Origin of the sequence: Salibacterium aidingense DSM 18341 (assembly GCF_000429685.1) — a bacterium.
GTDB lineage: Bacteria > Bacillota > Bacilli > Bacillales > Marinococcaceae > Salibacterium > Salibacterium aidingense.
In genome coordinates this window covers 1-162232 of sequence record NZ_AUCI01000010.1, presented here as the reverse complement: position 1 = coordinate 162232, position 162232 = coordinate 1, and the positions used below count along the sequence as shown (strand labels likewise).

159 protein-coding genes, 1 tRNA gene, 1 pseudogene and 3 other annotated features are annotated in these 162232 nt (G+C 45.3%); of the genes and pseudogenes, 29 read left to right on the top strand and 132 right to left on the bottom strand.

Annotation, left to right across the window (positions count from 1 at the left end):
- From G475_RS0111815 to G475_RS26810, 3 genes are all read left to right on the top strand, one after another.
- On the top strand, positions 1-286 hold a 286-nt coding region (locus tag G475_RS0111815), incomplete at its 5' end, for a spore coat protein (protein ID WP_026701486.1).
- A 92-nt stretch (positions 287-378) separates the two neighbouring features.
- Positions 379-735 (top strand): DUF2512 family protein, encoded by a 357-nt coding sequence (locus G475_RS0111810; RefSeq protein ID WP_026701485.1) that lies wholly within the window; start codon positions 379-381, stop codon positions 733-735.
- Between the two features lie 125 nt (positions 736-860).
- On the top strand, positions 861-980 hold the full coding sequence (locus tag G475_RS26810) for a YjcZ family sporulation protein (protein ID WP_084414097.1): 120 nt from the start codon (positions 861-863) through the stop codon (positions 978-980).
- Between the two features lie 103 nt (positions 981-1083).
- Here G475_RS26810 and G475_RS24855 read toward each other — a convergent pair whose 3' ends face one another.
- The 16 genes from G475_RS24855 to G475_RS0111715 all read right to left on the bottom strand — a co-directional run bounded on the left by G475_RS24855 (position 1084) and on the right by G475_RS0111715 (position 10346).
- Positions 1084-1767, bottom strand: a complete 684-nt coding sequence (locus G475_RS24855; protein ID WP_051302438.1) for a DNA adenine methylase — start codon at positions 1765-1767, stop codon at positions 1084-1086.
- A 91-nt stretch (positions 1768-1858) separates the two neighbouring features.
- The gene (locus G475_RS0111795; protein ID WP_084414095.1) at positions 1859-2659 is read right to left on the bottom strand and encodes an ATP-binding protein; all 801 of its coding nucleotides are present in this window, start codon (positions 2657-2659) and stop codon (positions 1859-1861) included.
- Positions 2562-3578: a hypothetical protein gene (locus tag G475_RS26335; protein WP_051302434.1), complete on the bottom strand. Its 1017-nt coding sequence runs from the start codon at positions 3576-3578 to the stop codon at positions 2562-2564. Before G475_RS26335 ends, G475_RS0111795 begins: the two co-directional genes overlap by 98 nt.
- 18 nt (positions 3579-3596) lie before the next feature.
- The gene (locus G475_RS27195; RefSeq protein ID WP_169728522.1) at positions 3597-3746 is read right to left on the bottom strand and encodes a DUF6906 family protein; all 150 of its coding nucleotides are present in this window, start codon (positions 3744-3746) and stop codon (positions 3597-3599) included.
- Between the two features lie 168 nt (positions 3747-3914).
- Entirely contained in the window at positions 3915-4616 is a 702-nt protein-coding gene (locus tag G475_RS0111770) for an MBL fold metallo-hydrolase (RefSeq protein ID WP_026701482.1), read from the bottom strand.
- Positions 4616-5605, bottom strand: coding sequence for a recombinase RecT (locus tag G475_RS0111765; RefSeq protein WP_026701481.1), 990 nt, complete (start codon positions 5603-5605; stop codon positions 4616-4618). Before G475_RS0111765 ends, G475_RS0111770 begins: the two co-directional genes overlap by 1 nt.
- Entirely contained in the window at positions 5602-5817 is a 216-nt protein-coding gene (locus G475_RS0111760; RefSeq protein WP_026701480.1) for a hypothetical protein, read from the bottom strand. Before G475_RS0111760 ends, G475_RS0111765 begins: the two co-directional genes overlap by 4 nt.
- The gene (locus tag G475_RS27755; RefSeq protein WP_051302431.1) at positions 5818-6243 is read right to left on the bottom strand and encodes a hypothetical protein; all 426 of its coding nucleotides are present in this window, start codon (positions 6241-6243) and stop codon (positions 5818-5820) included.
- 30 nt (positions 6244-6273) lie between these two features.
- Entirely contained in the window at positions 6274-7830 is a 1557-nt protein-coding gene (locus tag G475_RS24840) for an AAA family ATPase (RefSeq protein ID WP_233275769.1), read from the bottom strand.
- Between the two features lie 89 nt (positions 7831-7919).
- Positions 7920-8084 (bottom strand): hypothetical protein, encoded by a 165-nt coding sequence (locus tag G475_RS27190; RefSeq protein WP_156911677.1) that lies wholly within the window; start codon positions 8082-8084, stop codon positions 7920-7922.
- A gap of 165 nt (positions 8085-8249) precedes the next feature.
- Positions 8250-8600 carry a hypothetical protein gene (locus tag G475_RS0111745; protein ID WP_026701479.1) on the bottom strand — a complete coding sequence of 117 codons (351 nt, stop codon included), beginning with the start codon at positions 8598-8600 and terminating at the stop codon, positions 8250-8252.
- Positions 8566-8889, bottom strand: a complete 324-nt coding sequence (locus tag G475_RS0111740; RefSeq protein ID WP_156911676.1) for a hypothetical protein — start codon at positions 8887-8889, stop codon at positions 8566-8568. Before G475_RS0111740 ends, G475_RS0111745 begins: the two co-directional genes overlap by 35 nt.
- Positions 8886-9530 (bottom strand): hypothetical protein, encoded by a 645-nt coding sequence (locus tag G475_RS0111735; RefSeq protein WP_026701477.1) that lies wholly within the window; start codon positions 9528-9530, stop codon positions 8886-8888. The genes G475_RS0111740 and G475_RS0111735 overlap by 4 nt, the downstream gene beginning before the upstream one ends.
- A gap of 44 nt (positions 9531-9574) precedes the next feature.
- A complete protein-coding gene (locus G475_RS0111730) occupies positions 9575-9760 on the bottom strand; it encodes a helix-turn-helix domain-containing protein (RefSeq protein ID WP_035711020.1) in 186 nt (61 codons plus the stop codon).
- 95 nt (positions 9761-9855) lie between these two features.
- Positions 9856-10089: a DUF7667 family protein gene (locus G475_RS24835; RefSeq protein ID WP_035711005.1), complete on the bottom strand. Its 234-nt coding sequence runs from the start codon at positions 10087-10089 to the stop codon at positions 9856-9858.
- A 14-nt stretch (positions 10090-10103) separates the two neighbouring features.
- Positions 10104-10346: a helix-turn-helix domain-containing protein gene (locus G475_RS0111715; RefSeq protein ID WP_026701475.1), complete on the bottom strand. Its 243-nt coding sequence runs from the start codon at positions 10344-10346 to the stop codon at positions 10104-10106.
- A gap of 142 nt (positions 10347-10488) precedes the next feature.
- Between G475_RS0111715 and G475_RS0111710 the strand changes: the two genes are divergently transcribed.
- From G475_RS0111710 to G475_RS27745, 5 genes are all read left to right on the top strand, one after another.
- Positions 10489-10857, top strand: coding sequence for a helix-turn-helix domain-containing protein (locus tag G475_RS0111710; RefSeq protein ID WP_035711003.1), 369 nt, complete (start codon positions 10489-10491; stop codon positions 10855-10857).
- A 114-nt stretch (positions 10858-10971) separates the two neighbouring features.
- Entirely contained in the window at positions 10972-11577 is a 606-nt protein-coding gene (locus G475_RS0111705; RefSeq protein ID WP_026701473.1) for an ImmA/IrrE family metallo-endopeptidase, read from the top strand.
- Positions 11561-11908: a hypothetical protein gene (locus tag G475_RS0111700; protein WP_026701472.1), complete on the top strand. Its 348-nt coding sequence runs from the start codon at positions 11561-11563 to the stop codon at positions 11906-11908. Before G475_RS0111705 ends, G475_RS0111700 begins: the two co-directional genes overlap by 17 nt.
- Before the next feature lie 114 nt (positions 11909-12022).
- On the top strand, positions 12023-12475 hold the full coding sequence (locus tag G475_RS27750) for an N-terminal phage integrase SAM-like domain-containing protein (RefSeq protein ID WP_026701471.1): 453 nt from the start codon (positions 12023-12025) through the stop codon (positions 12473-12475).
- Positions 12476-12694: 219 nt separating this feature from the next.
- The gene (locus G475_RS27745; RefSeq protein WP_026701470.1) at positions 12695-13198 is read left to right on the top strand and encodes a tyrosine-type recombinase/integrase; all 504 of its coding nucleotides are present in this window, start codon (positions 12695-12697) and stop codon (positions 13196-13198) included.
- 116 nt (positions 13199-13314) lie between these two features.
- Here the strand turns inward: G475_RS27745 and G475_RS0111685 are convergent.
- The 14 genes from G475_RS0111685 to G475_RS0111605 form a co-directional block, all read right to left on the bottom strand.
- Positions 13315-13391, bottom strand: a tRNA-Arg gene (locus G475_RS0111685).
- A gap of 170 nt (positions 13392-13561) precedes the next feature.
- Positions 13562-14083, bottom strand: coding sequence for a metallophosphoesterase family protein (locus G475_RS0111680; RefSeq protein WP_026701469.1), 522 nt, complete (start codon positions 14081-14083; stop codon positions 13562-13564).
- Positions 14084-14101: 18 nt separating this feature from the next.
- Positions 14102-14692 (bottom strand): XTP/dITP diphosphatase, encoded by a 591-nt coding sequence (locus G475_RS0111675; protein ID WP_026701468.1) that lies wholly within the window; start codon positions 14690-14692, stop codon positions 14102-14104.
- A complete protein-coding gene (gene rph / locus G475_RS0111670; protein WP_026701467.1) occupies positions 14689-15453 on the bottom strand; it encodes a ribonuclease PH in 765 nt (254 codons plus the stop codon). Before rph ends, G475_RS0111675 begins: the two co-directional genes overlap by 4 nt.
- A 212-nt stretch (positions 15454-15665) precedes the next feature.
- Complete coding sequence (locus G475_RS0111665) at positions 15666-16763, bottom strand: GerMN domain-containing protein (RefSeq protein WP_026701466.1); 1098 nt, start codon at positions 16761-16763, stop codon at positions 15666-15668.
- Between the two features lie 150 nt (positions 16764-16913).
- Positions 16914-17720, bottom strand: coding sequence for a glutamate racemase (racE, locus tag G475_RS0111660; protein WP_026701465.1), 807 nt, complete (start codon positions 17718-17720; stop codon positions 16914-16916).
- A gap of 18 nt (positions 17721-17738) precedes the next feature.
- The gene (locus G475_RS0111655) at positions 17739-18203 is read right to left on the bottom strand and encodes a MarR family winged helix-turn-helix transcriptional regulator (RefSeq protein ID WP_026701464.1); all 465 of its coding nucleotides are present in this window, start codon (positions 18201-18203) and stop codon (positions 17739-17741) included.
- Between the two features lie 231 nt (positions 18204-18434).
- Complete coding sequence (gene ptsP / locus G475_RS0111650; RefSeq protein WP_026701463.1) at positions 18435-20159, bottom strand: phosphoenolpyruvate--protein phosphotransferase; 1725 nt, start codon at positions 20157-20159, stop codon at positions 18435-18437.
- A complete protein-coding gene (locus G475_RS0111645) occupies positions 20159-20422 on the bottom strand; it encodes a phosphocarrier protein HPr (RefSeq protein ID WP_026701462.1) in 264 nt (87 codons plus the stop codon). The genes ptsP and G475_RS0111645 overlap by 1 nt, the downstream gene beginning before the upstream one ends.
- Positions 20423-21031: 609 nt before the next feature.
- Positions 21032-21247 carry a helix-turn-helix domain-containing protein gene (locus G475_RS0111635; protein ID WP_407636203.1) on the bottom strand — a complete coding sequence of 72 codons (216 nt, stop codon included), beginning with the start codon at positions 21245-21247 and terminating at the stop codon, positions 21032-21034.
- A 465-nt stretch (positions 21248-21712) separates the two neighbouring features.
- Positions 21713-22474, bottom strand: coding sequence for a succinate dehydrogenase iron-sulfur subunit (gene sdhB / locus G475_RS0111620; RefSeq protein ID WP_026701460.1), 762 nt, complete (start codon positions 22472-22474; stop codon positions 21713-21715).
- A complete protein-coding gene (sdhA, locus tag G475_RS0111615) occupies positions 22471-24252 on the bottom strand; it encodes a succinate dehydrogenase flavoprotein subunit (protein ID WP_026701459.1) in 1782 nt (593 codons plus the stop codon). Before sdhA ends, sdhB begins: the two co-directional genes overlap by 4 nt.
- Positions 24253-24267: 15 nt before the next feature.
- Positions 24268-24897, bottom strand: a complete 630-nt coding sequence (locus G475_RS0111610; protein ID WP_026701458.1) for a succinate dehydrogenase cytochrome b558 subunit — start codon at positions 24895-24897, stop codon at positions 24268-24270.
- A gap of 378 nt (positions 24898-25275) precedes the next feature.
- Positions 25276-26628 carry a TrkH family potassium uptake protein gene (locus G475_RS0111605; RefSeq protein WP_026701457.1) on the bottom strand — a complete coding sequence of 451 codons (1353 nt, stop codon included), beginning with the start codon at positions 26626-26628 and terminating at the stop codon, positions 25276-25278.
- A gap of 116 nt (positions 26629-26744) precedes the next feature.
- Between G475_RS0111605 and G475_RS0111600 the strand changes: the two genes are divergently transcribed.
- Complete coding sequence (locus G475_RS0111600; protein ID WP_035710999.1) at positions 26745-27104, top strand: DUF2507 domain-containing protein; 360 nt, start codon at positions 26745-26747, stop codon at positions 27102-27104.
- 89 nt (positions 27105-27193) lie between these two features.
- Here the strand turns inward: G475_RS0111600 and G475_RS0111595 are convergent, their stop codons facing one another.
- The 19 genes from G475_RS0111595 to G475_RS0111485 all read right to left on the bottom strand — a co-directional run bounded on the left by G475_RS0111595 (position 27194) and on the right by G475_RS0111485 (position 51234).
- Positions 27194-29698 (bottom strand): DUF2339 domain-containing protein, encoded by a 2505-nt coding sequence (locus tag G475_RS0111595; RefSeq protein ID WP_026701455.1) that lies wholly within the window; start codon positions 29696-29698, stop codon positions 27194-27196.
- Between the two features lie 148 nt (positions 29699-29846).
- The gene (locus G475_RS0111590) at positions 29847-30152 is read right to left on the bottom strand and encodes a hypothetical protein (protein ID WP_026701454.1); all 306 of its coding nucleotides are present in this window, start codon (positions 30150-30152) and stop codon (positions 29847-29849) included.
- A gap of 179 nt (positions 30153-30331) precedes the next feature.
- Positions 30332-31003, bottom strand: coding sequence for a protein kinase family protein (locus G475_RS0111580; RefSeq protein WP_026701453.1), 672 nt, complete (start codon positions 31001-31003; stop codon positions 30332-30334).
- Positions 31004-31523: 520 nt separating this feature from the next.
- Positions 31524-33299 (bottom strand): excinuclease ABC subunit UvrC, encoded by a 1776-nt coding sequence (gene uvrC, locus G475_RS0111575; protein WP_026701452.1) that lies wholly within the window; start codon positions 33297-33299, stop codon positions 31524-31526.
- 5 nt (positions 33300-33304) lie between these two features.
- A complete protein-coding gene (locus G475_RS0111570; RefSeq protein ID WP_026701451.1) occupies positions 33305-33664 on the bottom strand; it encodes a DUF488 domain-containing protein in 360 nt (119 codons plus the stop codon).
- Between the two features lie 121 nt (positions 33665-33785).
- Complete coding sequence (trxA, locus tag G475_RS0111565) at positions 33786-34103, bottom strand: thioredoxin (RefSeq protein WP_026701450.1); 318 nt, start codon at positions 34101-34103, stop codon at positions 33786-33788.
- Between the two features lie 158 nt (positions 34104-34261).
- Positions 34262-35233 carry an electron transfer flavoprotein subunit alpha/FixB family protein gene (locus tag G475_RS0111560; protein ID WP_026701449.1) on the bottom strand — a complete coding sequence of 324 codons (972 nt, stop codon included), beginning with the start codon at positions 35231-35233 and terminating at the stop codon, positions 34262-34264.
- Between the two features lie 14 nt (positions 35234-35247).
- The gene (locus tag G475_RS0111555) at positions 35248-36021 is read right to left on the bottom strand and encodes an electron transfer flavoprotein subunit beta/FixA family protein (RefSeq protein ID WP_026701448.1); all 774 of its coding nucleotides are present in this window, start codon (positions 36019-36021) and stop codon (positions 35248-35250) included.
- 60 nt (positions 36022-36081) lie between these two features.
- Complete coding sequence (locus tag G475_RS0111550; RefSeq protein WP_026701447.1) at positions 36082-36678, bottom strand: TetR/AcrR family transcriptional regulator; 597 nt, start codon at positions 36676-36678, stop codon at positions 36082-36084.
- A gap of 121 nt (positions 36679-36799) precedes the next feature.
- A complete protein-coding gene (locus G475_RS0111545) occupies positions 36800-38485 on the bottom strand; it encodes an AMP-binding protein (RefSeq protein ID WP_026701446.1) in 1686 nt (561 codons plus the stop codon).
- Positions 38486-38625: 140 nt separating this feature from the next.
- A complete protein-coding gene (locus G475_RS0111540; RefSeq protein ID WP_156911675.1) occupies positions 38626-40341 on the bottom strand; it encodes an AMP-binding protein in 1716 nt (571 codons plus the stop codon).
- 465 nt (positions 40342-40806) lie between these two features.
- Positions 40807-41217, bottom strand: coding sequence for a DUF350 domain-containing protein (locus G475_RS0111530; RefSeq protein ID WP_026701443.1), 411 nt, complete (start codon positions 41215-41217; stop codon positions 40807-40809).
- Positions 41218-41247: 30 nt separating this feature from the next.
- Positions 41248-43605 (bottom strand): endonuclease MutS2, encoded by a 2358-nt coding sequence (locus G475_RS0111525; protein ID WP_026701442.1) that lies wholly within the window; start codon positions 43603-43605, stop codon positions 41248-41250.
- A gap of 33 nt (positions 43606-43638) precedes the next feature.
- Positions 43639-45372: a DNA polymerase/3'-5' exonuclease PolX gene (polX, locus tag G475_RS0111520; RefSeq protein WP_026701441.1), complete on the bottom strand. Its 1734-nt coding sequence runs from the start codon at positions 45370-45372 to the stop codon at positions 43639-43641.
- Between the two features lie 90 nt (positions 45373-45462).
- The gene (locus tag G475_RS0111515; RefSeq protein ID WP_026701440.1) at positions 45463-46005 is read right to left on the bottom strand and encodes a CvpA family protein; all 543 of its coding nucleotides are present in this window, start codon (positions 46003-46005) and stop codon (positions 45463-45465) included.
- Positions 46006-46008: 3 nt separating this feature from the next.
- The gene (gene zapA, locus G475_RS0111510; protein WP_026701439.1) at positions 46009-46272 is read right to left on the bottom strand and encodes a cell division protein ZapA; all 264 of its coding nucleotides are present in this window, start codon (positions 46270-46272) and stop codon (positions 46009-46011) included.
- 256 nt (positions 46273-46528) lie between these two features.
- Positions 46529-48952: a phenylalanine--tRNA ligase subunit beta gene (gene pheT, locus G475_RS0111505; RefSeq protein ID WP_026701438.1), complete on the bottom strand. Its 2424-nt coding sequence runs from the start codon at positions 48950-48952 to the stop codon at positions 46529-46531.
- A gap of 12 nt (positions 48953-48964) precedes the next feature.
- Positions 48965-49999 (bottom strand): phenylalanine--tRNA ligase subunit alpha, encoded by a 1035-nt coding sequence (pheS, locus tag G475_RS0111500; RefSeq protein WP_026701437.1) that lies wholly within the window; start codon positions 49997-49999, stop codon positions 48965-48967.
- Positions 50000-50174: 175 nt separating this feature from the next.
- Positions 50175-50401: a binding site (T-box leader), on the bottom strand.
- Positions 50402-50463: 62 nt separating this feature from the next.
- Positions 50464-51234: a TrmH family RNA methyltransferase gene (locus tag G475_RS0111485; RefSeq protein ID WP_407636201.1), complete on the bottom strand. Its 771-nt coding sequence runs from the start codon at positions 51232-51234 to the stop codon at positions 50464-50466.
- A gap of 111 nt (positions 51235-51345) precedes the next feature.
- Between G475_RS0111485 and sspI the strand changes: the two genes are divergently transcribed.
- A complete protein-coding gene (gene sspI, locus G475_RS0111480; RefSeq protein ID WP_026701434.1) occupies positions 51346-51555 on the top strand; it encodes a small acid-soluble spore protein SspI in 210 nt (69 codons plus the stop codon).
- Between the two features lie 65 nt (positions 51556-51620).
- Here the strand turns inward: sspI and G475_RS0111475 are convergent, their stop codons facing one another.
- Entirely contained in the window at positions 51621-52682 is a 1062-nt protein-coding gene (locus G475_RS0111475; protein WP_035711018.1) for a M42 family metallopeptidase, read from the bottom strand.
- Between the two features lie 93 nt (positions 52683-52775).
- Positions 52776-53255, bottom strand: coding sequence for a dUTP diphosphatase (locus G475_RS0111470; protein WP_026701432.1), 480 nt, complete (start codon positions 53253-53255; stop codon positions 52776-52778).
- Between the two features lie 119 nt (positions 53256-53374).
- On the opposite strand from G475_RS0111470, the gene G475_RS0111465 reads away from it, so the two are divergent.
- Positions 53375-53770, top strand: coding sequence for a hypothetical protein (locus G475_RS0111465; RefSeq protein WP_026701431.1), 396 nt, complete (start codon positions 53375-53377; stop codon positions 53768-53770).
- Here the strand turns inward: G475_RS0111465 and G475_RS0111460 are convergent.
- From G475_RS0111460 to dnaE, 29 genes are all read right to left on the bottom strand, one after another.
- Positions 53742-54011, bottom strand: coding sequence for a DUF1294 domain-containing protein (locus G475_RS0111460; protein ID WP_026701430.1), 270 nt, complete (start codon positions 54009-54011; stop codon positions 53742-53744). The two genes, G475_RS0111465 and G475_RS0111460, sit on opposite strands and share 29 nt — an antisense overlap.
- A gap of 122 nt (positions 54012-54133) precedes the next feature.
- Positions 54134-54490 carry a 50S ribosomal protein L20 gene (rplT, locus tag G475_RS0111455; protein WP_026701429.1) on the bottom strand — a complete coding sequence of 119 codons (357 nt, stop codon included), beginning with the start codon at positions 54488-54490 and terminating at the stop codon, positions 54134-54136.
- A 45-nt stretch (positions 54491-54535) separates the two neighbouring features.
- Complete coding sequence (gene rpmI / locus G475_RS0111450) at positions 54536-54742, bottom strand: 50S ribosomal protein L35 (protein ID WP_026701428.1); 207 nt, start codon at positions 54740-54742, stop codon at positions 54536-54538.
- 43 nt (positions 54743-54785) lie between these two features.
- Complete coding sequence (gene infC / locus G475_RS0111445; protein WP_026701427.1) at positions 54786-55298, bottom strand: translation initiation factor IF-3; 513 nt, start codon at positions 55296-55298, stop codon at positions 54786-54788.
- A gap of 73 nt (positions 55299-55371) precedes the next feature.
- Positions 55372-55496, bottom strand: a sequence feature (ribosomal protein L20 leader region).
- Between the two features lie 72 nt (positions 55497-55568).
- A complete protein-coding gene (gene thrS / locus G475_RS0111440; protein WP_026701426.1) occupies positions 55569-57512 on the bottom strand; it encodes a threonine--tRNA ligase in 1944 nt (647 codons plus the stop codon).
- 336 nt (positions 57513-57848) lie between these two features.
- On the bottom strand, positions 57849-58706 hold the full coding sequence (gene ytxC / locus G475_RS0111430; RefSeq protein WP_026701425.1) for a sporulation protein YtxC: 858 nt from the start codon (positions 58704-58706) through the stop codon (positions 57849-57851).
- A 292-nt stretch (positions 58707-58998) separates the two neighbouring features.
- Positions 58999-60108 (bottom strand): cyclic dehypoxanthinyl futalosine synthase, encoded by a 1110-nt coding sequence (gene mqnC / locus G475_RS0111425; protein WP_026701424.1) that lies wholly within the window; start codon positions 60106-60108, stop codon positions 58999-59001.
- 110 nt (positions 60109-60218) lie between these two features.
- A complete protein-coding gene (gene dnaI / locus G475_RS0111420; RefSeq protein WP_026701423.1) occupies positions 60219-61151 on the bottom strand; it encodes a primosomal protein DnaI in 933 nt (310 codons plus the stop codon).
- Positions 61152-61162: 11 nt separating this feature from the next.
- Positions 61163-62563 (bottom strand): replication initiation and membrane attachment family protein, encoded by a 1401-nt coding sequence (locus tag G475_RS0111415; protein ID WP_026701422.1) that lies wholly within the window; start codon positions 62561-62563, stop codon positions 61163-61165.
- 48 nt (positions 62564-62611) lie between these two features.
- A complete protein-coding gene (gene nrdR, locus G475_RS0111410; protein WP_026701421.1) occupies positions 62612-63073 on the bottom strand; it encodes a transcriptional regulator NrdR in 462 nt (153 codons plus the stop codon).
- A gap of 599 nt (positions 63074-63672) precedes the next feature.
- Positions 63673-64701: a glyceraldehyde-3-phosphate dehydrogenase gene (locus tag G475_RS0111400; RefSeq protein WP_026701419.1), complete on the bottom strand. Its 1029-nt coding sequence runs from the start codon at positions 64699-64701 to the stop codon at positions 63673-63675.
- Between the two features lie 123 nt (positions 64702-64824).
- The gene (coaE, locus tag G475_RS0111395) at positions 64825-65427 is read right to left on the bottom strand and encodes a dephospho-CoA kinase (protein ID WP_026701418.1); all 603 of its coding nucleotides are present in this window, start codon (positions 65425-65427) and stop codon (positions 64825-64827) included.
- Positions 65428-65457: 30 nt separating this feature from the next.
- Positions 65458-66105, bottom strand: a complete 648-nt coding sequence (ytaF, locus tag G475_RS0111390; RefSeq protein ID WP_026701417.1) for a sporulation membrane protein YtaF — start codon at positions 66103-66105, stop codon at positions 65458-65460.
- Positions 66106-66174: 69 nt separating this feature from the next.
- On the bottom strand, positions 66175-67002 hold the full coding sequence (gene mutM / locus G475_RS0111385) for a DNA-formamidopyrimidine glycosylase (protein WP_026701416.1): 828 nt from the start codon (positions 67000-67002) through the stop codon (positions 66175-66177).
- Positions 67003-67019: 17 nt separating this feature from the next.
- Positions 67020-69641 carry a DNA polymerase I gene (gene polA, locus G475_RS0111380; protein WP_026701415.1) on the bottom strand — a complete coding sequence of 874 codons (2622 nt, stop codon included), beginning with the start codon at positions 69639-69641 and terminating at the stop codon, positions 67020-67022.
- A gap of 111 nt (positions 69642-69752) precedes the next feature.
- Entirely contained in the window at positions 69753-70694 is a 942-nt protein-coding gene (gene hflC, locus G475_RS0111375; protein WP_026701414.1) for a protease modulator HflC, read from the bottom strand.
- Complete coding sequence (gene hflK / locus G475_RS24825) at positions 70687-71691, bottom strand: FtsH protease activity modulator HflK (protein WP_051302428.1); 1005 nt, start codon at positions 71689-71691, stop codon at positions 70687-70689. The genes hflC and hflK overlap by 8 nt, the downstream gene beginning before the upstream one ends.
- Before the next feature lie 493 nt (positions 71692-72184).
- The gene (pnpS, locus tag G475_RS0111365) at positions 72185-73936 is read right to left on the bottom strand and encodes a two-component system histidine kinase PnpS (protein ID WP_026701413.1); all 1752 of its coding nucleotides are present in this window, start codon (positions 73934-73936) and stop codon (positions 72185-72187) included.
- Positions 73933-74646 carry a response regulator transcription factor gene (locus G475_RS0111360; protein WP_026701412.1) on the bottom strand — a complete coding sequence of 238 codons (714 nt, stop codon included), beginning with the start codon at positions 74644-74646 and terminating at the stop codon, positions 73933-73935. Before G475_RS0111360 ends, pnpS begins: the two co-directional genes overlap by 4 nt.
- A 123-nt stretch (positions 74647-74769) precedes the next feature.
- Complete coding sequence (mdh, locus tag G475_RS0111355) at positions 74770-75714, bottom strand: malate dehydrogenase (protein WP_026701411.1); 945 nt, start codon at positions 75712-75714, stop codon at positions 74770-74772.
- A gap of 22 nt (positions 75715-75736) precedes the next feature.
- Positions 75737-77005 (bottom strand): NADP-dependent isocitrate dehydrogenase, encoded by a 1269-nt coding sequence (gene icd / locus G475_RS0111350; protein ID WP_026701410.1) that lies wholly within the window; start codon positions 77003-77005, stop codon positions 75737-75739.
- A gap of 43 nt (positions 77006-77048) precedes the next feature.
- A complete protein-coding gene (gene citZ, locus G475_RS0111345; protein WP_026701409.1) occupies positions 77049-78164 on the bottom strand; it encodes a citrate synthase in 1116 nt (371 codons plus the stop codon).
- Between the two features lie 866 nt (positions 78165-79030).
- Entirely contained in the window at positions 79031-79426 is a 396-nt protein-coding gene (locus G475_RS0111330; protein ID WP_026701407.1) for an FxsA family protein, read from the bottom strand.
- A gap of 39 nt (positions 79427-79465) precedes the next feature.
- A complete protein-coding gene (gene pyk, locus G475_RS0111325) occupies positions 79466-81220 on the bottom strand; it encodes a pyruvate kinase (protein ID WP_026701406.1) in 1755 nt (584 codons plus the stop codon).
- A gap of 60 nt (positions 81221-81280) precedes the next feature.
- Positions 81281-82240 carry a 6-phosphofructokinase gene (gene pfkA, locus G475_RS0111320; protein WP_026701405.1) on the bottom strand — a complete coding sequence of 320 codons (960 nt, stop codon included), beginning with the start codon at positions 82238-82240 and terminating at the stop codon, positions 81281-81283.
- A 124-nt stretch (positions 82241-82364) separates the two neighbouring features.
- The gene (gene accA, locus G475_RS0111315) at positions 82365-83342 is read right to left on the bottom strand and encodes an acetyl-CoA carboxylase carboxyl transferase subunit alpha (RefSeq protein ID WP_026701404.1); all 978 of its coding nucleotides are present in this window, start codon (positions 83340-83342) and stop codon (positions 82365-82367) included.
- A gap of 14 nt (positions 83343-83356) precedes the next feature.
- Complete coding sequence (accD, locus tag G475_RS0111310; protein ID WP_233275768.1) at positions 83357-84343, bottom strand: acetyl-CoA carboxylase, carboxyltransferase subunit beta; 987 nt, start codon at positions 84341-84343, stop codon at positions 83357-83359.
- Positions 84344-84501: 158 nt separating this feature from the next.
- On the bottom strand, positions 84502-85740 hold the full coding sequence (locus G475_RS0111305; RefSeq protein ID WP_026701402.1) for an NAD(P)-dependent malic enzyme: 1239 nt from the start codon (positions 85738-85740) through the stop codon (positions 84502-84504).
- Positions 85741-85831: 91 nt separating this feature from the next.
- Positions 85832-89164 carry a DNA polymerase III subunit alpha gene (dnaE, locus tag G475_RS0111300; protein ID WP_026701401.1) on the bottom strand — a complete coding sequence of 1111 codons (3333 nt, stop codon included), beginning with the start codon at positions 89162-89164 and terminating at the stop codon, positions 85832-85834.
- 144 nt (positions 89165-89308) lie between these two features.
- On the opposite strand from dnaE, the gene G475_RS0111295 reads away from it, so the two are divergent.
- Positions 89309-89647 (top strand): YtrH family sporulation protein, encoded by a 339-nt coding sequence (locus G475_RS0111295; RefSeq protein ID WP_026701400.1) that lies wholly within the window; start codon positions 89309-89311, stop codon positions 89645-89647.
- The gene (gene ytrI, locus G475_RS0111290) at positions 89644-90159 is read left to right on the top strand and encodes a sporulation membrane protein YtrI (RefSeq protein WP_026701399.1); all 516 of its coding nucleotides are present in this window, start codon (positions 89644-89646) and stop codon (positions 90157-90159) included. Before G475_RS0111295 ends, ytrI begins: the two co-directional genes overlap by 4 nt.
- Before the next feature lie 17 nt (positions 90160-90176).
- On the opposite strand, the gene G475_RS0111285 is transcribed toward ytrI, so the two are convergent.
- Entirely contained in the window at positions 90177-91130 is a 954-nt protein-coding gene (locus tag G475_RS0111285; protein WP_026701398.1) for a DHH family phosphoesterase, read from the bottom strand.
- A gap of 94 nt (positions 91131-91224) precedes the next feature.
- Between G475_RS0111285 and G475_RS0111280 the strand changes: the two genes are divergently transcribed.
- Positions 91225-91536: a YtpI family protein gene (locus G475_RS0111280; RefSeq protein ID WP_233275767.1), complete on the top strand. Its 312-nt coding sequence runs from the start codon at positions 91225-91227 to the stop codon at positions 91534-91536.
- Positions 91537-91598: 62 nt separating this feature from the next.
- Here the strand turns inward: G475_RS0111280 and G475_RS0111275 are convergent, their stop codons facing one another.
- From G475_RS0111275 to G475_RS0111260, 4 genes are all read right to left on the bottom strand, one after another.
- Positions 91599-92909 (bottom strand): CBS domain-containing protein, encoded by a 1311-nt coding sequence (locus tag G475_RS0111275; protein WP_026701396.1) that lies wholly within the window; start codon positions 92907-92909, stop codon positions 91599-91601.
- 225 nt (positions 92910-93134) lie between these two features.
- Positions 93135-93818, bottom strand: a complete 684-nt coding sequence (locus G475_RS0111270; RefSeq protein ID WP_026701395.1) for a metal-dependent hydrolase — start codon at positions 93816-93818, stop codon at positions 93135-93137.
- A gap of 101 nt (positions 93819-93919) precedes the next feature.
- The gene (locus G475_RS0111265) at positions 93920-94297 is read right to left on the bottom strand and encodes a hypothetical protein (RefSeq protein ID WP_026701394.1); all 378 of its coding nucleotides are present in this window, start codon (positions 94295-94297) and stop codon (positions 93920-93922) included.
- 66 nt (positions 94298-94363) lie between these two features.
- Positions 94364-95122 carry an SDR family oxidoreductase gene (locus G475_RS0111260; RefSeq protein WP_026701393.1) on the bottom strand — a complete coding sequence of 253 codons (759 nt, stop codon included), beginning with the start codon at positions 95120-95122 and terminating at the stop codon, positions 94364-94366.
- A 166-nt stretch (positions 95123-95288) separates the two neighbouring features.
- Between G475_RS0111260 and G475_RS0111255 the strand changes: the two genes are divergently transcribed.
- Entirely contained in the window at positions 95289-95723 is a 435-nt protein-coding gene (locus tag G475_RS0111255) for a universal stress protein (RefSeq protein WP_026701392.1), read from the top strand.
- A 60-nt stretch (positions 95724-95783) separates the two neighbouring features.
- Here G475_RS0111255 and G475_RS0111250 read toward each other — a convergent pair whose 3' ends face one another.
- From G475_RS0111250 to G475_RS0111175, 15 genes are all read right to left on the bottom strand, one after another.
- Positions 95784-96920 carry a zinc-dependent alcohol dehydrogenase gene (locus G475_RS0111250; RefSeq protein WP_026701391.1) on the bottom strand — a complete coding sequence of 379 codons (1137 nt, stop codon included), beginning with the start codon at positions 96918-96920 and terminating at the stop codon, positions 95784-95786.
- Positions 96921-97211: 291 nt separating this feature from the next.
- Positions 97212-98588 carry an argininosuccinate lyase gene (argH, locus tag G475_RS0111245; protein WP_026701390.1) on the bottom strand — a complete coding sequence of 459 codons (1377 nt, stop codon included), beginning with the start codon at positions 98586-98588 and terminating at the stop codon, positions 97212-97214.
- Positions 98588-99793: an argininosuccinate synthase gene (locus tag G475_RS0111240; RefSeq protein WP_026701389.1), complete on the bottom strand. Its 1206-nt coding sequence runs from the start codon at positions 99791-99793 to the stop codon at positions 98588-98590. Before G475_RS0111240 ends, argH begins: the two co-directional genes overlap by 1 nt.
- A gap of 490 nt (positions 99794-100283) precedes the next feature.
- Positions 100284-101471, bottom strand: a complete 1188-nt coding sequence (locus tag G475_RS0111235) for an acetate kinase (protein WP_026701388.1) — start codon at positions 101469-101471, stop codon at positions 100284-100286.
- 276 nt (positions 101472-101747) lie between these two features.
- Positions 101748-102740, bottom strand: coding sequence for a class I SAM-dependent methyltransferase (locus tag G475_RS0111230; RefSeq protein WP_026701387.1), 993 nt, complete (start codon positions 102738-102740; stop codon positions 101748-101750).
- 415 nt (positions 102741-103155) lie between these two features.
- A complete protein-coding gene (gene tpx / locus G475_RS0111220) occupies positions 103156-103656 on the bottom strand; it encodes a thiol peroxidase (RefSeq protein WP_026701386.1) in 501 nt (166 codons plus the stop codon).
- Positions 103657-103787: 131 nt separating this feature from the next.
- The gene (gene ytfJ, locus G475_RS0111215) at positions 103788-104207 is read right to left on the bottom strand and encodes a GerW family sporulation protein (RefSeq protein WP_026701385.1); all 420 of its coding nucleotides are present in this window, start codon (positions 104205-104207) and stop codon (positions 103788-103790) included.
- Positions 104207-104887, bottom strand: coding sequence for a DUF2953 domain-containing protein (locus tag G475_RS0111210; protein ID WP_026701384.1), 681 nt, complete (start codon positions 104885-104887; stop codon positions 104207-104209). The genes ytfJ and G475_RS0111210 overlap by 1 nt, the downstream gene beginning before the upstream one ends.
- 204 nt (positions 104888-105091) lie before the next feature.
- Positions 105092-105619, bottom strand: a complete 528-nt coding sequence (locus tag G475_RS0111205) for an RDD family protein (RefSeq protein WP_233275766.1) — start codon at positions 105617-105619, stop codon at positions 105092-105094.
- Between the two features lie 12 nt (positions 105620-105631).
- Complete coding sequence (gene sppA, locus G475_RS0111200; RefSeq protein ID WP_026701382.1) at positions 105632-106633, bottom strand: signal peptide peptidase SppA; 1002 nt, start codon at positions 106631-106633, stop codon at positions 105632-105634.
- 14 nt (positions 106634-106647) lie between these two features.
- Entirely contained in the window at positions 106648-108243 is a 1596-nt protein-coding gene (locus G475_RS0111195) for an amidohydrolase (protein ID WP_026701381.1), read from the bottom strand.
- Between the two features lie 107 nt (positions 108244-108350).
- Positions 108351-109562, bottom strand: coding sequence for a tRNA uracil 4-sulfurtransferase ThiI (thiI, locus tag G475_RS0111190; RefSeq protein WP_026701380.1), 1212 nt, complete (start codon positions 109560-109562; stop codon positions 108351-108353).
- Positions 109559-110704 carry a cysteine desulfurase family protein gene (locus G475_RS0111185; RefSeq protein WP_026701379.1) on the bottom strand — a complete coding sequence of 382 codons (1146 nt, stop codon included), beginning with the start codon at positions 110702-110704 and terminating at the stop codon, positions 109559-109561. Before G475_RS0111185 ends, thiI begins: the two co-directional genes overlap by 4 nt.
- A 150-nt stretch (positions 110705-110854) precedes the next feature.
- Positions 110855-111298 (bottom strand): hypothetical protein, encoded by a 444-nt coding sequence (locus G475_RS0111180; RefSeq protein ID WP_026701378.1) that lies wholly within the window; start codon positions 111296-111298, stop codon positions 110855-110857.
- Positions 111299-111416: 118 nt separating this feature from the next.
- Entirely contained in the window at positions 111417-113096 is a 1680-nt protein-coding gene (locus tag G475_RS0111175; protein WP_026701377.1) for a septation ring formation regulator EzrA, read from the bottom strand.
- A 209-nt stretch (positions 113097-113305) separates the two neighbouring features.
- Here G475_RS0111175 and hisJ point away from each other — a divergent pair, with 209 nt between their 5' ends.
- Positions 113306-114103 (top strand): histidinol-phosphatase HisJ, encoded by a 798-nt coding sequence (gene hisJ, locus G475_RS0111170; RefSeq protein ID WP_035710978.1) that lies wholly within the window; start codon positions 113306-113308, stop codon positions 114101-114103.
- Here the strand turns inward: hisJ and refZ are convergent.
- Positions 114100-114753 carry a forespore capture DNA-binding protein RefZ gene (refZ, locus tag G475_RS24820; protein WP_051302426.1) on the bottom strand — a complete coding sequence of 218 codons (654 nt, stop codon included), beginning with the start codon at positions 114751-114753 and terminating at the stop codon, positions 114100-114102. The two genes, hisJ and refZ, sit on opposite strands and share 4 nt — an antisense overlap.
- Before the next feature lie 197 nt (positions 114754-114950).
- On the opposite strand from refZ, the gene G475_RS0111160 reads away from it, so the two are divergent.
- On the top strand, positions 114951-115436 hold the full coding sequence (locus G475_RS0111160) for a GAF domain-containing protein (RefSeq protein ID WP_026701375.1): 486 nt from the start codon (positions 114951-114953) through the stop codon (positions 115434-115436).
- A 44-nt stretch (positions 115437-115480) separates the two neighbouring features.
- Here G475_RS0111160 and G475_RS24815 read toward each other — a convergent pair whose 3' ends face one another.
- The gene (locus G475_RS24815) at positions 115481-117232 is read right to left on the bottom strand and encodes a sensor domain-containing diguanylate cyclase (protein WP_051302424.1); all 1752 of its coding nucleotides are present in this window, start codon (positions 117230-117232) and stop codon (positions 115481-115483) included.
- 437 nt (positions 117233-117669) lie between these two features.
- Here G475_RS24815 and rpsD point away from each other — a divergent pair, with 437 nt between their 5' ends.
- Both rpsD and G475_RS27540 read left to right on the top strand, forming a co-directional pair.
- Positions 117670-118272 carry a 30S ribosomal protein S4 gene (gene rpsD / locus G475_RS0111150; protein ID WP_026701374.1) on the top strand — a complete coding sequence of 201 codons (603 nt, stop codon included), beginning with the start codon at positions 117670-117672 and terminating at the stop codon, positions 118270-118272.
- A 147-nt stretch (positions 118273-118419) separates the two neighbouring features.
- Positions 118420-118572, top strand: a complete 153-nt coding sequence (locus G475_RS27540; RefSeq protein WP_035710975.1) for a hypothetical protein — start codon at positions 118420-118422, stop codon at positions 118570-118572.
- 169 nt (positions 118573-118741) lie between these two features.
- On the opposite strand, the gene G475_RS0111140 is transcribed toward G475_RS27540, so the two are convergent.
- A complete protein-coding gene (locus G475_RS0111140; protein ID WP_407636202.1) occupies positions 118742-119116 on the bottom strand; it encodes a potassium transporter TrkG in 375 nt (124 codons plus the stop codon).
- Between the two features lie 118 nt (positions 119117-119234).
- Positions 119235-120512 carry a tyrosine--tRNA ligase gene (gene tyrS, locus G475_RS0111135; RefSeq protein WP_026701372.1) on the bottom strand — a complete coding sequence of 426 codons (1278 nt, stop codon included), beginning with the start codon at positions 120510-120512 and terminating at the stop codon, positions 119235-119237.
- Positions 120513-120560: 48 nt separating this feature from the next.
- Positions 120561-120769 (bottom strand) — a binding site (T-box leader).
- Between the two features lie 136 nt (positions 120770-120905).
- Between tyrS and G475_RS0111130 the strand changes: the two genes are divergently transcribed.
- Positions 120906-123902, top strand: a complete 2997-nt coding sequence (locus tag G475_RS0111130) for a transglycosylase domain-containing protein (RefSeq protein ID WP_026701371.1) — start codon at positions 120906-120908, stop codon at positions 123900-123902.
- 27 nt (positions 123903-123929) lie between these two features.
- On the opposite strand, the gene acsA is transcribed toward G475_RS0111130, so the two are convergent.
- Positions 123930-125648 carry an acetate--CoA ligase gene (gene acsA, locus G475_RS0111125; protein WP_026701370.1) on the bottom strand — a complete coding sequence of 573 codons (1719 nt, stop codon included), beginning with the start codon at positions 125646-125648 and terminating at the stop codon, positions 123930-123932.
- 262 nt (positions 125649-125910) lie between these two features.
- Here acsA and G475_RS0111120 point away from each other — a divergent pair, with 262 nt between their 5' ends.
- Genes G475_RS0111120 through G475_RS0111110 form a run of 3 tightly spaced genes read left to right on the top strand, consistent with a single transcriptional unit; the run spans position 125911 to position 128371 of the window.
- The gene (locus G475_RS0111120) at positions 125911-126543 is read left to right on the top strand and encodes a GNAT family N-acetyltransferase (protein ID WP_026701369.1); all 633 of its coding nucleotides are present in this window, start codon (positions 125911-125913) and stop codon (positions 126541-126543) included.
- A gap of 20 nt (positions 126544-126563) precedes the next feature.
- On the top strand, positions 126564-127211 hold the full coding sequence (locus G475_RS0111115; RefSeq protein ID WP_026701368.1) for an acetoin utilization AcuB family protein: 648 nt from the start codon (positions 126564-126566) through the stop codon (positions 127209-127211).
- Positions 127208-128371, top strand: a complete 1164-nt coding sequence (locus G475_RS0111110; RefSeq protein WP_026701367.1) for an acetoin utilization protein AcuC — start codon at positions 127208-127210, stop codon at positions 128369-128371. Before G475_RS0111115 ends, G475_RS0111110 begins: the two co-directional genes overlap by 4 nt.
- Positions 128372-128636: 265 nt before the next feature.
- On the opposite strand, the gene motS is transcribed toward G475_RS0111110, so the two are convergent.
- From motS to G475_RS0111090, 4 genes are all read right to left on the bottom strand, one after another.
- On the bottom strand, positions 128637-129413 hold the full coding sequence (gene motS / locus G475_RS0111105; protein WP_026701366.1) for a flagellar motor protein MotS: 777 nt from the start codon (positions 129411-129413) through the stop codon (positions 128637-128639).
- Positions 129403-130212: a flagellar motor protein MotP gene (motP, locus tag G475_RS0111100; RefSeq protein WP_026701365.1), complete on the bottom strand. Its 810-nt coding sequence runs from the start codon at positions 130210-130212 to the stop codon at positions 129403-129405. The genes motS and motP overlap by 11 nt, the downstream gene beginning before the upstream one ends.
- A gap of 72 nt (positions 130213-130284) precedes the next feature.
- Positions 130285-131286: a catabolite control protein A gene (ccpA, locus tag G475_RS0111095; protein WP_026701364.1), complete on the bottom strand. Its 1002-nt coding sequence runs from the start codon at positions 131284-131286 to the stop codon at positions 130285-130287.
- 430 nt (positions 131287-131716) lie between these two features.
- The gene (locus G475_RS0111090; RefSeq protein ID WP_026701363.1) at positions 131717-132793 is read right to left on the bottom strand and encodes a bifunctional 3-deoxy-7-phosphoheptulonate synthase/chorismate mutase; all 1077 of its coding nucleotides are present in this window, start codon (positions 132791-132793) and stop codon (positions 131717-131719) included.
- Between the two features lie 213 nt (positions 132794-133006).
- On the opposite strand from G475_RS0111090, the gene G475_RS0111085 reads away from it, so the two are divergent.
- Positions 133007-135187, top strand: coding sequence for a cell division protein FtsA (locus G475_RS0111085; protein WP_026701362.1), 2181 nt, complete (start codon positions 133007-133009; stop codon positions 135185-135187).
- Positions 135188-135432: 245 nt separating this feature from the next.
- Here the strand turns inward: G475_RS0111085 and G475_RS0111080 are convergent, their stop codons facing one another.
- The 9 genes from G475_RS0111080 to G475_RS0111040 all read right to left on the bottom strand — a co-directional run bounded on the left by G475_RS0111080 (position 135433) and on the right by G475_RS0111040 (position 144283).
- Positions 135433-135867 carry a YtxH domain-containing protein gene (locus G475_RS0111080; protein WP_026701361.1) on the bottom strand — a complete coding sequence of 145 codons (435 nt, stop codon included), beginning with the start codon at positions 135865-135867 and terminating at the stop codon, positions 135433-135435.
- 6 nt (positions 135868-135873) lie between these two features.
- The gene (locus tag G475_RS0111075) at positions 135874-136329 is read right to left on the bottom strand and encodes a DUF948 domain-containing protein (protein WP_026701360.1); all 456 of its coding nucleotides are present in this window, start codon (positions 136327-136329) and stop codon (positions 135874-135876) included.
- 219 nt (positions 136330-136548) lie between these two features.
- Positions 136549-137847, bottom strand: a complete 1299-nt coding sequence (gene murC / locus G475_RS0111070; protein WP_026701359.1) for a UDP-N-acetylmuramate--L-alanine ligase — start codon at positions 137845-137847, stop codon at positions 136549-136551.
- Positions 137848-138012: 165 nt separating this feature from the next.
- Positions 138013-138678, bottom strand: a complete 666-nt coding sequence (locus G475_RS0111065; RefSeq protein WP_026701358.1) for a hypothetical protein — start codon at positions 138676-138678, stop codon at positions 138013-138015.
- Between the two features lie 26 nt (positions 138679-138704).
- Positions 138705-139799: a nicotinate phosphoribosyltransferase gene (locus tag G475_RS0111060; RefSeq protein ID WP_026701357.1), complete on the bottom strand. Its 1095-nt coding sequence runs from the start codon at positions 139797-139799 to the stop codon at positions 138705-138707.
- A 253-nt stretch (positions 139800-140052) separates the two neighbouring features.
- Positions 140053-140241 (bottom strand): hypothetical protein, encoded by a 189-nt coding sequence (locus G475_RS0111055; protein WP_026701356.1) that lies wholly within the window; start codon positions 140239-140241, stop codon positions 140053-140055.
- Between the two features lie 184 nt (positions 140242-140425).
- Entirely contained in the window at positions 140426-142684 is a 2259-nt protein-coding gene (locus G475_RS0111050) for a DNA translocase FtsK (RefSeq protein ID WP_026701355.1), read from the bottom strand.
- A gap of 120 nt (positions 142685-142804) precedes the next feature.
- Positions 142805-143422, bottom strand: a complete 618-nt coding sequence (gene ytpR / locus G475_RS0111045) for a YtpR family tRNA-binding protein (protein WP_026701354.1) — start codon at positions 143420-143422, stop codon at positions 142805-142807.
- Between the two features lie 63 nt (positions 143423-143485).
- Positions 143486-144283 carry a DUF1444 family protein gene (locus tag G475_RS0111040; protein WP_026701353.1) on the bottom strand — a complete coding sequence of 266 codons (798 nt, stop codon included), beginning with the start codon at positions 144281-144283 and terminating at the stop codon, positions 143486-143488.
- Positions 144284-144506: 223 nt separating this feature from the next.
- Here G475_RS0111040 and G475_RS0111035 point away from each other — a divergent pair, with 223 nt between their 5' ends.
- Positions 144507-145835 (top strand): methyl-accepting chemotaxis protein, encoded by a 1329-nt coding sequence (locus G475_RS0111035; protein WP_026701352.1) that lies wholly within the window; start codon positions 144507-144509, stop codon positions 145833-145835.
- A 365-nt stretch (positions 145836-146200) separates the two neighbouring features.
- Here G475_RS0111035 and G475_RS0111030 read toward each other — a convergent pair whose 3' ends face one another.
- Positions 146201-147211 (bottom strand): PTS transporter subunit IIC, encoded by a 1011-nt coding sequence (locus tag G475_RS0111030; RefSeq protein ID WP_026701351.1) that lies wholly within the window; start codon positions 147209-147211, stop codon positions 146201-146203.
- A gap of 161 nt (positions 147212-147372) precedes the next feature.
- Here G475_RS0111030 and G475_RS24800 point away from each other — a divergent pair.
- Positions 147373-147818 (top strand): annotated as a pseudogene (locus G475_RS24800) (YtoQ family protein).
- Positions 147819-147957: 139 nt separating this feature from the next.
- Here G475_RS24800 and G475_RS0111015 read toward each other — a convergent pair.
- Both G475_RS0111015 and G475_RS0111010 read right to left on the bottom strand, forming a co-directional pair.
- Complete coding sequence (locus tag G475_RS0111015) at positions 147958-148470, bottom strand: DUF84 family protein (protein ID WP_026701350.1); 513 nt, start codon at positions 148468-148470, stop codon at positions 147958-147960.
- A gap of 4 nt (positions 148471-148474) precedes the next feature.
- Positions 148475-149548 (bottom strand): M42 family metallopeptidase, encoded by a 1074-nt coding sequence (locus G475_RS0111010; protein WP_026701349.1) that lies wholly within the window; start codon positions 149546-149548, stop codon positions 148475-148477.
- Positions 149549-149691: 143 nt separating this feature from the next.
- Between G475_RS0111010 and G475_RS0111005 the strand changes: the two genes are divergently transcribed.
- A complete protein-coding gene (locus tag G475_RS0111005; protein WP_026701348.1) occupies positions 149692-149997 on the top strand; it encodes a PepSY domain-containing protein in 306 nt (101 codons plus the stop codon).
- A gap of 146 nt (positions 149998-150143) precedes the next feature.
- On the opposite strand, the gene G475_RS0111000 is transcribed toward G475_RS0111005, so the two are convergent.
- The 6 genes from G475_RS0111000 to G475_RS0110975 all read right to left on the bottom strand — a co-directional run bounded on the left by G475_RS0111000 (position 150144) and on the right by G475_RS0110975 (position 156618).
- Entirely contained in the window at positions 150144-152042 is a 1899-nt protein-coding gene (locus G475_RS0111000; protein ID WP_026701347.1) for a PTS fructose transporter subunit IIABC, read from the bottom strand.
- 17 nt (positions 152043-152059) lie between these two features.
- A complete protein-coding gene (gene pfkB / locus G475_RS0110995; protein WP_026701346.1) occupies positions 152060-152998 on the bottom strand; it encodes a 1-phosphofructokinase in 939 nt (312 codons plus the stop codon).
- Positions 152995-153750 carry a DeoR/GlpR family DNA-binding transcription regulator gene (locus tag G475_RS0110990; RefSeq protein WP_026701345.1) on the bottom strand — a complete coding sequence of 252 codons (756 nt, stop codon included), beginning with the start codon at positions 153748-153750 and terminating at the stop codon, positions 152995-152997. Before G475_RS0110990 ends, pfkB begins: the two co-directional genes overlap by 4 nt.
- Before the next feature lie 189 nt (positions 153751-153939).
- Positions 153940-154782 carry a YtnP family quorum-quenching lactonase gene (locus G475_RS0110985; protein ID WP_026701344.1) on the bottom strand — a complete coding sequence of 281 codons (843 nt, stop codon included), beginning with the start codon at positions 154780-154782 and terminating at the stop codon, positions 153940-153942.
- A 24-nt stretch (positions 154783-154806) separates the two neighbouring features.
- Entirely contained in the window at positions 154807-155472 is a 666-nt protein-coding gene (gene trmB, locus G475_RS0110980; protein WP_026701343.1) for a tRNA (guanosine(46)-N7)-methyltransferase TrmB, read from the bottom strand.
- Positions 155473-155835: 363 nt separating this feature from the next.
- Positions 155836-156618, bottom strand: coding sequence for a phosphotransferase family protein (locus G475_RS0110975; RefSeq protein ID WP_026701342.1), 783 nt, complete (start codon positions 156616-156618; stop codon positions 155836-155838).
- 337 nt (positions 156619-156955) lie between these two features.
- Between G475_RS0110975 and purU the strand changes: the two genes are divergently transcribed.
- Complete coding sequence (gene purU / locus G475_RS0110970; protein WP_026701341.1) at positions 156956-157828, top strand: formyltetrahydrofolate deformylase; 873 nt, start codon at positions 156956-156958, stop codon at positions 157826-157828.
- Positions 157829-158003: 175 nt separating this feature from the next.
- On the opposite strand, the gene G475_RS0110965 is transcribed toward purU, so the two are convergent.
- The 4 genes from G475_RS0110965 to thpR are packed head-to-tail and all read right to left on the bottom strand — an operon-like array spanning position 158004 to position 160617.
- Positions 158004-158942, bottom strand: coding sequence for a nuclease-related domain-containing protein (locus tag G475_RS0110965; RefSeq protein ID WP_026701340.1), 939 nt, complete (start codon positions 158940-158942; stop codon positions 158004-158006).
- An 18-nt stretch (positions 158943-158960) separates the two neighbouring features.
- Entirely contained in the window at positions 158961-159650 is a 690-nt protein-coding gene (locus G475_RS0110960; RefSeq protein WP_026701339.1) for an LrgB family protein, read from the bottom strand.
- Positions 159643-160008, bottom strand: a complete 366-nt coding sequence (locus G475_RS0110955; protein ID WP_026701338.1) for a CidA/LrgA family protein — start codon at positions 160006-160008, stop codon at positions 159643-159645. Before G475_RS0110955 ends, G475_RS0110960 begins: the two co-directional genes overlap by 8 nt.
- Positions 160009-160050: 42 nt before the next feature.
- Positions 160051-160617: an RNA 2',3'-cyclic phosphodiesterase gene (gene thpR / locus G475_RS0110950; RefSeq protein WP_026701337.1), complete on the bottom strand. Its 567-nt coding sequence runs from the start codon at positions 160615-160617 to the stop codon at positions 160051-160053.
- 175 nt (positions 160618-160792) lie between these two features.
- On the opposite strand from thpR, the gene cysK reads away from it, so the two are divergent.
- Positions 160793-161734: a cysteine synthase A gene (gene cysK / locus G475_RS0110945; protein ID WP_026701336.1), complete on the top strand. Its 942-nt coding sequence runs from the start codon at positions 160793-160795 to the stop codon at positions 161732-161734.
- 358 nt (positions 161735-162092) lie between these two features.
- On the opposite strand, the gene G475_RS28020 is transcribed toward cysK, so the two are convergent.
- Positions 162093-162218 (bottom strand): IS3 family transposase, encoded by a 126-nt coding sequence (locus tag G475_RS28020; protein WP_407636188.1) that lies wholly within the window; start codon positions 162216-162218, stop codon positions 162093-162095.
- Between the last annotated feature and the right edge of the window lie 14 nt (positions 162219-162232).

The window sequence follows — 162232 nt, the reverse complement described above, 5'->3', positions numbered from 1 at the left end:
TCCTTCAGAAAATATGGCCTATCGAAACGATGATACGCCGTTTTTTGCCGGAGACTTATTAGCGCTTTTAAAAACCGGCGTAAGAAATTATGCAATTGCCATCACAGAAACAGCCACTCCAGCCGTTCGTGATGTTTTGAAACGCCAATTAATGAACACTATTGATTCTCACGCATCCGTATTTAACTACATGTATAAACGAGGATATTACCCTTCCTATGACTTACATGAATTATTAAAAAATGATGTTTCTCTTGCCAATCAAGCCCTTTCTAAACCTTTCTAAACTAGGATTTCCTAGTTTCTTTTTTTCTTAAGATAAACTGTCATAAATTAAATAATTTGGGACAACTTAAATATCAAAAGGAGGTACATATTATGATTGGATTAATCATCAAAATCTTTATTTGCCCCATCACAGTGTTGATTTCGTCTTTCATTTTTCCAAATGTGAACTTTGAAAATTTATGGCAGCCTATTATTGTAGGGCTAATTCTCGCTGTATGTGCCCACGTCCTGGAGATTTTCATCCTAAAAGAAGGTACATTTTGGTTTAGTAGCATTGTTGATTTTATTGCTGCATCTATTATCGTGTACGTCGTTTCTTTGTTTTTTACAACAGCTACCGTCACCATTTTCGGAGCATTCCTCACTGGTTTACTCCTTTCAATCACAGAACTCGCTCAACACAATTGGCTTATTAAGAGCGGAAAAACAGAGAAGTCCCCTACTTAGCACCACCTCAAAGGTGGTTTTTTAATGCTTCTTTGCAAATATCCAACCATACCTAGGCAATCGCTCACACAAAACAGGACTGCTTAGTCATAAATTGTGACTAGCGACAATAAGGAGGTGAAGATATGAGTGCAGGTTATGGATATGGGTCTGGATTTGCATTGATCGTTGTCCTGTTTATCCTATTAATCATTGTTGGTTCATCTGGTTTCTTCGGTGGATACGGTGGTGGTTACGGATATTAGGAGCATATCCCTATTCTCCTTTTCTAAAGGGCGGACCTAATGTCCGTCCTTTTTGAACATATGAACATAGGTCTTCTTTTTCACATAATCCGTCGTATGATCTTTAACAAAGTCTCAACCCGTATATCTGATCCGCAGCAATGGGGTTGATCCAGAGAGTTTCCGTTCTCGTTGCTCCAGCCTCTGCAGCCGTGATCATCGTTTCTTTTTTCCAGTCACCCAATATATCTTGATAAAGATCGTGTTCGTACCCTGACAGCAGCACCGGCCCTGGATGATCTTTCAAACAGTGCAACATCGACTCATGGTCTTGCTCTGTCATTTCGTGCTTATAATGACGCTTGGAACGAGTGCTGAGAACATAAGGTGGATCAGCATAAATCAGAACCTCTGGTCTTTGGTACCGTTCCAGTATTTGTTCCGCTGGTTGGCACTCAATTTGTACTCGTCTTAATCGCTCTGCTACGTTATGGATCCGGATAGGCAGCTTTCTAAAATCAGCAGTCGGCTTCGGTCCGTTCGAGCTGATCAAGCTGCGCCACCCAGTTCTGTCACTTGTTTTTGCACCTATTGCCTGCCAACAGCGCGTAAGAAAGCGCCTTGCCCGTTCTAGGTCTGAACCCTGAGAGTAATAGGTTTCGTAATACTCGTCCCTTGCGTATGGTGTATATTCAATCTGGAAAGCCAGTTCCTCCGGTTGCTCCCTTATCACCCGGAATAGATTAATGACTTCACCGTCGATGTCGTTGATCGTTTCAACCCTGGTTTTCGGTTTATTAAAAAACACCGCACCTAAATCTCCATCAGCTTCGCCTTCCGTTTCTCCCACAGTACTTCCGGCATTTTCTTACCGCGGAAGTAGATTGCCGATTCTACTGTCATGTCATGTCCTCCAGTCTGTGATTAAGCTGAAACTTGTCGCCTTGGATCAGCACCAAGTATTGCTTGCACATTTCGTATATTCGGGTTGCCAGCGCCTCATCTATCTCAACCATCTGGTCGATTGGCAGCTCCGATGAGATCATGATTGGCTTGTAATTCAAGTACCGGTGATTGATGACAGCGTATGTTTGCTCCACCTGCCAGTCCGTAGCCCGAGGAACGCCTTTTGCAGGTTTAAACAGATCATCAATAAACAGCACATCTGCTTCTTTCATCCGTGCCAGCTTTTCTTCTAGCTTGTCAAAGTCGTCTTTAAGATCGTTGAAGCCTTCGACGTAAGGGAAATACTGCACGCCAACATGTTTCTTAAACATGAGGTTGTTCGCTATGGCCGTGAGCAGGTGCGTTTTACCTGTGCCTGGTTGGCCTAGCAGAGTGATGCTGTTCTGCCGCTGCTCCCGGATCTCTTCAAAACTCTGAAAATAGTTATAGGCGCAGTCATATGCTCCCTGAATGACTTCCGGTTTCCCCTCGGTTCTGAAGTTTTTAAAGCCTAATTTCCTAAACTCCTCTGTAATTTCACTAAATTTCATAAGCTTTTGTGCCCTCCAATCGATGCAGCTGCAGCGCAGCCAAACTTCATATCCCTCCCGGACTTCAAGATATCCGGTCTGGTCCTTGCATTTTGGGCAGTCATACTTAGGCTCGTTTTCCGGGCTTAATCCATCCGACTTGTCCGCCCGTGATGGATTGGCTTGCTCCGCCCGTTCCCTGAGCTTGTCCATAACCTCCTGCATGCTGGTTTGTGCTTGATCCACGTGCCGCAGCCTCCCTTCTCGCTTTTTCTTTTGCTAAATCCGCCTCAAAATGACTCTGTATATATTTCTCGCAATATTTAAAAGCCTTTATAGAGTTGTTGGAGCCCTTATAACACCTTTCAAAATCAGCAAAGCACTCTTCAAGCAATTTGATAGTTCGAGAGGTCGGCACTCCCTGGGCGACTATCCGGGCGATTGCTTCGTAATCTTCAGTGCTTGGGTAAACAGGTCTGGCTTCCTGAGCGGATTTTAAATCCATGTAGCGTTCAGCTATAACATCAACAGGATCTTTTTGATTTGGATCAATTGGCTTATTTGTTTCGCGCGCATCATCAACAACAATTACTTCTTCCTCATTCTTCTCATTCTTGTTTGTCTCCAGCGACTGTTTATCAGGTGTGTAGTGACTGTTACTCGTAACACCATTTTCTTCTGTTGTTCTTTGTTGTACCGGCGTTCCTTCCGTTTCCGAGGTGTTACCATTAACACCACTTTCGGGGTTTTGGTGTAAATTCGTGGTGTTACCTTCATCCTCTTTTGATTGGTACACTTCCCAATTTAGAAGGGTTATGAGTGTGTATTGTCTGTTACCTGCTCCAAGGTCCTGTTTGATCATGTTTTGTTTCTCTAACCACTTCAGAATATCGCTGATGGTTTTCGGATTAGGTTCTTTCCAAGCCATTCGTTCATACCAACCAATCGACTGAGCCAGTTTCCGTTTTGATGTAAGATGTTGGCCGGGCTGAATGGTCAAAAAGCTACCGTCTTTCATCGGAATTCGTTCTGTTTTGTGATTCACTTTATATTTGAGATACTGCCACACCCTGTGGTAAAGGGGCGGCATCATCCAAATGTCACTATCCAGCTCTTTTCGGTAATCCTTGATGTATCCTTGCAATAGCCGCCCCCTCCCTTTTTAACTCGGAATCTCTTTTCGCTGATCCGTATATCTGTGTTTCAGGAGCAGCATGCCCTCATGATTCTTTTCAACAAGCCAGTTTTGATGGTTCAGATTGTACTTCTGTATTGCCATTTTCTGCGCCCGCGTTGGCTTTTTACCTTGCATCAGGAGCCCTCCTTTCACAAATCGCTGTCATACCTTCTATTTTTACTAGCGTCATTTCCGGGTAACTCTTCTTTAAATAGCCCTGCACATAACGTTTGAACATCGTTTTCCTGTTGTCGTAAGGCTTGACCATCCATACATAGCAGTAAGGTATGGGAATGTAGTGCTTCATGGTATATACACCGGGCTGCCGGTCAGCTCCATGATCTCCCGTTTAAACCTCTCTTCGTCTGAATTGCTGTCGCTAAGGTGCAGCATCCAGATCTCTTCAAGCTTGCTAAGATCATTAGCTCGGAGAAACTCTTTGAAATTTTCCAAGCTCATGTGAGAGCGCATAAGTCGTTTTCGCATGACCTGGGGAACATAACCATTAAGTATGTTTTCATCTAAGATGTCGAGGCTGTAGTTACATTCCAGAAGCAAATGTGTAAGCCCGTTGAATCGGTATTTAATATAGAACGTGTCTGTGGCAAACAGGAGCTTGTCTCCGCTTTGATTAGCAAGCAGGAACCCATATGGCTCTGATACGTCGTGCTGTACATCAAAGGGTAAAATGGTCCATGTACCGAGGTTGAATGCCTTCTTTGCCTGCACCGTTTTGATGCGGTGATTGCTGTGTCCTATGGCTTCTGCGGTGCCGACGCTCATATAACAATCAATGCCGGCCCTGGTGACGTCCTTTATAGCTTTGCAATGATCCTGATGTTCGTGTGTAATGAGACAGCCTTCGTTCTCTGACACCTGAAAGTCCAGCCCGAGTTGTATCTCTTTGTATGAGATTCCGCACTCCAGCAGGATGGGGGTGCGACCGTCTGTGACACGGTAGCAGTTCCCCCTACTGGATGAGGCAAGCGCTGTAATCTGGATCATTAGAACGGTACCTCGTCTCCGACTGCTGCTTGATCAGCCTGATCAAAAGAGTCCGTAAGGTCTAGTTGTTCCTCTTCCTGCTTAGGCTGTGGCTTTTCTTGCTTTGGTTGCTCTTCCTTGGAATCTGTCTCTAGTTCCGATGGATCTTCAACTGGAGTAACTTCAACATCAAGGTACTGCGTATTTTCATTTTCATTTACTTCCCGGCGCATCGCTTCTTCCTCATCTTTGTTCTCCATGTAAAGGTAGGATGCGTTGACCTTCTTGGGGTCGATTTTTAGTTTTTCTGTAGTCCGGTGAACCAAGGTTTTATATCTCATTTCGATTGGGTGATTATCCCAAAACGTTTTTCCAGCAGCTGCTTTCCTTGATTTTTGAAAATCTTCTTCTGTCACAAGAATAATTTTATTTTTAGTGGGATCTTCATAAGAAAGATAACCGAACCCACCAATAACGTTTCCCCTATCAAAAGGGTTCTGGATTTCAAACTCATAGTTTTCTATTTCATTTCCTGCTGATTTCTTAATGGGCTTAAAGTGATCGTTACTATAAACGAGTTCAGTAATGATATCCTTTGGCTTTTCGACAGCAGCTTCCATTCGGTAGTACGCCTTTCCAACATATCCAACCCGCAAATCCAGATCATACTTCTTCTCTTTGCTATTGAAATATGGGACAGGGTGAACGTGATTAGCGATCAAAGCGTCTAAGCCAAGTTGAACGGTGTGTACAGCATCCAAAGAGAGTTTACGCATGTTCAAATTGTGCCAAGTATATGGAGTCTGATTTGTCTTTCCATCCTTTACACGCTTAGCTTCAAATTCTTGAAGCACGGAATCTAGCTTTAAAAATAGATGTTGAGCTAGCTGTTTTTCGTACTCGGAAAAAGCTACTGGGCTACCTGCTTCCGCTGCAAACTGTGCTTGAATATTATTCATAAACCTCTCTGAATTGGTCCGTACTGCCATTTCGTTCTTTTGTTGGCTCATAGGATAGCCCCTCCACTATTTATCCAGATATTTTCGGATTCTCTGATCTTTGTTTGCTTGTCTTCGTTGATAACTTCCGTTTTGTGGCTTTTCTTTGTCATGCCTTTCCTGCTTTTTTCCAGTTCTCTCATGGCTTCACTTGCATCTTCGGCATAAATCGTAGTAGACGTTGTCTGCAAGATATCTTCAGTTATTACGTACTCCCGTTTCATTTAGACGGCCTCCTTTGCTGTGGTGCTCTCAATGCGAAGTTGCTTGTCCGACTCTGATACAACCAGGCTGATAACCTGGGCCTTAGTATCAATTAACCGTGTTACTGCTTCTGAATTATCTACAAAGATAGGTGCTGAGAAGCCATAGTACTCGCTGAGAGTATTGATAATATCTAGGCCGACATTGATACGGGCAGCGTTATTTAAGCCCCCAGAGTAAGGCACACCTTCGTACAGAGCCTCACATGTTTCTTTTAACCCTTCATTAATTTGGGTATCAAAAAGTTTAAAGCGTGCGTGTTTAAATTTGCTGTTGATCTTCTCTTCTAAGAGATCCACTTTGGCGCGGATAAACTCTTCTGTGAGGTACAGCTCGTGCTCCAGCTTTTCGTACTGTGCGGAGAGCTGCTTCTGCTCTTCCTCCAACTCCTTGATCCGCCCGTCAGCCTTCCGGATCTACTCGAACTTCGCTTGGTTCTGTTCGTATCCGGCTTTTTTGGACTTGAGCTCATCCATTTCCGTGCGGACCTTCTGCATGGATTCCTGTACGGAATCCTTGAGTTGCTTGATATCCTGCTCGATCTGCTTTGCTTCTTTCTGCTTAGCCTGATACTGAGCGTTTTCCGAAATATCGCTGACATTTGCATGCAGGTTTTCAATATCGGTATTGAGTTCTGTAATTTCGGATTGTTTGGATTCAAGCTGGCTGTGTGTTTGCTCTAACTCTTGTAAGGCTGATGTTCTATCCTGCTGTAGTTCATTAATCTTCTCTGTTTTCTGGGTACCGGATGCCTTAATGTCTTCGAGCTGTTGAGCTTTGCGGCGGTTAAATTCAGCAAGGTTTGCTTCATAAGACTGCATTGCTTTTTCATGAGCGGCTTCCACTTGGTCCGCAGGGAGTTCTTGCCCGCATGCGGAGCAGGCGCAATCCTGGTCGTCTTTGGTGGGCTTGATACCGTCATACTCCTTGGCGTTGACTTCCTGCCACTGCTGCCGGAGATCCGCGGCTTCTTTGTTCAACCGCTGTATACTCTCATCATCCGTAAATATGCGGTTGTTCAATTGATTAATAGATTGTTCCAGCTGATTCTTTTCTTTTTCCAAACCGTTCAGTACAGATTGCTTCTCATTAATCTTGGCGTACTGATCGGCCTGATGACTGTTCTTGATTTCCTGTAGTTCGCCCTGCACTTCAGCAAGCTGCTTCTGCTTTTCAGTGACTTCGCCGCCGGACTGGATACGGTTCAGTTCTTCCTGCTTGGCATCGAGTTCTCGAGACAACTGTTCAATGTTGCTTTTTATCTGATCTTCGTTCAATTCCGAAATATCGGGCTTCCCTCGGTCTACTTCATCAATACGGAGTGGAACTTCATCGATCTTCTTATTGATGTCTTTTTTCTTATTGGCAATCATTTTCTGATGGGCTTCAATGCCACGGCCGTCCAGTACATCACGCAGTTTGTCCAATCCCTTTTTGCTATTAATGACCTCTTCATCCGCCACGTCCCCCGCAATCTCCAGCAAAATGTCACGGCGTTCATTTTTACCTAAATGTTCGTTAAAATAGGCCGGAGACGTTAGAACTTTGAACGTATTTTCATCGATAATGGACTTTATAAACTCGTCATACTCCTTTTTCTTTGCAGGAACGGCATCGATATAATGATCTGTTGTGTGGCCTGTAAGTTCCTTTGTTGGTCCGCTATTCCGCCTCTTTGTGTACTTCTCGTAATACACCTTCCGGAGCGTTGTTTCTTTGCCATCAATGGAGAATACACCTTCTACTTCATGATCTATCCCGTTAATTTCGTTGTTATCCTTATCCAGCGTCTTGATGGCAAAGTCTTTCTTGTTGTTGCTATCCTTATCGAATAGCAGCCAGATGAAAGCATCAAAGAGGGTGGTCTTTCCAGTCGCATTATCTCCGAAAACCTGAATATGCTCCCCGTCCGTCTCCAATGTGAAGTCCTTGATCCCCTTAAAATTGCGGAGAGTTAAGCTTTTCAATAGCATCTTTTTCACGTTGATTCCTCCCTATTTGAGTTTTGAGGGTGAATCGCATATAATCGGAGTACAAGATGTTTTGCGATTCACTGCGACGATCAGCCCGCCAGCTGGTCGTTTTTCCTTTTTTGGTCCCGGTAGATGCTCTTTACAATTTCTGTGCTGAGTGCCAACCTGTGAGCTACCTGCTTGCTTCCGGCTTCCATACCTAACACGTCGATGTGATTGACAACATAAAAATTCAAATCGTGTGCAGATGCCATGTCTTTCACCTTCCTTTCTGGCGCGGCCGCACCGTCAGACTCATGACTGCCTCGGGCAGAGGGGGAGGGCTTACGTCATAAGTCTGACGGCAAAACCAGGCCGCAATCCTGGCTTGCCACTTATCAACCTAAGTGCTAAAATTAAATCAGTAGAAGAACCCTATCTTAAGCGTGTGCTGTGTCCGCAGCCGCGCTTTTTCTTTGTATCCAGAAGGCTTGCTGAAACTTTGATTTCTTTGCTTCCATCGAATGTGCCAGTTTGTAAAGTTCCAGACCTCGATGTGCGCTTTTCATTGCCATGTGCATTTTCCCGCGTCTTTTCAATGCCCGGATAACAATCTCCATTTCAAAGCCATCCATTTCAGCGTGAATCCCATTTTCCAAAATGTTATCCAAGGCTATATTCACTTGCTCTTGATCGGCTCCCTGCAGCTTATCAGCGTGGACCCTGACAGCTAATCCAGTCTCACTCATTTCCTTCTCACTTGCGCTCTTTAGTGGCTGTGTTTTGTTCATGTTTCTTCTCCTCCAATCGCTTTTCGATAGTGTTTAACACTTGAATCTCGGGTCTGCAAAACTCCTTCACTTTCACTTCAGCTTTCGGAATTTGTTTCAGTAAAGAAAAAGAGTATATCCAATCATCGTTTACAAAGATATAAATTCTTGTCGATATCTCCGAGTTGTGAAAGTCGGCTGCTTCAAACCCAGAAATGGTTTGAATATCGTTCTGCACCCTCTTTTGCAAGGCCACTGGCAGGAGTTCCAACTTGTCCATAAATTCTCCAAAATCCGTAATAAGCATCACTTCAATCCTCCTAACTGTGCCATCCTTTCCTGGTCTGTCCGCTCTCTCCTAAGCTCTTCATAAACACCAACTGAGTGCATCAGGATGTTGTTTGCAATACCTCCGTTGATCCAAGTTGCTTCAACGTATTTCCTATTCAGCCCCCACTCATTATCCATGGCTGTGAGTAAGCAATCTGCCGCATGCCTAACATCGCGGATCTGTTTGGCCGCAGCCTGCATCTGCTGACGATCTCTATCCTCAAAACCTTTCCATGGCCGCCAGTGTTGAGAGAGCTTCTCGATATCTTTGGCTGCAGTGAACCCTTCTTCCACTTCCGTTTTGAAATTGTCGAGCTGCATCGATACGCTATCCAAAAGCCGTGGATCTGTCGGCGGTTCACTAATGCCGTAAATGTGCAGGATATGTTTCAGAGCTAAGAAATCCTCCACGGCTTCGCACCACTCGATACACTCTTCCAAATGGATTTGAGAAGTACCATCTTCAATGCCTGTCAATCTCCGCTCGGTCATTCCCAATTGTTCAGCGAGCCACCGTTTGGTGCGGCGTTCGGGTTTTAATGCTCGTTCCCTGGCTGTCTTTAAGACAGTAGGTATCGATGACGGACTATATAGCTTTGATTTTGTTGACGTGTTCTGCATTCTGTTTGCCTCCTATATGTTGATTTATCAAGATATGATGATAGTTACATAGCATTCGATTCTGTATTGACATCCATCGTCGATTGGTTCCGGATCCAGTCATCGATAGCGTCTTTAGAAAAAAAGATCCGTTTCCTAACCCTGAAATGCGGTATTTCTTTTGCTTGGACCATGTTATAAATGGTGTCGTGATGAACGCTTAAATACTCTGCTGCTTCTTTGACATCCATAGTTTGCTGCACTTAAATCACCTCCAGTTCTTCATTTTCGATAATTTGCACGGTCAGTTGACCCAGTGTTTCATGCTCAAAAACCTTCGTTTCGTTCATATACTGTCACCACCTTGTAATTGATCAAGTTCGCGGCAGATATCGTGTAGCCAACCATAGTCTTTTGAGATGTATGCCATATAGGACAAGTTCTTGAGTTTAGCAAACTCCCAGAGATAGTTTTCTACATATTGTTTGCTCTCGATCAGCTCCTTTCTTTCCATTGCTGTAAGTGGGCGTTTGGTCTGGATAGACAACAGTTCCATATATCGGGCATGGACTGTATTCATGGTGTTAGCCTCCTTTAAGCTGATGTAGATTTTGTTCTCGTTTCGCGAACTTTGTTATCAAAAAAAAGATCATCAACTTCTACTCCCAAAGCTTTAGCCAATATTGGGATTTTGTCTGCTTTTAAATGCCTCCTTCCTTTCTCAATATCGTTAAGGCTGGATGGAGACCTGTACCCTAATTTATTAGCAACATAAGACTGTTTGATTCCTTTGTTGATTCGAATCTGTCTTGCGCGTTGCCCGACTTTATTAAGCAAATCCTCACCTCCAATATCGCGTAATGCGAACTGTTTAATTACATAATAAATACTCTATTCGCGAATTTAAATAATAAAATGCTCTTTTCGAGAAAAATGTTTTTCTTTTCGCGAATTTACGATACTATAAGGGGGAAGAAAAATGTTCGGAGTGGTGGTTGTGGAACCAATTTTGGCAAAAAGGATTAAATACTTAAGGGAACATAACGGATTAGCTCAAAAACACGTTGCTGAAAAATTGGGCATCAAAAATAATACGTTGTCAGGATATGAAGCTGGACGAAGGGAACCAGATGCCTCTACATTAAATAAAATAGCTGAGTTTTATGGTGTATCCGTAGACTATCTCCTCGGGCGCACCGATGATCCAACGCCGGAACAGCCCAGTATATTTTTCTACGGCGGGGAACTTTCTGAAGACGAGCAAGAACATCTTGAAGAAGAACTGAAGATATATCGGAAAAGAAAACAGCAGTGGTTGGAGCAGCAGGAAAAGAATAATAAAGAGTAAGCCGTATATCTTAGGTTAATTTTCCCATTATGCCTTTACGGGCATTTCTTTTTACTATAAAATCGAACATATATTCGGAACAATTGTTCTTTTAGTCCTACAAGGGGTGATTCTATGATTCAAACAGAATTGGAGCAGTGGATTCAGAAAGAATATGAAGAGCGAGGGATTACCTCCCTGGATGATCTAACTATCGAAAATCTTTGCTCACAATTCAATGTTGATTTAGTGTCCGGCAGTCGAGGTTCCAAAAGCTTTGCTTCCAACGATAGCAGGTATTACTTAATTTTCCTGAATAGAGATCAGCCTATACAGAAGCAACGCCTAGACTTCTTCCATGAACTGGGCCATGTACTTAAGCACGTTGGTGATCAGCGTATTATGCCGATCATGTTCCGAGAATACCTTGAAAATAAAGCTTATCAATTCACTTTGTACGCTTCGATGCCAAAATACATCATAGAACCCCACCTCAGTAAAGAAGTACGTGTCATCGCTGAACTGTTCAAAATGCCTCTCCATATCGTGGAAAGCCGAGTGGAGCAGTTGAGCCGGAATCTTCATTCTACCCGTACACATATCAGACCGCAGGAAAGCAAGAGGTTATTGAAATCCCGGTCTTATAACCCTGACAAGTGGACAAGCGAAACGTGGCGTGTCATAAAGCAGCTGCGAGAGCAAACCGGGCAGGAGGTAATCGATTATGAAAGTATATTATGAAGAAATCGACGGAGAACTGCAGGCGAAGTGGGTGCTAGTTAAAACAGATGGAGAACAACGAGGAGCACTCCGCTTTTATAATGTATCCCAACCCATTGAGCGATTTTATGAAGAAGATTTCGCAGACCTTGCTATATTGTCTGTCGATATTGGAGAACTGGTGAGGGATCCATTTGACGACTATGTTTTTGCAATTAATACAAATATGGTTCAATCCCGGTTGGAAAGCAGTGGACATGATCCTGCCATGCTAGAAGAAGCCGAGTACTTTATCATGCTTGTGGAAGATTTAGAAGAAGTGATGTCAGTGGGTAGTTCTTTTTTTGAATAAAAAGCGAACATAAGTTCTTTTATCGTGTTCGTGGTCTTGTTCCTCTCCCCCGTCTTAAAAGTTACATGAGAAAATACGTCATTCCCCAGTCTCCCAGAAAGGAGTGAAATAGCTTTGGCAAACATCGAAAAGCGCGGGAAAAACAAGTACCGCCTATCCGTTATCATCGGTTACACGGAAACCGGTAAAGTCATTAGGGAACGAAAAACGATACAGGCAAAAAACCAAACAGAAGCCAAAAAGGAGCTTTCCAAATTTGAAGCTGAAATATTATCCGGTCACTATATCAAACCAGATCAAACTAAACTACGTGACTTTTATCATGATTGGCTCGAGAAGTACGCTAGAACCTCATATAAGCCAGATACGATCCGCGACTATACAGGAGTCCTAAACACTAGAGTTTTGCCTGCATACGGAAATCTGAAGCTCTCAGAGATCAAACCCATACACATTGTAAATTTTATGGATAATATCCAAAAAATGGCATACGGTTGGATGGAAAAGACGGCCCTCTATCCAACTCAGCAATCCGCAATGCGTTTAAAGCTTTCAACAGCATCTTAGCCTGCGCTGAACAATGGAAGCTTATCAAAGAGAATCCTGCTGCTTCTGTGAAGCCACCAAAATTAAAAAGTGTTAGATCAAAATTAAAATACTCCACGGAAAAAGTATGGGAGCTGATTGAATGTATTGAAAAAGAATCGTATGAAAAACAAATTATGTTTTGGATTGCTTTCGTGACCTCGGCTAGAGAAGGTGAAATTGCCGCTCTGGAGGACAAACATGTCTCCGCCGATGAAGAACCTCATATACTTCGAACAATCGCTCACAGAAGTTAAGGGAGAAGGGCTGCAGGTCAAATCCATCAAAAATGAGCTAGAAGGTGCTGCAGCTATTCCTCCTGAACTTACATTAATGATCCAAGACCTGATATACGAAAAGTATAGAGTAAAAGAAGACATGAAGGATAAATATGACTATCCCTATAACGTATTTTTGTTTTCTAATGAATACGGCAAACCCATCCGGCCGGATAGTATAAGCCAATGGTGGTCACGTTTTATTAAGAAAAATCAGTTAGAAAAAATCCGGTTCCATGATTTGAGGCATATGTCCATTACATTTTTAATCGGAAAGAATGTAGCTATGAAGTCCATTAGTGAACGAGCAAGGCATTCTAAAATCGGAACGACCATGGATATATACGGTCATGGAATTGAAGAAGTGGATCGGGTAGCCGCTAATCATTTCAAGGAATTTTTCACAAAAAAACCGGGGCAGAAATAAATTCTGCCCCAATCCTGCCCCAAAGAACTGCAATTAGAGCGATTCACAAAAATTAAATGAACTGCGAAAAAATTAAAAACCCCTTGTCTCCCAAGGGGTTGATTGCTTTAAGTAGTTGGCGTCCCAGGCAGGATTCGAACCTGCGACCTACGGCTTAGAAGGCCGTTGCTCTATCCAGCTGAGCTACTGGGACCAGTGGGTTCCGTTTTTCAGCGACATATATAATATTATTATATACACGAAGGGAAGTCAACCGATTTTTTGGGATGGCTCATGCCTTTTTGGCACAGAAACGAGGGGAGGGGGGCATAGATCTCTATCTCCCCTTCCTATTCTGCCTCTTTTCTACAGAAAGGTTACCCTTCAGCTTTTCTCTGCAATGGACGCCCGGAGATCCTCTACTTCTTCCCCGGTTGTGCGTTCGTAAAAACGGACTTCCACAGCCCCGTCTTTGGTGAACTCCGTAATAGCGTATGTCGGTTCCGGGCGGGTTCGCGGCTGCATGAGACTCCCTGGATTCACAAAAATAATGCCGTGGTCCTCAAATGCCGTGGGATGATGACTATGGCCGAAGCAGGCCATCCGGGCCGCCTTTTCTTCCGCCCGGTAGGATAGGGGGATATGAGTCATTTTTATATTGTACAAATGACCGTGGGTTACCAAAATCCGTATCCCTTTTATATCCACAGCTGTATCCTCCGGGAATTCCCCGGGCTTGTCCACATTGCCCTGCACGGTATGTACACCTTGGAGAATCGGGGAGGACTGTGATAATTCAGAATCACCACAGTGAAAAACTGCATCGACTTCCCCGCGGCAGCGGTCGATTACCTCTTTAAGTTCAACTTCACTGCCATGACTGTCACTGATCAATAAAGCTTTCATTCCAGGTCACTCTCCTGTTCAGAAAAATACAATCCTGCTTTGCGTTTTTAATTTCTCAAGGGCATGGTAGCGGTGGCTGATGGCATTTTTTTCTTCCGGCGGAAGCTCTGCCATTGTCGCACTTTGTTCCGGCACATAAAAAACGGGATCATAACCGAAACCTCCTTTGCCGGCTTTTGCCAAAGCAATCTGCCCTTCACAAGTCCCGCGGAACGTTTCCGTTGATGTGTCTGGTGCTGCAGCAGCGATGACACAGACAAACCTGGCGCTGCGCTCCTCTTTTGGCACACCATCAAGTTCGGCCAGTAGTTTGGCCGTATTAGCGTCATCATTTTTATCCTCGCCAGCGTACCGTGCGGAATAAACACCAGGGCGGCCGTTGAGCGCATCCACTTCCAGTCCGGAGTCATCAGCGATCGCTGGTACCTGCAAAGCATCCGTAATCGCTTCCGCCTTCAATACCGCATTTTCTTCAAAAGTATCGCCGGTTTCGGGAATATCTTCCATGTTAATATCAAGAAGGGACTTCACTTCCACTTCTGTTCCGAACAAGTTCTTGAATTCTTTTACTTTCCCCTGATTTTTCGTAGCGATAATGATCGTTTTCATGCATCATTTTCCTTTATCAACATAATGTCGTCATCAATCGTACCAAGCAGTTCTTTCTGAATCAAAAACAGCTCGTTCATCCCTTTTTCGCCAAGGTCCAGCAGGCTGTTCAACTGTGTTCTTGAGTAAGAAGCTTCTTCTCCGGTACCCTGTAGTTCTACAAATTCGCCTTTACCGGTCATCACAATGTTCATATCCACTTTGGCTTCACTGTCTTCTTTATAGCATAAGTCTAGCAATTCCGTCTCTTCCGGGTCAACTCCGACAGAAACGGCGGCAAGATAGTCCAGAATCGGCCATGATTTTATTTTTCCAGCTTCCGTATAGGATTTTACTGCCATGGCCATGGCCACAAATGCACCGGTAATAGAAGCAGTACGAGTCCCACCGTCTGCCTGGATAACATCACAATCAATCCAGATGGTACGCTCCCCAATTTTTGATAAATCCACAACGGAACGAAGGGAACGTCCGATCAAACGTTGAATCTCCATCGTCCGGCCGCTTAATTTTCCTTTTGCCGCTTCGCGGATGTTACGCTGTTCCGTAGCCCTTGGCAGCATCGAATATTCCGCTGCAATCCAGCCTTTCCCAGTATTTCTCATAAACGGAGGAACGCGGTCTTCGATGCTCGCTGTGCAGATTACTTTTGTTTCTCCAACCGTGATAAGTACAGATCCTTCAGGATGTTTTAAAAAATCGTTATCTATAATAACTGGACGCATTTCATTTATTTCTCTTCCGTCAAAGCGTGTCGTCATGCCTATATCCTCCTATCATTTATGAAAAACGCAGGCGTTCCATTCAGGGCTTCTTGTTTGAGCCTGCCGGAACGCCGTACGCCCATGCTTCATTTAAGAAAAGCGCAAGCGCCCTGAATAAAGGAAGTTCGGCTAAGAGCCACGTTCTGTGGCTGCGCCGAACTGACCTGCCCCCTGCAGGTCCGCGGCCGCCTTAAAATAATACTCCCCCGTTAGGAGACATCATCATTAACCAAAGCCGGTCTAGCCAGTGGTTCTTCCAGAGATTCCCCGTTCACACGAACTACTTCTTCTGCGCCTTCCACGTTCAGTTCTACGTTTTCCACCCCTTCTATTTCTGTTGCCGACAGGGTAATAGCTTGCAGGGCTTCTTCAGATATGGCTGTACCTTCCTCTTCTGTCAACAGACCTTCATTAAAAAAGAGGGAAGCCGTTTCTTCCTGCATTTGTGCGTTCTCCGTTAAGGATGTTCCTTCCCGCAAAACATCGAATAGCGGGCTTTCCGGAGCAGGCCCCCGGACCAGTTCCTGCATCGCTGCTTCAAGCATATTTCCATCTTCCTGAGCGGCCACTCTTCGGGTCACTGGGACGTAATATGAGTTTTCCCCATTCTGGGATAAAAAATAAACGGTAACGCTATCACTGTTGGTCATATCACTAACCTGTCCGTTTTCAAGGTTGATCCCGTCGGCGCGGCTGTAAGATTCCCCAATCGGGGTATCATTCACGGGCATCGTTTCCTGTTCATAACCGTTAATCTGGAACGAAACTTCTTTTACATTATCAAACTGTGTTAAGGTCCAGGTCACCGCCTGAAGAACCGCCTGTTCATGTTCAGGATTATAATCCCGGAATTCCGATGAAAAATCTGTAACCGCCGTACCATCTTCTGTTAAACGCACATCAACTTCTGTTCCCGGCGGAAGCACCGCCTGAAACCCATTAGACAGCATGGATGTCACCGGTCCTTCTGCTACAAGATGTTCCAGAGATTGTTTTAACACGCCATCTGTTTTAGGGAGTGTGAACGTTTGGGGGACGACCATGCCATCTTCATCGAGCAGATAAAGCTCCCGTTCCACCGTTTCTCCCTCTTTTTCATCCTCTGAAGTCTGTTCTTCTTCTGCGGCTGATTCTTCTGCTTTATTCTCTTCATTCTCTCCGGACTCCAGATCTTCCCATTCAATTTCCTCCGTCACTTCTTCCGGGGGTTCATCCATATTCTCTGAAGCCCCATTGTTGCCAAATCCACAACCTTGTAAAACAAAAGGCACCATTAAAAGGACTGCTGCCCTCCATCGCATTTTCATTATTTCTTCCCTCCCAGACCAGTTTGTACTATTTATACGAGCCTGGGATAGAATTAGACCACTTGAATCATACTTTCAGTGATTTTCAGGGTAGAAAGGCAAGGATGGAAACGTTTCGACGAATTTTATCTCCTTCCAGGAGAACCGATGTTACACGACTTCCCCCAGATGAATCGATTGCACGTCAGCTGCTCTTCCGTCAAGCCAGCGATTGGCAATGATCCGAAAACGTTCCGCCTGCCCCGTAGTATAAAATGTGTGATCCGGGAATTCATTTTCGGTATTTAGTATTTCATTGTAGTGAAGAATCGTGCTGACTTCTCTTGCTGTTTCATCTCCCGAAGAAATCAGATGAATCTCCCCGCCGACTACTTCCTGAATCACGTCAAAAAGAAGGGGGTAATGAGTACACCCCAGAATCAGCGTGTCATACGACGTGGAAGCAAGCGGGCGAAGGGTCTGACGTACGATCGACTCCGCTTCGTCCCCTTCACAAAGACCCTGTTCTACCAGCGGAACAAAAGGCGGGCAGGCCAGCGTCTCTACTTTCACATTTTCGTTTATTGTATGAAGGGCTCTTAAATAGGCTCCACTCGCGATGGTTCCTTCTGTCCCAATGACTGCGACATGGTCGGTCTTTGTCATTTTTAACGCGGTTATCGCTCCAGGCTGCACAACTCCCACCACTGGAATCTGCAGTTCTTCTTTCACCTCGTCCAATACTACAGCAGCGGCTGTATTACACGCAATGACGAGCATCTTTATGTTTTCCTGCTGAAGACGGTTGATCATTTCCCACGTATACTGCCTCACTTCTTCCACGGGACGGGGGCCGTACGGGCACCGTGCCGTATCTCCAATATAGATCATTTTTTCTTTTGGGAGCTGTCTTGCTATTTCTCTTGCAACGGTCAGCCCTCCTACCCCGGAGTCAATAATTCCAATTGGTCGGTTCACGTTGTGTCCCTCAATTTCTTATTTAATTTGTTCTTGATGTTTGCCGGCACCGGCGGAGACCATCCGATCATACAGCATGGTCATACTTTCTTCCACCTGTTTTACTTCTTCTTCGGAAACGGTGCTGAGGATATGACGCAGGTAATTCTGCCGTTCCTGAATCACTTCAGCAATAATGTTTTCTCCTTTTTCAAGAAGATGAATATATACGACCCTGCGGTCTTTTTGGTCTTTTATGCGTTGAACCAGATTATTTTTTTCCATACGATCTACTAAATCGGTTGTTGTGCTGCAGGCTAAGAATATCTTTTGCGACAAATCCCCAATCGTCATATCTCCTTCTTCCTGCAGCCACTGCAAAGCCACAAACTGGGGAGGTGTGATCGGGAACTGATGTAAAATTTCTCGGCCCTGTTGTTTTATAAGATAGGAAACATGCCGCAGCGTTTTTTCGATATCCGTCACCCGGGCTTGATCCGTCATGATTTTCCTCCCTGCTTAACAATCCTCTGTATATTCTCTCTTTTTTTTTACGTTATTGCAAGAAACGTCCTGCTATCTTTACATAGCTTTTATATTCAGCTTATGGGCAGGTTCGCTGTTTGTGAAAACCAGCGGGCGGATGTAGAAATGTTTCATTCAGTTATGTACTTTTGTTTTATACTTTCATAGAAAAGGCTGCCCCGTGAACACGGAACAGCCCGGTTTATCTGATCAGGACGTAACAAAACCTCTCTCATGAACCAATGCCTCCACTTCCTTTGCGGTAGGTAGCTGTACAGCTTCTTCAGCGAGAGCGGCTGCTTCTTTTCCGGACAGGCTTCTAACCTGACTTCTTGCCGGAAGGACAGAAGTGGCGCTCATACTGAATTCATCAAGCCCCAGACCCAGCAGCAGAGGCACGGCTGTTTCTTCTCCGGCCATCTCTCCGCACATACCGGCCCATTTTCCTTCGTTGTGGGCAGCACTGATCACCTGTTTTACAAGGCGCAGAATGGCGGGGTGATAGGGTTGATACAAATGCGCGACTTTTTCACTCATACGGTCGGCTGCCATAGTATACTGAATGAGATCATTGGTGCCGATGCTGAAAAAGTCAACCTCCCTGGCGAAAAGGTCAGCAGCTGCAGCTGTGGATGGGATCTCCACCATAATGCCGGTCTCTATCTTTTCCGCTACTGCTTGTCCTTCCTGAATCAATTCAGCTTTTACATTCTCCAGTAGATTCTTCGCTTCACGGAATTCTTCCAGGGTCGCTACCATTGGAAACATCACTTTCAAATTACCATACGCACTCGCACGCAGGAGGGCGCGGAGCTGCGTGCGGAACATTTCTGTTTCCTCCAGGCAAAGCCGGATGGCTCGAAAGCCGAGAAACGGATTAAGTTCTGGGGGAAGATTTAAATACGGAAGCTCCTTGTCTCCGCCGACGTCAAGGGTCCGGATCACCACCGGCTTGTCCCCCATTTTCTCGAGCACTGTTTTATATGCTTCAAACTGTTCCTCTTCCCCGGGCAGTTCGTCACGGCCCATGTATAAAAATTCCGTGCGGTACAGGCCGATTCCTTCCGCACCATTGGATAGAACCCCTTCTATGTCATTAGGCGTACCGATATTGGCAGCAAGTTCCACCCGTCGACCGTCTTTTGTGACAGACGATTCGTTGACGAGTTTCGCCCATTCTTCTTTCTGACGAAGGTATTCCTGCTGTTTCCCCTTATATTCTTCCACCGTTTTCTCATCCGGAGCAATGAGCACCCGGCCTTCCATGCCGTCTATAATAATCTGATCCCCGCTGCCAACTGCGGAGGTTGCTTCTTTTGTTCCAACCACTGCAGGGATTTCCATCGAACGCGCCATAATAGCAGAATGGGAGGTCCGTCCTCCAATATCCGTTGCGAATCCGAGTACGTAAGATAGATCGAGCTGGGCTGTATCCGAAGGCGTCAAATCCTCCGCAATCACGATCGTTTCCTCCTGAATAGCTGCAAGACTGGTGTTTTCCACCCCTAAAAGATGCAGAAGAATACGCTGGCTGACATCCCGGATGTCCGAAGCACGTTCCTTCATGTATTCATTATCCATTCCCTCAAACATCGTTACATACATATCGGATAAATCTTTTAATGCAAACTCCGCGTTTACGCCTTCATCTTTTATTTTAGCCGTTACACCATCGATGATTTCCGGATCTTCCAATACAAGCAGATGGGCGGAAAAAATTTCCTCCTTATCTTCTCCCATATCATTTAACGTTTTTTCTTTAATAATCTGCAGTTCTTGTTTCGCATGATCAACTGCTTTCTGAAATCGATCTATTTCAGCGTCCGTCTCTTCTATTTCCTTTTTTTCAATGTTCATTTCTGGTTGTTCAAGGACAAATGCTTTAGCAAACGCAATACCTTTCGAAGCAGCAATGCCCTCCAGGGTAGTAGTCATTACTTTCCAAGCCCTTCTTTCACTACTTCATCTATGGCCTGCGCTGCTTCTTCCTCATCTGCTCCTTCAATCCGAATGGTTACTTCTGAGTCTTTGCCTACACCAAGAGACATAACACCCATAATGGACTTCAGGTTTACAGATTTCCCGTTATATTCAAGTGTAATTTCAGACGAAAACTGTCCGGCTTTATTCACAAGCTGTGTTGCCGGGCGGGCATGAATCCCCGTATCATTTGTAATAGTGTACGTTTGTTCTTTCATGGCAGAAACCCCTTTTCAATAAAATTTATATCGCTTACATAAAGATACTAAGGAATGCAGCACCAGGTCAAGCGGTGAATCATATTAATCCTTTGAAAGTAAAAAAGCATGAGCAAACGCAAAAAGGGAGTATTGAAATAAGCCTGTAATGGTACTCATTTCCTCCTGATGCATTTACTCATGCCTGATCGTATCAGTAACACGTAAATTTTACGTATGTTTGACAATAAACCCCGCTGCAAACTTGTAATTATTATAGCATTCTCTTTCAGATACAGCAAGTATGCCAATAGAAATTTAAAAAAGAAAGGACAGACGGTCCCCTATCTATTTTCTATCCTGTTCATACAAAAAAAAGCCGGCTTTTCCAGCTAAAAGAAAAGGAGAGGCTCCTGATTCTACAGGCCGGAATGGGAGGCAGTTCCTCCGGGATGATCATTCTTTTCCAATGTTAGAACTGCTATAATAAACTGTTCTAACCATGGAGGACAAAAGGGGTTTATACAGCTTCCCCCATTGCATTTTTCTGCTTCCCGTCCTCCCGGCTCCTTACCCCGGGCTGAAGAAACATACCCGGTTTTCCCTTTCTGCAGAAAAGCCGGCGGTCTATCAAATCGTAAGTTCTCCAAGCCGTATTAACTCAATGACGGCCTGAGAACGCCCCTTTACTCCCAGTTTCTGCATCGTATTGGATATATGGTTGCGGACTGTTTTTTCGCTGATAAACAACTGGGATGCTATTTCTTTCGTCGTCTTATCCTGGACGAGTAATTCAAAGACCTCCCGTTCCCTCTTTGTAAGCAGGGTCCGATAGCCTCTGTCCATCTCCCTCAATGGCTTCACCCTTTCTTGACAAGGCTGTCCCCGTCCTCTGCCTGAAGGCGAAAGGGTCGGAGTATGGAAAGAATATAGTCAGCATATTTTATGCGCCGCAAAGAAAGACTGTTACGGACAAATGCCTTTCTTTCCATAACCGATATTTCCACTAAAAAGGACGCCAGCGCCCCGGGCAGCTGTGACAGGTTCTGCGACGCACGGGAGGTGATAGCGCCGCCGTTCCCAGGACGTGGGGCTTATAGGTGGCGATTCTTCTACTGGGGACCCGGCAGCCTGCTGCCGGAAGTCGCACGGGAAGAAACCCCGGGCGGACGGGTGCTGAAAGCTGGATCTTCAATATGCCCAAAATTTATACCTTTCTGCCCCCTAAAATGGATCCCCTCCTTTTTGTTCCGCAGGGGGCCGGAGCATAAAAAAACTGCTCCGCTTCGTTAAGCAGAGCAGTCGGGTTCATTATGCTTTGTCACTTCCAAAGAAATTCTTAAACGCCTGCAGGGAGGTGTCGCGGTTTAGAGCGGCAATGGAAGTAGTAAGCGGAATACCCTTTGGACAGGATTCTACGCAGTTTTGTGAGTTCCCGCAGCTTTCAATTCCGCCCTCTCCCATTAGGGCTTCAAGACGCTCCGATTTATTCATTTCCCCGGTAGGATGTGCATTGTACAGGCGCACAATCGATACAGGAGCAGGACCTATAAACTCGGAGTTGTCATTTACATTCGGGCAGGCTTCCAGACAGACCCCGCAAGTCATACATTTGGATAATTCATAAGCCCACTGTCTTTTGTTTTCTGCCATACGCGGTCCCGGGCCAAGATCATACGTTCCATCGATCGGGATCCACGCTTTTACTTTTTTCAGGGAATCAAACATCCGGCTCCGGTCCACGATTAAGTCACGAACCACGGGGAATGTCCGCATCGGCTCGAGCCGGATCGGCTGTTCAAACTGATCAACCAGTGCTGTACAAGACTGCTGCGGCTTTCCGTTTATTATCATGGAACAGGCGCCGCACACTTCTTCCAGACAATTCATGTCCCAGACAACAGGGGATGTTTCCCGGCCGTCGGCATCCACCGGATTGCGGCGGATTTCCATCAGGGCCGAAATGACATTCATGTTCGGGCGGTGCGGGAGTTCAAACTCCTGTGTATAAGGTTCGCTTTCCGGACCATCCTGCCGGGTAATAATAAGACGGATCATTTTTTCTTCGCTCATTGTTTACCAGCTCCTTGCTGCGAAGATTCCTTCCCTTTCGAATAATCCCGTTTCCGCGGTTTAATAAGGGAAACATCCACATCTTCATATTCAAAATCCGGTGCGTTTTTCTCCGGATTATATTTTGCCTTTGTCGTTTTTAGGTATTCCTCATCATTCCGTTCCGGAAATTCCGGCTTATAATGGGCACCGCGGCTTTCATTCCGGTGATAAGCGCCCAGTGTCATAACACGGGCCAGGTTCAGCATCCCTTTCAACTGGCGTGTAAACGAAGCTGCCTGATTGCTCCAACGTGCGGTATCCGACATATTGATATTTTCATAACGTTCCATCAGTTCCTGAATTTCCTCGTCCGTTTGCAGAAGTTTGTCATTTTCGCGGACAACAGTCATGTTGTTTGTCATCCACTCCCCAAGCTCTCTATGGAGGGCATAGGCATTCTCATCCCCGCGCATATTCAGGATTTCCTCAAACTCTTCTTCTTTTTCTTTCTTGTAGTTGTCATATACCGAAGAGGGAAGATCTTCAGCAAGCTTGTCAAGGCCATTTACATATTCAACAGCACTCGGTCCGGCGACCATGCCGCCATAAATGGCGGATAAAAGACCATTGGCGCCTAAGCGGTTTGCACCGTGCTGCGTGTAATCACATTCACCCGCTGCAAAAAGGCCCGGAATATTGGTCATCTGGTCATAATTCACCCACATGCCGCCCATTGAATAATGAACAGCCGGGAAGATCTTCATTGGAACTTTTCGCGGGTCATCGCCCATAAATTTCTCGTAAATTTCCATAATGCCGCCAAGTTTAACGTCAAGTTCTTTTGGATCTTTATGAGAAAGGTCGAGATAAACCATGTTTTCTCCGTTGATTCCTAGTTTCTGGTTGACACAGACATCAAAAATTTCACGTGTCGCAATGTCGCGCGGAACGAGGTTCCCGTAAGCAGGATATTTTTCCTCAAGAAAATACCACGGTTTGCCATCTTTATACGTCCACACTCGCCCGCCTTCTCCGCGTGCCGATTCACTCATCAGACGAAGTTTATCATCACCGGGAATAGCCGTCGGATGGATCTGAATAAATTCTCCATTGGCATAATACACACCCTGTTCATAAAGAGTTGCCGCCGCAAAGCCGGTGTTAATCATCGAGTTTGTCGATTTACCGAATATAATACCAGGTCCTCCGGTTGCCGTAATCACCGCATCAGAACGGAATGACTCAATCTCCATGGTAGTCAGATTCTGGGCCGTAATGCCGCGGCAGCGTCCTTCCTCATCCAGTACCGCACCAAGAAATTCCCAGCCTTCGTATTTGTTCACCAGGCCTTCCACTTCATAACGGCGGACCTGTTCATCAAGCGCATACAGCAGCTGCTGTCCGCTTGTTGCTCCGGCAAATGCCGTACGATGATGCTGCGTACCGCCAAATCGACGAAAATCCAATAGTCCTTCCGATGTGCGGTTAAACATAACTCCCATCCGGTCCATCAGGTGAATGATTCCGGGAGCAGCTTCTGTCATCGCTTTTACCGGCGGTTGATTCGCTAAAAAGTCTCCGCCGTACACCGTGTCGTCAAAATGTTCCCACGGGGAATCTCCTTCCCCTTTTGTATTTACCGCACCGTTAATACCGCCCTGGGCACAGACAGAGTGGGATCTTTTCACTGGAACAACAGAAAACAGGTCTACACGTTTGCCGGCTTCTGCTGCTTTAATAGTCGCCATCAGGCCGCCAAGGCCGCCGCCGACTACAATAATATTACCATCACTCATGTGTGATACACTCCCTTACATATTGGCTAAATCAGGATTAATAAACGCTAGCAGGGCACTCATTCCAACAACCGACAGCGCTACGAAAATAACCGCTGTGGCATAGGTTGCAATCCGCTGCGAACGTGGATTGACAGTAATTCCCCATGAAACAAGAAACGACCATAAACCGTTGGAAAAATGAAATGTCGCCGATAAAACACCAATAATATAAAACACAAGCATAAATGGACTGCTGAGTATATCCGCCATCATATCATAATTCACTTCTGCTCCAAAAGAAGCCTGCACGCGTGTCTGCCAGACATGCCAGGCAATGAAAACAAGTAAGTAGACACCGGTAATACGCTGAAGTAAAAACATCCAGTTTCTAAAAAAACCAAATCGTCTCGTATTGCTCTTTCCCTGAAAAACAATAAAAAGACCATAAATGGCATGAAAAAGAATAGGAAGATAGATAACAAAGATTTCTAAGAAAAGGCGGAACGGTAAATTTTCCATAAAATGAGCAGCACCATTAAACGCTTCAGCGCCGCGTGTCGCAAAAAAGTTTACCGTCAAGTGCTGGACGAGATATACCCCGATGGGAATCACGCCAAGCAGTGAATGAAGTCTGCGGTTCATAAAATCACGGTTTTCAGCCATGCCAATGTTCCCCCTAAAAAATTTTTAAGTCCTGGTTTGTCGTAAGCTTATTCCTTTTCTCCTTCGATTGAACGACCTCCTGTTTCTTTTCCAGAGAGCAGGTGTTGGTTTCCTATAAAAAACACAACGGCATAAGAAATGCCTAAACTTTTGTTATCCTATGTATACAGGAAAACCGCCATATCCTCTGGTCGTACTCGCTGAGATGGATAGACTAATTAGTCTGACAACTCAACAAATTTAGCCTTTGCTTTCACCTTTCCGACAAATTTATTGTACTCCCCCTATCACGGCTAGTCAAGAAACCGGATACACCTTCATAAAGGTGATATTACGGAAAAATGCCCGGATTTGCCGGGCATTTTTTATTCTTTCTCATTATCCAATAATCATGCGTTCCGTTGGATATTTGTAATGGGATTTTATTTCTTTTCGTTTTACAGAGAAAAGTAATACCAATATACCGACACGTCCAATGAACATAAGCACCATCAAGAGGAACAGACTCGGTTTTGACAAATCAGGGGTAATGCCCGTCGTAAGCCCGCACGTTCCAAAAGCAGAGCTTGTTTCAAAAATAATATCAATCAGTTCTACTTTGGAATTTCCCTGTTCGAATGCAGTGATAAGGGTCACTGCAGCAAATAAACCAAACAAGAAAAAAGAGAGCACCATAAAAGCTTTCTGCTTATCTTCAGGATGGATTTCGCGTCCAAACACTTTCACATCACTTTTCCCCAGCGCAAAACTGCGGATCGACAGAAACATAACAGCCAGGGTTGTTGTCCGTATTCCCCCGCCCACACTGGATGGGCTTGCCCCAATAATCATCAGAGAAGAAATAAAAAGCAGGGTCGGCAGGGTAAACGAAGACGTCTCCATGGTGGTCAGACCTGCACTTCGTGCTGTCGCTGAGTTAAAAATAGAATAGAAAAACTGCTGGTGCCAGGCCATTCCCTCGTAAAACATGTCTTTTTCCAACACCCAGATTCCTGCCGCCCCCAGTACAAAAATAAGAAAATACGTCGTTACTGTCACTTTCGTGAACAAACTGAACTTGAAATAGCTGCTTGTCGTGACGAAATACTCCCTTACTTCCATTAAGACTGGAAAACCAATCGCCCCTGCGAAAATTAAGAGAAGGACGATAAACTGTACATAATAGTCATTGGCAAACGGAATCAACGACTGCCCAGTCACATCAAATCCGGCGTTGGTGAATGCACTGAGTGCTGCAAAGGATCCTTGATAATAGGCTTCCCCCACACTGTTGAAATGCTGCAGATAATACGTTCCGAGTACGAGAGCTCCAACCAGTTCAATCGCGAGAGCCAAAAGTAGAATCCCCCGCATCAGTTTAACCATCCCGGAAAACTGATACTGGTTCTGGTCCACCATGATCAACAGGCGCTGCGACAGATTAATCTTCCGTCCAAACAGCATCCACACAAATGTACCGAGCGACATGATGCCGATGCCCCCCACCTGCATGGCAAGAGCAAGAAAAAACACCCCGGTGTAGCTTAATGATTCTGACACATCAATGACACTCAACCCTGTTACACTTACAGCAGAAACAGAGGTGAACAAAGCTTCCATGTAGGTCAGATCTGTTCCAGCTTCCTGAGAAAAGGGCAGCCACAACAGAAAGCTGAACAAAAACATAGACAGTATGTAAACGAATATAATAATCCGAAACGGCGTCATAAATTGTTCTAATCCTTTTTTCATAGCTGTACCCTCCGTCGAGAACTCGGGCTACAGTATATCATGTCTACCCTGCGTTATCTATAGCGATCTCCAGATTTTAACGGTATAATTACGATAGGCGGAAAGGACGGATAAAGATGAACGATTTTAACTACATACTATTACGGGAAACATTGCTTCCTGCCCTGCTCGGGACAGAAGAGGCTGATATTCTTTACTGGGGCGGAAAACGGATTGCCCGCACCTACCCGGCGGAAACCCTGGAGGACATTTCTTCTTTTTTTGAGAAAGCCGGATGGGGGAATTTGGCCCTGAACAGTGAAAAGAGGAAAGAAATGCAGTTTGAGATGGACGTGGCCCGTGAAGAGAAGCCGCTTGACCGCCATCTTGAAGCTGGATTTCTCGCCGAGCAGATCGAACGGCTGAAAGGAAAGACAGCCGAAACCTACATTACAGAAAAGCGAAAACGGGTTGTCTTTCAGGTGCAGTGGGATTAAAGGAAAACGGCTGCCTGTTCCGGTGAAATGAATGCCCCCCCGTCATTCTTCCTCCCAGCAGGCAGATGGGTGAGGACAGACTACCTTTTTTATTCGTTCCGCCTGCTCGACACTTTTTGATATAGATAAGAAATGCCAAGCAAAATAAGACCAAAGCAGAAATAGGCCGCGATTTCGCTCGTCTCGCCCAAAAAGGCAAGATCCGCAAAAAACAGCTTTCCAGTCGCAAACAGCGATAGACCGAGACCGATCCGGCGGACATAAACGTAGTTTCTTTTAAACCCGTACAGGATATAGCCCACCGCGGTGAATAGATAAATCATACTAATAACAAAACCGGCACCGTCGAGCTGCAGCTGCACATGGAGAAAAGCCGCCTGAATCACGATAAAGTAAGCAGCTAATACGGCCGGGTACCACTCGGGATTTTTATACCGCCCACGGATAAAGGCGAGAAGCAGGTCACGCCCTGTCGCAAAAATCATGACCTGGCAGGCTATCAGTACCGCAAGCGCCGTGTAATCAACAGCCGTATCCGAATCTCCGCCAAGCGCAGGGATCGCTGCCAACACAACAAAGGCGGCCAAGCCTCCCGCTGCGTATAAAAACAAACTTATGCAGCCGGTGATCTTGTCGTACAGGAGGGGCGTTTTTTTCAGGCTGTATCCAATGCCGACAGAAAGGAACGCCGCCACAAGCCATTGGTAAAACCAATAATGTTCAAATGACGCGGGTACCAGCTGACTAAACCAGTACAGGCTTTCATAAACAGCATATATCCAGACGTGAACAAGGGTGACATACTTCACACCAGCGATAAAATCAGTGAAACCGGGAAACAGAATCGTCCGATTCATTTTTGTTTGATCATAAATATAGTAGAACATTACAATCAGCAGGCCGGCGGTTACCGCAGTATACTTGATGTGAAAGAACGGCTGACTCCCTCCGCTCGCGTACCGGGCCGCTTCCAGTAAAAATGCCGCAAGTGTCAATCCGAAGATCACCCAGCCGGCCTTTTCAAGCAGTGCCAGTCGATATCGACTGGCATAAAGCATCATGACGACACTTTCCACTAACCAGCCGAGTATGCCCCATTCCACGCCGAACTGAAACGGCACCATCAGTATGGCAAACGTAATCGAGGTGCCATAAAACAGCACCATCGTCTGCTTCTCCTCGTTCATCCTATTCTCGACAAATCGTCCAAGACCGAAATACACGGCGCCGAATGCTGCAGCCAGCAGCCCCGTATAATTCTCCCAGCCCAAGACGTAAAACAGATAATAAATCACGGTGCAGCTGACGACGGTGTTGAAGGCAAGCAGTGTCACATCCGCCCACTTCACCGCCGTTTTATACGTCAACGGATAGCCGATGGTAAGTCCAAGATAAAGTAGAAATGTGAGTCCTGTATAACCCAGGCTCATTCCGCTTCCCGGCGACAAAAGTATCAGGATGAAAAACGATGGGATGTTAAGCCAAAAGCTGATATGATGAACGACACTCCACTGCTTCTGAAATGAAATCCACAGCACTGAGCCGTTCAGTATGAGAAAGTACGCCATCGCAGCGTAAACCGCAGTTTCATCAAGTCCAAACGAAAATAAGTACAAGTAAAACGGAATATAGCCGCCTGCCAGCCCAAATGTACAAACCGTTCTGGACTCATAATAGAGGGCCAGTACCACGGTTCCTGCGGTGACAGCCAATGATAGAAGCAGCGCCGGGCTTAGTCCGATAATTTCCAGTAAAAAATAACTGAAAAAAATCGAACCATATAAGACAGCAGTTCCACCTCCGAGCAGACCAAGCGCAAACGTCTGCTTCCCTTTCCTGTGGAACCACCCTCCTCCTGCCAGCATAAGAAGACCGATCACGGAAAACATAGCGCCTTTCAGCTCGTCATTGAACCATGTCGTGTAGGAGTACCGGAATGCCGCAGCTACTCCCAGCAGAATCAAAAGAATCCCAAGCTTATTGATCCAGCTGAGGCCGATCTTCATTTCCACCTGGTTCTGTTTCATTCGTTTTTGCATAACGCCTTCACTTACGTCTTCCTCCGCAAGTTGATTGTACTGCTCTGAGAATACATGCAGCGCATTCTGTTCTTCTTCAGCCTGACGTCTGCGTTTTTTCTGGACCGCTTCCTCTACTTCCATAGAAAGCTCATGTAATTTGGCATCAATCGCCTGTTTATCCTTTTGCAAAGCATGAATGGAGCGGTCCTTCAGCTTTGTTATTTCCGATTTAGCATTTTCCTCCATACTGGTCAGTTGATCACGTTCTTCTTTCTCCGCGTTACCAAAGTAGGTATGTATCTTTTTCTTTGAAACTTTCAACAAATTCATTTTTTCATCGAAAATCTGTTCCTGGAGCGCATGTCGAAGACGTTGGTTTTCCTGCTCGAGATGATGGTAGTTTTCCCTTAAAACCTGCAGCTTTTCACGGTATGTTTCGTTATCCCGTCGGAGTGATTTAATTTCCTGATAAACATCAGCCGCCTCATATGTCTTTACTACGTCTTCCAATTCCTCCGTCAGTCTTTCCTGTTCCGTGTAAATATGATCCAACCGCTGCTTGAGATTTTCCAATTTTCCCCCTCCTGCTCCAGTGATCCAATATCTGCCATTATACTAAAGGATAAGGAGACAGGTGAGCACTTTTTACTATTTCACACTAAATTTTACATTCAAGCCTATCTTTTCAACTAACCAAGGGCTGAGAACAGTCGCATTTTCTTTACATGGAGGTTACAAACTGACCTGCGATGAACAAAAACAAGATACTCAAACTAATGATAAGCATCAACTCCAGGAAGAATAAGAACAATTTTTTACCACCTGGCTGATAAATCATAGTAAGAAGGTAAATGATTATGCCGTAAACGGAAACAGAATGGATTACTATTGGAAGATATTTATCTGCTATCCCGTGTGATTGATCAAAAACAAACAAAGCCCCAAGAAAAAGTTGTGCCGCAAAAGCCAGACCTATTAAAATCGTCCATAGTTTGAGTCCGTTTGTTCTTTTACTATCGTTATACATGTCCTCCCCTCCCATCGTCAGATATGCCGGCCTCCGTCCCCGTTTCCTGCATGGTCTCGTAATAAAAGGAGGACCTCCCGCCTAATTTCCTATGTATAAAGATAATAAGAAAACAGCCCGAAAAAATGGCGGGCTGCTTCCGTCCAGTATTCCATTCTTTTATGATTTTCCAGGCCACTTTATCTTCTAAACGTTATATACTTCAATACCATTCTCATAAATTCATCATATGAGGAAAACTGACTGTGATTGTACCATTTCCGGACTGTTTCTACTAACCAAAACGGTACTGCCCGGCCGTCAAGAAGAGAATAATGGGTTTCATATGCCTTTTTTAAATGCTCCCATCGTACGTCAACATACGGAATCCCATATTCTGAAACGTCCAGAATTTTCGCCCGGCCGTGCTGCAGCAAAATATTCTTAAGATGGAGATCGCGGGGATTCAGCCCTTTTTCATAGACAAACTGTCGGGCTTCCTCCACATCCGCTATGACTTGTTCTGGAATATGAATGCCCTGGAGCAGACAATCAAACAACGTCGTCCCTTCCTCATAAGAGAGAACAAGGTAGTCCCTCCCGGACGCAAAACAGGTAGAAAAGAAAGGAAAGTCTCCTAACATACCATAGATTTTTTCTTCTTCTTGAACCTTGAAAACTTTGTCCCTAGCATAGAGCTTAAATGCATATGCCGGTGCACTGCAATGCTGAAACACGGCAGCATCGGTTCCCACTCCTATACACCTCAAACCCTCCGATTCACCATATATGGTTACCGGCTCATTGTTTGGATTAGAATAAATAGTGATGCGGGACAGGGAAGATGCCGCTTTTTTCCATAGAGGTTCCAATTGTTTCTCCTTCCCTATCTCTATCCCCTTCTCCTTTAATTTATAGGAACACCCTGAAAAACACAATCAATTCCTTTTAGGGAAGATTCAACTGTTTCCAAATTTCTGGAATAACAACAATAACCTTATCTTCCATTTCCCTGTTACGCCTCTTAGCCATCTTTATCCTATTATGTATGTAGGTGATTATTTTTCTAATCCAGCCTGCAAAAAAGCACTTTGGTTTTGAAACTTCTGTGGGGAGACGCCGACGGATTGTTTAAACAGGCGGCTGAAAAAAGTGCGTTACATGTTGAGGCATTCGCTGCAGGCGGCGCCGCCTGCAGCGAATGCCTCGGTTACATTTTCTTTATCACAGGAAAGGCTGGGACAAAATCATATAGGTCAGATAAAAATCCGAACGATTATCTTACATTTTCCATTAGAATTTGGCATCGTTCGGATTTTTCATGCGGCATCTGCCCTCTTAAAACGAAGTATACCGCTGTACGATCGCTTCCAGTTTTGTCCCAGACTCCTTTCATTCGGTTTCCTGCAGGCGTTTCATCAGTTTCCGCGAAACGTTATCGGGGATGGAAATGCCTCGGAAATCCTCCAGTGAGGCTTCTCTCATTTTTTTGACGGAGCCGAAGTGGCGCAGCAGCTGGCGCTTCCGTTTTTCGCCGACCCCGGGGACGTCGTCTAACACAGAGGTGAACATGTTCTTTTTCCGGGTCTGGCGGTGAAAGGAAATCGCAAACCGATGCACTTCGTCCTGGATGCGCTGCAGCAGATAAAATGCATGGCTGTTACGCTGGAGCGAAATCACTTCCGCTGGTTCGCCCATGATAAGTTCGGATGTTTTATGCTTATCATCTTTTGCCATCCCTGCCACGGGAACGAGAAGTCCCAATTCATCTTCAAGTACACTTTTCGCCGCACTGAGCTGCCCCTTGCCGCCGTCGATCAAGATCAAATCCGGGAGTTCTGCTTCTTCTTTCAGCAGACGTACGTAGCGGCGGCGGATCACTTCTTTCATTGAGGCATAATCGTCCGGTCCTTCGACGTCTTTCACCTTATATTTTCGATAATCCTTTTTATGCGGTTTTCCATCAAGAAAAGTGACCATTGCTGAAACTGGATCGGCTCCCTGAATATTGGAGTTATCAAAAGCTTCAATGCGGTACGGAGTGTCAATGTTCATTTTTTCACCAAGATCCTCTATTGCACGGATGGTACGTTCCTCATCACGCTCGATCAGCTGAAACCGTTCTGATAGAGCCTGTTCCGCATTTTGTGCGGCGAGCCGGACAAGTTCGCGTTTCTGGCCGCGTTTTGGCTGCTGAACGTGTACCTCTACAAGATGTTCTGCCATCTCCTGATCGACTTCCTGCGGCAGCAGAATTTCTCGTGGTTTCATGTGCTCTTCTTTCAAGTAAAACTGTCCAAGAAATGTTAGAAAATCCTCCTCCGGGCCCTGGTAAAATGGAAAAATAGAGACATCACGCTCGATTAGTTTTCCCTGACGGACAAAAAAGACCTGGACGCACATCCAGCCTTTATCGTAGGCATACGCAAATACGTCGCGGTTCTGCTGATCCTTGATCGTCATTTTCTGCTTTTCCATGACCGCATCGATATGCTGTATTTGATCACGCAGTTCTTTTGCCCGTTCAAAATTCAGTTCTTCAGAGGCCGCTTCCATTTTCTCCTGCAGCTCTTTTTTCACCTGCTGGTGACCGTTGTTCAGAAAACGCGCCATATCTTGAACGAGCTGTTTGTTTTTCTCTTGTGACACCGGGAATTCGCAAGGAGCCAAACATTGGCCGATGTGATAATACAGGCAGACACGGTCAGGCAGTGTCCGGCACTTGCGGAGCGGATAAAGACGGTCCAGCAGCTTTTTTGTTTCATTCGCGGCGCCGGCATTGGGATACGGTCCGAAATAACGTCCGCCGTCTTTTTTTACCTTCCGGGTTGTGATCAGCCGGGGATGTTCTTCATTTGTAATTTTCAGGTAAGGATAGGACTTATCATCCTTTAAAATGACATTATATTTTGGTTCGTGTTTTTTAATTAAATTCATTTCCAGAATAAGTGCTTCCATATTGGAGGAGGTAATAATATATTCAAAATTTTCGATTTCGGATACGAGCTGCTGGGTTTTGCCGTCGTGCGAGCCAGTAAAGTACGAACGCACCCGGTTTTTAAGCACCTTTGCCTTGCCGACATAAATAATGGTGCCGTGCTTGTTTTTCATTAAATAGCAGCCTGGCTGTGCGGGCAGCACGGCCAATTTTTCTTTCAGATTGGTCAATGGCTTCACCTCTTTTCCTCCACCCACTGCTTCAGAAGGACAGCATGATTGTACGTTTCGTCCTTGGCGGCAAAGAGGAGGGTCACTGTCTCAGAAACAGCCATTTCAGCAAGCTCCTCCAGCTTTTTTTGCGCCTCTTCGTCTGATTGTAATTCTTTTTTATAGTATTCGGCAAACGTATCAAACTTTTCTTTTTCATGATTAAACCATTTCCGGAGGCCGGGGCTTGGGGTGACTTCTTTCGCCCAGTCGTCCAGGGCTGCTTTCGTTTTCGATATTCCGCGTGGCCAGACCTTATCTACGAGGACCCGGCGGCCGTCTTCCGTTTCCGCATCTTCATAAATTCGTTTCACTTGTACAGGCAAAACGAGGTTTCCTCCTTTTTCAGCCATGCAGGCTGATCAGTTCATGGGCTCTCTTCCCAAGGAAAAAACTGCTGACGCGGGATCAGCAGTTTTTTCTTCTCCATATAACGCCTTGCTTTTTTTAAGCTAAATGTTTATTCAGCAGTTCTTCCAGCTGTTCTTTTGGCTGGAATCCTACAACTTGTTCCACGACTTCCCCGTCTTTGAAAATCAGCAGGGTCGGGATACTCATGACACCGTACTTACCGGCGGTTTCCTGATTTTCATCGACGTCGAGCTTCGCGATCTTGATTTGATCTCCCATCTCTGAATCGATTTCTTCCAGGACTGGGGCGATCATTTTGCAGGGACCGCACCAGGTCGCCCAAAAATCGGCCAGTACGACACCTTCTGAGGTTTCTTCTGCAAAGCTTTGATCTGATACATTTACTATTGCCATTGTAATTGTCCTCCTTTAATGCTAACAATCTGAATCTATTTGTCATTATAGCATTCGGATTTATTCGTTGCGAATAAACTGCTTCAATTAATTTACCCAACTCCACGTTTTTAAAAACATGAAAAATGGACTTCTGTCAAAGCCCATTTTTTCAACAATCAGGTGGTCACTTTTTTACACTCTTCTGTTAATAGAGGAATAACCTCAAATAAATCGCCGACAATCCCGTAATCAGCTGTATCAAAAATCGGTGCCTCCGGATCTTTATTTATGGCAACAATGACTTTGGCATTCGACATCCCGGCGAGATGCTGAATCGCCCCGGAAATGCCGGCAGCGATGTACAAATCAGGGGTTACGACTTTTCCCGTCTGGCCGATCTGCAGGGAATAATCACAGTATTCCGCGTCGCAGGCCCCACGGGAGGCACCGACGGCTCCGCCCAGCACCTCCGCTAATTCTTCCAGGGGTTGAAACCCTTCGGCACTTTTGACACCGCGGCCTCCGGCCACAATAATATCAGCTTCAGCTAAGTCTACGCCTCCGCTCGTTTTTTTAACCACTTCGGAAATAATAGTCCGCAGCTCCTTTATTTCCAAATCCACCGGCTCTATCCTCCCGGTCCGGGAAATGTCCTTTTCCAGTGTCTCCAGATTGTTCGGACGAACCGTCGCAAATAGCAGCTCTTCATTGATGGAGACTTTTTCAAATGCTTTTCCGGAATAAATAGGACGCGTAAACACGGCGGTCCCATTATTTATTTCAATGTTCACCACATCGGAGACAAGTCCTGTCTGGAGTTTGGCAGCCAGGCGTGGTGCGAGATCCTTCCCGGAAGAAGTGTGCGGCAGGATCATAGCTTCCGGCTGTTCCTGTTCATACAGCTGGAGCATTGCCTGCCTGCAGGCGTCCGTCGTATAAACCGAAAGCTCCTCCCGGTCACTGGTAAGCACACGATCTGCCCCGAACTGAATCATGGTTTCAGCACAACCCTGGACCTGCTTTCCAAACAACACCCCGACAATTTCCCCGCCATCCGCAATCTGGCTGGCAGCAGCTACCGCTTCCAAAGAGACATGCCGGAGTTCCCCATCTTTAATTTCTCCCAGTACAAGCACCTTGTTTGCCATTTTTCTCCCCTCCGTTATAAAACCTTTGCCTCGTTTCTCAGTAAATGAACAAGCTCCTGTACTTGTTCATAAAGCTCCCCCTCCAGTATTTTTCCAGCCTCTTTTTCAGGCGGAACAAAGCGGGACACAGAATTTGTCTTAGCTTTCACTTCTTCTTCCTCCAGGTTCAGATCAGCCAGCTCCACCCTGTCGAGCGGCTTTTTCTTTGCTTTCATGATTCCCGGCAGAGAGGGGTAACGCGGTTCATTCAATCCCTGCTGGCAGGTCACAAGAAGCGGCAGAGAGGTTTCTGCATGTTCTATGTCCCCTTCCACATCCCTCTCTACTTTCACGTGGTTTTCTTGTATTGCTATTTTGGTGATAGTCGTCAGCTGGTTGATTCCGAGCTCCTCCGCTACTCTCGGAGCTGTCTGGCCCGCCCCGTCATCTACAGCGACATTACCGGCTAGAATCAGATCCGGCTGTTTATCCTCCAGATAGGCTGACAGCACCCGGCTGAGGGTATAATGATCCACTTCTTCAGTGACCTCTTCCATACCAATGAGCACCGCTTTATCCGCCCCCATCGCAAGCGCTGTCCGCAGCTGCTGTCCGGCTTCTTCCCCTCCGGCTGTTACGATGGTCACTTCCCCGCCATGGAGATCCCGGAGGTTGATAGCTTCCTCTACAGCATATTCATCATAGGGATTAATAATAAATTCCACATCGTCTTCCACAATACAACCGTTTTCAATGACAATCTTTTCTTCCGTATCAAATGTTCTTTTCAACAGAACATATATATTCACCTGCAGTCCCTCCTGTCATGTAAAAGTTTTCAAAAAAAGAAAGGAGGAGCGCCTCGGACTCTAGGCGTTCACTCTGGCTCCAAAGCCGTCAAGGAGCATGTCATAAACCGGTCCGGCCAAGGCTTCGAGATCATATTTGCAATCTTTCATTACCCAGTTCGTCGCCACTTCATCAAGTGTTCCGAAAATCATCTGACGGGCAAGTTTTTCATTTAGTTCCGGGGAAAACACGTGCTGTTCTTTGCCCCTCGTCAACAAATTCTCCATTACGCTTAAATAATCCCTGAGTACTTCATTGATTTTCTGACGCAGTTCATAATTCGACTGCCGGAGCTCAAGCTGGGTAACCACGGCCAGTTCTTTATTAGCTGCCAATTGTTTCAAATGCATTTTCACTAATAATTTCAGCTGTTCTTCTATAGTAGAAGCTTCGGTTAACCGGGCACGGATCTGCTCAATGAAATCCCCCATTTTCACTTCAAACAGCGAAATCAAAATGTCTTCTTTATTTTTGAAGTATAAATAGATCGTTCCGTCTGCGACACCTGCTTCTTTTGCGATTTTTGACACCTGCGCCTGATGGTAGCCGTTATGGGCAATTACACGGACGGCAGCATCAATAATCTGGTTGTACTTTGGTCCTTTTTTCGTACTCATCCATGTACTTCCTTCCTGAAATGTGTATCGTGATTTTATTTTCGATCCAATATATGAATGATTATTCATTCATATATTATAAATATTTTTATTAATCCTGTCAAGACGGTTCCCAGGCATTTTAGACCCGTGGTTCCGTTTCTCCGGTCTTCAATTTCCGCCTTAGTACTTTACCTACACTGGTTTTCGGCAGTTCTTCCCGGAACTCATAGGCACGCGGCACTTTAAAAGCCGCAAGTCTTTCCCGGCAGAAGTGGCTCAGTGCTTCCTCATCAATAGCAGCGCCTTGTTTTTTTACTATAAAGGCCTTTACTGTTTCTCCTCGGTACGTATCCGGAACCCCCACCACAACTGCTTCCTGCACCGCCTCGTGCTCATATAAAATTTCTTCAATTTCCCGTGGGTAAATATTAAAGCCCCCGGCGATTATCATATCTTTTTTTCTATCCACAATGAAAAACGAGCCTTTTTCATCCATATATCCCATATCCCCGGTTAACAGCCATTCATTTATAAACGCACGTCCTGTCTCTTCAGGAGATCGCCAGTATCCTTTCATCACCTGCGGGCCGCGGACGACGATCTCACCAATTTCTCCCGGTTCCGCAAACTCCCCGGTTCTCTGAGAAAGTACTGCAGCTTCCGTGTCCGGCCACGGCAGTCCGATACTTCCTTCCTGCCGGGGGCCCCAGAGCAGATTGCAATGCGTCACCGGCGAAGCTTCCGTTAAACCATATCCCTCTACCAGCCTGCCGCCGCTTAACCGTTCAAACTGTTGTTGGACGTCAGCGGGAAGCGAAGCCGATCCACTGATACAGGCACGGATACTGGATAAATCATAAGCCTCTGTTTTTTTCTCCTGAAGTAAACTGATATACATCGTTGGTGCCCCGGGAAACAACGTGATTTTCTCTTTTTCTATTATTTTTAACACTTGTTTGGGATGGAATTTCGGTAAAATGACTAATTCTGCGGCGTTCATGATCGACAGGTTCATGGAGACCGTCATTCCATAGACGTGAAAAAAAGGGAGCACAGCGAGGTTTTTCTCCTGCCCTTTTTTCATTTTATACATCCATGAAAGACACTGCGTCGTATTGGAAACGAGATTGAAATGGGTGAGCATTACGCCCTTTGCTGCGCCAGTGGTTCCGCCTGTATACTGGAGCAGCGCCAAATCTTCCTTGGGATCAAGATTTACCTCCGGAAGCTGGCAGCTGCCCCGCCGAATAATACGTTCAAAAGAATGAATGGTATTTCCGTATTGAATATCAACGATAGTTCCGCCTGGTTTATGCCGGAACCAAGAGTAGAACTTATTTTTAGGAAAGGGAAGCCCATCCTGAATGCTTGTTACGATAATGTGTTCCAGCCTGGTTTCTTCGAGAACTGCCATCACTCTTGGGAATATGTCATCGAGACACACCATTATTTTTGCTTCGGAATCCTTCAGCTGATGGAGAAGCTCCCGCTCCATATACAATGGATTGGTTTGCACTACCACCGCTCCTGTCATAAGCGCCCCATAATAACTAATAACAGACTGGGGGGTATTCGGCAGCATGACTGCCACCCGGTCCCCTTTTTTGACCCCAAAGGAAACTATTTCGTTGGCAAAAGCAGCAGCATCCTTTAGTAGCTCTTCATACGTCCATTTTCTTCCATAAAAACTAATTGCTTTATTCTCAGGAAATTCTTCGGCAGCTTCCTCCAAAAAAGCAGGCAAAGGTTTATTTTCATAAGAAATAGTGCGAGGGATCTCATCAGGATACTGTTGAAACCATACGTTTTCTTCAATCGTCCGCAACCGGTTTCTCCTCCTCGTCTCCCTATTCCACTGGCAGATGATTCTTCTCTCGCTCCTATTATAATGAATAACCATTCATTTTTAAAGCGTTTTCATTAAGATGATATAACTTTTTTGAGCGAGGTCTATCTTTAGTTTTATCAACGAGCCGTCTCCTCGTCCTCTGCTTTTCGCATCTCTTCTTCTGCCAGAACCCGGCGCAGTACTTTTCCTACCATTGTTTTCGGAAGTTCTTGTTTAAATTCATAATGTGTTGGTACTTTATAAGCGGCCAGATGTTTGCGGCAGAACATTTCTACTTCTTCTGCGCTCAAACGCTGATTTTCTTTTAACACGATGAAAGCTTTCACTGTTTCCCCCCGGTAGTGATCAGGTATGCCGATTACCGCTGCCTCCTGAATAGCGGCGTGCTCATACAATACTTCCTCTATTTCACGCGGGTAGATATTAAAGCCTCCGGCTATTATCATATCTTTCTTGCGGTCGACAATGTAAAAATAACCATCCTCATCCTGATACCCCATATCGCCGGTTAGCAGCCATCCGTCCTGAAAAACAGAAGCCGTTTCTTCCGGCTGGTTCCAGTACCCCTTCATTACCTGAGGGCCTTTGACCATGATTTCTCCGATCTCCCCGGATGCCGCTGGTTCACCTGTTTTGGGCGATAATACGGAAACTTCTGTATCCGGCCAGGGAAGGCCGATACTTCCCTGTTTTCGTTTTCCCCAGATTGGGGAGGAAATGACTACCGGAGATGTTTCCGTGAGCCCGTAGCCTTCCACCAGCCTCCCGCCGGAAAGTGCTTCAAATCGTTCCTGGACCTCCAGCGGAAGCGGTGCGGATCCGCTTAAACATGCTTTAATAGAGGAGACCTTGTAATTTCTCAAGGAAGGTTCATGGATCAGCCCTATATACATTGTAGGTGTGCCAGGAAAAAGAGTGACGCGGTGTTTATGAATGGCCTTCAGGGCTGGGATAGGGGAAAATTTGGGGAGAATAATCATTTTCGCCTGATACATGATCGAAAAATTCATGACTACTGTCATTCCATAGACGTGGAAAAAAGGTAAAGCGGCGAGCGTTGTTTCTTCCCCTTCCCGCATGCGGTACATCCATGCTCCAGCCTGAATTGTGTTCGCGACAAGATTATAATGCGTCAGCATGACTCCTTTAGCCGGGCCGGTTGTTCCTCCAGTGTACTGCAGGAGAGCGAGGTCTTTCTCCGGGTCAACAGAAACATCAGGAAGTCTCAAATCAGCATTTTCAAGAAGATTGGTGAAACGGTGGGTATAGTCTGTATAGGGAATAGAGGCTTTCCCGGCACCCTTCTTTTTCTGAACAAGCGGATAAAGGATCCTTTTTGGAAAGGGGAGGTAGTCTTTTATACTTGTGACAATCACCTGTTCGAGCGGACTCTGCTTCCATATCCTTTCGACTCTCGGAAATAGAATATCAAGACAAATCATCACTTTAGCACCGGAATCGTGCAGCTGATGTTCTATTTCCTTTTCCACATAAAGAGGATTCGTCTGTACCACCACTGCTCCTGCCAATAGAGACCCATAATAACAGATAACAGCCTGTGGAGTGTTAGGCAGCATGATTGCCACCCGGTCTCCTTGCTGCACCCCGAGAGCTTCGAGTTGGTTTGCCAGCCGAACCGCTTCATTGTACAATTCTTTATACGTCATCGTTTTCCCCATAAAATAAAGAGCTGGCTTTGCAGGACACGTGCGTGACGCCTCGGCCAAATACGATGGCAGCGTCCTTTTTTCATACGGCAAAGAAGCAGGGATCTGGTCTGGATAGTGGGAAAGCCACTTTTTTTCTGACACCCGTACCAACCTCCTTTTCATCCTACTACCATTTTAATGCCACCGCTTGCATAATAGAACATGGAGAAACATATGAAGAAATGCGCAAGGCGCCCGCTTCAATAAAGGTTCTTCTATTGGAGAAATAAAAGATTCCGAACGATTATTCCATAAATCGTTCGGAATTTTTTGTGCAACCCATCCTACGCTACGTCAAAATACTGCGCTTATTCGTTGCTTATTTTATACATACTGCGGAATGTTCGGGTTTTTATTTATACTTTTTTGTCCCACACCGCTGGAATGGCCTGGTTTTACAATACATCCGCTCCAGGCGGATGCTTTCCCCTCCCGTTGAAATGCCGGCAGTACGGGGATTTTTGGAAGAATCCCTGATTTTCAAGAAAAAAACAATAAATACACAGCTCCAGATAATATAAAAATGATGCAGCATAAGATTAAAATTTTGGCTAATCGTTCCACCGTGTTTCTCTCCCATCTTTCAGGCTATGCTAAAATCCCGGCCCCTATAACAAAGGACATCCCTGTAGAAATAATAAAGGAAATCAGGCCGACCGCACGATTATCCGCTGCTATTTCATCATCCACTTTAAACATTGGCGTCAAAAACTCAAACATGACATAACTGAAAACAAGCAGAACAAATCCGTAGGCCCCCCAAAGGACCATCGTTAAAATAGCGTCATTGTGCTCAATCGAAAAATGAAAAATGTTGGCGACTCCAAATAGTTTTCCTCCGGTAGCCAGCGCCACAGCAATATTTCCTTTTTTAATTTCTTCCCAGTTTTTATAGGACGTAATGGTTTCAAACACGGCCAAAAATACAATCAATGAGAGAACTGCCACACTGAAATTGGCAGCAGTCTCTACAAATGGATTCTGCATCAGAGTTTCCATTTCTGCGCCTCCCTCTTCCTACATCCCTGCTCATTTCAGACGGGCTACAGTATTGCCGATCCCGCCTTCATTCATACCGCCATCCCGAGTCTCAGCCACACTCGGATGCTTTTTCAGGAGTTCTTTCACTCCTTTTCTCAGTGCTCCGGTTCCTTTCCCATGAATGATATGAACCTGAGGGTATCCGGCCAGCACGGCATCGTCAAGATACTTTTCTACTTCTCTCATCGCATCTTCATAACGCACCCCGCGCAAATCCAGTTCGGGCTTCACGGATGAATTCGCAGAGACCTTCGCCATCGGCCGTATCGGTTGTTTCACAGGTTCTGTTTTCATTTTTTCCATGTCGTCTGCTTTAACATTTACTTTCATAATACCCAGCTGGACCCGGTATTCCTTGCTCCCTGTTTTTTCGAGCACCTGCCCCTGCTGGCCGAAGCTGAGGACCTTTACCTCATCTCCCGGTTCAAACGTTTTCTCTTTCTCTGCCTGTTTCTTCAGTTTCTCTTGGCGTTTTTTTAAATCGGGCTCCGCTTGGTCCATTCGTTTTTTTGCATCAATCAGTTCATGTTCTTTTACGTGATGCCCCTGCTTTTGCAGTTCCCGTAGATCTTGAATCACAGCGTCTGCTTCTGAGCGCGCTTTTTCCAGTTCTTTCTGCGCTTTATCTTCGGCTGAAGCCAGTACATCCTGTTTTTTCTGATCCAGTTCCTTCAAGTTTTGTTCCAGTTCACGATGCAGTTGATCTGCTTCCTCCCGTGTTTTTCGTGCTTCTTCCCATTCCGTTTCAGCCTCCCGCTGTCTTTCTTCCAGGGAGGTGATCATATTTTCGACTTGGCGGGCATCGGCATTCACTTCCGATTCAGCAGCTTCTATAATGGATTCATCCAGGCCGAGTCTTCGTGATATGGCAAACGCATTACTCCGGCCGGGAATGCCGGTCAACAGACGGTATGTCGGCCGAAGCGTCTCCACATCGAACTCGACACTGGCGTTCATCACTCCTTCTCGATTATAGGCATAGCCTTTCAGTTCGCTGAAGTGAGTCGTGGCGACCAGTTTTGCCCCTCTGTCATACACGTAATCCAGTATAGATACCGCGAGTGCAGCCCCTTCGGTCGGATCTGTACCGGCTCCGATTTCATCAAATAAAACAAGACTTTCGTCGTCGACTTTTTCTAAAATGTCCACGATATTTGTCATGTGCGAGGAAAAGGTACTTAAACTTTGCTCAATCGACTGTTCGTCGCCTATATCGGCAAATACGGCTGCAAATACGGCTGCCTCGGAGTCCTCTTCCACCGGCAGAAACAATCCGGACTGAGCCATTAACGTCAGAAGTCCTGCCGTTTTTAGTGTGACCGTTTTGCCGCCTGTATTCGGGCCGGTAATAACAAGGGAAGAGAAGGTGTTTCCCAGCTCTACATCTATTGGAACTACTTCTTTTTCAGGCAGAAGTGGATGCTTGGCCTGTTTAAAATGAAGACGTCCTTCTCCATTCAAGCGGGGTTGAGTTGCTTTTAACGCTTTGGCATAATAAGATTTCGTAAAAAGAAAATCCAGTTCCGCCAGGTAATGTACATTCTCCAGCAGTTCTTCCACGGCGTCCTGTACCTTTCCGGAAAGTTCTTTTAAAATACGTTCTATTTCCTGTCTTTCCTGTCCACGTACTTCATTTAATTGATTATTCATCGTCACAACAGACTGAGGTTCAATGAACAGCGTAGCACCGGAAGCCGACTGATCATGCACAATTCCACCAAAGGAAGAACGGTATTCCTGTTTTACCGGTACGACATAACGATCATTCCGGATGGTAACAATAGCATCGGATAACTTCTTCTGCTGCCCGGACGATCTGGTCAGTTGTTCCAGCTTGGAGCGGATCTCCGCTTCTGTGCCGCGGATTTTTTGGCGGATGCTGCGCAGAGCAGGGGTGGCGGAGTCAAGAACTCCCCCATGCTCATCAATGGATTGTTTAATCTCTCGTTCCAAATCGGTTAATGGCGTGATCGGGGCTGTCAGCTCTGCAAGCTGCGGCAGGTCTACCTCTTCTTCCACCATCGTTTCAATAAATGTCTTGATCCGGCGGCCGCCATAAATGGTATCTGCTATTTCCAGGAGTTCCCCGGCATGTAAGGTTCCACCGATCTGGGCCCGTTTCAGATGAGCGTTAATATCAGTAATGCCGCCTAGTGGAGCCTGTCCTTTCAGGCGGAGGACTTTTGCACCTTCCTCCGTTCTTTTCTGCTCCCGTCTGGCCGTTCCCAGATCCGTATACGGCTCAAGCGCCTCTGTCTTTCTACGCCCGAGAGACGACGCGACATGTTCCTTCAGCTGTTCTTTCATTTTGTCATATTCCAGCACACGGAGTACTCGTGCATTCATGCCTGTCATCCTTTCAAAAAACTTGCTGTCCAATCATCCTTGCCGGTCTTCTGTCTTCCGTTTTTCCTGTAAAAACGGAAGGAGTCCGTCTACATTCCGTGTGTTCAAAATCTGTTCTTTCTGCAGCAGTGCTTTTCTCGCAATACCTGTGCCGATTTCCATATGGCCCAGCATTTTCGGGCTGTGTGCATCTGTATTAATAGCAATAGTTGTTCCTGCCTCTCTTGCTTTTCGGAGCCATTCCGCGGATAAATCAAGCCGGTTTGGGTTGGCGTTCAACTCCAGGGCCGTGCCGTTTGCCGCAGCTTTCTCGATTAATGTATCCACATCCGCATCATAACCGCTTCTCCTTCCGATCAAACGGCCGGTCGGATGGGCTATGACGTTTACATACGGACTTTCCACAGCTGCTTCCAGGCGTTTCATGATTTCTTCTCTCTTTTGGGAGAAAGAGGAATGGATCGATGCTATTACTACATCAAGCCGGCGAAGGACATCTTCTTCAATATCCAGCGTACCATCAGGACGGATATCCATTTCAATCCCGGCCAGCACGGTGAAATCGTCATATTTTTCATTCACGCGTCGTACTTCTTCTATCTGCCGGAGTAATCTTTCTTCATTTAAGCCATGGGCCACCTGCAGGAATTTTGAATGATCCGTAATGGCTATCCATTCATGCCCGTGGCTGCGTGCTTCTTCCGCCATCTCTTCAATAGATAGAGCGCCGTCACTCCAGGTTGTATGCATATGAAGATCCCCGCGGATATCTGTACGTTTTACCGTTTCATACGGTTCACGGAACCATTCGGTTTCATCACGGCCCAGTCTTGCTTCCGGCGGGATGTAATGCAGATCGAAATGGCTGAAAAAATCTTTCTCAGAAGAAAAGGTAGAAATTTCTCCGGTTTCAAGATTTTCAATTCCATATTCACTCATTCTTTCTCCCTGAGCTTTGGCTATTTGGCGTAAATGGACATTATGCTCCTTCGAACCGGTGAAATGATGCAGTGCCGTGGCAAAAGCCTCTTCCTCTACTAAACGGATATCCACCTGGACAGGATAGGAAAAGGCCAGTTCCAGTGACACCTTTGACGGTCCGTCAGCAATGATATCCGAGACATAAGAAATCTGTTTTAACTGCGCGCGGATAGGATCTGGGTCTTGCACCGCCATAACATAATCCAGATCCTTCACTGTTTCTTCCATACGGCGCAGGCTGCCGGCTCTTGCCCAATGCTCTACATCTACCTGGTTTTCTATTTCCCTTTCAAACATATCGGCTGCTTCCAGCATAAATGATATAGGCAGACGTTCCGGCCGATTCCCCATATCTTTTAAAGCCTCAAGTATATTCTCTTCCGTTTTCGTTCCAAATCCTGATAGTTGTTGAACCTGTCCAGCTTCACATGCTTTCTTCAGCGAGGCTGCATCCGTGACACCAAGCTCCTGGTACAGCTTGGCAATTTTTTTTCCGCCAAGGCCTGGTAAATCCAGAAGAGGCACCAAACCAGAAGGCACTTCTTCCTTTAAAGACTCCAGCAGTTCCGACTGATTCGTGTCCCGCAGTTCTTCGATTACAGCTGCTGTGCCTTTTCCTATTCCATTTAAAGAGGCCGGATCTTCTATTTCAGAAAGAGAACGTTCGTCCTGTTCCAATGCCTGCGCTGCTTTTCTATACGCTGATACTTTAAACGTATTTTCCCCTCTTATTTCCATATATACCGCAATGGATTCCAGCGCGTTGATTAAAGCTTTTTTATTCATGTCCCGTTCCTCCTATAAGAAAAGCGCAAAGCGCCAACTCTTTGGTATAACTCGTACGAAAAAACTTCTCAACGGAAGAGAAGTTTTTCTTTACATATCTTCCAGCCATAGGTCTTTTAACCAGCTGGAAAGAAAGGGTGTGTCATTAATTATCATTTTCGCAGCCATCGACTGATCAATAGCCTGCTGCAAGGCTTCAATCGGCATAAGCGCTGCTGTAATAAGCAAGACAAATAAAATCAAATATGTCTCCACAAGTCCGAGCACTCCACCGAGCCAGCGGTTCACCATCCGCAGAACTGGCAGCCTTGACACAAAATCGAGCATAGACCCTACAATCTGCAGCAAAATCTTTGCCGCAAAAAACAATAGAAAAAAAGAAATACCGTTATAATAGACCGCTTCTAAATCAAAAGAAGCCACCATCATTTCCACGACGTTATCTCCATCATTGGAGATCTCAGGGTATGGAAGCCATAGTCGTAAATATTGGGCCAGTTCCTGATAAAAGGTAAAAGCAATATACAGCGCAATGAAAAAACTTACTAAGTGAATTAATTGCAAAATGAAACCTCTTCGCAGCCCAATAAAAAAACTAATAATTAATATCAGGACAATCAAAAGACTTAACATGGGTTACCGTTCCTCTTCTCTCTCATTTCGCTCACGATTCTCTAATGACTGTTTTAATTTCATATAATCATCGGTTATGTTCAGCGCTGTTAATACAGCGAGTTTGGTCGTATCCAGATAAGGGTTGTGTTCCTTAAATTCCCGCATTTTCTGATCCAGGTGTTCCGCCACATGCATGACATGCTCGGGAGGTTCGTCCCCGACAATCGTATAAGGCCGTCCAAAAATGGTGACCGTCGTGCGCTGCTTTTCCTTCCCGTCATCCAACGGAAAAACCTCCTGTCGTCTGCAAAATACCTATCCATAATAATAACAGAATCATAATCGATTGGAAATGTTTTTAATGCGGAAACAAGCGCCATCTGCTTTTTATCACACTGCTCTTCTTTTGCATTTTTCAAACTCTGCTTTAGATAGCTTCTTGTTAAAAATCATGAAAATAATGATCAAACTTTATTGACTCCCTTTTCCTAAGAAAAGAACCGGCTGCGCATGGCAGCCGGCCCCGGTAATGGGTCCTTCTTTATTTTCTCAGGGATGCCTTTACTTTTTCCTGAAGCTCGGAAAGTACGTGATTATGAGTTTCTGCTACTTCTTCATCCGTTAATGTGCGTTCCGGGTCAAGATAAACGAGAGAAAATGCCAGAGATTTTTGGCCTGGCTCAAGCTTTTCCCCTTGATAAACATCAAACAAGGTTACCTGATGCAGCAGACTGCCGCCGGCTTCAGCAATCACGCGGCGGACTTCGCCGGCTGTCACCTGCTCCTCTACTACCAGAGCGATATCTCTTGTTACTGCAGGGTAGCGGGGCACTGTTTCATAAAAGAGGGGATCCGCTTCAAATGTAAGCAGAAGATCGACGTCAAGCTGAAACACATATGTTTCCTTAATCTCCCACTCTTTTTCCACACTTGGATGCATTTGCCCAAGAAATCCTGCATACTTACCGTCCAGATAAATATCCGCGCTTCGGCCGGGATGGAGCTCATTATGGTCGGAACGAATAAACTCAATATGATCGAAAATACCGATTTCCTCAAATAATCCTTCCAGTACACCCTTGACTACAAAGAAATCCGTTTTCTTTTTTTCTCCCTGCCAAAGGTGGGCATCCCACCATCCGGTTACTGCAGCGGCCAGGACATTTTTTTCCTGAGGCTGCGTTGTGAGAGTATTTCCTTCTTCTCCTATAAAAATGGAACCCATTTCAAATACAGCAGCATCTGTGATTTGACGGTTACGATTGTATTGAACCGTATCAAGAAGCTGGGGAAGCAGGCTTGTACGCATCGTACTCCGCTCTTCACTCATTGGCATGGTGACTTCCACTTTACCCGGTAATTCCTGCAGCTGCAGACGGCCGCTGTGGGAAGGTGATGTCAACGTGTAGGTGAGTGCTTCATGCAGGCCGGCCCTTTCCAAATAGCGGCGCATCCTCCGGCGTTTACGCTGATCGGCAGTTAAAAAGCCGGGGGTCGTCACACCCTTTGGAAGTGTCGTTGGAATGTATTCGTATCCATAGAGGCGTGCTGCCTCCTCGGCAAGATCTACTTCAATGTCAAGATCAGGCCGCCTTGTTGGTACTTCTACCATGATTCCACTATTATTTTCAACGGCAGGGAGTCGAAGACGGCGGAAAATAGATAAGACTTCCTCCGCAGACATTTCCATACCGAGTAGTCTATTTAATTGAGCCGTGCTGGTTTGAATCTTTTTGTTTTCAGCCGGGCGGTTATCCACTTCGACCGTTCCCTGCAGCACTTCTCCCCCTGCATACTTCTCCAGCAGGGCAGCAGCTCGCTCTGCTGCTTCTTCCACACGGCCGGAATCGATTCCTTTTTCAAAGCGTATGCTTGATTCACTCCGAATGCCGGTTTCTCTTGAAGTTTTTCGAACACGGGCCGGCTTGAAATAGGCTGCCTCCAGAAGCACCGTTGTCGTATCCTCCTGTACTTCCGAAAAAGCACCGCCCATAACACCGGCCAAAGCCGCCGGCTCTTTTCCATTTGTAATAACCATATGCTCAGACGATAGCGTCCGCTCCTCTTCATCCAGCGTTGTCATGGACTCACCGTCTTGTGCGCGGCGGACGACAATTTCAGAAGATCCGAGTTTATCAAGGTCAAACGCATGCAGCGGCTGTCCGTACTCCATTAAAACATAGTTGGTAATATCGACGACGTTATTAATGGGACGAATGCCGGCCGCCGTTAAGCGGTTCTGTATCCATTGCGGGGAGGCGGAGATCACGATATTTTTCACAACTTTGGCACCGTAATACGGATTATCCTCCGGCACATCAACCTGCACCGAAATATAGTCCGATGCTGATTCGCTGTTTTCTTGATGACCCGTTTCCGGGTGAATAACGTCCCGATCCAGAAGGGCTGCCATTTCATAGGCCACCCCGAGCATGCTGAGGCAGTCCGGACGGTTCGGTGTCAAGTCCAGCTCAAGCACCGTATCGCGCAAAGCCAGCTCTTCTATGGCATCTCCCCCCGTTTCGGCATTTTCCGGGAATACATAAATGCCATCCATAAATTGTTTCATAACCAGCTTCTGTTCGATGCCAATTTCCTGCAGAGAACAGATCATCCCTTCCGATTCTTGCCCCCGCAGGGTAGTTTTTTCGATTTTCATGCCGCCTGGGAGTACGGCACCGGGTTTTGCTGTAATTACTTTCTGACCGGCTTTTATATTCGGCGCTCCACAGACAATCGACGCGGTCTCCCCGCCGGTGTTGACCCGGCAGACCCTTAACTTGTCTGCTTCCGGGTGAGGATCACACGCTTCTACATAGCCGACCACCACATTCTGAATACCTTCACTGCGGGGATGCAGCATATCCACCTCAACGCCGCCGCGGGTCAGCCGTTCTGCTGTTTCTTCGACTCCAATATCATCTATATCCACATAATCCTTCAACCATTGATAGGATACTAACATATTCCTGCCTCCTTACACCCGTTTAAATTGATTTAGAAACCGGATATCGTTTGTATAAAAGTGACGAATGTCATCGATGCCGTATTTCAACATCGCAAAACGTTCCACACCCATTCCAAATGCAAAGCCGCTGTATGTGTCCGGATCAAAACCGCTCATTTCCAAAACCCGCGGGTGGACCATTCCAGAGCCAAGTACTTCAATCCAGCCAGTATGTTTGCAGAGTCGGCAGCCGTGTCCTCCACAGATACCGCAGGAAACATCGACTTCCACCGAAGGCTCCGTGAAAGGGAAAAAACTTGGCCGCAAACGGATACTGCGGTCGGCTCCAAAATATTTCTGAACAAACGCTTCGAGTACCCCTTTCAAATCACTCATCCGCACATTGTGATCCACATAAAGCCCTTCAATCTGCATAAACTGATGAGAATGGGTCGCATCATCGTCATCACGCCGGTACACTTTCCCCGGACAGACAATTTTTACAGGCCCCTGTCCTTCGTATTTTTCCATTGTGCGTGCCTGCACCGGAGAGGTCTGGGTGCGGAGCAGCATGTCTGTGGTAACATAAAACGAATCCTGCATATCCCGGGCCGGATGTTCCGGCGGAAGATTCAGTTTCTCGAAATTATAAAGATCCGTTTCCACTTCAGGACCCTCTGTTACCTGAAAACCAAGGCCGACAAATATGTCTTCAATTTCCTCTACGACCGCTGTCAGCGGATGCCTTGCTCCGCGCTTTACTTCTTTGCCTGGAAGTGTCACATCCACACTTTCAGCTTTTAATTTTTCTTCAAGTGCTTTTTCCTCCAATTCAGCGGTCTTTTCTTCCAGTTTGCTTTGAATCTCTTCCCGGACTTCATTTGCTTTCTGTCCGACTTTCGGGCGTTCTTCCTCGGAAAGCTGCCCCATTCCGCGGAGAACCTCCGTAATCGGGCCTTTTTTTCCTAAATATTTCACACGGACGCTCTCGAGAGCTTTCACCGAGTCCGCGTCCCTGATTTCTTGTATTGCCTCTTTACCAAGTTCCTGAAGCCGATCAATCATGACCATTCCTCCTTCACTATTTAAAAAACCGCAAACATTTTTTCTTTTCCGTGTATGGGCTGCAGGCAGACCCTCTTCAACATGCTGTAGCGGGGAGTGATGAAGCCGGGGTCACACTCGCATGCCTTCTTCCCCCCGCGTTTTTTCTCATAAAAAAACCTTCGTTCCCTCTGCAAAAAGGGACGAAGGTCCGCGGTACCACCCTTGTTAACCGCATACGACAGCGGTTCACTCATTTTTGGGTAACGGTTCTCCCGGAACACCTTAACGAAAAATGTCTCCGTTTTCCGGCGCCGGCTCCAGAGCGAATTCAACAAGCCTATCACGGGAATGCTTCCAGTCGATGACACTCCCTCCCTGTGTGACGGTTTCTTGTTTACTGCTCTCCTTCACAGCCTTTTTCCTATTTCGTTCGAATATAGTATGGACTAAGTATAAAAAAATATAAAAATGAATGCAAGGACTTAAACGGACTGTTTTAAATGGTACAGCAAAATGCCTGTGGCCACGGAAACATTAAGGGACTCCGCATTTCCATAAATAGGAACATAAATATTCTGATCTGTCTTTCCAAGCAGAGCTTCCTGTACTCCGGCTCCTTCATTGCCGACAAGCAGGGCGAAACCATTCTGCGCGGCAATGGCAGAATGGGTGGTCCCCACTCCCGCAGAAGTGCCGAATACCGGGATTTTATGCGTGCTGCAGATCTCCATCCAGTCTTCCAGCTTTCCCTTGATGACGGGGAGGTGAAACAAAGAACCTTGTGTAGCACGTATCACTTTATCATTATATGGATCCACGGTGCCTTCTCCCAGTATAACAGCCGTAACACCAGCAGCATCAGCAGTTCGGATCATGGTCCCCAGGTTTCCGGGATCCTGCACCCGATCCACCAGCAGAAAGTGGTCTTTCGGCTGAACGTTCTGTTCTTCGTTTTCCGGGAGCCGGCATATAGCCACAATCCCCTGTGGTGTCTCCATCTGGCTCATTTCTTTCATCACCTGTTCGGTTACCATCGACACAGGAAGGCCGGACACCTCCATATCCCGGGGAACGTCCCTGTTCTCTTCAATAAATACATCCTGGATTTCTACATCATGGCTGGCCGCTTCTTTCAAAAGATGCCAGCCTTCAATGACAAACTGTCGTTCTCGTTCCCTGAATTTGCGCTTTGCGAGTCGTTTTACATTTTTCACTTTCGGATTCTTTACAGAGTCAATTCGATTCAATGGCATTCCCTTCCCTTGTTCGCCGAGTACATATATTTTATGCTCTTTGACATACTAAACCTATCGACACCAGTTAGTTAATCCTTATTTTATCACAAAAAAAGGGAGGGAATGAGGATGTCTTTTAATCTCCGCTCTGCTGTGCTCCAAAATGTTTCCGGGCACAGCGAACAGGAAGTGGAAGCTACGATTACGGATGCTGTCCAAAGCGGTGAAGAAAAAATGCTGCCCGGGCTTGGCGTTCTATTTGAAGTGTTTTGGAAACAAGCTTCCAACGAAGAGAAGGAACAGGTTATCAGTGAAATCTCGAATGGACTACAGCAATGACACCAGTACAAATCAAATCAAGCTCCCGGCCGGAGAATAGCCGGGAGCCTGATTCGTTTTCGAGCTTACGAATCATAGGTGATTTCTTTTACCTTTTCCGCATCCAGTCCCTTAATTATTTCCACAAACAACTGCACCGTATGTTCAAAGTCGTCCCAGTGGAGAATCGCCGCATGAGTGTGAATATACCGGGTTGGTACGGTAATAGCTAAGCTGGGGACTCCCTCACCGGACAAATGAATCGATCCGGCATCCGTGGCCCCGCCGCTCATGGCGTCAAATTGAAAAGGAATCTCATGCTTTTCCGCAGTCTCGGTAACAAAGTCCCGCAGGCCTTTATGAGATACCATAGATCGGTCAAACACAAGAACCTGAGGACCTTTGCCAATTTCAGCCTTCGCATCGTTTTCGGTGATTCCCGGAGTATCCCCGGCAATTCCGACATCTACCGCAAAACCGATATCAGGTTCAATTTTGGCTGCGGAAGTTTTTGCGCCGCGTAAACCGACTTCCTCCTGAACCGCGCCGACTCCGTACACTTCATTGGCATGTTCCTCATTCTGCAGTCGTTTCATCGCTTCAATCGCAATGGCACAGCCGATTCGGTTATCCCAGGCTTTCGCCATCATCAATTTTTCATTATTCATGATGGTAAAATCACAAACCGGGACCACAGAGTCTCCAGGACGGACACCGAAACTTTCCGCCTCCTCTCTGCTGGACGCACCGATATCAATAAACATATCCTTTATCTCCACCGCTTTTTTACGCTGTTCCGCTGTTAAAATGTGAGGTGGTTTCGAACCGATCACGCCGGTAATATTTCCTTTTGAAGTCATAATATTCACCCGTTGGGCGAGCATCACCTGGCTCCACCAGCCGCCGACCGTCTGAAACTTCAAAAATCCTTTGTCATCGATCTGGGTAATCATAAAACCAATTTCGTCGAGATGCCCGGTCATCATAATTTTCGGACCGCCGGCTTTCCCTGTTTTCTTCGCGATCAGACTGCCGAGATGGTCCGTGGTCACTTCATCTGCATAAGGCGAAATATGCTTTTTCATGACCTCCCGGGCTTCTTTTTCATTCCCCGGGATACCATTAGCATCCGTCAGTTCTTTTAACATCTGCGTTATTTGATCCAATATACGTTCCTCCTTTAACTATGTAATGCATCCTCATTTTACTATATTGCCCAATATTTCGATACACAAACGAAGCTAATATCCCTCTTCCTGTCTCTGATGATTCGCGCTGTTTTTACGGAGATAGGAGGCTTCGATTTCTTTTTCTGTAAAGCCGAGAAGACGGCCTAGTTCCAGATACTCCTGAAATAGAATGAAAAAGTGTTCTTCCGTAAATTCGTTATGGAGGACCGCTGCCGCATTATATATATAATGAAACTGATCCGTTAGTGTCGGAACCGCTTTCGTTTTACGCTCCGGGACGTCTTCCCAGCCTCCGTCAATACCAAGCGACAATATAAAATGCAGGCCATCCACGTACTCTTCCAAAATGACTTCGGGATCGGAGGCTGGTTTTTTACTCCAATATTTAAAACAACGGGTCTCATTAGCTAATTCTCCGATTTCCACCTGAAGAGCCAGCATTTTATCGGCATAAATCGCGTCCCGGTTCAGGCTGTGCTGGCGGAGTATTCGGTCATCCAGCTGACGCTGAATGGAAAATAATTGCTTCATTTTATCTTTTCCCTTCTCATTCATTTTCCATTACAATGAAACTAACAACATGTTTGTCCCGTATAGTATAATTCAAGAAAGGTCTTTGTCGAATACACTCCACAGGGGAGGAATGAATGATGGCGCTGCTGCTTCGTGCGCTCATAGTCATTGCTTTGATAATTCTAATATACGCGATTATAAAATACATCCTAAATCCCAAAAGGAAGCTTGAACTTGCTCATGAGAAGAAAAATTTTTACTTTCTGGACGAACCGAAAAATGTTCGGAAGAATTTCCTCATTACTTACAAAGGGGTAATGTTCGAAGGAGAAAAATACCTTGGTACAACAGAAAAGGCGTTCGATATTATTTCGGTTGCCATCTGGGTTAAAAATAAAGACCGCCTGCAGGGATTACAGCTCAGAGATTTCACTTTTCTCGAACAGGAAATCCGTCATACGTATCCCCATGCTGAAATAGAGTGGAAAAGTCCCATCAAGGAGTTTATACTTCAAACTGAAAAAGAAGAATAAGGATAACCCCCTGGACCGCCAAAAGAAACGGCACACCCAGCTTAAAGGTAATATGACGGGTTTTGTGATGAAACGACATCATGGCAAGCTGTATTCCGATGCTTCCACCAAGGAGGGCAAGTATCCATAACGTTCTTTCACGAAAACGCCGTTTCCGCTGCCGTGCCTTTCTTTTATCCCACCCCATTACAGCCCAGGCCACAGCATTAATACCCAGCAAATACAGAATAAATAAAGGCATTTCCCTCGTCTCCTGCCTTTAGAAACACTTCAACTCTTGCAGAGTGATCCGTGAATCCAATGAATTTCTTTATTATCATCCATGCAAAATAAGCCCGGGAGAGCCCGGGCTTATTCCTTTTATTATTTTAAATTAGCTTTTGCTTTTTCAGCAAGCTCTGCAAATCCTTTTTCATCATTCACGGCCAAATCCGCCAGCATTTTCCGGTTCATGTTAATGTCCGCCTGCTTCAGACCGTGCATCAAACGGCTGTAAGAAAGACCATTCAGACGGGCAGCCGCATTAATGCGGGTAATCCAGAGTCTGCGGAAATCGCGTTTACGCTGACGGCGGTCCCGATACGCATATTGCAGCGACTTCATCACTTGTTCCTGCGCGTTTTTAAACAAACGATGACGGGACCCCTGGTATCCTTTTGCTAAATTTAAAACTTTATTTCGACGACGACGAGCCACATAACCGCCTTTTACTCTTGGCATCGTCTATCCCTCCTTCATTTTCATTTCTTCCTGTTCCCTGCTCGATTACTTTCTTCTCTTATATGGAAGAAGTGTGTCAATACGTTTATGGTCGGTTTTATCAACCAGCGCGGACTTCGCCAAACGTCTCTTCTGATCTTTTGTCTTGTTGCGGAACAAGTGGCTGGTAAAAGCATGGCTGCGCTTTAATTTGCCGGTTCCTGTCTTTTTGAAGCGTTTTGCTGCCCCGCTGTGGTTTTTCATTTTAGGCATAAGTCGTTCCTCCTTCAAAGACTAACATTCGTGTTTAAACAAATTACTTGTTTTCTTTTTCCGCTTTAGGAGCAAGCATCAGAAACATGCTCCGCCCTTCCATCTTCGGCTTCGTTTCCACTGTGGCGACATCTTCGCATTCTTTTGCCATCCGTTCGAGCACTTCTTTACCAATATCCGAATGGGTAATCATGCGCCCGCGGAAACGAATCGCTGCTTTTACCTTATCGCCTTTTGATAAAAACTTACGGGCATTCCGCAATTTTGTATTAAAGTCATGTTCTTCAATATTCGGGCTTAAGCGTACTTCTTTCACATTTATGACCTTTTGTTTCTTGCGGGCCTCTTTTTCTTTCTTCTGCTGTTCGAAACGGTACTTTCCGTAGTCCATAATACGGCAAACCGGAGGCTTCGCGTTCGGAGCTACCAGTACAAGATCAAGTTCCGCCTTTTCGGCAAGATCCAACGCTTCGTTTTTCGATTTGACCCCGAGTTGTTCGCCATTGGAATCAATGAGGCGTACCTCACGTGCACGGATTCCATCATTCACTTTCATATCGTTACGAATAATGTGCCACCTCCAAAAAAATTACGAATCAAAGCAGCCAGTTGCGTATCACTTCTGATACAGCAGATAAAAAAAGCAGGCGCAATTTACACACTGCGCCCACTGTTTGTTCTCTGGAAATTACCATAACCTGCCAACAGCTTCATGCGTCAGTCAGGTGAGAAGCGGGCGCTTCTGCTTGCTTTGGTTTCGGTTGTTCAAACACTTATTCACGATACCATACGGAAAAGATACTGTCAACAACGTTTTTTACAGCCCCTAATCAAGCCGGCGGTTGTCGATTTCCTCTTTGATCCGCTGTACAAACTCTTCCAGCTGGATCGATTCAGAATCCTGCTGGCCGTAGCGGCGGACGTTCACCGCTCCTGCTTCGATTTCACGGTCGCCGAGGACGAGCATATAAGGAATCTTTTTTGTCTGGGCTTCGCGGATTTTGTAACCGATTTTCTCATCACGGGTATCTACTTCCACACGCACACCTGCTCTACGAAGCTCATCTTCAACTTTTTTGGCATAATCGAGATGAACTTCAGCAGAAACAGGGATTACTTTTGCCTGGACAGGTGCGAGCCAAGTCGGCAGAGCCCCTTTATATTCTTCCAGCAAAAAGGCGATAAAACGTTCCATGGTCGAGACAATACCGCGATGGATAACGACCGGCCGATGTTCCTGCCCGTCCTGGCCGATATACGTTAAATCAAACCGATCGGGCATATGGAAATCAAGCTGCACCGTGGACAATGTTTCGTCTTTGCCAAGTGCTGTTTTTACCTGGACATCCAATTTTGGGCCGTAAAATGCTGCTTCCCCTTCTGCTTCTACGTAATCAACGCCCATGCCGTCCATGGCTTCTTTCAGCATCGCCTGAGCTTTCTCCCACATTTCATCATTGTCTACATATTTTTCTTTATCCTCTGGATCACGGTAGGAAAGCCGGAAATAATAATCATTCAGGCCGAAATCTTTATACACATGCTGCACAAGTTCAACAACACGGATAAATTCTTCTTTCAATTGATCCGGCCGAGCAAAAATATGGGCGTCATTCAGTGTCATGGCACGCACCCGCTGCAGTCCGGCAAGGGCTCCGGATTTCTCATAACGGTGCATCATACCGAGTTCTGCGATACGGACCGGCAGATCACGGTAACTGTGCAGTTCGTTTTTAAATACCATCATATGATGAGGACAGTTCATTGGACGGATAACAAGGGTTTCATTGTCCATTTCCATCGGCGGGAACATGTCATCCTGATAATGGCCCCAGTGCCCCGACGTTTTATAAAGTTCAGAGCTTCCAAGCACTGGAGTATAGACATGCTCATACCCGAGCCGTTCTTCCATATCAACAATGTAGCGCTCAATCGTCCGTCGGATCGTTGCCCCTTTTGGCAGCCAGAGCGGAAGGCCTTGTCCAACTTTTTGATTAACGGTGAAAATATCAAGTTCTTTCCCCAGCTTTCGGTGATCACGTTCTTTCGCTTCCTCCAGCCGCTTTAGATAGTCTTCCAGTTCAGATTGTTTTTCAAAAGCGGTGCCATAAATCCGCTGGAGCATTTTATTATTGCTGTCTCCGCGCCAGTAGGCCCCTGAAATACTCATCAGCTTAAATGTTTTTAATTTTGCTGTATTCGGAACATGAACGCCGCGGCAGAGGTCGAAAAATTCGCCCTGCTCGTAAATAGAAACCGGCTCTCCTTCTGGGATGTCATCAATCAATTCCAGTTTTAAATAATCGCCGATCTCACGGTACATCCGTTTTGCTTCTTCCCGGCTCACTTCTTTCCGGACCACTTCAAGATTTTCATCGATAATTTTTTTCATTTCTTTTTCGATCACCGGCAGATCCTCTGGTGTCAGCTGATGCGGCATATCGATGTCATAGTAAAACCCGTTTTCAATGACCGGGCCAACCCCGAGTTTCACATCACTGAACAGCCGCTTTACCGCCTGAGCCATCAAATGAGCGGTACTGTGCCGGAGAATCTCGAGGCCTTCTTCCTGTTTCACTGTAATAATTTCAATAGAACCATCTGCATAAATAGGAGTACGAAGATCGATCTGTTCTCCATTCCATTTGCCTGCAAGTGCTTGTTTTTTCAGCCCCGGGCTGATAGAGGCTGCAATGTCTTCGGTGGTGATACCTTCCTCAAAAGCTTTGACATTACCATCGGGAAATGTAATATTCACTTCATTTGCCACGAGCCATTCCTCCTGAAATAATCTTATGTACCATAAAAAACGCCCCTTCCTCAAAGAAAGGGGCGCAGTACTTACGCGGTTCCACCCTTGGTTTCAAACTGTACAGCCAGCTTGATCTCAAGTCCGGAGTAACATTCCGGTTATCGTCAGCGGTTACTTGGGAGCAATCCGTTCCCCGCTGCTGCTCGAAGGTGGTAAGAAATCAAATCTTAACTAGAAGCTTCCAGCCATGGCTTCTCTCTCTGTTGGAAAGACAGGATTTCCCATATCCTTCTTCATCGCTTTCATCGTAATGGTTTTTCATGTATGTCATTATAGAGATTCCTTTTAAAAAAATCAACCCTTCTTTTTCCGGCGCGGCCATTCCGATTTTGGGAGCAGTGTCATATGTTCCTGAAAGATCATTTCAAGGGTCTGGACCGTGCCATCCTCTTCATCCGCATATAAAAAAAGTTTCTCCGGAGACAGACTGACAGCCGGACTGATAACCATATATTCAAAGGGAAGCTGATCTTCAAAAACAAGTTCCGGCTCTAAATAATGCAGGCGGGTCCATTCGTCGATCACCTGTTTTTCTTCATTGATGAAAACCGGCTCCTCTTCAAGCAGAATATGGACTTCCGAGTGAAGCGGCCGCGTATGTTTCCGGTAATGCCGGCACCCTTCCACGATAGTCTGATATTCCTGCTCCCATTTATATTCATCAATGGCAGCAGAAGCTGCTTTTACCAGGAGTTGATAATAAGTCCCAAACCGAAACGTAAGCATCGGGTGCCATTGAATTTTCTTATGGTGTTTAATTTCTTCAGCCATTTCCCGGTAAATAAAATGTTTACGTTTCTGGAGAAGCGTTGTTTCCGGAACTTCGTTACGTTCGCCATTAAGCAGAGAATGGGCAATATCTGTAATGGCAGGAGCCTCGTCCTTATAATAAAACGTATGTTCAATGTAATCTTTCACCCATTTCAGTTCTTTTTCGTTCACCAAATAATCACTCAAACTGGCAGCCAGATAAGGCACCAGACTTTCCTGCCACTGCGTTTCACTGCCTTGAAAATCCCAGTGAACATTAGCTTTATGTTTGTAGACCTCTCCAGCAGGAATTCCTTTCCGCTCCCATTCCTGCTGATCTTGAGTAAACATGTGATATACGACGGCACTATCCGATTCATAGTCAAAATCAATGGAAAACAATCTTCCATTCCCCCTTGCTTCCAGCATCGTTGAAATCTTTTCGAATCATCCATTCTGTACTATACGTATGGACAAAAAAGATAAAACATGCCTAAAAACAAAAGAGAGAGTCTTATGTTCTTTGTTAAGGCAATTTTCAATAAGTATCCCGCGCTGACGCCGGGTCCCCGAGGTACATCGGTCTTTTGTTTAACTCCCTGCAAATAAGAAAGGGGGGTGGGACCATCCCATTTGTAAGATAAAAAATTTCCGAACGATTTCTAGAAATCGTTCGGAATTCACTCTCTCCTATTTAATTCTGCATAACGAAATCTTTTTCTGCGGTTGCTTCTCCGTCGAAACGACGGAGGATATTGTATTTTGTATCACGCTGTACTGGGGTGCGGCCCGTCTCACGGATCAACCGCAGAATTTCATTGGTGTTCACTTTATGCGTGGTCCCTGCAGCCGATACTACATTTTCTTCCATCATGGTGCTGCCAAAATCATTGCAGCCAAAGTCAAGCGATTTCTTTCCGGTCACCGGTCCCATTGTGACCCAGGAGGACTGGAAGTTTGGAATATTGTCCAGGAACAGCCGTGAAATCGCAACATTTTTCAAATAGCCTTCTGAGGAGATAATCTCCCCTTTCATTCCGTTATTCCCCGGCTGGAAGGTCCAGGAAATAAACGCCAGAAAGCAGTTTGTCTCGTCCTGAGCATCACGGATACGCTGCAGATGGAGAGCCCGTTCTTCATAGGTTTCCGTGAGTCCGATTACCATAGTAGCTGTCCCATGCATTCCAACTTTCTTCACTGTTTTCATGCACTCGATCCATTCTTCCCAGGACGATTTAAGACGGCTTACTTTCTGACGGGTTTTTTCTGTTAAAATTTCTGCACCGCCGCCCGGCACCGAATCAAGTCCTGCTTCCCGCAGTTCTTTTAATACTTCTTCTATGGAGAGACCGGATACCTCAGACATTTTAAATATTTCTGAAGGAGAGAAGGAGTGCATGGTAATATTCGGGAACCGTTCCTTAATCTTCTTCAACAGATTTGTATAATAGCTGAAGGGTAGATCCGGGTTGGTCCCTCCCTGCATAAGGATTTCCGTACCATCAACATCCTGGGTTTCCTGAATTTTTTCCATTATCTGTTCATCATCCAGTACATATCCTTCCGAAGAACCGGGCTTGCGGTAAAACGCACAAAATCGGCAGTATGTATCGCAAAGGTTGGTATAGTTCACGTTCCTGCCGATCACAAATGTCGTTTCCGGTTCCGGATGCCATTTCTTCGTTATCTCATTCGCTGCTGCACCGATTTTTTCCACTTCATCACTTTCATACAGCTTCACGGCGTCCTCTGTTGTTAAGCGTTCGCCGTTTAACGCTTTGTTTAAAATCGGATCGATGCTCATTATAAAAACCTCCAGCCTTTGAAAATAAATGCATGGTTTTCACGATTTACTAGCCTTTTTGTCCAGTTTACCATATTTATCAAACCATGAGGGATATCTTTCGCAAATCTTTACATTTCACGCCGGTTTTTTCCATCCACAAAAATTTCCTTTGTCATGTGCCGGATCCGCTCCATAATCCTTTTTGCTTTCAACTCTTCAATTCCGCCTTTCTGGGAATACGAAAGATGGTTTTCCAGATCGTCGTAGTCATAATTAGAGGTATAAACCGTGGGAAGCTTCTCCATCAGCCGGTAATGCAGAATCACTCCGAGTACGTCGTCCCGTATCCACGCGGAGGTCGTTTCCGCTCCAATGTCATCCAGCATAAGTACTTCTGCGTTCTTGACTTCGTCCATTTTTTCCTGCACAGTTCCATCCGACAGCGCCTGTTTCATTTCCCGGAAAAAGTCGGGCACATAGACGATCATTGATGATATATCACGGGCCACTAATTCATTGGCAATCGCTCCAATCATAAATGTCTTGCCGACGCCAAATTTGCCATGAATATATAACCCGGTTGCATCTTCTCCCGGTTCCGCTTCAAAGGCAAACTTCAAACAGGCATTACTGGCGGAAAGCCGGCTCGCATGATCCTGATCTATGTCGTCAAAGGAAGCTTCTAATATTTCTTTTGGAATATACATACTTCTGATCAGGGACTGCTGCCGTCTCTTTTCGTCTTCCTGCTGTTTCAGCCGGCACGGATGATATCGTACAGTCATCTGTCCTGTTTCTGAATAAAGTTCCGGCTGAAACCCCTGCATCATATTCGGACAATTCTCCAGTCCGGGACAGGCATCACAGTTTTCACGTTCCCGTTTATATTCAAATAATTTCATCATGTTGTTCTCAACCTGGGTGTCCTCGATCTCCTCATGATGCTGTAGAAACGACTGGATTTTAGGATAAGCCAGTACTTCATCTTTCAGCTCTTCATAACGGCGGCGCCAGTTTTGATTTTTCATATACTGGTCTAAAGACGACCGGATGGAATCCATAGTAGGTCACCTCAATTTTGCCGACTGCTTCTCCGCAGCCTAAGCATTTCCTCAAACTGTTGTTTTTCCTGATTAAGCTTTTCGTCTTCTTTTGGTCCCGGGTCCTCGTTTTTCTGTTTTTTGTCCTGTTCGAGCCATTTCGGAAGCTTGTCCTTTCTGACATACGGCCGGGAAGGATTTCCAGAACTTTGAGGTGAGGAAGCCGTTTCCCGATTTTTCCGCTGCTGGTACTCCCATTTGGCCAGCTGCATGGCATCCTTCACCGTCGAGATTTGTTTGCGTGCCCATTGTCCGGCAATTTTCTGGACAAAATTTTGATTTAGTTTCATATTATTCATTCTCATGACATAGTCAATCAACACATTGACCACACCGGGTTGAAGCTGATAATCAAACATGAGTGATTCGACCAGCTTTACATCTGCTTCAGGAACTTTTGCCCCGTCTGCAATTGTTTCTAGAAAGGTCAACGGTGATGTTTGTTCACAAAAAGCAATCATTTGTTCGTTATCCGTAGACGGCTCCTTATTTTTCATAGTACGGTGTTTATCAGGCTGAGTCCGTTTTCCAAGAGCCGGCGGTGTATTGCCATATTCGTTCCGGTACCACTCCTGCACCTGCCGGCGGAGCTCCTGTTCATCAAGCCTCTCTTCATCATCGAGGGAACGCTGCACCATCCGGCTGATTTGCAGCGGTTCAAGACGATACACAAAAGCCATCCGCTGAATCACTGCTTTTGCCGTTTCATCCAACAGTTTATCCCCATCAATAAATACTGGAAGATCAGCTTTCAGCAGTTCAAAATCAAACTCTTCTTCTTGGAATGGAAGTTCCCCCTGATGCACTTGACCTTGATAGCTTTTTTCTTCCTCCACTACAGGAACAGCAGAGACCATCTCCGAATGGTGCAGGGAAGCGTAGACTTCATTAAAAGCGGCGGTCACTTCCGTATAGGCTCTTTGATCCACCGCTTCCATCATAAATCGACGGCGGAGTTCAATATACCGGTTTTTCCCCAATTTATTAAACAAAAAAACACTGAGGACGTCATTTTGAAAAAACTGGGCCGGAGTCATCGGCGGCTGCAATTCATATACAAACAAGGCAGATGAATCTTCTTTCCGTTGGAATGTCCGCAGAAGCCCAATCCCTTCCAAACTCCGTCTCGCTTCAAAAATTTCATCCAGCGGCATATTCAACATAGCCATCAACTCATGATGAACGGACTCCCCACTAGTAAAACAATCCTGTTCTAACTTGCTCCATAGCATGGTGAAAAGAGAAACAGCAATGGTGCCTATCAGCGGCTGGTATAAGAGCTGCAGGGTCTTATGCTCTCGTTCTCCTATATGATCAGCTGTCCGCACTATAAATCGATCTATCGGCAGAAGTTCAGTCCAGTGCATAATCATAGCTGCCTCCCTTCTTTGATCGTTTAGGAGCTCGTACACCTTTTATTATTATTCCTCGTCTTTACTGATAAGGTCTTTTAATTCATTAATGAATACATTAATATCTTTAAACTGACGGTATACCGAAGCAAAACGCACATAAGCAACATCGTCTACTTTAGCCAGCCGCTCCATTACAAGTTCTCCAACTTCTTCACTTTTTATTTCCGACTTTCCTTCACTGCGCAGCTGCTGCTCCACATCGTTTACAATATCTTCTAACGTTTCCAGGGCCACCGGCCTTTTCTCACATGCCCGAATTAAACCACGTAGTATTTTTTCCCGGCTGAATTCTTCTCTTGTCCCTTCTTTCTTAACGACAATAAGGGGGAGTTCTTCCACAATTTCAAAGGTGGTAAACCGATAATGACAAGCGTCACATTCCCTGCGGCGGCGGATCGACTTACCCTCATTGCTTGGCCTGGAATCCAGAACCCTTGTGCCGTTGGAATGGCAGGCGGGACATTGCATATCTATCATCTCCACTATACGAACACTCAACAGTGTCCGGCTTCGTTCATTCATATGTTCTATCATACCATTAAAAAAAGCACATTGGAAAGATGAAGCAGAGGTGCTCCCAGCAATAAGAAAAACGGATCTTGGAAAAGCACCCAAGATCCGCCCTTTTTTTATTACTTTTACAGCGCATTCACTGCGACAGAAGTTTTCTGTTTATTCTTTCCAAATCCGCCAGAACAATAGGCCGTTCTGGCGGAAGACATGCTGGGAAATTGGAGGACAGCTACGTGGAATTATTTTGTTCCAGTGGTCTCCACTTGGGATGGAGGAGACTGCGCTTTCCTTTTTTGCTTTTCGCTACCGCCAAAAGCGTTTGGAGGCTGGTTCTTCTTTTTCTCCCTTTGCTATTGGGGTCAAAAGCTAAGTTGGAAGACCCTAAGAGCTTCACTCCGCTGGTTCGTATCCTCCACAACTGCTGCTTGATCTCACAAACTCCCGGAGGCTGCAGGCGGAGGATTTCCGCTCCGGCCTATCATATGAAGCATACCTGCTTCATATTCCAATAACCATTGCACGGAACAGAAGTCAGGAGAAATTCTTTTCTTTTGTCAGGCACTGACCATAGATGTTTTTTTAAGGAAACTGCCGACATAATGAACAAGGTCAACGACCCGGCAGGAATACGCCCATTCATTATCATACCAGGCGATAACCTTCACTTGTCTTTCATTTACTACCATCGTCGATAGACCGTCAATAATGGAAGAGTGTGAATTTCCATTGTAATCCACCGATACGAGCGGATCACGGCTGTAGGACAAAATGCCATTCATATCTGCCCGTGCCGCTTCTTCAAAGCTGTGGTTGACTTCTTCTTCTGTGATGTCCTTCTCCACCTCAACCACAAGATCTACAAGGGACACATTTGGCGTGGGAACCCGAAGGGCCATGCCGTTCATTTTTCCCTCCAGACGGGGCAGCAGTTTTGCAATGGACTTGGCCGCTCCAGTAGATGTCGGAATAATCGACTGACCGCATGATCTTGCCCGTCTTAAATCTTTGTGGGGGTTATCAATATTCATCTGATCATTCGTATAAGAATGAACGGTTGTCATTAAGCCGCTTTGAATCCCAAATGAACGGTCCAGCACTTTTACTACGGGAGCCAGACAATTGGTCGTACAGGAAGAATTAGAAATCACGTGGTGATGCTCCGGAACATAATCAGATTCATTTACTCCCATTACAATCGTGACATCTTCTTCTTTACCAGGCGCTGTAATAACCACCTTTTCCGCCCCTGCTGTTATATGACGGCCGGCTTCTTTTTTCGATTTAAATTTCCCCGTAGCTTCCACAACAATATCTATGTCAAGGTCTCCCCACGGAAGTTTTTCCGGACGCCGGTCATTCACAATCAATATCCGCTTTCCATTCACCCACAGCGCCTTTTCTTCGGTTTCTATATCTGCATCAAACACACCGTGTGTCGAATCAAATTTTAGTAAATGAGCCAGGGTTTCCGGCGGATAGCTGGCGTTGACTGCTGCTACATCCAGGGACTCATCCATAACTGCTTTCCGGAAAACCATCCGTCCAATGCGGCCAAATCCGTTAACTGCTACTCTAGGTTTCATACAGCACATCCTTCCTCGCTTAATGTGTCATACTAATTAACAACTATATTTAAAATTAGTATATCACATTAATGTGAAATCGTACTATATCTTTTGGAAAATAAATAAAAAAAGGCCCTTCGATTAGGAAGGGCTCTGGATATTCCAGCGTTTTAAAATTTCCTCTAACTGCTGCAGGGACTGCGGCCGGGTCCCGTTATTATCGATAACAGCATCCGCATAGGCTTGTTTTTCCGACATCGGAAGCTGCGAAGCCAGACGCTGCTCCGCATCCTCTTCCCCAGCCTGATCCCGTTTTATCAATCGCTTTTTTTGTTCCGTTTCTTCTACATAGACGAGCAATACTTTATCTACCATAAATTGAAGATTATTTTCTATCAATAGGGGAAGATCGAATACGATGACCTTCTCCCCCTCATCTTCCAAAGTGGTTTTCTTCTGCAGCATCCGCTGACGGATGGCCGGATGCATGATTTGATTTAATATCTGCCGCTTTGAATCATCGGCAAAGATCACCTTTCCCAGTTTTTTTCTGGCCAACGTTCCGTCTACTTCCAGAACGTCCGTTCCAAATTGTTCGACGACTTGTTCATAAGCCTGTTCTCCCGGTTCTACCACTTCCCTGGCTGCTTCATCCGCTTCAATCACGGGAAAGCCCCGTTTCTTTAATTCTTCGGAAATAAAACTTTTTCCACTCGCGATGCCTCCCGTCAGCCCGATAATCATCGTTTTCCTCCTTTTATTGCACTGCTTTCGTTACTGCAGATTCCAGATTCCCAATCCAATAAGTAAAAGTCCTGGTAAAAAGGAACACTTTTGCATAAACTTTGTGCCGGCCAGCTTTCGTCCACCTTTCATTCCACCCGAGAGGAACAATGCACACATCAATCCGACAGCCGCCGCCAAACTGAACGAGGAAAATCCAAGCAATGCCGATCCCATTCCGGCTCCAAAAGCATCGAGAGAGAGGGCGGCGCCAAGAAACACCGCTTCTTTTGCGCTTATCGTTCCAGACCGGTCCCAATCTGCTTCATCCGGCTCTTTCAAAATGGATAGAAACTGCTTCCAGATTCCTTGTTTCTTTCCGCTGCTATCGGTTTTTTTTCTCTCCCCGTCTGTATGTTCCCTGGAAGGAGAATCTTTCAACACTTGTATAATGGCCCACAGGCCGATTAAAATTAAGATAAAGCCACCTACGGCTTCCGTAACGGCCGTTGGAATATACTGTTTTAACAGTTCTGCTGCTACTCCCCCAGCCAGTACGGAAACAGAAGAACAAAGACTGATGCATATCAGAGAATAAAACGGAAGGCGCAGCCTTCTCAACCCATAGGATAAGCCTGCTCCAAAACTGTCCACACTTACTGCAAAAGCCAATACACATAATGAAAAAAATGCCGTCATAGGAGAGCTCCTCCCTGCAATTTTCTACGTTACTATATGGCAGGAGCTCTCTCTTTGTTCATTATTATGTTACCTGCGCTGGCATTGGGGACAGTAGTGCGTCCCTCGTCCGGCTGTGATGCATTTCTCTATCGGGGTTCCACAGATATGGCATGCTTCTTTGTTTCTTCCATAAACATATAGTTCAAGCTGAAAGTATCCCATGTCTCCATTTCCATTCACGTAAGACCTGACGGAACTGCCGCCTCTGGCCACTGCGCGTTCTATCGTATCAGTAACACAGGTTCGCAGTCGATAAATCCTATTTTTGGATAAGGAAGCCGCCTTAGCATCCGGTCTAATTCCGGCATGAAATAATGCCTCATCTACGTAAATGTTTCCCAGCCCGGCCACAGCCCGTTGATCCAGCAACACTGTTTTAATGTCCCGGCTCGTTTTTTTACATATACGCTGTAAATACGTGCCTGTAAAGGCCGGATCCTCGTAAGGTTCCGGGCCTAACTGTACAAGCGGGAGTTCCCTCTCTTCCTCTCCCTTATTAAACAAATGCATAGTGCCGAACTTACGCACATCTTTGTAACGGAGTTCTGTTCCATCTGCAAAATAAAATCGTACATGGGTATGCTTATCCGGCGGATCTTCCTCTGCCATCTGATATTTCCCTTCCATACGCAAATGGGAAACCAGAACATAATCATCCAGTTGAAAGGTTAAGAATTTCCCGCGGCGTCCGATTCCATGAATAGTCTGACCGCCCAGCTGCACTCGGAAAGCACTGCTGTCATCTGGTTTCTTTATCATTTTCGGCCAGCTTACTTCAACTTCCCGGATGGTTTTTTCTGACACCAGGTTCTCCAGCGTTCGTCTGACCGTTTCTACTTCCGGCAGCTCCGGCATGTCTTTTCCTCTCCTTATTACTTTGCATCATACCATGTTTCTCCATAAGAAACGTCGGCTTTAATTGGGGCGTCGAGTTTCATTGTCTGCTCCATGATATCCGGTACAAGTTCCTTCATCGTATCCATCTCTTCCGGCGGCACTTCAAAAATTAATTCATCGTGCACCTGAAGCAGCAGACGGCTCTTCAGGCGGCGGCTGTCCAAAGCTTCACTCACCTCTACCATTGCTTTTTTAATAATATCTGCCGCCGTGCCCTGAATCGGCGTATTCATGGCTGTTCTCTCGGCAAATGAGCGGGTATTGAAATTACGGCTCGTGATTTCAGGCAGGTAGCGGCGTCGGTGTAAAAGAGTGGTTACATATCCATTTTCTCTTGCTTCCTTTTTAATATGATCCATATAATCTTTTACATTGGGATAGCTCGCCAGATAGCTGTCTATAAATTCCTGAGCCTCTTTTCGTGTAATTCCCAGGCTCTGGGACAACCCGTAGTCTGAAATACCATAGACAATCCCGAAGTTAACCGCTTTGGCACTTCTTCTCATATTGGAGGTTATTTCGTTTTCTGCTGCTCCAAACACATCCATTGCGGTCTTCGTATGGATATCCATATCATTTTGGAATGCTTGCAGTAGACCTTGATCCCCGGCAATATGAGCCAGAACCCGAAGTTCGATCTGGGAATAATCCGCTGCCAGAATACTCCACCCTTGTTCGGAAGGGACAAATGCCTTACGGATTTTTCTTCCTTCCTCCAAACGTATCGGGATATTCTGCAGGTTTGGTTCGGTTGAGCTAAGCCGCCCGGTTTGGGTGATCGCTTGATTGAATATGGTGTGAATCTTGTTTGTTTCTGAATGGATCACTTTCAGGAGCCCCTCAATGTAGGTTGATTTCAGTTTGGAGACCTGTCTGTAATGGAGGAGTTTTGGAATTATTTCATGCTGGTCTCCCAATTTCTCAAGAACATCAGCAGAAGTGGAATAGCCGGTTTTTGTTTTTTTAATCACTGGCAGCTGCAGCTTTTCAAAAAGGATCGGGCCCAGCTGCTTCGGGGAATTAATATTAAATTCGGTCCCTGCCAAAGCATGAATGTCTTTTTCAAGGCCGGCCAGCTTAGTGTCCAGTTCTTCTCCCATATTTTCAAGCTGTTTTTTATCGACCTGAACCCCATTGGTCTCCATATTCCCCAATACAAGAGAAAGCGGCATTTCCAGGTTGGCAAACAGCTCATACTGTTCGTTGGCTTTCAGTTCTTCCTCCAGCGTTTCTTTTAACGAAAAAATCGCTTCCGCTTTGCGGACTAGATGCTGAGCCAAAGCGCCTTCTTCCGGCTTGCTTCGTTTTGCCCCTTTCCCATAAACCGCATCATCACTGTTCACAATATTTTTATGCTTTCTGGCTGCAATATCCGCCACGTTGTGCGACGATACAGACGGATCAATTAAATAGGAAGCAATCAGCATATCATGGGTGACTCCGGTCAGATCAATTCCTTTCCAGCCAAGGGCGACGACCCCGCGCTTTGTATCTACCATATACTTCTCTTCAGCTGGATTTCCTGCCCAGTTTTTGAAAACCCTTGATTCCAGGGCTGTTTCTATGGGAATAAAATATCTGCCCGTGCTGTTGACTACAGCGATTCCCCATATTTCTGCATTGTGATAATTCTCAGCCGGCACTTCCACCACAAGGGCGGACGGCGATACGAGCATCTCTTCCTTGACTTCTTCTACCTTTTCAAAAACGAGGTCTTCCAGGTCCTGCTCTTCTTCTTCATAATCAAATTTAGCAAGCAGGGTTTGAAATTCGAGTTCCTTAAACAGATCGATCACTTTCTTGGTATCGTACTCCCCGCGCTGCAGCTCTGTAAGCTTTACCTCTAGCGGTGTTTCCCGAAAAATAATGGCAAGGTCTTTACTCATGAGCGCCTGCTCTTTATTGTCCTGCAGTCTTTCTTTCATTTTCTTTCCAGTAATATGTTCAATCGATTCCAACACCTGCTCGATGCTTCCATATTCTCTAAGCAGCTTTAACGCTGTTTTCTCCCCAATTCCGGGAACACCAGGGATATTATCCGAGCTGTCCCCCATCAGCCCTTTCATATCTACAATCCGCTGCGGCTCAAACCCATACCTTTCTGCAATGGCTTGTTTGTCATAGGTCTCGACATTGGTAATTCCTTTCTTCGTTAAAGCCACCGTTGTTTTATCGGATACAAGCTGCAGCAGGTCTTTATCCCCGCTGAATATTTTTACATCCCAGCCTTTCTCTTCTGCCTGTCTGGAAAGGGTTCCGATAATATCATCAGCTTCGTAGTTCGTAAGTTCTGTATAGGAAATCTCAAAAGCATCCAGCATTTCCCGGATAACCGGCAGCTGCTCCGATAGTTCTGACGGCGTTTTCTGGCGCCCGGACTTATATTCTCCGTACGTATTATGCCGGAATGTCGTTTTCCCCGCATCAAAAGCCACCAGCATATGGCTTGGTTCTTCTTCCTCCAGTATTTTTAAAAGCATCGTCGTAAATCCATACACCGCATTGGTATATACACCTTTATCGTTGTTTAACAGCGGCAGCGCAAAAAAAGCGCGGTAAGCGATACTGTTTCCATCAATTAATACTAACTTGTCCACAGAGAAAACACCTCTTTTATTATTTCTTCCGCTCTGTCATCCATTCCTATTTTACCACAGCTTCTTCAGGAATAGAAAAAGCAGCCATCGGAAAGGCTGCTTTCTCTCTCGTTAATCTACATATCCCATTAAAATACGGGCATAGGGGGAATCGGACGGCAGTACGATCACTGTTTCCTCATCCACCGTTGTTTCATAGGTCTGCAGGGTCTTGTACAATTCATAAAATTCCGGGTCCCGGCTGAAAGCGTCGTTATAGATTTCTGCTGCTTCTGCTTCCCCTTCGCCAATAATCTCTTCGGCATCGGCCTCTGCACTCGAAATCAGCTCCTGAACTTCACGGTCGGTATTGGCCCGGATCCGGTTTGCTTCGGCATCCCCCTCCGACAAATATTCCTGGGCGGTGGATTCCCGTTCCGAAATCATCCGTTGATAGACCGCTTCTTCGTTATCTTCGGGCAGATCCGTGCGCTTCATCCGGACATCGGTAACTGAAATACCGTAATTATCCGCTGCCAGTAGTTCATTCACACGTTCCCCCACCATCTCATTTACATCCCCGCGGGCGGAATCATCTTCTTCGTTGATGATCTGTTCAAAGTTCATCTGCCCAAGCTGGGAACGAATGACCGAATTAATAAAATTGGCCATGATCGATTCTGCATTCTCCACGGTGCGGGCGTTGGCAATCATTGCCTGTGGGTCATCAATACTCCAGACGACATAATTATCAACAAGCACCCGCTTTTTATCAAGCGTGTTGATCTCAGCGGATGTGATATCATAATTCATTTGATACTTTGGTATCGATGATACCTGCTGAATAAAAGGGACCTTTGCATTCAACCCTGGGTCTTCGGCAATGCGTACCACTTCACCGAATTGGGTAATTACCTTATATTCATCCTGTTTCACGATAAATATGTTCATGATGCCGATGATCAGGAGAAACAGCAAAAGAACAATAATAATGCCAGTTCGAATCCATTTTGACCAGGATTCCGGAGAGCGTCTATTTTCCTTCATATTAAACACATTATTATCATCAGCCATTCGAATCCCCTCCTTGTGCGGCACCATCATCCGGCTCAATGTCTTCCGGCTGTACTGCCGGCTCCCCGCTTTCTTTGTTTAACGGACGTATGGGAAGATAATTGACCGTTTCCTGCTGACTGTCGATAATATACAATTCCGAATTTGGAAGCACATCTTCAAGCGTTTCAAGAACAAGACGCTGTCTTGTCACTTCCGGATCATTTATGTATTCTTCATACAATGCGTTGAACCGGGACGTTTCCCCTCGGGCATCTTCTATCCGTTCGGCCCGCTCCCCTTCTGCTCTGGAAACTATGGCATCTTCTTCCCCTTCTGCTTCATTCATTTCCTGGTTCCGGTACTTGTTCGCCTGATTTATCTTCGTAAGACGTTCTTCCCGCGCATCCGTGACAGCAGTAAAAGCCTGTCTGACTTCTTCGGTTGGCAGTTCAACGTCCTGAAGCTTTACGTCCAGTACGGTAATCCCAATTTCATACCGTTCTACCAGCTCTGTCAACGATTCCAGTACCGTTCCTTCAATTTCCGCACGCTGATCCGTCAGTACATCATCCACTTCTGAATTACCGATAACTCCGCGCAGGGAAGCTGATGAAGCCTGATACAAAATATCATCCGGCTGGTGGGCATTATATAAGTATTCTTCTGGATTCGTTATACGCCACTGCACTACCAGGTCTACAAATAATATGTTTTCATCTCCGGTGATCATCTTAGCTTCGTCTTCGTATTCTGTCACTTCCCCATCGTCTGCTGTATCATATCCCACACTCGTTGTGTTGGTGGAGACAGGCAAAATTTCTGCTTTCTGAACCGGCCAGGGCAGTTTAAACTTTAAGCCTGGATCCGTAATAGTCTCATCTACTTCTCCAAACGTTACCAAGGCTGCCTGTTCTGATTCATCTACGGTGTACCAGCCTGTGACTAAAAACAATACGAGAATAATAAGCCCGAGCAATGAAAAAAAGCCTAAAATAATTTGTTTGATACTAAACACAGCTTGTCCCCCTCTTTCTACGTTTATCTACGGGCAAACAGTCTGAAATGTTTCACCTCCAGACTCATTTTTACAACAAACGTACAATTTACAAACACGGACCTGTTTCATTATATTACAAAAAGTAATACTTTCCACCCCATTTTTACATATTTATTACGAAAAAACCGGCTTTCAGCCGGACTGCTTCCTCAGCATTATGTTCACATCTTTTCTTCCTATTAAAAAAGCTGTATTGTTCGTCAAGCTTACATTTACGATATATCTTCTTAACTGCCTGGCTGCAGTTAGATTCTCTCTTTACGAGCAAAAAGAACGAAAGCCAAGGGGAGGCTTTCGTTCTTCAAAAGGGGATGTAGTTTCGACTATCCAATTAATGTTGAAGGGATGTTTAAACATTAATTGTTATTGATAGAAGAAACCGTTCATTTGTAAGGGTAGTAGACGGACGTAAACCCATCATTTAGCCTATATTAATTTTTTGTAAAGGATGTTATTCTCCCTGTCTTTCCAGTGGAAAATAAACGGTGAATGTGGTCCCTGCATTCTTTTCACTTTCCACATCAATACTGCCTTGGTGGGCTTCTACTAAATGTTTCACGATGGCAAGACCCAGTCCCGTACCGCCGGAATTTCTGCTCCGATCTTTATCCACCCGGTAAAAGCGCTCAAATATTCTTGGCCATTCCTCTTTGCTGATTCCGATTCCAGAATCTGCAACAATCAATACGACATAATGCCCTTGTTTTTTAACTTCGGCATGGATGGACCCGTTTTCCGGAGTATAGGCAATAGCATTATTCATCAAGTTGATCATAATCTGTTTTACCCTTGCTGTGTCTCCATCCATATAAATATTCTCTTCTTGTCGAGAGGTAAGAGTCAGCTCTTTCTCCTCCATACTGGGAGTCAACAGTTCCAACACCTCATGAAAAGCCCGCGTTACATCGACAGTCTGCCAATTTAGCTGAAAAAATTCCTGCTCAATCCGGGAGAGTTCCAATAAATCACTGATTAAATCCTGAAGGCGGTCGCCCTCTTTCCATATGATATCGAGAAACTGCTTTCTTGCTTTTTCATCTTCCATCGCTCCATCCAGGAGAGTTTCAGTAAAACCTTTTAACGATGTAACTGGTGTTTTTAATTCATGGGAAACATTGGCAACAAAATCTTTGCGTACCTGTTCGAGTTTCTTCAATTCTGTAATATCGTGTAAAACGAGGACAATCCCCCGCAGCCGTTCTTTTTCTCCAACGATAGGGGCCCCGTATACGTCATAATGATGAACCTCCAGCCGGGAGTTTAACTGGACCTGTTTCCTTATTTTAGACTCTGTAAGAAAAATCTGCTGAATCAGCTTAATAAGATCGGAATCCTGTATCACTTCATGATAAATTAAATGAAGCCATTGATCCGTATCCGTATCAAAAATATCCTTGCAGTATTGGTTAATTAATGTAATGTCACCACGATCATTAATAAAAATCAGGCCGCTTCCCATGTTGTCGATTAAAGCTTCCAATCTTTCCTGCTGGGTTTGATAGCGGCTGGTTATTTGATCAAGGTTGTAAGCCAGGATATTAATAGAACGGGTCAATTGCCCGACTTCGTCTCTGCTTTCCACATAGGTTCTCGCTTTAAAATTCCCTTTGGCCAGTTCATTCGCAACATTAGTCACTTGCCCGATTGGTCTTGTCAGCTGATTTGCAATGCGGTAGCTCAGCGTCATAATAATAATAAATGCTAAAGTAAAACTGATAGCGATAAATACCCAGATCTGCTGATTGACAGCCCCCATACGTTCCACAGGCATAGCCAGGCGCAGATAACCTTCTTCGCCTGCCTGTTCAAAGGGATAGGCATAAAATAATAATTCATCTTCTGTGACAGAACTGTATCGTATGTTAGTGCCTCCCGTTTCATCTGCTTCCTGAATTTCTGGAATATTATCCGGCATTTCCTCTGCATCCTCTGCAGTCTCCGCCCGTACTTCACCATCACTGTTCATGATGGTAACCCGGACATCAAGCCGCTCCTCTATACTCTCGGCGAACTCCTGCCATTGACCTTCCTCGACATCTTCAATAGCAAGGGCGGCTAAAGATGCTTCTTTTCCAAGTCTTTCTTCCAGCTGGTCGACATAAAATCCCTTTAACAACTGACCTACAAGCACTCCCAGGGCAGCCAGGACAAATAATATAACCACCAGCAGACCAAACATCAACCGAGTGCGGAATTTCATCATGAATGAGCAGGCTCCTCGAATTTGTAACCCAGCCCCCGCACCGTTTTAATGTAAACCGGTTTTTTGGTATTTGGCTCGATTTTTTCCCTCAAATGGCTGATATGCACATCCACAATCCTGGTATCTCCTACAAACTCATAGTTCCAGACAGCATTCAGCAGCTGATCTCTTGTCATAACCCGGCCCTTATTGTTCGATAAGTACAGCAGCAATTCAAACTCTTTTGGTGTCAGCTCCAGCTGCTCATCGTTCACGTACACTTCATAATTATCCGGAAAGATGGTTAAATGACCGATAATCATCTTTACATGATCCGTTTCATCCTGAGATGATTCCGGGGAATACTCCAGCCGTCGGAGAATGGCCCGAACCCTCGCCACCAACTCTCTTGGGCTGAAGGGTTTTGTCATATAGTCATCGGCGCCTAATTCCAGGCCCAGTACCTTATCAAACTCTTCATCTTTGGCTGTCAACATTAAGATTGGTACTTTTATTTTTTCCTGACGGATCTGCCGGCAGACTTCCAGGCCATCTGTTTCAGGAAGCATCAAATCAAGAATAATTAAATCGTAGGAGGTGCCTTTCACTTTTTCTATGGCAGTCCTGCCATCCATCGCGGTATCCACCTCATACCCGGATTGCCCTAAATTATAGGAAATAAGCGTGACAATGGATTCTTCATCATCAACAACAAGCAACTTTTGAGACATAATTTCCTCCATCTGACCAGGCTCCCCTTCTGCCTGTCCTTTGAAATTACGGTTTCTTCCAATCCCCATTATTATTTGTTTAAAAAAGCCAGCTGTTTACAATAACAGCTGACTCTATTCCAATTAGTCCTTTGGAAGAGCTTCCATGACACTGCGGACGGATTCCACAGATTTGGCAAGGGACCCTTTTTCTTCCTCTGTCAAATCCAATTCGATTATCTTTTCTAAACCGTCCCCGCCAAGAATTGTCGGCACCCCTAAATACAGGTCATTTTCTCCATACTCTCCTTCAAGGTAGGCAATGGCCGGAAGAACCCGCTTTTTATCTTTGATGATCGCTTCAACCATTTTCGTCAGCGATGCAGCAGGGGCATAATAGGCACTTCCATTCCCAAGAAGCCCAACAATTTCCCCGCCGCCTTTTCTTGTGCGCTCCACAATAGCATCAATCCGTTCCTGGGGAAGCAGCTTGGTTAACGGAACACCTCCGGCATTGGAATAACGGATGAGTGGTACCATATCGTCTCCGTGCCCGCCGAGAACAAAGCCTTGAATATCTTCCACGGAAATACCCAGTTCTTGAGCTACAAATGTTTGAAAGCGGGCCGTATCCAGGACACCGGATTGTCCGATAACCCGGTTTTTCGGGAAGCCGGATTCTTTAAAGACCGTATACGTCATCGCATCTGCCGGATTGGTTAATACAATGATACAGCAGTTTGGTGAATGCTTGACGACCTGCTGGGTCACCGTTTTCATGATTTTCGCATTGGTGTTCACGAGATCGTCCCGGCTCATCCCGGGTTTCCGTGCAATTCCCGCGGTGATAACCACTACATCCGAACCGGCAGTATCTTCGTAATTAGACGTTCCTGTCACATTCACATCGGAGCCTTCAACCGGTGTAGCTTCCAGCATATCCAAAGCTTTCCCCTTTGTCGGATCTTCCATATCCGGAACATCAACAAGAACCACATCTCCGAGTTCTTTTTGAGCCGTCATCAAAGCTGTGGTGGCGCCGGTGAATCCGGCGCCGATAACAGATATTTTTCTGCGCTCAATAGCCATTGCTTGCTCCTCCTTGCACTAATTACATATTTTTAATAAGTTCATCGCCAAACTCAGAACATTTCACTTCTCTGGCCCCATCCATTAACCGTGCAAAATCATAAGTAACCACTTTATTGCCAATTGTTTTGTCCATCGAAGTCAGTACAAGATCTGCTGCTTCATGCCATCCAAGGTGACGGAGCAATAGCTCTCCAGAAAGAATGAGAGACGACGGATTCACTTTATCCATGCCTGCATACTTTGGCGCTGTACCGTGCGTTGCTTCAAAAATGGCATGTCCGGATTCATAGTTGATGTTTGCGCCTGGTGCGATACCGATTCCGCCAACCTGTGCAGCGAGAGCATCAGAGACATAGTCCCCGTTCAAATTCATGGTTGCTACCACGTCGAATTCTTTCGGACGAGTCAGGATCTGCTGCAGGAAGATATCCGCAATCGCATCTTTAATGATAATCTTGCCGTCAGCTTCAGCCTTATCCTGCGCGGCATTGGCGGCATCTTTTCCTTCTTTTTCAACAATTTCATCATATTCCTGCCACGTAAATACTTTATCACCGTATTCACGTTCTGCCAGTTCATAGCCCCAGGCTTTAAACGCACCTTCTGTAAACTTCATGATATTACCCTTGTGCACCAGGGTAACACTTTTGCGTCCTTCTTCGAGAGCATAATCAATCGCAGCCCGGATGAGACGTTCACTGCCTTCCTTGGAAACTGGCTTCACACCAATTCCGGAAGTTTCAGGAAAGCGGATATTTTCCGCCCCCATTTCATTCTGCAGAAAGTCAATGACTTTTTTCGCTTCCGGCGTGCCTTCCTTATATTCAATACCAGCATAGATATCTTCTGTGTTTTCACGGAAAATAGCCATATTGACGTCCTCAGGCTGTTTTACCGGAGAAGGAACACCGGTGAAATGACGGACCGGGCGCAGGCAGGTAAATAGATCAAGCTTCTGGCGAAGAGCCACATTAAGAGAACGAATGCCGCCGCCGATCGGCGTTGTAAGCGGTCCTTTAATTGCAATTAAGTATTCGCGGATCGTTTCCAGAGATTCTTCAGGAAGCCACTCTCCCGTATTATTATACGCTTTTTCCCCTACAAGAATCTCTTTCCAGTGGATTTTCTTTTTGCCGTTGTAAGCCTTGTCTACCGCCGCATCAAGAACACGGCTCGCAGATGCCCAGATGTCAGGACCTGTCCCATCCCCTTCTATATAAGGAATAACCGGTTCATCCGGGACATTCAGTGCTCCATTGTTTGTTGTGATTTTTTCTCCATTCGCCATTACAAAAACCTCCTGTTATTAGTTATAATTTCCATTCATAGAGTTAACGCTTTTCCAAAGGAATGTATTCCTGCTTATCCGGGCCTACATATTCTGCACGCGGACGAATCAGGCGGTTATCTTCATACTGCTCGAGAATGTGGGCCAGCCAGCCTGAAACCCTGCTGGTAGCAAAGATAGGGGTGAATAAATCATGGTCAATGCCTAAACTGTGATAAACCGATGCTGAATAAAAATCAACATTCGGCAGAAGTCCTTTTTCATTGGTCACAATGTCTTCAATTTTCATAGACATATCATACCATTTGGATTCCCCGGTTATATTTGTCAACCGGCGGGACATATCCCGCAGGTGTTTTGCTCTCGGGTCCCCATTTTTATATACACGATGGCCGAAGCCCATAATTTTCTCTTTATTGTCGAAAACCTTTTGAATATAGGAGTCCACATTATCGACGGAGCCGATATCGGAAAGCATAGCCATTACTCTCTCATTGGCGCCGCCGTGCAGCGGACCCTTTAAAGCGCCAATCGCAGCAGTAATGCCGGAATAAATATCAGATAATGTAGCCACACAAACACGAGCGGTAAACGTAGAAGCATTCAACTCGTGGTCCGCGTGCAGCACCAGTGCTTTATTAAAGGCTGTTTCTGAAGTTTCGTCCGGCTCCTCCCCGTTCAGCATGTATAAAAAGTTTGCTGCAAAGCTGAGAGATTCTTTAGGTGCTATTGGAGTCTTTCCTTCCCGGATACGGCTGAATCCGGTAACAACAGCAGGGATTTTTGCCTGAAGGCGGACTGCTTTTCGTTTATTTGCTTCTTCATTCATTTCATCCGCTTCTTCATCATACAGCGCAAGCTGGGAGACGGCCGTCCGTAAAGCCGCCATAGGATGGACTTTTTCAATCGGATAAGCTTTCATATACTCAAAAATTTCATTTGGAACCTGCATATTTACGGCTAAATCTTTTGTCAGCTGATCGAGTTCGCTCTTTTTAGGGAGACGGCCATTCCATAATAAAAATATAACTTCTTCGAACGAAGCATTTTCCGCCAAGTCATCGATGTTAAATCCTTGATACGTCAAAACGTCATCAATGATTGAACTGACACTCGACGATGTTGCAACTACACCTTCAAGACCACGAGTTGTGCTCATACCAACCTCTCCTTTACCTAAAATAAGAATGCCAAATAATCATGAACAAAGCGCAGGGCACGGAACTGCCTCTGGCAGAAGCAATGCGGCAGTAAGACCTGCAGGCAGGCATCTGTATGCCCAAACCGCTGTCTTTCCTGAACTGACAGCGAAAATGCTTACATTTCACATTACATCGTTTCTGGATCCGTGTATGTACTAGAATGAGCAGTCTGTTTTTCTTATACTTTTACTAAGGTTATTCACAACATACACTGTTTTTTAAACCTTTCCGATCAATGGAGCTATGTAAGAAGGAAGGCCCATTTTATTATAACCACTTTTTACGAATTTGTGAATGTAAACATACATGCGCAGAAACTTGTATGCGCACCGGTAGAACAAAAAACTCTACCCTTTACATGACCGCGTAAGCAATGCCCGGACAATACGCAGGCCGGCCCGTTAAATAACGCCTGATGCTGGAATCGTTCCACTCACAGAGGCTGCATTAATAGGCAGGCCATGCTGGAAAGGATGACTTCTCCTCCAGCGCTCAAAACCCATAATAGGCGTTCCAGAATTAAAATCCTTTTCCAAAGTGTTCAAACCCAATACCGCCTGTTACTACTGGCAGGAAAACGTGAATATGGTAACAACAATAGGGTTGCTTTTGCCTGCAAAAAGGGAAGGAAAGCCAAAGCTCCAAACCTGTCCATTTTATCAAACGGCAGTATGACCCTGCTGTTACAATCCCCCGCAAGCAGTATCAGTATAGCCATAGCTGCCTGCGATGTATCAACAGTCCGTACATCCTTCCACATAGACTTCGTAATTATCCTATCACATTTATACGCTATCTGTCATGTTACAACAGACTATGCAGTTTATCTTCTCTGGATAAATATAAGGTTGCCGTTTTGGATCAGGTTTTTAAATAATTTCTGCAGCATGGCTTTCACTATTCCTCTTGTATAGGGGATCAATAAAAAGAAACCAATCAAGTCTGTGATAAAACCGGGGGTTAAAAGAACGGCTCCTCCTACCAGAATGCAGAGACCGTCTAGTACAAGCGAACCTGGAACCTCCCCGTTCTGCATCTGAAGCTGGGCCGTCCGAATTGTTTCGAGCCCCTCTTTTCTTGCCAGCCATGCTCCAAGGAGGCCTGTCAGAATGATGAGCAAAATGGTAGGCCACACCCCTATTATGTTTCCCGATAGAATTAAAACACCTATTTCCAAAGCTGGGACAACAATTAATAATAGCACAAACCATCTTCCCATTTTTCACAAACCCCCTTTACCGGATTTCATACAAAACATTTATAGGACGCTGGCGTGACCGCGGTATAAATCTCCACGTGCACTATCTACGGTAATTTCTTCTCCGTCTTTAAATAAGTCCATGGCTGCCTTCACTCCTACAATCACAGGAGTTCCAAGATTCAGTCCAACTACAGCGGCATGAGAAGTAAGACCTCCTTCTTCGGTTACTACAGCAGCTGCTTTTTCAAAGGCTGGGACCATGTCTTTGTCCGTACTGTAAGTTACAAGGATATTCCCCGGCTGCATTTTCTCGTCTGCTTCCTGGGCATTACGAGCAAGAACGACACGACCGGAAGCTGTTTTTCGTCCAATACCCTGGCCTTTTCCGATAACTTCTCCAATAACATGCACTTTCATAATATTCGTAGTTCCGGTTTCCCCAACCGGGACACCAGCTGTTATCACCACAAGATCGCCATGACGGACAAGATCGGCTTTCAACGATTCATACACCGTGCTGTCAAGCATTTCATCGGTAGTCTGTGCTTTTCTCCCCAGAAGAGGGGTGACTCCCCATACAAGCGATAGTCTGCGGAACACTTTTTCGTTGCTCGTCACTGCAATAATTGGAGATTCGGGACGGTATTTTGAGACAATTTTTGCGGTATATCCGCTCTCTGTTGCTGTTAAAATGGCTGCTGCATTTAAGTTATAAGCCGTATGCGAGACGGACTGACTGATGGAGTTTGTAATTGAGCGGTGGCTCTCCTTTGTACGCTGGCTCAAAATTGTTTCGTATTTCAGCGCCGATTCGGCCTTTATTGCTATATTCCGCATAGTCTGTACCGTCTCTACGGGATAATCCCCGGCTGCTGTTTCGCCGGACAGCATAATGGCGTCGGTCCCATCAAAAATGGCATTGGCTACATCACTTGCTTCCGCACGCGTCGGCCTTGGATTCCGCTGCATCGAATCAAGCATCTGTGTAGCTGTAATGACGGGTTTTGCCGCCGTGTTGCACTGCTTAATTAATTCTTTCTGCGCCAGCGGGACATCTTCCGGCGGGATTTCCACTCCAAGGTCTCCGCGCGCTACCATCAGTCCGTCCGAGACTTCCAAAATGTCATCAATATTTTCGATTCCTTCCTGATTTTCAATCTTCGGGATAATCTGGATATCTTCCGCGCCTCTTTCTTCGAGGATTTCCCGGATATCAAGGACGTCGGATGGCCGTCTGACAAAGGAAGCCGCAATAAAATCAACCTCCTGTTCGATGCCGAATTTTATATCTTCCGCATCCTTATCTGTTATACCAGGCAGATTAACCTTTACATTCGGGAGGTTGACCCCTTTTTTATTTTTTAATTCGCCATTATTTAATACTTTTGTTTTTACATCCTTACCAATAATTTCAATAACTTCCAGCTCAATCAATCCATCATCCAGCAGAATTTTTTTCCCGGGCTCCAGATCCTCCGCAATACCGGGATATGTAACGGATATTTTTTTTTCTGTACCTTCTGTTTCCTCTGGAGAGACAATGAGCTCCTGATCCTGCTGCAGCTGGACAGCGCCGTTTTTCATGGTATGTGTCCGTACTTCGGGCCCCTTTGTATCAAGCAGAATACCTACATTTTTTCCTGTTTCGGAAGCTATATCCCGAATGGTATCAATCCGCGCTTTATGTTCTTCAAAATCTCCGTGGGAAAAATTTAACCTGGCTACGTTCATTCCCGCTTCTATCAGTTTTCTGAGCATCTCCGGGGATTCACTTGCAGGGCCGATTGTGCACACAATTTTTGTTTTTCTCATTATAGTCCTCCTCTTCTCTCCAACCCATGCCATTATAACACAGGCAGCATCATTCATTTTTTAGATGGACAGTTCTTGTGATAAACGGTACATATCTCTGTCAATTACATGCTTTTCTGCAAGCACCTCTGAAATGTTCCTATTCACTACTTTGTTATTCACTATGCCTACCATGGTTCCCTTTTCTCCGTTTAGTAGAAGCTCCACCGCGTTTGCTGCCAGACGGCTGGCCAGAACCCTGTCGTAGCCCGTTGGAGATCCGCCGCGCTGAATATGGCCGAGAACGGTTACTCTTGTTTCTAGCTCTGTCGCTTCTTTAATTTTCTGGCCGAATTCCGGGCCGCTTCCTACTCCCTCCGCTACGATAATAATACTGTGCTTCTTGCCCCGCTCGTGTCCTCGTTTCAGACGTCCGATAATATCTTCCATATTGTAGTCTTCTTCTGGAATCAGGATAGTTTCTGCTCCGTCTGCCAGTCCCGACCATAACGCGAGATCTCCCGCATCACGCCCCATAACTTCAATAACATATGTTCTTTCATGAGAAGTTGCGGTATCACGGATTTTATCAATAGCATTAATAACCGTATTAAGAGCTGTATCGAATCCAATCGTATAATCCGTACCCGGGATATCATTATCAATCGTTCCCGGTACTCCGATGGTAGGAAACCCGATTTCTGTTAATTTTTCAGCTCCGCGGAAGGAACCATCCCCACCAATTACGATTAACCCCTCAATGCCGAGTGCGTTCAGGTTATCGACGGCTACCTGCCTTCCCTCCGGAGTTTTAAACTCTTCACAACGTGCAGTATAAAGCTTCGTCCCGCCACGGTGGATAATGTCCCCAACATCTCCAATTTCCAGTTGCTCTATATCATTGCTGATCAAACCGGCAAATCCGTATTTCACCCCGTATACTTCGACACCATGATAAATCGCTTTTCGGACAACCGCCCGAATTGCAGCATTCATGCCGGGCGAATCTCCGCCGCTCGTCAACAATCCAATTTTCTTCATCTTACTCACACCTTTTTATAAAATAAAATGATTGCACCACTACGATTTGACTATGACGTTAGTATAACATGAGTAGAACACATCAAGAAAAAATGCTTCCCGGCGTGTTCAGAAAGCATTCAGATTAGTCGGTAAAAGAGGCAGCGCTTTCACTGTCCACTTGACCAATGTTTTTATATTTTTCGTAACGCTGGCGGACAAGTTCTGATACGGATTGATGCTGTAATGTATGTAAGGAGCGCTCGATTACTTGGTCAATATAGACAGCCTGCTGTTTTAAATCTTTATGGGCTCCGCCTTTCAGCTCTGGAATGACTTCATCTATAATTTCTAATTGTTTAAGATCCGGCGCTGTAATGCGCATGGTTTCAGAAGCTTGCTTGGCAAAAGACGAGTCTTTCCACAAAATGGAAGAAGCGCCCTCAGGAGAAATTACAGAATACGTAGAGTTTTCCAGCATATGAATGTAGTTCCCTACACCAAGCGCAAGAGCGCCGCCGCTGCCTCCTTCTCCAATCACAATACTGATTACCGGTACTTTTAAACCGGCCATTTCCATCAAATTACGGGCAATGGCTTCGCTTTGTCCCCGTTCTTCCGCTGCTTTGCCGGGAAACGCCCCTTTCGTATCGATGAAACAGAGCACCGGGCGGGAAAATTTTTCCGCTTGTTTCATCAGCCGGAGAGCTTTACGGTAGCCTTCCGGATGCGGCATCCCAAAATTCCGCCTGAGATTTTCTTTTGTATCTTTGCCGCGCTGATGCCCTATTACGGTAACAGGGATTCCTTTATACTTTGCAATCCCGCCTACAATGGCTTCATCGTCCCCGTAATGCCGATCCCCATGCATTTCAAGAAAGTCTGTAAACAGCTCGTCAATATAATCAAGGGTAGTCGGACGCTCTCCGTGTCTTGCAATCTGGACCCTTTGCCAGGGTTGAAGGTTTCCATATATATCTTCTTCCAGCTGCTGGAGCCGTTCTTCTAATTTATAAATTTCTCCTGATAAATCTATGTCTTTTTCTTCCGTAAAAGATTTCAGTTCGGCAATTTTTTCCCTAAGCTCTATCACCGGCTTTTCAAACGGCAGATAACTGTGCATCCCGTCTCACCTCCTTACTCCTGCTTGTAACCATGGATATCAAGGATGGTTACAAGTGTTTTTTTCATTTCATCTCGTGAAATCACACGGTCCAAATGTCCATGTTTTAATAAAAATTCTGCGGTTTGAAAGTCTTCCGGAAGGTCTTCCCGGATCGTTTCTTCAATCACCCGCCGGCCGGCAAATCCTATTAACGCTTTCGGTTCTGCAAAATTATAGTCCCCCAGCGAGGCAAAACTTGCAGATACACCACCGGTCGTTGGATCCGTCATCACGGAGATATATAACAAGCCGGCTTCATCCAATTGTTTTAAAGCAGCACTGGTTTTGGCCATCTGCATTAAACTCAGGACGCCTTCCTGCATTCTGGCCCCGCCGGACGCTGAAAACATAATAAAAGGACGGCCGGCTTCCAGTGCTTGTTCAATGGCGCGGGTAATTTTTTCCCCGGCAGCGGAGCCCATGCTCCCCATTCTAAACCTCGAATCCATCACACCAAGTACCACAGGACATCCTTCCATATATCCTTCACCAGTTACAACCGCTTCATTCAAACCGGTTTTATTGCGGTCCTTTTCCAGTTTATCTTGATATTCCGGGAAATCTAGAGGATCTCCGGAAGTCATTTCAGCATCGTATTCTTTAAATGAATTCTCATCCAATAAAAAATGAATCCGTTCATGAGCAGTCATGGAAAGATGGTGGCCGCAGCTGATACAAACCATATCATGCTTTTTCAATTCCTTTGTGTAAATGATAGACCTGCACTGCGGGCATTTTGTCATGACCCCATTATTCATTTGCGCCGGCTGCTGGCGTTCGGATGGAATCGTCGCGTATTTTCGTTTTTTATTAAAAAAGTCTTTTAATGACACGAGGACACCTTCTTTATCGTCTATATAAGGAGAGGGCAGCACCCATAAAGCATAATAAGTCCGCAGCATCTGCTGCATGTGCCCTGCATCATGCAGCTCCGAATCGCTCGCGGGGTCAGCCTCCATTAACACCGGCTTCTAGGCAGGCGGACTTAACGCCGGATAAAGGCAGAACGAATTCAGCATTATCACGGACAGGTTGTTTCCCTGTCCGTGATTATACCATTCCGCCCCGCCTTTTTGTACTTTTCCCTGTGCCTCTTCTCTATCCGGCGGAACGGCGCTTATTCTTTATCAATGATAGAAAGCCGAGCTGTTTTTTCTGCCACCTCTTCAGGGTTAACTTCCTTTCTTGCCACCCCTGTTTCCATCGCTGTTTTAGCCACAGCAGACGCCACTGCCGGAGCAACACGCGGATCAAATGGCGCAGGAATAACATAGTCTGCATGAAGATCAGTTTCATCAATAAGATCCGCAATCGCATAAACAGCTGCTTTTTTCATTTCCTCATTGATATGGGTGGCGTTCACATCCAAAGCTCCACGGAATATACCCGGGAAAGCAAGAACATTGTTTACCTGGTTTGGAAAATCGGAACGTCCAGTCCCAATCACCCTGGCACCTGCTTCTTTTGCATCTTCAGGCATAACCTCGGGATCCGGATTGGCCATGGCAAAAATAATCGGATTATCATTCATGGATTGAATCATTTCTTTTGTCAGCGCTCCCGCAACAGAAACACCGATGAATACATCCGTGCCGGCAATCACATCCGACAATTTCCCTTCCACTTTATCCTTATTGGTCACTTTTGCTATTTCCATTTTCTGCTCGTTCATACCAGCGGCTCTACCTTCGTAAATAGCCCCTTTGGAGTCACACAAAATAACATCACGGACACCCATTCTCAGAAGAAGTTTAATAATGGCAATGCCGGCAGAACCTGCTCCATTTACAATTATTTTAAGTTCTGACAACGATTTTCCGCTTAGTTTTAACGCATTGATCAAACCAGCAGCCGTTACAATGGCCGTCCCGTGCTGGTCATCGTGAAATACTGGTATGTTTACCTCTTTTTTTAATCGTTCTTCAATAATAAAACAATTCGGCGCCGCAATGTCTTCCAGATTCACCCCGCCAAACGCAGGCTGCAATAATTTTACTGTCTCCACAATACGGTCTACCTCTGAGGTATCAAGGCAGATTGGAAAAGCGTCCACGCCGGCAAAGGACTTGAACAGAACCGCTTTTCCTTCCATGACAGGCAGAGCAGCTTCCGGTCCGATGTTGCCCAGCCCCAGCACTGCTGTTCCGTCCGAAACCACGGCCACCATATTGCCTTTCATCGTATAGTCGAAAACCTTTTGTTTGTCATCAAAAATAGCCTTACAAGGTTCAGCTACTCCCGGGGAATAAGCCAGACTTAAGTCTCTCGTATTTCGGACCGGTACTTTTGATTTAGATTCCAGCTTCCCCTGATTTTCCCGATGAATATGCAATGCTTCTTCTCTCGTCGTTGGCAAATTCTCCACTCTCCTTCTTCCTTATCCATGCGTTCTTATCATTCGAACCAATGCAAAACTTATCTTATTATAACAGATGAAAAAAACTTGTTCACCCTCTGTGCTTCCTTAATACAACAAATTCTTCAGGCAGCACCTGCTTTAACTCCTGTAATAAGGCGTCATTTTCTGATACACGGAACGTATCAGAAAGCTGTACTACACTGCCTTCTTTTTCATAATACAAACAAACCGCCGCGCCGCCTGGATATTTTTTTACGATATCCTTTATTTTTTGAGCCTTGCTTATATCAGCATGACGACTTTCTAATTTTAAATACAAAATATCTTCTGATGTACTCCATAATTCTTCCAGATCTATCACTTCATCTACAAGCAGTTTGTTTTCTTCGCTTTTTCTATCCGGACGTCCACCTACTAAAATCGGTTTCTGTTCCATAAGCAGAGAGTGACAATACCTGTAGACGCTTGGAAAAAAAACTGCTTCGAGATTTGCCGTCCCATCCGTAAGTTTACCGAAAGCCATGGACTGACCCTGCCGCGTTCGAACGTTCCGTATTTCTTCCAGGATTCCTGCAGCCCATATTTTTTTTCGTCCGGCATCCAGGTTCTCATGCAGGGACACCACTTCAAATGGAGCCAGTACTTGTTCGTAACGGCGCAGGGGATGCCCGGTTAAATAAAAGCCTGTAACTTCTTTTTCTGCTTCAAGCTTTTCCATAGAGGAAAACGACTCCATGTCTACATAGCGGAAATCAATTTCTCCTTCAAAAATCAATCCGCCCAGCTCCTTCTGAAATTCCGCATACTCCATGGCCCGATCGAGGGATGCAAGCAGCACCGCCCTGTCTTTTCCAAATTCATCGAATGCTCCTGCTTTAATGAGGGCTTCTATACCCTGGCGGCTGATCGTGCCTTTATCGAGTCTCATTAAAAAGTCAATAAAACTTTGATACCGTCCTTTTCTTCTCTCTTCTATCAAAGCCCGGGCCCCGTTTCTGTTCACGTTTTTCACCGCCAGCAGCCCAAATTGAATCGTTCCATGTTCCGCTTGAAAACCTATCGAACTTGAATTTATGGAAGGAGGAATGATTTCTATTCCTTTCTGCCGGACTTCGCGGAGAAAACTTCCCATTTTCTCCGTATTACCATGATGCATCGATAAAAGGGATGCATAAAAATGTTCCGGGTAATGCGCTTTTAAATAGGCCAGCTGATAAGCGATAAAACTATAAGCCACAGCATGAGAACGATTAAAGCCGTAATCTGCAAAACGGACAATCAAATCATATACGCTGGAGGCTGCCCCAGGATCGCGCCCTAATTGTTGAGCCCTTTTTAAAAACCTTGTTCTTTCCTCTTCAAGTACGTTCCTGTTCTTTTTACTAACGGCACGCCTTAATAGGTCGGCTTCTCCGAATGAATACCCCGCCATGACCGCCGCTATCTGCATGATCTGCTCCTGATAGACGATCACTCCATAGGTCGGGGCCAATAAACCTTTCAATGCTTCATGAGGATAGGCAGGCTCAGCACTGCCATGTTTACGCTCCGCATACACCGGGATATTTTCCATCGGTCCTGGTCTGTATAAGGCATTTACTGCAGCAATATCTTCAAATGCCGTAGGTTTAATCTGCCGAAGGGCATTCCGCATGCCGGCAGATTCCAGCTGAAAAATCCCTGTCGTATCCCCTTCAGCCAGCATTTTATAAGTAGCTTGATTATCAAGAGGGAGAGTGCGCAACTCAATATTTTCTTTTTCTTTGCAGCGGATGGAAGCCGTTATTCTTTCTAACAGACTCAGGTTCTTTAAGCCTAGAAAGTCCATTTTCAACAGGCCCACAGCTTCAAGTTCATCCATTGCAAACTGCGTCAGCAGCACTTCTCCATCTTTTTTCATCAAGGGCGTATGTTCATATAAAGGTTTATCACTGATTACAACGCCGGCTGCGTGAATGGACGTATGCCGCGGAAGCCCTTCTACCTGACAGGCGAGCTTAAAAATGGAGGCAGCCAATTCCTCTTTTTCAATAAGACTGCGCATCGTGCCGTTTTCCTCATAAGTCCTTCTCAACCCAGCGCCCGGCCCGTGAGGAATAAAGGAGGCTATTCTCTCAATAAGCGCCTGGGGCGCTTCAAGAATACGGCCCATATCCCGGACTGCTGCCCGGGCTCCAAAAGTTCCAAAGGTTACAATCTGAGCGACATGGTATCTGCCGTATTGCTTGGCAACATAGTCAATCACTTCATCCCGGCGGTAGTCTGGAAAATCAATATCTATATCAGGCATGTTAATGCGTTCCGGGTTCAAGAACCGTTCAAACAAAAGATCATGCTTCAAAGGATCCACATCTGTGATTTCCAAAACAAAAGAGACCAGACTGCCGGCGGCCGAGCCCCGCCCAGGTCCCACCAGCATACCCTGCTGCCGTGCATAATGAACAAAGTCAGCAACGATGAGAAAATAGTCGTCAAAGCCCATCTCATGTATGATGTGAAGCTCCCGGTCCAGCCGGTCTTTTATCATTTTCGATACTTGATCATACCGGTGCCGGACTCCTTCTTCACAGCGTTCTCTTAATAATTGTTCCGGCGTTATATCAGGCGGATGAGGAAAAGTAGGAAGAAGCGTTTTATTAAAATCAATGGCCACGTTACATCTGTCTGCAATCGCGGAAGTCTGTGCGACTGCCTCTGAATCTTTCGGGAGCAGGGAGACGGTGTCCTCTTTGCTCAGCAGCCAGCCTGTCCTTTCTTGGTTCTGTTCTCTTATATTTTTCAGGGAGTCCCCGGCCTCTACTGCCTTTAATGCCAATCTTGTTTCCATTTCTTCTTTATATACTGCATGAACGTTCAAACCGGCAGCTAGCGGTACAGAAAGATGTCCAGCTATTTTTTTCCATTCATCCATGATATTTTCCTGTTTTGGGGCCGGCTGTCTTTCCATATAAACGGCAGATACCGATACTTTTTCTATCCATGCGCGTAAAACAGCCTCCGCTTTATCGGCTTCCCCGGCGCGAAGAAGTTCTGCTGCTTCCCCGTCTGCAAACGGGAACAGGAGAACGGCGTTGTTCAAAATTTCCGCCGTTGTTTCCATCGTTATCGCCTGTTCCGTCTGTTTTATGGTAGACAGCTGCATTAATTCTTCGTAACCTTTGTTATTTTCAGCCAGAAGAAGCACTGGATACTCCTCCTTATATTCGATTCCCTTCACCCAGAGTTCCAGGCCGATAATTGGTTTTATGCCGGCCTGGACACATCTTTTATAAAAGGGGATCACTCCGTGCATCACATCTTTATCAGTGACAGCCAGCGCCTTCATTCCAAAGGCGGAAGCCTGATTAACCAAGGTCTCGATCCGGGCCGTACTATCCAGCAGACTGTATTCGGTGTGAATATGTAAATGGACAAATTCCATAAACGCATGCTCCTTTGCCTTTATCCCTTCCTGTTATTCAGTATGAACAGCTTTTCCAATGAAAACAAGCATATCCTATCTTCTCTTTTCTTATATTTATAGTATAGAGAAAACTGCTCGTGTCAATAGAAGGAGGAGTAATAGATGATCAGCAGGGACTTTGCAGGCACGCTTGTCATGGATTTTTTTGTAGCCTTCGGGGTCATTATCGGCGGCTCTATCATAGGGGGAATGGGAGCTCTTTTGATTGGAAAACCTCCCCTTTCCACCATTCATGATCTCGCTGCCAGCCTTAAAATCTGGGCGCTTGTTGCGGCTATAGGCGGAACGTTTGATGCCATCACTTCTTTAGAACGGGGATTGTTTGCCGGCACCCACGCCGAAGTGTATAAAACGATCGCAATGATATGCGCCGCTTTAGGAGGAGCAAACGCGGGGACGTTAATTATCCAGTGGATCACCCAGGAGCAGATTACCCCGTGAGAATTCCTCCTTATTACAGACGGCCGGGCTGGCAGCGTTTTTTTGCTGGTGTAGTCATTGGAGGGCTTGTCGGATGGGCATTTTTTCTTTTTCAATTTGGGGATGTTCATGAAGAACTGGTTATTGAAATAAACAAACAACGGCTGCAGATTGAAGAGCAGGAAGAACAGATTGAGGTTCTTCGGAGCGAAGAACGAAAGCGGAATGAAGAAAATGAACAAAAGCTGACGATACAAGAAATAGATCTCCAGTTCACAAATGAAGAAAAAGCAAAACTGAACGAATTGGCATTATATGAATTAAAACAGCAGGCAGAAGGAGAAGTGAAATTTTTAAACGGGAAAAATATCGAAAGTGTCGTCGAAGGAAAGGATTTGATCAAAAAAGCAGTGGAAAACAAAGTCTATGATGTCGGAGATAAGGAGTACCGGCTTGATATTGTAGAAATGCACATTTATTCGACGCTTGAACTGCACATGAAAATTGTCCAGCCGGAAGTACCGGAAAGCTGAACAAAACGTATGCGGGATTATTCCTGATATTCCCGGCATACGTTTTTTAACTCTTTTATGATTTCGTTTATTTCATTCTGGTCATACGCTTTCGCTCCCGATGCCATGGGATGGCCTCCTCCCCGATGAGCAGCTGCGATTTCATTGATGACTGGTCCTTTGGAGCGCAGCCTGACCCGATAATTCTCTTCTTCTTCCACAAAAAACACCCAGGCTTTCAGCCCTTTCGTTTCAGAAAAAGCATTTACCAGTGCAGAAGATTCATTGATCGAAATATTATATCGTTCGAGCATTGTTTTTGTTAGGCGGGCAATGCCAAGCCCCTCTTCGGTTAACTCAAAATGCTGAAGGACCTCCCCTTTCAGCCGGACTATTTTTTCGTCACTTTCATAGAATCGGGTAAAAAGCTCTGTGGTGTCAAACGGATACCTAAGCACTTCTGCCGCAAGTCGCAAGGTGTCCGGGGTCGTATTAGAAAATTGAAAGCGCCCGGTATCTCCTATTATACCCGCATATAAAAGCCTTGCCGCTTCGGTTGTCATCTCCCACCCCCGGCTTTCTTTCGCGGTGAGAAACAGATCAATAATCATTTCTGAGGTGGAACTCGCCTCCGTGTTCACCCATATATCATGGCCATAAGCTTCCACATTCGGGTGGTGATCGATCTTCACAAGACGGCTTCCTTCCTGCCAACGGCTGCCGTCAATCCGCTCTGTATTTCCTGTATCACAAATCACCGTCAAAAATGCCTGCTCGTTCAGAACAGAGGATTCCCCTTCATCCATATTCGTTAAAAAAGAAAGAGAAGGTTCTTCTTCCCCAAACATGTAAATAGTTTTTTCCGGATAATTATGCTTTAAAAGAGCGGCAAGACCTGCCTGGGAACCAAAAGCATCCGGATCCGGTTTTTCATGGCGGTAAATGGCAATCGCTGCGTAAGACTCGATGGTTTGCAGAATCTTTTGTTTCATGCTATCTTCCTTTCTGGCAGTTGCTATTTCGGAAGGACTGCGCGTACAATGAAATAGGCATTTTTTTATGATTACGAATCTGGGAGGGAAAAAAGTGACTCCGTTTTTTATTATTATTCTAGTGGTGGCGCTTGCCATGTATATTTTTTACAAAGTCAAGGCTGTCCGTGCCGGGGCTCCCGCTTTTCGAAAGTGGGTGCAGGCGAAAGCAAACATCAGCCTGGGTCTTTTCATGGCTGCATTTGGAGGAAATTTATTGGTCTCCGTCCGGGATACAATAGATATTATTGTCGGTGCTGTCTTTCTTGCCGTTGGGGCTGTAAATGTCATCTTTGGGTACCGGGCGTATCGTATGTATACCCCGTATGCCGCTGAGGAAGCGGAAAAGGAGCGTCTGGATACGTAAATACGGGCATGAACGTAAGCCTCATCTTCCTCCTTTGCGGATGGATTTGAGGCTTCCCAATATCAGCGGTCCAACAGCTGAGCCATAAGCAGTGCTTTTCCCACGATCTCTCCTTCGTGATATAGCTCTACATCCACTTTTCCATGTTTTCTTCCCACTTCAAGTAATTTGCCTTTCATATCTACTGTACTTTCAATCTGTACCGGTTTTATAAAATAAAGCGTTATATTTTCCACCACTATATCGCCCCGTTTATACTGGCGGAGAAGGCGGCTCCCTGTTTCCGTCACCAGTGTGGAAAGAACACCGTAGGAAATCATGCCAAGATGATTAGTCATTTGAGGCGTGACATCACACTGATAATGATAGTCAGACTCTGCTCCCGTTTCATGAAAGCGGCCCGTTACTAAATCATCAATCGTTTCCCCTACATGAGGCTGGCGCTGTGTCATCTGGAGAGCTTTTAACACATCCTGGCGGCTGATTACTCCAAGTAAATGACTGTTTTCATCAATAACAGGGAGCAATTCTATTCCTTCCCAAACCATCACATGGGCGACCGAGGCTACCGAGGTTCTTTCTTTTACAGTGATCGGATTTTTCGTCATAATCGTTTCAATGGGCGTGGCCATCTCGGCCCCAAGGACATCCTTGGCAGCAACCATCCCCTGCACCTTCATTTCATCATCAATGACAGGATAACGGCTGTGGCTCGTATTTTTGTTTATTTCATGCCACTTGCCTACGGTACTGTTAACGGAGAGATGAAACGTGTCCTGCAGCGGGATCAAGATATCATCGACAAGGACAATTTCTTTTTTAATAAGCTGATCGTATATCGCCCGGTTGATCATGGTTGCTACCGTAAACGTATCATAGCTTGTAGATATAACCGGCAGTTCCAGCTCATCCGCCAGAGCAATAACATTTTCATTTGTATCGAATCCACCTGTTATTAAAACAGCTGCCCCTGCTTCCAGTGCTAATTTATGAACCTGATAACGGTTCCCGACAATCAGGAGGTTTCCAGGTTCCACATACCTCATCATTGCTTCCAGTTTCATCGCTCCGATGACAAACCGATTCAACGTTTTATGAAGGCCGTTCCTGCCGCCCAGCACCTGCCCGTCTACGATGTTAACAACTTCCGCATAGGTTAGTTTTTCTATATTATCTTTTTGCTTTTTCTCAATCCGGATAGTGCCCACCCGTTCAATGGTGCTGACAAGCCCCTGGTTTTCTGCTTCTTTAATAGCACGGTACGCTGTGCCTTCACTGACATTTAAACTCTTGGCCACCTGCCGGACGGAAATTTTTTCTCCAACTCCAAGTTCTGTAATATGCTGCAATATTTGTTCATGTTTTGTTGGCATCTTTATCCCACCCCGCTTTCCATCACAACTGTATCATTTAATTTCTCATTCTGTATTATCTTTCATTATACGTATACGAATGTTGGAAAGCAAGAAGCTTAACAGGAAAAATGATGAACAGCAACAGTGTAAGCGTTATCCATAAGCCGTCATATCTTTAAAAAATTAAAAAAGCTGTTTCAAAAGTAGCCTCTATACTTTGAAACAGCTTTCTTAATTCCCTATTTACAGATCCACGGATTCGCCCGCGTTCAAGGCCTTCCCGTTAACCGGCGAAATGGAGTCCACAAAGGCATCTCCATCCTGCTCGATAGCAGGAAACGTATTGTAATGAACAGGAACGACATAATCGGGATTAATCCACTGAACAGCCTGTCCTGCATCTTCCGGCCCCATCGTAAAGTTATCGCCGATCGGAACAAAAAGCAGGTCTACTTGGTGCCGCTCTCCGATCAACTTCATATCCGAGAACAAGCCGGTGTCTCCCATGTGGTATACGGTTTTTCCTTCCGCTTCAAAAAGTATGCCTGCCGGCATTCCCGTATACACAATTTTTTGATTTTCTTCTTCTGTATAGGACGAACCATGGAACGCCTGGGTTAATTTAACACGGCCGAAATCAAAGGTATAGCTCCCCCCGATATGCATAGGGTGGGTATCGAGACCCTGCCAGCCAAGATAAGTAGCCAATTCAAATGGAGCTACCACAAAGGACCGGTTTCTTTTGGCAATATCCACCGTATCCCCAACGTGATCATTATGTCCATGAGTAAGCAGAATAATGTCCGGTTTTACTTTATCCGCTTCTAAATCACATTTGTCATTTCCGGTAATAAACGGATCAATTAAAATACTTTTTCCGTTTGCTTCAATATGAACCACAGAATGGCCGTGATATGTTACTTTCATATAGACGATGCCCTCCTTTTCTTTTTTACCATCTCCCTTTTTCCCTCTTGAAAGCACTTCTTAAACGTCTTTCTTGAAAAGAAATCCGGAGGGGGGCTCATCTAATCCGTGTTTTTCCACAGCCACGTATACAATTCTCCCTCGGGGCCCTGCCATCTTATGTCCAGCCGGTTTATTGACGGCACTCCTGTTTTTTGAAACGCCTGTGCCAGCTCCTCCTTTGTGGAGTCTGGTGTAATCGCCGCCTGCTGGTATACTTTTTCTACCTGTCTTCTTGCTTCTTCCCCATGCAGGGCTTTTCCTTTCGCATGATACTCGTAGTTGCCCGGACTGTTGTACTCCCAATGATAGGTCCCTTTTTCCGTTTCTGCTGTGGCTTTAAAAAGAAATATTTCCTGCAGAGAAGCAGCTTCTCCTTGAACCGGACTGAATAAAGCCGTTATCAACGCCGCGAATATGATAAGCATACACTTTTTCATCTCTATCACCTCTATCTTATAAGATGACAGATTCTACGGCACATTATACATTATGTAGGTAATTAATCAGCGCCGTTTATGCAAAACGTCCACACCGCCTGTAATTTCGAGTACGGATCCCGTTATCATATCTGACTGTTCTTCACATAAAAAGGCGATAGACCGGGCTATATCGTCTCCTGTGGCAGGGCGTCCCACCGGCGTATCAGGATCCAGTACCTGCTTAGCTTCCGAAATGGAGGCTTCTTTATAGTCGGAAGTAACCACTCCGGGACATACCATGTTAACGGTTATCCCATACTCTGCTTCTTCGATAGACACGGTTTTCGTCAGAGAAACCAGGCCGGATTTCGCAGCAGCATAAGCCGAACGGTAAATCCAGGCCGGAGCGTCTCCTGCTCCCTGAAAGCCATACGTCACAATACGGCCGTACTGTTGTTTCCGCATCACCGGAATCACTTCCTGAAACAAATAAAACACGGAGGATAAGTTTCCTTCGATCATCTGCTGCCATTCTTCCTCAGTGTAGTCCATCAATTTCTTTCGTTCGAATACATAAGGGCCGGCATTATTCACCAGCACATCAAGCCTTCCAAATTTATGAACGGCGGAGGCAGCCAGATGTTTTATATCCCCTCGTTTCGTTACATCAGCCTGAACAACCTGAAGCCGATCCGTGTAAGCCCCCCATTTCTGCTTTAAAGTTTCTGCCGCTTTTTCATCCTTAAAGTAACTGACTGTTACAGAATATCCTCTTTGCAGAAACTGTTCTGCTGCTTTTTTTCCAAGACCTTTCGTTCCAGCTGTAATTAAAGCATGCCGCATACAAACTCCTCCTTCACTCCAAACAGGACGATATCTATGGCTTCATTATACAGACTAAAAAATAGGATGAAAAAACTTTTAAGGTTTGTCCGAAAGAAATTCAGGGAATAGTATAGGCAGAAAGCATGATACATCTATTATATATTATTTTGCGGGGGGTATAAAAATGGCAGATTATAATAATGTGCTCGTTGCCGTTGATGGTTCTGATGAATCAAAAATAGCTTTAAATAAAGCGCTTCACCTGGCAAAGGAAAATAATGCCGCCCTCATTATCGTTCACATCATAGATACCCGTACTTTTGCCACGATAGAACAGTATGACCGTACCATTGTATCCCGGGCTGAAAATTACGGTCAGGAATTATTGGAACAGTACAAAGAAGAAGCCAAACAGGCGGGCATTAACAATGTAACAACTGTCATCGATTTTGGTTCCCCTAAAGTGAAAATTCCTAAAGATATCGCTAAGCGGTATCATGCTGATTTGATTATTACCGGGGCGACCGGGTTAAACGCGGTAGAGCGGATGCTTATAGGAAGTGTATCAGAAGCTATTGCCAGACAGGCAAAATGCGACGTTCTTATTGTCCGGAGCTGACATGGATATAATAAAACAGGGCTGTTCTCTTGTTGGAGTCAGCCCTTTTCCTTTGACGGCTTAAGGTTTTAATACCACTTTAATACAGTCATCATGCTTTTCATCAAAAATATCATACCCGTGTTCTGCCTGCTCCATCGGGAGACGATGGGAAATAATGTCCGCCGGGTTAAATTCTTCTTTCATTATCTTTTTATATAACTCTGGAATGTAATGGATGATTGGAGCCTGCCCCATTTTTAAGGTGATATTTCGGGCAAACAAATCCCCTAATGGAAAAGCATTATATCTCGTACCATACACGCCTACAATACTGATCATACCGCCTTTTCGTACACATCGGCTTGCCAGGACAATCGGCCCCATGGTACCTCCCTGCAGTTTTAATGCAGTCTCTACCATTTCCACTGGATTCTTTTTGCCGTCCATTCCTACACAATCAATGACAGCATCCGCCCCGCCTTTTGTAATTTCTTTTAAATGGCTGCCTAAATCATCGTATTGGGAAAAATCAAAGGTTTCTACCTGATTTGATTGACTGGCATGGGCAAGACGGTATTGGACGTAATCAACCGCAATGACACGTTCAGCCCCTTTCATCCATGCAAATTTCTGGGCAAGCAGTCCTACCGGCCCGCACCCTAACACAATGACGGTCTCCCCTTTTTTTACTTCGGCTTGTTCAACACCCCAATAAGCTGTGGGAATGATATCTGATAAGAAGAGCAGCTTTTCATCTTCCAATTCACAGTTTTCTGGTACAACAAAAGGCGTGAAATTACCATACGGTACTCGCAGCAGTTCGGCCTGGCCGCCGGGATAGCCGCCAAACGTGCCGGAGTATCCAAAGTAAGCTCCTGCTTCTCCGTTGGGGTTAGAGTTGTCACATTGGCTTTCTAATTCATGCCGGCAGTAATAGCATTCACCGCAGGCAATATTAAAAGGCACTATAACCCGGTCCCCCTTTTTCACCTTTGTTACCTCCGGCCCGGTTTCTTCAACTATGCCCATTGGCTCGTGCCCAATAATATATCCTTCCGGAAAATGCGGAATCATGCCGTGAACCAAATGCAGATCCGAGCCGCATATGGCTGTACTGGTGATACGGACGAGAATATCATCTTTTTTTTCAAGGGCCGCATTTGGAACTTCCTTTACTTTTACATCCTTGATTCCCTGATAGGTTACAGCTTTCATCGATCGATCCCCTCATTTTTTAAGAAAGTCACGACTAGTCTGTCCTGATCAGAATTTTTTTATGTCTTTGCTAGGATTTTCCGCTTTTGGGCTATCCCTCTTATTGTGCCTATATTAACGAATTTACTACTTCAAGATTAAATTTTACCATCCCCCCAAATCTGCATGTTCCATTATACATCCTGTCAGCCTAAATCCGGCTGCTTTTCCGCCCCTCATGAGTAAATAATTATTAAATAACGACCCCCACCCGTACTAAAAAAAGGACTGCCCGTTTCAGCAGTCCTTCTATTACTTTTGACCTATCCTATTTTTAGCAGAATCCATTGCCTTCCGCACCTGTTCAAATCCTGTTCCTCCGGCGCTGTTTCGACGCGCTACAACCGTGGCTGGTTTGAGTACTTCATAAATATCTTCTTCAAATAGAGAACTGGCCTGTTTATAATCTTTCAAGGAGAGATCCAGCAGGTATATGTCTTTTTCTATACATTGAAGGACCAGTTTGCCGACGACCTCATGCGCCTCCCGAAAAGGAAGGCCTTTCGAAGCGAGATAATCAGCCAATTCTGTTGCATTGGAAAAATCAGAATGTGTTTCTTTTGCCATCACGTCCGTGTTGACTCTCATCGTTTCCACCATGCCGGTGAATATCTTCAGCGAGCCTTGAAGGGTAGCGACGGTATCGAACATTCCTTCTTTATCTTCCTGCATATCTTTATTATAGGCAAGCGGCAGCCCTTTCAGCAGTGTAAGCAGCGAAACAAAATTACCATAGACGCGGCCGGATTTTCCACGAACCAACTCTGCCATATCTGGATTTTTCTTCTGCGGCATAATGCTGCTTCCTGTAGCAAACGTGTCATCCAGCTCAATAAAATTGAATTCCTGGCTCGACCAAAGAATCATTTCCTCTGACAAACGAGACAAATGCATCATAATCATGGAAGCGGCACTCATGAACTCGAGAATGAAATCCCGGTCACTTACAGCATCCAAGCTGTTTTCGTAAATCGAATCAAATCCCAGCAGTTCGGCAGAGTACTCACGGTCAATTGGAAATGTTGTACCGGCAAGAGCGCCGGCTCCCAGCGGCGAAATATTTAAACGTTTCATACTGTCTTTCAGTCTTCCATAATCCCGCTCCAGCATCCAAAAATAAGCCATGAGATGGTGGGCAAACGATATCGGCTGCGCTCTCTGCAGGTGTGTATACCCAGGGATGATGGTCTCCACATGTTCTTCTGCCTGACTAAGAAGGGCCTGCTGCAGCTGCTTGACCGCTTCCATGGTCTCTTCCGTATGTTTGCGCAAATACAAATGCATATCCGTAGCAATTTGATCGTTCCGGCTCCGTCCGGTGTGCAGCTTTCCGCCGGCCGGGCCGATTTCGTCCGTTAACAATTTCTCCAGGTTTAAATGAATGTCTTCATTTTGGACGGAATATTCCAGTTCATTATTCTTTGCTTTTTCAAGCAGTATGTCCAGTCCATTTTTTATCGTTGATGCCTCTTCTTCTGTCAGGATCCCGCAGGCGGCCAGCATTTTAACATGCGCCAGACTGCCTTCAATATCTTCTTCCACAAGTTCTTTATCAAAAGGAATGGATGCCCCAAAGGCATCCACCCAATCTTCTGCACTTTTTGTGAATCTTCCGCCCCACAGTTTCATTAGACGTTAACACCTTTCTTGTTGACCATGCTGTGTACTTTGGTAGGAAGTCCCCACAGATTGATAAAGCCAACTGCAGACTGGTGATCGAATTCGTCGTCCGGTGTATAGGTGGCAAGCTTCTCATTATAGAGAGAAAGATCAGATTTTCTGCCTTCTACAATAGCGTGGCCTTTAAACAACTTCACTCTCACCAGGCCGGTCACATTCTGCTGTGTTTCTTTCAAGAAAGCTTCCAGACCGTTTCTAATCTGGGAAAACCACAGACCGTCATAAATAACCTCGGAAAGTTTTTTCTCAATCGTTGGTTTGAAATGAGCTACTTCTTTCGGGAGGGTAAGGTCTTCCAACTCCTTATGGGCTTTGATCAGTGTCATAGCCCCCGGGCATTCATAAACTTCTCTTGATTTAATACCAACCATTCTGTTTTCGACATGATCGATTCTGCCGACACCGTGCTTTCCTGCGATGCTGTTCAACTTCAGAATTAAATCATCCAGCTGATAGGCCTTCCCGTTCAGTGCTGTCGGTTTCCCCTGCAGAAATTCAATTTCCACCATATCCGGCTCATCCGGTGTTTTCTCAAGCGGTGCAGTCAATTCATAAGCACCTTCCGGCGGAGTTGCCCATGGATCTTCCAGGACACCACACTCATTACTTCTTCCCCATAAGTTCTGATCAACCGAGTATGGATTATCGAGATCAATTGGGATCGGGATCTCGTGACTTTTTGCATATTCAATTTCTTCATCTCTCGACCAGCCCCACTCTCTGACCGGAGCCATCACTTCAAGCTCGGGATTCAGAGCCTGGATCGATACTTCAAATCTCACCTGATCGTTGCCTTTGCCGGTGCAACCGTGTGCCACAGCATCTGCATTTGTCTGCTCGGCAATTTCCACAAGTTTTTTAGAAATCAGCGGTCTCGATAAAGCCGAAACCAGCGGGTATTTTTGTTCATACAATGTATGGGCCTGCATCGCCGGCAGTACAAATTCCTCCGCAAATTCTTTCTTGGCATCAACCGTATAAGATTGCACCGCTCCTACCTGCAACGCTTTTTCTTTCACAAATTCCAGATCCTTGCCTTCCCCAACGTCAAGTCCTACCGCTACGACATCATATCCCTGGTCTGACAGCCACTGAATGGCAACAGATGTATCTAATCCCCCGGAGTACGCCAATACTACTTTCTTGTTTGCCATCTTTCTATACCCTCCATCTTCAGGTGAATATTAATACTGAAGTTATTATTTTTATACATTTTCGTGCAAAAATAGGAGAGGCTTCCTGCCTCACTTCTATAACGCCTGCATTCATTGTCTGCTGTTAATAATACTTTAACAAGAGAATGATGGTTTTGCAATACTTATTCATAAAAAAGCATAAAAATTTATTTCTTTCTTTTTCCATCCAATCCTTCTTCAGCCGGAATAAACATTCTTTATCCCTTTTGTTCTCACGTTTTAAACTGGTTCTATAAAATGGAGAATGGTTTAAAAAAGAAATGGAGGGATCATGAAATATACATTTATATTCAATAATGGCCTAAAGTGTTACCGTTATTCCGGAGGTGTTTGATTTTCCGCGGTTGTCCGGAGTATCGAAGATAATGTTGAAGCGAGCTAACTGAAAGCACACCAGCGCCCGCTTCCATCTTGTATAAAGGCTGGCCGGACGCCTTTTTAAGAAGTATTATTTCCCGAGGCGCATCGTGTCACGGGCTATCATGACTTCCTCATTCGTCGGGATGATAAGAATTTTTACCGGGGCACCGTCCTTATTAATAAATGCTTCCCGGCCTCTGGTGTTATTTCTCCCGGGATCCAGGTGAAGGCCCATAAATTCCAGCCCCCTGCACACCTTTTCTCTTACCATCTGACTGTTTTCACCGACACCCGCTGTAAATATCACACCATCCAACCCGTTCATACTTGCAGCATAAGTCCCAATATATTTGTGAATACGCACCGTATAAATGTCTAACGCTGTCTGGGCCTTGTCACTTCCGGCTTCCGCTTTTTCTTCGACATCGCGGAGGTCACTGGAGTGCTCACTTAATCCGAGAATACCGCTTTTTTTGTTTAACATCGAAATGACGTCTTCCGCAGTCTGTCCTGTTTTTTCCATGATATAGGGAATCAGCGCCGGATCAATATTCCCGGAACGCGTTCCCATCGTCACTCCGGCAAGTGGCGTAAAGCCCATCGATGTATCTACCGATCGTCCCCCGTCTATGGCCGTTACACTTACTCCGTTACCGATATGGCAGGATACCAGCTTCAGTTCTTCCTGCGGCTTCTCCATCAGCTGCGCTGCCCGTTCTCCGACATATTTATGAGAGGTGCCGTGGAACCCGTATTTCCGTATCCCAAACTGTGTGTAATAATCATAAGGTATACTATATAAATATTTTTCTGCTGGCATCGTTTGATGGAATGCTGTATCAAACACTGCCACAGCCGGCACATCCGGAAGAAGTTCCCGAAATGCACGGATGCCCGTTAAATTCGCCGGGTTATGAAGGGGAGCAAGTTCACTGACATCTTCAACAGCCTGAATGACTTCGTCTGTAATCAGGACGGAATCTGCAAATTTTTCTCCTCCATGAACGACGCGGTGGCCGATCCCATCTATTTCATGAAGGGAAGCAATAATATTATAATAGGTGAGACAATCGAGCAGTTTTTTTACAGCCTGCTCATGATCAGGAATAGACAGCTGTTCTTCCCGCTTTTCCTCCCCCGACTCTATCGTAATTTCCGGACGGTCCAGTCCGATTCGTTCCACCTGTCCCTTTGCTATCAGTTTTTCTTCGGGCATTTGCAGCAGCTGGAATTTCAAAGAAGAACTTCCCGCATTCACTGCCATGATCTTTGCCATGATAACGCTCCTTTATCGTACATTTTCGCCTGGGCGAATCCATCTTCTCCTTTTCACCTTATCTATTTAAACACCAGCTTTTCCGAAATGCAAGAAACCCCTGCGGGATCAACGATATTCAATACATTCAAGAAATTCAGACTTGTATGCGCTATAAAAAAAGAAGTACCGATGAGGCGGATTATTTAATAAACAGCTGCCTTGTTTTTCTTTACACCAAAAAAGAGGACCTCCATTTTAGGTCCCCTTCCCTAAAGAAGAAAAATTCGAGCTGCTTCAGCTGCTGAATCCTTCTTCTTTAAACCATTTATCCATTTGTTTCATCATATCAAGCAGGGCTTCCTGATTGTTAAACGATGGAAGTTCGGCAAGGAGAGCCTGGCCGGGCTGGACCACTTCCGGTCCTTTCTTCTGAAGGAGCCAGATGCTCTTGCCTGCCTGTTCTGTTTTAAACATGGAGGACGGCAGCTGAAGCAATCCGAGAATGACCGCTTCCTCTTTAATATAGGTGTGAAGGGCCGGTGCTTCTTCGCTTTCAAACATAAAGTTAGGAATAAGCAGGATGAAAAAGCCGCCTGGTTTTACGTTTGCCATGCATTTTTCTATCAAAAGGTGGTGGACATAGGAACGGCCTTCTTTGGACTTCAGGTGAAACCCCTCTGCCACCTCTTCTTTTGGATAATACCCCACAGGAAGATCAGAAACAATGACATCCACTTCCGGGGAAGCAAGCTGTTCTATGCTGTCCTGATGAAACAGCTCTACATCGTGCTCCTGCAGGTTAGACAATACATAGGCGATTTTAAGAAGGGTTTCATCCACTTCCGCCCCGTACGCTGCTGTTTCTTTTGACATCTGGTTTAACACAGCACTTAATAAGTTAGCTGTTCCTGCAGCTGGATCGAGCAGCGCAAGCGATTCTCTTTTTGATGTTAGTTTCTCCACAAGATATCCCATAAACATAGCTACAGCATCCGGCGTCATGGCATGATGCGGCTGGACCGCTTCTTTCATCCCTTTAATAACAGCAAGCTGAAAGGCCTTGCGGATCTCTTCTTTTTTCATTTCCTCCGGAAGTTCTTCATCCAGCTTCTTTGCCAGTCGTTTGTTCTCTTCGTCGGGAAGTGTTTGAACAATTCGATGCTGAAACACATTTTCTCCCGCTTCTGCCAACGCTTCGAGATAGGTTACATCCGTATGCTGCTGAATAGAAGATGCCATATCATCGATTAACGTGTGCAGTTTTTCCACTTCTGTAACTGGTTCCACGACACATCGCCCTTTCTCGTTCTGTTCTTTCGAAAGTATAGCAGAAATTCTCAAACGGAAAAAACATTCCGTCAATGGAAAGAAGCTGAACCAAATGTGCGTTACATGCTGAGGCCTCCGCTGCAGGCGGACGCTTGCCGCGGGCAGCGCCTCAGCTACATCAATGGAGGAAGATCAGCTAAGTTCGGCACGTCCTGTGCCAACGCCGATCTGACCCGCTTCCTGCGGGCCCAAACACCGTTTGATGGGATCTTCGGCTGCTGCTTGAAAAGGAAACAGGCTAAAACCGCCACATCATGTGGCAACGCCTGCATGACCAACATCCTGTTGGCCCGGAGCCGCCGCCTTCCACTTCTGCCTCGGTTATCACAGGAAAGGGGGCTGTACCTTTTGATACAGCCCCCTCCTGTACTTTTTATTCCGCAGCTTTTGCCGCTTCAATAGCTGCATCGTAATCAGGATGATTGGTTGCTTCGGGAACATATTCCGTGTAAGTGACCTCTCCATCACTGTTGATCACAAAAATGGAACGTGCGAGCAATCGCAGCTCCTCTATCGCTACTCCGTAATTCTCTCCGAAAGAAAGGTCACGGTGGTCCGAGAGCATCTGGAGGTTGTCGACCCCGGCAGCGGCACACCATCTTTTCTGTGCAAACGGGAGATCACAGCTGATCGTCAGGACTTCCACGCCATCCAGTACGGCTGCTTCTTCGTTAAAACGCCGGGTCTGCTGATCACACACCCCGGTATCAACAGAGGGAACGACACTGATTAAACGAACCTTTCCTTTCGTATCTTCCAGCGTTACTTCCGATAAATCGTTAGCAAGCACCGTAAAGTCCGGCGCTTTTTCTCCCAGTTTTACTTCACTGCCTCTCAAGGTCATGGGAGTTCCTTTAAACGTTACTTCCGCCATAATAGCTTCTCCTCCTTTAAACGTTATGTACAACTCTATCGTACGCCTTTTGAGAAAATTTATCAATTATGGCGGAAGCTTCCCCTTCCATATAAAAACCCGGGAGAAGAATGTTTTCCCCGGGCCATAAATTAAAACGGAGGATCTTCCGTTTGATTGTTTTGATCTGTCTGGGTTCCCTTCAACATATCTTGTATTTTTTCCACAACCTGGGGGGTGAACTCCAGGAGTTTCTCATACAAGTGTGTATTTTCGTCCAGGTGTACCATTTTGATCCCTTTTGTCCCTACTACAAGAAAGGCGATCGGTGTAATGGAAACTCCACCACCGCTGCCTCCGCCAAAAGGGTGCTCCAAAGCAGTTTCCGAACGTTCTTTTCCAAAGAATTCACTGCCGCCTGCAGCAAATCCAAACCCAACTTTCGTAACTGGTATAATAACACTGCCATCCGGAGTTTCTACAGGATCTCCGACAATGGTGTTCACATCCACCATTTCCTTTAAATTTTCCATTGCCGTCCGCATCAAGCCCTGGATTGGATGATCTGTCATCAGGATGCTTCCTCCCTTCTCGTTTCCGCTTTTGCTTTCTGCCACAGCGCAAATACGTTTCCTTTTAAATGTTTGAGGACACGAATGCCGGTAATGATAGCATGCCCGAGACGTACGGTCACCATACATAAAAACTCTGCTTCAAAGCGCTGATTCTGAAAATCCGGAGAAATTTCGACTTCCGGGGTACATTTCAGTCTGCATACGGCAGATAATAGACCAACGGCCATATGTTTGACGGTCCAGCAGGAACCAGAAAGAAAACCGGTCCATGCTGCATCTCCCGTGCCAAACCTGCTTCTCCAGCATAGTTTTTTTATTTTCCATTTATTTAAAAAAGAAAAAAGAAGCGGGCGTAATTCATTAACATGACTCAGCCATAAACGAAACGATTCCATCTGGCTTTTCATTTCTTCCGGGGTTTCTTTAATATCTTTTTCTTCTGATTTTCCAGGTGTTGATTTGGTTTCTTCTTTCATTACGATAGAACCGGTTTCTTCTTCCAAAGCAATCATAGGCAGGTGGATGGTTTTGTAAAAAACATGCCACATGGTAATCTTTACCCTGATATCCTGCTGCTTTTTTTGATACAGTACATGCAGGGTCACACTCACGGGAGTTATACCTGCTAGTATCAATAATAATACGAATACAGCTGCTGCTCCTGCCATCCATTCCATATACCCAATGCCGCCTTTATTTAGGTTCCTCTCCAGTATAACCAAAACTTTCCTTTTTTAATCAAAAAAAGCGCCGGTTCATAGACCAGACGCTTTTTGATACTCGCTTCCTTTTGAGGTACCTTTTTCCATCAACGATTTATATGAATCGTTCGTGATTTGTTATTCGTCAGGCTGCCGCTTGCATTAATCCAGATTCTTTCATCATTTTTCCCCATGAATAACACGGGTGTCTGCAATAGCATCATGGATTCCCTGCTTTTGGTCGGTAAAGCCAACAACAATATACATGATATTGGTGAGGACAAGACTGCGGTACATAAAGCGTCCGACGACCTCTCTGAATACAAGATCCGACCAGCGCAGCGGAAGGGTATCTTTACGGATTACCTTCAACCCGAACACCATCTTTCCAAGGGTCTGGCCCCGCCATTTTGTCATAAATAAAAAATACAAATAGGCGGTCACAGCACTTAGTATTCCCTGCATAGTGAAAAAGCTTAATATCGTCACAGTCCCGCTTCCGGAGAACAATAACGGGCTTAATACAACACCGTTCAAACTAAATACCACCACAAGATCTAACAGATAGGCCCAGAACCTTAACCAAAACCCTGCATAATGAAAGACAGGCGAATCCTTCTGTTCCGTCTCCTTCCCCATCGTCTCTTCGTCGTTTCGATCCTCCAGCTCGTTCCTCTCGTTCTTCTCATTATTTGAATCCATATCCATCCAGCGCACCCCCTACTCTGTGTATAAGTACATGGCCCGCGGTGTATTGGAGTCCATCAGAATATCCTTGATGCCAAGAAGATCAGCATCATCGACAAGGAGACTCCGCGCAGAAGTACCCAAAAATTGATTGAAATTAAAGGCATCAGACTGATAACGAACCACAGCAGGATTGTTCATCCCTTCGTCTTCTGCCATGGAAGCAATAGTATCATCCAATGTCCCCAGTTCATCCACCAGACCAAGTTCCTGTGCCTGTTCTCCGGAATAAACACGGCCGTCTCCGATGTCCCGTACTTCTTCTTCAGACATATCCCTGCCATTTGCAATCACGGAAACAAAGTCCTGATAGAAATCATCCACGAGTGTCTGTAATATTTCTTGTTCGTTTTCCGTCATGTCACGGTTTCCAGACATAATATCCTTGAATTCTCCACTTTTGATGGTCTGAAACTCCACCCCGATGTCTTCCGCCAAATCGGAATAATTGATGCTTTGCATGATAACACCGATGGAACCAGTAACAGTGGCCGGATGTGCGACTATTTTGTCAGCCGGAGCAGAGATGTAGTATCCACCGGAAGCGGCAGTATTACCCATTGAAATATAAACCGGTTTGTTGCTTTGTTCCTGAACATCTACAATTCTGTCATGAATCTCTGCGCTTTCCACGACACCCCCTCCAGGTGTGTTCACCTGCAGGATAATGCCATCCACCGATGGGTTCTCCCCTGCGCTTTTTAACGTGCGAAGGAACTGCCGGTGATTATAAGTACCACTGTTCATAATGCCCGGGGTTTCTCCTGTGTCCTGAATAGTCCCCTGGAGCTCAATGACCGCAATTTTTCCATCTCCTCCCCCGTCTTCGATAACCCGTTCCTGGATGCCGTTTTCACTGCCGGCAAACATGTTCTCCATATTTGCCGTAGCCAGCGATCCGGCAAATTGGAAACCGATCGAAACGACAAATAATAGTGCTGCCACTCCTAGTGCAATCCATCTTTTTGCATTCAAAATAATGCCCTCCTCTATGTTTTAATCGAGCTGTACTGAAAAGTTTCATTAATCACAGTACCTTTTACTGTCGCGTTTACTATATCGTCCACGGGGATGTGGAAAATATCTTCTTCCAGTATGGTAAAATCCGCCCGAAACCCCGGCGCTATTTTTCCTAATTCGTTTTCCTGCCCGGTCGCTGCCGCGCTTCCCGTCGTATAGAGGGAAACTGCCTCAAAACGTGTTAATTTTTGTTCAGGAAGAAATCCTTGGTGGTCCTCATTAGGTTTCCGGCGGGCAATCGCAGCATGGATGCCCTGCAGCGGATCCACCGGCTCAATCGGGGCGTCAGAGCTTCCAGCACAGTTTAATCCAGCGTCCAAAAGAGTTTTCCAGGCAAAGGAGCTGGTAAGGCGTTTTTGTCCCAGCCTTTCTTCCACCCAGGGAAAATCCGAGAGAACAAAACGCGGCTGAAGATCAAACACGGCCTCCATCTGCTGCAATCGTTCAATTAAGTCCGGAGGCGTCACTTGAGCATGGATCAATCTGTCCCGTTTTCCTTCCGGCGGAGGATGCTCCTCGAGCACATCCACTGTATACTCCAACGCCCGGTCTCCAATTACATGGACCGCTACCGGCATTTGCTCTTTCCGGGCAGATATTACTATTTTTTCCATCCCTTTTTTGGAATGAATCGCCACCCCGGACGTCTCCGGAGCGTCATTATAAGGATCGCGCAGTAAGGCAGTTCTCCCGCCAAGAGCGCCATCGGCAAATATCTTCACAGCACCGAAGGAAAGGGAGTCATCGACCGGGCCGTATTCATAACCTTCTTCCCGCATATTTTCCAGCACTTCATGGTGCACAAGCAGATTGGTCCGGAATGTCCGCCCTTGTTTTGTTATGGTATCCTCAAATACACGAAACGTTCGGAGGAACCCACCATAATAATTCAAATCTTCCGTATGACCGCCCGTTAATCCGAGCTGAATCATAGATTGCACAGCAGTTTCAAGAGCTTTCCGCAAGTCTTCATCACGGACTGGCGGCATTACATGTTTCACTAAATCCGCTGCCTGGTCAAGAAGATATCCTGTAGGTTCTCCTTCATTATCTCGAACAATAATACCGCCTTCCGGATCAGGAGTGTCTTTTGTAATACCGGCGTACTGCAGGGCCAAAGAATTGGCTAATGCAGCATGCCGGCAGATTCTGGTTAGCAGAACAGGCTGCTCCGGAGCAATCTCATCAAGTTCCAGACGGTGAAATATTTTTCGGTCGGAAAAATTATTCTCATTCCATCCTTCTCCTGTCAGCCATTTCCCTTTTTCAAGAAAATGTGATTTTTCCTGAAGACTTTCCTTCATTTCTTCCGCTGAGGTACAGGCTGAAAGATCGAGACTGGTCAGCGTCTCCCCGAGTCCAATCATATGCAGATGACTGTCTGTAAATCCCGGATACATCGAAGCTCCCTGTAAATCAATTTTTTCCTCAGGGTTAAATCTGTGCTGGATTTCTATACGGTTCCCAACTGCTTTGATCCATCCATCTTCCGTATACACCGCATCTGTTTTGGCGTCTTCTTTTTCCATGGTGTAAATATTGCCGTTAAACCATAGTTTTCCCATGGCTTTCCCTCCGCTTTTCTTTCTAGTTACGATAAAAATCAGAAATCGTTTCAAATTCAGCTTAAGAAAAACTGCCCCTCTCTTCATACAGAAGAGGGGCAGCGGTGTTACAGCAAATCGTCCATGTGCTGTTCCGATTGCTTTGTCTCTCTGCCAAATGTCATCATCTCTGTATTTTCAACAGCCTCCTCCATATATGGTTCAAAATCAAAGGCCTGTTCAAACCGGGCTGCTTTATCCCGGCGTGGCTTCGTTACGGAATCTGAAGGAAGAAATATCGTACAGCAGTCTTCATAAGGAAGAATCGAAATCGGATATGTTCCGATTTTATCGGAAATATCAATAACTTCCTGCTTATCCATCGTAACGAGCGGTCTCAAAATCGGCATGTTGGTTACCTCATTGATGGTGTGCATGCTCTCCAGGGTCTGAGATGCTACCTGTCCCAAACTTTCCCCGTTTGCTAATGCTTTAATCCCTCTTTTTTCGGCAATTCTTTCGGTAATCCGCAGCATCATCCGCCGCATGATGGTCATGGCATAATTGGAAGGGATATTAGCATGAATTGCTTTCTGAAGCTCAGTAAAAGGAACCACATGCAGCGTCACGGGACCGCCGAATGCCGTTAGTACACTGGTTAAATCCTCCACTTTTTTTCTGGCCCTCTCATTCGTATAAGGAGGGCTGTGAAAGTGAACGGCCTCCAGTTCCGCTCCTCTTTTCAGAGCCAGATAGCCAGCCACCGGGCTGTCAATTCCACCAGACAGCATCAGCATAACCTTCCCTGCGGTTCCCACGGGAAGTCCGCCGGCGCCTTCGATCCGGCCGCATGTAATAAAGGTTCCCTGCTCCCGTATTTCCACATTAATTTCAATATCTGGATGGTGGACATCCACCGTGACATTGTCTGTATTTTTGAGCACGTATCCCCCGATCCGCTGATTCATTTCCTGGGAAGAAATAGGAAAGGGTTTATAGGATCTGCGGGCATTGACTTTAAAGGTCTTTTTCGCTCCACTCTGCTGCAAGAAAGCCTGAAGAGCTGTTTCCTTTATTTCTTCTTCTTTGTTGGCTGCTTTCATTGCTAAACTGAAAGAGGAAATACCAAATACATGCCGCAAGGGCTCCATGACAGTGGTCGGAGGTTCCCCGTGCAATTCAATCATAATTCGCCCAAATGTTCGTTTTACCTTACAGTTAGGGGCTCCACTTACAGCGAACCTTATATTCTGTTCCAGTTTTTTTTCAAATTGGGCTCTGTTTTTTCCTTTTAAAGCAAGTTCACCATACCGAACTAAAATATGATCATATCGCATTATTTTTTCTCTCCCATTACCTTCTTCATTTCCGGAACGATACGCTGCAAAGCAGTGACCGCCGCTTCAATCTCCGCCTCGGCCGTTTCATAAGAAAAACTAATCCGCAGCGCACTCCAAGCCCGTTCTTCTCCCAATCCAGCAGCTTTAATCACGGCGCTTGGTTCCTCCAGTTTGGAGGAACAGGCCGATTTGGTGGATACATGAATGTCCTGTCTTGTCAATTCCTGCACAAGAACCTCGGGCTTCACGCCAGGGAAGGACACATTCACAATATGGGGGGCAGAACCCGTTATCGGGGTGTTTACCTCAGCTTCTTCCATTGTTTGTAATTCTCTGATTAGATGTATTTTCAGCGACTGCAGGCGGTCATTTTCATCCTGCCGTTTTTCTTCAGAAAGGCGGAAGGCTTTTGCCATAGCGGTAATGCCCGGCACATTTTCCGTGCCGGCACGAAAAGCATTCTCCTGCTCTCCCCCGTGAAAAAGAGATGATAAAAAAACACCATTTTTTTTGAACAAGGCCCCGGTGCCTTTTAAGCCGTGAAACTTGTGAGCAGAAATCGAACATAAATCTACGTCGGACAGATCAAGAGGAACGTGAGCGGCTCCCTGAACGTGGTCCGTATGAAAAAAAAGCTTAGGGAATTGTTTGAGCTGCCGAGCCGTTTCTTCTATGGGGTTAATCGTTCCCAGTTCGTTATTCACATGGATGAGAGACACAAGAATGGTGTCTTCCCGGACCGCTTTGACTACGTTTTCCGGAGAAATACGCCCTTCTCGGTCTGCCTCCAGATAAGTGACCTCGAATCCAAACTCTTCCAGGTCCATGAATGCTTCCTTGACGGAGGGGTGCTCTACAGCAGACGTAATTAAATGTTTTCCTCTCTCCTGGTGCTTGAAAGCAATCCCTTTTATGGCAAGATTATTACTTTCCGTTCCTCCGGATGTAAAAACTATTTCCTCCGGCCGAACGCGAAGCAGCCCGGCCACTGCGGATCTGCCCTTATTCAATAATGTTTCTGCTTCCACCCCTGGATGGTGAAGAGAGGAAGGGTTGCCAAAATAATCGGAGGCTGCCTTATAATAAGCATCCAGTACTTCCGGCCACGGTTTAGTAGTCGCACTGTTGTCTAAATAAACCATTGGTGCCGCCCCTTTACTGTTTTTTATTTTAACGCTACTGGATTTTTATTTCACACGAATGCAACTTCTTATATTAACACATTTCATTATCTGAAGAAAATTCCTATTAGAAAAGACTGCCCTTTTTGGACAGCCTTTTTTTAAATACCGCTATTCATTAATAAGTTCCAGTAATTCATCGACAGGAACACTTTCCTCCGCCGGTCCCAGTGAGATTGCATTTGATTCTTCTGCATTCCTCGCAGCATTCTCTGCCTCATTCTCCTGCAGCGAAGACATCTCCGGCAGGGAAGCCTGCTCAGCCGGATGCTCCTGTGATCCGTCTTCTTCGACATTCTGTTCTGCCTCTAAGGACTTTTCCTCCGCAGGTTCCTCCGTTTTAGCAGCAAGCTTCTGTTCCGCTGTATTATCCTCATTTTCGCCGGGCGGAGTAACACCGAGAGCCTCATCAAGGTCGGCAGCCAGTTCTTCGGTTGTTTTCTCTTCCTTATTGTCAGCTTCTTCGGAATCATTATAAAGAAGCACCGTGGCCGCTGCTCCTAAAATAGTAAAGCAGATGAGAACCACCATTCCTGTCATATAGATCGGCTTCATATTCCGCCCTCCTTTCGCGCACGACTATTATATCATTGCAGCAAAAACGAAAAAAGGACTTTGGTAGGTCATCGACATAATTAGACAATAAAGAACTAGAACTTTAGTCCTTTATTGTCTAGATTTCCAGCTTTTTCAAAGCATTTGGTTCTTTTTGTTCCAGGGTCTGAACCGCAGTATTCACTGCCTCATCATAGTAGCCTTTTCGAAAATATCCTTCTGCTTCCTTCAACGAATCATCTATGGAACTGGATTGGCTCCTATATTTATTACCGTATTGAATAGCCCGTTCAGCCAGTTTGGCTTGTTCCACCGTTGCATTCAACTGTTGATGCACCCGATTGACATAATGTTCAGCGTCTTCCACGGAGGCATTTACCCTGCCGAGTTCAACCGGTACTTCTCCCAATATAGAAGACGCAGCTTCCAGGCGTTCTTCCGCTGCATCAATTTCATTTAACAGAGAAGATGGCACTTTTGGAAGAAAAGAGCGTTCCAGTGTCATGCGGTCCTGCAATAATTGCCGCCGCAGGGATCGTAATGTGTCCAGAGCTTTTAATTCATCCTTGCGGAGGGTATAAAGTTTCTCTTTTGAACGGCGGATATTCTGCTCCAAACTGCCCATTTCTTTTTTTATATGGTCCAGTGACTTTTTCAAACCTGTAAAAGATTGTTTCTTATTTTCCTGCACGTCCTGAAAAACCCGCCATTCCTGAAGAGCTGTCTGCATATTTTTTTCCACCTCGGCCTGCCGCTGCTGTTCTTCTCCCGGGATACGGTAGCTCACTTCCACCTTTTCCCGTTCCCGGGCAAGGGAATTTACCTGTTCTTCAAGACGGCTCAGTTCCTGTCTTGTTTCGTGCACGTTCTCTTCCACAAAACGGCGGGCCTCCACTTCTTTCTCCAGCGTTTTATAGGTATCTTCCAAAAACGAACGGATTTGTTGAAGGCGTTCCTGTGCCCATTCCACCTCAAGATTAACTGCCGCTTTTTGCAAATCCGGGAATTCCTCTCTTACCTGTTGGATTTGCGTAAGAAAATCATAATGGGCGAGAACATACCCCGCCTCCTCCATTTCCTCTATCCCCTTTTCCAGTTCAGCACATTCAGCAGGCAGATCTGATTGAATATCGACAAGGACAGCAGGGATGGTACGCATGAATTCTTCTTCCCGGCTCATGCCCGTATTCAGTTCATTCAGTATCTGATTAGCCCGGCTGTAATTTCCGGCTTCCCGTTCCTCATGAAAACTGGAAAATAAAGTTTCACATTCTTTCAGGCGGCGCTCCAGAACAGGTGCCGTGTCCCCCAGCGACAGCCAATTTTGCGATAAATAACGGCGCAGATTTTCAAACCTTTCCTGTGTTTCGGAAATTCCTGAGCGGTTTTCTTCTTCACTATGTATAAGCTGTTCAACTTCTTTGAAAATGGTTTGAATATGACTTTCCATTTCCCCGAGCTGATTGTCTACTCCTTCAATATGCGTTTTCGCTTTTTTAAATCTGTATTTGTTTGCCCACTCTTCTATATCAAACAGCGCTTCTTCTATATCAGGAAGATGGACACCGAGAATTTCATCCCATTCTCTGCGCCATTCTTCAAACTTCTCTTCTGTTTCTCCCGACATCGTCAACCCTTTGACCTTTGCAATCTCATCGGCCACCGGCTGATTTGCGATTTCTGTTTTCCATTGCTCCAGCCGGTCCACGTTTTTATATATATGCCGGCGGGAAACAGCTCCATAAATAATAAAAATGGCAATAAGAAATGCTAACGTTATAATCACATAGTATACCATGAGTCTTCACTCCAGTTTTCTTCCGCACTATATTATCCTATTTCGGCAATTTTCGATATTTTCCTTCTATATTTGCTTATTTTTTCTTTTATTCATTGGTATGTTATATAAAAAGATACCTTTATGATAACATGGAAATACTTCTCATGTGGAAGAAGTATAAATAAAATTACAAAATTTTATAATGATATGCTGATGGAGGAGATATTATGTCAATAAAAAGAGACGGTCACATTCATACTCCTTTCTGCCCTCACGGTTCCTCCGACTCTTTTCACTCTTATATCGAACGTGCTGTTTCCGAAGGCCTGCATTCCATTACTTTCACGGAGCACGCTCCCCTTCCCGGAAATTTTGAAGATCCTGTCCCCGGCAGGGATAGTGCCATGTCTCAGGAGTTACTGGACCGTTACTTTTATACAATTGAAGATTTAAAAAAAGAGTATAAAAAAGATATTACTATTTTAGCAGGGTTGGAAATTGATTTTATCGAGGGGTTTGAAAGGGAGACAAAGAAGCTTCTGGACGAGACAGGGCCCCGCCTCGACGACAGTATTCTATCTGTCCATTTTCTTCGCACTGATACGACATATACATGCCTGGATTACAGTCTGGATAGTTTCGCCTCTCTTATTGAGAAAACAGGCTCTGCTGAAAAAACAGCGCAGTTGTATTATCACACCCTCCTGCTTTCCATACGGAGCGATCTCGGTGATTTTAAGCCCCGCCGCCTGGGACACATCACCTTGATAAAAAAATTTCAGCAGCGTTTTCCAGAGATGGAGATCCAAAAACATATCGGCCCCTTGCTGGAAGCAGTGCATGAAGAAGAAATGACGCTTGATTACAATGGCGCCGGAACAGCTAAGCCTATGTGCAGGGAACCATACCCGGACAACTCCATTGCATGGGAAGCAAAAAAAAGAGGCATCCCCCTCATATATGGTTCGGATGCACATCAAGCCAAAGATATGATGCAGGGGCTTGAGGAAATGATTTCTTTCTAAAGACTTTGGGAAAAAAACCGATGGGGTTTTTCCCGTTCCAAATAATCACGGTTAACGACTGCTTTTAACACCCAGCTTCGTATTTCTTTAAGATAAAGAGTGACAAACGGAGCCTGCTGCGGCTGCATGTGAAAGACTTCCCGCACATATTGGTGATGTAAAAAAGGCATTTGTACCATGGCCCGAAAATGCATAATGGTCCAATGAATTGTTACAGGTATAAAAACCCCCTCCTGCATTCCTTTTTTTAACACCATAGCATACAGATGTTTTTCCTTCATGAGATAAGTAGTGGTAATTTCACGCACAAACGTAGAATCCAGGGTCATTTCACGAAGGACAAAACGTGCTCTCAAATGATATTTCTGCATATAAAACAGGCTTTTCTCCGCCATTTCCATTAATACTTCAAACGAATTATGGCGCGGATTTTTCACTGCTTCTTCCAGGTTTTTTATATAACCTTCCAGAAAGTTTACCATTAGGGCTTCAAGCAGCCCCTGTTTGCCGCCAAAATAGTAGGATATAAGCGATAGGTTCACGCCTGTTTTCTTAGCAATTTCACGCACGGAGGTCCCGTGAAACCCTTTGTTGGTAAACAAGACAGCCGCTGCTTCCAATATTCTGCCTCTGGTGTTTTCCGGATCCATCGCAATCCCCCTCCTTTTTTAGTGCAATACTGCTGTATGGTATACTTCCTTCTGTCCCGCCTGTTTTCCTTTAAAAAGTTCTCGACATTTTCAACCGTTCTTCGCCAAGCCTTTCTTTACTTCTCTATGAAAGACGGTGGTTCTTCTGCTGTGCTATACTTTTTACAGATAAGATACTGCAAGGAAGGAGAATTCTCATGTTTGAACCGGTCTCCTATAATGGGACATGGAACGAAGCATACGAGACGTTGAATAAACAACTGATTTCCCTTTTGGAGGGAGAAACAGATCAAACAGCCAATCTTGCCAACGCCTCCGCTCTCTTATTTCAGTTTTTGGAAAATGTGAACTGGGTGGGTTTTTATTTATATCAGCCGCAGGAAAACGAGCTTGTGCTCGCTCCTTTTCAGGGTTTGCCGGCTTGTATCCGGATTCCGTTGGGAAAAGGAGTGTGTGGTACAAGTGCCAGAGAGAAAAAAACGGTAAGAGTAGAAGATGTGACCCAATTTCCGGGACACATTGCCTGTGACGCCGCTTCCCGTTCTGAAATCGTAGTACCGCTTTTGAAAGAAAATAAACTGATAGGAGTGCTGGATATTGACAGTCCTGTCACAGAACGGTTTACTGCCGGAGAACAGGAACATTTAGAAAAGTTCACACGTATCTTAGTGGAATATATCTAAAACAGCCCGCCGCCTCCTTCTGTAATAAATCGAGGCGGTGGTTTTTATATCTCATATACAACCTGGTTTTTTCCGCTTCGTTTTGCCCGGTACAGGGCCTGATCCGCCCTTAAAAACAATTCATCCAGCGTCATTTCCTCCTCACGTGTCCATGTTGCTGCGCCACAGGAGATGGTCACGGCGGGGTTGGAAGCTTTTTCAACGTGCCTTACAATCCGGTCTGCCACCTTTCTCCCGGCAGGGGCCGAAGCACAGGGCAGGTAAACAGCAAGCTCTTCTCCTCCCCATCTTGCCGCCACATCTCCAGTACGAATATTTTCTTCAATAATCCGCCCAACCTGAACGATAATGCTGTCTCCGGTCTGATGCCCATAACTGTCGTTTATTTCTTTGAAATTATCAATGTCAAACAGCAGAAAGGTCCCCTGTATGTCGGTTCGGATCGATTCTCCAACTCTTTGGTCCAGGAAATGCCTCGAATGAAGTTTTGTTAAATGATCCGTGATGACAAGGTTTTCAAGCTTTTCATGAAGGGTGGCATTAATAAATGCCAGCGTGGAATGATGCACCAGCGACTGAAGAATTTTAAATTGGTGAAACGTAAACGCATTGTCTATCTCTCCTAACACGAGGACGGCCCCTTTTAGTTCATTGCTTTGTATCATCGGAACTGCCATCATAGACCGGTACCCTTCCACATCATACATGGATTCCCTCTCCAGATCTCCAATGAACACCGCTTCCTGGTTGTGTTCGAAACGGTCCATCACGTGAAATATCATTTCCAGCCGCTCCGGTTCCTTAAAATAGTCATCCTTTAAAACACGAAGATTGCGGATTTCATCGGTAAGAATATAACCCTGGCGGCTTTCTGGTATGAATTTCTCAATCTGTGTTTCCATACTCTCCACCGTTTCTTCAATTTTCAGTCTGGAATTCAAAATATGAGACGTCTCATTAATAAGCTGTAAATCTTTTATCAAGGTTCTGGATTGTTGGTACAGCTCTGCATTCTCAAGTGCATTTCCCCCTGTATCAGCCAGCATCTTCATGTAATCTCTCTCTTTTTCATTATTTACGAGCGTCTTCGGTGCTTCCATGCTTAATACCCCGTAGACCCCTTGTTTTCCGAGAAGCGGAATATAAAGGACAGAAACATTGAAATTTTCCGTATCTTCCATTTGGATCTGGCCCAGTAAATAAGTTTGTTTCATTTTTTCATTCATCCCCTGAAAACCAAAAGAACAATCAATATGAGCCAGATCTGTATGCACTTTCCAATCTTGAGCAAGATGAAGGGCAATACGGCTGGAAGGGTATATAAATTCAAGGGATTTTACGATCTCCTTTAATACAGCATCAGCTTTCATAGACGAGTGAAATTTTTTTGTTACTTGAATCATTAACTCATAACGTTTATCTTCACTGGATTCTTCTTTATGTTCTATTTTCATCATCCATTTTTTCAAAGATGGCACAAGTGCTGTTAAAAACCCTTGAAAGACGGAACCCGCGCTTGTCTCTGTCTGAAAAACAGCTCCTGCTTTCCACAATCTGTCTTTCACTGTGAATCCCTTCTCTTCTTCAGCAAACAGCGATTCCTCTTTATACCTTTCAAGGTCACGAAGGGAAGGCATTGTTCCTTCTGTATAGGTAGAAATGACTTCTCCGTTATCTCTTTTCAGGAAAAAAGTGCAGGGAGCAAGTAATTCCTGCACATCTTCCCTGCACAGAACATCCTTCCACATCTTTCGGTATTGGGCTGATTCTTCTGATGATAAGTTATTGTTTTCCATACCTCACACCACCGATACACGTTTTATGCGATTATTCGTCCCAATTCCTGACTCACTTATTTTCCAAAAACGTGATTCTTTCTACCTGTGACCATTTTCTATATAGAGATTATAACTTATTTTGAAAAACATTTCCTGTATTTTTTTGAAATGAATGAAATAATCTTAATAAGTTTAATATTCATTTCAGTATGTTGACTTTACAAAAAGAAAAATAGTATAATGGCTTTTGTGTTAAAAGACAGCCCGGGCAAACTTGGTATGTGCACCCTTGTCATTTTGTTCCTTGCATTCGCGGCTGACAGATTAATGCAAGGTGTATTGTGTACCCCCTAGCTGTCGGGGCGAAGATACATGAAAACAAAATGAGCATGTCAAGAGATTGTCGATGGTTCTCTTTTTCCAATACTTTTATAAATAAAAGGAGGCGTTCTTGTATGGCACGTTATACAGGACCTACTTGGAAAAAATCCCGCCGCTTTGGTGTTTCCCTCAGCGGAACAGGTAAAGAATTAGAAAAGCGCCCGTATCCTCCGGGTGAACATGGCCCGACCCAGCGCAGAAAGCTGTCGGAATACGGGGAACAGCTTCAGGAAAAGCAAAAGCTCCGTTACATGTACGGACTGAATGAAAAGCAGTTCCTCCGCACGTTTAAACAGGCTGGAAACCTTCCAGGGGTTCACGGGGAAAACTTCTTGATCCTGCTGGAATCCCGCCTTGATAACATTGTCTATCGTCTCGGTCTCGCCCGTACGCGTAAAGCTGCACGCCAGCTTGTTACCCACGGTCATGTCACAGTAGACGGCGGCCGTGTCGACGTCCCTTCGTACCGTCTGAAGCCCGGACAGACTATTGGGCTGCGCGAAAAATCCCAAAATTTATCTTTGGTAAACGACGCGCTGGAAGCCAATAGTTTTGTGCCGGAATATCTGACATTTGATGAAGATAAAAAAGAAGGCGTGTACAGCCGCTATCCGGAACGTTCCGAGCTTCCTTCTGAAATCACAGAAGCGCTCATCGTTGAGTTCTATTCCAGATAACGACACCGGATAATAAACGATAGTAGACTTAACCCTAGAAAGCCTTTTTATCAAGGTTTCTAGGGTTTTTTATGTTTAAGGGAAAATTTTTAATACTATATTTTGTGTAGGCAGGCTGTTATCATTTAATAATGAGGAGAGGGTTGTATGAACATTAGTAAAATAAGAAGTGCTCTGTATAAAATCAGCCGGATCCTGGGAGATATCAACGCTGCCAAAAAAGGTACGGCGGGTAAACGAATTGGAAGACGCGCAGCCGGTAAAATCACTGGTAAAGGATTAAAGAAATTGTTTAAATAAGCAGGGGCTGTCAGATGACCCCTGCTTTTCTTATTCTATATCAATACTCCATCTGTGTTTTCATTCAACCATTATTGCAAAGTCGAAGAGAGCAGACACCAGCATTCACCCCCCGCTCTGCCTCTCTCATTTTATAACAAGATTATATCCATTGTACTAGCGTCCACAGTTAACCAATGATAACCCGCTCTTTAGGATAATGGTAAGTATCCCCTTTAACTTTCCCTCGCATAATAAATAAAAAGGAAAAAATCCCAATCCGGCCGATGAACATCAACATCATTATTACGACCTTTCCAAGAGTGCTCAGATCTGCCGTTATTCCCATCGATAAGCCCGTTGTACTAAATGCTGAAGAAACTTCAAAAATAATAGAAGTTAAAGGGAATGGTTCTGTAGCTGTTAAAATAATCACCGCACTACCAGTGAGAACCACGGAGACATCCGATACGATATAAGAACGAAGAATACCTTGGGACATCTGTTCCGTTAAATGGCAGAATGAGGGGCCTGGAGCAGCTTTTTCGGACATATATTCCGCTATTTGGATCCTGGACGGCCTTTTTTACGCTGAAAAAGGGAGATAACGGAATATATGTCCGATCCTCCCCTCCAAATGCGAAAAATGGAAGAAGTAGCGGAATAAATGTCCTCCTGCTGAGTTAAGCATATTGAATGAGGAAATATTTTTTCTTGCCGCGTCGGAGGACGGTAAAGGCATTGTCAATTTTATCTGGGTCTCCGATCACTTTATCTAACTCCTGACAGCGGTCGCCGTTGATGTAGACCGCTCCGTTGGAAATATCCTCCCGGGCCTGTCTTTTGGATGACGCAATGCCGGACTGCACCAACAAGTCAATAAGTCCGATCTCTTTTTCTTCCACGACATGGGTCGGGACATCCTTGAAGCCCTGCTGGACTTCTTCTGCTGTCAGTTGTTTTATATCTCCTCCGCTGCCAAACAAGGCCTCTGTTATATTCCGGGCCTGTTTTAACGCTTCTTCTCCGTGGACAAACGCCGTCACCTCTTCCGCAAGCCGGCGCTGCGCCTTGCGTTCTTCCGGGCGCTTTTCCACTTCTTCTTTCAAAGATATAATTTCCTCTTCTGTAAGAAACGTGAAAAACTTAATGAATTTGATAACATCCCGGTCATCTGTATTAATAAGAAACTGATAAAATTCGTATGGGGAAGTTTTTTCTGGATCAAGCCAAATCGCTCCCCCTTCTGATTTACCAAATTTCTCCCCGTCTGCCTTCGTTACGAGAGGAATCGTGAAACCGTACGCTTGGGGCTGCTCTCCTTCTTCCCCTCCTTTCATCCGGCGGATGAGTTCAAGACCGGCCGTGATATTGCCCCACTGGTCACTTCCCCCGATCTGAAGCTGACAATTTTTTTCTTCGTAGAGATGGCGAAAGTCAAAAGACTGCAAAATCTGGTAGCTGAATTCGGTGAAAGATATTCCGGATTGAATACGGGAATCCACCGATTCTTTGGACAACATGTAATTTAAACTAAAATGTTTTCCGACATCTCTTAAAAAGGACGTGACCGACATATTCCCGAGCCAGTCATAATTATTGACCACCTCTGCTTTTTTACCGCCTTCAAAATCAAGGTATTTCTGAAGCTGGGCTTTGATCCGGTTTGTGTACATCTTCACCACGTCTTCTTCATTTAACGTGCGTTCTGCTTTTTTTCCGCTTGGATCTCCAATCAGCCCTGTGGCCCCGCCAACAAGGGCAAGGGGTTTATGACCGGCAAGCTGAAAACGGCGTAAAGTGATAATCGTTAATAAATGTCCGACATGCAGACTATCTCCGGTAGGATCAAACCCGCAGTAAAGAGTGACCTGTTTATTCTGGAGCAGATGCTGCAGCCCCTTCTCATCGGTAACCTGATTGACCAGCTCTCTGTTCTTTAAGTCCTGTAAAATATCCATTTGTGCTTACTCCTTTTTTATAGAATTAAAAAATCCCTTCCATTTACTGGAAGGGACGATGATTCATCGCGGTACCACCCTTGTTGAAAGTACACACTTTCCACTCGGTTTCTATAACGGGAATTCCGTTTCCGCTGTTTAATGCAGAAAAAGCTCCAGCACGTAGTTCGCTTCATTCTTTGTACCGGTTTCCAGCAGCCACCGGTTCTCTGAAGACAGGGAGAATGCAAGTTACTTCAAGCTTTCGATGCTTCCTTATAATATTAGAGACTATATATCTTTTACCATACCTGTTTTCACTCTGTCAACGAGGCTTGATAAAAATCTGCAAAATCCATAGGAAGCGCTGGCAGGTTATGCTATAATGTCGTTGATGTTTAGGAGGAATTATCCATGAAAAACTTTTTTGAAAAACTAAATCAAGCTTTTGATTCTTTCAAAAATAAACCGGTCATCAAGGGGTTAAATATTACATCGCACGTGTTTTGGAACTTATTGCTTATCTCTTTTGTTTTGTTTATCTCCCTTGGCCTTTTTGCAGGTGCTGCCGGGGCCGGATATTTCCTGTCTCTTGTAGAAGACCAGGAAGCTTACAGCCAGGAAGAATTCGAAGACCAGATTTACAATTATGAAGAAATCAGCGGTATTTATTTTAGCGACGGTGAATTTTTAGGAGAGATCCCAGCCCGTCTCGAGCGCAAAGAACGTTCTCTCGATGACATGTCCGAGCATTTGATAAATGCAGTCATTTCCACTGAAGACGAGTACTTTTTTGAACATGAAGGAATTGTTCCTAAAGCTTTGTTCCGCGCCACCTATCAGGAACTTTCCAACGCAAGCACCCAGACAGGCGGCAGCACCTTGACCCAGCAGATTGTGAAAAACCAGATTTTAACCAATGAAGTTTCCTTTGAAAGAAAAGCAAAAGAAATTGCACTGGCTATGCGAATGGAAAATTACTTTGATAAAGAATCTATTTTGGAAGCGTACTTAAACATTGTACCATTCGGACGGAATGCGGACGGACGAAATATTGCCGGAGCGCAGTCCGCGGCGGAAGGAATTTTCGGCGTAGACGTTTCCGAATTAAACCCGGCCCAGGCTGCTTTTATTGCAGGGCTTCCCAAAAACCCTTATGCCTATACTCCTTTTGCCCAGGGCGGGGACGTGAAGGAAGATTTTGAAGCCGGTTTAAACCGGATGGAACTTGTCCTACAAAATATGAAAGAAAATAATTTTATCACCGAAGAAGAATACCAGACAGCACTTGATTATGATGTGGAAGCGAATCTTGCTGAACCGCAGGGAAGTGTGGTGGAAGATTATCCCTACCTAACCTATGAAGTACAGCGGCGGGCTGAGAGAATTATCCGGGAGGATCTCATGGAGAAAGCCGGAGTCAACCTGGAAGATATGGAAGAGGGGGAACGCCAGGAAACGCTTGATCAATACAAAACGCAGGCAGATAATGAGCTCGCTCTCGGGGGATATAATGTTCATATCACAATAAAAAAGAACATATATGACGCCATGCAGAACGCAGCCGCCAATTCTGAATGGTACGGTCCGGACAGAGAAGGAGAAGAAGGGGTGGAACAGGAACAGGTTGGTGCGATGATGATCGATAATCAGAACGGGGCCATTTTAAGCTTTGTCGGCGGCCGGGACTTCGAACAGGAAAACTTAAACCATGCTACCCAGGCTTACCGGCAGAACGGATCTACCATGAAGCCGCTGCTCGCTTACGGTCCGGCAATGGAACAGGGAGTTGTACAGCCAGGAACGGTACTTCCCGACGTGCCGGGAGAATATAAAAACAGTGATGGCACAGAATACACCAACTATGGAAACAGCTATAAGGGATTCGTCAGTGTACGGGATGGATTAAAGGAATCCAGAAACTCTCCCGCCGTACGGACATTTGAAAAAATAGACCGGGATGTGTCGAGACAGGCCCTTCTGGATATGGGATTCACCAATCTTGGTCCCAATGAACCTTTTCCTTCCGCAGCTATTGGAGGATTGACCTATGGCACCACTGTAGAACAGAATACGAATGCTTTTTCCACGTTCGGGAACAACGGGGAGTATCATGATTCATATATGGTGGAGCGAATTGAAACGAAAGACGGGGAAACTGTTTATGAACATGAATCTGAAAGCAATGAAGTCTTTTCCCCGCAGACGACATTTCTTACTGTGGATATCCTGCGTGACGTCCTCGGAGCAGGGGGCACCGCAAGCGCCCTTCCAGGAATGATGAATTTCGGCGGGGATTGGGCAGGTAAAACGGGGACAACCAACGACACGTATGATTCCTGGTTTGTCGGTTTCAACCCCAATGTAACCTTTGGCACCTGGATTGGCTACGATACGCCGCAGGAAATCACAAACTACTATAAAGGTTTGAGTTACGGAGCAAGAACCCAGCAAATATGGGCGGACATGATGAACGCAGCTTATGAAGCAGATGCAGAAGAAGACTCCGATGATTCAGTATTTGGGCTTGAAGATAGGTTTCAACAGCCGAATGGAATCGTGCGGCAGACAATCTGCGGCATTTCAGGAAAGCTTCCAAGTTCGCAATGCCGGGATGCCGGTTTTACCACAACAGATTACTTTAATGAAAAGTACGTTCCTACCGAAACAGACAATAGTTTAAACGCAGAACCGTATGTGACCATCAGCGGTACTCGTTATCAGGCATACAGTTCCACGCCTTCTGAATTTACGGAAAATGGAATATCTATTAATGAAGAGTATTTCGATGTGGAGGAAGTCGGAGAATATCTCCCGGATGAATGGAAAGATGTCGTCCCTGAACGGGAAGCACCTAATAATGGACGCGCCCCTTCCCCTGTTTCGGATGTTTCGTACAGCGGCGGGTCTGTGACATGGTCGCAGCACCGGGACAATGACATTGTGGGATACCGCATTTACCGCAGTGACGGCACACTGATGGGAAGTGTGCGGGAAAACACTTCCACCTCTTTTTCTGTTGGAGCAGGTTCGTATTTTGTGACAGCAGTAGATTCTGTAGGAAGGGAATCCAGTCAGTCTGCCTCCACAGACAGAGATTCCTCTGATTTAGAAGACAATGAAGAGACAAACGACTCCTCGGGAAGTGACGATGAGAGTGGGAATGATAATTCCGGAAGCTCCGGCTCTTCAGATGCTGACGATAATAATTCGGAAAATGAGGGAACAGATCCTTCCGGAGACAGTTCAAACGAGTATGATTCTTCCGGTGATAATGAGAACGGCAGCGACAATGGTGGAAACGATTCTTCCGGGAGCGGGGGAGACAATAACGATACGGAAGAAGACACAGATGACAGCAATGAGGAGAACAACGGGGATAACGAAAACAACGAAAACGCCGCTGATTAATCAGCGGCGTTTTTTATTCCGTCTATTTTAGTCATCCATGGTGGAAAGATCCCCAGTCGGCAAGTCAAGCTCCCATGCTTTCAGCACTCGGCGCATAATCTTACCGCTTCGTGTTTTCGGCAGTTTATCGCGGAATTCCAGTTCACGCGGCGCAGCATGAGCGGAAAGGCCTTTTTTTACAAAGGTTTGAATATCTTCTTTTAATTCTTCCGTTGCTTCTTCGCCTTCCAGTAATGCCACAAATGCTTTTATGATTTCTCCGCGGACCGGATCCGGTTTGCCTATCACACCAGCTTCTGCTACGGATGGATGCTCAAGCAGCTTGCTTTCCACTTCAAATGGACCGACGCGTTCTCCAGCTGTCATGATGACATCATCAATCCTGCCCTGGAACCAGAAATATCCGTCTTCGTCCATATAGGCTGAATCCCCGGATACATACCAGTCGTTCAGCTCAAAATAGCTGTTATATTTTTCCGGACGGTTCCAGATAGATCTCATCATCGAAGGCCATCCCTTTGCGATTGCCAGATTACCCATCCTGTTTGGAGGAAGTTCGTTTCCCTGGTCATCTACAATAGCTGCCTTTACACCAGGAATCGGTCTGCCCATGGATCCCGCTTTAATCATCATATCAGGGTAGTTACAGATCATCATAGCGCCCGTTTCCGTCATCCACCATGTATCATGAATGCGGAGATTAAAGACTTTTTCTCCCCACATCACTACTTCAGGATTTAATGGTTCTCCGACACTCAGGATATGACGCAGATGGGATAAATCATATTTTTTTACAATTTCATCGCCCGCGCTCATTAACATACGAAAGGCGGTGGGGGCACTGTACCATACGGTTACTTTATAACGCTCCAAGGTAGCATACCAATCTTCCGGACTGAAACGTCCGCCGCGGACCACATTGGTCGTTCCGGTCAGCCAGGGGCCGAAGATCCCATAGGAGGTTCCTGTCACCCAGCCTGGGTCGGCGGTGCACCAATACACATCGCCTTCTTTCAGATCCAGCACCCATTTGGCTGTTTGATAGTGCTGAATCATAGCGTTGTGGACGTGAAGAACACCTTTCGGTTTTCCGGTCGATCCGGATGTATAGTGAAGAATCAGGCCGTCTTCGCGGTCCACCCATTCCACTTCAAAATCCTCACTTGCGTTTTCGAGGCGTGTTTTAAAGTCATAGTGCGGTCCTTCTTCCTTTACATCGTCCCCCAGTAGAAATACGGTATCGAGGTGGGGAAGATCGTCTACTGGCACTCTTTCAAGGAGAGTCGGCGTCGTTACGATAGATTTGGCTTCACTGTCTTCCAGACGGTCGCGGACCGCGCCTTCCATGAACGCTTCAAACAATGGACCGACAATGGCTCCAATTTTTATCGCACCCAGCGCAGCAAAATACAGTTCCGGGGAGCGCGGCATAAAAATAAAAACACGGTCTCCTTTTTGGATACCTGCATCCCTCATTACATTCGCTGCTTTATTGGTCCATTTTTTCATTTCTTCAAATGTATACTGTTCATCCCTGTTTGCATCACTGTAATATAACGCAACCTGGTTTTTCTTGTCTTCCGAATCGGCAAAACGGTCAATTGCTTCATGGGCCAGATTTACTTTTCCGGTTTCATGCCAGCTGAATTCCTTTTCAACCTCGCTCCAATCAAAGTTCTGCACTGTTTTTTCGTAATCTTTTAAGTTATAATTGCCTTCAACAGATGGAAGCGTTTGCACTTTCATATATCATCTTCCTCTCTTCCTATGTATTTGTGTTCTAATACACATTATAATATATTCATACTGTTACTTCAATTTAATTTACAGATTAATCACACTCCTTTTCCTCTTGCTTCTTTTTATATTCCACTGTCATTTCATTTTAAACTGCTTATTTTGTAAAATTCAGTTAATCTATTAAATTTATTTTCATTCTCCCAGCCGTTTTTCTCATGATGTATAATAGGCTGTAACAATAACGAGTGAAAACAAAGGTGGTACTTGAATGATCCATAAGAAAACGTATTATTCAAGAGAGATTGAGGTACAGGGTCATACGCTGCTTATGGAAGGCCCTGTTTCCGGAACAAAAATTCACAGCTATGATTTTCATGAAGGGCTTGTCTCCTTTCGCAAACCGGAAGAACAAAAGAAAGCATTAATCGGTATTGCAGATCTGCCGGAAGGGCGGATCAACGCTGTGATTGACGAGGAAACCATCGTCGGTTATGTGACCTTTGTTTACCCAGACCCGCTGGAACGCTGGTCAGAGGCGAATATGGACACCCTGCTCGAACTTGGAGCGATTGAAATAGCAGATGAATACCGCGGAGCGAAAATCGGCACCCGGCTGCTGGAATTCTCCATGCTCGATGATGCTATGGAAGATTATATTATTATTACGACAGAATATTACTGGCACTGGGATTTAAAAGGAAGTCATTTATCGATATGGGACTACAGAAAAGTAATGGAGAAAATGATGAATGCCGGCGGCTTGAAATGGATGGCAACCGATGATCCGGAAATCTGTTCCCACCCGGCCAACTGCTTAATGGTACGTATCGGCAGCCGTGTAAGTGATGATGCAGTCCAGCAGTTTGACAATATTCGGTTTTCCAATCGTTTTATGTATTAAAGAAAAAGGGGGGATTTTTCATGCTAGTAGAAGAAATTATGAATACAACACCTATCCATATAAAAGCCGAGGCTTCTATTGAAAACGCAATGAACCTGATTCATCAGCATAAAATCAGACACCTTCCTGTCACTGATGAGAAAGATCGTATTATTGGCATTGTTTCCGACCGGGATATCCGGGATGCTGCTCCCTCTATTTTCCACGCCGGTGAACAGAAAGAAGATTTGCAAAATCCCGTGTCCAGAATCATGACATCGCCTGTTATCACTGCCAACAGGCTGGATTTTGTGGAAGAAGCAGCAGTTGTATTATATGAAAATGATATCAGTGCGCTGCCTGTCGCAGAAGATAACGATAAACTTGCCGGCATCGTCACCGAAACAAAGATTCTTCATAACCTGGTACGACTGACTGGAGCGCATCAGCCATCTTCACGGATTGAAATTAAGGTCTCCAATGTCCCTGGAGAGCTTGCTTTTATCTCCTCCATTTTTCAAGAGGAACAGATCAATATCACGAGTGTATTGGTCTACCCCGGGAATAATTCAGAATCCAAATACCTCACTTTCCGCGTACAAACCATGGATCCCCGCCGTGTTATTCAAAAAATCGAGGCTGCCGGATATAAAACGAAGTGGCCGCGGCTGCCGGGGGGAAACGAATGAAGCAGCAGGCCGCATTTGTATACTCGGAAGACCAGTTATCCTATAAATTCAGTGACGATCATCCATTTAATCATTTACGTTTAAAACTGACTTATGATCTGCTGCAGAAGATGGGAGCGATAGATGACAAACACGTTCAGTCCCCACGAATGGCCACGGATGAAGAAATCGGGCTGATCCATGACAAACCTTATATTGACGCTGTAAAGGCTGCCGGAGAAGGGCGTCTCAGCCGTGGCATTGCCAATAACTACGGGCTAGGAACCGATGACACTCCAGTCTTCTCCAATATGCACGAAGCAGCGGCATTGCTGGTCGGAGGGACGTTAACGGCTGTAGATCTTGTAATGGAAGGAAAAAGCGAGCATGCATTAAACCTTGGCGGCGGGTTACATCATGGGTTCCGCGGGAAGGCTTCCGGATTCTGCATTTATAACGACAGTTCCATTGCGATAGAATACATCAGACGCCATTACGGAGCCAGGGTCCTGTACGTGGATACCGATGCTCACCATGGCGACGGGGTTCAATGGGCTTTCTATGATGATCCGGATGTATGTACACTTTCCATCCATGAAACAGGACGTTATTTATTTCCCGGGACAGGAGATGTTCATGAAAAAGGGAGCGGACATGGATATGGATTTTCAATCAATCTTCCCATCGATGCGTTTACGGAAGATGCTTCCTTCCTGGAAGTCTATGAAAATGCCTTTAAAGAAATGATGGAATTCTTTAAACCGGATGTTGTTGTTACCCAGAACGGAGCGGATGCTCATTATTATGACCCGCTCACTCATTTATCCAATTCTATCCGGGCGTACCGGGAAATCCCCAAGATCGCCCATCAGCTTTCTCATGACTATTGCAGCGGAAGATGGATTGCGGTCGGAGGAGGGGGATATGATATGTGGCGGGTCGTTCCTAGAGCATGGGCGATGATATGGCTGGAAATGACCGGGCAGACTCACCTGCTGAATCAGCCGCTGCCCTCAAGCTGGCACCACAGCTGGCAGGCCAGATCCCCCGTCCAGCTTCCGGAGGATTGGTCCGATCCCAGCGATATGTATCCTCCCATTCCGCGCCGCTCAGAAATAACCGATAAAAACCATAAGACGCTGAACAAAGCCTTATTCCATATTCGGAATGAAAAAAAATAAATAAAATCCGGCGGCTGCCAAATGTTAAGCCGCCGCTGTTTTCTCCCTTACCTAACACCGGGACAAACACAATACTGGCAAACAACAAATATTTGTCGAGTTCCATGTTAAAGAAGCAGCTCTCCGGCCCGGTCCTCCTTTATTCAAGCCGTACCGCAGAAAAGCGAAATGTTTTGACAAAGATAAAAAAGTTCCGAACGACTCTTCTCCGTATCGTTCGGAACTTTTTTATCTTAGAAGGATTTTCTCCCAGACTCTCCGTTTTTTAAAGATCTCCCGCCGCTTCTGTCAGTTCTTGTTCAAATTCTGGATCAGAAATGACTATAACTACTCTTCTATTTTCACGTAAATGTTCTTCTGTATCATTAGGAGCGATCGGCTGAGTTTCTCCATATCCGGTAGCCAGAAATCGGTCCGGCTCCAAAGAATAACTGCTGGTTAAGTATCGAATCACACTGCTGGCTCTGGCAGAAGATAATTCCCAGTTGGAAGGATATCGGAAAGTAGAAATCGGCCGGTCATCCGTATGACCTTCTACTTTCACTAAATTCGGCAGAGACTGGAGCAGGGTTCCCACTTTATCCAGAAAGGGTTCTGCTTCCGATAAAATTTCCGCTTCCGCCGTTTCAAACAACAACTGCTCCTGCAGTACTAATACTACACCGCGGTCGTCCCGCGTTGCCGAGATATAATCATTCAAATTATTTTCTTCCAGGTATTCCTGAACTTCTCTAAGTAATTGATCCAGCTCCATATCTGCAGCTGACTGTTCTTCTTCCATATCCGCTTCGGCCACGTCTTCCTTGTCATCCTGATTTTGATCGAAGCTTTGATTGGCTCCTTCCAATTCCATCAGGGCGGGCAGTCTTTCTAAAATCTGCCTGTTTTCGAACGAATCAGCAATCGCTTCAAACTTTTTAGCATCAATGACAGACATGGAAAACAGCATAACGAAAAAAACAAGAATGAGCAGGATCATGTCAGAAAACGTAGTCATCCATCTCGGCGAACCTTTTTCAGGTTCTTTTTTTCTACGCTTCATTTGCCAGCTCCTCCTGTTCCTCCATTTCATTTTCTTTGCCGTTTTCTTTCACAAAGGCACTTAGTTTTTCTTCAAGGATCTTAGGGTTCTGCCCAGATTGAACACCGATAACTCCTTCGATGATAATCTGTTTGACGAAGACTTCATCCTCGGTTTTCTGTTCCAGTTTGCTCGCTATCGGCAGAAACAGCATATTAGCCAGTACCGTACCATATAGTGTTGTAATAAGAGCCAACGCCATATTCGGACCCAGGGTCGCCGGGTCTTCCAAGTCCTGAAGCATTAAAACAAGCCCGACCAGTGTTCCAACCATTCCCCAGGCCGGGGCGTATTCTCCTGCTTTTTCGAACAAACGGCGCCCTTTTTTATGGCGTTCTTCCATCGCCACTACTTCGGCCATCATAATATCCTTAATAATATCCGGTTCGATACCGTCCACAGCAAGCATGACCCCTTTTTTGATGAAAGGATCATCTACCTCATCCAACCCTGCCTCCAACGCCAGCAGGCCTTCCCTGCGGGCTTTCGTAGAAAGGTTGGAGAATGTATCAATCAGATAATTAAGGTCATTGTCTTTATGACGGAATGCTTCCCGGGTAACCGAAGGCAGCAATTTCAAGTCCTGTGAAGAAAAACCGATCAACAGTGCTGCAATCACCCCGCCGAGTACAATTGACAAGGCAGCAATTTGGATGAAAAATATCACAGAATTCAAGCCCGCATTTGTAAAAACCGCAAATAGCAGTGTCCCGATTCCAACTACTATTCCAATAGGCGTCAATATATCAAATTTCTTCATATAACTCTCCCTGACTCCCTATATTTATATTTTTAAGCGAATACCATGCGGGCACAAGCAGGCAGTTGGCCGTTAAAACGAGGTGGAATTCCGGTATTCCATCAAGTGCGGCAGAACGACAACTTCATCTTCCACGTCTTCCTTATTCATATATTTGGTCAACAAGCGCATCGATACTGCCCCTATATCATACATGGGCTGAACCACCGTTGTAAGGGTGGGACGTACCATCTGCGCCAGGCGTGTGTTATCAAAACCGACAACCTGCACATCTTCCGGCACTTTCACGCCGGTATCCTGCAGTCCGTGGATGACACCCAGAGCCATTTCATCTGTAGCGGCAAAAATAGCCGTAGGTGCCTTGTCCAGTCCCATTAATTTTTGGGCTGCCTCCAGTCCGGCATCATACGTATAATCTCCAACAGCTACAAGATTTTCGTCAAATCCGTGTCCCAATTCTTCACAGGCTTTTTTATATCCACTGAATTTTTGATACCCATTAACCGGATCTTCCAGAGGACCGGTAACCATGCCAACCCGCTGGACACCGGAGTTAATCAGCTCTGAAACAGCATCAAATGCTGCCTGCTGGTAATCGATGTTGACCGAAGGCATTTCCCTGTTTTCATCAAGCGTAGCCGCCAGTACAATCGGTACGGAAGAGCGCTTGAACGTTTCGGCATGCTCTTCTGTAATTTCTCCGCCCATAAATAAGATTCCATCTACCTGTTTTTCCAGCATGGTATTGATTAAATGAATTTCTTTTTCTTTGTTTTGGTCCGAGTTACATAAAATAATATTATACTTGTACATCGTAGCGATATCTTCAATTCCCCGGGCAAGTTCTGCAAAGAAAATGCTCGAGATATCGGGGATAATAACTCCAACCGTTGTCGTTTTTTTACTGGCAAGTCCCCGTGCTACAGCGTTAGGACGGTATCCCAAACCTTCTATGGCATCTAACACTTTTTTCCGTGTTGCCGGTTTGACATTGGGATTTCCATTCACTACACGTGAGACGGTAGCCATCGAAACTCCTGCTTCTCGTGCCACATCGTAAATTGTTGTATTCACTGGAACGCCTCCTCTTTTTTCCTTTCATTCTTTTCATACGTACTGTAATCATATTATAACTGAAGGAGGTTCCGCAATTCCTTTCCCTAGTTATATCGGTATAGTCGCCAAATTTTACACTCTTTTATACAAAAATCGGTGAATTTCCATGAAAGTCCGTGGGAAATTCGTCCTTATTAATAGTGCTTAACCTGGATTCTTTTTCTAGCTGCAGCATTTTCCCGGGCAGCGCGTCCGAATTAGGTCAGCGTATAAATCCAATTAAAATAAGCGGCAACAATCTATACTTTCTGCTTCTAAAAATTGGACCAGCTGCATTTGCAGCTGGTCCTGACAAGAGGTATGGCCAGTTCTTCTAATCTTTTAACTTTAACGCCGATTGTAAAGGAGAAAGCCGATAGCGCCTCTCTTTCTTCCGTCCATCCTCATATTATAATTTATACAGGCCGGCATCCCGGAGATTTTGCACAAATGCGTTAAACTGCGGGATATCCATCTGCTGGGCCGAATCGGAGAGAGCGACTGCCGGATCCGGATGGACTTCAGCCATTACTCCGTCCGCTCCAATCGCCAGAGCCGCTTTCGCAGTGGGTTCAAGCAGATCGCGGCGGCCGGTGGAGTGAGTGACATCGATAAACACCGGCAGATGGGTTTCTTTCTTAAGAATAGGGACAGCCGAAATGTCCAGTGTATTCCTGGTTGCTTTTTCGTACGTGCGGATCCCTCGTTCACAGAGCATCAAATCATTATTTCCATTAGCGAGCACGTATTCTGCTGCTTTCATAAATTCATCAATGGTAGCGGAAAGTCCCCGTTTTAACAGAACAGGAGTCTTATGAGAACCTACCTCTTTCAATAAATCAAAGTTCTGCATATTTCTGGCTCCGACCTGAATAACGTCTACATATTCTGTAGCCATTGCTACGTCCTGGGGATTCATAACCTCGCTGATTACTGTCATATCCAATTCATCCGCTACACGTTTTAAAATCTCAAGACCCTCTTTTCCAAGTCCCTGAAAGTCATACGGAGAAGTCCGCGGTTTAAAAGCGCCGCCCCGGAGCAGGGTTAATCCCTGTTCTTTCATCGCAGAAGCAACTTCATAGACCTGCTCGTAACTTTCGACAGAGCATGGTCCCATAATTAAACGCTGCCGGCCGTCTCCAACCTTTTCCCCTTTTAAATCGACAACTGTATCTTCCGGCTTCTTTTTTCTTGAGACAAGGAGAGCTTTACGGTTGTCATCTTCCTGAAGCTCAAGGCTGGCCTGAAAAATCTGCTTGAACAAATGCTGCAGTGTGCTTGTTTCAAACGGTCCTTCATTATTTTCTGTGATCATATCAAGCATCTTCCGCTCACGGACCGGATCAAACCTTTTCTGCCCAGCTCTGCTTTTCACCTGCCCGATATCCTGGACAAGACTTGCCCTTTTATTTATAAGCTCCAGCAATTGCATGTTGACCTCATCCAATTGCTCCCTGAGCGCTTCCAGTTCTTCATTACTCATCTCTTCCCCACTCCTTCACTAAATTTCCCTTTTCTCTTGATATGTGTTACATTTTTTAATGATTAAGGACTATTATATAAGAAGTTAAACAAATTGTCAGCCCCTTTTTCTTTATTAATTAAACGCTTTTAAGTGTTAAAGTATTTTTTGCTTTAAAGCCGGTTTTTTATAAGAAAAATATTTCAAGATTATTTTTTGAGGTGTATGAAAATTATGAGTAATAATGGGGAAATTATGTATGCGTTGGACATTGGCACCCGTTCTGTCACAGGGTTGATTTTAAAACAGAAGGGCGATACATACGATCTGGTTGACGTGGAATCGAGGGAACACAAGGAACGTTCCATGATGGACGGGCAGATACACAATATTGCAGCCGTAGCCGATGTCATTAAGGAAACCAAAGATGTACTCGAAGAACGGCACGGGCCCCTCCATAAAGTATGTGTCGCAGCAGCCGGCCGTTCCTTAAAGACCCAGCGTGCTGCCATGGAAATTGATATTTCCTCCCAGCCTTCTGTTTTTCCAGAGGATATCCCCCCGCTTGAACTAGGGGCTGTACAAAAAGCCCAGCACAAACTGGCGTTTGAAACGGAAGAGGATTCTGATAAAAGCATTCGTTATCATTGTGTCGGATATTCCGTTGTCGCCTATTATCTTGATGGAGAAGAAATGGGAAGCCTGATTGATCAGGCCGGCCGGAGTGCTTCCGTAGATGTGATCGCAACGTTTCTTCCGAAAGTAGTTGTCGAGTCTTTGTTAAGCGCCCTGCAGCGGGTGGACTTGGAACTGGAGGCATTAACCCTTGAACCTATTGCTGCTATTAATGTATTAATTCCGCCCTCCATGCGCCGGTTAAACGTGGCCCTGGTGGACATTGGAGCCGGAACATCGGACATTGCCATTACCGAACTTGGAACAGTCACAGCGTATGGAATGGTTCCGATCGCCGGAGACGAGGTAACCGAAGCATTAAGTGATGAGTTTTTGCTTGACTTTCCGGATGCCGAGCGCGTCAAACGGGACCTCTCCCAGCATAAACAAATATCTATCACGGATATCCTTGGAATGGAAGCGGAGTATCCTCCGGAACAAGTACTTGAGCCAATACGTCCGGTGGTTCAACAGTTAGCCGCAGAAATCAGCTCCGAAATCATAACGTTAAATCGAAAAGCTCCAAAGGCGGTTATGCTTGTTGGCGGGGGAAGCATGACCCCGGAAATCGCAAAACAGTTGAGTGAATCACTGGGACTTCCTGAAAACAGGGTAGCGGTCAGGGATATTGACGCCATCAAACACCTTTCCTACGAGGGTATCCAGCCGGGCCCTGAACTTGTGACCCCCGTGGGTATAGCAATTGCTGCAAAAGAACACCCTGTCGAATATATACCTGTTTATGTGAATGAAAAATCTCTCCGTTTATTTGATGTCAAAAACTTAACCATCGGCGACGCAGTACTGGCTTCCGGCTTATCTATCCCAAAACTGTACGGCAGACCTGGAGAGGCCATTGTAGTTACCTTGAACAACCGAGTTGTTACCATCCCTGGCACAAGAGGAGAAGCCCCTTCTATTTTATTGAATAATAAGGAGGCCTCTTTAGAGAAGTCAATTTCCCCGGAAGATCACATTACGATTGAAAAAGGGGAAGACGGAGCGAAAGCATCTGCCAGTTTTCAGGACTTGCTGGATGAACCTCCCGAATTGCAATTGACCATTAATAGAGAAGAATACACGATCCCGGCTTTGTGTTATGTAAATGGAAAACAGATGCCTCCTGATACTCCTCTCAAAGACAGAGACACTCTTACATGTCGTCTCCCTGAAACGGCCGGTGAGGTATGGGAAGCAATGAATTGGGAAACGCCTGATGTGACCGGGGCCAATAGTTATTATGTAAATAATCGCCTCGTCTCCCTTTCAGCAGCGGAGAGCTCTTTTCTCATTAACGGCAGACCGGGGAAAATGGAGCAGCAGGTGGTTTCGGGGGACCGTATTGATATCCGTTCCTCCAGAGAAAAGGATGTGACTGTCCGGGAGCTTCTCGAACAGGAAGAGATGGAGCCTGCCATCAGACAGCAGGTGTGGTTTAATCAACAGACCGTAGACATGGAAAAACAAATACTTCATATCAAAATTAACGGAGAAGATGCGGAGCTGGACGACACCGTAAACCATCAGGATCACGTGACGACAGAAAAGACATCAGAGGCCCCGGGTTTTATTCTTCAAGATGTATTTTCTTATGTAACGGTAGAGCTTCAAGGAGCCGTCCATAAAAAATGGAAACTTACTAAAAATGGGAGCCCCGCCTCCTTTACAGAAGACCTCAATGGAGGAGATCATATTGAACTTCAGTTGATTTCAAAACAAAATCAAAAAAAGGGTGGTTAACTCAGCTTGAAAGTGTCCGATAGAGGAGGAAAGAAACCATTTTGTGACCTAAAGCTTTTCATTTTGTCCTTAATATTTCATTTTCATCCATTTATTCCCCCTTTTCCCCTTCAAGTGTCTTTCATACGTCTATTACAGACACTTTGATCGGAAAAATGGCCTTCATTATATTATATTTCAAGGTGGAAAATCTTCCGTAAAAAAACGCTTCGCCAAATTAAATCAGGCGAAGCGTTTCTTTCTTTTTATGTTTTGTCTGCTTCTTCTTTTGTAGAGGCGTGGAGTTCTCTGACATCTTCCTTAACATCGTCTGCCGCTTCCTGGTCCGCCTCCAGATCTTCAGAGAGTTCCTCTGCGAGTTCATCTGCCGTCTTTTCCTCATTGCCTTCCCCTGAAGAGGCTGCACCTTTGACCCGGTCATATAAGTGGGAGGACTGATCGGAAACATTTTTTGCTATTTCCGAAGATTTCTCTTTCGCATAACTTGCCCATTCCGACCCCTTTTCATAGGCCCCGCTTGTAAATTCATTGGTTCTCTCCTTCGCGGAATGTGCCCCTTCCGAAAGGTCGCTTCTTAATTCTCTTCCGGTCTTAGGAGCCATTAACAGAGCAGAGCAGGCTCCTACAATACCACCGATTAATGTACCAATAATAAAATCTTTCGTGTTCATTTCTGACATAAAACATCATCCTCCTGTCGAATATGAATTTTCATTCTGGTTCATGTCTTTTTTTCTTTTCCGGTCCTGCCACCTGCCATACAGGTCAATAGCGGCGTTGCCCCACTGCACAGCCTGAGCCACCTGCTCTGACTGCTGTTTCGAATGGCGGCTGATGGAATCCGACATATCCTTAAAAGAATGATTTACATTCTCCAAAGAGTCTCCTACATTTTTTAGAGACGCAAATAAACCGTTCAATGACTCGGTTTTATGTTGTACATCTTCGGCTATTACGTTTGTTTTTTGAATCAGTTGTTCGGATTCAGTCGTAATGCCCTCCACTTGTTTTTCCATCCGTTCCAGCGTGGTGGACACTCTCTCCATGGTCCCTGCTGCCGCTTTTAATGTTTTAATAACGTAAATGACTAATACTGCAATAGAAAGCGCGACGATGATCGCACTTATGTACACTAGTTCCATTGAACGATTACACCTCCCTTAACTAAAGTTTACCACGAAAGCGGAGACATGAAACATACATCGCATCCCAGTTTTCTTAACAGGCTTATTCAGTATTTCGACAGAAAGGACGCAGATCCCTTTTTTTGAAATAAAATGCAGCAGTTTAAGCGGGGATGAACGAATATTCCGCTTTTATAGTAAAGAGGGAGCTATCCTTGATACAGCTCCCTAGTTTCGTTATACCAGCTGTTTTTCATATGCCTGTTGAAATTTTTGTATGTCCCCTGCTCCCATAAACAGCAATATGCTGTGTTCATGTTCACTCAGATAGTTGACTTGATCCTCGGTAATAATTTTTGCTCCCGGAATTTTTTCTTGAAGATCTTCAATCGATAAGACACCGTCCGATTCCCTTGCTGATCCAAAAATATCACACAAGTACACCTGGTCGGCCTGCTTTAAACTTTCTGCAAAATCGTCCAGAAATGCCTTGGTTCTAGAAAAGGTGTGCGGTTGAAACACCGCTACTATTTCTCTTTCGGAATACTTCTGCCGTGCCGCTTCTATGGTGGCTTTAATTTCCGTTGGATGATGAGCATAATCATCGATCAGAATCTGGGTGCCTGCTTCTTTTTCCGTAAACCTCCGCTTCACTCCTGGAAACGAAGCAAGTTGATTTTTTATAACTTCCGCCGGCACTTCTTCATAATGACACAGCGCAATAACCCCTAACGCGTTTAACACGTTATGTTTTCCATACCCGGGAATGGTAAAGGTACCGTAACGGTCCCCGCGGATTTTGACATCAAATGTCGTTCCCTGTTCATCTGTTTGAATATTTTCCGCATTAAAATCGTATTTTCCTTCGATTCCATAATAAACAATCGGGACAGGGGCATTCAGTGTCTGTAGATATTCATCGTCCCCACACGCTACGATCCCTTTTTTTACATTTCGTGCCATTTCTTCAAAAGCACGGATCACGTCATCCACATCTTCAAAATAATCCGGATGGTCAAAATCAATGTTGGTCATAATCGCATAATCCGGTTCATAATGAAGAAAATGCCGTCTGTATTCGCACGCCTCAAAAACAAAAAAATTACTGTCTTCTTCTCCTTTGCCCGAACCATCTCCAATCAAATAAGAAGTTGGTTGATGAGCTCCTATTACATGAGCAAGCAGGCCGGTTGTAGAGGTTTTTCCATGAGAGCCTGTGACAGCAATAGACGTGAACTGCTGCAGAAATTCTCCCAGGAACAAAGGGTAACGGTATAACGGAATACCACGCTCTGCTGCCTCTTTCACCTCCGGATTGCTTTCCCCATAGGCAGGAGAAGCAATGACAGTCTGATTTTCAGTTATATTTTCCTTTTGAAAAGGAAGGATGGGGATTCCCTTTTTTTCAAGCGGGTATTGAGTGAAAAACTGTTTTTCCACATCCGATCCCTGTACGTTGTATTTCATATCATATAGAACTTGCGCTAACGCGCTCATTCCCGATCCTTTGATGCCTATAAAATGATAGGTCGTCATAGTTATGGCCCTCCATCTTATCCTACTGCCCGCCTCTTTATGCTGAACCGGGCCGGAAAAACTTGGACGTTTCCCTCTAGGTTAGTTATGATCAAGTGATACCGACATAATTATATCAGAAACGGATGTATGCTCCAATAAAAGAAAAAATATGGCAGATAAAAACTAGGAAGAACCTGCTTTTGCATACGCCATCCAGCTTGCACCATGTTCCTTCATAAACCGGAGCCGCTGATTTTCTTCTTCTTTTTCCTCGGAGCGTACCTTCCATTCTTCAATAATATTGTTTTCTTCCGGCAGCACCAGAGGCACAACAGGGCTGATGACCCGGTGTTCAAACCCGCAATGAACGGAACGCACCAAAATGACAGAAGCCGTATCATCTATACATCCGTCTTCCGATAACGGGGACAGGCGTTTTTCTTCTTTTCTCCACAACGGAGTGGCAAGTACGGAGCGTGTTCTTCTATGAAGTATCTGAAAAGGTTCCAGGGCAGCCGTTAAGACAAATCCCCCAAGCTGTACTTTTGCGGGCGCTAAATTTGCCGCCTCTTCTTTTATAAATAAATCAAACAAACGGCTTCCGATAATGGTGACATAATCAAACGCAAACCAATCTTCAAAATAACTTTTCCAGGGAGACATTTCCAGATCTTCCACCTGCTGTCCTGCCTGTTCCGCATACATGTGCTTGGCCCGGACCTTTTCTCTTAAGTTAGTATTCCGCTTCAACCAACTTGAATATTCCTTCAGCAGTTCAGAAAGATCTTGATCTGCTTGTTTTTGCTTTTGTTCTCTATATTGTTCAAAATCCGGCACATTGGAGAGCATATGCCAAGACCCCTTTCCTTTTCCTGCTACACTTTTTCCAAACGCGGGTTGGGCCGGTAGACGCGTCCGGCTTTAGCTTCGTCCTTCTCATTTAATTTTACATTATCCCCTGTAAACCCAATATGAATATTCAGAAGACTGCTCCCTACTCCATATAAATCAATGGGTACGTTCATATCTTCATATTGGTGAATTTTTTCCGCGGTAAACCCGCCGCTTGCTACAATTTTTACGTGATGGTGCCCTTCTTCATCCAAAGCGTTTCGTAACGCAAACAGGAGTTCGGGATTTACCCCGCGCGGGTCAAAAGCGCCCATTACTTCCGGGTGCCGGCAGAAATACTGATCCACCATATTGTTTGAGGTGTCGACCCGCACTCCCTTTAAGTCCTCTCCAAATTCACGGGCCAGTTTTAATGAATCGGTAATGACGTCATTATTGTAATCCACAAGCGCCATCAATTCATCATCCGGGTATGTCTCCTTATAAGCCCGGGACGCTTCTACAATGTCGCCTTCAAATAATTGGATTAAAGCATGGGGCATCGTCCCCATTCCTTTTTTTCCCCACCATTCACTCATGGCATGGGTAGCCTGGGCCTTCGAACCTCCAATATATGCCGAATATCCATCTCCAGCCTGTTGTGTAAAATGATCATCACGGTCCCCCATGAAAATCACTGGTTTTTGGGCCCCTGACTTCCTCGCCGCTTTAACCACATTATATACATTCGTAGCCACGGATGTGCGGCGCGCAAAAATCCCATCAATCAGTCCTTCCAGATGGCCAAAATTCTGATAAGGTCCTTGTATGGTCAAGACCGTTTCATACGGTTCTATCTTATCTCCGTCTTCCAGCGAATAGATTTCTAACTCTTCCGGATTTTTCGCAAATGTCTTTACTAGCGCAATGACTTCATCCGTTCCGCATAACACACTGTGCTTTTTCTGGAAAAACTGCATCGTAACAATTTCATCAGATTTATACTTTTCCGCTATCTCTCTTGTCTTTAGAAAGTAAACCGCCGAAAACCATCCTTCTCCCACCCGTTCATCAAATTTAAATGTTTCGTTTGTCAACCGTTTAATATCGCCCTGCATTTTTAATTCGATTTCTTTCATATGTCTGCTCCTTGTTTTTGCTGTGAGTATTGCATTTTATATTAGAAAAACCCGGCTGTTTCGCCTGCTGTTATGACGATTGCCGAATTTTTCCTATGCCGGTTCCGCTTTCTTCTTCATGTAAGAAAAAGCTGTTTCAAAGGGAAAACGCGACTATTACAGCCGGCACAGCCGGTCCAGGGCACGCCTTATACCTTTTGAAACAGCCTTCCTGAAAGCTACCTCGCTTCTGCTTAATGTTCCTCCCAGCTCATTAATGAACCATGGAGTCCTGTCCCCGTTCCATGATGACAGCCTCGATAATCTCTTGTACATCTGCTTCATCCACATCACGCAGGCCGTCCTGAAAAACAATGGGTACCGATTTTTCTTCTTTTTTCAGCAACCCCAGCGCTTGCGGATATAAGAATTCTAACAATACGTCCAGCTGAATCTGTTCCATAAGAGATCCTCCTTTTAAGAAGTCTGCTTACGTGTAAATTCAGCCTCTGGTTCATTCATTGCTGCGGTTGGACAGATTGATTTAGATCGTCTTCAGGCTGTGGTCATGCTATCGTTTCGTGACACTCTCTATATTATATAACCTTAAAGCGAAAGACAAGCCATTTGGCTTCTTTTCCTTCATATTATGCGTGAATGCGTTCTTCAATTTCCTGGCGGGTTAATAAAATCTGGCGCGGCTTACTACCCCGCGCTTCCGATATGATTCCGCGCTCCTCCATCATATCAATCAGCTTGGCAGCCCGGTTGTAGCCGATGGAAAAACGACGCTGCAGTAACGATGAAGAGGCCCCGTTTTGTTCGGAAACAAATTGACAGGCTTCCGTAAACAGTTCGTCTCCGCTTTCCTGCTGTTCAGCCTTTCTGGCAAGTTCTTCACGCTGGAACAGATAATCCGGCGATTTCTGTTTTTTTACAAAGGCAGTAACCGCATCAATTTCTTCATCTGTGACAAATGTCCCCTGTACCCGGACCGGCTTTGGTGAGCCGTTTTGATGGAAAAGCATATCACCTTTGCCAATCAGTCTCTCAGCTCCGCCCATATCAAGAATTGTGCGGGAATCTGCCTGGGAAGAGACGGCAAAGGCCGTCCGGCTTGGGATATTGGCTTTAATCAATCCGGTGATAACGTCAACCGACGGCCGCTGCGTAGCAAGTAATAGATGAATGCCGCAAGCTCTCGCTTTTTGAGCGATTCGACAGACGGCATCCTCCACATCCTGAGGAGACACCATCATTAAATCTGCTAATTCATCAATAACGATTACAATATAGGGCATTTTGTGTTCAGCTTTGTTCTGCTTTTCCATGTTTTCGTTATATTTCGCAATATCCCGAACACCCTCTGCCGCTAATTTTTCATAGCGGTGGTTCATTTCGGTTACTGCCCATTTTAATCCGGCCGTAGCTTCCTTGGCATCATTGATGACTGGTGTGACCAGGTGCGGAACGTCTTTGTAAGAAGCAAGTTCCACCATTTTAGGGTCAATCAGCATCAATTTCACTTCCTCAGGATCAGCTTTATACAACAGACTGAGCAATATCGAATTAATACAGACGCTTTTCCCTGAGCCGGTTGCCCCGGCAATCAATCCATGAGGCATATCCTGGAGATCCGCCACGATAGGGGTTCCGGAAATATCAAGGCCCATTGCTACCGTTAATGGAGAAGCTTTACGCAAAAAAACATCACGTCGTAAAATTTCCCGCAAAAAGACAGGTTTACTCTCTGTATTTGGAACTTCGATACCTATCGCATTTTTACCCGGAATTGGAGCTTCCATCCGTAAGTCTTTGGCAGCCAGAGCAAGCTTCATATCATCTGTCAAATTTGTAATCTTATTGACTTTTACACCAGCCGCCGGCTGGACCTCATACCTCGTGACCGAAGGCCCTTTTGTTACATCAACGACTTTGGCATCAACATGGAAATCCTGCAGTGTATTTTCCAGTTGTTCTTTTTGAAAGGACAGTTCATCTGCATCCTGTTCCACCGTTTTTGGGGGCAGGCTTAATAATTGAATAGAAGGGAAATGATAATCTTTTTTCTGGCTGGAAGCCGCCCGCTCTTTTTCCGGTTTGGAAGAGCTTCCCTGTCCATCAGAATACATTAAAACGTTAAAAGGAACTTTTGAAGTGTGCTTCTCTGTTTCTCCACCTGGGTTATTGCCGTGACGGGAACGTTCTTCCCGTTTTTTCCGGCGGCGTTCCTGCCTTGATAACCTCTCGTTCAAGACATTCTCTCTTTCATCGTTTTTATTCTTTTGCGGCGGATTGTCGTCCTTCGCTTCTTCTTCCTCCTCGAAGAACCCCGAACGCTCTGTTATCTGCTCTCCATAGGCGGTTATGGTTTCCTCTGCTTCTTCTGCTGCGGAAGCGGCTTCCTCCTTTCCTTCAACAGGAGGGAGATCGACCACCTTTAGATCCTCTGGAGCTGTTTCTTCGGGAACTGGAAGAACCGTATGATTGTTTTTCTTCAAAAAATTTGAATGGAGAGGCACGCGTTCAAACCCGAAGACTGGCGAAGGAATATCCTCCGGGGAAAAATCATTTCCCTGGAAATAATGTCGTTCTTTTGCCTGTGTGTCATCTATTGCCTGTTTTTGTTCCTTACCCGATTTTTCTTTCTGAAAATCTGGGGTGGTTTTTTCTTCTTCAAAAGCTTTCTTGTGCTGTAGATTATTTAACGGTCTTTGTGTTGTTTCACTTTTTGGGTAATGATGAACGATTTTTATATTGGACTCTGATTGTTTAGGCAGCTGTCTGTCCTTTTTAGACACTGGATCCCTTGCATAGCGAGCGGAAACATCGCTGTCTTGACCTTCCTGTCCGCCAAAAAAGAACTGCTGCATTTTTTGTTTTATCCGTTGAAAGGAACCGGCCATCGTACCATCCCCTTTTAATCCTAACGTATATTCATTCTTCTTTCATTGTAAAGGAGCGAGAAAAAAACCACTAGTCCCCGCCAGTGGTTTTTTCAACTTCGTCCAAAATTCTTAGATGTTTTATTGGTGGAACTGTGCCAAAAAATCCTGCCCGGTGACATAGGAATCATCCAGTATGAGTATTCCTTTCTCCTTTGGAGCTTCGTCTAACACCAGCTCCTTCGCAGAACATATCATTCCGTTGGAAGAAACTCCTCGTAATTTAGACTTTTTTATTTTCATTCCAGAGGGCATAAAAGCTCCGGGTTTTGCCACTACAACTTTTTGGCCCTTGTCTACGTTTGCAGCTCCGCAGACAATCTGCAGGGTTTCTTCACCAGTATCGACCTGGCAGACACTTAGTTTATCAGCATCCGGATGGTTTTTACGTTCTTTCACAAACCCTACTACAAAGGAGGGGGATGCAGGGAACTCCACCTCTATGTTCCACCCGTTTTGCTTCAGCGCGGTAGTAATTAGATTTCTTATGCTGCTGGTAAAAGCAGCCATCCCTGTCTGTCCCACCTCTCCATAAGAGGAAGCACGAAAAATATGGAATCCTGCTGTCTCTCCACTGTCCGTATGATAAAGACGGGCCACATCTCCTTTTCTTTCTACACTGCGCTTTTGCCTGCTAATTTCCTTCAGGGAAACAAGCAGTGTGTCCCCCATGCCCTTCCTGTTATAAAAAATGTTCATAGCTCCATACTCCTTCATCGTTCAATTCCCGGCTATTGTAGCACATTTCCCTGGTTTTCGCTGTTATTTCTGGGGTTTTTTCCGTGCAAGGATAAAAATAGGTTCCAATTCTCCGTTTTCATACAAAAATGGCAGCGCTGTAATGGGAATTCTTCCGTTATTAAAAAACCGAAATGCCATCTGCCCCAGTACATCATACCCTGCATCATTCCGTATATCCGCTACAATTAAAACATCCTGATGCGGAACGGCAATGGCCGTATCTCCCTCAACGTTACTGCTCAGCTCCTCTATAAATGGTTCATTTAACAACCGGCTTGCATCATACCCATCATTAGAATTAATAAAATAAAAAGTGTTCCCTGCCACTTCATCTGACTTATAGGACGTAGAAAGCTGCCGGACATTAAACAGAGCAAGTTCCTTAATCTGTTCTTGGGTAAACCCTTCTTTTTCAGCTGTTTCTTTTTCCAGCATGGTATAGGCATCCCCTAGATCAAGAGCGTAATAGATTCTGGTTTCAGCCGTATGCTCCGAAAACAGTAATGTTTTTCCATCTTTAGTTTCTGTTGGAAAAGAGGTTGACCTCAATACCGGGAAAATATTTTTCTCCTTCCCCCCCAGCACAATATTGCGTTCCATAGCCTCGAGGGAAGAATTGATGAACATCGCTGCTTCTTCGAGGGCTTTTTCATGATTTTTTTCGTTCTTGGCAAGAAGTTTATTAAGATCCAAATCTAATCCTTTGTTTAAACCTGTATGCTCCACTCGCAGAGAGCTTTTTTCTTCATCAAATACAAAGGCCCTGTTATCTTGTTCAAGCTTTTTCTCCAGCTTTTCGCGGAATTCCTGAATATCCATGAGAATCTCTCCTTCATCGCTTGGGTTACTGGCATTTCCACCTCACATGGAAGTCACGTTCATCTACTTCATTTAGTTTAACACGGAAGAAATGAATTCATAAATCAATAGGAATTACCCATTTTAGGGAAAAAGTAATATTTTTCAGGTTTTATACGTTGCCTTTTCTTGAATAAAACTTTATGCTCAATACAAAAGACTTATTAGGAAATGAGGTAGAACCATGTCGTTTTATAAAAGATTAACGTTTCGATTTGTTGTTTCCATTATCATTGTACTTTTATTAAACAGTACGATTTCCAATTTCATTATGGAAGCTATTGACTCTGCTTCTATTAATTTGGGGGTAATGGGGGTGTGGCTGAATAATTTCATAAATATTATCACTGGAACTATTCTTCTTGCCCTGCTTCTGCACTATTTTGTGCTGCGGCCGGTGCGGCGGATCATTCAGGCAATGAACCGATTTGAAGAGGGAGACAGCGAGGCCTTTGTCAATATAAAAGGCAGGGATGAAATGGCTCAACTTGGACACCGCTTGAATACACTGTTTGATAATATAAAAAGCTATCACCAGCAGCAGAATGAGCAGCTGGAAAGTGTCGAAGCAAGAAGTTTCGAAATCGCAGAGCAGGTGGATCATCTGACGCAAAATATCGGCCAGGTTAATGAAACTTCTGACCGCATTACCGGACGGACATCTGAACAACTTGCGACCTATGAAGAAACCACCAGCATAACAGAAACGATGCGGGAACGAATGGAACAAATATCCCGCCGTTTGGATCAAGTATCCCATTCCTTTCAGGATATAGAAAAGGAAACGAATGAAGGAAAAGAAGATGTCACCAGCATTGGCAGCACCATCAGGACCCTGACCAACCAGGCCGAAGAAACGAAAGATCGAATTCATGCTTTAACGGAAGATGCTGAAAAAATTAGAGAAGTCGTCTCTATTATAAATGACATTTCTGAACAGACCAATCTGCTTGCCTTAAATGCTTCGATTGAAGCAGCCAGGGCAGGCGAACACGGAAAAGGATTTGCAGTCGTAGCAGAAGAAGTACGTAAACTGGCCGAACGCTCTGTGGATGCCACAAGCCGTGTAACGGAACGGGTGGAAGGAATTATTGAAAAAGTGAACAAATCGGTGCAAAACACGAATGGTCAGTCGGATCAAATTTTAAAAAGTGCAGACCAGATGGAGCGAATGACAGAACGATTTGATTCCATTACCACCACATTAGGTTCCAATACTTCTGTACTTGAAGAGATTAATCAAGCAGTGAAAACTGCAAAAGAATCCGGCAGTGAAATCTCTGAGACGATGGAATCAGAAACAGCCAATGTAGAACATATAAATGAAATGCTTGTAAAGGTCAGCACTGCTATTGAGGGGCAGCTTTCCTATGCGGAAAATATCCGCACCTCGATAGAGCAGCTGAGGGAACAATTCCAAGGAAAGACTATTGAAGCAGATACCAGCATAGAAGAAATGGACACAGAAATCCTCCCCGACGATTCAGTCGACGATTCTGCTAAAACAGCGTGACAAAGGGTCTGGGTCAATACTATGGTAAGATAAAATTCCGAACGATTTCTAGAAATCGTTCGGAATTTTTTGCGCCCTGCTATTCATGTTTCGTCAAAATACTTCGCCTTCACCCCAGGGCACAAGCGCGAGATCCCCTCTCACTCCCTACAGTCGTTCTCAAAGTGTCTTCTTTGCCATAGGCACGGCTCTCCGCTAACAGGCGCCGATCTGACCCGCATCCTGCAGGGATCGAGTACGTCCAGCTCCCACTCGAGTCTTCATATTTTGACTGTGCTTCGTAAATACAGTTTATTTAGAATACGAAACGTGCAGGTTTTTACCATTCCTCTTATCTTTTGTCCCGGTCTCTTTTTAGGACGGTATTATCCTTGATCAATTTTCATGTCTCCTGGTTTAATCCATTGTTTCTTTCTCATCCACTCGGATAAACCAAGACTTACAAGAGCTGGACCGATAATATGGATAACCAGCATAATGAATAATATATTTAGATGAAACCCCATTACAGAGAAAGTCATCACTTGTCCTACTAATCCGCTTGTTCCCATTCCGGCACCAGAAGGGTTATTCTCCATTAAAAACACCATCGTTGCCAGCGGAGCAAAAACAGCTCCTGCAATGGTCGGGGGCAGTAGAATAACAGGCTTTCTTACAATGTTAGGCACCTGCAGCATAGACGTGCCGATCCCCAGGGCTGCCAATCCCGACACTCCGTTTTCCCGGTAGCTGCTTACGGCAAATCCAACCATTTGTGCGGCACAGCCTACTGTTGCAGCACCTGCGGCAATTCCTTCCAACTCAATCATAATGGCAATGGCTGCACTGGAAATCGGAGCTGTCAAGGCCAGCCCCATCAACACAGCTACGATCATTCCCATAATAAACGGCTGTTGTTCGGTCGCCCACATGACCGTATCCCCAATACCTATCATGCCTGTATCAATGATCGGCCCAAGAAAGTAAGCCACCACATAGCCCGCTGCAATCGTTACAAATGGAGTAATGATAATATCAAGCCTGGTTTCCTTCGAAACTAGTTTTCCAATTTCTACAGATAATAAAGCTGCCAAAAACGCGCCGGCCGGACCTCCTAGTTCAGCTCCGGCTGCTCCTGTAATAACAGCCGAGAACATAACAAGCGGCGGCGCCTTCAGTCCATAGGCCACAGCAGCTCCAATCGCCGGCCCCATCAAATCCATAGCCAGCTGCCCCATGTCCGTCAAAAACGAAAAGCTTAGCTGTTCTCCAATTGTGCGGATAATCAAACCTATGATTAAAGACGCAAACAAACCCAGGGCCATAAAGCTTAAGGCTGTTACCGCATATGTCTTTACAGATAAGTTTACACCCTTACGTAAAAAAAAGTCCTTCATATCTCTCCCCCGCTCCAGTTTATACTTTTTGTCATGTGATTTTTTTCACTTGTTTCTATCTTACCCTTTCCCAGCGTTCGTTGACAAGAGAGTAAAAGCCTTTTGCGATGTTTACATATACGTTTCTTCGGAAAAACAAGAAATAAAGGAGGACGATTGTAATGGAGTTGAATGTATACTTAGCAGGACAGATTCACGATATTGGAGAGAGGAACTGCGTCAACTAGCAGATGAAGAGCAGCTTCCGCTTTACTTTTTTGGACCGATGGAAAATCATAGCCGTTCTGACAATATCGGCGAAGAGATACTCGGCAAACAATATGACGCCGTATTAAAAGATGAAGCAGCTTCCAGTTTCAATAATTTGCGGACCGAAATTCTTATGCAGAAGGCTGATGTCGTGATTGCCTTGTTTGGAGAAAAATATAAACAATGGAATACAGCCATGGATGCGGGGGCCGCAGCCGCCATGGGAAAACCACTTATCCTCATACGTCCGGCAGACCTTCACCATCCTACAAAAGAACTCGTGAACAAAGCAAATGTAGTAGTAGAAACAAAAGAACAGGCCATACAGGCATTGTCCTATGTTTTTGAAACAGATTAGAATACCTCTGCCAGAAGATTGTCCTTCGGGCCTCCCTTGGCAGGAAACAGGATTTCCAACACACCAGGAATTCAGGATATTTCAGTCCTGCAGAGCAAAAGAGGGCTCTCCTCCATTGCAAGGAGGCCCCTTTTTCTGCTTACGTGGTATAAAAACGCCATTGACCATATAACAGCTGAACCGTATGGGTGAACATATCGGCTCTGGAAATGATGCCATCTGTGAAAATGCCAACGGCCCCTTCGTTCTGGCTGACATCGTGCCGGTCTGTATAGAGATCCATAACTGTCTTCAATTCTTTGCCTGCACGCAGTCCTTCTGCAATTTCTTCCGGGAGTCTGATTTTTGCACCTGCTGCTGTAAAAATGTTCCCCTGCGTATCAGCCAGAGCTCCCCAATTGCACAAATACAGACCGTCTTCCATTTCGGTTACTCCACCTTCAAGACCGATCCCTATATCCGCCTCTTTTTTTACTACAGCTTGGGCCCGGGTTTCAGCCCCGGCTTTTGTTTCTTCCTCGGAAAAAGGCTGCGCCGACACGGCACTGTCTACTTCGTATCCATAAATACGATACCCTTTATCGGAAAAGACAGCAGAAACCGCCTGTATTTTTGCCTTATTGCCCGATCCGACACCGCAAACGTTACTCATTTGTTCAGACCTCTTTGCGAATTTGCTCGACTGCGTTATTGTCCGTTTTCTCGACTAATTTTACGAGCAGTTCTTTTGCGGCATCATAATCATCCACATGAAGAATTGAGGCCGCTGTATGAATGTATCTGGAGCAGACACCGATAACGGCAGAGGGCACCCCTTCATTCGATAGATGCACCCTGCCTGCATCCGTGCCGCCCTGAGAAACAAAGTACTGATAGGGAATATCATGAGACTCTGCTGTATCGAGTACAAATTCACGCATACCGCGGTGGGTTACCATGGTTTGGTCAAAAATGCGGAGCAGAGCACCTTTGCCAAGACGGCCGAAAGCATCACTGCCGCCTGCTGCGTCGTTAGCAGGGCTAGCATCCATTGCATAGAATATATCTGGCTTGATCATGGAAGATGCTGTGGCCGCTCCGCGCAATCCAACTTCTTCCTGAACCGTCGCCCCAGAATATACCGTATTAGGATGGTTCTTATCCTGCATTTCTTTCAACAGCTCAATCGACAGACCAACCCCGTATCGGTTATCCCACGCTTTTGCCATAATTTTTTTCTCGTTGGCCATCGGAGTGAAAGGACAAATCGGCAGAATTGGCTGGCCCGGCTGAATCCCGATATTTTCTGCATCCTCTTTATCATCCGCCCCAATATCTATGTACATCTTTTTTAACGGCATTGGTTTTTGCCGCTGAGACTCTTCCAGTAAATGTGGTGGAATTGAGCCTATCACACCGGGAACTGGGCCATTTTCTGTGATAATCTGTACTCTCTGGGCCAACAGGACCTGGCTCCACCAGCCTCCCAGGGTTTCAAACTGAATCATGCCTTTTTTGTTAATATGCTTTACCATAAAACCGACTTCATCCATATGGCCTGCTGCCATTACTTTCGGGCCGTTCTCAGACCCATATTTTATCCCGAACACACTTCCCAGTTTATCTTGGATTATATCATCGCTGTATTTGTTTAATTGCTCTCTCACGTACGATCTCACTTGCGTTTCAAAACCGGGAGCACCCGGAAGTTCCGTTAAAACCTGAAACATCTGCTTTGTCTCTTCGTTCATGATATACTCCTTTCGGGGACCTTCCTCTCTCATATTTTACCGAAAGCGTTTATTTTTTTCCACCACAAAACAGATTTGCGTTTGGAATCCAGCTTATTTTAGGCTATACTTGTAACAAATGACATAGGAAAGGCAGGGTTAATATGAAAGTAAGAGATATTCTTATTGGAGCTGGTGTTGGATTTTTAGCAGGATATGCACTCAAAGAATATACCGGAAGTGAACACATTTCTCCGGAAAAAGCACTAAAAACAGTGAAAGAAAACATTCAAGATCATATACCTGTCAACGGGTCATGGATTCACATGACCGCCGAGGATTACAAAAAAGATGACCTTGAATACAAGGTATACCGCGGCGGAATTTCCAGTACCAAAGAAGGCGAGACCACACAAATGGACTTTATTGTCGATGCCAAAACCGGTACTATCCTAGAGCTTACTTCTTAATAGATTTAGGCCTCCGCAGCTTTTCACGGGCCGCCCGGGCTTTCGAAGAAATGTAGAATGGTTTAAGGGCACAGCCTATCAGGAAAAATAGAAGAACGGCATGTATAAAAAAAAGGAGCTGGTACCAGATACCAGCTCCTTTCCTGTTATTTTACCGGCTTTTTCAGAATTCCAACAAGCAGGGCGGTGACGATCATGCCGATCAATACTGCCACTGCATAAAATAATGGGTTTGTTCCCTGAATGGTCAGGAAGACAAAGATTCCACCGTGCGGAGCAGGCAGACCTGCGCCGAACAGCATGGCAAATGCTCCGGCCGTGGCGGAACCGGCAATGATAGAAGGAATCACTCGCCCTGGGTCCACTGCTGCAAATGGAATCGCCCCTTCCGTGATAAAAAAGGCTCCCATAAAGTAATTCGTTAACCCGGCATCTCGTTCTTCCTTGGTGAATTTATTTTTAAATAGGTTTGTTGCCAGGGCAAGACCGAGCGGCGGCACCATCCCGCCTGCCATAATGGCAGCATGCGGCGCAAAGTTCCCCGCATCAATCATTGCAATACCAAACGTAAAAGCTGCTTTATTTACCGGGCCGCCCATATCCACGGCCATCATCCCGCCTAGAATAAGTCCGAGTATAACAATATTACCGGTTCCCATCCCGTTCAGCCAATTTTCGAGTATGGTATTAAATTGACTGACCGGAGGATTGATGACAAAGGCCATAAGCAAACCAACGATAAAGATATTGAATACAGGGTAAAAGAGTATCGTTTTAATGCCATCCAGGACTTTCGGCATACCGGACAGTGCTTTTTTCATAAGATTAGCGACGTAACCGGCAAGAAAACCTGCAATCAGGCCGCCGAGAAAACCAGCACCTCCTGTTGTAGCCATGAAACCTCCGATCATGCCGGGAGCGAAACCAGGACGGTCGGCAATACTCATCGCTATAAAACCGGCAAGTACGGCTACCATTAATTGAAAAGCGTGTTCTGCGCCGATAGAATTCAACGCAGCTGCGAACTGATTATAACTTTCATGTTCTGGATCTGCTGAATTAATGCCGAAAAAGAAGGAAACAGCAATCAACACCCCGCCGCCGACGACAAACGGCAGCATATTGGAAACACCATTCATCAGGTGCTTGTAAAAACCAGTCCGGCCCTTACTATCCCCCGCATTTTCCTCCTTATTTTCACCGGCAGCATGATAGACAGGAACCTCCTTGTTTGTTATCTGCTCGATGAGTTCCTTCGGGCGCCTCATACCATCGGTCACACCTTTGATCAATACCGGCTTCCCATCAAACCGGTCCATCTCCACCTTCGTGTCCGAAGCTATAATAATGCCGTCTGCCTCCGCTATTTCTTCTCTTGTCAACGGGTTGCCGATTCCTTCCGAGCCATTCGTTTCTACTTTGATAGAAATCCCTTTTTCTTTGGCCTGCTCCTTCAAAGCATCTGCGGCCATAAAAGTGTGGGCAATCCCTGTCGGACAGCCTGTCACGGCAAGAATTTGCGGAGTAGAAGACGGCGGGGCAGCGCTCCCATTGGTTTCCGTTTTATTATCCTCTTCTGCCCCCAGCTTCTCTATTTCCTTTTGATCGACAAGCTGTAAAATCTCTTCCTCCGAAGAAGCCTCCAATAAATCCGACCGAAAACTTTCATCCATTAAAAGAGTGGATAGTCTCGATAACGTCTGCAAATGATCCTGATTGGCTCCTTCACTCGCGGCAATCATAAAAAACAGATGGGCCGGCTGGCCGTCCAGCGAGTCATAATCCGTTCCTTCCTGAGAACGTCCAAATGCAATGGCCGGTGTTTTCACCGCATCTGTTTTGGCGTGGGGAATGGCGATTCCTTCCCCAATACCGGTGGAACTTTCCTGTTCTCTGGCATGAATGGCTTCTTTAAAAGAAGCAGGATCCGACAATCGGCCGGCTTTGTCTAATTGATGAACCAGCTCGTCGATTACGCCATCTTTAGAATTTGCCTGCAAATCCAACATCATTGTGTCTGTTTTCAGCAGTTCTGTAATTTTCATATTGATTTCACCCCTTTTTAACATTCCCCTTGGCTTTGTTCTTCGAGTATTTTAATAGCTACCTCTCTCTGCATCTGTTCTACTTCTTCTTTTGTACAAAATGTTTCAGAAAAAGCGGTAGCACTTCCGGCTCCCACTGCAAAGGCTAAAACTTCTTCCGGTCTGTGAAACTGCTGCTCTCCTGCAATAAATCCGGCTACCAGGGAATCCCCTGCTCCAACGGAATTGACCGCCTTCCGCCGGGGAGGAAGCGCCTGATAAGCTCCACCTGCATGCAAATAAACAGCCCCATCCCCAGCCATAGAAATGACCACATGTTGGACTTTGTAGTCCTCCATCAATCTCTTGCCATAGTAAACAGCTTCCTGAACGGAAGAAATCGATGTTTCATATAACTCCCCTAATTCCTTGTGGTTTGGCTTAGTGAAATACGGCTGTGTTTGCAGCGCAGCTTTTAAGGGTGCCCCGCTTGTATCAAGATATAAGCGGACGTTTTTTTCATTCATGCCGGCCATCAAGGTTTGATAGAAATCGTCTGATAAAGCGGATGGGAGACTGCCGGCAAGGACTAACTGATCTCCTGTCTGCAGTTTCTCTAATTTCGCAGCCAATGCGGAACAATTTTTCTCCGAAATATGCGGAGAAACCCCATTCACTTCGGTTTCCTCCTCCCCTCTGATTTTGACATTGATTCTCGTGTCTCCCTCGACAGAAACAAAATCTGTGTTTATTTTCTCTTGTTTTAAAATCTGCTCTATATAATCGCCGGTAAATCCACCGGCGAATCCCAGAGCGGTACTGGAACAACCAAGCCGATGCAGGACACGGGAAACATTAATCCCTTTGCCGCCCGGGTATTTGATATCTTCTTTTGAACGATTTACCGTGCCTTCCTGAAACCCTGGAACGTCCACGACATAATCCAATGCCGGATTGAGTGTTAATGTATAAATCATGTTTTCACTACCTTTACTTCTGTTCGTTGTCTCAACTTCTCAAGATGCTCCCTGTCTATTTTCTCTGAAGTGATAATACCAGCCTGTTCGACCGATTCCACATAGGAAAAGGAAACTTCTCCTGTTTTGGAATGATCGGCAAGGACCCACCGTCTCGACGACAAAGCTATTGCTGTTTTTTTGACATAAGCCTCTTCCGGGTCCGGGGTAGTCAACCCGTTCTCCTCATCTATCCCATTTATTCCAAGAAAACAGGCATCAAAACGGAACCCGCGCAGAGATTCTGCCGCTTTTTCCCCAGTCAATGCAGAGGTGCCGGATTTGGCTTTTCCTCCGGTCACATACGTCTGAATGCCGTGTTCCAAAAGAAGAGGCACATGAGGAATGCCATTTGTCACGACTACCGCCTCTTTTTCAATCAGAAACGGAATCATTTCAATGGTCGTCGTACCTGCATCGATGAACAAGCAATCTCTCCTGTTAATTTGGGAAGCAGCCCATTGAGCAATGGCTTTTTTTTCTTCCTGATTCAAGCTTTCTTTTTCTGCAATGGACGGTTCTTCCAGTTTACGTTTTGAAAGAGAAGCCCCTCCATGTAAGCGTTTAACATAATTTTCAGATTCAAGTTCGGTTAAGTCCCGTCTTACGGTTGACTCTGATGCACCTGTTACAAGAACCAACTCCTGAATGGATGCAATATCCTGTGCCTGCAAAACATTTAAAATGGTTTCTTTTCTTTCAGCGTGAAGCATATTCCTGCCTCCCTGACTATTAATAAGGAAACGCTTACCCAAGTTTCTTGTTCTAGTATATACTCATATTCAATCAAAATCAATCAATAACATTCAAATTTAATTATATTTTTGATTGAATCCAGTCAAAAAAAGAGGACAATCCCATCAGGACGTCCCCTCGTTCCTTCCTTTATACTGCCCGGCTCCCTATGCCTGGCGGAGCACTTGATTTTGTATCGTTCCGTTTGAAGTAAATTGAACAGCACGGTATTTATAATCATGATAAAATGTATACCATGCTTCATTGTTATAGCCAAGGTCCATATACGTCTGTTTCATGGCTATAGAATCCATGGGGTAATCATCATAAGCCATCACCCATAAAACTTTTTGATGGGCATGTGTCCCCATATTATCTGCCATATGAATAACCATATCTTCTCCCTGCTCAATCATGATGATGCTCATACCCTTGCTGTGGCCGCCTGTTTTCCGCTGCACAATGCCCGGTGCAGGAGAGCGTTCTTCTTCAAACGTTTTTACTTTATGCTCTACAGGCTTCCAATTCTGCTTCCAATACGTGCTGGCGGACCGGATGTTCGGGTTTTTCATTTCTTCCCATTCCAGCGCCGAGGTGTAGATGACAGCATTTTCAAAAGCCGGCACCTCTCTGCCGTCTTTCCATTTCACCAGCCCTGCAGCATGATCATAATGCATGTGGGTCATAAGCACTTCATCAATATCCGCTGTTGTCAATCCCAGCTTTTGAAGATCTTCTTCCACCAATGATTCTTCCGTAATACCAAAATTACGCTTTTGCTTCTCGGTGAATCTATCATTTCCGAGACCTGCTTCCATTAGCATCGTTTTACCATGGCCCTGGATAAGAATCGGATCACTGCGGAGTTCAATCTGATTCTTTTCATTTACCGGGTATTTTTTTGACCAAAGCGGTTTCGGAACTACTCCAAACATGGCTCCGCCATCTAGATGTGTTACCCCTCCACGCAGCCAGGTGAGGGTATAATCCCCTATCGTTAATTGTTCCATCCGCAAATCCCCCTTCCTTTCAGGTTAACCATCTCCCGAGTGTGTATCATTAGATGGGAATAAAGCCTCCAGGCGAAAAATCGGTTGTCCCTTTTGTGCAAATTTCTCTTCATATTCTGTCATAATATTTTCTTCCCTCTTGCTTTGATGAAGGTTCAGCGATATATTTTTCAACATCATTCCATATCTCGACATACTTTCTATCGAGTATTCAAACAATCCTTGATTGTCCGTCTTCATATGAATCTCTGCTTCTTCGCTTAATACTTTCTCATAAAGGGACAAATACGTCTTGTAGGTCAGTCTTCGTTTTTCATGTCTTGTTTTTGGCCAGGGGTCTGTAAAATTAATAAATAAACGGTCCACCTCCCCGTACTGAAAGTAATCAAGCAATTGAATGACATCTCCATGGATAAAGCGAACATTACTCTGCCGGTCCTGGAGAAGCCGCTGTAATCCCGTGACCAGCACACTCTCAAACTTCTCAATACCAATAAAATTAATATCAGGATATGCACGACTCATATTATCAATAAATTTTCCTTTGCCTGTCCCTACTTCTACATAAATCGGATTGTTATTCCCAAACATCTCTTCCCAGCGGGAAGCCATTTGAGAAGGACTCGATATAACAAATTCCGGATGTTTCTCTATCCATTCCTTAGCCCATGGTTTGCGGCGAAGTCTCACTGCCATTCCTCCTGTATGTATAAGAAAAGCGCAAGCGCCCTCAGAAGCCGCGACAGGTTCTGCGACGCACAGGGGTGCTAGTACCGCCGTTTCCCACAGGACGTTCGTGGTCTTCGTAGAAGATTCTTATGGAGGCAACTTCATGCGTCACGTCCTGTGACAACGTCATAGGTATAGGTAAAAGGAGGGTCGGTTAAAACCGCCTCGTCCTGAGGCAGCACCGAACTGACCTGCATCCTGCTGGCCCTCGTGCGGGCCTCCGAGCGGCTGGGCGCTGGATCTCGAAAACGCCCAAGATTTATGCTTTCCTATATACTGAAATAAGACCCGGCTGACGCCGGGCCGTTTACATTTTACAGTTTTCTAGATCCGGCCGTATAATAACTGGCGCAGGTAATCGGTCCATAAGGCGGCCTCGTATTTCTTTTCCTTTCGTTTATAATAAAGGGCATGATCCAATGCATGCGAAATAACGTACCAGTGCATTCGTTTCTTTAAATTACTGGTAAGAGGAAGCCCGTAATGGCGTAACCATAACTCCCATTCTTCAGCGGGTATGTATTCATATAATAAAAGTCCCAGATCAAACGCGGGATCGGCCACTGTCGCCCCATCCCAATCAATTAAATAAAGTTCATTGTCCGAATTAATCATCCAGTTATTATGATTAATATCACAATGACAGACAACCATGTGGGTAGAGCTCATTTCAGGATACTCTGCCAATAAATAATGGATCGCCTCCTGAAACAGCGAATAGGAGGCTCCTGCTTCCACCAGCTGTCTTCTCAGATTTTCGATAATGATAGACGGGGTCAGCGGTTCATTTCCTATTCGTTTAAACATATCAAGCAATTCGCTTGAAGCATGTATTTTACTAAGCAGGCCGGCAACATCCGGGCGGTTCATATCCGATGAGCGCAGCTCCCGGCCTTGCACCCACCGCTGCGCTGTAATAACATCCCCGTTTTCCAGACGTTTAGTCCAGAGTAATTTCGGAACTATTCCTTCGGCAGAAAGTACTGCTAAAAAAGGGGAAGAGTTGCGCTTTAAGAACAGCTTTTGCTCTCCTGCCCAGGCAATATACGCTTCACCGGTAGTTCCTCCTGCAGGTTCAACCGTCCATTCATTTCCTAAAAGTTCCAATACCTTCACCCTCGATTTCACAGTTTAATCTTTCAACCATAGCGCACAGCAGAAGCTTGCGTTCTATTTTCTGCAGCGTTAACTGCGGATTAGCAGACAAATGCTCCATCCATGCCATCCGCTGTATTAATGTTAGAATGGAATACGTCTCGTAAAAGAGTGAATCGATTTTAATACTATCAAAGATACTATTTCATCGTCAACGCTAACCTCTGTTCCCTCGCGGCCGGAGTTAAGCGTCTCTCCGCCGATTTCCTAAAGGTTGTTCTTTTTTTTCCATCCAAGGAGTGATATAGTAAATACGTTATCTATGATTTGTCATTGGAGGAAACATCTCATGCATCAAACAAACCTATCAAACCGGGCCCGGCTGCTCATTTCCTGTCCCGATCAGCCTGGTATCGTAGCTGCCGTATCGCAGTATTTACGCGACCAGCAGGCAAATATTGTCCAATCCGATCAATACAGCACCGATCCGGAAGGCGGGATGTTTTTTATGAGAATTGAATTCAACCTCCCCGCCTTCGAGGAAAGATATGAATATATCTGCAATGATTTCTCAAGGATAGCAGATGATTTTCAGATGAGCTGGCGTCTTGAGCAGGAAAGAAAAATGAAAAAAATGGCCGTTTTTGTATCCAAAGAAGATCACTGTCTGCTTGAACTGTTATGGAGATGGCGTTCCGGCGAGCTCGAGGTCGATATTCCTGTTGTGTTAAGCAATCACGACCACCTTCGGGATATTGTCGAAAGTTATGGGATACCTTTTTACCATGTCCCGGTCACAAAAGACACCAAACCTGAAGCAGAACAAAAACAAAAAGAGATCCTGCAGAATTACGGTATAGACTTTATCGTATTGGCCCGGTACATGCAGATTCTTTCTGGTGATTTTGTACAAGCGTACCGGCACAAAGTCATTAATATCCATCATTCCTTTCTGCCTGCCTTTATCGGAGCCAACCCTTATAAGAAAGCGTTTGACCGCGGCGTAAAGCTTATCGGTGCTACCGCTCACTACATTACAGATGATCTCGATGAAGGGCCGATTATTGAACAGGAAGTACTCCGTGTCAATCACCGGTACTCCGCAGAACAATTAAAAATTGCCGGGCGCAATGTTGAAAAAATTGCCCTGGCACGAGCAGTGGATTGGCACATTAATGATAAAGTTTTAGTGCACGAAAATAAAACACTTGTCTTCAATTAATGATTCTAATCCCTTGCTGGCGATTGAACAAAGGGCCGGAAGCTGCTCCATGCATAATCCGAATCACGGACGTACAGCTATACGTCCTATGATTTGGATTTTTTATTCTAAGCTCGCTTTCCAAAAAAGATAGAGAGGGAGCCCGGCCAAAACTAGAAGTCTTCCTTCTCCCCATTTACTCTTCTTCCATAAAATCTCTGCGTCGAAAAGAGGTAGTCTGTGTTTGCTGCAGAAATAGTTCCGCTGCATAAAGCTGATTTTTTTTCACGGGAGATGGATTCTTCTTTCTTTTATCGAACCACTCCTGATGGTTTCTTTTATCTACCATCTCGGCTTTCATACCTGCCGCCCGGTGATCAATAATAGAAGAAGGAGCCCACACCACCCGGCGGACATCGAGTGACGAAGAGTGTTCTTTGAATAAGGAATTAATGACACTGCTCATGCGGTTTAAGGAAAGAACGGGATTGACTCTCCGATTTCTGCTTTGATGAACGTATTCGTTCCAGTAACGGCCGGAGGATGTTTCAAATACGCTGTTGGTCTCTCCTGTCAACATCGTCAAACAATAGACTTCCGTAGGAGCAAGAATGATAATATCCATTTCAAGAGGTGCTTTGCCTACGGAAAATACCGGGTAATACATAATCATATAATTGTCCGGCAGCTGACGAACGAGAAAACGCAGCGTCTGATCGTATTTATATTTTGGGTCCATTCTGGATTCTTCCAACATAGAGGCACTTGCCCACCGCAGCTGAGCTGAAAATAAATCTTCAAAAAATAATTCTTTTACTTCATCCAGCGTTTTTCCCTCATAAAACATCAGCTCGTCTTCCATTTCAATTTCCATCGTTTTTTCGTTCCAGCGCTGTCTCCCCGAAAAGTTTTTCAAGCGGTTTACCGCAGCGTGAATAATCCCGTTCTCCCTTTCTTCCAGCCAATCATCCAAGGTTTCTTCCGCCGTTTCATCCATTTTTCGGTTTGCCTTGATCCAGTCCCGTTTCATGTTTTCCCAGCGTTCCTTTTTCAACCGGGAAAATTGGCTGAGATAACGCTGGATATCCTGTTGGTATCGGGATGTGTAATCCTCTAGTTTTATTAAATGAGCCACACTGCTGCCTCCTCTATATTAAAACAAAATAAATGCCAGCGAAGGGATAAGGACAGAAATCAAAACGGCACTTAACGTCATTGCAACCGAACTTGCTGTTCCTTCTCGTTCCCCATTCTCCAGAGCCTTCGCGGTTCCTATGGCATGAGAAGCACTTCCTAAAGCGATGCCTCTCGCTAATTCATGCCGAATGCCGCACCATTTAAAAAACGCGGCAGCGGACACGACACCGCCGATTCCGGCGACCATCACAAACACAGCGGCCAGGGCCGGTGCCCCGCCGGTAGAAGCAGAGACCTCCATGGCAACAGGAGTTGTTACAGATTTGGGGAGAACTGCCGCGATAAGATTCTCCTCGATGCCAGCCCATTTTGCCGGGAAATATCCGGAGAGAATGCCGGCCGCCGCTCCAGCGGTTACCCCACCCATTACAGGAACAGCATACATTTTCAAAACTTCTCTTTGTTTATATAAGGGGATGGCGAGTGCCACTACTGCCGGTCCAAGCAAATGTTCAATCCATTTTCCCCCAATCATGTACGCAGGATAAGATATGCCGGCCGCCGCTAAAAACAACACGATTACGGCAGTACCGGTAACAATGGGGAGGAGAAACGGAAAAGGGAACCGCTTGTATAAAACCCGGCTGCCATAATAAACAGCGACCGTTCCTATGATCGCAGGAAGAGCAATTCCCCACTCATCCATCAGACTCCCTCCTTCTTACCAGCCACTGAGCCGTCCATCCGGCCGTCAGCATTACAATCAGCGTGCTGATATAAGCTATTACGGCCAAGATCAGCCCTTTGCCGGCAAATAATGAAAAGTGTGCCATCACTCCCGCGGTGACGGGGAGAAATAATAAAGGCATATGGGAGAGCAATAGATTTGCTCCTTTTTCAATCAAGGCCGGCTTTACCAGTTTTGCATAAAAAAACAACAATAACAGGAGCATCCCTATAATACTTCCGGGTATCACTGTATTTAATGTTTCCTGAATCCACACACCTGCGTAGTAAAATAAATAAAGAATGCCAATGTGTACTATCATTCGAATGCCGTCCATCATGCTTCTCCTCTATCCAGTAAACGCCATTAGCCTGCCTGCTTATTTTCCTATATCGTCAGCTAATGGGAATTTTTCCACTGCTTCATATTTAGGTTCTGTATGCCAATGGGTCCGGTACAAGACGACCTCTTCCACCGTCCACTTCATCGATTTCAAGGGAGGTACCGTTTCTATTCGGGATGGAAAGGAATCATTTCCCTGCCATTTTCGGGCAATGGTAATATGCGGATGATACGGCCGGGTTTCTTTAGAAAAACCAAAAGAACCGCACGCTTCAGAGACTCTTCTTTGTAATTGTTGTAATACTTGGGGACCTTCCACCCCGGCCCACAAGATTTTCGGGGCTTCCGGCCTCCCAAAAAATCCAGTTTTCCCCGCCTTGAGTGAAAAACGCGGAAATTCCCTGCTTTGTCTTCGTATCGCATGAGATACACCGTCTACTGCTTCCTGAGACGCGGCCCCCAAAAAAAATAGGGTAATATGATAATCGTTTTTATGCACCCATTTTTTAAAAGACAGAGAAGATTTCGCTTTCTGCGTCCATTGAGCTATGGTTTCTCCGGCCTCCGCCGGGACAGGCAGAGCCAGAAAGTAATGAAAATCCATCTTATTCCTCCTTGTCTGCGGAGCATGTCCTGCCTTCATTATATCGAAACCATCGAACTTTGGCTAAATACAGCCTTTCCTTTAGTCTTACCCTGTTTACGGATAGGAGGAAGGAGGATGGATATGTTAAGATGAATTTTACAAGGGCGATGTTTAAAAAGGAAGTGTCAAACCTATGCGAGTTGTAAATAATATGTCGGATCTTGTGGGCGATACGCCGCTTGTGAAACTGAACCGGCTTCCCGAAGCTGGGGGTGCTCAAGTGTATCTAAAACTTGAATTTCAAAATCCCAGTGGCAGCGTCAAGGATCGAGCTGCAAAAAATATGATCGTCCAGGCAGAGAAAAAAGGTCTTCTGAAAGAGGACTCTGTCATCATCGAACCAACTTCTGGAAATACAGGAATTGGACTCGCCATGAATGCTTCGGCAAGAGGCTACCGTTCCATTCTCGTCATGCCTGATACTATGTCTCAGGAACGAATCAATTTACTGAAGGCCTATGGAGCAGAAGTCGAATTAACCCCCGGTTCTAAAAAAATGCCGGGAGCCATCGAAAGAGCCCACGAATTAGTCGAAGAAATCCCCCGCAGTTTTATGCCAATGCAGTTTGAAAATGAAGACAATCCGGATGCCCACCGGACAGGCACAGCCGAAGAAATAAAAGAAGCAATGGACGAGCTCGGAAAACCACTCGGCGCGTTTGTGGCAGCCTCCGGCACAGGCGGTACTATTACCGGTACCGGAGAAGCTTTAAGAACATATTACCCGGAAGTAACGATCCACGTCGTCGAACCTTTCGGGTCCCCAGTTTTATCCGGAGGAAACCCGGGGCCCCACAAACTGGTCGGAACCAGCCCTGGTTTTATTCCTCCAGTACTCAATCAGGATATTTACAGTCACATTTACAAAATATCAGATGAAGATGCCTATCATGCTGCCAGAGGACTGGCGCGGGAAGAAGGGATACTCGTCGGACCATCCTCTGGCGCGGCCTGTTTTGCCGGCATGGAAACGGCTAAAACCATGAAACCGGACCAAACCGTCGTCGTTATCGCCTGTGATACCGGGGAACGTTATCTTTCCACCGACCTCTTTCAAAGGAACGACGATACTTAAGAAATATGTCGTTTTCCCAGAATCCTGTTCTGCCGACAGCGCCTTATTTGCGGCCATTAATTCCGCTAAATGGCATAATTCGAGGCCAGTGGCGGGTTTTTCGGACATTTGTTCCGCTATCCGGGCTCTAGATCACTTCTTTGAGGTGGAAAAAGATAAATAACGGAACAAATGGATCTATGTCAAGAAAGTAGACACCCTTTTTTATGATTTGTCCGTTATAAAACGGAACGGACGCAGGTTTTTTCCCACCTGTCAGGATAGATGATGCCGCGGAAGCGTCAAGCTCAAACCGCTTGACCCATCCGCTCTATCATCTAGAGCGGTGGTTAAGGAAAAAAGTACTCTCCTGCCTGCATTAGGAGGTTTCTACGGGCGCTCGACTCCGCAGAACCTGCTGTTTATAATACTGCACCGGGGTCAAATAGTTCAGGGTACTGTGGATACGCTTGCGGTTGTAAATCAGTTCAATATAGCGAAAAATCTTGTCATGCGCCT

Coding starts and splice junctions, on each gene's coding strand:
- G475_RS0111240 (WP_026701389.1), bottom strand. CDS start 99,793: ATGGCAAACAAGAAAGTAGTATTGGCGTACTCCGGGGGATTAGATACA.
- G475_RS0111745 (WP_026701479.1), bottom strand. CDS start 8,600: ATGAACAAAACACAGCCACTAAAGAGCGCAAGTGAGAAGGAAATGAGT.
- G475_RS0111235 (WP_026701388.1), bottom strand. CDS start 101,471: ATGGCAAAGATCATGGCAGTGAATGCGGGAAGTTCTTCTTTGAAATTC.
- mqnC (WP_026701424.1), bottom strand. CDS start 60,108: ATGAGCATCGATCCGATTTTAAACAAAGCGTTAAACGGCGAACGCTTA.
- G475_RS0111680 (WP_026701469.1), bottom strand. CDS start 14,083: ATGAAAGCTTTATTGATCAGTGACAGTCATGGCAGTGAAGTTGAACTT.
- acsA (WP_026701370.1), bottom strand. CDS start 125,648: ATGAAAGTGCAAACGCTTCCATCTGTTGAAGGCAATTATAACTTAAAA.
- G475_RS0111560 (WP_026701449.1), bottom strand. CDS start 35,233: ATGGCAAACAAGGTGCTTGTACTGGGAGAAATTAAAGATGGGGAACTC.
- coaE (WP_026701418.1), bottom strand. CDS start 65,427: ATGATTATCGGGCTGACGGGAGGCATCGCGAGTGGAAAAAGTTTTATT.
- G475_RS0111205 (WP_233275766.1), bottom strand. CDS start 105,619: ATGGATATGGATTCAAATAATGAGAAGAACGAGAGGAACGAGCTGGAG.
- G475_RS0111515 (WP_026701440.1), bottom strand. CDS start 46,005: ATGTTAAGTCTTTTGATTGTCCTGATATTAATTATTAGTTTTTTTATT.
- G475_RS0111705 (WP_026701473.1), top strand. CDS start 10,972: ATGATTCAAACAGAATTGGAGCAGTGGATTCAGAAAGAATATGAAGAG.
- accD (WP_233275768.1), bottom strand. CDS start 84,343: ATGGAGGCTGACCCCGCGAGCGATTCGGAGCTGCATGATGCAGGGCAC.
- mutM (WP_026701416.1), bottom strand. CDS start 67,002: ATGCCGGAGCTGCCGGAAGTAGAAACGGTCAGACGAACGCTGGAGAAC.
- G475_RS27540 (WP_035710975.1), top strand. CDS start 118,420: ATGAACATTAGTAAAATAAGAAGTGCTCTGTATAAAATCAGCCGGATC.
- G475_RS0111085 (WP_026701362.1), top strand. CDS start 133,007: ATGAGTAATAATGGGGAAATTATGTATGCGTTGGACATTGGCACCCGT.
- G475_RS0110990 (WP_026701345.1), bottom strand. CDS start 153,750: ATGCTTCACGCTGAAAGAAAAGAAACCATTTTAAATGTTTTGCAGGCA.
- G475_RS0111115 (WP_026701368.1), top strand. CDS start 126,564: ATGCTAGTAGAAGAAATTATGAATACAACACCTATCCATATAAAAGCC.
- thpR (WP_026701337.1), bottom strand. CDS start 160,617: ATGGATTTTCATTACTTTCTGGCTCTGCCTGTCCCGGCGGAGGCCGGA.
- ytaF (WP_026701417.1), bottom strand. CDS start 66,105: ATGACGGCATTTTTTTCATTATGTGTATTGGCTTTTGCAGTAAGTGTG.
- pheT (WP_026701438.1), bottom strand. CDS start 48,952: ATGTTAGTATCCTATCAATGGTTGAAGGATTATGTGGATATAGATGAT.
- G475_RS0111400 (WP_026701419.1), bottom strand. CDS start 64,701: ATGAAACCTAGAGTAGCAGTTAACGGATTTGGCCGCATTGGACGGATG.
- icd (WP_026701410.1), bottom strand. CDS start 77,005: ATGGCGAATGGAGAAAAAATCACAACAAACAATGGAGCACTGAATGTC.
- G475_RS0111055 (WP_026701356.1), bottom strand. CDS start 140,241: ATGGAACAGATTCAGCTGGACGTATTGTTAGAATTCTTATATCCGCAA.
- dnaE (WP_026701401.1), bottom strand. CDS start 89,164: ATGGAATTTGTCCATTTACATATTCACACCGAATACAGTCTGCTGGAT.
- G475_RS0111090 (WP_026701363.1), bottom strand. CDS start 132,793: ATGAGTAATGAAGAACTGGAAGCGCTCAGGGAGCAATTGGATGAGGTC.
- G475_RS0111050 (WP_026701355.1), bottom strand. CDS start 142,684: ATGGCCGGTTCCTTTCAACGGATAAAACAAAAAATGCAGCAGTTCTTT.
- G475_RS0111605 (WP_026701457.1), bottom strand. CDS start 26,628: ATGAAAAAAGGATTAGAACAATTTATGACGCCGTTTCGGATTATTATA.
- rph (WP_026701467.1), bottom strand. CDS start 15,453: ATGACGACACGCTTTGACGGAAGAGAAATAAATGAAATGCGTCCAGTT.
- G475_RS0111700 (WP_026701472.1), top strand. CDS start 11,561: ATGAAAGTATATTATGAAGAAATCGACGGAGAACTGCAGGCGAAGTGG.
- G475_RS0111005 (WP_026701348.1), top strand. CDS start 149,692: ATGAAAGTAAGAGATATTCTTATTGGAGCTGGTGTTGGATTTTTAGCA.
- G475_RS0111665 (WP_026701466.1), bottom strand. CDS start 16,763: ATGAAAATGCGATGGAGGGCAGCAGTCCTTTTAATGGTGCCTTTTGTT.
- G475_RS0111330 (WP_026701407.1), bottom strand. CDS start 79,426: ATGGGAAGATGGTTTGTGCTATTATTAATTGTTGTCCCAGCTTTGGAA.
- G475_RS0111250 (WP_026701391.1), bottom strand. CDS start 96,920: ATGAAAGCTGTAACCTATCAGGGAATCAAGGATGTAAAAGTAAAGGAA.
- G475_RS0111195 (WP_026701381.1), bottom strand. CDS start 108,243: ATGGGAAAACTATGGTTTAACGGCAATATTTACACCATGGAAAAAGAA.
- G475_RS0111635 (WP_407636203.1), bottom strand. CDS start 21,247: ATGGACAGAGGCTATCGGACCCTGCTTACAAAGAGGGAACGGGAGGTC.
- G475_RS0111590 (WP_026701454.1), bottom strand. CDS start 30,152: ATGTATAACGATAGTAAAAGAACAAACGGACTCAAACTATGGACGATT.
- G475_RS0111610 (WP_026701458.1), bottom strand. CDS start 24,897: ATGGCTGAAAACCGTGATTTTATGAACCGCAGACTTCATTCACTGCTT.
- G475_RS0111065 (WP_026701358.1), bottom strand. CDS start 138,678: ATGCTCTCCAATGTGCCGGATTTTGAACAATATAGAGAACAAAAGCAA.
- G475_RS27745 (WP_026701470.1), top strand. CDS start 12,695: ATGTCTCCGCCGATGAAGAACCTCATATACTTCGAACAATCGCTCACA.
- G475_RS0111210 (WP_026701384.1), bottom strand. CDS start 104,887: ATGGAATGGATGGCAGGAGCAGCAGCTGTATTCGTATTATTATTGATA.
- rpmI (WP_026701428.1), bottom strand. CDS start 54,742: ATGCCTAAAATGAAAAACCACAGCGGGGCAGCAAAACGCTTCAAAAAG.
- mdh (WP_026701411.1), bottom strand. CDS start 75,714: ATGGCTATTGAGCGCAGAAAAATATCTGTTATCGGCGCCGGATTCACC.
- infC (WP_026701427.1), bottom strand. CDS start 55,298: ATGAAAGTGAATGATGGAATCCGTGCACGTGAGGTACGCCTCATTGAT.
- polX (WP_026701441.1), bottom strand. CDS start 45,372: ATGAATAAAAAAGCTTTAATCAACGCGCTGGAATCCATTGCGGTATAT.
- G475_RS0111130 (WP_026701371.1), top strand. CDS start 120,906: ATGAAAAACTTTTTTGAAAAACTAAATCAAGCTTTTGATTCTTTCAAA.
- G475_RS0111710 (WP_035711003.1), top strand. CDS start 10,489: ATGTTCGGAGTGGTGGTTGTGGAACCAATTTTGGCAAAAAGGATTAAA.
- hflC (WP_026701414.1), bottom strand. CDS start 70,694: ATGGCTGATGATAATAATGTGTTTAATATGAAGGAAAATAGACGCTCT.
- G475_RS0111655 (WP_026701464.1), bottom strand. CDS start 18,203: ATGACGGATCAAGCCCGGGTGACGGATATCGAAAAAACGCTGCGGCAT.
- pfkA (WP_026701405.1), bottom strand. CDS start 82,240: ATGAAGAAAATTGGATTGTTGACGAGCGGCGGAGATTCGCCCGGCATG.
- G475_RS0111765 (WP_026701481.1), bottom strand. CDS start 5,605: ATGAGCCAACAAAAGAACGAAATGGCAGTACGGACCAATTCAGAGAGG.
- sspI (WP_026701434.1), top strand. CDS start 51,346: ATGTCTTTTAATCTCCGCTCTGCTGTGCTCCAAAATGTTTCCGGGCAC.
- rpsD (WP_026701374.1), top strand. CDS start 117,670: ATGGCACGTTATACAGGACCTACTTGGAAAAAATCCCGCCGCTTTGGT.
- G475_RS0111040 (WP_026701353.1), bottom strand. CDS start 144,283: ATGGATATTCAGGAATTCCGCGAAAAGCTGGAGAAAAAGCTTGAACAA.
- G475_RS0111470 (WP_026701432.1), bottom strand. CDS start 53,255: ATGAAGCAATTATTTTCCATTCAGCGTCAGCTGGATGACCGAATACTC.
- sdhB (WP_026701460.1), bottom strand. CDS start 22,474: ATGAGCGAAGAAAAAATGATCCGTCTTATTATTACCCGGCAGGATGGT.
- G475_RS0111735 (WP_026701477.1), bottom strand. CDS start 9,530: ATGCAGAACACGTCAACAAAATCAAAGCTATATAGTCCGTCATCGATA.
- tpx (WP_026701386.1), bottom strand. CDS start 103,656: ATGGCGGAAGTAACGTTTAAAGGAACTCCCATGACCTTGAGAGGCAGT.
- ytfJ (WP_026701385.1), bottom strand. CDS start 104,207: ATGACAGATCATCCAATCCAGGGCTTGATGCGGACGGCAATGGAAAAT.
- G475_RS0111035 (WP_026701352.1), top strand. CDS start 144,507: ATGTCGTTTTATAAAAGATTAACGTTTCGATTTGTTGTTTCCATTATC.
- G475_RS0111285 (WP_026701398.1), bottom strand. CDS start 91,130: ATGAAACAAAAGATTCTGCAAACCATCGAGTCTTACGCAGCGATTGCC.
- G475_RS0110985 (WP_026701344.1), bottom strand. CDS start 154,782: ATGGAACAATTAACGATAGGGGATTATACCCTCACCTGGCTGCGTGGA.
- tyrS (WP_026701372.1), bottom strand. CDS start 120,512: ATGGATATTTTACAGGACTTAAAGAACAGAGAGCTGGTCAATCAGGTT.
- motP (WP_026701365.1), bottom strand. CDS start 130,212: ATGAAGAAATTTGATATATTGACGCCTATTGGAATAGTAGTTGGAATC.
- pheS (WP_026701437.1), bottom strand. CDS start 49,999: ATGATTGATCGGCTTCAGGAACTTGGTAAAGAGGCAATACAAGAAATC.
- G475_RS24835 (WP_035711005.1), bottom strand. CDS start 10,089: ATGAATACAGTCCATGCCCGATATATGGAACTGTTGTCTATCCAGACC.
- G475_RS0111295 (WP_026701400.1), top strand. CDS start 89,309: ATGATCAGCAGGGACTTTGCAGGCACGCTTGTCATGGATTTTTTTGTA.
- citZ (WP_026701409.1), bottom strand. CDS start 78,164: ATGAGCACAACTCGTGGTCTTGAAGGTGTAGTTGCAACATCGTCGAGT.
- G475_RS0111795 (WP_084414095.1), bottom strand. CDS start 2,659: ATGCAGGAGGTTATGGACAAGCTCAGGGAACGGGCGGAGCAAGCCAAT.
- pyk (WP_026701406.1), bottom strand. CDS start 81,220: ATGAGAAAAACAAAAATTGTGTGCACAATCGGCCCTGCAAGTGAATCC.
- murC (WP_026701359.1), bottom strand. CDS start 137,847: ATGACGACCTATCATTTTATAGGCATCAAAGGATCGGGAATGAGCGCG.
- G475_RS0111075 (WP_026701360.1), bottom strand. CDS start 136,329: ATGGAACTAGTGTACATAAGTGCGATCATCGTCGCGCTTTCTATTGCA.
- G475_RS24840 (WP_233275769.1), bottom strand. CDS start 7,830: ATGCTATTGAAAAGCTTAACTCTCCGCAATTTTAAGGGGATCAAGGAC.
- G475_RS26810 (WP_084414097.1), top strand. CDS start 861: ATGAGTGCAGGTTATGGATATGGGTCTGGATTTGCATTGATCGTTGTC.
- G475_RS0111810 (WP_026701485.1), top strand. CDS start 379: ATGATTGGATTAATCATCAAAATCTTTATTTGCCCCATCACAGTGTTG.
- accA (WP_026701404.1), bottom strand. CDS start 83,342: ATGCACAGTTATCTGCCGTTTGAAAAGCCGGTGATAGAGCTTAGGGAA.
- G475_RS0111770 (WP_026701482.1), bottom strand. CDS start 4,616: ATGATCCAGATTACAGCGCTTGCCTCATCCAGTAGGGGGAACTGCTAC.
- G475_RS0111270 (WP_026701395.1), bottom strand. CDS start 93,818: ATGAAAGTAACATATCACGGCCATTCTGTGGTTCATATTGAAGCAAAC.
- G475_RS0111015 (WP_026701350.1), bottom strand. CDS start 148,470: ATGAGTAACGTTTGCGGTGTCGGATCGGGCAATAAGGCAAAAATACAG.
- G475_RS0111275 (WP_026701396.1), bottom strand. CDS start 92,909: ATGCCAACAAAACATGAACAAATATTGCAGCATATTACAGAACTTGGA.
- nrdR (WP_026701421.1), bottom strand. CDS start 63,073: ATGCAATGTCCCGCCTGCCATTCCAACGGCACAAGGGTTCTGGATTCC.
- pfkB (WP_026701346.1), bottom strand. CDS start 152,998: ATGATTTATACATTAACACTCAATCCGGCATTGGATTATGTCGTGGAC.
- pnpS (WP_026701413.1), bottom strand. CDS start 73,936: ATGATGAAATTCCGCACTCGGTTGATGTTTGGTCTGCTGGTGGTTATA.
- rplT (WP_026701429.1), bottom strand. CDS start 54,490: ATGCCAAGAGTAAAAGGCGGTTATGTGGCTCGTCGTCGTCGAAATAAA.
- G475_RS0111010 (WP_026701349.1), bottom strand. CDS start 149,548: ATGAACGAAGAGACAAAGCAGATGTTTCAGGTTTTAACGGAACTTCCG.
- cysK (WP_026701336.1), top strand. CDS start 160,793: ATGCGAGTTGTAAATAATATGTCGGATCTTGTGGGCGATACGCCGCTT.
- G475_RS0111000 (WP_026701347.1), bottom strand. CDS start 152,042: ATGAAAATTACAGAACTGCTGAAAACAGACACAATGATGTTGGATTTG.
- G475_RS0111465 (WP_026701431.1), top strand. CDS start 53,375: ATGGCGCTGCTGCTTCGTGCGCTCATAGTCATTGCTTTGATAATTCTA.
- argH (WP_026701390.1), bottom strand. CDS start 98,588: ATGAAACTGTGGGGCGGAAGATTCACAAAAAGTGCAGAAGATTGGGTG.
- G475_RS0111175 (WP_026701377.1), bottom strand. CDS start 113,096: ATGGTATACTATGTGATTATAACGTTAGCATTTCTTATTGCCATTTTT.
- G475_RS0111260 (WP_026701393.1), bottom strand. CDS start 95,122: ATGCGGCATGCTTTAATTACAGCTGGAACGAAAGGTCTTGGAAAAAAA.
- G475_RS0111730 (WP_035711020.1), bottom strand. CDS start 9,760: ATGGATGTCAAAGAAGCAGCAGAGTATTTAAGCGTTCATCACGACACC.
- G475_RS0110955 (WP_026701338.1), bottom strand. CDS start 160,008: ATGGACGGCATTCGAATGATAGTACACATTGGCATTCTTTATTTATTT.
- G475_RS0110960 (WP_026701339.1), bottom strand. CDS start 159,650: ATGGATGAGTGGGGAATTGCTCTTCCTGCGATCATAGGAACGGTCGCT.
- G475_RS0111360 (WP_026701412.1), bottom strand. CDS start 74,646: ATGTCTCAAAAGTTGCTTGTTGTTGATGATGAAGAATCCATTGTCACG.
- G475_RS0111530 (WP_026701443.1), bottom strand. CDS start 41,217: ATGGAAACTCTGATGCAGAATCCATTTGTAGAGACTGCTGCCAATTTC.
- G475_RS24815 (WP_051302424.1), bottom strand. CDS start 117,232: ATGGAAAACAATAACTTATCATCAGAAGAATCAGCCCAATACCGAAAG.
- motS (WP_026701366.1), bottom strand. CDS start 129,413: ATGAAGCGTAGAAAAAAAGAACCTGAAAAAGGTTCGCCGAGATGGATG.
- G475_RS0111675 (WP_026701468.1), bottom strand. CDS start 14,692: ATGAAAACGATCATTATCGCTACGAAAAATCAGGGGAAAGTAAAAGAA.
- G475_RS0111485 (WP_407636201.1), bottom strand. CDS start 51,234: ATGCCATTGAATCGAATTGACTCTGTAAAGAATCCGAAAGTGAAAAAT.
- G475_RS0111645 (WP_026701462.1), bottom strand. CDS start 20,422: ATGAAAGAACAAACGTACACTATTACAAATGATACGGGGATTCATGCC.
- G475_RS0111160 (WP_026701375.1), top strand. CDS start 114,951: ATGTTTGAACCGGTCTCCTATAATGGGACATGGAACGAAGCATACGAG.
- G475_RS0111415 (WP_026701422.1), bottom strand. CDS start 62,563: ATGATTATGCACTGGACTGAACTTCTGCCGATAGATCGATTTATAGTG.
- G475_RS0111600 (WP_035710999.1), top strand. CDS start 26,745: ATGAACGATTTTAACTACATACTATTACGGGAAACATTGCTTCCTGCC.
- G475_RS0111460 (WP_026701430.1), bottom strand. CDS start 54,011: ATGCCTTTATTTATTCTGTATTTGCTGGGTATTAATGCTGTGGCCTGG.
- ptsP (WP_026701463.1), bottom strand. CDS start 20,159: ATGACTACTACCCTGGAGGGCATTGCTGCTTCGAAAGGTATTGCGTTT.
- G475_RS0111255 (WP_026701392.1), top strand. CDS start 95,289: ATGGCAGATTATAATAATGTGCTCGTTGCCGTTGATGGTTCTGATGAA.
- G475_RS0111185 (WP_026701379.1), bottom strand. CDS start 110,704: ATGGTTTATTTAGACAACAGTGCGACTACTAAACCGTGGCCGGAAGTA.
- G475_RS0111180 (WP_026701378.1), bottom strand. CDS start 111,298: ATGAAGCCGATCTATATGACAGGAATGGTGGTTCTCATCTGCTTTACT.
- G475_RS0111120 (WP_026701369.1), top strand. CDS start 125,911: ATGATCCATAAGAAAACGTATTATTCAAGAGAGATTGAGGTACAGGGT.
- G475_RS0111080 (WP_026701361.1), bottom strand. CDS start 135,867: ATGTCAGAAATGAACACGAAAGATTTTATTATTGGTACATTAATCGGT.
- ytpR (WP_026701354.1), bottom strand. CDS start 143,422: ATGAACATTTTTTATAACAGGAAGGGCATGGGGGACACACTGCTTGTT.
- G475_RS0111030 (WP_026701351.1), bottom strand. CDS start 147,211: ATGAAGGACTTTTTTTTACGTAAGGGTGTAAACTTATCTGTAAAGACA.
- hisJ (WP_035710978.1), top strand. CDS start 113,306: ATGTCAATAAAAAGAGACGGTCACATTCATACTCCTTTCTGCCCTCAC.
- G475_RS0111265 (WP_026701394.1), bottom strand. CDS start 94,297: ATGAAAAAGTGTATGCTTATCATATTCGCGGCGTTGATAACGGCTTTA.
- G475_RS27195 (WP_169728522.1), bottom strand. CDS start 3,746: ATGCAAGGTAAAAAGCCAACGCGGGCGCAGAAAATGGCAATACAGAAG.
- trxA (WP_026701450.1), bottom strand. CDS start 34,103: ATGGCAATAGTAAATGTATCAGATCAAAGCTTTGCAGAAGAAACCTCA.
- G475_RS0111475 (WP_035711018.1), bottom strand. CDS start 52,682: ATGTTAAAAGAACTGACGGATGCTAATGGTATCCCGGGGAATGAAAAA.
- G475_RS0111525 (WP_026701442.1), bottom strand. CDS start 43,605: ATGAATGCACGAGTACTCCGTGTGCTGGAATATGACAAAATGAAAGAA.
- purU (WP_026701341.1), top strand. CDS start 156,956: ATGCATCAAACAAACCTATCAAACCGGGCCCGGCTGCTCATTTCCTGT.
- sdhA (WP_026701459.1), bottom strand. CDS start 24,252: ATGAGTGATGGTAATATTATTGTAGTCGGCGGCGGCCTTGGCGGCCTG.
- G475_RS0111060 (WP_026701357.1), bottom strand. CDS start 139,799: ATGAAAGAAATCGAATTAAAAATGCAGGGCGATATTAAACGGTTGACA.
- G475_RS27190 (WP_156911677.1), bottom strand. CDS start 8,084: ATGGCATCTGCACACGATTTGAATTTTTATGTTGTCAATCACATCGAC.
- G475_RS0111550 (WP_026701447.1), bottom strand. CDS start 36,678: ATGAGTACGAAAAAAGGACCAAAGTACAACCAGATTATTGATGCTGCC.
- dnaI (WP_026701423.1), bottom strand. CDS start 61,151: ATGGATTCCATCCGGTCGTCTTTAGACCAGTATATGAAAAATCAAAAC.
- refZ (WP_051302426.1), bottom strand. CDS start 114,753: ATGGATCCGGAAAACACCAGAGGCAGAATATTGGAAGCAGCGGCTGTC.
- G475_RS0111110 (WP_026701367.1), top strand. CDS start 127,208: ATGAAGCAGCAGGCCGCATTTGTATACTCGGAAGACCAGTTATCCTAT.
- G475_RS0111540 (WP_156911675.1), bottom strand. CDS start 40,341: ATGAAAAGGAGGTTGGTACGGGTGTCAGAAAAAAAGTGGCTTTCCCAC.
- G475_RS0111760 (WP_026701480.1), bottom strand. CDS start 5,817: ATGAAACGGGAGTACGTAATAACTGAAGATATCTTGCAGACAACGTCT.